Here is a 210,213-nt window from a genome sequence, read left to right as displayed (position 1 = left end):
GCTCACCTACGGCCCAGGCCGCTTGACACGGTCATTGAAACTCCTGTTGCTCACTTGTGCCGTTCGGGGTCGTGCGGGAGGACCCGGATGTGGTCCGGGCGCTCAGCCCTGGCGAACCTGCGCACCAGGGCGCTCCGAATCCGTTCCGCTGCAACGGGATCCGGCTTCACCACGTAGACGTCGAGGCCGTAGCGCGGGTCACCGTCCTCGCCCGGTTCCACGCGGGTGCTGCACGACACCACCTCCGGCATCGCGCTCGTCACGCGTCTGACCGACGGCAGCGACACCTTCTGGCCCCGCCTGATCAGGAAGTCCGATCCGCGCCCGCGGAAGTGCAGGTTCCCGCCTTCGTCGACGCGGAAGAGGTCACCGGTCACGATCCGCCCCGGTGCGTGCAGGTCGTCGCGCCGCCCGTCGACCAGTCCGGTTCGGCGCAGCATGACCGTGTCGGACTCGACGACCAGCTCACCGACGCCCTCGGCATCCGGGTCGCGCACCGTCACCCGCACTTCGGGCAACGGCCGTCCGACCGACGAGAGGAGGCGCGGGGGCTCGGCGTGCGCGGCCAGAGTGCTCACCCTCGGTCCGGCTTCGGTGAGCCCGTACGTCAGGTAGAGCTCGCCTTCCGGCGCCTGTGCCAGCAACCGCGTCGCGACAGCGGGTTCGAGCGCGTCGCCGCCGACCGTCAGCATCCGCAACGAGCCAGGCCTCCAGTCGCCTCCGGTCAGGGTCTTCACGGTGTGAGGTGTGAGCGACGTGCTGGTGATCCTGTGCCGCGCGAGCAGTGCCCGGTACGCGGCGGCCCCGAGCGGTGGCGGGGAGATCACCAGGTGTGCTCCGGCGACGAGGGACGCCATGGCCTGGGCGACGAGCGCGTACGAGTAGTTCAGCGGCAACGTCACGAGAACGCGGTCGCCGCCACGCAGGCCGACCGCACGCACGTGCCTGGATCCGTTGCGCAGCAACGAGGAAGCCCGATGCACGCAACCGCTGAGCAGGCCTGAGGTCCCCGAGGTGGGAATGACGACCTCGCCCGGCTCGTGCGGCGGAACTTCGCCCGGGGTCAGCACGACCACGTCCACACAGCCCAGTTCGTGGCGCTCGATCCTCGTGGACCCGTGAACCACCACGACGAACCGGGCCCCGAACGCCGCGGCGAGCTCGCGGACCCTGGCCTCCCCCGCGCTCGCGGGCACCGGAACGGGGACCCCGCCCGCGAACAACACGCCGAAGAAGGACGTCAGCATCGGAACGCAGTTCGGCAACCGCACCAGCACGACATCACCGGGAGCGAGCCCCAGGCGGCTCAACTCGGCTGCCACGGTGTGCGCGGCGAGCGGCCCGCGCGGCAGCGGTTCGACGTCGACCGCGTGGCGGAGGTATCCGTCGATCTCCGGCAGCGTCGGCAACCCGGTCAGCACGACCGCTCCACCGCCGTGACCCGCACGGCGTGCTCCTCACGCCCGGCCTCGTGCTCGCAAACCAGCACGACATGACAGCACTCGGCCAGCCACGACCTCGCCAGCACCGCCGCCACCGGGCGCACGTCACCGGGTGCACCGGTGATCACCAGACTGGGACCGCGCAGCCCGAAGACCATGCACAGCAACCCTGCCATCGAGCCGGGCGCGGCACCCGCCACCCGCGACGGCGACAGTCTGCCCCTGCCCGCATCGGAGGCGAGCGCCGTGAGACTGGCCGACGTCGCGGTGGCGCTGATCGTCAGCACGCCCACCCCTTCCCCGTCGCCGAGGTCGCCGACATCGGAGAGGACCGTCCGCACCGCCCCGGCGACCATGCCCGCCGCCGGGTCGGTGTAGCCGACCGACGGGCCGAACCTCGCTCCGACCGCCGGACCGCGGACCTCCGAGTGCGCGAGCGCGACAAGTCCTGGCGTGTCAGCCCACATCGCCGACCACCGGCCTGGCGAAGACGAGACACGTGTTGAAACCACCGAACGCCAGCGTCACGCTGATGCCGAGGCCTTCCCCGATCTCGCTCGGCCCACCCACGGGCAGCGGAAGCGGGAAGTCCTCGGCCGGCTCGGACAGCCCGTACACCGGAGGCACCTTGCTCTCCCGCAACGCGAGGATCACGGCGATCGCCTCGAGCGCCCCGGTCGCCCCCAGCGTGTGCCCGAACGCCCCCTTGGTCGCGAACGCGACAGGGCGTCGCCCGGTGAACATCCGGGACAGCACAACGGTTTCCACGTGGTCGTTCACCGGCGTGCCCGACCCGTGCGCGTTCACGACCGCCACGTCGTCCGCACTCGCCCCGGCGTCGGACAGAGCTCGGCGCACGGCGAGCAGGACGCCGTCCCCGGACAGGTCAGGGCTCGTCATCGTGGCCGCGTCGTTGGACGAGCCGGACCCGCGCATCACCGCGTGCACGACGGCACCGCGGCTCCTCGCCCGGTCCAGTCGCTCCAGCACGCAGAACCCGGCGCCCTCGCCGAGCAACGTCCCGTCGTGACGGAGGTCGAAGGACCTCAGCAACGTCGGCGACATCGTGCCCAACGCCGTGTGGGCGAGTCGTTTGGCCGGCGTGAGAACGTCCACGCCACCGCACACGCACGCCTCAGCCGCTCCCTCGCGGATGAGTCTCGCGGCCGCCGCGATCGCGTCCGACCCGGACGAGCACGCGGACGTGACCGTCAGCGGCGGCCTGGTGAGACCAGCGGCCGCGGTGGCCTCTGCCGCCCACCTCCGCAGATCGCCGCTCGGTTCGTCCAGGTGCGGGCCATAGCTGGTGCCGATGACGGGAAGGGTGTCGGGCGGAGCTCCGGCGTGCTCGATCGCCCTGCGCAGGGTGGCGGCCGTGAGCCCCACCTGCCGCCGCGTCGGCGACCAGTCTGCGGGTGGATCGGGCACCTGTGCGGCAAGCCGGTTGCGCAGCACGAGCGTGGATTCGGTCTCGCGCAACCCGGTCGCTCCGCCGAGGAGTTGCCCCCAGACCTCGTCCAGGCCCGTGCCCAGCGCCGTGGTCCAGGCCATGCCGGTGACCGCGACGTCGTGCGTCACCACAGCTGCCGGCCGAGTTCGTCGACGTGCACACGCGCGAGTGAGGTGCGGAAGGCCGCCACCGGCACACCGTCGACCGTCGCCCGCCCCGAGAAGTGAAAGCTGCGGTCGTACAACCTGTCGCACTTGAGGTTGAACACGACCTGGTCGCCGGGGACGACGACCTTGAAGAACCGGCTGTGCATCGCACCGATGAGCGTCATCTCGTCATCGGCCAGCTTCGACGTGCTGAGCTGGTAGAAGATGATGCCCGACTGCGCGAATGCCTGGGTCAGGTGACTTCCGGGGAACACCGCGCGTTCGGGGAAGTGGCCCGCGATCACGTCCATCGTCCCGGACACCGACAGGAGAGTGCGCATCGTCTGGCCGGGCTCGTGATCGAGCACCCGGTCGATGTAGATCATCGGGTGCCGGTGCCGCAGCCACTGCTTCAGCTCGCTGAACCCCAGTGTGGTGTCAGTCATCGTCTTCTCCACTACAGGCAGGCGCGGAGCGCGGAGCGCAGCGCGGTCGGCAAAGCAGTCGGTGCGCCGTCAGCTCTCCGCACCACGCAGAGCACGAGGTGCCCTTGTGCCACAAGGATTTCTTCATCGTCCTGCGACACGCAGCGGTGGACGGTGCCGGTGACGCGGCACTGGGCCCCGCCGACGTGCTCCACCGTCGCCCGGATTCGCAGGCGCTCGGCGTACCGGGCGGGCGCGACGTACCGCATCCCGAGTTCGGCGACCGCGAGGTCGAGCCCGTCGGACTCGATCTCGGAAACACCGCAGCCGAACGCTTCCAGGTTCTCCAGCACGGCGGTTTCCAGCAGCGAGGCGTAGCGGCTGAAGTGGACGACGCCGGAAGCATCGGTGTCGACGTGCTCCACCGTCCGGGAAAGCGTGACGGGCAGGCTCATCCGGACGCCCCGAGGAACGCGCGAGTCCCTTCAGCGACCCTGCCGACGATCTCGTCGACGTCGTCCGGGGTGGTGATCAGCGCAGGCGCGAACCTCATGGCCGGAAAGAGGTAGCGGCGGCCGAGGGTGCGCCGGCCTGCTCCGGCCATGAACTCCACGTACGCGCCTGCGCGGATCACGTGCTCGCGCAACGACGTCATGCGCGCGGACGCGGCCTCGGTCAGCTCGACCCCGTGCAGGACACCGAGCCCGCGGGCCTCGTGGAACACCTCGGGCAACGCACCGACGAGCTCGTCCCGGAGGCGCTGTCCGAGATGCTCGCCGAGCGCAGCGGCGTGATCCCAGAGCTTGTCGTCGACGATCAGCTTCAGGCCGTCGCGCACGACCGCGCAGACGGCGGGCCTCAGGTCGGAGGTGGCGACGGCGCCGGAACCGCGCACCGTCAGCTCACGACGGGCGATGACCATCGAGACCGGCACCGAGCCCATGCCGAGGCTCTTGCCGATCACCGTGATGTCGGTGGGCACGACTCCCTCGTCGTCGATCATCGCGAGTGGCGCACCCGTCTTGCCGAACGTCAGCACCTCGTCGGCGACCACGAGCGCACCGCGAGCCCGCGCGGCGCGAGCGACCCGGCGCAGGAATCCGGGCGGCGGCACGATGACGCCCGCGTCGCCCTGGATCGGCTCGACGACGACGGCGAGCAGCCGGTCGCCGTGCCGCGAGACGAACTCCTCCACCAGTTCGGCGTCACCGAACGGCAGGTGCTCGACGGTGACGCCGGCCGACGGCAACCCGGCCTGGAAGTGCCGGCGGTTGAGCAGCGGCACCAGGCCGCTGGTCCAGCCGTGCCAAGCACCTTCGAACGCGAGGATCAGATCGCGATCGCCGCGCTGCCGCAACGAGCGTCGGTCCACTCGCGACTCCAGCACCAGCCGCAGGGCGAGCTCCATGCCTTCCGAGCCGGAGCTGCGGCCGCTGACGTGGTACTCGCCGGGCGGGAAGTGGTCGGCGAGCAGGCCGCCCGCGCCGAACATCTCGACGAGGAGCGACGATCGTTCCAACGACCCGATCTCGTCCGTGGCCATCTCCAGGGACACGGCCCGTTCGGCGGCGCGCCGGATCACCTCGTGACCGATGCCGAGGCACGCACTCGCATAGCCCCCGCTCGCGTCGAGCACCTCGATCACGTCGCCAGCGCCTTCCAGCGCCACCATCCGCTGGGTGATCCCGCTCCCGCCCACCGCGGCGAACGGTGGCCGGGAACCGTAGTGGTCGAGGTGCAGCGCGCGCCCCTCCCGCAGGCTGCGCAGCACCTCCGGGGCCACGACGGCGGTCATGAATCGCTCTGCTTCAGCCGCCGAACGAGGTCCACGACCGAGCGCAGGGTCTGGAAGTTCTCCGGGGAGAAGTCGTCATCGCGAACGCGGACGCCGAACAGGTCCTCGCACTGCACCCGCAGCTCGGTGAATCCGAGCGAGTCGAGTCCGTGCACGGCACGCAGACTGTCGTCGAGTCCGATCTCCTCCGGTGCGGCCTCCACGAACAGATCGTTGTGCAGCACTTTCCGGAGCCGGCTTTCGATCTCTGCTTCCATCGAATGTCCCCTAGATCAAATCGCGCGAGGTCCGCGGCTGAACACCGCGGCCAGGTCAGGCCGAGAACTGGTCTCGTTGCTCCAGTTCGTCCGCGAGTTCCTGCCACACGGCGGCACACCTGCGAGCGAGGTCCGCAACGACGTTCGTGCAGTGCGTCGGCAGCCCGCCGACCACTCCGCCCCAGTCACCGGTGCTGATCACGTGCAGGTCCAGCCAGCGCAACGTGTGCCGGCCGGCGTCGGTGAACCGCAGCGACGGATCGCGCCGCAGCACCTGCAACGTCTCGAGTGGATCCGGCGGCTCGACCACCCGCATCCGGGACTGCGGAACACCGTTGGGGCGCCTGCGGACGGGTACCGGGTCCTCGCCTCTGCGCAGCCGTTCCTTCACGTCCCTGACGGTCCCGAGCGCGATCCCGGAGGCGCGCGCGACTTCCCGCAACGAGGCGTCGGGGCGTGCCGCGATGATCTCCGCGGCCCGCTGTCTGCCCTCCGAACTGTTCAGCGGCCGCACCCTGCCGTCAGTACCGACGCGGGCGGTCACCTGGACCGCCTGCGTCGTGGAACGACGCCGGATCGCGGCGACCGTCTTGTCCGACAACCCCGTCGACGAGGCGATCATGCGATCCGACCAGTCCGGGTGTGACGTGATGATCCGGATCGTCGCCGCCTCCCGATCAGCGCGCGACAGCGGCAGGCCGTGCGTGAGGTTCGCCCGGACCGCGTGCAGGAACGCCAGCTGCTCGCTGCCGTCGAAGAACTCCACGGCGATCTCGTGCTCACCGCGCAGGACCGCGGCCTCCAGGCGGTGCATGCCGTCGACGACCCGCATCGACGACCGGTGCACGAGAATCGGCGGCAGCGGTGTCGCGGCTTCGGCGAGCGACCTCAAGTGCTCCTGGTCCACGCCCGCGATGCGCGGCGAGTCAGCGGGCAGAAGTGCCGCGATCGGCACCACGCCTTCCTCGCCCAGCTCGTCTTCCACTTCGCCCCCAGAATCAACGAGACTTCGCCAGGTCAGCAGAGTTTTCCGTTGTAGTACGCGTTCGAGACCTCGTCGTTCCAGCCGAGCCATTCGTCGGCGTTCGGCTGGACGCACATCTCCGCGTCGGGCCTGCCGAGCGCGAAGTACTTGATGGTGATCTTGACCGCGTACGGCTCCGACGTGCAGTGCTTGTAGTAGGCACCGGTGAACCCGCGGTAGAAACCGCAGTTCGCGGCCGCTGACTCCGGCACGACCTCTGCCGCAGAAGCGACCGGCGAGACGACAGTCGCCGCCGCGATCAGGAGTGCAGCTCCCGCGGCGAACCCGAGACGAATGTTCCTCACTTCAACTCCCCTTCCGGGACAGGTGCGAGATCGGCGGAGAAAAGCTCGTGGTGGCGTGTGGATGGCGGCCTACCCTGGCCACCTGCAAACGTTCTGACCGCAGCACCGACACAGCCGCGGTGAGCCATTCGGTGGCGAACCGCGCGCCGATGCACGACCCCGGACCGGTCCCGAAGGCCAGCAGCTCTCGCGGCGACGTACCCTGCCAGCGGGCCGGCGCGAACTCGTCCGGATCAGTCCAGACTTCCGGGTCGCGCTGAACCGCGTAGACGAACACGTGCAGCTCGTCGCCCGCCAGCGCGGAGATCGGCCCGATCTCCTGGTCGCTCAGCACCGTCCGCCGCAGCCGCCACGACGGCGGCCACAGCCGCAGACACTCCAGAGCGATCCACTGTGGATCCATCTCACCGAGATCCCGCCGCTGCACCGGACCTCGCAGAGCCACGGGGCTGTCCGAGAACAGGGCGGTCAGGATCCAGGCCAGGGTGATGGACGTCGACGCGACGAACGCCGCCGTCCGCCGCAGGTACAGGTCGCCGATCCGCGCCTGGAAGTCCGGTTCCTCCTCGAAACCGAGGTTCACCGGGAACAGCTCCGGCCAGGACTCGGCGATGCACCTGCCCGCCGCCACGGAGCTGGTCTCGAAAAGAGTCTCGTTCTGCCGCTTCGTGATGGTTCCCAGGATCGTCGGAACGAACACGTTGTCGAAGAACGTCCGGACGACGCCTTCAAGCCGTTCGTCCTCACCACAGCCCATGGGCACCTTGAGAGCGTCGACCAGGCTCTGGACGCAGATCTTGTGCAGGTCGCCGTCTCCGGCGAGGACGCGTTCCACCGCCAGCTCGGCGGATTTCACGGGGTCCTGCGCATAAAGCCGCTGCACCACCCATTTGTTCAACGCCTTTTGCGCATCACCCGGTAGCGGTGCCAGGCCGTTGCGCCAGAACGGCGGCGTACGGGAAAGTGACTCGTCCGTGCCGGCCAGCACCGAACGAGCGAGCTCGGGATTGCTGACAAAAACTTCGCCCGACAGCGTCCGGTAGGCCGGCCGCCCCCGGCTCTTCTTGTCGATCCGCACGACGTCTTTCCAGAGATTGCTCTTGTTGAGCAGTGAGCCGATCATTTGATGTTGACCCCCATCAACGTGGCCCGCGACCCGGCATTACTGCCAGTAACAGACGACTCGAAAGTATGGGAGCCCTACCGACATGTCAAGCAGTGTGCAACTGCGCACGACGAATACAGCCGGCCACAACCGGCAGGACAGAGATCGCACGTCCACGTGCACGAGGGTGCAAGCGCCGCGAATCGGACGAGTTCCCGATCACCGCCAGGCCGCTTTCGCCTAGCCCACAAGGGTCAATCGCCGCAGATCAACCCTGCCCACCGCGCCCTCACGGGCACCCACGGCCCGACTTGCCGATGACCGCATGTGTCCGGACCGGGATTTCATGTTCAACATTGCGGGCACTTGAACGCCAGTCGTCGATGAACAACGTCTGCGCTTGACACTCGGGTTGGGCTGCAATAGCTTCGAAGTGTCAGTTACTGACAGTGACAATCAGTTCATGACTAGTTGATGGGGGTTTCATCATGCGAACCATCCGTTTTGTCGCCAGGGCTGTCGGGATCGGCCGTTCCGTGCGCAGCAACCCCAGCGGCCGCTACTTCTACCACTACAACTAAGCCGAACGCAGGCGTGCAACACTCGGTGAGCCCTTTCAGCCTGGACTGGACGTGTTGTCCGGACAAGGCTTCCGGTCGATAGCAGGTTGATGATCACCGGCTGACCGCACAGATGCGGCGAGGCCCCTGGTCGCGGAGCTGTCGACAAGGATCGTTCTGCAAAGTCCAGGGGCCTCGTGCGCCGTTTTGTCGCGCGCCAGGTCCTGCGCACGTGGTGCGCGAACGAAAGCAAGTCACTCCGGGGGAGATTTCGTGATTGATCATCGCAGCGTGTCGCATTTCAACGCGTTCGGATTCGTCGTGCTTCGCGGGCTCCTGTCCAAGGACGAGGTGGCTCAGCTCCGCGAGGAATCCGTCGCCTCCCTGACGGGGGCCTACGGGGTTGGCGCTCTCGACGAGAACGGCGACATGGCCTCCGTGCCCGCTTATGTCGTCCCCACGATGAACGACAACACCCCGCTGTCCTCCAGCCTGGTGGCCGACGACCCCAGGTTCTGGCAGGCGTCGCACCACTTCATGGGCGGTCCGACGGTGCCCACGAACAGCGAAGCGACGGGTTACTGGGCGAACTCCCGATGGCACTCCGACATGAACGCCGACGTCCAGGGCGTCAAGTTCATGGTCTACCTGGACGCGTGCACGCCGGAGACCGGGCGTCTCCAGGTGATGCCGGGATCCCATCTGAGGGCGCCGTGGACCGCTTTCTGGGACCACGTGAGCCAGGACCCGCATCGGCAGGGCCTGTCGGTGGACTCGCGGGAGTGGTCCATTCCCTCCTACGACATCGACACCGAGCCCGGCGACGTGATCGTCTTCCACTCGAACCTGTTGCACGCTTCGGCGGGCGGGCAACTCAGGTTGTCCTGGGACACCTCGTACTTCCTCTACCCCGCCATGAGCGGTACCGAGCGGGGCGAGATGATCCGGGACGCCGTCCTGTACACGGGCGACTACGGCCACCACCCCTACGACCACGAGAAGTGGACGACGTGGCGTGACTGGGTCGCCTCGGCCGACACCGATCCGCGCAGGACCGCCATCCGCAGGCTCGAAGTTCTCGGCGTGCTGGGCGTGGAAGGTGCCGACATCGGCGCCCCGAAGTGGCAGCCGACCCTGACCAATCCTTTCCCACTGGTCTCGGGCGCACCGTACAAGCCGCGATCCAGCAAGTGACCGGTTGACACCGAGGCGGTCGACCTCGTGCAGGGCACTGCGCGAGGTCGGCGCGACCCGCTGAACACGAAGGGGAACCGTGGTCCTGATGCGGACGACCCGGTTGAGCGACGGCTTGATCTCACCTGCCATCGGTCTCGGCTGCGCAGAGCTCCGGACGGACGACCTCACCGGTGATCGGCAGGCCCACGCCGTCGTGTCCCGGGCTTTGGACCTCGGCGTCACCATGCTGGACACGGCAGACGTCTACGGGCCTGAGCTCGGCCGGAACGAGGAACTCGTCGGCCGCGTCATCGCCCACCGCCGCGACGACGTCGTGCTCACGACGAAGTTCGGACTCCGGTTCCGGCCGGACGGCTCGTTGTGGCTCGACAGCACCGCGGACTGGGCCAGGCAGGCGTGCCGGGAGTCGCTGCGGCGGCTCGGTGTCGACCACATCGACCTCTACTACCTGCATCGCAGAAATCCCGCGGTCCCGATCGAGGAGACCGTGTCCGCGATGGCGGATCTCGTCCGGCGCGGCGACGTCCGGCACATCGGACTTTCCGAGGTGAGCAGCGAGACCCTGCGCGCCGCGCACACGGTGCACCCGGTCGCGGCGGTCCAGATCGAGTACTCCCTTTTCACCCGCTTCGCCGAACAAGAGCTGCTGGCGACGTGCCGCGAGCTGGGAGTCGGGATCGTCGCCTACCGCCCGCTCGGCCGGGGGATCCTCACCGGAGCGCTGACCGCGGCCTCCGACCTGCGTGCCGCGGACGGGCGCCGGCAGAGCCCGCGCTTCCAGGAGTCCAATCTGGACCGCAACCTCGCGTTGGCTGCGCACGTCCGCGCAGTGGCACGGAAGATTCCGTGCACCCCGGCGCAGCTCGCGCTGGCCTGGCTGCTGGCCCGCGGGTCCGACGTCGTCCCGCTCGCCGGCATGACGCGACTCGAGCACGTCGAGGAGAACAGCAAGGCCGCCGACCTGACGATCCCCGCGGAGCTCCTGGCCGAGCTCGACCACCTCGCGGACGGGGTGGCGGGAGACCGGTACACGCCGGAGCAGATGGCACTCCTCGACAGCTGAACGACGTCACCACCCGCACCTGAAGACAGAGGGGCAGCGTTAGATGGCCGCACTTCCGGCGTTGAGGAAGAACAAGCAGTTCCAACTGCTCTGGCTCGGTGGCGCGGTGTCACAGTTCGGCTCTGAGCTCACGAAACTCGCGATGCCGCTGCTCGTGCTGGCGCTGACGAGCTCACCGAGCTGGGCCGGAATCGTCGTCGGCGTCCGCACCGCCGCCTACATCCTGACCCAGATGCCTGCCGGTGTCTGGGTCGACAGGTGGGACCGCAGGCGCACGCTGGTCAGCGCGCAGCTGACGCAGGCGATCGCGTCGGCCGTCCTGGCGACGGCGATCGTCACCGGGTGGGCCTTCATCTGGGTGTTCCTGATCGCCGGCCTGGTCGACGGAGTCTGCGCCGCCTTCATCGATCCGTCCCGCGCCACCGCGATCCGGGGCGTCGTCGACACGTCGCAGCTGAGGCTCGCCTACACGCAGGAGGAGTCGCGTTCGCACGCCGCGAGGTTGATCGGGCCACCGCTGGGCGGCTTGCTCTTCGGGCTGGGGCGGACGATTCCGTTCGTCGTCGACGCGATCACGTTCTTCGTCGCCACCTTGTTGACGTTCTTCGCCAAGGTGCCGCGCCGGCCTGCCGGTGAGCAACCACCCGCGGCCTCGACGGAACACGACGACGCACCCAAGCCCAGCATGCGCCAGGAGTTGGCGGAAGCGGTGAGCTGGTTGTGGCGCCAGCGCGGGTTGCGCAACCTCTGCGGTGCCGTGCTGGCGCTCAACTTCCTGGGCGCGGCGTTCATGATCCCCCTGATCGTGCTCGTGCGTGAGCGCGGCGGAAGCGGGCTGGTCACCGGCATCGTCCTCGCCGGCGTCGGGATCGGCGGACTCGGCGGCGCGCTCCTGGCCAACCGCATCGGCTCGCTCCTGCCTGCCGGGAAACTGCTGCTCGCCATTCTGGGGATCTTCGGGGCCGCGCTGCTGGCGATGGCACTGCCGTTCGGGGCGTGGTGGCCGTTGATCCCGCTGATGTGCATCTCGCTCACGACGCCGTCCATCAACGTCGTGATCAACGTTGTCATCTCCCGGCTGGTTCCTGAACAGATGCTGGGGCGGATGGAGTCGGTGCTCACCGTCTCGCAGATGGGAATCGCACCACTCGGTCCGGTGATCGGTGGCGCGCTCGCAGCGGTGATCGGTGGCGCGAACACGGTGGTGGTCATCGGTCTCGTGCTGCTGCTGGTCTGTGCTGTCGCGGCGATGAACCGGGAACTGCGCGGCTTCACCGGCGAGGAGCCTGAGCTCGACGGTGATCAGGAGTCCAGCCTCGCCCGGTCATGACGTGAGCCGCCGCGCGACACTGCGCAGCGAGTACGGCGCCTCGAAATGTTCCTTCCCCAGTCCGGTCAGCCCGTGTGCTTTCAGCTTCTCCACCACGGCCGGGGCCAGCACCAGCCGGCCGCCCGCCTGGAGGTAGGTCTCGGCCAGGTTCGAGACGCGTTCGCGATGAAATTCCTCAATGCACGCGACGAGAACTTTCTCGTTCTCCGTCTCGCACACCAGTTTCGGGAGAGCTTCCCGGGTAGCCGCCCACTCGTGACGCACTGGGCTGCCCGCCTTTCGCCAGATGTAGGTGTCCGGCGCACAAACCCCGCGATGGGAGAACAGGTGGCAGGTGACGAACTCGTGCACGTCGAACACATGACCTGAATCAGCAAGAACCAGCTCGGCGCGCACTTCTTCGTCGGCGATCTCCACCTCCGCGTGAACCACACCCGGAGCCTCAGCCAGAATCTTCCTCACCTCCGGGAGAGAAACCCAGCGACCAGCCACCAGTTCCGCATCGCAACGGTGGCGGTATTTCCCGGGAAACAGGTTCTTCACCGAGGAGACCGGCAGCGAGGCCTGCTGGGCCCGCAGAGCCACCGCTGCGAGAACACCGGGCAGCTCCGCGGCGAGATCCCGATCGAGGACGTGCTCGTCGGCGAGGATCTCGAGCCTGATGTCCTGGTCGTTCAACTGGAGGAAGATGAAGACGGGCGACAGGCAGTCGACGGCACTGATGTCGACCTCCTCGACGCTCTGCTCCCGCTCCGTTGCTTGAACGGCGCGATACTCCGTCCCCTGACCTGCCGTGATGTAGTTGAAGTAGACCGGCGCGGTGCCGCCGATCCCCCTCCTGTGCAGCATCAGGGCGTGCCGGTCGATCTCCTGCGCGTAGTCGCGGTCCTCCCAGGCGAGGTAGGTGTTGAAGGACTCGGCCCGCAAGCCGGTCAGCGCCGCGGCGAAGGTGTCCTCCTCGCTCACGGTGACCAGCTCACGGAGATTTGAGATCTTGCAGTTGATCTCTTCGCTCTTGAAGCTTCCCGGGTGGACCACGTTGGCCAGGAGCACGTCCGGCCGCCCGGAGAGTTGCGCCATCGCCCACGCGACCATGAACTTCGCGGCCACGGCCACGCTGACGCCCGCGGCATCACCCACCCGCTGCAGCTCAGTCACCAGATCGGGCAGCAAAGTGGACACGCGGTAGTGGGAGTGGGCCTCACCGGTGCGAATCACCGGCATCACCGCTTGGCTGGACCGCGCAAGCCGCTCGTCGCGCCGCAGAGTCGCCGAGGAGTCAACGTTGTTCACGCCCGACTGCTCATCACCGCGCTTCGTGCGAACACCGGAACCCCAGTCCGGGTCTTGTATCGCGCGGTCCAGGTGCGTGCGCCAGACCTCCATGCCCGTCGCGTCCGCGAGGATGTGCTGCAGGTGCAGATGAATCTCGTGGACGAGCCCGTCCTGCACCGGACAGAACATGTGCCACAGGAGCCTGCCCGACGACACCGCGGCGCCGATCTCCGGGACGGCCATGGGGGCGTCGACGTCCACGAAAGTGATCGGTGCGACGAAGTCCTCCACCGGAACGACTTTGCGAACCGGATAGCCTTCGGACTCGATGTCGAACAGACTCCGAAGGATGTCGTGCCTTGCACAAAGGCGCGCCATCCCGGCCGCGACTTCGGCCTCGGTGGAAGGCTTGCCCAGACGCCAAAACTCCTTCAGAGGTGTCGACTGACCGGCGTGGTTCATCCAGTACAGCGTCAGCCACCGTTCAATTGCGGAATCCGGCAAGCGTTCTTTTCGCATTGACAGATCACTCACTGACTCACCCCCAGATGTGCCCTGTCAGATATACCACGCGTGGACGTGATTTAGCAGTCTCCGCAGTTGTTCCGCGAAGAAAGGTCAACGCTTTCGTTCAGGTTCTGGTGTCACGCAGCCCCAGCGTGCGAGCGAGGTGCCGGGTGGCGGGGAAAGCGCCGCGGTCACCTTGCTCGACCGTGTGCGGTCCTGCTTCCCCGGTGCCACAGGGGAAGACGTGAACATGACGTTCTGGGTGCCTGCCACGGCGGTCAACGGCGATGCTCCGAACTGCTCGCCGCCGAGCTCGTGCAGTGGTTGCGCGACCAGGGAGCGCACTCCAGCTCGGAAAGCCCCCGGAAGCGCATCCACAAAGGACAGAACTGACCGAGCCGGTGCTGAGCTACCCTTCGCCGGTGGAGCAAGCCGACCGCGACGCCGGGATCGACCTGACCGAGCTGCTGGCCGCGTTCTCGCTGGCCACGGACCTCGGGCTGGGTCAGCCGATGGAGCACCTGCTCCGGTCGTGGCGGATCGCGGAACGGCTCGGGGAGCGCATGGGGCTGCCGGAGGACCAGCGGCGGTCGTTGTTCTACGTGTCGATGCTCGCCTGGGTCGGTTGTGTCGCGGATTCGCCGGAGGTCGCGGCGTCGTTCGGTGACGACATCGCGTTTCGCGCGGACAGCTACGACGTCGACCTCGCCGGGTTGACCGGGTTCGGGTTCTTCCTGCGCCGGGCCGGGCGCGGCGGGCCGATGTGGCACCGGCTGCGGGTGGCCACCACGATGCTGACTACCGGCGGGCAGAACGTCGTGCAGGGCATGCAGTCGCACTGCCTGACGACGTCGACGCTGGCCGAACGGCTCGGGCTCGGGGCGGAGGTGGGGACGGCGTTGCGGCAGTTCTTCACCCGCTGGGACGGGCGCGGGGTGCCGCACGGGGTGGGCGGGACGGACATCGCGCCGGTCGTTCGCCTGCTGCACCTGGCCGACGTCGTGGAGGTGCGGCACCGGACCGGCGGGATCCGAGGCGCGATCGAGGTCGCCGAGCAGCGGCGCGGGCGGCAGTTCGCGCCGGACGTGGTCGACGCGTTCGTCGCGCACGCCCCCGAAGTGCTGGACGGCGCCGACCCGGAGCCAGGGCCGCGCCACCCGCTGACCGAGAGCGAGCTCGACACGGCGCTCGAAGCCTTGGCGGACTTCACCGACTTGCGCAGTGCCTCGCGCGCGGGGCATTCGCGTGGCGTCGCGGAGCTGGCGGGCGCGGCCGCCCGGTCGATGGGGCTGCCCGTCGCCGACGTCGTCGCCACCCGGCGGGCGGGGCTGCTGCACGACATCGGGCTGCACGGGGTGCCGACGACGGTGCTGGACCAGCCGGGACCGCTGTCGGCCACCGACTGGGAACGCGTGCGGCTCAGCTCGTACTACACCGAGCGCGTCCTCGCCCGGCCGGCGGCGCTGGCCAGGCTCGGCGCGATCGCGGCGACGGCCCACGAGCGCATGGACGGCGGCGGGTACCACCGCGGTCTGTCCGGCGCGGCGGTGCCGATGACCGGGCGGCTGCTGGCGGCGGCGTGCGCGTACCGGGCGATGCTCGAACCGCGGGCGCACCGGGAGGCGTTGACGGACAAGCAGGCCGTCGGCGCGGTGCGGGAGGCGATCCGGGCCGGGGCGCTCGACGGTGACGCGGCCGAGGCCGTCCTCGCCGCCGCGGGCAACGGCAGGCGGCGGCGCGTGTCGGGTCCCGCCGGGCTCACCCCGCGTGAGGTCGAGGTGCTCGTGCTGATCTCCCGCGGGGCGCAGACCGGTGAGGTGGCCGACCAGCTGGGGATCTCACGCAAGACCGCGGGCACGCACATCGAGCGGATCTACACCAAGACCGGGGCGTCGTCACGGGCGACCGCGACGTTGTTCGCGTTGCGCAACGGCCTGCTGGATCCGCTCGATCTGTAGGGAGAACGCCCGACGACACGGCACTTTCCCGCTCCTAACGTCAGGTTCCCGACGAAAAGGAGCAGATCATGTCGAACAAAGCCGTCATCAGCCTCGCGACCGGCCTCGAGGACCCGGAGAAGGTGACCGTCGCGATGCTGGTCGCGGTCGGCGCCGCCGAGACGGGGCGCGAGACCCTGATGTTCCTGTCCAAGGAAGCCGTCCGCCTCTCCGTGAGAGGCATCGCCGCGGGGGTCGCGTGCGACGGCTGTCCGTCGCTCGCGGACCTGTTCCAGCGCTACGAGGACGCGGGCGGGCGCTACTTCGTCTGCCCGCTCTGCTTCAACGCCAAGCACCTCGACGCCGGCGACCTGATCGCCGGCGCCGAGGTGAACGGCACGATCCCGATGTGGAAGTGGATCGGTGACGAGCCCGCCACCACGTTCAGCTACTAGAGATCCGCCATCGCCGACTTCGGTGCTTCGACGCAGTCGGCGACGAACCGCAGGAAGCCGCCCGCGGTGCCGCCGTCGCACACGCGGTGGTCGAACACGAGCGACAGCTGCACGATGTGCCGCACCGCGATCTCACCGTCGACCACCCACGGCCGGGGCAGGATCCGGCCCATGCCGAGGATCGCGGCCTCGGGGTGGTTGATGATCGCGGCGCTGCCGTCGACGCCGAGCACGCCGTAGTTGTTCAGGGTGAACGAACCTGAGCTCAGCTCGGCCGCGGTGGCGGTTCCGGAGCGTGCGGCCTCGGTCAGCCTGCGGATCTCGGCGTCGAGGCCGCGCATGCTCAGGCGGTGCGCGTCCTTGATCGCCGGGACGACGAGACCGCGGTCGGTCTGCGCGGCGAGGCCGAGGTTGACGCCGTCGAGGTGGGTGATCTCGCCGCGCTCGGTGTCCACTTTGGAGTTCAGCTCGGGGAAGCGGGCGAGCCCCGCGACCACGAACCGGGCGATCATGGCGAGGATTCCCGGTGCCGCACCGGATTCCTTGAGTTCGGCGCGGAGGTCCAGCAGGCCCGTCGCGTCGACGTCCACCCAGGTGGTCGCCTCGGGAATCTCGTTGCGGCTGCGGGTCAGGGTGGTCGTGACGGCCTTGCGGATGCCGGTGAGCGGCACGCGGGTGCGGATCGGGAGGCCGGTGCGCTGGTCGACGTTGCTCACGACCGCCGCGGGTTCGGGCAGGGTCGCAACGGAGGCGGCTGCCACGTCGCGGCGGGTGATCAGGCCGTCGGGTCCGGTGCCGGTCAACATGGTGAGGTCCACGCCGTTGTCACGGGCGAGGCGGCGCACGATCGGCGACTGCACGGCGGGCCGTTCCCCGTTCCGGGCCGTCCGAGTCGGCGCAACGGCCTTCCTCCGGCGGCGACGAGAGGTGGTCGCCTCCGAAGTTCCGTAGCCGATCAGGACGTTGCCCGATCCCGCGCGCTCTTCCTCCACACAGGTCTCGGCTGCCCCGGCGCTGACCGAGATCAGCGGTTCGCCGACCTGAAGGGTCGCGCCTTCCTCGCCGTGCAACCGAGCCACGACGCCGCCGAACGGTGAGGGCACCTCGACCATCGCCTTGGCCGTCTCGACCTCGGCGACGGGTTCGTCCACGGCGACCGCGTCACCGATCTTGACGAGCCACCGGGTCAGCACCGCCTCGGTCAGTCCCTCACCGAGGTCCGGCAGCTCGAACACCTGTGTGCTCATGCGGCGTCCTCCCACTGCAGCGTGTCGACGACGTCGAGGATCCGGTCCACGCCGGGCAGGAAGTGGTGCTCCAGCTTCGGCGCGGGGTAGGGCACGTCGAATCCGGTCACCCTGCGCACGGGCGCCTCCAGGTGGTGGAAGCAGCGCTCCCCCACCCGTGCCGCGATCTCCGAGGCGACCGATGCGAAGCCGGGTGCTTCGGCGATCACCACCGCACGGCCGGTCCGCCGGACCTCCGTGCACACGGTCTCGTCGTCGAACGGAACGATCGAGCGCAGATCGATCACGCCGAGGTCGCGGCCTTCCACGGCAGCCTGCTCCGCAGCGGCCAACGCCACCGGAACCGAAGGGCCGTAAGCGATCAACGTGGCGTCGCGACCGGGGCGGCGGACCACCGCGCGGCCGATCGGCGGCACGGGCGCCGACACGTCGACTTCTTCCTTGGCGAAGTAGTGCTTCTTCGGCTCCAGGAAGATCACCGGGTCGGAAGAAGCGATCGCCTCGCGCAAAAGGCCGTACGCGTCGGCGTTGGTGGCCGGTGCGACAACGGTCAGGCCCGGGGTGTGCGCGTAGTAGGCCTCGGAGGAGTCGCAGTGGTGTTCCACGCCGCCGATCCCGCCGGCGTAGGGCACGCGGATGACGATCGGCAGCCGGACCTTGCCGCGGGTGCGGTTGCCGATCTTGGCGACGTGGCTGACGATCTGCTCGAACGCCGGGTAGGCGAACGCGTCGAACTGCATCTCGACGACCGGGCGCATGCCGTTCATGGCCATGCCGATCGCCATGCCGACGATGCCGGACTCGGCCAGCGGGGTGTCGAAGACGCGGCGCTCACCGAACGCGCTGTGCAGGCCGTCGGTCACGCGGAAAACACCGCCGAGCTGGGCGACGTCCTCACCGAACACCACGACGGAGCTGTCCTCGGCCAGTGCGTCGCGCAACGCGGTGTTGATCGCCTGCGCCATGGTCATCTTCGGCGAGCTCATCAGGCCTCCTCGAAGTCGAGCTCGGCCCGCAGAGCCGCGCGTTGTTCCGCCAACTGCGGCGTGGGGGTGGCGTAGACGTGGGCGAACAACTCCTCCGGATCGGCGGAGGTTTCGGCGTTGACCCCGGCACGAACCTCAGCGGCCATCGCTTCGGCGGCGGCCGCGATCTCCTGTTCGCGGGCGTCATCGAGCACGCCCGCCTTCGTCAGGTAGGTCCGGACCCGCAGCAGCGGATCACGCGGGAGCCAGTCGGTGACCTCGTCGTCGGCGCGGTAGCGGGTGGCGTCGTCGGCGTTGGTGTGGGACTCGACGCGGTAGGTGTCGGCCTCGACCAACGTCGGCCCCTCCCCCGCGCGGGCCCTGGCGACGGCCTCGCCGAGGACCTTTTCGAGCGCCGGCAGGTCGTTGCCGTCGACGAGCACGCCGGGCATGCCGTACCCGATCGCCTTGGCCGCGAGCGACGGCGCGACCGACTGTCGGGCGAGCGGCACCGAGATCGCGTACTTGTTGTTCTGCACGAAGAACACCACCGGCGCGCGGAACACGGCGGCGAAGTTGCAGGCCTCGTGGAAGTCGCCTTCGCTGGTCGCGCCGTCGCCGCACAGCGCCATCACCACGGTGTCCTCACCCTTGAGGCGCGCCGCGTGACCGACGCCGACCGCGTGCAACAGCTGCGTCGCCAGCGGAGTGGCCTGTGGTGCGACCTTGTGCTCGTTCGGGTCGTAGCCGCAGTGCCAGTCCCCGCGCAGCAACGTGAGCACCTCGACCGGGTCCACCCCGCGGGCCGCGATCGCCGCCGTGTCGCGGTAGGTCGGGAACAACCAGTCGCCGTCCGAGAGCACCGACGCGCACGCGACCTGGCAGGCCTCCTGCCCCCGTGAGGACGGGTACACGGCCAGCCGCCCCTGCCGGACCAGCGCGCCGCACTGCTCGTTCAACCTGCGCGCGAACACCAGCTTGCGGTACCCCTCCAGCAAGGCCTGCGCGTCGGGCGCCGACGCACCCCTGACCAGCCGGCCGGACTCGTCCAGCCACCGGGCCGGGGTGATGGCCGCCTTGAGCTGACCGGCACTCATCCGCACCTCCACGCGCAGTTACACCAGGCCCGAATGTTCCCCAGACAGGTGGCCATTCGGCTAGATCCGCGCGTGAGTGCGAGACGATTGACTTCGTGCGACGATTCAGCCGATCCAACTGGCCCGGTCCGTCGGGTCATTGACCTCGGGAGCGAGACACGTGGACACGGAGCTGGACGAGATCGACCGCCGGATCCTGCGCGAGCTGGAGGCGGACGGCCGGCTGTCCGGGCGAGCGCTGGCCGAACGCGTGACGATCTCACGGGCGAACGCCTACGCGCGTTTCGAACGCCTGGTGGCCGACGGCGTGATCACCGGCTTCACCGCGCGGGTCGACCCGGTCAAGGTCGGGCTGACCACGTCGGCCTACGTCGCCATGACCGTGCGGCAGCACAACTGGCGCGACCTGCAGGCCCAGCTCCGCGCGATCCCCGAGGTGCGGCACATGGCACTCATGGGCGGCGAGTTCGACGTGATGCTGCTCGTCCGGGCGGAGGACAACAACGCGCTGCGCCGGGTCGTGCTGGAGCAGCTGCAGACGATCCCCGGCGTCCTGTCGACCAAGACGTTCCTGATCTTCGAGGACGCCGAGAACCCGGTCACCCCTTGATGCTGCCGGACAGCTGAGCCGTGCTGTTGGTGCCGCCGGAGCTGCTGCCCGAGCTCTGCGTCAGCGGCTCACCGTTCGCGAAGCTCTTCGCGAGCACGCTGCCGCCTCCGTGGTGCAGGACCAGCTTCCACTCGTGCGGGCCGCTCTCCTGCGGGAACTCGAGGTCCCTGTTCCACGGCAGGGTCACCGACCTCTCCTCGGTGGTCTTGCCGTCGACGGTCAGCTCCAGCGACGAGATGGTCGCCGTCCCGGTGACCTCGAGTTTGATCACGTCCAGCGCGGGCTTCACCGGAGCGCCGGGCTCGGTGGCGGCGCAGCCCGCGAGCAGCGTCATGACCAGCAACGTCAGGGCGAACCGTCGACTCATGCGGCAAGCGTCGCAAGAGCCGTCCGGTACCGGTCCCGATCGTGTGTCAGGCGGGCTGCAGCGACGCCGGGTACAGCCAGCTGCCGGGCGTGTCCTCGGCGGGGTTCGTGTAGTACTCGTGCACGGCGTCGACGTACTCCTGCAAGCTGATCGTGCCGTCGCCATCGGTGTCCAGATGCGCGAACGCGGTCGCGCACTCGGCCTCGGACAGGCCGCGCGCCTTCAGCAGCACCGCGAACTCGTTCGCCTCGACGTGGCCGTCGCCGTTCGCGTCCACGATCGCCAGCAACGACTCCGCGGCCTCGAGGAACATGTCGTCGAACCGCTCGACGTCGACGAAGACCGCGGCCATGGCCTCGCGGTACTCCTGCGGCGTGATGCGGCCGTCGCGGTCGGCGTCGCACGCCTCGACCAGCGTGTCCCAGAACCGGTCGGACGTCTCGATCAGCTCGCGGCCGCGCTCGGACGACGCCGGTTCGCCGAGCGCCTGCAGCAGGCGGTTGGCCAGGGCGTAGAGGTCGGCGAGCTCGATGGCGCCGTTGCCGTTGACGTCGTAGTGGGCGAACGTCGCGTCGATCCTGTGCCGCAGCACCTCGTTCATGAAACGCAACTGTGGTGGATGAGCGGGCCGGACGCAAACCCGGGTCGCCCAGCAGGGTGGATCGCCCCGGCCGCCGAGCAGCCGGGGCGATCAACTCCTGCTACGAGGCGAGCGGGACGTCACCTCCGATGCCCCATTGCACCGTGAACTGGCCGCGGACGTACCAGTTGCCCTCCCACGGCCGCCACACGGCGAGATCGGTCACGCCGTCGCCGTTGTAGTCACCGGCAACCGGGATGTCGCCACCGATGCCCCACTGGGTGGTGCTGATCCCGCGCACGTACCAGTTGCCCTCGGAAGGCCGCCACACGGCCAGATCCGCAACGCCGTCGCCGTTGTAGTCACCGGCAACCGGGATGTCGCCACCGATGCCCCACTGGGTGGTGCTGATCCCGCGCACGTACCAGTTGCCCTCGGAAGGCCGCCACACGGCCAGATCCGCCACGGCGTCGCCGTTGTAGTCGCCCACAACAGGAACGTCACCGCCGATACCCCACTGAGTCGTGCTGATCCCACGCACGTACCAGTTACCGTCGGAAGGCCGCCACACCGCGAGATCCGTGATGCCGTCACCGTTGTAGTCAGCCGCCACAGGGATGTCGCCGCCGATACCCCACTGAGTCGTGCTGATCCCGCGCACGTACCAGTTGCCCTCGGAAGGCCGCCACACGGCCAGATCCGCCACGGCGTCGCCGTTGTAGTCGCCCACAACAGGAACGTCACCGCCGATGCCCCACTGTGTGGTGCTGATCCCGCGCACGTACCAGTTGCCCTCGGAAGGCCGCCACACAGCGAAGTCCGTTACGCCATCACCGTTGTAGTCGCCCGGAACCGGAATGTCGCCACCGACGCCCCACTGGACGATGCCGATGCCGCGCACGTACCAGTTGCCCTCGGAAGGCCGCCACACGGCGTGATCCGTGACGCCGTCGCCGTTGTAGTCGCCAGGAACCGGGACGTCGGCGCCGATGCCCCACTGGGTGGTGCTGATCCCGCGCACGTACCAGTTGCCCTCGGAAGGCCGCCACACGGCGTGATCCGTGACGCCGTCGCCGTTGTAGTCGCCAGGAACCGGGACGTCGGCGCCGATGCCCCACTGGGTGGTGCTGATCCCGCGCACGTACCAGTTGCCCTCCGACGGACGCCAGACCGTCAGATCCGTTGTGCCGTCACCGTTGTAATCGCCTTCCGGGCCCCAGCGGGTGAAGAGCGAGTACAGCAGCCGGTTCGGCGAGCCCGCGCCCGGACCGCCGACCACGCCGGCCGTCGCGTTGCGGACGATGGCGTCGTGCACTCGCGCGGCAGGGGCCGCCGGGTGCCGTTGGAGGTACAGCGCCGCCACGCCGGCCACGTGCGGCGTGGCCATCGAGGTGCCGCTGATCGAGTTCGTCGCCGTGTCACTGGTGTTCCACGCCGACGTGATGCCGACGCCAGGTGCGAACAGGTCGGTGCAGCCGCCGAAGTTCGAGAACGTCGCCCTGGTGTCGTTGATGGCCGTGGCGTTCACCGTCAGGGCCTGCGCGACCCTGGCCGGTGAGGTCTGGCAGGCGTCGGCGTTGGAGTTGCCCGACGCCACCGCGTAGGTGATGCCCGACGCGATCGAGTTGCGGATCGCCGTGTCCAGCGGGTCGAACGCGCCACCGCCCAGGCTCATGTTCGCCACCGCCGGCCTGACCGCGTTGGCGGTCACCCAGTCCACGCCGCTGATCACACCGGCGAAGCTGCCGCTGCCGGCGCAGTTCAGCACCTTGACCGCGACCAGCCGGACCGCTTTGGCCACACCGTACTCCGCGCCACCGATCGTGCCCGCCACGTGCGTGCCGTGGCCGTTGCAGTCGGTGTTGTTGCCATCTCCTGTGGTGTTGGTGCCCCAGCTCGCACGTCCGCCGAACGTCGCGTGCGAGATGCGGATACCCGTGTCGATCACGTAGGCGCGGACGCCTCCCGCGGTCGGCCCGTAGTGGTAACGCTGGTCCAGCGGCAGGTTCCGCTGGTCGATCCGGTCCAGTCCCCACGACGGCGGGTTGACCTGAACGGCGTCGATCGTGACCACGGCGTCCTGGTACACCGCCTGGACGCGGGGATCACGCGCCAACGCCTTGGCGTTCGCCGCGTTGGCGTTGACCGCGAAACCCTGCAGCGCGTGCTGCCAGCTCGCGGTCACTTTTCCGTTGTACTGCTTGGCGAGCGAGCCTGCGCTCGTCGCCGCCACACCGTTGCGGAGCACGACCACGTACTGGTCCGCGATCGCCTTCCCGTTCGGTGCGGCGATGACCACGCCTTCCGCCGCCGAAGCGGTCGCCACAGCGGTCGACATCCCCGTCGCGGCCACCAGGATCCCTACAAGCGCACGTCGTATGACGCGTCTGCCCGAGGTTTTCACAAACGCCCCTCTCGTTCGAGACAAGCCTTGTGCAGGCGCACTTTTGCGCCCGTGGAGGAGGTCGTCCCAGCCGTCGTTTCGCTACCGGAAAAACCAGGTTCCTACCCAAATGACTCCGTAGGGACCACCCGGCTAGGCGAGGTGCCCGCGCCCTTCGCTGCTCCGACAACAGCACTACAACGTCGCCACAACAGCACGCCGCTACTTCTTCGGTTGGCAGACCTCAACCTTGGAGGACATGGTGAAAGCCAAACTGGCGACAGTGCTGGCGGTGTTGCTGGCGATGGTGACGCTCGCGGCGCCGGCCGCGAACGCCACGCCGTACTACCGCGACGTCTTCATCCGCGACAACACCAGCGACGTCGGATCCGAGCCCAGCGGCGGCAGCATCTACTACAGCCCGGACATCAAGGTGTGCTGGACGCCGGCGCCCTGCCTGGTGTCGAAGAACCCCCGCGTGGGCATGGACAACTACGTGTTCGTCACGCTGAGACGCAAGCCCGGCGGCATCGGCTCCGTGGACGGGCACCTCCACCTGTACCGCAGCAGCCTCGGCGGCGGAACCGCCTGGCCGGCCGGGTGGACGTACATCGACACCGCGACCACGAGCGTGCCGACCGGCGGCACCACGGTGATGATCACCTGGCCGTGGTGGAACGTGCCCGGCCCCGGCCACTTCTGCCTGCTCGCCAGGTGGGCGTCGGGTGCGGACCCGATGACGTTCGCCGAAGGCGTCAACACCCAGCAGAACGCCCAGCGGAACAACAACATCGCGTGGCGCAACGTCGACTCCGTGCGGGTCTTCCCGTTCAAGGCCGTCCAAGTGCCGTACACGATCGGCAACCCGGAGCGCGCCGACTCCAGGCAGAGTCTCATCATCGAGCAACCACGGCCGTTCGCCGGCGTCGTGACGCTCGACCTCGGGCAGGAGCTCGCCGCGCGGTGGAAGGCCTCCGGACAGCGCGGTGTCGGGGTGAAGCAGGTGAGCGAGACGAAGGTCCAGATCGTCGACCCGAAGTTCGCGCGCCTCGACGGACTGACGCTCAAGGGTGAGGAGCGCATCGAGACCGCGCTGACGTTCGAGACCGAGAAGGAAGCGGAACCGGCCGAGCTGCACGTGCGCCAGGTCGACGCGCAGGGCGTGGATCTCGGTGGTGCGCAGTACCTCGTCAACGAAATCGAGAAGGACTGAGTATCACCGCCGGTGGGTCAGTCTCCGTTGTTCGGAGACTGACCCACCGAAAGGGTTGTCAATGAAGACCATCATGGTGTTGTTGCTGCTGTTGCTCGGGATCGTGCCCGCGCACGGAGCAGCGGACTGCAAACCGCCGGACTGCCCGATCGTCGTGGACGCGTTCGACGGGCCGGTGCACGAGATGGAGGGCCCGTACACCGCGGTGCTGAAGCTGCGCAACGGCGCGGCGAGGCAGAACGTCGAGGTGTCGTACCGGTTCGTCGACGGCACCGCGAAGCTCGGTGAGGACTACCAGGCTCAGCCGCGCGGAACGGTCACGATCAAGGCGGGCGAGACCTCCGCCGGTGTGCCGTACTCCGTGACGCGCGTGACGCCGGAGAAGAAGCAGTTCTCGTTGGAGCTCACCTCGGTGAAGCCCGGTCAGGCCGGCAAGAAGGTCGCGGTGTTCACGATCGCCGGCAGGAGCTGAACAGCGCAACCGCCCGGGCCCAGTGCCTGGCGGCCTCGGTCCACCGCCCGCACCGGCCCTCCAGGTCGGCGAACGTGCGGTGGACCTGGGCCAGCTCGAAGTCGTCCGGTGCCTGGGTCCTGACCGCGAGCGCGGCCGTGAGGTGGTCGCGGGCGGCGGCGAGGTCGCGCAGCGCGAGCGCGGCCTCGCCGAGGCGGCGCAGGGTCGTCGCCTCGCGGTGCCGGTCGCCGAGCGCGCGGCACACTTCCAGTGCTCGTGCGAGGTGTTCCAGTGCCACAGCGGGATCGCCGAGTGCCAGCTGGGTGACGCCGAGGTCGGTCAGCGCGTCGGCTTCGAAGCGGTGGTCGGTGATCTCCCGGCTGATCCTGAGCGCGTCGGCGAAGTAGAGCAACGCCTGCGGGAGATCGGCGAGCTGGTGGAAGGCGTTGCCCAGCGACATCAGCGTGGCCGCCTCCAGCCGCGCGTTCTCCTTGGCGCGAAACGTCTCCAGCGCCGCGAACAGCGGTTCGGCCGCCAGGTCCGGCCGGCCCATCCGCACGTAGGTGTAGCCGAGGTTGCGGCGGGCGAGCGCCACGCCCTCCTCGTCGCCTGCAGCTCCGTGCACGCCCATCGCCGCGCGGTAGGACTCCAGCGCCCGTTCGAACTCGCGCAGCTCGGAGTGCGCGTTGCCGATGTTGTTGTGCAGCCGTGCTTCTCCGCGCAGGTCGCCGGCCTCGCGCACCAGGGCGAGCGCTTGTCGTTGCACCACCATGGCTTCGGCGATCCGTGAGGTCATCTGCAGCGCGATCCCCAAGCCCCGCAGCATTTCCGCCTCGGCGCGCCGGTCGCCGAGCGCTCGGGCGGCCTCGACGGCGTGCTCGCACTGCTCGACCCGCGCTGCCCAGTTGCCGCGTGCCTCGAAGTAGCTCGTCAGCAGGTAGGCCAGTTGCCACGTCTCACGGTGCAGGCAGTTGCGTGCCGCCAGGCGGATCACATGCAGCAGGTTGTCGCGTTCGGCGTCCAGATAGGCGAGCACCGCGGCGCGGTTCGCCGGGAACGGGAGGTCGTCGCTCGGCGGGCGCGTCACGAGGTCGTGGCGCGGGTTGAGGACCTCGTTGGCCGCGTGGGCGACCGTGAGGTACCGGTCGAGCAGTCGTTCCACGCCGTCGCCGATGTCCGCGCTCTGCCGGGCGAACAGCCGGATCAGGTCGTGCAGCCCGTACCGGCCGTTGCCCGTCTCGTTGACGAGGTGTGACGCCACGAGCTCGTCGAGCCCCGGCCCCAGCGCGTCGGCGAGGTCGGCCGGGAAGCTCGCGCCGGGATGTTCGCCGAGCACGCGGAACAACGACGCGGCCTGCGGGCTCAGCGTCCGGTGGGCGCTGGCGAACACGGTGCGGACCGTGCGGTCGTCCCCGTCGACCGTCAGCACGTCCAGCGGGTCGTTGCGGGTGAGCTCCCGCACGAGGTCGGCAATCCGCCTGCCGGGCCTGATCGCGAGCCGCGCGGCCGCGATGCGCAACGCCAACGGCAATCGTCCACAGTGGATGGCCAGGTCAGCTGTCGCGTCCGACTCCGCGTGCACCCTTTGCGCACCGAGGATGTCGGACAGCAGGGCTTGCGCTTCTCTCTCGCTCAGCAGGTCGAGGCTCACGGTGTGCACGGCGTGACGGGTGCCGAGCGCCGAGAGCGTGTCCCGGCTGGTGATCAGCAGCAGGTTCCCCTGGTCGCCGGGCACGAGCGGCAGAACATCCCGCGCGCGACGGACGTCGTCCAACAGGATCAGCACTCTCTTGCCGTGCAACAAAGTCCGGTACAGCGCGGTCGGATCGGCGGGTACCCGATCCGCGGGGACGCCGAGGCTGTGCAGCATCTCGGTCAGCGCCCTGGCCGGCGTGAGCCGTTGCAGATCCAGGAAGACCTGCCCGTCGGGGAAGTGCTCTGCGACGCGGTGCGCCCACTCGACGGCGAACGTGGTCTTGCCGACCCCGGCGACACCGGAGACCACGACGATCGGCGGCAGGCCTTTGAGCGCGTCGAACTCGGCCTCACGCCCGGTGAAGTGCCCGGCGCGGGCGGGCAGCTGGGCGGGTCTCGCACTGTGCAGGGCGGGATCACGCCGCAGGATGGCCGTGTGCAGGGCGGTCAGGTCCGGGCCCGGATCAGCACCGAGCTCGTCGGCGAGCCGATGCCTCAGGTTCTTGAACGCTTCGAGCGCCTCGGAATGCCTTCCGTCGAGGTGCAACGCGCGCATCAGCAACCCGACGAGCCGCTCCCTGGTCGGGTGGCCGACCACCAGCCGTTCCAGCTCCTCGACCGCGTTCTGGCGGTCGAGCCGGTCGCCCCAGTACGCCTCCAGCGCGGCGATCCGCTGTTCCCGCAACCGCCCGATCTCCGCACGTCCCCACCCGAACAGCTCTGTACCCGCCAGCGGCTCGCCCCGCCACAGGCCCAGATCCCTGGTGCGGTCGAAGGTCTTCGCGTCGACCACCGCGTCGAGCTGGTAGCCACCGGGCTTGGTCGTGAGCGCGCCCGGCATACCGCAGTCGGTCAGTGCCTGCCGCACCCGCGCGACGTGGCTGTGCAACGACCGCACGGCCGTACGTGGGGGATCATCGCCCCACAGCACGTCCACGAGGTGGTCGACCGAAACCGGTGAGCCCGCGCGGAGGGCCAGCACCGCGACAATGCTCCGTTGGCGGGCGCCGTTCAGCTCCGCGCGACCGTGCGGGCCGCACACCTCCACCGGCCCGAGAATCCGGACCTCCCCTGCTGCCCCCACACTGCTTTACGTTAGCCCGCAAGAGGTTGTGCAGGCATAGGTGATCCTTGTACTGCCGATAAACGGAACTAGGAGAACCAGGTCAGGTCGAGTGCGCGTGCGACGTCTTCGTCGAGCTGGTCCGGATCGTGATGCCACAACAGCACCGACGCACCGATCAGCCCGCCGTCGGACCGGTTTCCTTCCCTGCCGACCCGGCGAACGTGGACCTCGTGCTCGCTGCGCAGACCAGTCAGGTCCGGCTCGTGGAACCTCTGGCCGGGCATGACCGCCGGCCACAGCCACGCGGCCTGGACGTCCTGCGCGACCGGCTCCGGCACCGGCAGCCCCGCCTGCATCCTGAGGTTCGCCACCTCGAGCTGCACACCGGCGTGGAGCTTCGCCAGCTCCGACACCAGCGCACCCGGTGCCCGGCCCGCGACCTCCAGCACCACGAGCTCACCGGCACCGTTCACCGCGAACTCGGTGTGCACCACGAAGGCACCCTCACTGCCCAACGCGCGCACGACCCGTTCGTTGAACTCGTGCACGGCCGCCGTGAACGCCGACTCCTGTTCGGTGACACCTCCGAGCGTCCGCCCGGCGTGCACGCCCATCAGCGGCCCCAAGTACCGGCCGACCTGCACCGGCGTGATCGCGCCGTCCCGCACCAGCGCGTTGACGTGGTGCAACGTGCCGTCGACGAACTCGTCGACCTGCCACCCCGCCTCACCGTCGTGCTCAGCCAACCACTCGCTCACGTCCTGCGGCGTGCGCAGAACCGTGACACCGCGCGAGTTCGCCTCCTGCCGCGGTTTGACCACGGCGGGCAACCCGAACTCGATCAGCGCGGCCGCGGTGACAAGGGGCTCGAAGGCGTGGAACCGCGGCACCCGCACCCCAGCGGCCGCAAGCAGCCGCTTCATCACGACCTTGTCCAGGTACGCGGCCGGCTGCCGCGGATGCCGCGACGCCAGGCCCAGCTCCGCCCGCAGCCGCGCGCAGTCGGCCAGGCAGTACTCGTCGTTCGTCACGACCTCGACCGGCCCGTCGAACCCGCTTGCGCACTCCGGCCACTTCTCCCGGTCCAGCACCGCGACCTCAGGAGCGGGACCGGTGACGTCCTCGCGCAGCACCTCGTCCGCCGGCCCGTCGGTCACCACGAGCAGGTCGAACTCTGCCGCGGGAAACGCCACGGCCGGAGCGGCTGTGAACGGCTGCTTCGACTGCAGCGCAACGATCGTCGTCCTCATAGGTGCCCCCAACCCGTCACGGTCGAGCGTCCCGCACCCTCACGCTCTCCCGCTACGTGACCCAGGTCATGGGCACGAGACAGGCGAGCAGGTTGCCGGACGTTGTGTCCATCGCTCGCCGAGCGGACCTGCGCCTGGCCCCTGATGACGTCCGCGAGCACCGAGCCTTTTCCATCCTGATCTTGCGAGTCAGGAACGGCGACGATGGGATCGCTCTCACGGCGTGTCGCGGTGCGACGCGCCCACGCCGAGCACAGTTGGTTGCAGGTGGAGTGATCGCTGGGCGGCCACCTCGGCACTTTTCCGCAACCGACTCAAGATCACCCGCCCGGCTGCGTACCCGATCGCGCACGTCGTCGATGAACGGAACCCTCATCCACCTGAGGTGGATGAGGGTTCCGTTCATCGCGAGCGAGAGGACCACGCCTCGCTGGACCATCAACCGCGGCCTGGCGCTGGCCGCGTTGTGCACCGCGATCATCGACGCCGGGCACAGAGGTCACCGAGCCGTACGTCTTCCCCTACCTGACCCACGAGGACCGGCAGTGGGACGACCTGCCCACCGCGCTCTCCTGGGGCAGGCAGATGTTCAGCGAGCTGGGGCTGATCCAGCACTGAGGCGACCCCGCCGCGCCGAGCGCGGCGGGGTCATGACTACACCTGCTCGGCGTCGACCGTCGTCGCGGGCTGCCGGCGGTCCTCGACCTTGATGTCGCACTTGGCGACCAGCGCTGCCCCGGCACCGATCGTCGTGGCCACCGGAGCGGCCAGCGCTGCGACCAAACCAAGAGCCACAGGCACCTCCAGCACCACGTGGTCCTTGCTGTCACGCACGACCACATGACGGTTCATGCCCTCGCTGACCAGCCCGCGAACGGCTCCGACAACGGAGTCGACAGCGGTGCGGGCGGACTCGGGCTTGGCTTCGCTCATGACTCTCCTCGAACTGTGGATCTCCCCGACGACTCCAGCTTGCCCGCGGCCCGGCGCCCTGCCATCAGGGTTTCCCCTGACCTCCGCCTGATTCACCCCTCAGGAACCCGAGCGGGTGCAGGGGGCCGAGATCGTTCCACTGTGGACCGAGACTTTCCTCGGCGCGACGAATCAGCCCAGCGGTGCATAGACCGTACTCGCACGGGTACTGCCTGGATACGTTCCCGCACCGAGGAGGATGCAGTGGCTGCTCACAAGCCGGGCAAGCTCGTGAAGGCAGCGCTGGAGAAGGCGGTGGACAAGGTCGCCGAACTGGTGAACCCGCCGATTCCCGGCGCCCCGACCAGCGAACCGCCCTCTTTCGACGAGCCGACCGAGCCGCGCGGACCGTTGCCGCCGAAGCCGGACCAGACCGGGCCCGAGACGGTGTCGCCGACGGGCGCGAGCACCGGTGCTCCGCAGCTGGTCAACGGCCAGCAGGGCGACTTCCTCACCACATCGGCCGGCGCGCGGCTGTACGACACGGACCACTCGTTGAAGGCCGGCGAACGCGGCCCGACGCTGTTGCAGGACCACCACCTGCGCGAGAAGATCACGCACTTCGACCACGAACGCATTCCGGAGCGGGTGGTCCACGCCCGCGGCTACGGCGCACACGGCGTGTTCGTGGGCTACGGCACAGCTGCGAACGTCTGCATGTCGGCTTTCCTCGGCGACGGCGTCGAAACACCGGTGTTCGTGCGGTTCTCGACCGTTCTGGGCTCGCGAGGATCAGCGGACACCGTGCGCGACACCCGCGGGTTCGCGACGAAGTTCTACACCCAGCAGGGCAACTTCGACCTGGTCGGCAACAACATCCCGGTCTTCTTCATCCAGGACGGGATCAAGTTCCCGGACGTCATCCACGCGGGCAAGCCGCACCCGGACCGGGAGATCCCGCAGGCGCAGAGCGCGCACGACACGTTCTGGGACTTCGTGTCCACCCACACCGAAGCCACCCACCACGTCATGTGGAACATGTCCGACCGCGGGATCCCCCGGTCCTACCGCACGATGGAGGGCTTCGGCGTCCACACGTTCCGCCTCGTCAACGCCGACGGGGGGACCTCGCTCGCGAAGTTCCACTGGAAGCCGAAGCTGGGCGTGCACTCCCTCGTGTGGGAGGAGGCGCAGATGATCAGCGGCTTCGACCCCGACTTCCACCGCCGCGACCTCGCCGACGCCATCGAGTCCGGAGCGTACCCGCAGTGGGAGCTCGGCCTGCAGGTCCTGCCCGACACGCCTCGGCAGACGTTCGACGGGATCGACCTGCTCGACCCGACGAAGATCGTGCCGGAGGAGCTCGCGCCGGTGCAGCCGGTCGGGATCCTGACGCTGAACCGGAACCCGCTGAACTACTTCGCGGAGACCGAGCAGGTCGCGTTCCACCTCGGAAACCTGGTGCCGGGCATCGACGTCACCGACGACCCGCTGTTGCAGGCCAGGCTGTTCTCCTACCTCGACACCCAGCTGAGCAGGCTCGCGGGACCGAACTTCAACCAGATCCCCATCAACCGCCCGCACGCGCCGGTCAACGACATGCTCCGCGACGGGTTCCACCAGCACGCGGTGCACGCCGGCGTCGCCCCGTACCGGCCGAACAGCCTCGACGGCGGCAACCCGTTCGAGGCGGGGATCGAGGAACGGCCCTTCGTCGAGGTGGCGCAGCCGTTGCCGAAGGCCGTGAAGATCCGGCAGTCACCCACGTCGTTCGCGGACCACTTCACGCAGCCGAGGCTGTTCTGGCTGAGCCTCTCGCCGGTCGAGAAGGAGCACCTCGTGCAGGCGTTCACCTTCGAGCTCGGGAAGTGCTACGAACAGACCATCAAGGAACGCGAGCTGCTGGTGCTGGCCAACGTCGACCCGACGCTGTGCGCCGAGGTGGCCAAGGGACTCGGCCTCCCGGCGCCCGCCGCCACCGTGCGGCCGAAGAAGGTCGTGCCGAGTCCTGTCCTGTCGCAGATCGGGCAGACCTGGCCGACCGACGGACGGATCATCGGGATCGTGGTCGACCCGGCCGATCTCGACGGCGTGCGGACGGTCCGGGAGACGATCCTGGCGGGCGGGATGGTGCCGCTGCTGATCGCCCCGACCGGCGGGCCGCTCACCGCCGACAGCGGCCTGGTCGCGCAGCGCACGTTGCTCACCGCGCGATCCGTCGAGTTCGACGCCCTGCTGCTCGCAGGTGCACCGGACGACCCGCGCGTCGTCCTCATGATCCAGGAGTGCTTCCGCCACGCCAAGGCGATCGGCGCCTGGGGCAACGGACGCGCCGCCGTCGAAGCCGCCGGGTACACCACCGAGGCGGGGATCGTGATCAACGACGACCCGTCGGACGTCCTCAAGGCGGTGACGATGCTGCTCGAAGCCCACCGGGTGTGGGAACGCTTCCCCGCGACGATCTCCTGAGGAGTCCGGTCGTGACCGACGCGCTCACCGAGCAGGAACTCTCCTTCCTGCGCGAGATGTTCGACCTCGCCCGCGCCGGCGACACGGCGAGGCTGGCCGAGGCGGTCGACGCCGGGATACCGGTGAACCTCACCAACAGCGCGGGCGACTCGTTGCTGATCCTGGCCGCCTACCACGACCACCCGGAGACGGTCGGGGCGTTGCTGGAGCGGGGCGCCGACACCGGGCGGGTCAACGATCGGGGACAGACAGCGCTCGGAGCGGCGGTCTTCCGCCGCTCCGAGCGCTCCGTCGGTCTGCTCCTGAACGCGGGTGCGGACCCCGCCCTCGGGCCGAGGTCCGCGCTCGACATCGCCCGGTACTTCGACCTGCCGGAGATGCTGGCGTTGCTGACCTCCAACGCGTCTCAGGCAGAGGTCTGACGCGGCTCGGCCGAGTCCGCGCGGTCGACGTCGAGCAGCCTCAGCAGCGGCTCGACCTGACCCTTGGCGAACACCCGGCGTTGGCGGTCGGCGCCGCATCCCTGGCTGTCGAGCAACCGCAGACCTCGTTGTAACGCAGGCAGGTCACCGTTGGCCTCCAGCACCGGCATCAGCCCGCGGACCATGTCGTCCAACTGCTCCCGCAGCGGCCGTGACCTGCCGGACAGCACGTCCAGGGTGCTCCCCCGCAGGCCTTCGTTGGCTGCGCCCCAGCACGCCTGCCGAAGCGTCTCCTGGGCGACCGGCTCCGCCTGCACGCCGCGTCCGGCGTCGTGCACCGCCCGCGCGACCAGAGCGCGAACGAGAGCCGCGAGCAGCACCGCGTCGTCGACACTCGCCGCGACGTCCGAGATCCGCACCTCCACGGTCGGCAGGTCGGTGGCCGGCCGGACGTCCCAGTAGGCCATCGCCCGGTCCAGCGCGGTGCCCGCCGCGATCATGGTGTCGCAGAGCTCCTCGTAGTGCTGCCACGAGGTGAAGAACGGCGGCGGACCCGACACCGGCCAGCGCGACCAGATCGTCGAACGCCAGCTCGCGAAGCCGGTGTCCTCGCCCTCCGAGAACGGCGAGTTCGCGGTCACCGCCGCCAGCACCGGCAGCCACGGCCGCAAGTGGTTGCACACCTGAACGGCGGTCTCCCGGTCCGGCACGGCGACGTGCACGTGGCATCCGCAGATCAACTGCTGCTCCGCCAGCGCGCCGAACTCACGGGCGATCCGCCGGTACCGCAGGCTGTCCGTGATCTCGCCCGTCGCATGCCCCAGCGGTGGCGCCCCGACGGCGATGACCCGGCACCCGGCCGCCCGCGCGGCCTGAGCGACCACGCGCCGTGTCTCCAGCAACTCGCGGCGAACCTGTTCCGCGTCATGGCACACCGAGGTGTTGGTCTCCACCTGCGCACCGGTCAGCTCGTGCTCCAGGTGCAGACCGAGCTGCTCACGCGCCACGGTGACGACCTCGTCCGCCCGGTTCACCGGTATGCCGGTCACGGCGTCCACCAGGAGGAACTCCTCCTCCACACCGACCGTCGGCCCCCAAACGTCCTTCGATGGAGCCTTTTCCACGTCTCACCAACCTGCTCGTGGCGGGGATGCCCGCCGTGGAATCGGGAACCGCCGAATACCCGTTCGGGGCAAGGGGAAACGTACCGGTTTGTCCCCGTGCACCAGGGGTAGCCGCTCGATGACAGCGCCCATCTACAACGAGGTGACCACCATGGTCGACGTACGGACCCGGACGGCCGTCCAACAGGCCGCGGCAGGCGTGGGAGCGGTGTTCGCACTCGTCGGCGTGCTCGGTTTCATCCCCGGCATCACGACGAACTTCGACACCATCACGTTCGCGGGGCACCACTCCGAAGCGATGCTGCTCGGTATCTTCAACGTCTCGATCCTGCACAACATCGTGCACCTGCTGTTCGGCGTCGCGGGCTTGCTCGCAGGACGGACGGCAAGTGGCGCAAGGGCGTACCTCATCGGCGGCGGCGCGATCTACCTCGTGCTGTGGCTGTACGGACTCGTGATCGACAAGACCAGCGCGGCGAACTTCGTGCCGCTCAACACCGCCGACGACTGGCTGCACTTCGTGCTCGGTCTCGCCATGATCGGCCTGGGAGTCGGGCTTGCCCGGCGCGTGCGCTGACACCGTTGGCGTAGAAGAAGAATTCCTGCTCGTCGACACGGCGTCCGCGCGCACGGTGATGCGCGCGGACGCCGTGCTGGCGCGCGTGCGGGACACCGAGCTGACCAAGTTCCACGCCGAGCTGGCGGGCACGCAGGTGGAGGCCGCGACAGGCCCGTGCACCGGCGTCGCCGCGCTCGGCGAGGCGCTTCGCCAGGCGCGCGAGACCCTCGCCGCGGTGGCCGCGGAGGTCGGCGTCGGACTGGTGTCCAGGGGAACGCCTCACGTGCTGTCGACTCAGCCCGTCGTGGGCGAAGGTGACCGGTACCAACGGGTTCTCACCACCTACGCGGGTCTCGTCGACGACTACGAGGCCTGCGGCTGTCACGTGCACGTGGGCGTGCCGGACCGCGAGACCGCGGTGGCGGTCCTGAACCACGTGCGGGGATGGCTGCCGACGCTGCTCGCGCTGTCGGCCAACTCGCCGGACCGCGGGTACGCCAGCTGGCGGACCGTGCTGCAGTCGCGCTTCCCCGGTGCCAAGGTGCCGCCGGTGTTCGCCGACGCGGCTGACTACGACGCCCACGTCGAACGGATGGTGACGTGCGGGACCCTGGTGGACGTCGCGCAGACGTTCTGGCTCGTGCGGTTGTCCTCGAAGCTGCCGACCGTGGAGTTCCGCGCGGCCGACGCGGCGGCCGAGGTCGACGACGCGGTCCTGCAAGCGGCTTTGTCACGAGCACTCGTGCACACCGCGTACCAGGACCTGCTAGACGGCAAGGAGCAACGGCCGGTGCGCGACGACGTGTGTGCTGCAGCGGTGTGGACGGCCTCGCGCCACGGGCTGCACGGCCCCGCTGTCGACCCGTGGCAGGAGTGCCGGGTGCCCGCGACCGCGGTGCTGGACAACCTGGTGAAGCACGTGACGCCCGCGCTGGAGGCACGGGGTGAGCTGGCGCTCGTGCAGGACCTGGTCGCCCAGCGGGTGTGACCGCTCTCAACCCGGCATGAACCCTCGTCCAGCGGGTATTACAACCGGGTGAAACTTCCCTCGCCGCGAGGCCCGCTCTCCGAGCACGTAGTCGCCGCCCTCAGCGGTGAACCCGACGGGCGCACGCTGGCCTTCGTGGCCGCCGCCCCGTACGGCGAGGACCTGACCATCGCGCTGCACACGTTGTACGAGCTGCACTACGGCGGCTTCGACGGCGTGGACCCCGCCTGGGAGTGGGATCCGGAGCTGCTGCGCCTGCGGGCCAGGATCGAACGGATCTTCCTCGCCCGGCTGCGGTCCGATGTGGACGGAGGAGACGACCTCGACTCCACACTGGACTCGTTGTTGGTCGAGCACGTCCCCGGTAGCGGCGTGTCGCATCACTTGAGAGACAACGGGACCTGGGACCAGATGCGCGAGTTCTTCGCGCACCGCTCGGTGTACCACCACAAGGAAGCAGATCCGCACGCGTGGGTGATCCCCCGGCTGCGAGGCGGAGCCAAGGCGGCGCTGGTCGCCGTCGAGTTCGACGAGTACGGAGGCGGCCACGCCGCCCGGATGCACTCACGGCTGTTCGCGGACCTGCTCGACGGAGCCGGGATGCGGTCCGAGTACCTGCACTACCTCGACGACGTCCCGGCGCCGGCCATCACGATCGTCAACATGATGTCGTTGTTCGGCCTGCACCGGTCGCTGCGCGGCGCGCTGGTCGGGCACTTCGCCGCCGCCGAGATCACCACCGGCCCGAGCGCGCACCGCATGACCCAGGCGCTCGCCAGGTTGAACGCCGACCCGCGCTGCGTGGAGTTCTACACCGAGCACATCGAGGCCGACGCCGTGCACGAACAGATCCTGCGCCGCGACGTCATCGGCTCACTGCTGGAGCAGGAGCCGTCGCTCAAGGCCGACGTGGTGTTCGGCGTCCAGGCGACCGAGTTGCTGGAAGCGCGACTCGCCGCCCACCTGTTGTCGTCGTGGGCTGCGGGCGAGACGTCGCTGCGCACCCGCCTGCGGTGGCAGGAGTCGCCGATTCCCGTTCACGGAGCCTGAACGGCGGCTCGCAGGCACACACCGTAGGCTGGGTGTGTTGATCCTGATGCAGTCACGCAAGGCGTGGGCCTAGACCTCGCTACGTCCAGGAGCGACTGGGAGCAGTCGACGTGGTGGAGGAATCCGGTGCCAGGCGTAGATCAGCCGTTGTTCGGTGGTGTGACCACAGGTGCACGGACCTGATGGAGCCCATCAGTCGTTGAGTCATGCGCGAGCGACAGTGATGGCCGCGCTTCGCGACAACGAGAGCAAGCTCGACACGTTGGCGCGGGTGATTCGCGCGTGTGTGGACGTGCTGCCGGTGGACGGCGCCTCCATCTCGGTGATGAGCGGCCCGCGGGAGCGCGAGACGTTGTACGCCAGCGACGACATCTCGGCGCAGATCGAGGACGTCCAGTTCAGTCTCGGCGAGGGGCCGTGCTTCGAGGCGTTCGCCACTCGCCGGCCTGTGCTGGTTCCCGATCTGCCCCAGGCGTCGATCCTGGAATGGCCGATGTTCGCCGCGGCCATCAGCTCGCTGCCCATCGGCGCGATCTTCGCGTTCCCGCTGCAGGCCGGCGCGATCGGCATCGGCGCGGTCGACCTCTACCGCCGCCGGCCCGGCTGGTTGACGCGCGACGAGCTGGCCGTCGCGCTGGAGGTCGTCGACATGGTGGCCGCCGTGCTGCTCGGTGTGCTGTTGGGCGAGGTCGACGACACCGACGGGTTGCGGGGTGTGCTGTCGCCAGGGCGGGAGCAGGTGCACCAGGCGACCGGCATGCTCATCGCGGCCTTCAACATCTCCGCGGAGGAGGCCCTGGCCCGGCTGCGGGGGTACGCCTTCGTCGTGGACAGGTCGCTCGACGAGGTCGCCAAGGACATCGTGAGCCGCAAGCTCTCCCCGCTGGAACTCGGCGAATGACCGCGCACGAGGTGTCGATGGCGCCCAGATCCGGGCAGCACTACCGTCGGACGATGAAGACAGGAGCTGGAGATGAACGGTAGGGCACCGTCCAGAACGGAGCGCGAATCCCGGCTGCTCCAGGCGTTCGTCCAGTTGGCGGACACGCTCGTCGACGACTACGACGTGGTGGACGTCCTGCACCTGCTGGTCGACCACTGCGTCCAGCTGCTGGACGCGACGGCGGCCGGGTTGATGCTGTCCGACCAGCGAGGCGGTCTGCGCGTGGTGGCCTACACCTCGGCCCAGACGCGGATGCTGGAACTGTTCCAGCTGCAGGCCAGCGAAGGGCCGTGCCTGGACTGCGTGCACAGCGGTGAACCGGTGCTGGTCGGCGACCTGTCGGCGGAGACCCTGCGCTGGCCGAAGTTCGCGCCGCTCGCCATCGAGGAGGGTTTCGCGTCAGTCCACGCGGTGCCGATGCGGTTGCGCCGCGAGACCATCGGCACGTTGAACCTGTTCCGCCGCGAGACCGGGCTGCTGGGCGACGAGGATCTGCTGGTGGTGCGCGCTCTGGCGGACACGGCGACGATCGGGATCCTGCAGGAACGTGCCATCCGGCGCAGTGAGGTCGTCACCGAGCAGCTGCAGACGGCGCTGAACAGCAGGGTCGTCATCGAGCAGGCCAAGGGTGTGCTCGCGTTCGCCGGAAACCTGGAGATGGAGCAGGCGTTCAACGCGTTGCGCGGTTATGCGCGCAACGGCGGCCGCCGCCTGGCCGATGTCGCACGGGAGCTCGTCGTCGGCGAGCTTCGTCCTGAAGAGCTGCTGAACTCACATCGCCGTCCCGGCTGAGGGGCCAAACGTCACGTCGCTCGCGTTTTTCCCGCCGTGGCGCGGCAATCCTGCCTCTACTGACCGAGGCGAGGAGAACCACGCTCATGCGTGCATTGCGTTCGTTGCATTCCATCGCCCGTGAGCACGTCGGGACGGCGATGCTCGGATTCCAGCTGATGGCCCATCCGGTGTGGCGTGAAGCCGATCCGGACGAGGGCGCCGGGACGGGCGTGCTGCTCGTTCCCGGCTTCGGGGCCGCGGATGCTGCGCTGGGCCTGACCAGCACCTGGCTGACGCATCGCGGGTATCGTCCCGCGGGCGCCCGGATCGGCTTCAACCTCGGGTGCACCACCGAACTGGTGGACCGCATCGAGCGACGACTCGAAGAGCACGCGGAGGTCACCGGTGGGCGGGTGGTCCTGATCGGCCACAGCCGCGGCGGTGGCCTCGCCCGGCTCGCCGCCGTGCGCAGACCCGACCTGGTCCGCGGGCTCGTGATGCTGGGCAGTCCCGTCGTCGACCCGATGGCCGCCAGCCCCAACGTGATGCTCGCGGCACGCGCCCTCACCAGGCTGGCCGCGGCAGGCGTTCCCGGGCTGATGGACCGCGAATGCTTCAGCGGCGGCTGTTACGACGACAACATCCGGACGCTGGCCAGCCCGCTGCGGGTTCCCGCGTTGTCGCTGTACTCCCGCACCGACGCCGTGGTGCCGTGGCGCCTGAGCCTCGACCCGTCCGCCGAGTGCGTCGAGGTGCGGAGCACCCACATCGGCATGGGGCTCGCCCCGGACGTCTACCGCGCTCTGCGGCCGCGGCTCACCTCCTGGGTGAACGACCGTGCCGCGGTGTCGCGTGTCGGATGACGCCGGTGTGGGTAGTCTGATCAGGCTGCCAGACGCAGCAACCGCCCGGACCCGCGGTCACGTCACCTTCGTCGTGAGGGGCACATCGTGGGCGGCAGTCCGGAGCGATCGGCGTTCACGCGGATGAGGATCGCGCTCGTCTCCGAGCACGCCAGTCCGCTCGCCGCTCCTGGCGCGTTCGACGCAGGCAGCCAGAACCTCCACGTCGCAGGCCTCGCGTCCGCGTTGTCCGCGCTCGGCCACCAGGTGGTCGTCTACACGCGGCGCGATCACCCCCACGTACCGCAACGCGTGCAGACCAGCGGCGGCTACGAGGTGGTGCACGTGCCGGCCGGGCCGGCCGTGAAGCTCGGCAGCGAGGAGGTCCTCGCGCACACCGGAGAGTTCGTCGGGTTCCTCAAGCTCGCCTGGAAAGCGCGCCGTCCGGATGTCGTGCACGCCCACGGCTGGCTGTCCGGCATCGCGGCCCTGCTGGGCGCCCGGAGCAGCCAGGTGCCGGTGGTGCAGACGTTTCACGCGGTGGGCACGGTGGCGCCGCAGCACCAACGCGCGCAGAACCCTGCCTTGACCAAACGCCTGGCCGTCGAGCGGCTCGTCGGTCACGAGGTCGCCCGCATCGTCGCGATCTGTTCGGCGGAGGCTCGCGCCGTGCTCGGGATGGGAGTCGACCGGTCGAAACTCGTCGTGGTGCCGAGGGGTGTCGATCTCGACCTGTTCACGCCGGGATTCGGTTCCCGGCACCGCCCGCGCAGAATCGTGTCGGTGGGCAGACTGTTGCCGCGCAAGGGTTTTGAGGACACCATCCGCGCTCTGCCCACAGTGGACGGTGTGGAGCTGGTGATCGCCGGCAGCGGCGCGCAGGGTGATCTCCACGGTGATCCCGAGACGAAGCGACTGGTCGCACTGGCCCGCACGTTGGGCGTTTCGGAGCGGGTCAGGTTCGCGGGCCACGTGCCGCACGCCGAGCTGCCCGCGCTGCTGCGTTCAGCGGACGTGGTGGCGTGCACGCCGCGGCACGAGTCGTCCGGTGGCGTGGCTCTGGAGGCGATGGCCTGTGGCGTACCGGTTCTCGCGACCGCGGTCGGTGGTCTCGTCGACGCCGTGGTGGACGGCCTGACCGGCGTGCTGGTCCCGCAGGGGAAACCGGACGCGATCGCCAAGGCGTTGCGTGCGCTGCTGGCCGACGACACGCACCGGGAACTGCTCAGCGTCGCCGGGCGCGACCGGGCGCACGCGCGTTACTCGTGGCACCGCGTCGCCTCCGACCTGGTGCGCAACTACGTCGCGGCCGGCTCTCGCCATCCGGTTCCGCCGACCGTCATCCCTTCCCGGTCCACCCGGACACGTTCAGCGCCGGCTTGAGCACCGCTCCGGCGAGGGCGGGGCTGATCGTGCCCGCGCCGAGACCGATCTCGACGAGGTCGTCGAACGCACGCTGGTGGTCGCGCGCCGCTCTCGTGGCCAGGTCCACGAGCCTCGGGGTACGGGTGAGGCGTGCCAGTGCGTCCGTGTGCCGCAGGTGCCTGCCGAGCTCTCCGCGCAACGATCGGCGGTACTGGTCGGCTGGATCCGGTGACATGGCGGCTGTGCCGGCCAGGAACCCGGACAGGACGGCGTAGTAGATCCCCTCGCCGGTGAGCGGGTTGATGAGCGAGGCGGCGTCGCCCGCCAGCAGCACGTGGTTCTGGCCTGCGTTCGGCCTGCCCGGTGACAGCGGCAGGCGGTGACCGCGCAGGTCGAGCGGTGGACAGTCGGGCAACAGCTCGTGCAGGCGTTGCGTCAGGTGGGCTCTCGTCGGCGGGTTGGTGCGGATGAGTTCGCCGTAGCCGACATTCGCCGTGCCGTCACCGATCGGGAAGACCCAGGCGTACGCGGGCCAGTGCGCGGCCGCCATGACGAGTCGTTGCTCTCCTGCCGGCCACGGGTCCGCGCTCGTGTAACCGCGCAGCGCGATGGCGATCGTGCCCGCCTTTGCGCTCCTGGCTCCACATTGCCGCCGCACCACGGACTCCGCGCCGTCCGCACCGATGACCGTGCGGGCGTGGAACGCGCCGTCGATGTCGACTCCGCTGGCGGTCTGGGTGAGTGAGCGGACCCGGTGCTGTCGCAGCTCGGCGCCTGCCGTGCGGGCAGCTGTCAGGAGTCGCGCGTCCAGGAGTTCGCGCGGCACTACCGAGGCCGGGCGCGCGAACTGGCGGGCGGCGGTCACGCCTCGGGGCGAGGTCAGCCGCAGGTTGTGGATCGGGGCGGTGTCGGCTGTCAGTGTGGCGATGTCCACGCCCAGTGCGGCCAGGACGTCCAGGGCTTGCGGGGCGACGCCGTCACCGCAGACCTTGTCGCGTGGGAACTCGGCGGCGTCCAGCATGACCACACGGGCGGCGGGGTTCGCCCGCATCGCCGCCAGCGCGGCCGTCGAGCCTGCTGGACCGGCCCCTACGACGATCAGGTCCCACACCGTCATCGTGCGAGTTGGTCGACGGCTGCGGCGAACAGCCACGGCGCGCGGACGGCGGCAGGGACGATCCGGCGCCCGAGCACGGGGCGGTGTCTGGCCCACAGCAACGACTCTGTCAACCAGCGCGACCGGCGCGACGTGCGAATCCAGGCGCGTTCGTAGTCCCCAGGCCGATCTGCGAGCACGCATCGGACGAGCTCTGCCGCAGTCGTCAGCGACAGGGCGAGCCCTTCACCGGTGAGCGCGTCGACGTAGCCCGCGGCGTCTCCGGCGAGCAACACGCGCCCCGCCACCCGGCCGCTCGTCCGCTGCCGCAAGGGTCCGGCGCCGCGCACTCGGGACACCGGCTGCGCGCCCGCCAGCCGATCGGCCAACGAAGGAAAGGCCGCGAGCTGGTCGGTGAAGCCACCCCGGACCGACGACAGGATCGCGACCCCGATGGTGTCCGGTGCCACCGGTGTCACGTAGGCCTCCGACCGCGAAGCCCACGTCACCTCGACCGCGCTGCCGAACGGCGCCACCGCGAAGTGACAGCGCAGTCCCCAACGCGGCGTGGAAGGCCGGTGCGAGGTGAGGCCGACGAGGTCGCGGACCGACGAGTGCAGCCCGTCCGCGGCGACGAGGTAGCGCGCCCGCAACGCACCGGCTCGCACGTGGTCGTCGTACTGGAAGACATCGGTGACCGGGCAGCTCAGCACCGGTACTCCGGCGCGGCTGACCGCCGAGCGCAGCGCGTCGTGCAGCGAGGTGCGGCGGACGCCCAGTCCGGTGCCGCTGCGGAACGGTGCGTGGGCAACCAACGATCCCTGCCGGTAGGTGATACCGTCGATCGGATGTCCGGCCGGCTCAACGCCGAGCGCGGCGAGTGCCCGCACGGCGCCGGGCATCAGCCCTTCCCCGCAGGCCTTGTCGAGCGTGCCGGGCCGCTTCTCGCAGACCACCACGTCCATGCCCGCCTGTGCGACGGCGAGACCGGCGGGGCCTCCCCCGGCCACCAGCACGTCGTGCATGCGGTCAGACATGCACGGACCGCAGCGCGGAGTTCTCAGCACGGATCCGCACCGTCAAGAGAACCGCGTTCAGCACGGTGAACACCAAAGCGGTCAACCACGCGTTGTGCACCAGCGGCAACGCGAAACCTTCGACCACGACCGCGACGTAGTTGGGGTGCGGGAACAGCCGGTACGGACCACCGGTCACGAGGGGCAGCCCGGGCACGACGACGATGCGGGTGTTCCACTGACGTCCGAGCACGCGGATGCACCACCACCGCAGCGCCTGCGAGAGCACGACCAGCGCGAGCATCGGCCAGCCGATCAACGGCGTGAAGTCCCGGTCCGCCAACCAGACTTCGAGCAGGCACCCGGCCAGCAGACCGGTGTGCAGCACGACCATGAACGGGTAGTGCGCGAACCCCGTCTCGCGCCCGCCGCGCGCGAGGCTCCACGCCAGGTTGCGCTTGGCGACGACCAGCTCGGCCAGGCGCTCCAGGGCGACCAGGCCGACCAGCACCGAGTACCACACCTGGCTCACCATCGCAGCAACACCAGCTCGGCGCAGAAACCCGGTCCCATCGCCATCACCACTCCCCAGTCGCCGGGCGAGGCGGGTCTGGCCGCGAGCGTGTCGGCGAAGACGTGCAGCACCGACGCGGACGACAGGTTGCCGATCTCGTGCAACGACCGCCACGTCATCGCGAGGTCGTCCTCGTCGAGCCCGAGCACCGACTGGATCGCCTCGATGACCTTCGGACCGCCGGGGTGGCAGATCCAGCGCGCGATGTCGCCGATCTCCAGACCGTGCGGTGCCAACAGGCTCTTGACGTCGTCGGCCAGGTGTTCGCGCACGAGCTCGGGCACTTCCGCGCCCAGCACGATCTTGAAGCCGCTGCTGCCGACGTCCCACCCCATGGCGCGTTCGGAGTTCGGGTACAGGTGGCTCACCGAGTCCACGACCTGTGGGCCGGCCGCCGCGATGGCGTGCTCCGAGCCCACGGCGACGACCGCTGCCGCGCCGTCGCCGAAGAGACCCGCGGCGATCATGTTGGCAGCGCTGGGATCCTGCCGCTGCACGGTCAGCGAGCACAGCTCCACCGACACGAGCATCGCCACCGAGGTGGGCCAGCCGAGCAGGAAGTCGTGCAGCCGCGCGACACCCGCCGCGCCGGCGAGGCAACCGAGGCCGATGATCGGGATCCGCTTCACGTCCGGCCGCATCCCGATGCGGGCCGCGATCCGCGCGTCGAGGGACGGCACCACGACACCGGTGACCGTCGTGGACACGATCAGGTCCACATCGGACGGTCGCAGGCCGGCGTCCTTCAGCGCCGCCAGGGCCGCTTCGCAACCCAGATCGACCGCAACGGACAGGAAGGCGTCGTTCGCCGCGGTGAACCCGTCGAGCTCGCCGTACTTCTCGATGGACAGCGCGAGATGCCGCGAACCGACGCGGGCGCTGCGGTGGAACCGGGCCGCCACCGCGCGGGCGGTGGAGTCCGGCAAACACAACTGTGCGAACAGGTTTGTCAGCCGAGCCTGTGGGTAGCGATGCGGCGGAAGAACACCGTGCACCGCCGATATTGTCGTCACCCCTTTCACGGTACGGCTTTCGCCTACACTCGGCAGATGAGCGCCGCAGCGGTCCACCCGGGAACGTGGCTTCGCGGGCTCGCGCAGTCGTGCCATCCCCTGCCCAGCCTGGCGGTCACCGCGGTGGCCGTCCTTCTGGGACTGGGCAACGGACTCGACGGTCCGCGCACCACCCTGCTCGGCGCCGCCGTGCTCACCGGCCAGCTGTCGATCGGATGGTCCAACGACTGGATCGACGCGGGGCGCGACCGTGCCACCGGGCGCACGGACAAACCCGCAGCCACCGGACGGATTCCGGTGCGCGCCGTCGCACTGGCAGCCACCGCAGCGTCGGTCGCGACGATCGTGTTGTCGTTGCTGCTGGGCTGGTTCGCCGGCGTCGTGCTGCTCCTGAGCGTCGCGGGCGGCTGGGCGTACAACCTCGGTCTCAAGGGCACGGTGTGGTCCGGCGCCGCCTACCTGTTCGCGTTCGGCGCGCTGCCGATCGGGGTGTACGCGGCCACACCGGGTGAGCCGTGGCCACCGTGGTGGGTGCCCGTGGTCAGCGCGCTGCTCGGCTTCGGGGCGCATTTCGCCAACGTGCTCCCAGACCTCCGCGCGGACGCCGAAACGGGCGTGCGCGGTCTCCCCCACCGGCTCGGCCCACGCGCCGGGGTGATCGTCATGGCCGCCTCTCTCGCCACGGCGTCCGTCGTGCTGGGCCTCTCCCCCGCCGGGGCGTCCGCGCTCTACTCGACCGTCGTGGTGACGACCGGAGTCGCCTTGGCCGCCGCCACCACCGTCGCCGCGATCCGCGCACCGGACAGCGCGATCGCGTTCCGGCTCACCGTCGCGATCGCGCTCCTGGACGTGGTTCTGCTGATCGCCGCCGCCTGACGGAAGGGTCAGCGCTTTGATGCCGTCTTCTCGGTCAGGCCGCGATCGAGCTGACCGCGCACGGTGTCCGCGAGCTCGTCCCAGCTGTCCGCGAACTTCCGGACTCCCTGACGTTCCAGCTCATCGGTGACCTCGCGGTAGTCGATGCCGAGCTCGGCGATCTCATCGAGAACATCCTGGGCGGGGCCGTAAACCTCCTCCAGCACGATGGCAGGCACAGTGCCGTGGTCGGCGAAAGCTTCCAGCGTGGCGCCCGGCATCGTGTTGACCGTGCCGGGGATCGCCAGTCCGGACACGTACATCGTGTCCGGGTAGTCGGGGTTCTTCACCCCGGTGGAGGCCCACAGGGGTCGCTGTGGGCGTGCTCCCGCCGCGGCCAGGCGGCGCCAGCGCGGGGACACCAGGCTTTCCACGTGGATCTCGTGGGCCAGGCGGGCGTTGGCGATCCCGGCCTTTCCCTTGACCGCCAGCGCACGATCGGTGCCGATGGCGTCGAGCCGCGCGTCGACCGCGGTGTCCACTCTGGACACGAAGAAGGAGGCCACCGAGTGGATGGCGGAGACGTCGTACTCGTTGAAGGCCGCCGTTTCCAGGCCGGTGTGATAGGCGTCGATCACGTCGCGGTAGCGCTCCAGGGAGAAGATCAGGGTGACGTTGACGCTGATGCCCTCGGCGATGACCGCGGTGATCGCGCCCAGGCCGTCCGTGGTGGCCGGGATCTTGATGAGCAGGTTCGGCTCGTCCACCGCGGCCCACAGCTCACGGGCGCGGGCGATGGTCGCCTCCGCGTCGTGCGCTAGACCGGGGTCGACTTCAAGTGAAACCCTGCCGTCGGCGCCGTCCGTGCGGTCGTACACGGGACGCAGCACGCGGCAGGCGGCACGGACGTCGTCGGTGGTGATGGCGAAGACCATGTCCTCGACGCTCGCACCGGTCGCGGCGAGCTCTCTGAGCCGCGGTGTGTAGCGCTCGCCGCGCTCCAGGGCGGAGGCGAAGATCGTCGGGTTGGTCGTGATGCCGACGACGCCGCGGTCCGCGACCAGGGCCTCCAGCCTGCCGCCGGCGAGAAGCTCGCGGGACAGGTCGTCGAGCCAGATCGAGACACCTGCGGCGGTGAGGTCGGCGAGCGGGTGGTCGTGGGCGATGAGCATGCGGTCTCCAAAGTCGGGAACTGGTGCCGGGTCAGGCAGGGCGGTCGCCGGTGCCGCCCGTGATGGGTGCGGAGGTCTGCTGCACGCCGCCGGGACGGACCACCGTGGCCGCGTCACGCAGGCAGTCGTGCGCGGCCGCGGCGACCGCGGTGGCGGTGATGCCGAACTCGTCGTAAAGCCGCCGGTGGTCGGCCGAAGCGCCGAAGTGCTCCAGCGACACGATCCGGCCGCCGTCGCCGACGACATCGCGCCAGCCCTGGCCGACCGCGGCCTCGACGCTCACGCGCGCACGCACTCCCGGTGGAAGCACTTCGTCCTGATAGGACAGATTCTGAGCGGCGAACCACTCCCGGCAGGGCATCGAGACCACGCGGGCGGCGACGCCGTCGTCGGAGAGCAACTTCCCGGCGTCCAAAGCGATCTGAACCTCGGAACCGGTCGCGACCAGGATGACGTCCGGTTCCTCGGAACCGGTGAGGACGTAGGCGCCACGTGCGGCACCTTCCGCCGCTGCCACACCGCCGGGGCCGCGGTCGAGCACCGGAACGTCCTGCCGCGTCAGCACCAGCCCTGCCGGACGGTCCTGGTGCTCCAGGATCCGGCGCCAGCACGCGACGGTCTCGTTCGCGTCCGCGGGCCGCACGACGTCCAGGCCTGGGATCGCGCGCAACGCGGCGAGGTGCTCGACCGGCTGGTGGGTCGGGCCGTCCTCGCCCAGGCCGATCGAGTCGTGGGTCCACACGTGGGTGACGGGCAGTCCCATGAGGGCGGCCAGGCGGATCGCGGGACGCTGGTAGTCGCTGAAGACCAGGAAGGTGCCGCCGTAGGGGCGGGTCAGGCTCTGCAGCGCGATGCCGTTCAGCGCGGCGGCCATGGCGTGTTCGCGGATCCCGAAGTGCAGCGTGCGTCCGTAGGGACCGCCTTGCCACTGCGTGGTTTGCTTGCCTGCCGGGACGAACGACGGTTCGCCGTCCATCGTGGTGTTGTTGCTGCCGGCCAGATCCGCCGACCCGCCCCACAGCTCCGGCAGCACCGGCGCGAGTGCCGTGAGGATCTCCCCCGAGGCCTTGCGGGTCGCCATTCCCTTGGCGTCGGCGGGGAACACGGGCAGCGCGTCGGTCCAGCCCTCCGGGAACCGCCGATCCCGCAACCGGTCCAGCAACGCGGCGCGGTCCGGTTGTTCGGCCCGCCAGCGTTCGTAGCCTGCTTCCCAGCGTTCGTGAGCGGCACGACCTCGGTCGGCGACCTCCCGGGCGTGCGCGAGCACCTCGTCCTCCACCGCGAAGCTCTGCCGCGGATCGAAGCCGAGCAGGGTTTTGACGGCCGCGACCTCCTCGTCACCGAGCGCCGAACCGTGTGCCGCGCCGGTGTTCTGCTTGGTGGGCGCGGGCCAGCCGATGATGGTCCGCAGCACGATCAACGACGGACGGCCGGTGTCCGCCTTCGCCGCCTCGATCGCGGCGAGCACCGCGTCGACGTCCTCGACGTACCGGCCGGTGCCCGTCCAGTCGACGACCTGGACGTGCCAGCCGCAGGCGGTATACCGAGCCGCGACGTCCTCGCTGAAGGAGATCGTGGTGTCGTCCTCGATGGAGATGTGGTTCTCGTCGTAGAACGCCACGAGGTTCCCGAGTTCCTGATGCCCCGCCAGTGAGGCGGCCTCGGCCGTGACGCCCTCCATCAGGTCGCCGTCGGAGGCGAGGACGTACACGTGGTGGTCGAACGGGCTCTGGCCGGGACCCGCGTCCGGGTCGAGCAGCCCGCGTTCGCGCCGGGCGGCGAGCGCCATGCCCACCGCACTCGCGAACCCCTGCCCGAGCGGGCCGGTGGTGATCTCCACGCCGCGGGTGTGCCGGTGCTCGGGGTGGCCGGGCGTGGCGGAGTTCCACGTGCGCAGCGCCGCCAGGTCGGCCAGTTCCAGTCCGTAGCCGCTCAGGTAGAGCTGCAGGTAGAGCGTCAGACTCGTGTGGCCGCAGGACAGCACGAACCGGTCGCGGCCGAGCCACCGGTCGTCGGCCGGATCGTGTCGCATCACCTGCTGGAACAGCAGGTAGGCCAGCGGTGCCAGGCTCATCGCGGTCCCGGGGTGCCCGTTGCCGACTTTTTGGACGGCATCCGCGGCGAGCACTCGGATCGTGTCCACGGCGCGAACGTCGGTGTCGGTCCAGCCCGCGGCGTGCGCGACAGGCGGCGGCAACGAAGGGTCGCGGCGGACCGATGAGGTGGCCGTGCGTGTCATGAGGTGAGGCCTTCCCGCAGCAGAAAACGCGTTCCAGGTGGCAGATCAACGAGGACGCGGGTCTCGGCGGCCGCTGATGCTCCTCAAGGCGAGTAGCCGGAATGCGGACGCCCAAACGCACTCAGCCCCGCCGGCGTGCTGCGCGGCGGGGCTGGGGAAAGGTGCGACGACCAGATCAGTCGTCGCCGGGTGGCCTCGGTGACGCCGGCGCGGCCGGGTCGAGATCCGCCTGGCGAAGGCGGAACACCTGCAGTTCGACGCCGTAGTACTTCGTGGTCTCGCCCACCCAGTGCATCCCGTTGTTGCGCACGGTCGCCGCGGCACGGGTGTTGCCCGGCCGGACGACGGCGAACACCTCGTTCACGTCGTGGCTGAACGCCCAGGCGGCGAGCGCATGGCTCGCCTCGGTCGCATAACCGCTGCCCCAGGCGTCGGGACGCAACTGCCAGCCGATCTCCAGGTCCTCGTCGCCAGGAGGCAGTGGCAGCAGGATGGCGCCACCGATCAGCTCACCGTCGGCGGTGCGCTCGATCGCCCACCTGCCGGCCGCGGCGGGCAGGCGGGCGCTCTCGGCGGTCCACTGCTGCAGGAGCAACCGCATGGCGGCGTGGTCGGGCACCCGGTCCATCTCCGGGCTGAGCCAGCGGGTCACCTCGGAGTGCCCGTAGATCTCCAGCGCGGCCGCCGCGTCGTCGACCTGCCACGGGCGCAGGGTCAGTCGCTCGGTGGTCAGCGCGTTCGTCGTAGCGGTCATGGGCAGATGCAGCCGCGAGGCAACGCGGAAGCCGTGGTCGCGGCGCAGAAACGCACGCCGAGCGCGTCGTGCTCCGCCCACGGGTGAGGACACACGTTGCAGATACCGGTGGTGTCGGTGGTGTTGTCGAGGTCGATGGTCAGGGGCACTGACGGAAGCATGTGAGGTCCCCGCCTCCAGCCGAAAAGGCCGGGCTTCGTGGTACGCCCAAGGCGGCACCAGCTTGACCGCTGCTGCGCGACATGCCCTCGGTAGTCCCCATCCTACCCGGCCCTGGCCCGGTCCGGCGCCGTGACCGGCGCGTTTGCGATCGGCGCAACCGGGTACCTGGTGCCTTTCCGGCTCGAACGGACGGTGCCCAGTGGATCCGAGCCCCCTGCTGTACGCGGGCGCGGGACTCGCCACGCTGGCCGCGGCGTTGCTGCCGCGGCTGCTCGACCGCGCGCCGATCTCCATGCCGATGCTCTTCCTCGGCGCGGGTGCCCTCACCTTCGCGGTCGTCGAGCCGCTCCCCGACCCGGATCCGCACCTCCACAGCACGGTCCTGCTGCACCTGACCGAGATCTGCGTGATCATTTCCCTGATGGGTGCCGGACTGGCGCTCAACCGCGTGGTCGGGCTGCGCCGCTGGGCGACCACGTGGCGCCTGCTCGCGGTCACCATGCCGTTGTCCATGGTCGCCGTCGGGTTTCTGGGCTGGGGTGCGCTCGGGCTCGGTGTCGGGGCCTCGGTCCTGCTCGCGGCGGCGCTCGCCCCGACCGATCCGGTGCTCGCCAGCGAGGTCCAGGCGGCGGAACCGGCGGAGAACCCGGACTCCGACGAGGAAGAGGACGAGGCCCGGTTCGCGCTCACCTCCGAGGCCGGGCTCAACGACGGACTGGCGTTCCCGTTCACCTACGCCGCGATCGCGATCAGCGTCGCCGGGGTCGCACCGTCGTTGTGGCTCCCGCACTGGCTCGCCGTGGACGTGCTCTGGCGGCTCGTCTGCGCTGTCGCCATCGGACTGCTCGTCGGCTGGCTGCTCGGCAAGCTGTTCTTCTCGGCCCCGTCGGAGAAGTTCCGGCTCGCCGAACACGCGGAGGGCTTCGTCGCGCTCGCCGCGACGTTCCTCGCCTACGGACTCACCGAGCTCGCCGAGGGATACGGGTTCATCGCGGTGTTCGTGTGCGCCTGCTCGATCAGGGCCGCCGAACGGCACCACGGCTACCACCAGGTGCTGCACCGCTACGTCGAACAGGCCGAGCGCATGCTCACCGTGCTGATCGTCTTCCTGCTCGGCGGGGCCGCCGCCACCGGCCTGCTCGCGGGCACGGGGTGGAGGGAGATCGCCGTCGCCGCGGCGGTCCTGCTGCTCGTGCGGCCGCTGGCCGGCTGGGCGGGACTCGTCGCCGGCAAGACGGGGCCGCGGGAGCGAGCCGTCATCGCGTTCTTCGGTGTCCGCGGGGTCGGTTCGCTGTTCTACGTCACCTATGCCGTCCAGGAAGGCGACTTCTCCGAACAGGGTGCGGTGTGGCGGATCGTCGGGCTCGTCGTCATCGGGTCGATCCTGCTGCACGGGCTCACCGCGTCGCCGACGATGTGGTTGCTCGACCGGAAACGAAGGCGCAAGGCCGTCAAGCGCCACGGCGACGCGGGCAAAGCGGCCCGCACTCACGTGTGAGCACCCGTTACCCGCGTTCTCTTCCTCGAAACCCCTTGTGCCGCAATAACTTCCTTTGTTCTCCACGCGTTTGCGCGAGGCGCTGCGGGGTAGCTCGCACTGCGAGCACACATCGAGAAGTTGAGGAGTAGTCGTGACCGAGGACCAGTCGGGCGGCATTCGCGAGACCGCCCAGAACGAAGGTACCGCGGTGGTGCACCACGCCAGGGACGCCGCCGGAGAGGTGCGTGCGACAGCTCAGGACCAGATCGGGCACGTGGCGCAGGAAGCCAAGACCCAGGCGACCAACGTTCTGCACAGCGCCAGGGACAGAGTGGCCGACGAGGCGGAACAACAGGCCAGGAAGGTCTCCAGCCAGCTGGACCGGATCGCCGACGAGCTCAGCTCGATGGCCGAGGCCGCCTCGCCGGACGCCATGTCGGCCGGCGCGGTCCGCCAGGTCGCCGACACCAGCAGGCAGGCGGCGCGTTACCTGGACGAGCAGGGCGCCCGCGGGCTGCTCGACTCCGCGCAGGACTTCGCCCGGCGCAGGCCCGGCGCGTTCCTGCTCGGCGCGGCGGTGGCCGGGTTCCTGGTCGGCCGGGTGGCGAAGAGCGCCATGGGCTCCCAGGGCAACGGGCGTCCCGCCGCACAGCCGCCACAGCCGCCGCAGGCACCCGTTGACGCGGTGCCGGAGTTCGCCGGCACGCCCGCACCGCAGGCTCCCGAGCTCGCCGCGCCGAGCCCTGCCCCGCCCTTCGAGGACGAGGCCTCGTACGGCACCGGCCGCGATCCGCTGCGGGACGAGCCGTACACGACCAGCCCCGTGCCCACCGGAGGTGCGCGGTATGTCCAGCCCTGACACGGGTCTGCCTCCCGCGCCCGAGCGCGAGTCGCTCGGTGAGCTCGTCGGCGAACTCGCCCAGGACCTCTCGCGGCTGATGCGCCAGGAGCTCGAGCTCGCCAAGGCCGAGATCCGCGAGGAGGCCAAGAAGGCGGGCAAGGCCGGCGGAATGCTCGCCGGCGCGGGTTTCGCCGGCTACATGACCGCGGTGCTGCTCAGCCTCGCCGTGGTCTTCGCGCTCGGTGCCGTCATGCCACTGGGGTGGGCGGCGCTGATCGTCGCCGCCGTGTGGGGCATCGCGGGCTTCGCGCTCTACAGCAGCGGCCGCACCAAGCTCCGCCAGGTCGCCCCGAAACCCGAACGCACAGTCGAATCTCTCAAGGAGGACGCGGAATGGGCGCGACACCCGACCAAATAAGGCGCGAAATCGACAGCACCAGGGCCGAGCTCGTGGACGACGCCAACCGCCTGGTCGACCGGACGAGCCCGCGCCGCATCGCGCAGCGCCGCACCCAGCGGATCCGGCGCGGTCTCAGGTCGATGCGCGACAGCGTCATGGGCACCGCCTCTGACACGACGTCGACGATGCAAAGCCAGGCGCACCAGGCGAAAGAGACCGTCGCCGACAGTGCGGGCAGAGCCGCCGAGGCCGTGCAGGACGCTCCACGTCAGGCGATGCGGCAGGCGCAGGGCAACCCGATCGCGGCCGGACTCATCGCGTTCGGAGGTGGCCTGCTGGTCGCCTCACTGCTGCCGCGGTCGCAGGCCGAGCAGCAGATGGTCGCGGAGATCGGCGACCGTGCGAGCGATGTCATCGAGCCCGCCAAGCAGGCACTCGCCGAGTCGGCGGAGCACCTGAAGGAGGACATGACCTCCGACGTCCGCGACGCGGCCGGCGAGGTCAAGCAGACCGCCTCCGACGCCGCCAGGACGACGGCCGAGCAGGGCAGGTCCTCCGCCCAGGAAGTGGCGGACCACGGCCGCGAGGCCGTGCGCGAAGTCAAACCCTGACGCGTTTCCCCGCGCGGGCCCTGGTCTCCTCGGAGGTCGGGGCCCGCGCGAATCGCCCCACCTCTCCCCTCATGACAGGCTGGATGGATGAGCGCAACCGAAAGCTTCACGGAGTCGCAGCGGTTGCGCTCGTTCGTGCACAACCTGCCGGTGGTGGCGTGGGAGGCCGACGCCACGACGCGTGAGCTGACCTTCGTCTCGCGGCAGGTCGAACAACTGCTGGGCCACCCGGTCAGCCGGTGGCTCGGCGAACCGGGTTTCTGGTCGTCGATGGTGCTTCCCGACGACCGCGCCGAGGTCGAGACCGCGCGCTGGAGCCGAGCCGGTGAGCAGGACGACTACGAACTGGCCTACCGCGTGCACGACGCCAAGCGAGAAGTCCGGTGGCTGCAGGAGAAAGTGCACGTGCTGCGGGACAGCGCCGGGGCCGCGCGACGGCTGCAGGGCGTGCTGATCGACATCACCTCGCACCGGACCGCGGCCGAGCGCGAGAGGTTCTTGGCGTTGCTCGACCGGGAGTCGCAGAAGCTCGACGACGCCGACGGGCTCATGGCACTGGCGACCCGGTTGCTCGGCGAGCACCTGGCCGTCGACCGCTGCGCGTACGCCAGGACCGAAGAGGACGAGAACCACTTCGTGATGACCGGCGACCACGCGACCGGGCTGCCTCCGCTGCCGGGCCGGTTCGCGATGCGGGAGTTCGGCGCCGGGGCATTGCGGGCGATGCGGGCCGGCGAGCCGTGGGTGGTGGTGGACCACGCGAACGACCCCCGGCTCGACGAGGACGACCTGGCCGCCTATGCCGTCACCGGCATCTGTGCGGTGATCTGCCTGCCGCTGCTGCGCGGTGGACGGTTCGTCGCAGCCATGGCCGTGCACCAGGCACGGCCGCGGCAGTGGACCCAGGACGAGATCGACCTCGTGTCCGTCGTGGTCAACCGGTGCTGGGAGTCGATGCAGCGCGCGCACGCCGACCGCGCGCTGCGTGACAGCGAACTGCGCCTGCGCCGGTTGATCGAGCGGGCCACCGACACCATCTGGGTGCTCGACCACGACTACCGGTTCGTCGAGGTGAACCCGGCGGCCTGCGCGCTGCTGGGCTACCGGCGGGACGAGCTGGTCGGCATGCTCGCCACGGACCTGGTCGTGCGCGACGGCCACGAGCCGCCGGAGTTGAAGGACCAGATGACCGGCGTGTGGAACCTGCGTCGCGCCGACGGCTCCGTCATCGCGCTGGAACTGAGCGTCCAGGTCACACCGACCGGGTTGCAGGCCATCGGACGCGATGTCACCGAACGGCAGCGCACCGAGGCGGAACGGGAGTTGTTGTTGCAACGCGAACGGGAGATCGCCGCCGCGTTGCAGCACAGCCTGCTGCCGCGAGAGCTGCCGGTGCTGGACCGGCTCGCCACGTCCGCCCGCTACCTGCCGGCCTCCGACCACGCGCAGATCGGGGGTGACTGGTACGAGATGCTGCCGATCGACGGCACCGTGGTCGGTTTCTCGGTCGGCGACGTCGTGGGCAAGGGCCCGGCTGCGGCCGCCGTGATGGGGCAGCTGCGCAGTGCGCTGGCCGGCTACCTGATCGACGGGCACTCGCCCGCCGCCGCGCTGGAACGGCTGGACGCGTTCGCGGCCAGGGTCAACGGCGCTGCCGGAAGCACGTGCGCGTGCGTCACCTTCGACTGGTCCACCGGCAGGTTGTGCTGGGCCAGCGCGGGCCATCCGCCGCCCGTGGTGGTCGCCGCCGGGCAGGCGCGCCTGCTCGACGGTGCCGGTGGGGCGGTGCTCTGCACCCCCCAGCGGGCGCCGTACGAGGAGGCGAGCACGGTCCTGTCGCCGGGCTCGTCGGTCGTCCTCTACACCGACGGGCTCGTCGAACGACGGGGCGAGGTGCTCGACACGGGTCTCGACCAGCTGCTGGACCTGGTGAGCAGGGCACACCGGCAGGGCCCTGCCGAGCTGACCGACACGATCATCGAAGGACTGCTCGCCGACGGCCAGGACGACGACGTCGCCCTCGTCGCCGCCCGCTACCTGCCTCCGCCGCTGCACCGGACCACCCCGGCCGAGCCGGAGCAGCTCTCCGGACTGCGCCGCGCCGTGTCCGAGTGGACCGCCGCTGCGGGGCTGACCGAGGACCAGTCCTACGACCTGCTGCTCGCCTACGGCGAAGCCGCCGCCAACGCCGTCGACCACGCGTACGACGGCAACCCGGGCACCTTCGACACCCACGTCGTGCACACCGGAGGCGCCGCCCAGGTCACCGTCGAGGACCACGGCGCGTGGCGCCCCGCACCTCCGAACCCCGGTCACCGCGGCCGCGGCCTTCGGATGATCCGGGCACTGGCCGACGACGTCGACCTCCACACCGGTGCCACCGGCACGACGATCCGCTTCCGCTTCGCCACCTCACCGACCGGCGGGCCACCGGTCGCGTCGCCCGCACCGGTCACGCCGTCGGAGCTGATCGACCTGACGTCGGAGGAGTCGACCGACGGCACCCAGGTCCTCCGCGTCACCGGCGACCTCGACACCTACACCGCGAACGACCTGCGCGCCCCGCTGCTGGCGCACATCGACCGCCAGGACGACCGCCGCCCCGTCGACATCGACCTCACCGCGCTCGGCTACCTCAGCAGCTCCGGCATCGCGCTGCTCCTCGAAGCCGCCTACCTCGCCCAGCGCACCGGCCGGACGTTCGGGGTGACGAGCCTCGGCGGCAGCGCGCCGGACCGGATCCTGACGCTCTCGGGCTTGGGCGACACCCTCGCGGTGCGCAGAACCTCAGGCTGACGGACGCCGCAACACCACCAGCACGACGTGTGCGCCACAGCCACCCCGAGCACCTCCACGCTCGGTCCCAGGCCCACCCGACTGGGTCCTGACGCTCTCGCGCCCCACGCCGTACGCAGAACCTCGCACTCACGGACGCCGCAACACCACCAACGCGATGTCGTCCTGCTTCCCCGTGCCGAACCGCGCCAGCAACCGATCAGACAACTCATCCATGTCATCGGAGTGCGACACCGCCGCCCTCAGCATCTCCATGCCCTCGTCGAGGTCCACACCGGACCGCTCGACGAGCCCGTCCGTGGTCAGCAGCACGGTGGTACCGACAGGCAACGCGACCTCGGTGGCCTCCGGATGCGCGAGACCGATGCCCAGCAGCGGACCTTTGACGTCGAGATAACGGGCCCCCGAGTCGTCGGCCACGAGTGCCGGCACGTGGCCCGCGTTGGCGACGAGCATCGTGCCGGCCGCGAGGTCCACCTGCAGCAGGTACATGGTGGTGAGCCCGCTCAACGGGTGGAAGCGCTCCAGCAGCGCGTCGAGCCTGCGCAGGATCTCGGCGGGCGAGTGACCCTCGATCGCGTACGCGCGCAACGCGTGCCGCACCTCGCCCATGATCGTGGCGGCTTGGATGGAGTGGCCGCAGACGTCGCCGATGGCGATCAGCACGGTGCCGTCCAGCTCGATGACGTCGTAGAAGTCGCCGCCGATCTCGGCGTTGACGGACGCGGGCACGTAGCGCGCGGTCATCGGCAGGCCGGGATGGTTCGGCAGGGCGCGGGGCAGGAGGCTGTTCTGCAACGTGAGCGCGAGGGAGTGCTCCTCGGCGAACGCGCGCAGGCCTTCCGCGGCCAAGGCGGTCGCCTGGGCCAGCTGCAGCAGCAGGTTGCGGTCGTCCACGGTGCTCGCCGCGGCCGGCTCGACGGCGATGCACAGGGGCGGCCGCATCGGTTTGGACCGGGCGATCGCCGCCAGTCCCGGCATCGCGCTGTGCCACGGTGACCCGTCCGAGGAGACGATCTTCACGCCGACCGCCGGGCTCGCCACCGACATCCACTGGTCGAGGCCCGAGGACTCCGACCTCAGACGGGAGATCGGCAGCCGGGCGCCGGCGGACGCCACGCGCACCGCACCGGCCGGGGTGATGAGCACGGCGACGGCGTCGGTGTCCAGCACGTCCGCGGCACCGACCGCCGCCGCCGAGACCAGCGCGTCGAACGTCGTCGCCGCGTTGATGCTCAGCGTGGCGGTGGTCAGCCGGGTGAGCCGGTCGGCGAGGTGCTCGGCACGCGCTCGCGCGCGGTGGTAGCGCAGCGCCGCCTCGACGTTCGCCAGCAGCTCTCCGGGGTCCAGGGGTTCGGCGAGGTAGGCGTCCGCGCCGCGCTTCAGGCCGTTGATCTTGTCCTCGGGCTCGATGGAGGTGGCCGAGATCAGCACGACCGGGATCGAGCTGGTGCGCGGATCGGCCTTGATCCGCTCGGTGACGTCGAACCCGCTCATGTCGGGGAGGTTCACGTCGAGGAGCACGAGCTCGAACTGGTGCGCTGCCAGTGCCGCGAACGCCTCCGCCGCGGTGCGCGCCTCGGTGACGACGTGGCCGTTGCGGCGCAGCCAGCTGGACGCGATGAACCGGTTGGCTTCGAGGTCGTCGACCACGAGGACCCGTGCCGCGAAGACGTTCATCGGTTGTCCGTTCTCCGCACTGCGAACTGGGCGTCTCTGACAGCGCGGCGCACGAACTCAGGAGAGATTCGCGCGTGGTGCAACAGGGCCGCACCAAGGCCGTTGACCGTGCGGGCGAGACCGCCTGGGTCATCACCGCACACGACGACGACCGGCACGTACCGCAGGTCGGGGTCCAGGCGCAGCGTCGAAAGCACCGCGCTCCCGCTCATGAGCGGTGTGCTCGCGTTGAGCACGATCAGGTCAGGTCTTCGTGCCTTGGCCAAGTTCAACGCGGTACGGCCGTCCGAGGCGTCGACGATCTCTTTCGCCACGTCCGCCAGCACGTCGCGCAGCCGCTGCCGCTCGCCTTCGTCGCCGTCGGCGATCAGTGCGAGACCGACCGGCCCAGCTTCAGCGTCCTCGTCCTGAGCGACCGGGAGCGTGAGCACGACCTCCGTGCCCGAGCCCACCACGCTGTTCAGGGTGAGGGTGCCGCCGAGCACCTGCGCGAGCTTGCGCGCGTAGGGCAGGCCGAGCCCGGTGCCGGACGCACCCGCCTGCAACGCGCCAGGCACCTGGTAGAACTCCTCGAACACCTTCCGCTGCTCGTCGGCGGGGATCCCGATGCCGGTGTCCGTGACCACGAGGCAGATCTCGCCGGGACCGCGGCCGGGCCGCGCGGAGAAGCGGACCTCGCCGTGCTCGGTGAACTTCACGGCGTTGGAGAGCACGTTGCGCAGAATGCGGACCAGCATCGTCTCGTCGGTGACCAGTGCGGGCAGGTCCGGCATCGGGTCGACGACCAGACGGACGGCACCGGAACGCAGAAGTGGTTGCAGCGCCGCACGAAGCTGCGTGATCACGTAGTCGAGCGCCACCGGCACCATCCGCGGCCGCAGACTGCCCGACTCGGCCTTGGCCGTGTCCAGCAGTTCGTTGACGAGCGAGAGCAACGTCGCTGCCGAGGAGTTGATCAGGTCGACGTGGTGGCGCTGGTCGTCGGTCATCGCGTCGCCGCCGGGAGCGCTGAGCAGGCGGGTCAGCCCGACGACGGAGTTGATCGGCGCGCGCAGCTCGTGGCTGATGTTGGACCAGAACCGGATCCGGGCCGCCGCGGCCTCGCGCAGCTCCGCCGACTTGGCGTCGAGTTCCGCGTACAGCGCGACCACACCCTGGTTCGTCTGCTCCAGCTCCTCGGAGAGCTCCTGGTACAGCGCGACGACGCCCCGGTTCGTGTCTTCCAGCTCGGCGTTGAGCCGTTCCAGCTCCTTGCTCTTGAGCTCCAGGTTCTCCAGCGTCTCCAGCAGCTCCTGGTTCTGCGCGCGCAGCTCGTCCAACGCGCTGCCGCCCGCGAGATCCTTCAGCTCGTGTCGCAACCGTGCCACGCGATCCGCGTCCATCGCGGCGCCGGCCAGGTTCTTCACCAGCGTCATACCGGCCGGTGCGAAGCGCACCTCGTCCATCAACCTGCGTGCGGTGTCCCAGCCGGGCCCGGAGTCCGTTGACACGCGGCCCTGCCAACTCAGCTCGACGAGCAGTGCGGGCGCCGGGCAGTCGCGCACCCCGAACACCACGGTCGTGATCATGCCCTGCCGCACCAGTTCCCGGCCGACGTCGCTCAGCGCGGTCGCGACCCGGATCTGGTTCTGCCCGTCGAGGCCCACGGCGGCCGCGACCTGACGTCCCCGCCCGCGCACCAGGAAGACGTCGGCCTCGCCGGTGATCACCAGGCGCACCAGTTCCGCGGTGCTCATGCCGGCTTGCCCACCAGCACGCAGGCGTCGTCGTTGCGCACACCTGCTTCCCGCAGCAGCGTCGTCGCGATCAGCACGGGGAGGTCCGAGTCGAGATCGCTGCCGTGGTCCACGCCCCACCGTTCGGTGAGGCCGTCGGAATGCAGCACCACAACCGCATTGTCCGGCAGCACGTAGTCGAACGCACGGATCGTGCGTGCCTGATGACCCGCCACACCCGGAACCGAGATCATGCCCTGCTTGCGCCCCTCCCCCAGCACGGCGGCCGCGATGTTGCCCAGCCCGGCGTACCGGACCGTCCTGGCGACCAGGTCGATGTCCGCCACACCCACAGCACCACCACGCGTGCCGCGCAAAGCAGCGTGCACGCGCGCGACAACCTCCTCGGGCGGCACGGCCGGCATCTCGCGGAACAGCCGTACCGCCGCGTCGGAAGCGAAAGCCGCCAACGGTCCGTGCCCGGACCCGTCGCACATCATCAGCACCAGCCGGTCGGGCTCACGGCGCACCGCGTAGGCGTCACCGCACACCTCCTGGCCGCCGATCGGCCTGGTCACCCCCGCCGCGACGTCGGTCCCCCAGTCCGGCCCGCCGCGCGCCGACGCCAGGAACCGCGCGAAGAGCACCGTGCCCAGTCCCGGCCGGGAGGTCATCGCGCACTTCGACGCCAGCCTCTCGACCGCGCCGAGCCCGAGGCCCAGCGTGCCGGCGGTGGACTGACCGTCCTGCCACGCCAGGCCGAGGTCGCCGATGCCAGGCCCGCGATCCATCGCGATGATCTCCACCGCGGCGACCTCGTGGTCACGCGCGGACCGGATCAGCACCGCGCCGCGCTGGGCGTGCTTGTGCAGGTTCGTCCCGATCTCGGTCACCGCCAGCCCGATCTCGGCGGTGCGCGTACCGCTGAAGCCGAGCTTCTCCGCGAGCGCGGTGGCCGTCCGCCGGATCCTGCCGACCTGCACGTGCTCCTCCACCTGCAGCCACACCAGGTCCCGCACGAGCGGTAGCCAGGTCGCGCCGATCACCTCTTCCACTTGACCACCGTCACGACCGTGCCGCGCCCCACCTCGGTGTCGAGGTCGAACTGGTCGACCAGTCGCCGAGCTCCACTGAGCCCCAGGCCCAGGCCCTGCCCGCTGCTCCAGCCGTCGGCGAGGGCGAGCGTGGTGTCGGCGATACCCGGTCCGTTGTCGTGGAACGACGCCCGCACCCCCGCTCGGAGGCCGTCGTGCACCTCTTCGACGCAGGCGAATCCCCCACCGCCGTAGATCAGGGTGTTGCGGGCGAGCTCACTGGCCGCGGTGACGAGTTTCGTCTGGTCCACCAGCGAAAGCTTCACCTGCTGTGCGCGGGCACGCACCTGCTGGCGAACCCGCACGACGTCGTCATCTCCGTTGATCGGCAGGTTGTCCGGTCCGTCGGACCGGGGCGACATCAGGCGTCCTGCGGGAGCTCGTCGTAGTCCACGGGCGAACCTCCGAGGCCGACGCTGAGCTGCCTGAGGATCTTCATCCCGCGCTCCAGGTCGAGCGCGGTGCGGACGCCACCGAGGGTGAGACCGAGCTCGACGAGTGTGATCGCCACAGCGGGTCGCATGCCCACCACCACCGTGTCCGCGTCGAACAACCGCGAGATCGACGCGATCGTGGCGAACATGCGGCCGATGAACGAGTCGACGATCTCCACGGCCGAGATGTCGATGACCACCCCGTGCGCACCGGTCGCGCTGATCTTCTCCGCCAGGTCCTCCTGCAGCGCCAGCACGCTCTGGTCCTGCAGGTCGATCTGGATGGAGACCAGCAGCACGCCGCCGATCTTCAGAATCGGTACGCGCTCCATCAGCCGATCACACCAGGTCCAGGACGCAACGCGTGCCGCAGCGCGTCGGCGAGCGACGCCTTGGTGACGATGTCCCCGAACTCGATGCCGAGCGCCACGATCGTCTGCGCGATCTGCGGCCGGATGCCGGACACGATGCACTCGGCACCCATGAGCCGCGCGGCGACCACCGTCTTGAGCAGGTGCTGCGCCACCTGCGTGTCCACCGCGAGCACACCGGTGATGTCGATGATCGCGTGTTCCGACCCCGTCTCGACCAGGGCTTCCAGCAGCTTCTCCATCACCACCTGCGTGCGCGCCGAGTCGAGCGTGCCCACCAGCGGCACCGCCAGCACGCCCTCCCAGATCTTCACGACCGGCGTGGTGAGCTCGAGCAGCTGCTCCGACTGCTCCCGGATGATCTCCTCGCGTGCTCGCGCGTAGCTCTCGAACGTCCACAGCCCCAGCGTGTCCAGCAGCCCGGAGAACACCAGGACCTGCCGGACCATCCGGGGATCGTCGGCGTCGTCGGTGAGCTCGAACACCGCACGCTTCAGGGAGAACACGCTCGACGCGGTTTCCGAGGGGCTGAAGCCCGCCCGCACCCGGTCGCGCGAGTACTCCTCCAGCAACGACCGCATCTCGTCGAACTCAGGACGCGAGATGTCGATGTCGACACCGTCAGCACCGTCACTCGCCGTCAACGGCAGCAACACCCCGTAGAACTCCCGGAAGTCCTTCTCCAGCTCGGCCTTCGTGGAACGCCCGCGCAACTGGGCCGCCACCGCTCCCACCCACCTGTCGATCAGGGTTTCCGCGTTGTCCCGCAACACATCCGTCAAGCGCTGGCCGTGCTCCACGTCCACAGACACTCAAGCCTCCTCAGGCCTCCTGCACGTCACCGACACCGACCATCCTTTGTGGACAGTCGGGTCACACCCGCGAGGGCTCGGCTGTGCCCGTGCATACCCGCGCTGGAGCCACCGGAAACGTTTGAGGGCGGAACGGTGAGGTATCGCACGGTGCCCGGAAGCCGGTAGCCTCGGTGTTGCTGGCACAACAGCAACCGCCCGGCCCCCGCGGTCTCGTCACCTTGCAGTGAGGAGATCCACCGATGGGCAGGATCGCGCTGGTGTCCGAGCACGCCAGTCCGCTGACAGCGCCCGGCCAGCTCGACGCCGGAAGTCAGAACCTCTACGTCTCGGACCTCTCGGCGACGTTGAGCGGTCTCGGTCACGAGGTGGTCGTCTACACCCGGCGCGACGATCCGCGCACGCCCGCCAGGACACGCACCCGTGCCGGTTACGAGGTGGTGCACGTGCCCTCCGGACCTGCCAAGAAGATCACGGGCGACGAGGCGACCGCCCACGCCGGGGCGTTCGCCCGTTTCCTCAGCACCGACTGGCACACGAACCGGCCGGACGTCGTGCACGCGCACGGCTGGCTGTCCGGCATCACGGCGGTGCTGGGAGCCCGGCACAACCAGGTGCCGGTGGTGCAGACGTTCCACACGCTCGGCACCGACCTCCAGCGACATCAGCACGAGGACGAATCGCTCTCGATGAAACGCCTGGCCGTCGAACGGCTTCTCAGCCACGAGGTCGCGCACGTCGTCGCCACCCGCTCGGACGAAGCCGAGAACGTGCTCAGGATGGGCATCAGCCGGACGAAGGTGTCCGTCATTCCGCACGGCGTCGACTTGAAACTCTTCACACCGCAAGGTGCACTCGCCGGGCGCAACGGCGTGCGGCGCATCGTGTCGGTCGGACGTCTGCTGCCACACCAGGGATTCGACGACCTCATCCGCGCTCTGGCCAGCCTGGACGGCACCGAGCTCGTGATCGTCGGCGGATCCTCGCGCGGACGGCTGCGCGGCGACGCCGAGGCGAGACGGCTGCGTGCGCTCGCGCGCGTGCGCGGCGTCGCGAACCGGGTCACGTTCACCGGACACCTGCAGCGCCACGAACTGCCCGCCCTGCTGCGCTCGGCGGACGTCGTGGCGTGCACACCTTGGTACGAGTCGTTCGGCGTCGCGGCGCTCGAAGCGATGGCCTGCGGGGTTCCGGTGGTGGTGACCGCCGTCGGAGGCTTCCTCGACACGGTGGTGGACGGACAGACCGGCGTCCAGGTACCGCCGAGGAATCCGGGCGCGATCGCGAAAGCGCTGCGCTCACTCCTGCCGAACGGCACCCAGCGGGAGATGCTCGGCGCCGCCGGACGCGACAGGGTGCACGCGAGGTACTCCTGGCATCGCATCTCCACCGAACTGATGCAGGTCTACACCGCGGCGAGCCGGCCGTCCTTCACCCTCACCACAGTCCCTTTGCGACAGTCGCATGTGGACTCTTGACGAGGCGGGACCGGTGCGTGCCCAACGATCAACGCTCGACGCGTGTAGGATCGAGGGTGTCGAGCTCTTCTCGCATGTGAGCGATCAGGCTCATGTCGTCCTCGGTCACGCACTGATCCCGCTCCTCCTGCCGGTAGACCTCGCCGCGCCCGCAGGCCGTTCTCGCCTGCCGGCCCATTCGAAAGGCCCCCCGCTTCATGTTTCGCTCCTACGGCTTCATGAGCACGTATCCGCCCACTCAGTGTGGGCTCGCCACTTTCACCGCTGCCCTCCGTCATCATCTGACCGCTGCCACCCCTGGCAGCGAGGGCCACGTCGTCCGTGTACTCGCGGAGGCCGAGCCCGGCGGGGCTGAGCCGTCGGTGCACGAGATGCGTCCTGGCGCGGTCGAGGCCGCAGCCGATGCTCTCAACGGTTGTGACGTCGCCGTGGTGCAGCACGAGTACGGCATCTACGCCGGTCGTGACGGCGCCGAGGTGCTGGGCGTGCTCGCCCGGTTGCGAGTTCCGCTGATCGTGGTGCTGCACACGGTGCTCACCTCCCCCACTCCAGGTCAGCGCCGCGTCCTCGAAGCCGTCGTGGACCACGCCGACGCCGTGGTCACCATGTCGGAGACGGCGAGGAATCGTCTCCTGGCGGACTATGCGGTCGACCGGCCCCACGAGGTCGTGGTGATCCCGCACGGCGCCATCCCGGCCCACAGACCCGCGATCGGCGCGCCAGGACGCGGACCGCTGATCCTCACCTGGGGCCTGCTCGGACGCGGCAAGGGCGTCGAGTGGGGCATCGCCGCCCTGGGCGCGCTGCGCGACCTGCGGCCCCGGTACCTGGTGGCCGGGCAGACGCATCCCAAGGTGCTGGCACACGAGGGTGAGGCGTACCGGACGCATCTGCGCGACCAGGCCGCCGCCTGTGGCGTCACGAATCTGGTCGAGTTCAACCCGGCTTACCTCGAAGCGGAGGCGCTCGCGGACCTGATCGGCCGCGCCGACGTCGTCCTGCTGCCGTACGACTCGTCCGAACAGGTCACCTCCGGCGTGCTCGTCGAAGCCCTCGCGGCCCGCAAACCGGTGGTCGCGACGGTGTTCCCGCACGCGGTCGAACTGCTGGCGGACGGAGCCGGTCTGCTGGTGCCGCACCGCGATCCCGCCGCCATCACCGCGGCGTTGCGCCGGGTGCTGACCGAGCCGGGACTCGCCGCCGGAATGCGCGACCGGTCCGCGAACCTGAGCCCGGCGTTGAGCTGGCCGGCGGTGGCGAACCGGTACCGACGCCTCGCCGAGAACCTGCTCACCACACGAGTCGTCGTGACGAGGTGAGCGGCCCCGATTTCGCCCACCTGATCCGGCTCAGCGACGACACGGGCCTCTACGAGCACGCGGAAGGCCCGTCGCCGCGCCGGGAGCACGGCTACTGCCTCGACGACGTCGCCCGCGGCCTGGTCGTCCTGAGCCGCGAGCCGCAGCTGTCCACCGAGCTCGCCGATCTGGCCGACAACTACCTCGCTTTCATCGCTTACGCGCAGACCGAGGACGGGCGCTTCCACAACCGGCTCGGCCCCGGCCGCACCTGGCAGGACGAGCCCGGACTCGGCGACTGGTGGGGACGCGCGCTGTGGGGACTGGGCACGGCCGCCGCCCGCTGCTCGCTGCCGTGGATCCGCGAGGCCGCACTGGAATGCTTCGACCGCTCCGCCCACCACCGGCCTCCGTCGGTGCGCACGATGGCGTTCGCCGCGCTCGGTGCCGCCGAGGTGCTCACCGCCGACCCCGTGCACGCTTCCGCCGCCGCGCTGCTCGGCGACATCCCCTCGCACGTCGGCAAACCACGCCCTGACGCGAACTGGCCGTGGCCCGAGAACCGGCTGTTCTACGCCAACGCCGTGCTGCCCGAGGCGTTGATCGCCGCGGGCGACCTCCTCGCGGACGACAAGGTCCGCGACGACGGACTGCGGCTGCTGGACTGGCTGCTCACCGTCGAGTCCTTCGACCTGCACCTCTCACCAGTCCCGACCGGCGGGTGGTTCCTCGGCGAGCCGCGCCCGGCGTTCGACCAGCAGCCCATCGAGGTCGCCGCGATGGCCGACGCCTGCGCCCGCGCCTACCGCATCACCGCCGACCCGGCCTGGCTCGCCGGTGTCCACCGTTGCATCGCGTGGTTCAACGGAGACAACGATCTCGGCTCGCTGATGCACGACGAGCAGACCGGCGGTGGCTACGACGGCCTGACGCCCACGGGCCCCAACATCAACCAGGGCGCCGAGTCGACCCTCGCCCTGATCTCCACCACGCAGCACCTCCGCACGCTCCTGAGGAGCACAGGATGAACGCCCGCGTGACGCGCAGCCCGTTGCGGCTGAGCCCGGACCCGCGCCGGGTCATCACCAAGCTCTTCGTGCCAGGAGAGGAAGTTCCCGAGCACGAGTCGCGGTCCGCGGCCGTCATCCGGCGGGTGATGGCGCTGGACGAGGACACCGTGCGCACCGCGCTCGACCGCACCGTGCGGCTGTTCGCGGGACGGCACCGGGACGTCCGCGTGACCTTCGCGGACAACTTCGCGAGCGTCAGCCACCGGCTCTCCCCCGGCGTGAAGCTGTCGGAGTCGCGCCGGTTGCTGATCGGCGCGTACTTCACCCACGAGTACGCCGTCGAGGGGGCCGCGCTGTGCAACCCGTCGATGGTCGCCCATCCGGACCAGAGCGGCATGACCAAGAACCAGCTGCGGTTCGTGCTGAGCGTCCGCGGCATCGGCGAGGGACACCTGTCCTCGATCGGCTTCCGGACCGGGGTTTCCGGCCCCGGCGCTGTTCTCACCGTGGATCCGCAACCGAGCGTCATCAGCACCGGCGTGCGCAGGGACGCGAGCTACGAGAAGCGCCTGTTCCAGGGCAAGCTCGCCGAGCGCGGCCACGACGACGAGGTCTCCGCCGTGCTGAACCGGTGGCTGCCCGCGAAGTTCACCGGCGCCGAACTGGACGACCTGCTGGCAGACCTGCACCCGAAGCTGGTCGCCCGGCAGGCGGCACACCGGACCGTCGAGTTGATCAGGTGGATCGCCGCCTGCAACTACACGACCGAGTTCCCCGAAGACTCGGTGGTGAGCGGACGGGTGCTCTGGCCGGCGGGCCCGTCCGAGCGCCACGGCATGGAAGACGCCAGGTTCGTGCACTTCACGGACGACGACGGCGCACAGACCTACTACGCCACGTACACCGCCTACGACGGCGTCGACGTCGCGCCACAACTGTTGCAGACCAACGACTTCCGCACGTTCCGCGTCACGCAGACGACCGGTTCCGCCGCACGCAACAAGGGCATGGCGCTCTTCCCGCGGCGGATCGGCGGCAAGTTCGCGGCGTTGTCCCGTGGCGACGGCGAAAGCTCAGCCGTGTCTTTTTCCGATGACGTCAGGACTTGGAACGAGCCTCGGCCCGTGGCGGTGCCGGGCAGGGACTGGGATCTCGTCCAGGTCGGCAACTGCGGTTCGCCGATCGAGACACCGGAGGGCTGGCTCGTGCTGACCCACGGCGTGGGACCGATGCGGCTCTACTCGATGGGCGCGATGCTGCTCGACCTCGACGATCCCGCGAAAGTGCTCGCCACACTGCCGGAACCGCTGTTGGTGCCCAGTGCCACCGAACGCGACGGCTACGTGCCCAACGTCGTCTACTCGTGTGGTGGCCTGCTGCACGGCGACACCCTCGTGATCCCGTACGGCGCGAGCGACGCCACCATCGGCCTGGCGACGGCGTCGATGAGCGACCTGATCGGCGCCATGGTGCGGTGACGGGTTTCGTCACCGCACGGCCACGGGTAGCCCCGAGGTGTCAGCGATTCGGCACCACAGCCGCCGTTGACCGCTCCTGACTGACTTCAGACGACGCCCCGGACCCGGCGACGCAAGACGAGAAAGCCGTCCCGGAGGTTCGCGACGTGACTACGACAGTGCCCCGCGTGCAGGCCGCACCACAACCACTGCTCGCAGGTGAGAACACCCCCTTCGAACGATTTTTGGTCAAGCTCTTCGCGGTGGTTCCAGCGCTGGCGCTCGTCGCCGCGGTGCCGCTCGCGTGGGGCTGGGGCCTCGGCTGGACCGACGTCGGTCTCGCCGTCTTCTTCTACAGCTTCACGTGTCTGGGCGTGACGATCGGTTTCCACCGGTACTTCACGCACGGCGCGTTCAAGGCCAACCGGCCGCTGCGGATCGCGCTGGCGGTGACCGGCAGCATGGCGATGCAGGGCCCGATCATCGGCTGGGTCGCCGACCACCGCCGGCACCACGCCTTCGCCGACCGCGAGGGCGATCCGCACTCCCCCTGGTTGTTCGGCACCTCGGCGGTCGCGCTGGCCAAGGGTTTCTGGCACGCCCACATGGGCTGGATGTTCCGCCGCGAACTGACCAACGCCGCCCGGTTCGCACCCGACCTGCTCGCCGACCCCGACATCCAGCGCGTCAACCGCCTGTTCCCCGTGCTGACGACCATCACGCTCGTCGCTCCCGCGGTGGCGGGCGGGCTGATCACCTGGAGCTGGTGGGGTGCGGTCACGGCGTTCTTCTGGGCGAGTCTCGTCCGGGTGGCCGTGCTGCACCACGTCACGTGGTCGGTCAACTCCATCTGCCACATGATCGGCGACCGGCCGTTCGACGCACGGGACAAGTCCGCGAACTTCTGGCCGCTCGCGATCCTGTCGATGGGCGAGTCGTGGCACAACTCCCACCACGCCGACCCGACCTGCGCCCGGCACGGCGTCCGGCGCGGTCAGATCGACATCTCCGCGCGGCTGATCCGGTGGTTCGAGATCTTCGGCTGGGCGAAGGACGTCCGCTGGCCCAGGCCCGAACGGCTGGCGCGCAAGCTCAAGTCGTAGGGGAACCAGCCGAACGGCGGCGGAACCGGGCCAGGCGCCACTCTAAGATCGATCCTGCGCCTGGCCCGGTCAGGTGATGCCTCGACCGCCCCGGCCCCCGGCGGTGCCACTTCACCACGCCCGGCCTGGAGGGCTGCCCACCTCGCCGGTTCGCGCACGACCAGCCGGCGACGGGACCAGAGGTGACTCGCATGTCCGTGGAGAACCTGGCGGAGACGTTCGTCGAGCTGGCCGACACGCTGGTCGCGGACTTCGACCCGGTCGACTTCATGCACCTGCTGGCCAACCGCTGCGTGACCACCCTGGGCGTGGACGCCGCCGGCATCCTGCTCGTCGACCAGCAGGGTGAGCTGCGGGTGGTCGGGGCCTCCAGCGACCGCGCCAGGGTGCTCGAGCTGTTCGAGCTCCAGCACCGGCAGGGGCCGTGCATGGAGTGCTACCTCACCAGCGAGCCGGTGTCGGTCACCGGCTTCACCGAGCGACCCCAGCGTTGGCCCGAGTTCTCGTCCGTGGCGGTGTCCGCCGGGTTCGGCTCGGTGCACGCCCTCCCCATGCGGCTGCGCGAGCAGACCGTCGGCGCGCTGAACCTGTTCAGCGTCACCGAGGACGCGCTCAGCGAGTCACGGGTCAGGGTGGCGCGGGCCATGGCGGACGTCGCCACCATCGGCCTGCTGCAGGCCCAGATCATCAGCCGCCGGGAGCTGCTCGCCGGGCAGCTGCAGAACGCCCTGCAGAGCAGGGTGCTCATCGAGCAGGCGAAGGGTGTCCTGGCCGAGCGGCTGCAGATCGGCATGAGCGATGCCTTCCACGCCCTGCGGCGGTACTCGAGAAGTCACCGCCTGCACCTCAGCAGCGTGGCGGAGGACGTCGTCGCCGGCACGATCGACATGACCGCGCTGAGGGCCGCGACGTCCTGAGCTCAGCGCCAGGCCGGGGCGAGGTCCTCCTCGGCGTGGACGACCATCGACTCCAGCACCGGGCCGCCGTACGTGGTGACCATGGCGACGTCGGCGGCGTCCCTGCCGCGACCGATGACGACGCGTCCCTTGCGGGGCTGGTTGTTGCGCGGGTCGAAGGTCCACCAGCGGTCACCCAGCCAGACCTCCATCCACGCCGCGAAGTCCATCGGCGCGCCGTCTGGAGGAGAGTCCAGGTCCGGCAGGTAACCGAAGACGTAGCGAGCGGGAATGTTGAGGGCGCGGCAGAACGAGATCGCGAGGTGCGTGAAGTCGCGGCACACCCCTATTCCCGCGGCGTTGACGTCCGCCGCGGTGGACATCGCCGTGGAGGTGCCGTAGCCGAAGTTCAGCGTCTCGTGGACGTGCTGGCAGATCGCCCGCACCCGGCCGTAACCGGGCGGATGGGCACCGAACCGCGACCAGGCCTCGTCGCCCAGCACATCGGACACGCAGTAGCGGCTGGGCAACGTGTACAGCAGCACGTCGTCGGGCAGGTCGCCGGGTGCCGTCTCGGGCACGTCCTCGTCGACGTCCTCGACGCTGTCGGGCACGTCCACCCAGGCGCTGTAGTGCACTGTGGACAGACCGAACGGCAGCATGAGACGCGCGCATGCGTTGCCGTACAGGTCCAGGTAGTTGCTCACGGGAGTGGTCGGCTCCACGGTCAGGCTGTCGTTGCTCACCCGCACATCGCTGTCGTGCCTGGGGCGCAACAGGAACACCGCCGGTGTGGGCACCTCGGCGCGGTAGGTGAACGCGCAACCGACGCGGAGCAGCCGAGTGCCCCGCGTCGTGTTCGTCGCGCCAGTGCTCCGGCGCGAGGTCAACGCACCCGCTCCGGGATGTGGTCGAGCGCACGCAGCACGTGCACGGCCAGATCCCGCGCGGCCTTGCCGCCCATCTTGGTGCGGCCGGTCAGCACGTCCTCCACCATCTTGACTCTGCGCTCGTAGGCGGACATGTAAGTCGATTCGGTCATCGTGCTTCTCTCATCTCCTGCAGGGGTATGCCACCGCCGCCAGGGCCACCTGCGTCCACAGTGGACTCCATGCGGAGCAGCTCCTCGACGGTGTCTGCGTTGTCGCGCTGGGCGGCGCGCATCATCACGTGGTGGGCGGCGGACGGTTCGGTGTCCGGTGGGACGACGAGCAGCGTCAGCCGGCGCCGGTCCCCCGCGACGACGTCAACGGTGTGCGCAGGCCTGGACCAGAACCCGCTGAGCCGGACGCGGACGCCCTCGGCGGCGATCTGACGTGGCGCGCTCTCCCACTCGGTCAGGTTGTAGCTCACCCGCGGGATCTCGCCCAGCCGAACTGCCAGCACCGCTAGCAGCGCGGGCAGTTCGGCGGCGAGGTCCCGGGATCGCGGCCACCACGCACCGTCGACATACCCCGCGGTGAGCGCCTTCGGCCGCAACCGCAATCGCAGCGGGAACCGAGGCTGCTCATTGGCCGTGACGGCCGATGGGGCGATGGACTGGTGCGGAGCCGACGTCATGCCGAGACTCCCGTCTCCGGCCGAAAAAAATTGGCCGGTTCAGGTTTAGCCGAGTACGACGTGAGCCTGACCGCTCAAGTACGAGATGTTCTCGACAAAATTGACACTACACCCTTTTCAGCACGCTCGACAAATTCGGCGCCCACTATTTCCCGGGAGCCGCGATTATCGTCGACGCTGCTACCTGGCCTGCACCGGACCAGCCTGACACTCGTCCGTTCGGGCGCTGAATTTCACCCCACTTCCAGCAGACGGCTGACGCAGATGGGGAGAAATGATCCGAAGAGTGTGATACCGGCGCTTGCCGAGCTAGGCTGGAGAAATCCCGCCCGGCCCCCGCGGTTGCCTTGCTCTCGTCGCGAAAGGTGACCGGACGTGCCGGACCAACGGGTGACACAAACTTTCGTCGAACTGGCCGACACGCTCGTGGAGCGGTTCGACAGCATCGAGTTCCTGCACGTGCTGGCCGAGCGCAGCGTCGAGCTGCTGCCCGTGGACGCGGCGGGCATCCTGCTGGCCGACGACCAGGGCGCGCTCAGCCTGATGGCGGCGTCCAGTCACCTGGCCCGTCCGCTCGAGCACTTCCTGCTGCAGAGCGAAGACGGGCCGTCCGAGGAGTGTTTCCACTCCGGGCGGACAGTGCGGTGCCCTGACCTGCGCGCGCAGCCGGTGCGGTGGTCGCGGTTCACCGCGGCGGCCGTGAAGCTCGGGTTCACCGCGGTCGACGCGGTGCCGATGCGGTTGCGGGACGACGTCATCGGTTCGCTGAACTTGTTCCGGACATCGCCCGGCGCGCTGTCCGAGGAGGCCTCGGCACTGGCGCAGTCCTTCGCGAACGTCGCGACGATCAGCCTCCTCCAGGTGCAGGTGACCTCGCGGGACCAGGCGGTCGCCGAACGGCTGCAGACCGCGCTGACCAACCACGTCGTGATCGAACAGGCCAGGGGCGCGCTGGCCGAACGTCTGGAGATCGGGGTCGCGGACGCTTTGTCGCTCATGCGGAACTACGCGCGCAACAGCGGCCGGCTGCTGTCCGACGTCGCCCGTCAGGTCAACGAGCGGTCACCGGAGGTCACCGGGCTGACGAGGATCAGCAAGCCGCGGCCCCGCTGGTGACAACAAGGGTGCGTACGGGCACAACAGCGCCTCCTCGACGTCGGCGTGGAGGTCCAGCACGTCGGTCAGACCGGTGACCATCAGAGGCCGACGCACCTGCCGGGTGCTCGCGACGACGCACAGGCGGGTGCCCACCATCAGCGCCTTCTCCTTGGCGACGACCAGAGCGGTGAGGCCGGCCGCGCAGAGCAGGTTCACCCCGTCGAGATCGACGATCAGCTGGTCGGCGGTCCGCAGATGTTCAACGATTCGCTCACCCAGCAACGAGCAGGTGGCCATGTCCACCTCACCGAACACCGTGAGCAGGACAGCGCCGGAGCGGGTCGTCCGCGTGGTGACGGTCAGAAGTTCGGGGCCGACGGTCACAGTGACATCGACTTGTGCCATGAAACCTTCCCTCGTCGGCTAGTCGGCACGCCGGGGTCCAGGGCACTTGCCCGCAACGCTACACCCGTCGGAGGCGGACGCGATAGCTCAGCGGGCCGCTCATCGACCCGCCTCGACGAAGATTCCACAGTGGACGATCACCACCGGGGGCGTACGAACGGTCACGCGGAGGAGTAGCGTTGGGACATCGACAACTCAGCGGACGGTGAACGACCAGGCACGGACTCGGTCCAGGTCACGGCGAGAGTCCGGGCGGGTGCGGCCGTGGTGGCGAGCGTGCTCGTGCTGCTCGCGGCGACGCTGGCGGTGCTGCTCGGCGTCTCCCAGGCGGGCACGGCGGTGCTGGGAGTCCTGGGCTGGCTGGTCGCACTGGCGGCCCACCTGCCGGTGCTGGGCTCAGCGGGCAGGCTGCACGCGGCCCGGCGTCGCGACACGATTCTCTCGGCCTCGTCCGGGATCACGGACGAGGTGGTCCGGCTCGCGCTGGTGCTGATCGCGGTCAGCGGCTTTCCGTCCGCGCTGTGGGCGGGCTTCGGCTGGGCGCTGGCACAGCTCGTGTACATCTCGGCCACCGAGCTGACGAGGTTCAGCTGGCCCATCGGGCGTCAGGCCGCCGAACAGCTGAAGGCTCAGGGCGGGTTCATCAGCACGCATCCGGCACATCGCACCGTCCGGGGCATCGCGTCGATCTCGTTCCACCTCGGCGCGACCCTGCTGCTGGCCGCCGGACCGTGGTGGGTGCTGGCGACCGCATCCGCACACGCTTTGGTGAACGTGGGGTTCGCGAGGTGGGCGAGGAAGCGGCTGGTGCCGGTCGAGCTGTTCGGCGCCGCCGTGAGCGCGGTGCTGTTGCTGGCCGGTCTGTTGGCCTCGGGTTCGGACTGAGTGCGGCTGGGAGCGTGCACCGAGGGATGCACGCTCCCAGCCCGAACCGGAGTCGATCAGTTCTTCTTGAAGGCGTCCTTGACCTTCTCAGCCGCCTCCTTGAGGTGGCCCTTCGTCTGGTCCATCTTGCCCTCGTTCTCGAGCCCCTGGTCGTCAGTCGCGTCGCCGACGCCTTCCTTGACCTTGCCCTTGAGCTGGTCGGCCTTGGCGTCGAACTTGTCGTCAGTGCCCATGTTCTCTTTCCCTTCCCTCCACCTGAGTCTCAGGCGGGACGTCGATCCTCGGATGCCCCCGGCGGCGCACCTCAACCCTCGACCTCGTCACAGACCGTCCGGGTTTGCAGACCACCGAAGCGGGAATCCACGACAGAGGGGCGTGCAGGCACGCACCGCCACTGACCGATGACCCCAGACCCCGGCGTCGGAGAACGACTCCGGAGGTACAGCCGTCGTGACCACCGACCGCGGGGACACGTCGCCCACGCGGAGCGAAGTTCCCTCCGCGCTGCGCGTGAGTGCCGCGCTGGGCTGGCGCTTTCTCGTCGTCGTGGCCTCGCTCTACGTCATCGGCGTGATCTTCAGCAGGCTGGCGTCGCTCGCCGTGCCGCTCGCGATCGCGTTGCTGCTGGCGGCGTTGCTCGCGCCGGCCGTCGGTTTCCTGATGGCGCACCGGTTTCCCCGCGGCCTCGCCACCGTCGTGGTGCTCATCGGCGGGCTGGTCGTCCTCGGCGGGCTGCTCACGTTCGTCGTGATGACCTTCATCAACGGCGTGCCGGATCTGGCCGCACAACTGGCCCGCAGCATCGACGCGGTGTCCGCCTGGCTCGTCAACGGACCGCTGCAGCTCAGCGAGACACAGCTGCGCGACCTCGCCGACCGGATCGTGAAAACCTTGCAGGACAACCAGTCCGGCATCACGTCGAGCGCCATCACCACGGCCGCGACGGTCGGCGAGACCTTCGTCGAGATGTTGCTGGTGCTGTTCGCCCTCGCGTTCTTCCTCTACGACGGCCCGCGGATCTGGCAGTTCCTCATCCGCGTCGTCCCCGACGGACCCCGCAGGCGCGTGGACGTCGCGGGCCGGCGCAGCCTCGCCGCGCTGGTCAGCTACGTCCGCGCGACCGGAGCCGTCGCCGTGGTGGACGCGCTCGGCATCGGCATCGGACTGGCCGTGCTGCGCGTGCCGCTGGCGGTTCCGTTGGCAGCACTGGTGTTCATCGGCGCGTTCGTCCCGATCTTCGGCGCCGTGGTGGCCGGCGGTGTGGCCGTGCTCATCGCGCTCGTCGCGAACGGCCCGGTGACCGCGGCGATCGTCCTGATCATCACCATCGCGGTGAACCAGCTCGAAAGCCATGTCCTGCAACCGTTCCTGCTGGGACGGGCGGTGAAGCTCCACCCGCTCGCGGTGGTGATCGCCATCGCGTCCGGACTGCTCGTCGCGGGCATCGCGGGCGCCCTGCTCGCGGTACCGCTGCTGGCGGTGCTCAACTCCGCGATCCGCTCCCTGCTGAGCGAGGCTGACGAACACGTGGCACCCGCCGACGTGCACACCAGCTCACCCGAAGAGTCAGGGCCGGACGAACCCGGCCTGGACACCGAAGCCGACCAACCGAAAACCGGAGCAGGTACATGACCTCAACGCACGACGTGCTGCCGTCGACATCCGACAGATCTCGCGGCAGCGACTTCGCCCGTCTGACCAAGGAACTCAAGGCAGCCGGTCTGCTGGATCGCCGCCGCGGCTACTACGTGCTGCGCATGGCGATCAACGGCGTCATGCTCGGCGCGATCGCGGTGACGTTCGCACTGCTGGGCAACTCCTGGTGGCAGGTGCTCCTCGCGGTCGCCCTGGCCGTCGCCTCGACCCAGCTGGCGTTCATCGGGCACGACGCGGGCCATCGGCAGATCTTCCGCAGTCACCGCAACAACAACGTCGTCGGCCACCTGCACGGCAGCCTCACCGGGATCAGCTACCAGTGGTGGGTGGCCAAGCACAACCGCCACCACGCCAACCCCAACCACGAGGGCCACGACCCGGACATCGAGATCCACGCCCTCGCGTTCAGCCGCGCACAGGCTCACGGCAAACGCGGCGTGAACGCCTGGATCACCAAGCACCAGGCGCTCCTGTTCTTCCCGCTGCTGCTGGCCGAAGCGGCCGTGCTGCGGATCTCCGGCCTGGTCGCCTTGTGCCGCAAGGAACTGCGCAACCCGTGGCGGGAGGCCGCACTCCAGATCGTGCCACTGGTCGCCTACCTGGCAGCGGTGTTCCTCGTGCTCTCGCCGCTGAAGGCCGTCGTGTTCATCGTCGTGCACCAAGGCCTGATGGGTGTGTACCTCGGGTGCTCGTTCGCACCGAACCACAAGGGAATGCCCATCATCGCCGAGGGCCAGCGCCTCGACCACCTCCACAAGCAGGTGCTGACCTCGCGCAACGTCACCGGCGGCCGGTGGGTCGACGCGCTGCTGGGCGGCCTGAACCACCAGATCGAGCACCACCTCTACCCGCACATGCCCCGGCCCAACCTGCGCCGTGCGCAGCCCGTCGTGGAGGAGTTCTGCCTCCGGCACGGCATCCCGTACAGCAAGACGACCATGATCCGCTCGTACGCCCAGGTGTTGCGCCACCTGCACGACGCCGGCGCACCCCTGCGCCGCGCGGCACGGTGACTCAGCCGGCCGCCATGTGCAGGGAGAGGTCGCGGACGACGAGAGTCGCCGACTCGGGGCTCTCCGGCAGCACGAAGTCGATGGTGTCGCCGGTGAGCTCGAACTCCCCCTGAGGAGGGAAGGCCGCGGTGGTCACCCGCCACCGCGCGGGCGCACTGGCGTCCAGCTGGATCAGGCCGCCCGGCTGGGTGACCGTCGCCGACAACGGCACCATCAGGTCGTACGCCACCCGGCCACCACCCTGCGGGCGTGCCGTGACGGTGCCCGCCTGTTCCAGCTCGACGGTGCCACCGTCCTCCGCCCCACCCGCGTCCGGCAGCTCGGCCACCAGCTTGAACCCGGTGAGCCGCAACGTGTTCGAGCCGCGCTCGAGGCGGCACTCCCCGACGAAGTCCAGCACCATCGTCTTCGCGCGCAGGGTGACCTCGGTCCCCTCCGCGCGGCAGCGCAACGCGATCTCGGACGAACGGGAAGCAGAAGGCGTGACCATGCCGATGCGGTACCCGAGGCCGCGGCGGCGAAACCCGTGTACCGTTGACGGCAGGGATGGATGCGTTTCGCACCCCCGCACCTATGAGCGCCGTGCAGTCTCTCCGGCTCTGCCACACTCGCCAAGACCACGCACAGGACGCGAAGAAAGTTGGAACCCCAGTTGAGCAAGTACCCGGCTGACCAGCCGTTCAGTCACCCCGACACGCACGAATCGCACGAGACGCCGAGCTCTTCCGAGGCCGGCCAGCCGTCCTGGACGAACCTCTTCCAGGAGCCGGTGACACCGCAGCAGGCTTCTTCGGAGCACTGAGAAGCGTCACCTTCTCTTCGGCCAGGGAATCAGCATCATCACGCCGGCGCCGGCGCACAGCAGCCCGATCGTCGTCCACAGCTGCTGCCCCGTCATGAAGCTCCCCTTCAGGTAGCCCAGCCCCTGTGCCGTCCACACCCCACCGAGCAGGAGCAGCACGACACCGAGCCCGATCACCAGTTTTCTGCTCATGCCGCGCAGCCTACCGACCGGCCCGCCACGTTGGGTCCACAGTGGACTCGACCCGGGCCGGCCAGCCGTTCGCGAGCTGACCTGAGTAGTGTCGGGATCCATGTCGGAAGAACAAGGCGGCCCCGCGCTGGAGCCCACGCTGTCCGAATGGCTCAAAGCGCGCGAAGAGACCGCCCGCCACCTGGCGACCGGTGCGCCGCGGTCGGTGGACGAGGTCTGGGTGCAGCGGCTCGCCGATCTGCTCGCGACCGAGCGGTCGTGGCAGGAGCAGTACACCGACCTGGTCGCGCTCGGCAGCCCGGACGGCAGGTTCCCCTCGTCAAACCGCTGAGCCCGCTGTCAACGCACGCCGAACGGGTTGTGCTCGTCCCGCGGAACGGGCACGGGCACCGCGATGGCCGGGTCCGTCGACAACGGTCGCCAGCTCCCGGCGAAATACGGATTCCGCATCAGTCCATGGCCTCGTGTCGCGACCAAAGCCGCGGTGGTGCAGAGCAGCTCCGAGTTCATCCCGGCGCTCCCGCCTCCGGCCGAACCGGCCGGACTTCGTGATGCGCCCAAGGCGGCACCAGCTTGACCGCTGCTGCACGACGTGCCCTCGGTGACTCAACCCTACTCCGCTGGGAGTCCGCCGCCGCGTTCAACGCTCAGGGTGCGTAGCGTTCCATGCACTCGGCGAGGTCCGACCACCCCAGGAGCGGACGGCCCGCCACCGGGGCCTCCCTCGTGCCGACGTTGCCCATGGACTCGGCCACCAGACGTGCCACGGCCTCAGGCGCCTGCACGATGTCGCCGGTCGAGCGGGCGAGCACGATCAGCGGTTCGGAGGGATCGGTCTCGATCGACACCGCCCAGCCCTGCGTCGCGCTCCAGACGAGCATGACGTCACGGTCCGGGTGGGCCGCCGCGCGGCACCCGAGCGCGATGTAGGCCGTCGCGGTGTCGGTGACCTCGAAGCTGATGCCGTCGCGCGGCACGCCGAGGGCGTCCGCGACCTTGCCCACATAACGCTCAAGGGCGCCTTGCAGCAGGTACGTGCCCTCGGACGTGGCAGCGGGCACGAAGGTCCTGCTGCGCGAGATCCGATCGTCGTTGATGGGAGCGGTCGCTGCCATGCGGACTCCGTCTTCCTCAGGTCGCTGCGGAGCAACGCGGGTGGGGCACACAGACCGCGGAGGTGGCGAAGCGAATGGACGAGCCGATCAACGGCCCTGCCCCTCCACTGTAGCCGCTCGGGATGGAGATGAGCGCACGCCGCACGCAGGTCCACGGCCCGTGGGGTAGGGTTGGAGGCGTTGGGGTTCCAGTTGCCGGCATCCAGCCGCCGCGGCCCCCGACCCGATCCGGTCCCGGTGCGTCTCTCTCCGGCCGGGGATGGGAGCGCCGGCTTGCCGCCGGATCGCCCGTACTTCTCGTCGTCGCCCTTGAACGAATTCCGCTCCTTCCGAGGGCTGGTGCACGCATGACACGACCTACACCGCACGGCAGGGCGAAGGGAGCCGCAATCGGCTTCACGGAGGCCCGCGTCGCCGCCGAAGCGGCTGAAGCCGTTCAGCAACGCCAGGCCGCACGCAGGGTCGCGGAGCACTCTCGCGACGCCGGTGACTGCATGGACCTCCTCCTGATGCTGGGACTGTCCGGGGTCGCGCCGCGCCCACCGCACGGCCACCCCGTGAACACGACTTTCCCGGATGCGCTCGACGTGTTCCGGTCGACCGAAGGAGCTCGTCGATGACCCAGGGAACCGTCAAGTGGTTCAGCGGCAGCAAGGGATTCGGCTTCATCGCTCCCGAGGACGGCGGACCCGACGTCTTCGTGCACCACTCCGAGGTCCAGGAGTACGCCTACCAGGGCATCCCGGACAACCAGCGGGTGGAGTTCGAGATCAACCAGGGACCCAAGGGCCCCCAGGCGATGTCCGTCCGCGTTCTCTGACGCGTGTGCTGGGCGGCGAAGACTCTTCACCCGCCCAGCACGCTTTCCCACCGGGTCGGTCACGCGCGTCTCGGTTGGTTCCACCTGGACGATCCAGCATGATCTGCGTCATGCGCAGCTCACTGTTCAACCACCAGGAACGGCCCGTCGAGCCGGGAAGCTTCCAACTGCAGAACGAACGCATGCTCAAGGTGGACCTCACCGGCAGCGGCGGTTTCTTCTACGCCAAGCAGGGGTCGATGGTCGCCTACCAGGGTGAGGTCGACTTCGCCTACGAGGGCAGCGGCGGCCTCGGCAAGCTGTTCAAGAAGGCCCTGACCGGCGAGGGCATGTCGCTGATGAAGGTCTCGGGCAGCGGAGACGTGTTCCTCGCCCAGGACGCCGACGAGATCTTCGTGCTGTACCTGGAGAACGAGGGCGTCACCGTCAACGGCAAGAACGTGCTCGCCTTCGACAGCTCGCTCAAGTGGGACATCAACCGCACCGAAGGCGCGTCGATGCTCAGCGGCGGCCTGTTCAACACGACGTTCCACGGCACCGGAGCGCTGGCCGTCACCGCCTACGGGACGCCGGTCGTGCTGAACGTGGACGTGCCGACGTACGTCGACATGCAGGCCGCCGTGCTGTGGTCCACCTCGCTGCAGTCCTCGATCCGCAAGACGGCCAAGGTCGGTGCGATCATCGGACGCGGCTCCGGTGAGGCGTACCAGCTCGCGCTGTCGGGTCAGGGCATCGTGGTCGTGCAGGCGTCGGAAGGTCACCCCATCCCGACTTCGGCCTGACGAGCCGCATGGGCGCGAATGAGGTTGTGCATGCTGTAGCGGCCCTGCGCGTCCTTGGTGAGCAGTGACAGCGTCTCCATTCTGGTCAGCAAGGTGCGTGCCGCGCTCACGTTGAGCCCCAACAGCTTTGCGGCCGCGGCGAGGCTGATGTCCGACTCTGGTGCGATGCCGAGCAACACGAAGGACCGCAGCTCGTCCGGCGTCAGGCAGCGCAACGACCAGGACAGCACAGCGGTCAGGGACGCCTCGGCCTCGTCGCCGTCCAGCGCGACGGGGCCGAACTCCCGCAGGTCGTCGGCGAACCGGGTCAGCGGCATCTCGGGATGAGCCAGGGCGTCCCCGGCGAGAACGCTGAGAGCCAGGGGAAATCCGTCGCACCGGACGATGAGCTCGTCGACCGCCGCCGGGTCGACCCCGGTCCGTGCCGGGCCGAGCCGGTCGGTGAGCAGTGCGCGGGCCTCCGGTGCCGGCAGCCTGTCCAGTGCGATGTGCCGGGCACCGTGCCCGGAGACCAGGCCGGGCAGCCTTCTGCGACTGGTCACGACGACGGCGCAGGTGTCGCCGCCCGGCAGCAGCGGCACGACCTGGGCGGTGTCGGCGGCGTTGTCCAGCACCAGCAGCATTCGCCGGTCCACCACCAGACTGCGGAACAGCGCGGTCTGGGCGTGCAGGTCGGCCGGGCAGCGGTGCACGCCCAGCGCGTCGAGGAACCCGCGCAACGCCACCTCGGGTGGCATGGGTGCCGCCTCGGGAGCGAACCCGCGCAGGTCGACGAACAACTGGCCGTCCGGGAAACGGGCCGCGTTGCGGTTCGCCCAGTGCAGAGCCAGCCACGTCTTGCCCATGCCGCCCGCCCCGGCGACGGCGAAGATCCCCGGCTGGTCGCCGAGTTGTGCCAGCGCGTCGTGCCTGCCCACGAACGACGACGGCGCCCCTGGTAGTTGCCGAGGCACCACAACGGGTTCAGGACACGCCTGCCGTGCCCCGGCGAGCACCTCCCTGTGCACTTCCTGCAACCCAGCACCCGGTTCGGTGCCGAGCTCCTCCACCAGCCGGTCCCGGATCACGAGGTAGTGCGCCAGCGCGTCCGCCACCCGCCCGGCCGCAGCCAGCGCGCGAAGGTATTGACCCGCAACACGTTCGTCCAGCGGTTGAGCCGCCGCGCGTTCGCACAGCACGGCGACCAGTCCGTCCGTCTGCCCGGTGCGCAGCCGTGCGTCGACCAGCTCGTGTTCCGCGGCAAGGCGTTCCAGGTGCAGCCGGTCGCGTTCCGCGTGCGCCCACTCCCCCGGCAGGCCGGTCAGCGCGTCGCCCCGCCACAACGCGAGCGCCTCGGTCAGCAGTTCCGTCCGTTCGGCGTCGGTGCTCTGCCTGGCGCGGACGCACAGCTCACGGAACCGGCGCAGGTCCGTGTCGTCCTCGGCCAGCACGTACCCGCCCGGCCTGCGCACGATCTGCTCGCCCAACTCCCGCTTGAGCCTGGAAACGTAGCTGTACAACGTTTTCTGCGCCCGCGCGGGCACTTCGTCCGCCCAGATGCGGTTCATCAGCCGCTCGTCCGGCACCACCCGGCCCGCGTCCACCGCCAGCGCCGCGAGCACACATCGTTGCCTGCCGTGCCCCAGGTCCGCCTGCCGACCGTCGATCTGGACAGTCACCTCGCCCAGCAGGTTGATCACCGTCATGCGTTCCTCCCCCAAGGACCCGACAGTCCTGCCTACCAGGGAATTGCAGATCCGCCCAACATCCGCACATCCAGTTGCGCCCACCCTGACGCAGCAAACCAACGACACGGGGGGCGGCTTTGAAGGCAAGCAGGACAATCCGGGCGCTGCTCGGCGCGTTCGCGGCGCTGGTGCTCACGGCGGGGGCCGTCATGCCGGCGATGGCCCAGGGGTCACCTGGCGACATCATCACCGACACGACCGAGGTGTCACCGCAGGCAGTGGGCTGGTTCAACGAGGTCGCCACCGTGCAGACGCCGTACCAATGCCCGGCACGCACTGCAACAGGGGCGAAGCCCGGCCGGGTCAGGTGCTCGCCGAGGTTTGCGTCATCCCCGTCGACGGCATCCGATGGGCGCTCGTTCACAACCGGGCCAACGGTCACACCGGCTTCATCAACGCGCTTCGCCTGAAGCACGCGGACCCGCCGACCCACTGCAACGACGTCGGCCGGTTCGGAATCGTTGCCGAGAACGGGCCGCTGCATCAATGCCCAGAAGATTTCTGCAACCGGGGCGAGGCGACGAACCTCCACCATCTCCGCTTGATCTGCCACATCGGCCGGAGCGACGGTACGGCGTGGGTCTGGATGTTCAACCGCACCAACCACCACGAGGGCTTCTACCACGTATCGGGGAGCGCCGGCCTGCCTGTCTGCTGAGCCGGTAGAGGTGTGAGCAAGGCCCGTCCCGCACGAGGGGCGGGCCTCTTGCCGTGGCGAGCACGGCGTGTGACACTTTGTCCATTATTTGACAGTTTGTTCAGATCGGAGTTGACCGTCATGTCAGCCGACGCGGTGTTCGCCGCGCTCTCCCCCGTGATCGACGGCATCGTGGCGACCTTCGGGCGCAGCTGCGAGGTGGTGCTGCACGACTACCGCGACCAGGAACGTTCGGTCGTCGCGGTCGCGGGCTCCGTCACCGGCCGGGAGGTCGGAGACGCGATGAGCGAGATCGGCCTGCGTGTCCTCGCTGCCGGAGACGAGGCCACCAACGAGGTCGGGTACATCACGCGAGCCCACGACGGGCGGGTGCTCAAGTGCACGACGTTGCCGTTGCGCGACGTCGACGGGACGTTGATCGGCGCGTTGTGCATCAACATCGACATCTCGGCCATCAACCGCGCCACCGGCGTGCTCTCGGACCTGCTCGGCTTGTCCGCGCTGGAAGAACCCAGCGCGACGACGAACTTCTCCGGTGATCTGGACCAGGTGGTCGACTCGCTGATCGAACGCGCCGAGCGTGCGCACGCGGTTCCCGTGGCGGCGCTGGGACGTGACGAACGGCTGGTGCTCGTCCGGTCGCTGCACGAGGCCGGCGTGTTCGCGTTGCGCGGCGCGCCTGGACGCATCGCCGCCCGGCTGGGCATCTCCCGCACCGGCCTGTACAACGACCTCGCCGAGCTGAAGAAGGACACACAGTGACCACCTTCGTCAGCGAGGCGGAGTCGGCAGCGCTCGTCGACGACGAGCTCGCACTGGCCGCCGCACGGGAGGCGTTCCTCGCCACCGGGACAGGTCAGACGTTCCCGGTCGTGATCGGGAATTCTTCTCTGCCGCACAACAGGTTCACGCTCAAGTCCGGCTCCGCGGGCGACCTCGTGGGCGTGAAGATCGGCAGCTTCTGGCCGGACAACACCGAGTTGCCACGGCACAGCTCCACGATCGTGCTGCTCGACCCCGCCACCGGCAGACTGAGAGCCGTGGTCGAAGCGGCGGCCGCCAACGCTTACCGCACCGCTGCGGCTGACGCGCTCGCCGTGGACGCGCTGGCCCGCAAGGACTCCCGCACGCTGACCATCATCGGAACCGGACACCAGGCCCTGCACGAGGTTCGTGCGGTGAGCCGGGTACGACCGATCGAACGGGTCTTCGTCGTCGGCAGACGCCCCGATGCCGCAAAGACGTTTGCCGCACAGGTGACTGCGGTGACCGGCATGACCGCGGAACCCACCGACGCCAGGACCGGTGTCGCCGAAGCGGACGTGCTCGTCACGGCCACGACGTCCCGCGAACCCCTGTTCGACGCGAGCTGGGTCGCACCGGGCACGCACATCTCCGCCATGGGTGCCGACGGTCCAGGCAAGCAAGAGCTCCCGGTCGCGATCTACGACCGCGCCAGGCTCTTCTGCGATCTTCCGGAACAGTCGACGACCATCGGCGAGTTCCAGCACGCCCAGGCCGCTGTGCCCGTCGCACTCGGGTCAGTGCTCGCCGGTGACGCCGACGGCCGGACCTCACCGGAGGACGTGACGGTGTTCGACAGCTCCGGATTCGCCTTGCAGGACCTCACCCTCGCCGCCGCGTTGCTGCACCGTCGCTTCGGAGAACACGAATGACCACTTTGGACGCCCCGGACACGCCGTTCGCCGTTGTCGACGTCGAACGGCTGGACCGCAACGCGGCCCGGCTCCGCGACCGCCTGCGTCAACTCGGCGTGCCGCTGCGTCTGCACGTGAAGACGGCCAAGTCCGTCGAGGTCGCCGACCGGGTCCAGGCCGGTGGGCCGATCACGGTGTCCACCCTCGCGGAAGCCGAGCACTTCGCCGACGCGGGCTACCAGGACATCCTCTACGCGGTCGGCATCGACCCGCACAAGCTGCCGCGCGTCGCCGCACTGCTGCGCCGTGGCGTGACCCTCACCGTCCTGCTCGACACCGTCGTGCAGGCCGAGGCGGTGACCTCGTTCGCGCACAAGGAAACCCTCCACCTCCCGGCGCTGATCGAGATCGACTGCGACGGACATCGTGGCGGCGTCGCACCGACCGATCCCGCCCTCGTCCAGATCGGCCGGGCGCTCGGTGACAACCTCGCCGGCGTGCTCACCCACGCGGGCGAGTCCTACTTCGCCTGCACACCACAGGCGCTGCGGCAGGCCGCGCAGAACGAGCGGGATACCGCCGTCGCCGCCGCCGAAACCTTGCGCGCCAACGGTCTTCCGTTCCCGATCGTCAGCGTCGGATCGACCCCCACGGCGCACGCGGCGACCGACCTGACCGGCGTGACCGAGGTCCGCGCGGGCAACTACGTCTTCTTCGACCTCGTCATGGCGGGCATCGGCGTGTGCGACGTCCAAGACCTCGCACTCTCCGTCGTCGTCACCGTGATCGGCCACCAGCACGACAAGAACTGGATCCTCACCGACGGCGGCTGGATGGCCACCTCACGGGACCGGGGCACGCAGGCCCAGGCCGTCGATCAGGGGTACGGGCTCGTCGCCGACGTGCACGGCACCCTGATGCCGGACCTGCTCATGACCGGGGCGAGCCAGGAACACGGCGTCCTCAGCACGCGAGACGGCAAGCCGGTACCCGACCTCCCCATCGGGACCCGCCTGCGGATCCTGCCCAACCACGCCTGCGCCACCGCCGCCCAGCACGACCACTACCAGGTCGTCAGCGGCACGACCGTCGAAGCGACGTGGACGCGCCACCGCGGTTGGTGATCACCTCGAAGTCGGCCACGGCCGTGCGGTCGGGACGCCGCCGGAGGGACGAGTGGGCAGCGTCGGAGTGGCCTTGTTCCAAGCGTGCGCAGTCAACGCGATCACCGTGCCGGGCCGAACCCAGCGCAGGATCGACACGAGCGTGCTCGCCGCGATGGCCACACAGCCGGCGGTCGGAGCGCCGTTCGTGACGTGCACGAAGAACGCGCTACCGGCACCTGGAACGCGCTGCGCGTTCACGCCCATCACCAGCGCGTAGTCGTAGACAGCGCCCGTGTCCCACAGGTTCTCCGACTTGCTCTCGTTGAACGGGCACGTGCCCCGGGCACACCGCTGGTGGGTGTTGTAGTCAGGACTGTTCACGTCGCTGACCCACCAGTCCTGGTTGTCGACCCGCAGGTACGACACCCCGGCACCGGGGTCGGACTGCCGGCCGAACGCACCCGTGATCGGGAAGACCCCGGCGGGCGTGTAGGACGAGCCCTCCCGGTAGGAGCTCGAGATGCCGGGCGAGCCGACCTTGGCCCCGACGCCGTCGAACACCCGCGTCCAGCCGTTCCCCGACTTCTCCCACGTGGACAACGTGGCGTTGGAGCCTCCCGCGCCCACCACCGAGATCACCTGGGTGGCACTGCCGACACGACTGCTGAACCACGGCGGCTCGGCGCTCTGCTGCGCGGGCGCGGCGGACGCCACCGTGAGCGAGCCGACGACGACCAAGGCCATCACGGAACACAGAACTCGAAACACAACTCCCCCAATGCGCAGCTTTCGTGCCAGGCGCGCGAGCCTAACGTGACCCATCTGACTTGGCTTTCACATAGCCAGGCGCCTACAGGGCTGACTATGGCCACCAGTAGTCAGGTAGGTTCCGCCGTCATCGTCGACGCGGTCCGCACGCCGCTCGCCAAGGGGAAGCCCGGCGGCGCGTACGCCGAGGTCCACCCCGTCGACCTGCACAGCACGGTGCTCGCGGCACTCGTCGAGCGCACCGGCATCGATCCCGCCGTGATCGACGACGTCATCAGCGGTGCCGTCGGCCAGGTCGGCGAGCAGTCCGGCAACAACGCCCGCTGGGCCTTGCTCGCCGCCGGGTTCCCCGAGTCGGTTCCCGGCGTCACCGTCGACCGCCAGTGCGGCTCCAGCCAGCAGGCGCTGCACTTCGCCGCCCAGGGCGTGATGGCCGGCGCGTACGACGTGGTGATCGCCTCCGGGGTCGAGTCCATGAGCCGGATCCCGATCGGTTCGCAGACCCTCGGCAAGGACTTCGCCGGGCCGAAGGTCGGTGCGCGCTACAGCCTCGTGCCGCAAGGCATCAGCGCGGAACTCATCGCGCAGCGGTGGAACCTGTCCCGTGCCCGGCTCGACGAGTTCGCCGCCGAGTCCCACCGGCGCGCCGCGACCGCGTGGAAGAACGGGTTCTTCGACTCACAGGTCACCTTCGTGAACGACCTGCGGACCGACGAGACGATCCGCCCCGACACCACCGCGGAGGTCCTGTCCGCGCTGCGACCAGCGTTCCGCAACGACCACTGGGTCGAGCGGTACCCGGAGCTCGACTGGCGCATCACCGCCGGCAACAGCTCACCGGTGAACGACGGCGCCGCGGCCGTGCTGGTCACCAGCGAGGAGGCGGCCGCACGCCTCGGGCTCACGCCCCGCGCCCGCGTCCACTCCTTCGCCGTGGTCGGCGACGACCCGATCCTCATGCTCACCGGCATCATCCCGGCCACCCACAAGGTGCTCGCCAGGGCCGGGCTCACCGTCGCGGACATCGACGCCTTCGAGGTCAACGAGGCGTTCGCACCCGTCGTGCTCGCGTGGCAGGCGGAGACCGGCGCCGATCCCGCCAAGGTGAACATCAACGGCGGAGCGCTCGCGATCGGTCACCCGCTCGGAGGTTCGGGCGCCCGTCTCATGACCACGCTGCTGAACAACCTCGAACAGACCGGTGGCCGCTACGGACTGCAGGTCATGTGCGAGGCGGGCGGGCTCGCGAACGCCACGATCATCGAACGGATCTGACCTGGAGAGCCAGATTCTCCGGCTCGAACGAGTCCACATCGGACGAAGAGATCCGCACCGCGACCGGTTCGCCGGTCTCGGCCGACACCACCCGAAGCGGCCCGTCGTCCTCCTGCAGGTACTCGTCCCCCCACTGCATCAGGGCGACGATCACCGGCAGGAGGGCGTTGCCCATCTCGGTGAGGACGTACTCGTACCGGGTCCGCGCGCCAGGCTCCTGATACGGCCGCTTCTCCAGCACGCCCGACTCCACGAGCCCCTTCAGCCGCTTGGCCGCCACCGCCTCGGTGATCCCCACGCGCCGCACGAAACCGTCGAACCTGGTGGTGCCGTAGAAGGCCTCGCGCACCAGGAGCATCGCCGACCTCGTGCCGATGACGTCCAGCGCCAGCGCGATCGAACACCCGTCCGGCCGCCACCGGTCCAGGTCGGCCAGCGGCCCGTTCAGCTGCATGGGCATTCCGTGAGCCTACACCTGACTTGTGCGGACCATATCCAGCTCAGAGCACCGACAGGATCTTCTCGTTCCACCACAGGTCGAGGTCGTCGAGGGTGTCGATGTCTCCCGGCCGCTTCAGCCCGCCGACCACGAGCGTGCGGGTGTCGACCCACCAGACCTGCGCGATGCCGTTGTCGAGGAAGCACGTGGTGAACTCGCCGGGCAACGGGCCTGAGGTGTCGCGGTAGTAGAGCGCGTAGTGGATGGGGTCGGACTTCGGCCGGCACCCGCCGCGCGCGTCCATCCGCGGGATGCCCCGACTGCCCACGAGCGCCTGGAAGTACGCGTCCTGGGTGGCGCGGTCGGCGAACAGGCGGAACTCGGCCTCGGCCGGTGGCGGGGTCCTGGGGTCCCAGGAGTTGGTTCTGGTGCAACGGACTGCCGCCACCTCGCCGCTGTCCGGGGTGGCGGGAACGCAGGGGGTGGTGGAGGTCCGGTAGGGGTCCGGCAGGGCGGCGAACAGCGCGTCCAGCTGCGGTGAGCGGGTCGTGGTGGTGGTCGTGGGGCTGCTCGTCGTGCTGGTCGTCGAGGTGCTGCTGGACGTGCCATCGCCGCTGACTTCGTTGCCCTTCGTGATGATCAGCCCTGTTGCGATGAGTGCCATCACGACGATCACGGCGGCGCCGAGGATGATCAGTTCTCTGGTTTGGGCGGCGCTGGGCAGGACGCGGGTGGGCGGGTCCGGCTGCGGGTGCGCGGGCTCGGTGGGGCCGGGCGGGATCGCGGGAGTCGCCGAAGCCAGCGCCTGCGCCGCCGCCTTCGCGAACTCCCCCGCCGTGGCGTACCGATCAGCCGGGTTCTTGGCCATGCCCTTCGCGATGACCTCGTCCAACTCCACCGGAACCGCCGGGTTCACCAGCGCGGCGCTGGGCGGCGGTTCGTTCATGTGCGCCCAGATCTGGGCAGCGGTGCTCTCCGCGGTGAACGGCCGCCGCCCCGCCACACTGGCGAAAAGCACGCACGCCAGGGCGTACACGTCCGCACGCCCGTCCACGAACCCGCGCTCGAAGCGTTCCGGGGCCATGTAGTCGAGGGTGCCGACCACGGAACCGGACGCCGTCAGGCCCGTCACGCCCGGCGAGACGCTGCGGGCGATGCCGAAGTCCACCAGGTAGACGAAGTCGCCCGGGGTCACGAGGATGTTCGACGGCTTCACGTCGCGGTGCACGAGCCCGTCGGCGTGGGCCGCGTCCAGCGCGCTCGCCACCTGCTCGACGATCCGCACGGCCCGCAAAGGCTCAAGGGGCACATCGCGGATCAGGTCAGCCAGGTCCGAACCCTCCACCAGGCGCATGTCCAGGTAGAGGCGGCCGTCGATCTCGCCGTAAGCGTGGATGGGGATGACGTGCGGCTCGCGCAGCCGTGCGACGATCCGCGCCTCGCGACGGAAGCGGGCGCGGTACTCCTCGTCGTCGTGATGGCCGGGCGACAACCTCTTGAGCGCCACGACCCGGTCGTGCGCCAGGTCGTAGGCCCGGTGCACCTCGCCCATCCCGCCGCGGCCGAGCAGCTGCTCGATCCGGTACGGCCCGAACGTCTCTTCCGTCATCGTCCTCGTGTCCCGAGCGCCTTCTCCGTTCGAGTCGACGCGCGCCGGCCGTCGCGGGTTCCACGGCAGCCTACAAGGCGAGATCAGCCGGCGAGGCGGGATCGAAGCGACGCGATCAGCTCGGCGCGGCTGGACACCGCGAGCTTCTGCCGGATCCGTGCCACGTGCTGCTCCACGGTCTTCGGCGAGATGTACAGGCGGGCCCCGATCTCCTTCTGCGTCAAGCCGTCCAGCAGCAGCTCGCCGACCGAACGCTCGCGCTTCGACAGCCCGTCGGCGGACTCCTCGGTGGCGAACCGGGCCCGCAAGGCTCGCCCGGTGCTCAGCAGTTCGCGTGCCTCGGCGGGATCACTGAGCTTCGCCGCGGCGGCACCGCACAGCGCCATGGCCTCCCAGGCGTCGTCCAGCCCGGCAGCCACAGCCGCCACCTCACGCCCGTCCACGGTGCCTCGCACAACGGAAGCCCATGCGTGCGCGGCCGCACCCCGTTCCGTTCCCTCCAACGCCACAGCCGCCTGCGTCGCCGCATCGACGTCCCCTGCACCGACCGCGCGGTGCAGCTTCCACCAGTGGTTCGCCCGCAAAGCCCACTGCGGCACACCGGCCTGCGCGATGGCACAGGTCATCGCCTCGACCACGGTCTCGCCGTCGAACCGCGACACCGCCGCCGCGCCAACGGAAAGCTCGCCCCAGGCGTCCAGCAGCAGGACCTCCACGTCCGCGCCTGCGACAACCGGTGCCACGCGACGCCACGTGGCGCGCAACGCATCCGGGTCACCGGCCCGCCGCGCGAGCCCGATCGTCACAGCCGCCGCGAGCACGGCGTCCCTGCGCAGCACCGGCACGGTGCCGGCGGACGCGATCGCGGCGCGGGCGTCGGCCAGGCGTCCAGCCCTCAGGTGCAGCCAGGCCGTCAACAGCAGCCGTCTCGTGGTCGGCGGACGATCTTCGTGGGCGGCCAGAACCTCTTGCGCGGTGCGGTCGTCGCCGCCGGCGATCAGCACCGTCACGGCCAGGTCGTCCCACTGCTCGGCGGCCAGGCCGTCGGCCGGCACGGTCGCGACCGCCAGTCCGGCCAGCCTGCGGGCAGCGCGGTCGAACCCGCCGCGCACCGCCTCGATCGCGGCGTCGACGCCGTCGAGGAACACGGTGAGGCCACGCGGTGCCGCTCCTGACAGCAGCTCACGTGCACCTGCCAGATCGCGGTCGGCCGCTTCGACGTCACCGCCCAGGCACGCGGCCAAAGCAGCCCGTCCGTGCGCCGCGACGGCGGGCGCGCCGGTCAGCACGGTCGCGATCACCCGCCACCGCGCGGCCGCGTCGAGCAGCGACCCGTCGGCGGCCGCGGCAGCGGCGGCGACTCCCGCGGCGAGGCAGTCCTCGTCCGCTCCCGCGGCGAGAATCCGGTCCGCGGCCTCGATCGCGGCGGCCGTGTCCCCGGCTCTCCACGCTTGTTCGACAGCTTGCGCCTTCATGCCTTCGCTCCCCCTCGGAACCACACCCGCGCGGCCGGCCGGAACGAGACGACCACCGCGACCACCGCGATCCCGCCCGCCACCACCAGACCCGCGAGGAACACCGACCGCAGCCCCCCAGCCACGATCACCGCGTGCACCAGCACCACACCTGTCAGCAACGCCAACGCCGCCCGCGCCCACCGCTTGCCCCGGTTCAGCGCGACCACGAAACCCAGCTCCAGCAACATGAGCAGCAGTCCAGCACCGAGCAGCAACGCCAGCACGGCGACGACCACCCGTTCCTGGGTGACCGCGGCCTCTGCCGGAAACCGTTGCGCCACTTCGGCAGCCAGGCCCGCACGGACCTGTCGAACATCGATCAACGCCAGCAAGTAGCCGGCCACCTGCAACACCACAGCCGCCGTCCACAGCCACACGACCGCTTTGACGGCTTGAGGCTTGACGCGTTCGACGGGCTGCCAGCGTTGCAGGCGCGGTCTCGGAGGTACGGCGGGTCTTGTCACGGGGCACCGGCTTTCGTCATGCCGCTCGTGATGGGCGTCGTCGAGCTCGGCGGCGGCGGAGTGGACTTCGTCGTGCTGACCGTCGTCGAAGGACGCGTGGTCGTGGTGGTGGGCTTGGGTTTCGGCGGCTGCGTGGTCGTCCGCGGCGGCGGAGGCGGAGGCGGCTGCTGAGTGGGCGTGTACTGGACGACCGACGGCTCAACGGTCGTGGTCGTCGTGGGCGGTGCCGTCGTCGTCGTGGTCGTGTCGGCGCCGGCCTTGTTGGTCAGCACGTTGTTCGCGAGCACACCACCGGCGACGGCCACCGCGAGCACACCGGCCGTCACGAACGGTGTCAGCTTCCTCCGCTTGGGCCGCAACGCCTTCGGAGCCTCCGGCAGCGGCGGGCGGGTCCACATCGCGGTGGCGACGGCGGCGGGCTCCGGTTCAAGACCGCGTGCCTCCAGTGCGGCACCGATGGCGGCCATGCCGTTCGGCGCGGGTGACACGGCCCGCCCGAGCTGCGCGGAAACCTCCTGCGTCACCAGTGGAATCCGGGACGAACCACCGACCAGCAGCACGGCGGCGAGCTCGTGCGGTGGCGTTCCGGCCGCCCGCAGCGCCCGGTCCAGCGTGGCCACGGTCTCCTCGACCGCAGGGCGGATCATCGACTCGAACTCGGTCCGTCCCAGCCGCACCTCCCGCGTCGCGATCCCGGGCAGCGCAACGGGGATCAACACCTCGGTGTCGGCGGACAGCTTCTCCTTGGCCGCGGTGCACGCGCGCCGCAGGTCGGCGACGGCCGTCAGCACCGCGGGATCCATCGGGTCCAAGGCGTCCCACTCGGGCCGCAGCGCCTCGACGACGTGCTGGAACACGACCTCGTCGAAGTCGAGCCCGCCGAGGTCGAGCTCCTCCGGCGGCCCGGCCAGCACGAACCTGTCGGCGGCGAGCTTGCGCACCACAGCGGCGTCGAAAGTCTTGCCACCAAGGTCATAAACCGCAACGGCCGCGCCCTCTTCGAGGCGCGCCAGGGCGTCGTGCGCGCGGACAACGGCCTGCGGTTCGGGCACCAGCAGCACCTGCGCGAGACCGTTGGCGGACAGCGCGGCCCGCAACGACTCCAGCCGGTAGTGGCCCCACCCCGCCGGGTGAGTGAGGGCGACCCGAGTGGGCTGCCCGCCGGGCAAAGAACTGAGCAACCGCAACAAAAATCGCGCGGTCACCGCTTCCGCCGTCAACGCGGAGTCACCGATCCGCAACGGAGTGGGATCGCCGATGCGGTTCTTGAACTGCCGCGCGACGCGACCGGGGTCGGTCAGCGCACGGCGTTCCGCGTCGGATCCCACGAGGAACGTCCCGTCCGGACTCTGGAAGACCACGGACGGCACAAGCACTTCAAGCCTCGCGGCCTGATCTGGTCTGCAACTCGACACTGTCGTGAAGGTCGATCCCAGATCCAGCCCAACCTGGTACGACATCGGACTCTCCCCTATGGCACTTCGCAGCGCGGACGTACCTACACGTGCGTCTCAGTTGGCTGGTTCACCGCAGTTGACGAAACAGGGGGCAATCCCTTAATGACCCCACCTCCCCTCCCTCGATCCCTGTGTTCGTGCCAGCGACGAACAGGGTTCGGTCCCGATGGCAGAAGGCTTGGAGATTCCTAACTTTGGTGGTGTCAGCCGGTCGGAACCGCCGCCGGCGACCAACACCAAGGAGCTGGACATGAGCAACCCCATCGACCTCAACGCCTTCCTCGCCGACCTGACCGCCGACCTGGACCTGGACACCACCAACGCCGCCGAGCAGCAGCTGCAGACGGCTCAGGTCAACCCGCAGGCCGCCGAGCAGGTCGCCGACCAGACCCAGGACACCACCACGGTCACGAACACCGAGGGTGGCGGCGGAGGCGACGGCGGGACGGCCGTCGGTGGTGACAGCGGCAGCGCGAACGGGGGCAACGGCCTCGGGGTGGGCGGCGCCGGTGGCGACATCGACCAGGAGGGCCTCGTCAACGTCAACTTCGGCTCCACCTCGGGTGGCAACGGCATCGGCCTCGGCGGCAACGGCGGCGTGACCGGTGACGGTGGCGACGCGGACGCGTCGGGCGGCAACGGCGGCGCGGCGCAGTCCAACGTCGACGTGGACGCCGACCAGGAGCTGGACCAGGACGTCGACCAGGTCTCGGAGCAGGACGCCGACCTGGCCGCCGTGTCGGACCAGTCGAACGACTTCGACATCGACGTCGAGAACGAGATCGACAACATCGTCGAGGACCTGGACCTGCCCGCCGGTTTCTGATCCCGAGCCGGCCCCGGCCACGAGGGGTGGCCGGGGCCGGTTCGTTCCACACCGTTTAGGAGCCGGACATGCTGTCCAATCTGATCGACTTCCTGATGAACCTGCTGAAGGACGACGACGCGAAGAAGGCGTTCGACGAGAACCCCGACTCGGAGCTCAAGAAGGCAGGTCTGAACGGCGTCACCGGACAGGACGTCCGGGACGCGCGGCTGATCATGGCCGATTCCGGCGGGGTGCGCGCCCGCGGCGAGGAGAGATCGTCCTCGCACGACGACGACCCCGTCCGGGAGATCCACCACACCACGCGCGAGTACGTGGTGGAGAAGCCGGTGACCAACATCGAGCAGAACATCAGCATCGACGACCGGGACGTCACGATCATCGACGACTCGTTCAACTCCGACGACGACACCGAGGTCAACTCGGTCGCCATCCAGGACAACGACACCAACGTCGTGCAGGTCAAGGACTCCTTCAACGACAAGGACGAAGAGCCCGAACCGGTCCTGAAGGAGGAGGACGTGCCGTTGGAGCCCAAGCCGTTGGACGAGGACCCGGAGATCGTGCTCGACGACCCGGTCGTGCTGCCCGAACCGGAGCCGGAACCACTTCCGGAGGCACTTCCGGTGGACGTGGAACCGGAGCCCCTGCCCGAACCCGACCCAGTGATTGCGTGACCTCACCATGACGACCACACCGATCGAGGCCGTCGACCGCGCGCTCGCCGCCATCGCGCGCTACGAACGGCCGGACCTCGAAGCGCGGCTGCGCCAGGCGAGGGCACGACTTCAGGACGACCGCGTGCGGCTGCTGGTCGTCGGTGAGTTCAAGCAGGGCAAGAGCATGCTGGTCAACGGCCTGCTCGGGGCGCCGGTCTGCCCGGTGTTCGACGACATCGCGACGGCGGTCCCGACCGTCGTCCGGTACGCCGAGCAGCCCGTCGTCACCCTCGTGCGCGGTGACTCGCGCGTAGAGGTGCCGGTGGATCAACTGCCGATGTACGCGTCGGAGTCGGGCAACCCCGGCAACAAAGAGCGGTTGGATCACATCGAGGTGGGAATTCCGCGCCCGATCCTCGGTGAGGGGCTGGAGCTCGTCGACACCCCCGGTGTCGGCGGGCTCGGCTCCGTCCACGGCGCGGCGACGATGTCCGCGCTGCCCACCGCGGACGCGGTGCTCCTGGTGTCCGACGCCTCCCAGGAGTACACGGCGCCGGAGCTGGAGTTCCTCCGCAACGCCGTGGCCGTGTGCCCGAACGTGGCGTGCGTGGTGACGAAGACCGATCTCTACCCGGACTGGCGTTTCATCGCCGAGCAGAACCAGGCTCATCTCAAGGAGGTCGGCCTCACGCCGTCGTTCTTCACGGTGTCGTCGACCCTGCGCTGGCACGCCCTGCAGACGGGCGACCAGGACGTGAACCGCGAGTCCGGCTACCCGCCGCTGGTCACCTACATCCGCAAGAAGGTGCTCGGCGAGGCCGACGCGCTGGCTCGCAAGTCCACCGCGCACGACGTGCACGCCGTCATCGACCAGATCACCTCGTCGTTGCGCGCGGAGGAGTCGGCGCAGTCGGACCCCGCGTCCGCCCAGGCGTTGATCGGCAAGCTGTCCGCGGCCGAGCAACGTGCCGCGGGCTTGAAGGAACGCTCCGCGCGCTGGCAGCAGACGCTGTCCGACGGCGTGGCGGACCTGAACGCCGATGTCGACTACGACCTGCGCGACCGCATGCGCGAGATCGTCCGCGAGGCCGAGGAGGCCATCATGGACGGTGACCCGACGAAGATCTGGGACCAGTTCACGAAATGGGTCCAGGACACCGCCGCGTCGGCCGTCTCCGCGAACTCGGTCTGGGCGACCCAGCGCGCCCGCTGGCTGGCCCGCCGCGTCGCCGAGCACTTCGACTCGGAACGCGAGCAGACCCTGCCGTCGCTGCAGACGGCCTCCGGCGATCCGCTGCGCTCAGTGCGCGCGCTGGAGGTCCGAACCGACGAGAAGTTCGGTGTGGGCGGGCGTTTCCTGAGCGGTCTGCGCGGCGGCTACTCGGGTCTGCTCATGTTCGGGCTGCTCGGTTCCGCGATCGGGCTGTCTCTGATCAACCCGATCTCGATCGGCGCCGCGGTGCTGCTGGGCGGGAAGACCATTGGTGACGAACGGAAACGCATCGTCCAGCGCCGGCAGAACGACGCGAAGGCCGCGCTGCGCCGCTACATCGACGACGTGACGTTCCACGCGGGCAAGGAGTCCCGCGACGTGCTCCGGGCGATGCAACGCGACCTGCGCGACCACTTCACCGCGCTGGCCGAACAGCTGAAGCGTTCGCTGCAGGAGTCGATCCAGTCGGCCCAGAAGTCGGTGAAGGCCTCGTCGGAGGACCGGAGCGCGCGGTTGAAGGAGATCGCTCTTGAGCTTGCGGCGCTGGAGAAGGTGCGTGCGGAGGTGACGCCGTGATCATCGACGAGGTGCGCCGGGTGTTGTCGCTCGCGATCGACGCCCACCGCGACCAGCCCCGCGCCGCCCACTTCCTGCGCGGCCAGCTCGACCGGCTGGACTCGCCGTTGCGCGTCGCGATCGCCGGCCGGGTGAAGGCGGGCAAGTCCACCCTGCTGAACGCCCTGGTCGGCGACTCGCTGGCCCCCACCGACGCCGGCGAGTGCACGCGGGTCGTGACCTGGTACCAGGACGGGCGCTCGCCGCGCGTCGTGATGCACCCCGTGACCGGCAACCCGGTGTCGCTGCCGGTCGTGCGCCGCGACGGTGCCCTGTCGATGGACCTCGGCGGTGCTGCCGTCTCCCGCTTGGTCGTGGAGTGGCCGTCGCAGAGCCTGCGGCACACCACCTTGATCGACACGCCCGGCATCGCCTCCCTGACGGCCGAGAACTCGGCGCAGGCGGTGCGGTTCCTGACGCCCGACGACGAGACGCCCACCGAGGCGGACGCCGTGGTGTATCTGATGAAACACCTGCACTCGGCCGATGCGTCCTTCTTGGAGTCTTTCCGGGACCAGGGCGTCGCTCGCGCAGCCGCGATCAACACCGTCGCGGTGATCTCCCGCGCCGACGAGATCGCCGGCGGCCGGGTCGACGCGATGATCTCCGCGCGGTCCATCGCCGCCCGCTACCGCTCCGCGCCGGAGCTGCACGGCCTGGCGCAGAACGTGGTCGCCGTCGCGGGTCTGGTCGCCGTGGCGGGACGAACGCTGACGCAGGCCGAGTTCGCGGCTTTGTCAGCGCTGGCCGCCGAGCCCCGGGAGTCGCTGGAGTCGTCGTTGCTCTCAGCCGACCGGTTCACCTCGGGTTCGCAGGAGCGGGCCGCTCTGCTGCGGCGGTTCGGGGTGTTCGGGATCCGGTTGTCGGTCACGCTGATCCGCCAGGGCGTCCGCTCGCAGGCGGCGCTGGCCGACGAACTGGTGGCGCGCAGCGGACTGCGGGAGCTGCAGCGGGTGTTGCAGACGCAGTTCAGCGAGCGCCGCGACCTGCTGAAGGCCCGGTCCGCGTTGCTGGCGCTGGACCGCGTTGTCCGCGGTGGACGGCTGGCCGGCGAAGTCGAGCGGATCTTCGCGGGCACCCACGAGTTCGCGGAACTGCGTCTGCTGTCGGCGTTGCGGTCCGGCGCCGTGTCGTTGCCCGGGCCGATGGTGGCGGAGGCGGAGCGACTGCTGGGCGACTCCGGGATCGCCCCGGCCGCGCGCCTGGGTCTGGCCCCGGACGCGCTGGCCGGCGAGGTGCGGCACACCGCGTTCACGGCACTGCGGCGCTGGCAGGCGCACGCGGAGAACCCGATGCTGGGCCGGAAATCCGCGGACGCCTGCCGAGTGCTGGTGCGGACGTGCGAAGGCCTGCTGGCCTCACGGACGTAGCAACGTGCCCAGCAGCGCCTGCGCGTCCAGCTTTCCCCAGCCGTAGCGCGGGTTCCAGACCGGACCGGTGCCCGCGTCCCGGCGTGCCGTGATCCGCAACCGCTGCTGCACGTCCTCCGGCGTCAGCCGCGGTTCGTGCTGCAGAAGGAGAGCCACGAGCCCCGCGACGAACGGCGTCGCCATGCTGGTCCCCTGGATCGTCACGTACTGCCCGCTGGAGTGCAGCCGCGCCGCCAGTCTCGGATCACCCGCGAACTCCGAGCCGGCCGACAGCGCCGCCGTGACGACCTGGCCGGGTGCCACGACGTCCGGCTTCTGCACCCCGACCCTCGTCGGTCCCTGGCTGGAGAACCCGGACAGCGAGTCCACGGTCAGTCCGTCCAGAGTGGACTGCCCCTGCGGTCCCTCGAACGTCTTGCGGCTCACCAGCGAGCCCACCGTGACCGCGCGTTCCTCGGTCGCGGGCACGCCGAGGGAGTACCCGTCCAGCGGCGCGCCGGGGAAGAGCAACCGGCCGCCCTGGGTGGCGGTCGCCCACGCGTGCACCTCACCGTGCACGACGGCCAGCGGCCTGATGCGGATCTTCCAGACGTCGTTGACCCTGCCGAGCAGCAACACCGTCAGGTTCTGGTCGCGGTTGAGCGGGTTCTCGACGAAGTCCGCCAGGAACGGCCCGAACGGCGTCGAGGTCTCCTGGCCGTTCGGCACGAACTGCCGCCCGTCCGGGGATTCCAGGAACACGTCCACCGAGTCGCCGCGCGGGATCCACACGTCGCACAGCAGCACGCCGCGATCGGCCACGCGCACCGGGATCACCAGGTCCTGACCGACCGTGAGCTGACCGGAGACGTGGACGCCGTCGTCGCCCTCGTTGCCCGCCGCGACCACGACGATCCGGCCAGGCCCGGACGCCAGCGCGATCTCGTTCTCCAGCGCGGACGTGCCGTCGTGGGCGCCCCAGTGCCCGCCGAGGCTGAGGCTGACCACCGCTGGCCTCGATCCGGCGAGGTCGAACGCCTGCCGGATGCCTTCGATGATGTGCTCGTCCAGCAACGGTTCGCTGCGCACGCCCATCAGCGACGCTTCCGGCGCGACACCGCGGAACCGCTTGTCCGGCAGGGCCAACCCGTTGCCCGCCGCGATCGACGCGCAGTGCGTGCCGTGACCGCCGGGGTCGCCCACCGGGATGGCAGGCCCGCCGTTCAGCGCCTTGTTGATGGCACCGGCGTCGAACTGCTCGTAGGTCGACACCTCGGCGTTGTCGTCGCGGTGGGCGAAGAGGAACCGCTCCAGCCTGGTCGTGCCGTCGGCGTGCCGGAAGTCCTTGTGCCGGTAGTCGACGCCGCTGTCGACCACGGCGAGCAGCACGCCCGCGCCCGTCAGCCCGGTGTGGTTCGGCAGCGCCAGCGCGGTGTCCAGCCCGGTCACCTGGCCGCGCGCCAGATCCATCCTGGCGAACATCTCCTTGGGCGCCTCGGCCCGCCGCAGCCACGGTTGACCGTCCAGTTCAGACAGTCGATCGACCGGGACGTTCGCGAGCAGCAACACGTTGCCCGACGCCTGCGTGTCCGGAGGTGCGGACACCAGCTCACCGCCCACGTCGTTGAGCCAGCTCGCGGCCGTGTCGACCGAGTCGCACCGCACGAGCAGTTTGGCCGAGGTCCGCACAGGCTCGTCGACCTGGTTTCCCGCGACGTTCAACGCCCGCACCGACAGTTCGCCGCCCAGACTGGCCGCGCCACGCAACCGGGCGTCCAGCACCGTGTCTCTTCTGGGCTCCATTGCCCCGCCCCCTTCAGTCGGACTGAAGAGACCTGAGCGTCCGGGGTCCTTCGACGGCGAGCACCCAGGTCTGCTGACCCACCAGGTGCAACACCTCGGGTGTGACAACGCCGGTCACCGAGCCGGCGCCGCGGCTGACCACCTCGACGCCGAGCGCGACCAGCCGGTCCGTGGGATCCGCGCCGCCCCGGAACCGCACGATGACACTCCGGCGTTCGCCCTCATCGGCGCTCAGCCGCCACCGTTCGAGTTCCGGTGCCACGACTCCGCGTCTTGGCTCCATGCCCGGAAGATACCTCCGGCTGCATGCACCTGTATCCGTCTATCAGCTCCGAAAAGGGGCTCGTTACTGGTCTGAACGGGCGAACTGCCGCTACCCGCGGCCGTTCCATCCCGCGTAACGACGTGCAGCTGACGCGCGACAAAGCGACACGGCGTTGCGGAGCCCACGTCGGTGGCACTCGATCCGCGAGATGTGGTGAGAACATGACCAGCAACAGCGAGAAAACGTCAAGGCTTCGGCGCTTCGCGGGCAAACCATCGTTCGATGTCATGCTGTGGGTTGCCGGAGCGCTCTGGGTTGCGATCATGATCGTGGCGATCGCGCTGTTCATGTTCAACGATGCGAAGTCGGCAGGGCAGCAGTTCGGACTGTCCATCCTGGTGGTGTTCGCCGCCGGAGCCGTTGGGGCCACGCTGGGATTCCTCTTCGGTGTGCCGAAGTCCGTGCCTGTGACGCGGAACGGCGAGACCCGCGTCGAGACCTACGTCCCCAACTCGAACCTCGAGCAGGTCTCCGATTGGCTGACCAAGATCCTCGTGGGCGTGGGCCTGCTCGAGTTCCGCCAGCTTCTCGACGCATTTCAAAGTTTGGGCACTAGGACCGGCGGCTTGTTCGGCGACCACGCCGGCTCGCCAGGCGCTGGCGCGGCCTACGGGATGACCTTGATCATCGTTGGCAGCCTCACCGGCTTCCTTCTCATGTACATGTGGACGCGGACGCGGCTGTACGAAGTGCTTGCAGGCCGCAAACCGCCAGTGCCTGACGCTCAGGCCGGCCAGTCGGCGCAAGCCTGACCGTTCATTCGCCGGCCGGACCGGCCGCGAGCCACTCCAATTCGGCGGCGAGCACACCGAGCTGGAACCGCGACTGCACGCCGAGCATCGACTGCAGGCGCGCGATCCGCCGGTTCAGCGTGCGCAGGCTGACGTCCAGTTCACGGGCGATCGCACGGTCGGTCGCACCCGTGCGCATGAGCAGCAGCAGGCGCCGGGTCGTGGGCTCTTTGCCCACGGCCACCAGGTGCGGTGTTGCGCGGGTCACAGACATAGGACGACGGTAGGCCGGACTATTGGCGGCTGTCAATCAAAAGTCGGCGCATAGCTGTCAAATGGCACGTATCTTCAGGATGAGAGCCGCCATTACTTGGGTGCGAACGAGCGCCGGGGCAGCGCTGGTGATCGGCACGAACCGAGGGCAGGCACGCTCATTCCCCAGTACGCCTGGGTGACGTGGGATGACCTAGGTGGCCCGGGAAGAGAGCTGCACCTCGGCGGAACCCGCGGCGACCTCACCCAGCCGCGCGTCCAGCACCTCCGGCGACAGCACGTGCCGCACCACCATCGCGGCCGCGCCCAGCGCTCCTGCCGTCACCCCGGCCCCGGACGCGACGATCCGCAGGTTCTCCGTGGCCAGCGGCAGCGAGCGACGGTAGATCGACTCGCGCACGCCGGCCAGCAGCATCTCCCCCGCCTCCGCCAGCAGCCCGCCGATGACCACGAGCGACGGGTTGAACATGCTCACGCACCCCGCGAGCACCTCACCGATGTCCCGACCGGCCTGCCGCACAACCCGCCCGGCTTCGAGATTCCCGGACCGCACCAGGTTCACCACGTCAGCCGTGGACGAAGCCGGATGCCCCAGTTCTCGCAGCTTCGCCGCCAGCGCGGGACCGGCGGCCACCGCCTCAAGGCAGTCCGTGTTGCCACACCGACAAAGCGCCTCCAGCGACGAACCCCGCTGCGGCACCCGGATGTGCCCGAGGTCCCCCGCCGCGCCGGCCGCACCCCGGTGCAGCACACCGTTGCTGATCAGCCCGCCGCCGATGCCGGTCGCCGCCTTCACCACGATCATGTGCGCCACGTCCGGGTGCGAGGCGGTGTGCTCGCCCAGCGCCATCAGGTTGACCTCGTTGTCGACGAGCACCGGCACGTCGAACTCCGCCGCGATCGCCGCCGGCACGTCGAATCCGTCCCAGCCCGGCATGATCGGCGGGTTGTTCGGGCGGCCGGTGGAGTGCTCGACCGGACCCGGCAGGCCGATGCCCACACCCGCGATCTCCACACCAGCCAGGTCTGCGAGCAGCGAGCGCCAGGTCGCGACCAGGAGCGGCAGGATCACCGAGGGCCCGTCCGCGACGTCCAGGTCGATCTGGGAGACGGCGAGCAACCGGCAGCCCAGGTCGGAGACCGCGACGGTGGCGTGGGTGGCACCCAGCTCGGCCGCCAGCACGTGCTGGGCGCCGGGGTTGAACCCGAACCGCCCGGCCGGGCGGCCGCCGGTGGACTCACCGGTACCGCTGTCCGAGACCAGCCCTGCGGCCACGAGCAGGTCCAGCCTCGCGCGCACCGTGGAGCGGGCGAGGCCGGTCGCGGTCACGATCTCCGCTCGGGTGCGCGGCCGGCCGTCCATCAGCAGACGCAGCACAGCGGCCGGCGATCCCGCCTCTACACCCAAGGTGCTCTCCATCGAACAATTGTCACATCGGAACGAGAAGACGGCGTCACCCGCCGGAGCTGAACGCGGCGTCGAACGAGGCCGACGGCGGGTCGAAAGCGTTGCGGCGGATGAACTCCAGCGCCTCGGGTGCGCCGACGAGCCGGTCCATCCCCGCGTCCTCCCACTCGACGCTGATCGGACCGTGGTAGCCGATCGTGTTGAGCATCCGGAACGACTCCTCCCACGGCACGTCACCGCGTCCGGTGGAGACGAAGTCCCAGCCGCGCCGCGGGTCCGCCCACGGCAGGTGCGAGCCGAGCCGGCCGTTGCGGCCGTTGCCGACCTGGCGCCGGGCGTCCTTGCAGTCGACGTGGTAGATCCGGTCGCGGAAGTCCCACAGGAACCCGACCGGGTCGAGGTCCTGCCAGACGAAGTGCGACGGGTCCCAGTTGAGGCCGAACGCCGGCCGGTGCCCGATCGCCTCCAGCGCGCGGACGGTCGTCCAGTAGTCGTAGGCGATCTCGGACGGGTGGACCTCGTGCGCGAACCGGACGCCGACCTCGTCGAACACGTCCAGGATCGGGTTCCAGCGGTCGGCGAAGTCCTGGTAGCCGGCGTCGATCATCGAAGCCGGTGCCGGCGGGAACATCGCGACCGTCTTCCAGATCGACGAACCGGTGAAGCCCACGACCGTGTCGACGCCGAGGCGAGCAGCGGCCCGCGCGGTCGCCTTCATCTCCTCCGCCGCCCGCTGCCGCACGCCCTCGGGGTCCCCGTCACCCCAGTTCCGCGCGGACAGAATGCCCTGGTGCCGTTCGTCGATCGGGTCGTCGCACACGGCCTGACCGGTGAGGTGGTTGGAGATCGCCCACACCTTCAGGTCGTGCTTGGCGAGGATCGCGAGCCGGTCCGCGATGTAGTCGTCGTCCTCCGCGGCCCGCCACGGGTCAATGTGGTCACCCCAGCAGGCGATCTCCAGGCCGTCGTAGCCCCAGCCGGAGGCCAGGCGGCAGACCTCCTCGAACGGCAGGTCGGCCCACTGACCGGTGAACAACGTGATCGGACGTGCCATCTCAGCCTCCCTCAAACCTGCTGCCACGTGCGGGTCCCAGCGCTCTCCTCGACGGCCGCCAGCACGCACTGCACCTGCAGCCCATCGGCGAACGACGGCGCCGGATCGGTGCCCTCCGCCACCGCCCGCACGAAGTCCACGGCCTGGTGGGTGAACGCGTGCTCGTAGCCCAGCCCGTGCCCGGCAGGCCACCACGCATCGACGTACGGGTGCCCGGGCTCGGTCACCAGGATCCTGCGGTACCCCGCGACCGCAGGATCCTCGGTGCCGTCGAAGAACTGCAGCACGTTCATGTCCTCCAGGTCGAACGCCAGGCTGCCCGCCGAGCCGTTGACCTCGATGCGCAGCGCGTTCTTGCGGCCGTTGGCGAACCGCGTCGCCTCGAACGAGCCGACCGCACCGCCGGCGAACCGCGCCAGGAACAGCGCGGCGTCGTCGACGGTGACCGGCCCGGTCTGTCCGGTTGCGGCGGTGCCGGACAGACCGGAGTGCGCGGAGGCGAGCGGGCGCTCGGACACGAAGGTCTGCAGCGTCCCGGTCACCTCCCTGATGGTGTCACCGAGGATGAACTGGGTCGCGTCGACGATGTGCGCGCCGATGTCGCCGAGCGCGCCCGAGCCGGCCTTCTCCTTGTCCAGCCGCCACGACAGCGGCGCGGCCGGGTCCACGATCCAGTCCTGCAGGTACTGCGCGCGGACGTGGTGGATCCGTCCCAGCCTGCCCTGCGCGACCAGGTCCCTGGCCAAGCTGAGGGCAGGCACGCGCCGGTAGCTGAACCCGACCATCGCGCGGACGCCGCGTTCCGCCGCCCGTGCGGCCGCCTCCGCCATCGCGACCGCCTCGGCGACGCTGTTGGCCATCGGCTTCTCGCACAGCACGTGCTTGCCCGCCTCCAGCGCGGCGATCGCGATCTCGGCGTGCGTGTCACCCGGCGTGCAGATGTCCACCACGTGGACGTCGTCGCGCTCCAGCACGGACTTCCAGTCGCTTGTGGACTCCGCCCAGCCCAGGCGTTCGGCGGCGGCCGCGGTGCGCTCGGTGTCCCGGCCGCACAACACGGACATCACCGGCCGCACCGGCAGGTCGAAGAAGTGCGGCGCGACCCGCCACGCCTGGGAGTGCGCGGCTCCCATGAAGGCGTGGCCGACCATCGCGATGCCCAGTGTCGTCACAACGTTTAGTCCTCTCCGGACTCGAAGGCGGTCGGGCGATCATCGCGGTGTGTCCCCGCGACGGCGCCACGGATGCTGTGTCCTCTCAGGACTCGAAGGCGGTCGGCAGGTAGCGGTCGACGTTCTCCTTCGTCACGACCGGCGCGTACAGCTGGACCTGACGGGGGACCTCCACCTCGACCAGGTCGCCGAGGCTCTTGTTCTGGACCGCGAGCCGCGCGAGCCGGATGCCGTCGGCGCCCTGGGTGGACGGGTAGATCACGGTCGCCTTGTGCGGGCCGTTGTCCGCCTTGATCTCCCGCATCACGTTGGCCGATCCCGCGCCGCCGACCATGAAGAACTCGTTGCGGCCGCTGTTCTTGATGGCGGCGGTGACGCCGACGCCCTGGTCGTCGTCGTGGTTCCAGATGGCGTCGATCTTCGGTGCGGCCTGCAGCAGGTTCGCGGCGGCTCGCTCACCACTCTCGACGGTGAACTCCGCCGCGACGCGGTTGCTGACCTTGAGCCCGCAGCCCTGCAGCGCCTCCGCGAAGCCCCTGCTGCGGTCCTGGGTCAACGGCAGCGAGTCGATGCCGGCGATCTCCGCGACCACGGAGCCGGGCTTGTCCTTGAGCCGCTCGCAGACGTAGGTGCCGGCGGACACGCCCATGCCGTGGTTGTCGCCCAGAACCGTTGAGCGCGCGGCGAACGGGCTGTCGAACTCGCGGTCGACGTTGATCACGGTGATGCCGGCCTTCATGGCCTTCAGGGCGACCGGGGTGAGCGCCGCGCCGTCGAACGGCAGCAGCACGATCGCGTTCACCTTGTCGTTGATGAACGTCTCCACCTGGCTGATCTGGAGGTTGACGTCGTTGGTGCCCTCGACGACGCGCAGCTCCACATCGGAGTACTTCTGCGCCTCCGTCTTGGCGGCGTTGGTGATCGCGGCCATCCAGCCGTGGTCGGCGGCCGGTGCGGAGAAGCCGATGACGACCTTCTCGCCCGGCTCGTCGTTGGCGACCTTCACACCGCCGCTCTGGTTTCCGCCGCCCTGGTTCTGCGGCGTGTTGCCGGTGCAGGCGGAGAGGGTGAGCGCTAATGCGGCTAGGACAGCGATTCTCTTGAGTGGCATGGGTTTGTCGTCTCCTCGGGTGGCAGCGGTCGTGAGGTGCGGCGTCAAGCGCCGCTGCGTCTGGCCAGCCGCTGCTGGAGGAGGACGGCGACCACGATGATCGCGCCCTTCGCGACGGCCTGGGCGGAGATGGAGAGGTTGTTGAGGGTGAAGACGTTCGACAGCGTGGTGAAGATCAGGACGCCGAAGACGGTGCCCGCGATCGTGCCGCGGCCGCCGGTCAGCAGCGTGCCGCCGATCACGACCGCGGCGATGGCGTCGAGCTCGTACAGGCCGCCGTGCGTCGCGCTGCCGGTCGTGGTGCGGGCGATCAGCATGACGGCGGCCAGCCCGCAGCACAGGCCGAGCAGCGTGTAGAGCATCACGGTGTGGCGCCGCACGTCGATGCCGGCCAGCCGCGCCGCCTCCGGGTTGCCGCCGACGGCGAACGTGCGGCGGCCGAACGTGGTGCGGTTGAGCAGCACCCATCCGGCCACCGCGACCACCGCGAAGATCACCACGAGCACCGGTACCCCCAGGACCGATGCGTCGAAGAACGCGGTGAAACCCGGCACGTTCACGATCTGCGTCTTGCGGTTGGAGATGATCTCGGCGAGACCGCGCGCGGCGGCGAGGCTCGCCAGGGTCGCGATGAACGCCACGACCCGGCCGTAGGCGATCAGCGCTCCGTTGACCAGTCCACACGCCCCGCCCACCACCAGCGCGGTGAACACGATGACGATCCAGTGCGTGTCGTTGGCGATCCCTTGGGTGGCAAGGGTTGTCGCCCACACCGAGGACAGCGCGACGATCGCGCCCACCGACAGGTCGATGCCGCCGCCGGTGATCACGAACGTCATACCGACGCTCACGACGCCGATGACCGCCGCGAGCCGCAGGATGGTGAGCACGTTGTCGACGTCGGCGAACCGGTCGCCCGCGGTGACCACACCGCCCAGGCACAACAGGACCAGCGCGACCACCAGACCGGTGTTGCGCCCGGCCGGGGAGGCGAGCAGGGCCGAGATGCTGGAGTGCTTCGCTGCCGGAGCCTTGATCTGCGCGGGCACGGCGGCGGTGTCCTCGCTCATGCGGCGTGTCCTTCCATGACCAGGTCGAGGACCCGGGACTCGTCGATCTCGTCGGCCGGCCCCTCGTGGACCACCCGCCCCTCGCGCACCACCAGGACCCGGTCGGCCAGCCCCAGGACCTCCTCGACGTCGCTGGACACGACGACCACGGCCACCCCGGAGTCCGCCAGCGAGCGGATGAGCTCGTAGATCTCGCTGCGCGCACCCACGTCCACGCCGCGGGTGGGCTCGTCCAGCAGCAACACCCGGCACTCCCGCAGCAACCACCGCGCGAGCACGACCTTCTGCTGGTTGCCTCCGGACAGCCCGCGCACCACCCGGTCGACGCCCGCGGGCCGCACGTCCAGCGCCTCGGTGAGCTTGCTCGACCGGGCACGTTCGGCGCGGTCGTCGAGGAACCCGAACCGGGCGAACGACGACATCGACGAGACGGTGATGTTGCGGAACACGGCCTGGTCCAACAGCAATCCCTGGCTCTTGCGCTCCTCCGGGCACAGCCCCATCCCCGCGCGCACGGCCGCGCCGACACTCCCCCGCCGCAACTTCCTGCCGTCGACCTCGACGGTGCCCTCGGCCGCTTTGCGCGCGCCGTAGACGGTCTCCAGGATCTCCGACCGGCCAGACCCGACGAGCCCCGCGAGCCCGACCACCTCCCCGGCGCGGACGGTGAGGTCCACCTCGGCGAAGCGGGCGCCGTCGGCCAGTCCGCGCACCTTCAGGATCTCCGGTGCGGCCGGGTCGACCGGTTTCCGTTGCGGGAACACGTTCTCCAGCACCCGCCCGGTCATCAACGCGATCAGGTCAGCGGTCTTCGTTTCGCGCGCGTTCAGGCCCGTGGCGACCGTGCGACCGTCCTTGAGCACGGTCACCCGGTCGCCGATCTCCCTGATCTCCGCCAGCCGGTGCGAGATGTAGATCACCGCCACCCCCTGGGCGGTGAGCTCCCTGATGATCCCGAACAGCACCCGCACCTCGTCCGGGTCCAGCACGGCCGACGGCTCGTCCATGATCAGCAGCTGCCCGTCCAGCGACAGCGCCCGAGCCATGCTGACGACCTGCTGGTGCGCCACGGACAACCGCCCGACATCGCGATCGGGCCAGATCTCCGGGTGCCCCAGCCTCGCGAGCAGCGCACGGGTCCTGCGCCGCGCTTCCGCTCGTTTCGTGAAGCCCGCCGTGGACAGTTCGTGGCCGAGGAACACGTTGTCCGCCACCGACAACCCCGCCACGAGATCGAGCTCCTGGTAAATGGCGGCCACCCCGCTGCGCATCGCGGCGGTGGGATTGCCGAACTCCACGACCTCGCCCCGCCAGCGGATCTCGCCCTCGTCCGGCCGATGCGCACCGGACAACACCTTGATCAGCGTCGACTTGCCCGCGCCGTTCTGCCCGAGCAGGCAATGCACCTCCCCCGCGCGCACCTCGAAGTCCACGCCCTGCAGAGCCGTCACACCGGGAAAGCGCTTAACCAGCCCGCGGACAGACAGCAGCGAGCTCACCATTGAGTCCTCCGGGCCACTGGAACCCCTGTGCCATCAGGGAATTCGGCCTTACAAGGACCTAAGCTAATGAGCCGTTTTCAACCCGGTCAAGGTGGACGGCGTGGCACATATCGGCCAACTTTTTCCTTGACCGGCAGGCGGCCACGTGGGTTGGCAGAATGCGGTGATGCGAATCAAACACCAGGTGGTGACCTTCGACGCGGCCGATCTCGCCGCGGAGAGCCGCTTCTGGGCGGGTGTGCTCGGCGGGAAGGTCGACGAGGACGGCGACTGGCACATGGTGATCGTCGACGGCGCCCCGCGGGTGGGCGTGCAGCTCGCGCCCGACCACACGCCGCCGGAGTGGCCGGACGGGCCGACCAAGCAGCAGATCCACCTCGATCTGTGGGTGGAGGACTTCGCTGAGGCGCACGAGCAGGTCATGGCTCTCGGCGCGTCGGTGCTGAAACCGGCTCTGGGAAACACCGCCGGGGACGACTTCCAGGTGTACGCCGACCCTGCCGGTCACCCGTTTTGCCTGTGCTGGCTGGTCGCCGAGCAACGCGGGTAGCGCAACGGCGGCCGTGGACGTGACCACGGCCGCCGCAAGGGCTACCTCAGCTCGTACGCCCGGATGACCGTCTGCTCCACCGATCCGGCCGCGTCACCGGTCTTCCCCTTGAGCGACACCGACTTCGCGCCCACGGGATGGTGCAGCGTGACCAACCACTTGCCGCCCACCCGGAACACCTTCACCGGCTGCCAGGTCACACCGTCGTCGTAGGACACCTGGATCTCGGGAGTCCTGACGTCGGTGACGTGCCCCGGCGTGCCGTTGCGCTGCACGCTGACCGGAACGATCAGCGGACGACCGGCCGCCGCACGGTTGTGCTCGTCGAGCTTCGGCTCGAACCGCAGCGCCAGCAACGGAATCGGCGCGGTGGTGCGTTCCGAGGTGAACGTCCACGTCGTGTCCAGCTTGGAGGTCAGCGAGTTCTCGCGGCTTCCGGTGACGTGGAACCGGTAGGTGTCCTTGGCGTCCCGCACTTCGGCGGCGGCGTACCCCGGCTTGCGGCTGTCCGAGAGCACCTCGTCGCCCCGGTAGAGCACCGACCTGGTCTCCTGGCCGACGACGCCACCGCCGACGGAGTCGCCGTTCTGGCTGAACATCGGCACGCCCAGGAACAGCAGGGTGCCCGAGCGGTCCGCGTTCAGGCTTCCCGCCGGGAACGACGGTCCGAACACCGCGGTGTTCCAGCGTTCGTCGACGTGCTGGCCTCGTGTGAACGTGCGCGTTCGCCAGTTCTGGAGTCCCAGGAGCTTCCACGTGTCGACCGGGTCGAGCTCCTCCATCGTCGCCGACCACGGCACGCCCGGCGTGTAGTACTGCCGCAACCGCAGCGGGGCCGGACCGGAGGCACCGCCGTTGTGGCGGATGAGCGACCCCGGCACGCGGACGTGCGTCACCGAGTCGACTCGGGCCAGTGAGGAGTCGGGCACGGCACGCCGCAGATCGGCCGGCACTGCGCCCTTCTCCACCATGCGCAGGTTGTACTGGAACGGGCTGCCGTTGAACGTGCCGTCCGCGTGCTTGCGGGCCTTCAGGATCTCCGCGGACCACTCGAACTCCGGCGCCGTGGTCGTCGACGGGTGCACGCGCAGATCGGTGAAACCGACCATGCCGAAGCCGCTGCCGAAGTGGCCCCACGACGCCTTCGTGATGAAGTGGACATCAGCCCGGCCGTCGCTCGCGTCAGGTCGTTCGACGGCGAGGTCCGGCACGGTGCCCTTGCGGTGGTCCAGCACGAACTCCCGCGGACCCGTCACCTCGACGCGAGGTTCGACCAGCCAGGAGAGCTCGGACCCCACCGGGTTGGAGGCCATGTCCAGCAGGTAGCGCCCCCTCGGCAGCATCCGGGTGATCGTGCCGGACGGGTCGTAACCGTCCTGGTCGCGGCTGTTGAACTCGCGTTCCGCGTCGAGGTTCACGAGCCGGTACTGGTAGCGCGGCGTCGGTTTGCCGTCGCCGTCGACGAACGAGAGCTTCACCGGATAGCTCTCGATCTGCTTCTCGACGGTGAGCGGAATCCTGGTGCCGCTGGAGGACTTCACGACCGCGCTGTAGAGCCCGTCCGGCACGTTCACCCGTGTGTCCGCGGTGACGGTAGCTGTGGCCGTGCCGCCCGCAGGCACGGTGAGCTGAGCCGGGGCCACGCTGAACACGCCCGCACCTGGCTTCTGCTCGTCGATCGAGAGGTCCAGCGTCACCGGTTCGCTGCCGGTGTTGCGGTAGGTGACCTTGCGGACGATCGGCTCGTCGTCGCCGTGCGGCCAGTCCGCTCGACCCATGCTCAGGCTGCCGGTGTTCGCCGTGACGGTGGCGGCCGCGGCCTTCGCGATGTCCACGCGGCCCGCACCCTGGTCGTAGACGGTGTTGGCGGCGTTGGGCTTGGCGGTGTTCATCAACGCCGCCTTGATGTCCTGCCCCGTCCACGCCGGGTGCTGCGCGGCCAGGATCGCCGCGGCGCCCGCCACGTGCGGTGCGGCCATCGACGTGCCGTCCAGGGCGACGTGGTGCTCGCCCACCGGGGTGCCGATGGTGCCGTTGCGCGCCTTGGCCGCCACGATGCCGACGCCGGGCGCGGTGATGTCCGGCTTGATCGCGTTGTCCTTGAACCGCGGGCCGCGGCTGGAGAAGTTCGCGAGCGCGTCATCGCGGTGCACCGCTCCGACGGTCAGCGCGGCGTCGGCGGCCGCCGGTGAGGCCACCAGGCCGCCGGAGTTGCCCGCGGAGACGACGAACAGGGCACCCGTCTGCGCCGAGATCCTGTTCAGTGCCAACGACAACGGGTCGTCACCGGCGCTCGGCGGGCCACCGCCGAGGCTCATGTTGACGACCTTGGCCTTGGTGGCGGCCCACTCCATCCCGGCGATGATCCAGGACTCCTGGCCGCCCTGCGGGCCCAGGACCTTGCCGTTGACGACCTTGGCGTCCGGCGCGATGCCCTGGTACCTGCCGGCGCCGGTGATCGTGGACGCGACGTGCGTGCCGTGCCCGTTCAGATCGTCGGAGGTCGTGGTGTCGGTGAAGTTCCGCGCGTCGACGACCGCGTCCGCGAGATCCGGATGGGTGGCGTCGATGCCGGTGTCGAGCACCGCGACCGTCACCCCCGCACCGGTGAGGCCCTTCTCCCACGCGCTCGGCGCGCCGATCTGGGCGGCGCTGCGGTCCAGCGTCGCCGTGACCTTGCCGTCGAGCCAGACCTTCGTCGTGCCCATCGCGCGGGCCCGCGTCCAGAACTCACCGTTCTTCGGTGCCTCCGCCGCGCGCGCTCCGATGCTGGCGAGCGAACGGCCACTCGCCAGGTCACCCTCGACGATCAACGGAATGGTGTCGCGGCTCGAGTCGTCGTAGCCGGACCTCGCGAGCAACGACACGTCGAACAGCCGCTCGTCGAGCGTGCCCGACGCGACCTGCTGCTCGGCGTCCGCGGGAACGACGTGCAGGTCGCCCGCCGTGTCGGTGTACCGGTGAAAACCGATGTGCTCACGGCCTCTGCCGGGCCTGGTGCGCACCTCGCCGCCGACCACGGAAACCTGGTCACCGGTGATCAACGTGACCGTGGTCGTGAGGCCGCCGGTCTGCTCCCCAGTCGCCGCGGCGGGCACTGCGGCCGTGGACATGACCACGGCGGCCGCCAGCCCAGCGGCGAGCATTCTCTTGTTCAATTCGAATCCCCCGTTTTTTGCGCCCTGGTGAGGAGCGCTTCCCCTACGTGGAGGATGCCACCGGGGTAGCGGAGGTTGCGTCCGTTCGTGAGAACTAGCCTGATGGGGTGATCCTCACCAGCGACCGCCTCACGATCCGGCCGTTCCGCGCCGAGGACGCACAGCCGTTCGCGGACTACCGGTCGGACCCGGACGTGGCGCGCTACCAGGACTGGAGCACGCCGTTCCCGGTCGAGGCCGCCGCACGGATGATCGACGAGATGACCGATCCCGCGGAGCCGGGCTGGTTCCAGTACGCGGTCGACCTCGACGGCACCCTGATCGGCGATGTCGGCGTCAACACGCACGAGAACCTCATGCAGGCCGACATCGGCTACACGCTCGCCCCGGCGCACCAGGGTCACGGCTACGCGACCGAAGCCGTGCAGCTGATGCTGCGGCACCTGTTCGACGAGCGCGGCCTGCACCGCGTGTCCGCCGAGTGCGACGCCCGCAACGAGCGTTCGGTGAAGCTGTTGACACGGCTGGGTTTCCGGCAGGAGGGGCATCGGGTCGCGCACACCTGGATCAAGGGCGAGTGGACCGACGACCTGCTGTTCGGCTTGCTCGCGGTCGACTTCAGGAGGCTGTGAGCTACGTTGAGGCCATGGAGATCTACGACATCCCGGTCAGCACTCTCGCGGGAGAGCCAGGCAACCTGAGCGACCTGCGCGGCAAGGTGCTGCTCGTCGTCAACGTCGCCTCGCGCTGCGGCCTCACCCCGCAGTACGCGGGCCTGGAGCGGCTCCAGGAGAAGTACGGCGAGGACGGCTTCTCCGTGATCGGCTTCCCGTGCAACCAGTTCGCCGGACAGGAACCGGGCACCTCCGAGGAGATCGCCACCTTCTGCTCGACGACGTACGGGGTGTCGTTCCCCCTGTACGAGAAGGTGGAGGTCAACGGCTCCGGGCAGCACCCCCTCTACCAGCAGCTCGTGCAGCACGCCGACGCCGCGGGGGCCGCGGGCGACGTGCAGTGGAACTTCGAGAAGTTCCTGGTGTCGCGCGAGGGCGAGGTGCTGGGCCGGTTCCGCCCGAAGGTCGAGCCGGAGGACCCCACGCTCACCGAGGCCATCGAAGCCGCCCTCCGCTAGGCCCCGGCCACGAAGCGGGCCGTCGCGCGAGGACTGCGGAACACGTGCAGTTCCGCGTCCTTGGCGTGCGTCGTGATCGCTTCCAGGAGCTGCGGTCGGTGCTTGCGGCGCCACGACCACACCCAGACCCAGAAGTCGAACCGTTCCCGCGAGCGCTTCAACGCCCGCCAGGCGCAGCGCGGGAACGAGTAGTCGAGCAGGATCACGGCGTCCGCCCGTTGGAGGCGCACGGCGAGGACGTCGTAAGGGCCGAGGTCGCCGTCCATGATCCACTGTTCGGCGTCGGCGAGTTCGCCCTGGACGTCGGCCCAGCGGTTGGGTGGGGTGGGTTCCAGGTTCGGTCCCCAGAAGTGCTTGTCGAGCTCGACGACCGGGAGCCCGGTCGCGGCGCCGAGTGTGATGGCGAGGGTTGATTTCCCCGCACCGCCGCGGCCGAGGATCACAACGCGTTTCATGAGCACAATCGTGTCAGAACGGAAGGCCGGGCCGTGATCACGGCACCGCAGGCTGTGTCCCATGCGAGCTGGGGTGTTCCTGCGCTGGGTGGCGCATCCGCTGACCGTCGGGGCCACCGCGGTCCTGCTGTTGAACGACCACGTGTTCAAGCAGGCGTGGCCGGGTCTCGTCACCGGCAAGCTCAGCGACTTCGCCGGGCTGGTGGTGGCGCCGGCGGTCTTGGGGCTGCTGTCCGGCCTGTTCCGGTTCGGCCGGATCGGCGCGGCGGCTGCGACGCTGCTGACCGGAGCCGGGTTCGCGTGGGTGAAGCTGACCAGCATCGGCGCTGAGGTCGCGTCCGCGGCGTGGTCGGTCGTCAACGGCCCCTCGGTCATCCTGGCCGACCCGACCGACCTGGTCGCACTGCCCGCGCTGGGCCTCGCCTGGTGGGCCTGGCGTCGGGTGGCGGACGCACCCCCGTTGCCGGACCGCCTGGCACACCGGGTGCGGGTGGTGGTCGCGCTGCCGTTCGCGGTTCTGGCGATCGCCGCGACTTCGCCACCGGCCGACACGCTCCCGTCGGTCAACGCCATCCAGCCCATCGCCGGTGACCAGGTGATGATCGAGGTGGGCGGGGAGTACTACAGCTCCCCTTCCGGCGTCGGTGACTGGACGCATCTGCCGGGGACACCGCCCGAGCACCTGCCTGGTCGCGGGCGGCAGCTCGAAGCCTGCGCACCCGATGACGAGGCGCGCTGTTACCGGGTGCACGGCGGTGACCTCGACTTCCCCGCGCGGCAAACTTCGCCCGACAGACGCCGGCTCGGTGTCGACGAGACGACCGACGGCGGCCAGACCTGGCGCACCGCCTGGGACCGTCCAGCCACCCGGTGGCCGTTCATCGTGCGCCAGCACCTGCTTCCCAATTGGACGGACGGCTCGCGCAAGGTGGCCAGCGTGGAACTCGTGGTCCGAGCGGTCCCGGGCGGGCATCAGGTGATCGTCGCCAATGGCATGGAGGGGCTGGCGGTCCGCAGCGCCGACGGTGTCTGGCAGCAGGTGCCCGTCGTGATCCCGGCGACCGGGCTCGACATCCGTCCCGCGCCGCTCACCGCGTTCGGGCAGGGGATCGGGGACTACGTCATCGACGCCGGCCTGATCACCGTGCTCGCCCTGCTGGTCGGGATGTCGATCGCGGGTGGCCGGGCTCGTCCCCGGCCAGGGCGCTGGCTTCCCGTGCTGCTGCCGCTCGGTCTCCTGCTGGTGGCCTCCGTGCCGATCGCCGGCGCGGTGGTGTTCTCCTCCGACTCCGCCGCCAAGTCGACGGGGACAGGACTGGTGTTCGCGCTGTGCTTGATCGGTGCCGCTGCGGGTCTCGTGCTGGCCCAGCGGATGCTGCCCCGGCCGCGGACGGCAGTGGTCGTGGCCGCCGCCGTGCTGACCGGCCTGGCCTTCCTGGGACCTGTGCTCAGCTGGACGGTCGGCCACCCGCCGGAGCACGGGCCCGCCGTCCAGCTCGGGCTGATCCTCGCGGCGGTGTGTCTCGTGCCGGTCGTGGCGGCCGGGTGGTGGGCAGGTCGGCGGACGATTTGATCGTGGTCGAGAATCACGGGGTGCCGACCGCGAAGAACCTGCTGGTGTCCGGGAGTACCGGGGACGCGATCACCGAGCTGGTGACCGCGGCGCTGTTGCTGCGCACGCCCGACGCGGAGTGGTCGCAGCTCGTGCACATCTACGTGCCGCACGGTCCCACGGTCGCCTTCAGCGGCCGCGACCTCCGCTCCCCCGGCATCGCCGAGGCCACCGAGGTGGCCCGTGCGGCGGGGTTCGAGACAGTCGTCCGCTCGCCGGGCGGACGGATGGTCGCCTACGACAGCGGCGCCGTCGTGATCGACCACCTCGACCGCACGACCGACATCCGGCACGCGGGCAGCGCGACCTTCGCCGCGAACGCCGAGAGCCACGCGCGGGTGCTGCGCGGCCTCGGCGACATCGACGCCCGCATCGGTGAAGTCGACGGCGAGTACTGCCCCGGCGAGTACAGCATCAACGTCGGGGGCGTCGCGAAGGTCGTGGGCTCGGCGCAACGGGTCACCGCCACCGGTTCCCTGTTCAGCACGGTGGTGCAGGTCGCCGTCTCGGATCGGGTGCGCGCCGTGATGATCGACGTGTCGCGGGCGCTCGGCTACGACCTGCGGGAGAGCTCCATCGCGGGGCTGGCCGACTACGCACCTGGGTTGACGGCCGACGAGGTGGCTGCGGCGTTCGCGGTGGACTACCGCAGCCGGCTCGACCTGACCGACGAGCCGTTGCCGGCCGAGGTGGTCACTCACGCGTCGACCGCTGTGTCACGCCCGTGGCCCGCACACGCTTCGACCACCGCGCACGCGGCGCCAGCCACACACGCCCCGACTGCCGCGCCGCGCGCGTTGCCGTTCCACGTCGACGACTGGACGCGAGCGAACCCCCTGCTACTCGGCCGATAGCGTGCGCAGCGTCGCCAGCACCAGCGCCCTGGTGACGGTCAAGATCTCACTCACCCGGACCTGTTCCTGCGGCCCGTGCGCAAGCCGGACATCCCCAGGCCCGTACTGCAGCGTCGGAATGCCCGCCCCCGCGTACAGCCGCAGATCGCTGCCGTAAGGCGCACCCCGCTCGACCGGCCGCGCGCCACCGGTGACGTCGGCGTGCGCAGCACCGACCAGCGACGCCAGCGGGTGCCCCGCCACCAGTCGGCCACTCGCGAACTGACCACCCGGCCACGTCACGACAGCCGGGTTCGAGCGCAACCACGGATCGGCCGCACAAGCCTCAGCCACGCACATCTCCAGCTCGGCACGGGCCGCGGCCGGGTCCTCACCCAGCTGAACGCCCAGCCGCCCCTCCGCGACCAGCAGATCAGGCACGCTGCTGGCCCAGTCACCGGCGCTAAGAACACCGACGGACAACGGGTACGGCACGGGGTACTCGGACATCAACGCGTCGGCGCCGGAGTTGCGGCGAGTTTCGAGCCGCGCGAGCGCCTGGTGGATCGGCAGGTAGGCGTCGATGGCGCTCACCCCGAAGTACCTGGTGCTGCCGTGCGTGGCGCGTCCGGGCACCTCGATGCGGAACGTGAGCGCGCCGGCGTTCGCGATCATCAGTGCGCCGCTGGTCGGTTCGGTGATGATGCAGGCGTCGCCGGTGTGGCCGCGGTCGAGCGTGCCGAACGCGCCGAGGCCGCCGTCCTCCTCGCTCACGACGAAGTGCGCGGACACCTGGCCGTGCAGCTTCACCTGAGCCGCCCGGATCGCGGCCAGCGCGGCGATGATCGCCACCACGCCGGCCTTCATGTCGCACGCCCCGCGCCCGTGCACCACGTCCCCGACGACGCGCGGCCGGAACGGATCGCCCTCCCACCTGGCCAGGTCGCCGGGCGGCACGACGTCGACGTGGCCCTGGAGGATCAGGGTCGGCCCGTCACCGCGCGGCCGGGTCTCACCGACCAGCCCCCACGCCTCCGTGCGCGGCGCCTCGGTGCCGGGGAACTCCGAGCGCGCCCGCAGGTCGGGCAGGTCCATCGACCACAGGTCGACGTCGAGGTCCAGGCGTTCCAGCTGCCGCGCCAGGACGTGCTGGAGCTCGGACTCCGCGGCGGTGCCGGTCACGCTCGGCACGGCCAGCAAGTCCAGCAGGAGCCGGCCGACGGCCTCCTCGTCCACCGCCGCCAGTGCCGCGGCCTCGACATCGCTCACGTTCGCAGTGGTCACAAGCCGTGAGACTAAGCTCGGTACAACCACGCAAACAATCGTCATTCCCGGCGAATCAGGCCCACTTTTTTGCATTGTCAAACCGCGTATGACGATCTTTTGCGCAGCCAACCGACCGGGAGCGACCTGTGGACACCATCGACGAAGCGATCATCCGCTGTGTGGTGCGCGACGCCCGTGCGACGTACGCGGAGATCGGCAAGGAGGCCGGGTTGTCCCCCTCCGCGGCCAAGAGACGCCTCGACCGCCTGGTGAAGTCCGGCGCGATCCGCGGCTTCACGGCGATCGTCGACCCCCAGTCGCTGGCGTGGCACACCGAGGCGTACGTCGAGATCTACTGCACCGGCAACCCCACCCCGGCCGAACTGCTCAAGGCGCTCGAGGACATCCCGGAGGTCGTCGACGCCTGCACCGTCTCCGGAGCGGCCGACGCGATGCTCCACATGCTCGCCGCGGACATCCCGCACCTGGAACTGGCGATCCAACGGGTGCGCGCCACCGGTCCGGTCGACCGGACCGAGAGCGTCATCGTGCTGTCACGCCTGCTGAGCCGGCCGCGCATCCAGGTCTGACGCGATGACCACGCCAGTGCGTGCGGCGCGCTGGACGCCCCAGTCGTACAAGGCCTGCAGAGCGGGCCCGAGACTGCGGCCCTCCTCGGTGAGCGAGTACTCGACGTTCGGCGGCACCTCGGCCCGCGCCACCAGGCCCGCCTCCTGCAGCTCGCGAAGCCGCTGCACGAACATCTTCTCGCTGATGCCCGGCACCTTGCGGCGCAGCTCGCCGTAGTGGTGCGGGCGTTGTTTGAGGTGGGCGAGGATGACCGCGCGCCACTTGCCGCCGACGACGTCGAGCGCGAGCTCGACAGGACAGTGGTACATGGGCGCTCCTCACCAAAAGGTGCGTACTTGCCGGGACTTCCGCGCGGTGCTGGAGTTGGCGTCGTGATCAACGACCAGTCAACACCTGCTCTCTACACCTGGGCCGGCGGCGCGGAGGCACTGCTGCGGCTCACCGAGGAGTTCTACCGCCGCGTCGCCGACGACGAGCTGCTCGCGCCGGTGTTCGCCGGCATGGATCCCGGCCACGCGCGCTATGTGGCGCTGTGGCTGGGCGAGGTGTTCGGCGGACCCGCCGCCTACACCGCCGAGCGCGGCGGCTACGAGTTCATGCTGGCCAAGCACCTCGGCCGCGCCATCACCGAGGAGCAACGCCGGCGCTGGCTGAACCTGATCATGGATGCGGCGGACGAGGTCGGGCTGCCGTCCGATCCCGAGTTCCGCGCCGCGTTCGTGTCCTATCTGGAGTGGGGAACGCGGTTGGCGGTGCAGAACTCCGCACCGGACGCCAAACCCTTCCACGGCGCGCCCGTGCCGAAGTGGGGCTGGGGCGAGGCGCCGCCCTACCTCAAGGGCTGAGGTCCGTCACCCCCGCACCGCTGCGGATGTCGAACGGAACGGAGACCTGGTCGTGGGTGATCAGCCAGTTCCCGTCGACCTTCCGGAAGCCGAACGTCGCGCGGACCCACATCCCGCCCATCGCCGCGCCGTCCTTCGAAGTGCCGCTGAGCCGGCCGAAGCAGTGTCCGAACGCGACGGTCTCGTCCACCGTCAGCACCAGGTCGCGAACCTCGTAAGCCAGGTCGTCGAAGAACGCGAACGCGCTCGCCCAGTTCTTCAGCTTCGCGTCGACACCGACGTGCTGCAGCGGCGGCTCGACGTCGAAGGACACGACGTCCTCCGAGTAGAGCCGCCGGAGCGCGTCCAGGTCCTTGCCCTCGATCCCGTCCACGATCTTGCCGATGTGCCGCCTGATCGCGGCTTCGTCCAGTTCGCGCATCATCAGTCCCTTCAACACGTTCAGGCCACCGCGACCGGCGAACCGGTGCGCAACGGCGCGAGGGCGGTGCTCCAGGCGACGACCTGGTCCAGCATCTTGGTCAGGGCGGCCACGTGGTGGTCGCCCGGCTTCAGCACGGTGAAGTTCTCGAACTCCGTGGCCAGCGACAGCGTCACCTGGGACGTCACGTCGGCCATCTCCAGCGCCCCGCACACCAGCCGCAACTGCTCGACCGCGCGGGCGCCGCCCACACCGCCGTACGACACGAACCCGATCGCCTTGTCGCGCCACTCCGCGTGCAGGAAGTCGATCGCGTTCTTCAGCACGGCCGGGGCCGAGTGGTTGTACTCGGGCGTGACCACCACGAACCCGTCGAACGACGCGATCTTCGCCGCCCACGCCCTGGTGTGCTCGTGCCCGTACTCGCCCGGCAGTTCGTCCAGGTGCGGCAACGGGTGGTCGACCAGGTCGACCACCTCGAACCGCGCGTCCCCGCGCAGGGCCGCCCGCTCCTCGACCCACCGGGCCACCTGCTCACCCCGGCGCCCCGGACGGGTGCTGCCCAGGATGATGCCGATACTGATCACGGTCTTCTCCGTTCGTGGCGTTCGCTTCCGAGCACTACGACGACGCGACCCAGGAAAACGTCAGGCTGGTCCTGACAGTTCGGCGCGGTGTCTCGTCGTGCAGGGCGAAGACCGCGAACCAACGGGAGCACCGATGACCGACGCCACGCTCGGCGAGCGCCGCCACCTGATCAACCTCGCCTACCGGTTGCTGGGCACGCTAGCCGAGGCCGAGGACGCCGTCCAGGAGGCCTATGCCCGCTGGTACGCGTTGTCAGAGCAGCAGCAGAGCGCGATCGCCTCCCCCGGTGCGTGGCTCACCACGGTCACCAGCCGCATCTGCCTCGACGTGCTCGGTTCGGCGCGCGTGCGCCGCGAACGTTATGTCGGGCAATGGATTCCCGAGCCGCTGCCGGACCCGGCCGCCGACCCCGCCGACCGCGTCACCCTGGACGAGTCGGTCACCATGGCCTTTCTCGTCGCGCTCGAGTCGATGACCCCGGCCCAGCGCGTCGCACTCGTCCTGCACGACGTCTACCGCTACTCCTTCGCGGAAGTCGCCGAGATCACCGGCCGCACGCCGGGCGCCTGCCGCGAACTCGCCTCGTCGGCCCGCCGCCGCGTCAGCGCGTCCAAGCCGCCCGCGGCCCCGGCCGTCCGCCAGGTCGAGGTGGTCCGCGACTTCAAGAACGCCTGGGAGGCCCAGGACATCACCGCCCTCGTCGGCCTCCTCGACCCCACCGCGATCTTCACCGCCGACGGCGGCGGCCTGGTCGCCACCGCGCTCGACCCGATCGAGGGCGGCGCGCAGATCGCCCAGTTCCTCATCGCCGTCGCCACCACGGTTCCCGGCGACTTCACGATGCTGGAGCGCACCGTCAACGGCCGGCCCGGCCTGCTCATCCAGCAGGACGGCGTCACCTCGTCCGTCTACGCGTTCGACTTCGCGGACGACCGCATCACCCGCGTCTGGGCCGTGCGCAACCCCGAGAAGCTCCGCTCGTGGCTGCGACAAGGAGTCGACGGGGTGAGGCCCGGCCGGTAGCTTGCCGTTGATCGTGACCCTGCCTTGAGGAGGTGAGAACCCGTGAACGCGGTATCGACGTGGGTGCTCTCCTTCCCGAAAGGCAACACAGATGAAGTCCTCCCAGTTCGACGTGGTCATCGCCGGATGCGGGCCGACCGGAGCGATGCTGGCCGCTGAACTGCGGCTGCACGATGTCCAGGTTCTCGTTCTGGAGAAAGAGAAAGAGCCCGTCTCCTCGCTCGTCCGCGTGGTGAGCCTGCACGTTCGCAGTCTTGAGATCATGGCGATGCGCGGACTGCTGGACCGGTTCCTCGAACGCGGCAGGCAACGGCCGGTCGGCGGCATCTTCGCCGCCATCCCCAAGCCGGCACCCGAAGATCTGAAGTCCGCTTACCAGCTGGGCATCCCGCAGCCGATCATCGACGGCCTGCTCGAAGAACACGCGGTCGAACTTGGTGCGCAGGTCCGTCGTGGTTGTGCGGTAACAGGTTTCGAGCAGTACGACGAGGGCGTGACGGTCGAGCTGGCCGACGGCGAACGGCTCCGGTCACGCTATCTGGTCGGCTGCGACGGTGCACGCAGTGCTGTGCGCAAGCTGCTCGGCGTCGGATTTCCCGGCGAGCCCTCGCGGAACCACACGCTGATGGGCGAGATGGCGGCGACCGCGTCGCGGGAGGAGATCGCCAAGTCCGGCAGAGTGATCAGCCCCTTCGGCGAAGGGGTCTACCGCGTTGTGGTGTCCGAAGTGGAGCCCAGTGCGGAACCTCCGACGCTGGACGATTTCAAACGGCAGCTGCACGCTGTGGCCGGAACGGACTTCGGCGTGCACTCGCCACGCTGGCTGTCCCGGTTCGGCGATGCCACCCGGCTCGCCGAGCGGTACCGGGTCGGGCGGGTGCTGCTGGCCGGCGACGCGGCGCACATCCACCCGCCCGCCGGTGGTCAGGGCCTCAACCTGGGCGTCCAGGACGCGGTCAACCTCGGCTGGAAGCTGGCGGCCGAGATTCACGGCTGGGCACCGAAAGCGTTGCTGGACACGTATGAGGCAGAACGTCGTCCGGTCGCCGAGGACGTCCTGAACAACACCCGCGCCCAGGTGCTGCTGGCCTCCGACGAACCGGGAGCGCGGGCCGTGCGGAGGCTGCTGACCGAGCTGATGGACTTCGACGAGGTGAACCGGTACCTGATCGAGAAGATCACGGCGATCGGCATCCGGTACGACTTCGGCAGCAGCCACGACCTGGTCGGCCGCCGGATGCGCGACATCGACCTGGAGCAGGGCCGCGGGCTCGTGCTCGACCGCACCGGGCAGCTGAGGGTCGGCGGCTGGTCCGACCGGGTCGACCTCGTCACTGATCCTGTTGCGGCACATGATGTTCCGGCCGTCCTGCTGCGCCCCGACGGCTATGTCGCGTGGGTCGGTGAGCAGCAGGAGGACCTGGACGACCAGCTCGGCCGCTGGTTCGGCGCCTAACGCCAGCCGAGGGCCGGCGCGACGTGCGTGACGATGTTGTCGATGACGTGCGCGCTGTAGTCGACGCCGAGCTGGTTGGGCACGGTCAGCAGGAGGGTGTCCGCTTCGGCGATCGCCTCGTCCTCGGCCAGTTGCCGGATCAGCTCGTCTGGCTCGGCGGCGTACGAGCGTCCGAAGATCGCCTTGTTCGGGCCGTCGATGAAGCCGATCTGGTCCTTGCTCTCGCCGTCACCGCCGAAGTACGCGTCGTCGAGGTCGGTGGTGATGGCGAAGATGCTGCGGGACACCGAGACCCGCGGCTCGCGTTCCCACCCGGCCTCGGTCCAGGCCTTGCGGAACGCCCGGATCTGCTCGGCCTGCTGGACGTGGAACGGCGCCCCGCCCTCGTCGTACTTCAGGGTCGAGCTCATCAGGTTCATGCCCTGCTCGGCCGCCCACACCGCGGTGCCGTTGGAACCAGCGCCCCACCAGATCCGGTCGCGCAGACCCGGCGCGTGCGGCTCCAGGCGCAGCAGGCCGGGCGGGTTCGGGAACATCGGCCGCGGGTTGGGCCGCGCGAACCCCTCTCCCTCCAGCACCTTCAGGAACACCTCGGCGTGCTTGCGGGCCATGTCGGCCTCGGTCTGCCCCTCGCCGGGCTCGTAGCCGAAGTACCGCCACCCGTCGACGACCTGCTCGGGCGATCCCCGCGAGATGCCGAGCTGCAGCCTGCCGCCGGCGATGAGGTCCGCCGACCCGGCGTCCTCGACCATGTACATCGGGTTCTCGTACCGCATGTCGATCACACCGGTGCCGATCTCGATGCGCGAGGTCCGCGCGCCGATCGCGGCGAGCAGCGGGAACGGCGACGCGAGCTGCCTGGCGAAGTGGTGCACCCGGAAGTAGGCGCCGTCAGCGCCGAGCTCCTCCGCGGCCACCGCCAGGTCGATCGACTGCAGCAGCGTGTCGGACGCCGACCTCGTCTGCGAGCCGGGGCTGTCCGACCAGTGCCCGAACGACAGAAAACCGATCTTCTTCACACCATGCCGAACACATCCGCCCGGCAGTTGCTTCCCTGATCAGCTGTGCTCTTCGCGGAGTGCCTGCGACGCCTCGACGATGATCTCGCGCATCGCCTGTTCCGCCGCGGCCGGATCGCCGGACTGCACGGCCTGGGCGACGTCGGCGTGCAGGCGGATCGCGGCCGGGTTGGGCAGGTCCGGCATGAGTCCGTGGTGGGTGCGGCCGATGAGCACCTCGGACACGACGTCGGTGAGGGCGCCGAGCATCTCGTTGCCCGAGGCGGCGAGCAACGTGTGGTGGAACAGCAGGTCGGCCTGCAGGTAGGCCTCCAGGTCGCCGGACTTGCCGTGCACGGCCATCTCCATGACGGCCTTCGTCAGGTCGCCGCACTGGGCGGGCGTGGCGCGCCGGGCGGCCAGGGCGGCCGCGATCGGTTCGATGCCACCGCGGAGCTCACTCAGCGACTCCAGCTGGGCCACGCGGCCTTCGCCGTCCAGTCGCCACCGGATGATGCGCGGGTCGAAGACGTTCCACGCGCGCTGCTCGGCAACGGTCACGCCGACGCGGCGCTTGGTGATCAACACGCCCATGGACTGCAGCACCCGCACGACCTCGCGGATCACCGGGCGGGACACGCCGTGCGACTCGGCCAGCTCGTCGATGCGCAGCACCTCACCCGGCTTGAGCTCACCCGCCGCGATCCGGCGGCCCAGGTCGTCCAGGACGGTGTGGTGCAGTCCCGGCTTCGCCTGCTCAGCGGTTCCCACGAGGCCGAATCCTCTCACGATTGCCCTCGCGAGGCCTCCCTGAACGATAAAGAACAGGTTATTTGACCGGTTGGATTGTAAAAGTCAGGTTATTGAGCCACGCTGTGCGGCACTGTCGAAGGGAGTCGGCCAGTGCCTCAGTTGATCGTGGTCATGGGCGTGTCGGGATCGGGCAAGAGCACGACGGGCGCCGCGCTCGCCCGCCGGTTGGGCGTGCCGTTCGCCGACGCGGACGAGTTCCACCCCGCCTCCAACGTCGCCAAGATGTCGGCCGGCGTACCCCTGGACGACGCCGACCGCGAACCGTGGCTGGCCGCGATCGCGGGGTGGCTCGCCTTGCACGCCGACGGTGGCGTGGTCATCTGCTCGGCTTTGAAGCGCGCGTTCCGGGATCGGCTTCGCGCCGCCGCACCCGCCGCCTACTTCGTGCACCTCTCCGGTGACTCCGCGGTGGTGTCGGCTCGCGTCGCCGCCAGGACCGGCCACTTCATGCCGGTCGCTCTCGTGGACAGCCAGTTCGCCGCGCTGGAGCCGCTCGAACCCGACGAGCACGGGCTCGTGCTCGATCTCGACCAGCCCGTCGACGCGATCGTCGGGGCTTGCCTGACCGCCGCAGACCGAACCGCGGTGGGAACCGCGGTGGTGGGAACCGCACTGGCGGGAACCGCGGAGGGAACCCGGACGTGACCCTCGCCCCGGACACCCGCACCTTCGGCGCCCGCGCCCACGCCCCCACCTTCCACACCCCGGCCGTTGAGCCACACGCCCTGGGGACCCACGCCCTGGGGACCCACGCCCTGGGGACCCACGCCCTGGACGCGACGGGCACACCCGCCCATCAGACCCACGCCCTGGAGACCCTCACCGCCGCAGAAGGAACCGCGGAAGGAACGCTGACATGACCCTCGCCCTGGAGACCCTTTCCGCCGGCCGGCTCATCCCGGCCGCCGTCATCGGCATCGCGTTGCTGGTGCTGCTGATCACCAAGGTGAAGCTGCACCCGTTCCTCGGGCTGACGGTCGCCTCGCTCGTCGTCGCCGCCATCGCGGGCCTGGGCATGGACGCCGCGCTGGCCGGGTTCGCCAAGGGTTTCGGCGACACCGCCGCGGGCATCGGCACGCTGATCGCACTCGGCGCGATGATCGGCAAGCTGCTCGCCGACACAGGCGGTGCGGACGCGATCGTCGACGCGATCATCGGCAGGGCGAGCCGTCGTTCGCTGCCGTGGGCGATGGCCGGGGTGGGCGCGCTGATCGGCCTGCCCATGTTCTTCGAGATCGGCCTCGTGCTGATCATGCCGGTCGTGCTGCTGATCTCCCGGCGGTCCGGGGTGTCGCTGATCAAGCTCGGCATCCCGGCGCTGGCCGGTCTTTCGGCGATGCACGGTCTCGTGCCGCCGCACCCCGGTCCGCTGGTGGCCGTCAACGCGCTGAAGGCCGATCTCGGCATCACGCTCGGGCTCGGTGTGCTCATCGCCATCCCGACCATCGCCATCGCCGGCCCGCTGTTCGCCCGCTACGCCGCCCGGTGGGTCGACGTGCCGGCGCCGGAGCTGTTCGCCAGCGAGGAGAACGAGGACAAGCCGCGCCCGTCGTTCCGGATCACGCTGGCCACCGTGCTGCTGCCGGTGGTGCTGATGATGGGCAAGGCGGCGGCCGACATCACCGCGGCCAAGGGCAACCCGGTTCGCTCGGTGCTGGACTTCCTCGGCACGCCGGTGATCGCGTTGCTGATCGCGGTCGTCGTCTCGATGATCACGCTCGGGCGCGGCGCGCGGATGTCCGCCAAGGAGATCGCGTCCAGCGTCGAGGCCGGGCTGCCGCCCATCGCGGGCATCCTGCTGATCGTCGCGGCGGGTGGCGGGTTCAAGCAGACCCTCATCGACACCGGCATCGGCAAGCTCATCGCCGACTGGGTCGCGGGCAGCGGCCTGTCGGTGCTGCTGCTGGCCTGGCTGGTGGCCGTGCTGATCCGGCTCGCGACCGGGTCCGCGACCGTGGCGACGGTGACCGCCTCCGGCATCCTCGCTCCCCTCGTCTCCACCCTCAGCCCTGGTGAGACGTCGCTGCTGGTGCTGGCGATCGGCGCCGGGTCGCTGTTCTTCTCGCACGTCAACGACGCCGGGTTCTGGCTGGTCAAGGGCTATTTCGGGCTCAGCGTCAGCCAGAACGTCAAGACCTGGTCGGTCATGGAGACCCTGCTGTCCGTCGTCGGTCTCGTCGGAGTGCTGCTCGTCGATCTGGTCATCTGAGCCGGGCAGCGATGAGTTTGGGAGGCTTCCGAGGTCCGACCCTCGAACGCACAACAGGGAGGAAGCCCATGACTCAGCTGGTGAAGGTGCAGAACTTCGTGGTTTCGAGCGACGGGTTCGGTGCGGGTGAGGACCAGACGCTGGAGAGGCCGTTCGGGCACGCCAACCCCGGCGAGCTGTTCGCCTGGGCCGGCGCCACGGCGAGCTGGCCCAACCGCACCGACCCCGGCGGCAGCCGTGGCCTCGACGACTACTTCACGCGCGACTTCGCCCACAACATCGGCGCCGAGATCATGGGCGCGCACAAGTTCAGCCCGCACCGCGGCCCGTGGACGGACCACACGTGGCAGGGCTGGTGGGGCGACGAGCCGCCGTTCCACACCCCGGTCTTCGTGCTGACCCACCACGAACGTCCGACGTTCACGTTGTCCGACACCACGTTCCACTTCGTGAACGGCGACCCGGCCGACGTCCTCAAGCTCGCGAAGGAGGCCGCGCAGGGCAAGGACGTCCGGATCGGCGGCGGCGCCACGACCGTCCGGCAGTTCCTCGACGCCGACCTCATCGACACCCTGCACATCGCGGTCTCCCCGGTCGAGCTCGGCCACGGCGTGCCGCTGTGGAAGTCGCCCGACGAACTGCTCGACCGGTTCCACCTCGACGTCGTGCCGAGTTCGAGCGGCGTGACGCACCACCTGTTCTGGCGGAAGTGAAGTCACCGGCAACGCAGGTCGTCGGGTGCGGAGGCGTCGACGAGTGCACGCCACTCGTCGGCGGTGAGGTCGCGTCCCGCGGTGGTGCACGCGGTGCGCACGAGGTTCTCATCGGAGATGTCGCGGACGACAGCCGTCGCCGGTCCTGAGTCGCGGCTCTCCGCCACCGTGAGCATCCACTTGCCGTCACCGGAGAAACCGATGCCCACGCGGCTCTCCGGATCGCCGGGAACGGTCAGCACGACCGAACCTGACTCCAGATCGGCGACGGTGACCGAGTTGTCCCCACGCGCACGGGCGACCAGCACTCCGTTGCTGCTCGGCGGCCAGAACAGGCCGGCGTCGCCCGCGATCGTGTTGCGCCGTCCGGTGAGGCGGTCGTCCCACACCTCCAACTCGCCGGACTCCAGCTGCACCAGCAACCGATCCCCCACGAACGCGAGATAGCGCACCCCTGCCTGAGCGAGCCGGCCGACCTCCGCGCCCGTCGACGCGTCACGGACCACGACCGATGCCTTGTCCGCCACCGCGACCAAGCTGCTGGACGCCGCCGCCGCACTGACATCCGGGGCCTTCGGCGCGACTGGTGCCGACGGATCCGGGACCACCGTCCTGGTGTCACCACTGGCGACGTCCACGAGATCGAACCCGCCGTCGGACTGCACGACGACGAGCCGCTCGGAGCCCATCGCGGCCGCGATCACCTCACCGTTGCGCTGACCTGCCGCGACGGCCCGCACCTGACTGGGAAAACCGGCTGGAACCTTCACCCGCGAGCCACCGACCTGCGGCTGCACGACGACCACAGCCTCCGAACCACGCCAGAGCGCGGGTCCGTAAAGAGCGTCGAGGTTCAGGTCCGCCAGCTGCCGGATCTCTCCCGGCCGCGCCACCGGACCGATGACACCGGCCCAGCCCGAGCCGTCGAACGCCATCATCTGCGCACCGTCGTGGGACAGCGCGACGTCCGGCGGCCCGCACGCGTTGCAGCCCGGACTCAGCTCGATCGGGAACGACCGGCCGATGCGGTCCACCTGGTCGAGGTCCCACAGCGTCACGCGGTTGCCGGACGCCGAGGCGAGCTTCCGGTCGTCCTTGCCCAGGAACACCAGGCCGCCGTAGGTGACCCGGCCCGTGCCGTTGAGCTTCACGGGTTCGGCGAACGTCGAGCCCGGTGCGAGGACCTGGGACACGTAGATCGCGCCGTCCTCCGCGATCGCCAGGTGGGAAGCGTCCGCGCTCAAGGCCATGGCGCCGGGCTTCGCGATCGGGGCGCGCGCGTTCAGGTGAGGCTCGGCCACGCTGGTGTCGCGGTCCGTCTGCCAGACCCAGATGGTGTCACCGCCGTTGGTGTAGCTGAAGGCACGACCGTCCGCGGACACGGCCTGCCCGTAGTTCGCGGTGCCGAAGCCGGTGTCCGCACCGAGAACCGCACGCCAGTCGGAGACCCGCACGCGTGCCCACTGGCCGTAGCCGCTGTCGAAGAACAGCACCTCGTCGTCCGAGGTCACCACGTGGTCGTACCCGATCGTCCGATCCAGCCGATGATCCACTTGGCTGGCGCCGTCGGTGAGAACGGCCGCCACCGCTCCGTTCTTGTCGCTCGTGACCACAGCCGTGCGTCCGGACTCGGACACCGCGACCGCACGGAACTCGGCGTCCCGCACCGCGGTGACGCTCTCGGGTTCACGGCCCTTGCGCGCGACTCGTGCGGACGACTTGTCAGCCGCCGCAACGACGTCACCGTTCCCGCTGATCGCCACGGACACGATCTCGGTGTCCAGGTCGAGCACCTGTTCCGGTGTGCGGTCGGTCAAACGCCATCGCATCACCCGGCCGTCCTTCAGACCGGCCACCACCGCGCTGCCGTCGGCGCTGGCCGCGAGCTTGCTGACGTCCGCGTCGAACGGCAGGTAGCGCGTCATGTTGCCGCTCGCGCTCACCGCGCGGAACAGCGCGGCGCGGGTCTGCGGGTTCGGGTCGGTTCGGAACGCCTTGGCCGCCAACAGGTTCGCCACGTCGAGGTTGGTCGCGAGCTGACTCTCCGAGGCTCCGGCGAGCTTGCGCGACAACCCGATCTGCTGCTGCGTGCCGGCCTCGACGCGGGACTCGACCGCGAGCGTCCCCGCGAAGACCGCCCCGGCCACGGCGATCACCAGCAGAGAGCCCGCGATGCCCCAGTTCCGCCTGGTCTTGCGCAACGCCAGCCGGTCCTCGTCGCGCAGCTGGTCCTTCTCCATGCCGTACAGGTGGGCGGCGATGGTCAAGGCGGCGTCGCGCAGCTTGGGGCGCCGCACCTTCCCATCGCCGGCGATCGAGGCCCAGATCGGCTCGCTGGAATACCAGCCGCGCACTTCCTCCGGCAACGCGTCCGTGTTCGAGTCGAAGTCGTTCAGAGCCTTGTTCCACAGGATCCGCCCACCGGAGTGCACGATGAAGAACTTGTCCTGCGACCGGTTGTTCCTCCACCAGTCGACCTCGAAGCGCACCCACGGCGACACCGCTGCCTGAGGCGACGCCATCAGGATGAACGAATCGCACTTCTTGAGCGCCTCGATGAGCGCGTGCTCCAGACTTGGGGACAACCGGAGATTCGTCGTGTCGCGGAATATGCGCAGTGAGCTCGGCGTGCGCCAGGACTTCCCCACGCGGCGAATCAGGCGCTGGAGCAAAGGCGCGGTGAAACGGTCCGCCTCGCGGTTGTAGGAGATGAACGCGTCGTATTCCACGTGCATCCTTCGCGTCCGTGACAAGATTTGTTACCGCGTAACGAAATCCCAGACGAGAGCGAGTTACCGGCCATGGCGCGACTGATGTTCCTGCTCGCCGGTGTTCTCCTGGCGGGCTGCACGAGTCTGGGACCCGCACCGCCCGTTCCTTCCCCGACTCCGGCGCCGAACACGGTCACCGCGATCAAACTGCCGGACGGTTCCTTCCCCAGATCCCCTTTCGTGGCACCAGACGGCTCCGTGTGGTGCAGCGAGACATCAGGCGAGGCACTCGGCCGCATCGACCAGAACGGTGCCGTCACCCACGTGCGCATACCGGGAAACAACAACAGTCCCGCCGGGATCGTGCACGGGCCGGACGGGCTGATCTGGTTCGCCGGTTTCCAGATGATCGGCCGCGTGTCCGCCACCGGGACCGTCACCGGCTGGCGCAGTGCGGACGTCGGTCTGCCCAACGCGATCGCCGCCGGCCAGGACAACGCCGTCTGGTACACCAACGAAAAGCTGCCGCCGGCCATCAGCCGCATCACGGCATCCGGGGCGATACAACACCGCACGCTGCAGACCACCGACCCGCTGATCAAACTGCCCGGCCTCACCGCCGGCCCGGACCAGGCGCTGTGGTTCACCGTGACGTCGAACGCACGGGGCGCCACACACGCCGTCGGCCGGATGCCGGTCGACGGCTCCTCCTATCGCCTCTTCCCCCTGCCCGCCGAATCCGGCCCTGGCACCATCGTCGCCGGCTCCGATGACGCACTCTGGTTCACCACCGGCCGTGGCATCGGCCGCATGAGCACCACCGGCGACTTCACCGAACACCCGGTGCCAGGAGACGCCAGGCCACTCGACATCGCCACCGGCCCGGACGGTTCGCTGTGGTTCACGACCGACCAGAGCCGCATCGGCAGGATCACCACGTCCGGTCGGATCACCATGCACGACACGACCGGCGCCAAGAGCCTGACCGGCGGGCTCGCGGTGAGTCCGGACGGCACGCTGTGGATCACTGACGGCCCGGGGAACACCGTGTGGCGCTACTCCCCTATGCGCTGATCGTCCACTGTGGTCAGTGCCTGCCCCAACCCGGAACGGTGCCGTCGATGTCCACCTCGAACTGGTCGTACTTCGCCATCAGCGCGAGCAGCTCGTCCTCGGTGGGCTGGTTGCCGTCCGCGTACATCTCGGCGAGGCCCCGGAAGTACTCCTCGCGGTTGAGCGCGGGCGTGAAGATGATGAGCATCTTGGCCTGGTCCTGGTACGGGTTGCGGAACCCGTGCGACACGCCCATCGGGACGTTCACGTAGGTGCCGGGCGGCGCGGCGAACGTCTTGCCGTCGAGGTGGAGCTCCACCATGCCGTGCAGGACGTAGAACGCCTCCAGCTGCTCGTTGTGGACGTGCGGAGAGGCACCGGGCGCTCCGGGATCCATCCGGTGCTCGTACAGGCCGAGCTTCCCGTCGGTCTCGCTGCCCTGGGCCTTGAAGGTCGTGTGGGTGGTCGTGCCGATCTGCACCGACTCGCCCTCGCCGGGAAGCAGGATGCGGGACAACTGCGTCATCTCTGGTCACTCCTCATCGGTGTCGTCGTCGAGCCACGAGAGGTACCGCTCGCCCGTGTCGGGAAAGACGGTCACCAAGTTCTTGCCCGCGTACTCAGGCCGCGAGGCGAGCACACGGCACGCGTGCGCCGCCGCGCCGGAGGAGACGCCCACGAGGAGCCCCGCCGTCCGGGCGAGTTCGCGTGCCGTGTTGTAGGCGTCGTCGTTGGACACCGTCAGGACCTCGTCGATCAGGTCGACGTCGGTGGTCGGCGCGACGAAACCGCCGTTGAGGCCGGGGATGCGGTGCAGGCCGCCCCACCCCTGGCTGAGCACCGGGGATCCCTCGGGCTCCACCGCGACCACGCGGATCGCGGGGTTGCGTTCCTTCAGGTAGCGCGCGGTGCCGCTGAGCGTGCCGCCGGTGCCCACGCCGCAGACGAGGACGTCCACCGCACCGTCGGTGTCGTTCCAGATCTCAGGTCCGGTGGTGGCGTAGTGCGCCGCCACGTTGTCGGAGTTCTCGTGCTGGCAGGCGAACCACGACCCCGGCCGGTCGCGGTGGATCTCCTCGGCCTTGGCGATCGCGGCCGCGTAGCCCTCCTGGTACGGCGTCAGCACGATCTCGGCACCGAACGCCCGCAGCAGCTTGAGGCGTTCACTGGTCGCACTGTCCGGCAGGACGATCACGCACTTGTACCCGCGGGCGGAGGCGATCGCCGCCAGCGCGATGCCCGTGTTGCCCGACGTGGCTTCCACGATGGTGCCCGAGCCCCTGGTGAGCTGCCCGCGCTGTTCCGCGCCGTTGATCATGTAGAGCGCCGCGCGGTCCTTCACGCTGGACAACGGGTTCGCCATCTCCAGCTTGGCGAAGAGGTTCGCGGTGGTGACGCCGAGGTCGAGCCGGACGATCGGCGTGCCGCCGATCAGGTCTTCCAGTGACTGGGCAAGCCGGACTTGGGTCTGCACGGGCACTCCTAGGTTTCGTCACCAGCTGGGGAACACGGCCGCACCCTTGTGCCGCTGACCCGCGACCACGACGGACTGCCGGGGCCGAGCCGCCTTCGCCACGCTGCGGCTCGACCTCAGGTTCGGGATGGAGAACGGCGCCAGGACGCGCGAGTCCGCCGGGACGTCGCGGATGACGAGTGCCTGCGCGCCCACCACCGAGTCGTGGCCGACGGTGATCGGGCCGAGCAGCGTCGCGTTGGCGCCGACGACCACCCGGTCGCCGAGCTTGGGGTGCCGGCGCGAACCCTCCGGCCGTTGGTTGTCGTGCCACCACCCGACCGCACCGAGTGTTACCTGGTGGAAGATCGTGACGTCGTCGCCGATGACGACCGTCTCGCCGATCACGACCGCCGCGCCGTGATCGACGAAGAACCCGCGGCCGATCTGTGCTCCGGGGTGGATCTCGATGCCACCGGAGAGCAGCCGGGCGATGACCATGACCAGGCGGGCGCCGCGCCGGTGACCCCGCAGGTGCAGCCAGTGCGAGATCTTGTGTCCCCAGACCGCGATGATCGACGGGTGCAGCAGCGCCTCGCTGCGCGACTCGATCGACGGGTCGCGGTCCAGGATCACGTCCAGATCCGCGGCGAGCACCCGGAGCAGCGCCCGCGGGGTCACCGGACCGCTCCCGCTGTGTCCTTGCGCAGCTGCCCGAGCCGGTTCTCCGCGTAGGCCACACCGACGAGCACCACGAGGCCACCGGCCAGGAGGTTCCACGTCACGGGTTCACCGAGGAACACCACGCTGACGAGCACCGCGAACACCGGCACGACGTAGTTGACCGCCGATGCTGTCGTGGCGCCGACGTCGCCGATCAGGCGGAAGTACAGGACGTAGGCCAGGCCGGTGCTGAACAGGCCGAGCAACACGATGCTCAACGTCACCGGGCCGGTGAGGTCGGGAACGCGCCAGTCGAGGAACGGGGTCACCAGCGCCTGCAGCACCGCCGCCGACACGAGCTGCGACGCGGCCAGTGCGAGCGGCGCCAACCCGAGCGGTGACAAGAACTTCCGGACGTACACGAAGCCGATCGCGTAGCTGATGGCCGCGCCGAAGCACGCCAGCCGCCCGCTCAGCGATCCGAGCGACTCGTGCCACGGCCCGATCAGCAGCACCACGCCGACGAAGCCCAGCGCCAGCCCTACCGCCTTGCGCGAGGTCGCCCGCTCGGTCGGCAGCGCGGCCGCGGCCAGCCCCAGCGTCAGCAGCGGGGTGGCGCCGATGAGGACACCCGCGATGCCCGCACCGGTGGACTTCTCCCCGTAGGACAGCAGCAGGAACGGGATCACGTTGCCGAACAGGCCGGCGGCACCGATGTGCCCCCACACCAGCACCGATCTCGGCAGCACGACCTTGCGGGCGGCCGCGATCGTGAGCAGCACGGCCGCGCCCAGAACGAGTCTGGCGAGCACGAGCTGCGCCGGTGTCAGACCTTCGAGGGACACCTTGATGAAGGTGAAGCTGCTGCCCCACAGCAGCGCCAGCACCATGAAGCGGGTGACGGATGCCTTGTCCATTGCTTCTCGATTCAGGTCACCTGCGAGTAGTCGTTTGGAAACTTCAGCAGGTGCTGCTCGGGGCGCGGTCGAGCCGAACGTCTGCAACGGACGTTTGGGGCCGGAAACCGGGAAATGTCACGGAAATTCGAGACCCCGCTGGTCGCATGACATCGATGTCGGCGCGCGCGATTCCTGTCTTGTTTGTCTTGTTGATTTATGAGCAGACGCGTCCGAAGCTTCCTGGCAACGTTGTCAGGAACATGATCGGAGCTCGCAATGGCGCAGGACTTCGGCGGCGGCGTCTCGAGACGACAGGCCCTCACCATGGGAGGCGGACTGCTCGCCGGCTTCGGGGTCGGCAGCCTGCTGCCCGGCGCCGCGTCGGCCGCACCGGAGCAGGCCGCAGCACAACAAGCCGTGGACCTGGCGCTGTTCCGCCCGATCTCGGTCTCCTCCACCGACTACGCGGCCACCCCGGCGGAGTTCGCCGTGGACGGCCTGGCACAGGTCGGTGTGCAGGGCTCCGGCTGGCGGGCCGCGCAGGGCGACGGCCAGTGGATGATCATCGACCTGCAGGGCCGCTGCGACATCACCTCCGTGGTGCTGACGTTCGAGGCCAAGCCGGGCGACCCCGCGTTCGACGCGAACGCCTCGCGCGCCGACACGATCGGCACCGAGATCCTCTCCAGCTTCGCGATCGTCTTCGACCTCGACGTCTCCGACGACGGCCGGAACTGGCGCACGGTCTACCGCACCGAGTCCGGCACCGGCGCCGTGGTCACGATCCCGCTGACCGTCCGTGCGCGCTGGGTCAGGTTCACCGCCTCCCGCAGGTCGACCACCAACCCGTTGGGGCTCAACGGCTTCCAGGTGTACGGCACGAGCAGGGACAACCGCCCGGCAGTGCGCGGCTGGACCAGCTGGCCGCTGCAGAACCACGAGAACCCGGCGCTGACCGTGGCGCCGGACGGGTCCGTGCCGCTGGAGTCGGGCTGGGTCCTGACCATGCAGGACTTCGTGCCCGGCAAGGACGGCGCCGCGCTGTCCGCTCCGTCGGTCGACACGCGCGGCTGGGTGCCCGCGACCGTGCCCGGCACGGTGCTCGCGTCGCTCGTCGAGCAGAAGCACCTGCCGGACCCGGTGTACGGGATGAACAACCTGAAGATCCCGGAAGCCCTGTCGCGGCATTCGTGGTGGTACCGGCGCACGTTCGCACTGCCGCGCGGGCTGGACGTCAGCGCGGGCCGGCACGTCTGGCTGGAGTTCGACGGCATCAACCACGAGGCCGAGATCTGGCTCAACGGAGCCAAGATCGGGGCGATGAGCAACCCGTTCGGCCGGGCCGCGCTGGACGTCACCACCACGTTGCGCAAGACCGGTGACCAGAACCTGGCCGTGCGGATCGCGCCGATGCCGTTCCCCGGCAGCCCTGGCGACAAGGGGCCGCGCGGTGAGGCGTGGGTCGGCGCGAACAGCACGATGTTCAAGAACTCGCCCACGTACCTGGCGGTCTCCGGCTGGGACTGGATGCCCGCGGTGCGCGACCGCGCCTCCGGCATCTGGAACCACGTCCGGCTGCGCTCGACCGGTGCCACCGTCCTCGGCGACCCGCGCATCGACACCGTCCTGCCGGACTCCTCCACCGCCGAGGTCACGTTCACCGTGCCGGTGCGCAACGTCGAGGCAGGTGCGCAGAACGTCACGGTGACCGCGGCGTTCGACGGCATCACGGTCAGCAAGACCGTCACCGTGCCCTCGAACTCCGAGTCCGCCGTCGTGTTCGCGCCGTCGGAGTTCTCCCAGCTGCGGATCAAGAACCCGAAGCTGTGGTGGCCCAACGGCTACGGCGACCCCGTTCTGCACGACCTGACGCTGACGGTCGCCAAGGGCAGCGCGGTCAGCGACAGGAAGACGCTGAAGTTCGGCATCCGGCAGGTCACCTACCAGTACGACCTGCCGATCACCATCGTCGACGGCGCCGCCGAGCAGACCGTCGACTTCCCCGCCCAGCAAGCGCGCTACGTGCGGATGCAGGGCGGAAGGCGGGCCACCAACTGGGGCTTCTCGCTCTTCACACTGTCCGTTGTGGACAGCAAGAATCCGGACGACGACCTGGCCCGGGGCAAGACCGCGGACGCCTCGTCGGCCGCCGACTGGACCTCGCCCGGCGCCGTGACCGACGGTGACCCGAGGTCGCGGTGGACCTCGAACTACAACGACAACGAGTGGGTTCAGGTCGACCTCGGCGCCGCGACGTCGTTCGACCGCGTGAAGCTGCGCTGGGAGACGGCGTACGCGGCCACGTTCAAGATCCAGGTCTCCCAGGACGGCCAGACCTGGACCGACGTCGCGTCGAAGGACAACTCGCCGAAGCCGCTGATCATCCTGGTCAACGGCGTCAAGATCTTCGCCCGCGGCGGCAGCTGGGGCTGGGACGAGCTGCTGCGCCGCATGCCGGGCTCCCGCGCGGACGCCGCGGTCGCGCTGCACAAGGACATGAACTTCACCATGATCCGCAACTGGGTCGGCTCGTCCTACCGCGAGGAGCTCTTCGAGGCCTGCGACAAGTACGGCATCCTGCTGTGGAACGAGTTCTGGCTCGGCTGGTCCGCGGACCCCGCCAACCACGACAAGTTCTTCGAGCAGGCCAAGGACACCGTGCTGCGCTACCGCTCGCACGCCTGCTGCGTGGTGTGGTTCGGCTGCAACGAGGGCAGCCCGCCGTCCTCTGTGGACAAGGTGCTGCGCGAGATCGTGCACACCAACACCGATCTCATGTACCAGCCCAACTCGGCGAGCGGCGTGATCACCGGCGACGGCACGTACCGCTGGGTGGACCCCCGTCAGTACGGCACCGGCGAGGCCACTGGCGGCAAGTTCGGCTTCTGGAGCGAGATCGGCCTGCCGATCGTGTCCGTGGTCGAGAGCATGCGCAACCTCGTCGGCCAGGGCAACTCCGGCTGGCCGATCGGTGAAGCCTGGTACATGCACGACTGGTCGGAGAACAGCAACCAGCAGCCCAACGGCTACAAGGCCGCGATCGACGCTCGCCTCGCGCCGTCGAGCAGCCTGGAGGAGTTCTGCCGCAAGGCGCAGTTCGTGAACTACGAGAACATGCGCGCGATCTTCGAAGCGTGGAACTCCAGGCTGTGGAACGACGCCACCGGCGTGCTGCTGTGGATGTCGCACCCGGCGTGGCACTCGACGGTGTGGCAGACCTACGACTACGACCTCGAGGTCAACGGCAGCTACTACGGTTCCCGCAAGGGCTGCGAGCAACGGCACGTGCAGGCCGACCCGACCAACTGGCAGGTCAAGGCCGTGAACCACACGGCGTCCGCGCTGACCGGCGTCACGGTCAAGGCTCAGTTGCACGGGCTGGACGGCAAGACGATCGGCTCGGCGGTCGAGAAGAAGCTCGACGTCGGCGCGTTGTCCGTTGTGGACACGTTCAGCGTGCCGTTCGACGACGCGCTGCCCGCGTTCCACCTGATGCGCCTCACGCTGACCGGGTCGAACGGCGCGGTCATCTCCGAGAACACCTACTGGCGTTACCGGACGGAAGCGTCGATGCACGCCCTCAACCAGGTGGCGTACACGCAGCTGGCGACGACCTTGACCGCGAACAAGAACGGCTACACCGCGGTCGTCCGCAACACCGGAAAGACGGTGGCCGCGATGGTCCGGCTGTCCCTGCGGGAGCGCAACGGCACCGACCGCGTGCTCCCGACCCTCTACAGCGACAACTACTTCTGGTTGCTGCCAGGGGAAAGCCGGACGGTGACGATCAACCCGCAGCGGTCGGTCCGCACACCGCGGTTGCTGGCGGAGGCGTACAACTCGGCGCCGAAGCTGACCTGACCTCCCGCTCTTCCAACGTATAGCGCACCGGGGGCCTTGCGGCAAGGCCCCCGGTGTGCCCCACACTCTGCGGCCGAAGCCGAAACGTGCGAAAACCTGGGGTGTGGGTATCAACATGGGCAGCTACGTGCTGGATCTGCGGGAGATCGACCAGACGCACATCGCAGTCACCGGCGGCAAGGGCGCGAACCTGGGCGAGCTGACGCGGATCACCGGCGTCCGCGTGCCGCCCGGTTTCGTCGTGACCACTGAAGCCTTCCAGCGCATCGCGGAGGCCGCACCGTTGCTCGGCTCGCAGCTGGACCGGCTGACGCGGCTGAACCCGGACGACCGCGAGGAGATCTCCGCGGCCAGTGCCGAGGTGCGGCGGATCATCGAGGGGATCGCGATCCCCGCCGACCTGGAGAAAGCGATCACCAGCGCGGTCGGCGAGGGGGCCTACGCGGTCCGGTCGAGCGCCACGGCCGAGGACCTGCCAAGTGCCTCGTTCGCGGGCCAGCAGGACACCTACCTCAACATCGTCGGGCCGCAGGAGGTCCTCCGGCACGTCAGCCTGTGCTGGGCGTCCCTCTTCACCGAGCGCGCGGTGACCTACCGCCTGCGCAACGACTTCGACCAGCGAAAAGTCACCATGGCCGTGGTCGTGCAGGAGATGGTCCTCCCCCACGCGGCCGGCGTTCTCTTCACGGCGGACCCCGTGACGTCCAACCGAAAGATCACCTGCGTGGAGGCCGCCTTCGGTCTCGGCGAGGACTTCGTCTCCGGCCTGGTGAACGCCGACAGCTACCAGGTGCGCGACAACGAGATCATCGCAAAGACGACACAGCAGGAGCAGGCCGCACTGACCGACGCGCAAGTCCTCTCGCTCACCCGGCTGGGCAGGCGGATCGAGGAGCATTTCGGCCGCCCCCAGGACATCGAGTGGTGTCTGGCGGACAACGACTTCCAGATCGTCCAGAGCCGCCCGATCACGACCCTGTTCCCCGTCCCCGAGGCCGACGACGATGCCAACCACGTCTACGTCTCCGTCGGCCACCAGCAGATGATGACCGACGCGATGACACCCCTCGGACTCTCCGTGTGGCAGCTGACAACTCCCCGCCCCATGGCAGAAGCCGGCGGCCGCCTGTTCGCAGACGTCACCCCGATCCTGGGCATGCCGACGAACCGCGCCGCGTTCCTGGAGGTCGCGGGCAAGTCCGATCCGCTGATCCCCGACGCGCTGCGAACCGTCCTGGACCGTGACGACTTCGTCCCATCCCTCCCGGACGGTCCCGGCATCCCGATCCCCGGCGCCACGCAGGCCACGATCGAGACCGATCCCGCCATCGTCACCGAGCTGATCAAGGAGAACGAGGACTCCGTAGCCGCGCTGAAACTCGCCATCCGCGAGAAGTCCGGCCCCGACCTCCTCGACTTCATCCTCGCGGACTTCCAAGAGCTGCGCCGGCTCCTGTTCGACCCGCGCAGCAGCCAGGTGATCATGGCCGGGATGCAGACGACGTGGTGGCTCAACGACCACCTGCACGAGTGGCTGGGCGAGAAGAACGCGGCCGACACCCTCACGCAGTCCGTCCCCCACAACGTCACCGCGGAGATGGGCCTGGCACTCCTCGACGTAGCGGACGCGATCCGCCCGCATCCAGAAGTCGTCGCCCGCCTTCAGGACGTGCACGACGACGGGTTCCTCGACGAGCTGCCACGACAGGCACGCAATGCCATCGTGGCCTACCTGGACAAGTACGGGATGCGCTGCGTAGGCGAGATCGACATCACGAGGCCCCGTTGGAGCGAGCATCCCGCCGCTCTCGTGCCGATGCTGCTCACCAACATCAAGAACTTCGAGCCGGGCGCCGGCGCGCGACGTTTCGAACAGGGCCGCCAGGAAGCCGCAGCCAAGGAGCAGGAGGTCCTGGAGCGCCTGCGGGCGTTGCCGGACGGCGAACAGAAGGCCGCCGAGACCAAACAGATGATCGACCGCGTCCGGACGTTCACCGGCTACCGCGAGTACCCGAAGTACGGCATGGTCAGCCGCTACTTCGTCTACAAACAGGCGCTGCTTCGCGAAGCCGAACATCTCGTGTCGACCGGCGTGCTCGCGCAGGCCGAGGACATCTACTTCCTGCGCTTCTCCGAACTCCAGGAAGTGGTGCGCACCAACCAGGTCGACCCCGATCTCATCGCCCAGCGCAAGGACGCGTTCAGGTCGTACCAGACGCTAACGCCCCCTCGCGTGCTCACGTCGGACGGCGAGGCGATCTCCGGCTCGTACCGACGCGACGACCTGCCACCCAGCGCGATCATCGGCCTGCCGGTCTCCGCAGGAACAGTCGAAGGCAGGGCCCGAGTAGTCCTCGACGTGGCGGACGCCGCCCTGGACCCGGGCGACATCCTGATCACCGCCTACACAGACCCCAGCTGGTCACCGCTGTTCGTCGCGATCGCGGGCCTGGTGACGGAAGTCGGCGGCGTCATGACCCACGGCGCAGTGATCGCCCGCGAGTACGGCCTACCCGCCGTCGTCGGAGTCGAAGGCGCCACCCGGCTGATCCAGGACGGCCAACGAATCCGCGTGAACGGCACAGACGGGTACATCGAGATCCTGCCCTGATTTGGTCATTGGCCGAGGGCTACGGGTAGTAGCCCTCGACCGGCACCTTCGCCTCTTCGTACAAGTACGGCCCGTCCGTCGGCACGTCGGTGAACCCCGGCCCGGACTTCAACCCGTTCAACTGACGGCTGGCCAACGCGAACACCACCCGCCCGATCCCCGACCGAGCCAACGCTCCCCCGCACATCCCGCACGGCTCACAACTCGTGTACATCGTGGTGCCGGCAGCAGTGTCCGCATCGAGGTTCTGCGCGGCCCACCGCGCCAGCTTGAGCTCAGGATGGGCAGTGATGTCGTTGTCGCTCAAGCTGGAGTTGCGCTCCTCAGCGAGAACGGCACCATCCGGCCCCACCAGCAACGACCCGAAGGGCGGATTTCCTCCCTCACGCGCCTCGGCAGCCAACTCGATCGCCCGGCGCAGATGCACCTCGTTCACCGGAACTCCTTCCGCACCGCGGCCAATGCCTGCCAGGCGACCTCCGGATGCCGCGTCTCCTCCGGGTCGCTCGTGAACGGATCCAGCACCACGGCGTGCGCCCCGTCCGCCCGCAGCTGGTGCAGATCAGCGACGACCTGCTCGACCGTGCCCTCGCCCAGTCGCCTCTCGCCCAGCGGCTGGTCGGTCAGCCTCAGCATGATCCGCGGCGCCAACGCGGGCAGCGGCAGGTTCTCCTCGACAGCCACCGCCTTCAGCCGGGCAAGGGACTCCCGCCACCCGTCCGGCGTCTGCCGCAACGGGTGCCACGCATCGCCGAGCCGAGCCGCGCGCCGCATCGCACCGTCGCTGTGCCCACCCACCCAAATCGGCACAGACCCCGCCCGATAACCCTCGTCCTGCCACGCCGCACGCAACGTCGTGACCAGCTCGTCGGTCAGCTTTCCCCTGCGCTGGAACGGAACGCCGAGAGCATCGAACTCCTGCCGCGCCCACCCGACCCCGACCCCGAGCACGAACCGCCCGCCACTCAGATCCGCCAGGTTCGCCGCCATCCGCGCCACCAACAGCGGATGCCGGTATGCCGCAATCAACACGGTCGTGCCGAGGACTACCCGCTCGGTAACTCCCGCGAGCCACGACAGGGTGGTGAACGGCTCGTAGAACGGCGCCGGGTACTGCTCGGCCACGTCCGGCGTCACCACCACGTGGTCCGACATCATCAACAGGTCGAAACCCAGGTCCTCCACCGTCCGCGCCCAGTCACGCAGCACGGCGGGTGTGGTGCCGGGCCCGAAGTTGGGAACGTTCACGCCGATCAACACGCACCCAGGCTATGCCGACGGAACCCCAGATCCGTCCAACTGCGGGTCAGCCGGTCGGGTAATGGCGAAGCGAAGCCCCAATCGCAAGCGTCGCGAAGCGGCGATGACGCAACCAGAGCTCGTCCAAGGACCCGCCCAGCCACCCTCGCAAGGCGACCGCCCGCGCGCCAGGCGACCCCTCCGCTGGAACCGGCGGCCGGCCAACGCAAGCCGACCCGCCCGCAACGGGACCACCGCACATCAACCAGCCGGATCGCCAACCGGCTGCGGACATTCCCCACCACGGCTGGTCAACAACTCGAAATGCCACATCTCATTGGCATACGCCTGGCAAAGCCCGTAGTCCGCGCCGTGCTGAATGAGAAAGTCCGCAGCGTTCGTCGGTCCGACGTCGACGGCCTGCCCGGTGACGTGCTTCGACTTGTCCGGCGGCTGCACCCACCGCCGCGCTTCCTTCTCACTGCCGTACCGCTCGACAGCCTGATCGAACAGCCGCTGCTGGTACTCCGCACTGCGCCAGCCCGACGTCACCTTCAACTCCACGCCGCGCGACGCCTGAGCGGCCACGGCGGCCTCGCGGACCGCCGCCAGCAGTGCGGGATCAAGACGTGCGAGGGCGGCGTGGCCGGTGTCGTTCACCGAGATGCTCTCGTTCTCCGGGATGCTGCCGTCCTCAGCCGGCGCGCCCACCGGTTCAGGCGCAGGCGCACAGGCCGCGACGAAGAACACAACGACAAGAACCGCCCGGAAGATTGCCACGGTTCGACACTGACGAAGCGATGTCCCCGGACCGCGAGCGGAATGTGCGCAACCTGCAACGAAACGGCGACAGAAGCCGTTACTGGGCGCGCCACCGGTGCACCTCCAGGGCGACCCCGACATGCACCAGGTCGTGCTCCAACGGCCGCGGCAACAGCTGGGAAGCACGCGCCAACCGACGCAGCAACGTGTTGCGGTGCGTGTAGAGCCGGGCCGCCGCCACAGTCGCGTTGCACTGAGCCCCGATGTACGCCCGCAGGGCCTCAATCAGCTCCGGATCAGCCAAGACAGGCCCGAGTGTGCGCCGCACGAACCGGTCGGCACGCTCGGCGTCCGTGGTGAGCAGCGCGACCAGCTCGACTTCCGAGTGCGTCGCGAGCTGCTGCGGTGACGCCAGCCTGGCGAGCATCCGCTGGACCGTCAGCGCATCGAAGTGACTGCTCCGGAACCCGTCCGCGTTGGTACCGCGAGACCCCAATGCGACGCGCACGGCCGGGAAACGCTCGACCTCAGCCCGCAACACAGCATCATCCGGCGCACCGTGCACCCACACCCACCGCGTGGCGGCACTGGCCAGCACGGTCAACGGCCGAGCATCCCCAGCGGCAGAAGCAAGCAGATCCGCCACCCGATCAAGATCCCCCAGCGCATCGTCGCTCCACACGATCGCCGCCGTGTGCTCGCCAGAAAGCCGATACCCGAGCCGTTGCTCCGCACGCGGCACAGTGATCGGCGCACCATCGAGCAGCAGCGTCACCGTCTCCAAGCGCTCAGCGTGCGTACCGCTGGTGAGCTGCAACCGCTCACGAGTCATCTGCACCGAGATCGCGGCAACGGTGTCATCGACGAACGCAGCGATCGACCGACACGACACATCGGTCAGCTCCCGCAGCTCATCGGGATCAGACGTCAGCGAGAAGACAATCCGCATCCACAACCGAAGCGCGACCCCCTGCCCGGTGCGGTAGGCGTCAAGGGCCGACTCGTCGAGCCCACGCCGGATCAGGTCACGCGCGAACGCCAGCGGCGCCTCACCCAGGTCGGCCGGCACGCGCTCACCCGGCGCCCGAATGTTGGCCGACGCCCACCCCAGCAGATTCGACCGGTTCGTCCGCCGCAAAGCAGCGGCAAGCACAGGATCCTCAGCAACCTGCCGCCGGTTCGCGCCGGACAGGGTGGCCTCGTCCAGCTCGGCCAGCCACTCCTCAGGCGGATCCAGCGCGATCTCGGCACCACGCCGGATGAGCTCGCGCACGCGCCGTGACGGGCGCTCCCACGACATGGTGCACATTGCACCACAGACAGACTGAACAGGTGCAGTTCGTGCTTTCGTGACCGGAGTCACTCCGTCACCATGAGTACATGGCTGACCTCGACGTCCTCATCGTCGGCGCCGGGATCTCCGGCCTCGGCGCCGCGTACTACCTGCAGCGCGAGCACCCGCGGAAGAAGTACGCGATCCTCGAGGCGCGCGGGGCGATCGGTGGCACCTGGGACCTGTTCCGCTACCCCGGCATCCGGTCGGACTCGGACCTGCACACGTTCGGCTACGAGTTCAAGCCGTGGCGCGACGAGGACTCGATCGCCGGTGCGGACAAGATCCTCGCCTACCTGCACGAGACGGCCGAGGAACACGGCATCGAAGAGAACGTCCGGTTCCACACCAAGGTCATCGCGGCAGAGTGGTCGTCAGCCGAAGCGCACTGGACGGTGCAAACGGAGAAGAACGGCGAACGCGAGACCGTGACGTGCTCGTGGCTGTTCTGCGCGGGCGGCTACTACCGCTACGACGAGGGGTTCACGCCGCACTTCGAGGGCAGGGAACGCTTCCGCGGGCAGATCATCCACCCGCAGCACTGGCCGGAGGACCTCGACTACGCGGGCAAGCGCGTGCTGGTCATCGGCAGCGGCGCGACCGCGGTGACCATCGTGCCCGCGATGGCTCCGACCGCGGGCCACGTGACCATGCTGCAGCGCACCCCGACGTACGTCCTGCCGTTGCCGGCACAGGACCCGATCCGCAACGCACTGCGCAAGGTGCTGAGCGAGGAACGCGCGTTCGCTGTCACGCGGCGCAAGAACATCCTGCAGCAGCAGCTGACCTGGCGGTTCGCCCAGCGGTTCCCGAACGCGGCACGAAAACTGATCCGGCGGTTCAACGCCAAGCTCCTGCCCGAGGGCTATCCGGTCGACGAGCACTTCAACCCGCCCTACAACCCGTGGGACCAAAGGCTTTGCGTCGTCCCGGACGGCGACCTGTTCAAGGCCATCAGCCGCGGCCAGGCGTCCGTCGTCACGAACCGGATCAAGACGTTCACCGAGACCGGCGTGGAGCTGGAGTCCGGTCGCACGCTGGAAGCCGACATCGTCATCACCGCGACCGGACTCAACGTCCAGGCGTTCGGCGGGATGACCCTGGCCGTCGACGGCGAGCCGGTGAACCTGCCGGACACCTTGGCGTACAAGGGGATGATGCTGTCCGGCGTGCCGAACTTCGCCTACGCCATCGGGTACACGAACTCGTCGTGGACGCTCAAGGTCGGCCTGCTGTGCGAGCACTTCTGCCGGCTGCTCGCGCACATGGACGCGCACGGCCACGACACCGCCCGGCCCGTGGTGGCCGATCCGGACGCGCCCACCCGCCCGTTCCTGGACTTCGGCGCGGGCTACATCAAGCGCGTCCTGGACCAGCTGCCTCGACAGGGCGGGCGAGCGCCGTGGCTCACGTCGATGAGCTACTTCAGCGACGTGAAGCTGTTGCGCCGCCTGCCCGTCGTCGACGACGAGCTGCGGTTCTCGCGCAGCCGGCCAAAAGTGAGAGGTGCGGTCACGCCGTCCGGATCGCCGGGTCACTGACGCCCGGTGCGCCGGTCTCGACGTGGCCGGCGAAGCGCCGCGACCAGCCGCTGTCCTCAGTGGACACGACCGACAGGTCGTACCACCGCTTCGCGGCCGTCAGGTCGATGATGCGCGTCACGGTCCGGCCCGGCTTCACCGTCACGCCGATGCTGCCGCCGTACGCGTTCGTGACCTTGAGGTGCCGGTCCGAGGCGGCCGCGTTGGTGAACCGCAGCACCAGGTTGCCCTCCGAGTGTCGCGCGGTCACCTCGGCCGCGGCGGCACCACCGCGGAACCCGCGCACGAAACCGTTGGGGCCGTGGACGGTCAGGTCGTACACACCCAGCGAGTACGCCGTGTTCCAGGTGTCCGAGAGCTGCTTGCCCGCCGCGGTCGTGTACGTCCACGGCCCGTCGGTGCGGTTCCCAGCCGTGATGTAGAACTGCGCACCCGCCTTGACGCCACCGGTGAAGGTGAGCGTGATCTTGCCACCGTTCACCGCGGAGTCGACTGCCGGCGCGTACGGCAGCGGCCTGGTGCGCCGCGATCCCCGTTCCTGCACGGGCATCGACGGAACCAAGGGCGGCGTCGGCACGTAGTCGGGGTGCCGGTTCCGGTCCGGCGGCGCGTAGCCCGCGGTGTCGGGCAGCGCCGGTGTCCTGGTGTTCTTGCCGGTGAAGTCGAACGCCGACGTCAGGTCGCCGCAGATCGCGCGCCGCCACGGCGAGATGTTCGGCTCGTGCACGCCGAACCGCGTCTCCAGGAACCGGATGATCGACGTGTGGTCGAACACCTCCGAGCACGTGTACCCGCCGGTGCTCCACGGTGAGACCACGAGCATCGGCACCCGCTGCCCCAGCCCGTACGTTCCGGGCACGTAGCCGCCACCACCGGGGTACAGCTCGGTCTTGACGTCTGTTGTGGACAGTCCCTGCGAGGCCGACGACGGCGGGTACGGCGGCACGACGTGGTCGAAGAAGCCGTCGTTCTCGTCGTAGGTGATGAACAGGGCGGTCTTGGCCCAGACCGCGGGGTTGGCCGTCAAGGCGTCGAGGATCTTCGCGATGTACCAGGCGCCGTAGTTCGCCGGCCAGTTCGGGTGCTCGGTGTACGCCTCGGGCGCCGCGATCCAGGACACCTGCGGCAGCCGGTCGTTCTTCACGTCGGCGGCGAGCTGGTCGAACAGGGTGCCGCCCGCCTTGATGTTCGTGCCGGTGCGCGCCTTCTCGTACAGCACGTCGCCCGGCTTGGCGTTGCGGTAGTTGTTGAAGTACAGCAACGAGTTGTCGCCGTAGTTGCCGCGGTAGGCGTCGTTGATCCAGCCCCAGTGACCTTCGGCGTCCAGCCCGTCGCCGATGTCCTGGTAGATCTTCCACGAGACGCCCGCCTGCTCCAGCCGCTCGGGGTAGGTGCGCCAGCCGTAGCCCTTCTCGTCGTTGCCGAGCACAGGTCCGCCGCCGGTGCCGTCGTTGCCCGTGCAGCCGGTCCACATGTAGTACCGGTTCGGGTCGGTCGCGCCGATGAACGAGCAGTGGTAGGCGTCGCAGATCGTGAACGCGTCGGCGAGCGCGTAGTGGAACGGGATGTCCTGCCGGTTCAGGTACGCCATGGTGGTCGCGGTCTTCGCGGGCACCCACTTGTCGTACCGGCCGCCGTTGAACGCGAGGTGGCCACCGTTCCAGTCGTGGTTGAGGTCCTCCAGGAACTGCATGCCCATGTCGTCGGCCGTCGGGTGGAACGGCAGCACGTCCCGCGCGCCGTCCGACTGGTGCCACACGGACTTGCCGCTCGGCAGCGTCACCGGCCGCGGGTCGCCGAACCCGCGCACACCGCGCAACGTGCCGAAGTAGTGGTCGAACGACCGGTTCTCCTGCATGAGCACCACGACGTGCTCGACGTCCTCGACGGTGCCGGTCCTCGTGGCGGGCGCGATCTCGGCGGCGCGCGCGATGCTCCCCGACAACGCGGTGAGCGCCGTCGTCGCGGCACTGAGTCGGAGGAACTGGCGGCGGTCGACCCCGGACATGGCTGACTCCCTCGGCAGCGGCACAAGGAGTCAGATGTCACCGTTCGCCGGAGAACGTCCGGCGATCACCAGGACACCGCAGGAAGAACTCGGGGTGACCTTCAGCTCTCGGCGGACAAGATCGCGGTGAGCAGTCCCGGGTACCGCGCGTCGAGGTCGTCGCGCCGGACCGTGCCGATGCGGGACGTGCCCTCCTTGCGCATCCGGATCACCCCGGCCTCACGCAGCGTCCGCAGGTGGTGGGTGCGGGTGGACTTGGTCACCGGCAGCTCGATCGCGCCGCACGCCACCCCGGTCCCGATCCGGTCCATCTCCCTGACCAGGTGCAACCGCACCGGATCGGCGAGCGCGTGCAGCACCGCCTCGATCCGGATCTCGTCGCGCCCGGGATGCACCAGCTCGTCACTCATGGTGCCCATAGTACGAGACCCATCGTAGTTCGACGAGTTTCGTAGTACGGTGCTCGTCGTACTAGCCGTCGAAGGGGTCGCCTTGTCTCGCATCCACCTGCTCGCGGCCGGCGCGTTCGCCGTCGGCACCAGCGGCTACATCGTCACCGGAGTCCTGCCCGCCGTCAGCCGTGAGCTGCAGGTCTCCCCCGCCGCGGCGGGCCAGCTCGTCACCGCGTTCGCCATCGCCTACGCGCTCACCTCGCCCGTGCTGGCCGTGCTCACGGGCCGGTGGGAGCGCAGGAAACTCCTGATCGTGGCGCTGCTGACGAGCGCCCTCGGCAACGCGCTGGCCGCCGTCGCGCCGACGTTCGAACTGCTGCTCGGCGCCAGGGTGATCAGTGCGCTCGGCGCCGCCGCGTTCACCCCGGTGGCCACCGCGGTCGCCACCGTGCTCGCCCCGCCGGACCACCGCGGCCGCGCGGTCGCCACGGTGTTCGGCGGACTCACGTTCGCACTGATCCTCGGTGTGCCGATGGGCAACGTCATCGGCGAGCAGCTCGGCTACCAGGGCGTGTTCGTCGCGGTCACGGTCATCTCGCTGCTCGGGGCGCTGGCGATCCAGCTCGGCGTGCCACGGGTAGCCGCGCCGCCGTTCGCCGGTCTGCGCGAACGGTTCGCCGCCGCGCGCGACCGCCGCGTGTTGCTGGTGCTCGGCATGACCGTGCTGGCGTGCCTCGCGGCGTTCAGCGTGTTCACCTACATCGCGCCGATCCTGACCTCGGTCGCGAACGTGCACGGCTGGGCGATCAGCCTGCTGCTGCTCGTCTACGGCGTGGGCGGCGCGATCGGCAACTCGGTCGCGGGCCGCGTCACGGACCGCTTCGGCAGCCGGCTGCCGTTGCTGGTGATCTTCGTGGTGTTCATCGTCGTGCTGGCGACGTTGCCGTACACCGCGACGACGGCGGCGAGCGCGGGCGTCGTGATGTTCGTGTGGGGCCTGTTCACGTGGTCGGTGAACCCGCCGATCCAGAACTGGCTGATCGAGCTCGCGCCCGGCGAGTCGAGCGGGCTCCTGTTGTCCATCAACGCTTCCGCAATCTACCTCGGGGTCGGACTGTCAGGCGTGTTCGGTGGCGTGGTGATCAGCAACGCCGGCCTGCTCGCACTGCCGCCGGTCGCCGCGCTGGTCGCGCTGGGAGCGTTCGGACTGCTCATCGCCCAGCCCAAGCGGGCGTTGGTGTCACAGGCCGCGTGATCACTCGCTCGCCCGGCGCTCCCGGAACGCGATCATGTTCATCCTGTTGCCGCAACGGACGCTGCAGAACCGCTTGAGCCCGTTGCGGGACAGGTCGAGCAGCAGGCCCGTGCAGTCGTCGGCCGCGCAGATCCGCAGGCGGTCCATCTCGTTCATGCGGATCACGTCGATGAACGCGAGCGCGGACTCCACCTTGAGCCGTTCGGCCAGCGGGGTGGTCGGCTCGGTGGCGTGGATGTGCCAGTCGAGCGAGTCGTGCCGCACGAGGTACGGGACCGCCTTGGCGTCGCGGAGCATCTTGTTCACGGCCTCGACAGCGTCGTCGCGGTCGAGCGTCCACACGTGCCGGAGCAGCGCGCGCGTGCGGTGGACGTCCCGCAGTTCCTGCTCGTCGTGGTCGATGCGACCGGTGAACGGGTAACGGGCCAGCAACTCCGCGAGCTGGTCGACGGTGCCCAGCTCGTCGGTGCCGCTGCGGGACGCCTCGGCCTCGGTGTTGCACAGGGCGACGACGAAGACGAGCGCCTCCTCCGTGTCAGGGGCAAAACGCAAGTTGACTCCTTACCTGGACCGGCCTAGCGTCAGGGGCGTCAACGAGGTTAGCCCATGACAGCGGTTCTCACCGGGGAGGCAAGGATGGCGTCGAAGTCCACGGGACTCATCGCGGCGGCGGTCTCGTTCATCTCGTTCGGTACCTCGGGTGCGTTCGTCAAACCGCTGCTGGACGCCGACTGGTCCCCGGCCGCCGCCGTCACCGCCAGGGCGCTCCTGGCCGGGCTCGTGCTGTTGCCGTTCGTCGTGTTCTCCCTGCGCGGCAGATGGTCCCTGTTACTTCAGGCCCGGTGGCCGGTGCTGGGCATGGGCGTGGTCGGGGTGGCGATCACCCAGGTCCTCTACTTCGCCGCGATCCAGCGCATTCCGGTGGCGACCGCGTTGCTGATCGAGTTCCTCGCGCCGCTGCTCCTGGTCGGGTTCACCTGGGCAGTCAGCAGGCGCACGCCCGCACCGGTCGTCCTGGTCGGCTCGGTGCTCGCGGTCGGCGGGCTGGTGCTCGTGATCGGGCCCGGCGCGATCCAGGCCGTGGACCCTCTGGGCGTGGCGCTGGCCTTCGGTGCGTCCATCGGGTGCGCCGTGTACTTCGTGATCGCCGCACGCCCCAACAACGGGCTGCCTCCGGTCGCGCTGGCCGGCGCGGGAATGCTGCTGGCCGTACCTGTGCTGGCGGTCGTCGCGGCAACCGGGTTGCTGCCGTTCACCGCCACGTTCGGCGACGTCACCCTGCTCGGCTCGGCGACGCCGTGGTGGGTGCCGCTGCTCGTCGTCGCGGTCGTTGGCACGGCGCTGGCCTACGCGTCCGGCATCACCGGCTCCGGGATCCTCGGGTCGCGGCTGGCGTCGTTCGTCGGCCTGATGGAGGTCGTGTCCGCGTCCATCTTCGCCTGGCTGCTGCTGGGCCAGGAGCTCACTCTTCTGCAACTCCTGGGCGGCGTGCTGATCCTCGGCGGCATCGCCTCGGTCCAGGCCGAACGGCCGGCGGTGTCACCGCCGGCCGTCGCGGTTGCCGTCTAGACCGCCACGTCGACGATCCACGTCACGCCGAACCGGTCGGCGAGCATCCCGAACGCGGGCGCCCACTGAGCCGGGCCGAACTTCTCGATCACCATCGCGCCGTCGGCGAGGCCGTCCCAGATCGGGGCGACCTCGTCGACGGTTTCGCCGCGCACGGAAAGGAAGAACCGCTCCTCGGTGATCGTCGTGCCGTGCTCGCGGCGGGTGGTGGGCTCGTTCGCGATCGGCTGGTCCGCGCCGGGCACGTCGTAGGCCATGACGCGGAAGCCGTTGTCCGCGATGACCTCGCCGAACACGACGTTGTTGGAGCCGGGGGCCTCGGCGGGCACGCCGAAGTCGCCGTAGGTGATGACGTTGAGCTTGCCGCCGAAGACCGACGCGTAGAACTCCAGGGCCTCCCTGGCCTGGCCGCGGAAGTTCAGGTGGGTGACTGCGTTGAGTGACATGGGAGCGACCTTGTCAGCAGTAGCGGACAGGGAACGTCCGCTACTTGTGCCAGGCTGGCGACCATGCCGATCGCCACGTCGACTGCCACCTCGGGCCGCCTGCTGTCGTTGTTGTCGCTGCTGCAGGTCCGCCGGGACTGGCCGGGAGTGTTGCTGGCTCAGCGGTTGGGTGTCAGTGAGCGCACGGTGCGCCGTGATGTCGACCGGTTGCGCGAGCTCGGCTACCTCGTGCATGCGGTCAAGGGGCCCGATGGTGGGTACCGGCTCGAGGCCGGCAGTCAGGTGCCGCCGTTGTTGTTCGACGAGGAGCAGGCGGTCGCGCTCGCTGTGGCGTTGAGGATCGCGGTTGGTACGGGGGCGGGGATCGAGGAGGCTGCGGCTCGGGCGTTGGCCACCGTGCGGCAGGTGCTGCCGTCGCGGTTGCGGCAGCGGGTGGACGTGCTGGAGGTCGAGGCGGCCGGGCACGGGATCCAGGTGGGCACGGAGGTGTTGCTCGCCCTGAGCACTGCTGTGCGTGGGTGTGAGGAAGTGCGGTTCGACTACCGCTCGCCTGGCGGCTCGGAAACGCCTCGCCGAGTGCAGGCACACCACCCCGCAGACCGCCCAGCGCCACCCCACCAGGCGCAGCCACACCACCCCGCAGACCGCCCAGCGCCACCTCGTCGAGTGCAGCCTCACCACCTGGTGGTCCGAGCGAGCCGCTGGTACCTGGTCGGCTGGAGCCCGGAGCGTGAGGACTGGCGCACCTATCGCGTGGACCGCATGACCCTCCGCGTGCCCAACGGCCCGCGCTTCACACCCCGCGAGGTACCCGGCGGCGACGTCGCGGCCTTCCTCGCCGCCAGGTTCAAGGGCTCCGACACCGACGCCTGGCCCTGTCGCGGCGAGGTGATCCTCGACCTCCCGCTCGCCGCCGTGGCCCCGTTCGCCGGCGACGGCACCGCAGAGGAGGCCGGACCGGCCAGGACCAGACTGCTGGCCGGTTCGTGGTCGTGGGCCGCACTCGCCGCGAAGCTGGCCCGTTTCGACGCCGACATCGAGGTCATCGGGCCGCCGGAGCTGCGGGACGCGTTCGCCGAACTGTCCCGCCGCGCCGCCCGCGCGGTCACGGGATGAGCCGCACCAGCTTCCGGTTGAGGAACTCGCCGATGCCCAGTTCCGCCGGCTCACGGCCGAACCCGGAGTTCTTCACCCCGCCGAACAGCAGGCGCGGCGAGTCGGCGAAGCAGGAGTTGATGTACACCATGCCCGCCTCGATCCGGGTCGCCACCTCCTCGGCGTGTTCGACGTCGGCGTCGAACACGTAGCTGCCCAGGCCGTACCTCGTGGCGTTGGCCAGCCGGATCGCCTCTTCCTCGGTGTCCACGACGTCGAACGACAGCACCGGCCCGAACGCTTCCTGTTGGAACAGCGGGTTGTCCTCGCTGATGTCGGTGATGATCGGCGACAGGGCCGCCACGACGTGAAGAAGAAGACGCACGGCAACATGCGGCTCATGCACCCGTTGGTGGGTGAACTGACGCTGCGGTACGAGACGCTCGCGCTCCCTGGCGACCAGGAGCAGTCGCTGTCGACCTACCACGCCGAGCCCGGCTCGCCCTCCGCGGAGGCCCTGCGCCTGCTGGCCGGCTGGGGTGCCGACGCCGCACGTCAACGGAGCGCGTCGAGCTCCGCGAGGTGACGTTCGATCCGCTCCGCGTCGGCGACCCGGTGCTGGATGCGGGTGAGTGCGAGCGCGCGTTGCCAGGCCTGGCGCGCGTCCGCGTGGTGGCCTAGCGCCGCGTGGGCGAGGCCGAGGTTGTCGGTGGTGCCGGCCTCGTCGTAGGTCGCGCCCAGGTCCTTGAGCAGAACCAACGCTTTCTCGAAACAGCCGAGCGCCTCCGCCGGGCGTCCACAGTGGAGGGTGATGAAGCCGAGGCAGTCCAGGGTGACGGCCTGGCCGTGCCGGTTGCCGTGCTTGCCGAACAACAGCTGCGCTTCCGAACAAGAAGCGCGGGCTTCCCGGTAGGCGCCGAGATGCGCCTGCTGCCAGGCCACCGTGCTGAGGGCCTCGGCCTCCCAGACCGGGTTGTCCAGGGTCCGGAACAACCGCAGCGCCTGGACCGCGTGGTCCAGTGCGCCGCGCGGGTCGTCGTGCCGCGAGATCCACGCGAAGTCGTGGTGTGCGCGGGCTTCGCCGTGGACGTCACCCGCCTGCCGGGCCAGTTCCAACGCCCGGCGGAGGTGTTCCGACGCGGACGTGCCACCCCTGGCGCAGGCCTGGCCGAGCAGCCGGTGCGCCAGCCCCTGCTTGGCGGGGTCGCCCAGGTGCTCGGCGGCTGCGAGGGCGGCTCCCCAGGTCGCCAGTTGCTCCGGCAGATGCCCGCGGCGCCACAGGTAACCGTGCAGCGACCAGGCCAGCTGCCACACGAGGTCGTGCCAGCCGTGCTCCGCGGCCGCCTGCTGGGCGGCCAGCAGACAGGGAAGCTCCACGTCGAACCACGCCAGCGCCGACACGTCGTCGGCGAAGACCGGGACGTCGGGAACGGGTGCGCCGACGTCGATCGGCTTGCGGTCGGGGTACAGCAGGCGCTCGCCGGCGTAACTGGCGTGGACGTAGAAGCCGATCAACCGGCGCAACGCCACCACGCCGTCGTCGCCCGCCTGCTCGGCGGCGTAGAGGCGGACGAGGTCGTGCACGCGGTAGCGCGCGGAACCGTTGCGTTGCACCAGATGTGCGTTGACGAGCTGTCGGATCAGGACGGCGAAGCGGTCGGCAGGCTGTGCGGTCACGACCCGCGCGGCCGCCGGGCCGACGTCCGGGCCCGGCGCCAGGCTCAGCAGGCGGAACACCTCCGCGGCCTCGGGATCCAGTGCCGCATAAGACCAAGAGAGCACCGCGCGGAGGTTCGCGGCGACCTCGCCACCGTCGAGCACGTCCAGCCGTGCCGAGGCCTCACCCAGTTCCGCCGCGAGCACCTCCAGCGGAAGATCCGCGTGCGTGGCCGCGTGCGCCGCCACGATCCCCAGCGCCAGCGGCAACCCAGCGCACGACGCGACGAGATCGGCCACCGCAAGAGGCTCGGCGCCGATCCTCTCGCCGCCGAGCCGCTTCGCCAGCAGCTCGTGCGACTCCGGGCCGCTCAACGTGGTCAGGGGCAACGGCCGCGCCTCGCGGGTCACCACCAGGCTCGTCAGGTGGTTGCGGCTCGTGACCAGGACCGTGCAGGTGGCCCGGCCTGGCAGGAGCGGGACGACCTGGCTGCTGTCGCGGGCGTTGTCCAGCACGATGAGCATCTTCTTGCCCGCCACCAGGCTTTGGTACAACGCGACTTGCGCCTCAGGTGTCGTGGGAATCGAGTCCGGCGGAACGCGCATGACGTCCAGGAAGCCGCGCACCGCGACCGCCGGTTCCACGGGCGCGCACGACGGGTCGAAGCCGCGCAGGTCGACGTACAGATGCCCGTCGGGGTACCGGCCGGCGTTCAGGTGCGCCCAGTGCAGCACCAGCCACGTCTTCCCGATCCCGCCCATGCCGACGACGGTCACCACGCGCTCGTGCTCCGGCTCGGCCAGCACGAGTCCGGTGAGCACGGCCAGATCGGCGGCGCGGCCGGTGAACGAACGCGGCCGGCAAGGCAGCTGCTGGGGAACCTCCGACGTGCGCGGCAGGCCAGCGGCGGCGACCTCGTCGTGCGGGAAGGGGTTGTCCGGCAAGCTGATCCACGCCGACGCCCTGGTCTCCTTCACCTGGACCTCGGTGTGCCGGTAGGTGGCGGCGTCCTCGGGCGAGCTCTGCCAGACCACCTCCTCGAAGAACCACGACGACACGATGACGGCGAGCACACCGGGCGAGGTGGCCAGCGCGTTCCTCAGCGCGGGCGCGTCGAGCAGCCGGAAGGCGAGGTTGACCGACGCGGCGGTGACCCCGTAGTCGTCGTAGCTGATCTCCCCCGCGTGCAACGCCATCCGCAGCCGGATGTGCTCAGCGGCCGCGTGCGCCTTGTTGTGCCGCCGCAACGCATCCGCCAACGCCAGGGGGAACGACTCCACGAAGGCCGCCTTCGGCACGTCACCCCCGGCCAGCAGGAACACACCGTCGCCGCGGTCCTCCACGTCGCAGCGGTGCCGCGGGATGCCGGCCGCGTCCAGCGCCGACCGCACCGACCGGTACAGCCCGCGGCGGACCACGACCTGGTTCGCGTTGGTGCGCCGCGGGTCGCCGAACCCCTCGACGTCGAGCACGAGGATCGTCCGGTGCACCGCGGGCCGCCTGCCGCCGATCTCCATCACCTGAACGGAACTGGCGAGCGCCGCGAGCTGCCGCACGGACTCCGCGATCGCCCGCCGCGTGGCGTGGTCGTCGAGGTCGAGCCGCCGGGAGGTCCAGCGGACGCGTTCGGGGTAGGTCAGGCTCCTCGTCGCGGGATGGATCGCGAACGCGCCGAAGACCGCCGTGCGCAGGTTGTCCGGCAACTGGGCGGACAGGTCCCGCAGCCACACCTCGACCTTCCAGCGGACCTCCTCGGGATCGTCGCCGTCCGTCACCCCGCACAGCACGCGGAGGTCCGGACCGATGAGCGTGTCGACCCGGTGCGCGAACAGGCCGTAGCTCTGCCGCAGGGCCGCCAGTTCCTCGACGATCCGCGACGACTTGTTCTGGGCTCCCCTGACCTGCGCCGGGATGTCCGGCACCGCCTGGAGCGTCCCGGTGACGCAGTCAAGCTGCTGGGGGCTGGCGCGATCCATCGTCGGAGCCCTCCCTTCCCGAGCATCGGCCGCGGGACGCCTTCAGGCGCCCGGCGGCTTGCGGGGCTCTTCCAGGATGCTGCGTGCCACCGCCGTTGCGATAGTGTGATTGCAAGATTGCACGACTGCAGTCAGGCAAGATCTGTCGTACGATCGCAGGACAGAACTCCATGCAGCTTGCACGTGGAAGGGGCCACCAAGCTCATGCAGCACGACGCACCCTCCGCCAGAGAGCGCAAGCTCGCGTCTGAGCTGCGACTGCTCCGTGGCACCGTGGGGCTGCACGGCAAGGACGTCGCGGACCAGCTCGGCTGGTCGCCGTCGAAGATCTCCCGCATCGAGAACAACCGGATCGGCGTCGCGGCCGAGGACCTGGAGCTCCTGCTGGAGTTCTACAAGGTGCCCGAGGAGCGCTCGGACTACCTGCGCAAGCTCGCGGCCTCCGCACGGACGCGCGGGTGGTGGGACGCGTACGCGAACGCCCTGTCGTCCGGCTTCTCCAGCCTGATCAAACTGGAGGCGGGATCCAGCGTGCTGCGGTGCTACTCCGCCGTGGTCCCGCACGCCCTGCTGCAGACCTCCGGCTACGCGCGCCAGATCATCACCTCGACCCTGCAGGCACCGGCACCCGCGGAGGTCGACCGGCGAGTCGACATCACCCGGCGCCGGCAACAGGTCCTCAAACGCGAGAAGCACCCGATGCGGGTGGCGGCGGTGATCGACGAGGCGATCTTCCAGCGGCTGATCTGGACGCCGGACGGCCGGACCGCCGACGGGATCATGCGCGGCCAGTTCGAGCAGCTCGCGCAGATGGCCACCTGGCCCAACGTGACCATCCAGGTGCTCCGCTTCGAGGCGGGGCTGCCGCCGGTGACCTCCGGCTCATTCTCCATTTTGGACTCCCTGGCCACGGGGACCGCGGACGTGGTCTACCTGGAGAACAAGACCAGGGCGTTCTTCATCGACACGGAACGAGAGGTGCACCAGTACGTGCAGGAGTTCGAATTGCTCAGTTCCATGGCGCTGGACCCGGATGCCTCGCTCGACTTCATCCAGCAGGCGGTGCGCGGGTGAGGTCGTTGCTCCACCGCCGAGTCCTCGGTGAGCTCGAGACGGCACCGGTCGGCCTGGGCTGCATGTGGATGTCGGAGTTCTACCGCAAGGCCGACGAGGCCGCCGCGATCCGCGTCATCCACCGGGCCATGGACCACGGCAAACCCCTGCTCAGCACCGCACCTTCGTACGGCGCTCCCGCCCACGGTGACGCCGCGAACGAGATCCTCGTCGGCAAGGCCCTCAAACGCGGCCGCGACCGCGTGGTGCTCGGCACGAAGTGCGGCGTGGTGCGGCAGGGAGTCCGGTGGGCGGTCGACAACTCCCCCGCCCGGATCCGCCGTTCCGTCGACGAGTCACTGGCCCGGCTCGGCGTCGACCACATCGACCTCTACTCGCTGCACCGGCGCGACCCGCGGATCCCCGTCGAGGACGTCATCGGGACCATGGCCGAGCTGGTGCAGGCGGGAAAGGTCGGGCACATCGGCCTCTCCGAGGTCAGCGCCGACACGCTCCGCCAAGCCTGCGCGGTGCACCCCATCGCGGCGCTGGAGAGCGAGTACTCGCTCCTGAGCCGCCACCTCGAAGCCGAGATCCTGCCCACCGCAAGGCAACTCGGCGTCGGCGTCGTCGCGTACGCGCCGGTCGGCCGCGCCCTGCTCACCGGTGAACTGACCACAGTGGACGATCTGGACACCGGGGACATGCGGCGAGCCCTGCCGCGCTTCCAACGCGACAACCTCGGCCACAACCTCGGTCTCGTCGACCGGCTGCGCGTGATCGCCGACGAGATCGGCCGCACCCCGGCCCAGCTGTCCGTGGCCTGGTTGCTGGCCCAGGGCGACACCATCGTGCCGCTCCCGAGCACCACCCAGGTCGGGCACCTCGACGAGCTCATGGCCGCGGCGGACATCGTGCTGCCCGCGGATCAGCTCAAGGCCGTGGAGAACGCGATCCGGCCGGACGACGTGTTCGGCGCCCGCAACACCCCCGGCAACCTCGCGCTCATGGAGCGGTGACCTTCAGGCGCAGCGCCGAGACCAGGAAGAAGATGCCGCCGATCGTGGCGTAGCCGGCGAGCGCGGAGAGCGACGGGCTCTCCCCGTTCGCCATGGCGATGAACGAGGAACCGGCCAGCACGGAGATGCCTCCGCTGAGGATCATCGGCCACTGGCCGCCCATCCCGCGGCGCCCCACGCCCACGACCAGCTGCACCAGGCCGGCGACGATCGCCCAGACACCCCACACGGTCAGGGCTGCCGGTACGCCCGAGGCGATGGCCAGTGCGGCGGCGGCGAGCAGGCTGATCGCGATGTTCACGTAAAGCCCGCGAGTGCGGGACGAGCGGGCGTCGACCACTGCCGCTGCCACGTCGAACAACGGGTACAGGACCAGCAGCACCTTGCTGGCCGGCCCGAGATCCATCGTCGCGATCAGCAGTGCGGCCCAGACGACAGCGAACCCGAACCGGACGAAGTACAGCCGGCGCAGGGCCGACGCGGTTCCGGTGGGTGAAGCAACGGCGGTCACGAGGTTCCTCTCGACAAGGGGTTCGGCAGCAAAAGAGACCGAACGTTCTACCTCTTTCAGACTGGCGACTTCTCGGCGGTTCGTCAAGACCGAACGTTCTATCCGCTAAAGTTGGCAGCATGGCGCGCACACCCCAACGGCCCTCCGAAGCGCGGTCCAGGCTGCTCAACACCGCCCTGCGGATCTTCTACGCCGAGGGGATCCACTCCGTCGGCATCGACCGGATCGTCGAAGAGGCGCAGGTCACGAGGGCGACGCTGTACCGACACTTCCTGAGCAAGGAAGAACTCGTCGTCGCCTATCTGACCGAGGCCGACAACGCGATGCGGGCCCACGCAGCGCAGGCCGCGGAAGGCAAGCACTCCCCCGCCGACACCCTGTTGGCGCTCGCCCAGGCCATCGCCCAGGGGATCCGGTCACCCGAGTTCCGGGGTTGCGCCTTCCTCAACGCGGCCGCCGAGTACCCCGAACCCGACCACCCGGTCCACCAGGCCGTGCTCGCGCACCGGCAGTGGTTCGCGGACACCGTGACGGAGCTGTTCGCACAGATCGAGGAGGAACGCGCCGAGCCTGCCGCCCGGCACTTCGTGATGCTGCGCGACGGTGCGATGGCGGCTGGTTGTCTCTCCGACGCGGACCTGGTCTGCGAGACGTTCCTCCGTGGTGTCGAAGGACTTCTGAAGGCGTACGTCTAGAGCCAGCCGCGGTCGCGCGCGATGTTCGCCGCCTCCGACCGGTTGCGGGCGCCGAGCTTCGCCATCGCCGTCGACAGGTAGTTGCGGACGGTGCCCTCGGCGAGGTTCAGGCGGGCCGCGATGTCGGCGTTGCTCGCGCCGGTCGTGACCTCGTGCAGCAGTTCGCGTTCGCGTGGTGTGAGCGGGTCGGCGCTGTCCCAGGCGGCCATCGCGAGCTCGGGGGCGACGACGCGTTCGCCGGCGTGCACCTGGCGCAGAGCCGAGACCAGGTCCGCGATCGGTGCGTCCTTGAGCACGTAGCCCGCCACTCCGGTGTCCATGGCGCGGCGCAGGTAGCCGCTGCGGGCGAACGTCGTGACGATCAGGACCTTGGTGGGATCGCCGCGGCGGCTGAGCTCCCGCGCCACGTCCAGGCCGGTGCGGCCGGGCATCTCGATGTCGGTCAGCAGGACGTCGGGCCGGTGTTCGGCCACGGCCGCGAGGGCTTCGTCGCCGTTGCCCGCGGTCGCGACGACGGTGACGTCCGGCTGCAGGTCCAGCAGCTGGGCGAACGCGCCGCGCACCATCGCCTGGTCCTCCGCCAGCACCACCCTGATCACGTGGCCACCCGCAGCGGGACGGCGATGGTGACGGTGGTGCCCGCCGAGGCGGTGCGGCGGACCAGGCCGCCGAGTGCGGTGATCCGTTCGCGCATGCCCGTCAGGCCGTTGCCCTCGGGCGCGTGGTTGCCGATGCCGTCGTCGGCGATCACCAGACGCAGTTCACCGTCGCGGGCCTCGATGCCGATGTGGCAGGTCTTCGCCTGAGCGTGCCGGGCCACGTTGGTCACGGCTTCGCGCAACGCCAGCGCCAGCTCGTGCTCCGTCGAGCCGACGATCGTCAGGTCCGGGTCGCGGCGCACCACCACCTCGACGCCGAGGCTCATCAAGGCGGTGCGCGCCGCCTCGAGCTCGGTCTCCAGGCTCGCACTGCGCCACCCGGTGACGGCGTCGCGGATCTCGCCCAGCGCCGCACGGGCCGTGCGCTCGATCTCGCCCGCTTCCTCCTGCGCCTGCGTGGGATCCGCGGCGACGAGCTGGGCGCGCAGGATGATCGCGGTCAGCGTGTGACCGAGCAGGTCGTGCAGATCGCGGGCGATGCGCTCACGTTCGGCGAGGGTGGCGAGGTGCTCGACGCGGGCGTTGCGGATGCGCAGCTCGCCGGCCTCGCGGTCGCGCTCGGACCACTCGACCTGCAGGATGCCGATCAGCCACAGGAAGATCAGCGACGGCAGCAGACCCCACAGCCGGTAGGGCATCTCGACCGTCGACACCACCGCGAACAAGCAGATCAGGGCGGTCAGCCCGAAGAACCACCGCATGGCCACGCGCCGTGACTCCGCCAGTCCCGCGAACGCCCCCGCATAAACGAAGAGCACCGCGGCACCCGTGTTGAACGGCGTCGCCAGCGCGCCGAGCACCACCGTCGGCACCAGGCACCGCCACCGGACCAGGTCCGGCCGCCCCCACGCCAGCACGTACATCGGCACGAAGGCCACGACCACGACGGCGACGAGCGCCCAGTCCGCCCAGCCGGTGCTCGGGTCGAACACCGGTGCCCACAACAGGTTCCCGAGGTAGATCAGGTGCAACCAGCGGGAGATCCCAGCGACTTTTTTCATGACCGGGCATGACGATACGACAACGCGGCCAGTCCCGCCGCCACGATCGTCGTGCCGAGCAACACGAGCACATGGCTCAGCACGGGCCCTCCGGTCAACTGCGCACGAGCCAGCTCAGCCAGGTGGTAGGTCGGCAGGAACCGCGCGATGTCGGCGAAGAACGCGGGCATGATCGACAGCGGCATCCACAACCCGGACACGACGGCCGACGGGATCAGGACGGCGTTGAGCACGGCCGCCGCCGCACCCGACCCGACCTGGAAGCCGATCGCGAGGCTCAGCAACGCGAACGGGAACGAACCCACCACCAGCACCAGCAGCAACCGCAGCAGCGCGGGCACCGGCGCGTCGAGCGCCCCGGTGATCGCCGCGGTCGCCATCATCGCCAGCAACACGCCCGCCGCGTACGGCAGCGCCGCCACCACCTTGGCCGCGAGCGTCACCCCGATCGGCACCGCGGAGACCCGTTTCGCCCGCAGCCAGCCCCGTTCCCGATCGGCCGCGACGCCGATGCCGGGGTTCATCAGCACCACCGAGATCACGCCGAACGCGCCGAACGTGGCGACCATCGTGGTGCCCGCCGACATCCCGCCGCTGCTGAACTTCCCGAACAGGGACACGAAGAGCGCGAAGAACGCCACCGGCATGACGATGGAGAAGAACAGCGCGGCGGGCTCGCGGACGACACCCCTCAGCTCGTCCGTGAGCTCGACCCGGAAGACCTTCACGCCGAACCCCTCTCGATCAATCCCGCCACTGCCTCTTCCAACCCGGCACCCTCGACCCGGAGATCGCTGAGCGCGAGATCCTCCACGAGCAACACCCGCAAAACCCTCACGCCGCACCCCTCCCAATCAGCCCCGCCACCGCTTCTTCCAACCCGGCACCCTCAACCCGGAGATCGCTGAGCGCGAGATCCTCCGCGAGCAACACCCGCAGCAACGCCTCCGGCGCCCGAGTCCCCAGACGCATGCGCTCACCGTCGTCACGAACCCAAGCGACACCGGGAAGTTCTTCCAGCCTCGCCCGCACCAACGAGGTCCGCGCGATCACCGTGCGATCAGGCAACCGCGCCACCAGCTCGTCCGGCGTCCCACCGGCGACCACGCGACCGCGGTCGAGCACCACCACGCGGTCGGCGACGGCCGAGGACTCCTCGATCAGGTGTGTGGTGAGCAGCACGCCGGTACCACGCGACCGCCGTTCCGCGAGGATCTGCCAGAACCTCTTGCGGGCGGGCACGTCCAGCCCAGCGGTCGGTTCGTCCAGCACCAGCAACCGCGGCTCGCCGACCAGCGCCATGGCGAGCTGCAGCCGTTGCTTCTGGCCGCCGGACAGCTTCGCCGCGCGGCGGTCGGCGAGGTCGGTCAGGTCGAGCTCGGCCATGATCGGCCCAGCGGCCGAACGAGGCACACCCGCCCTCACCGCGGCCCCGGTGACCAGTTCCGCCACCTTCAGCGTGTTCGGGAACCCCAGGGACTGCTGCACCACACCGAGGTTCCGGCGGGTCGACGCGATGCGCGGATCACCGCCGCAGACCCGAACACGGCCCTCACCCAGAGCCAGCAGACCGACCACCAGGTTCACCAGCGTCGTCTTGCCCGCGCCGTTCGGCCCGAGCAACGCCACGCACTCCCCCGCGCCGACGTCGAGGTCGACGCCGGCCAAGGCCTGCGTGGCGCCGTAGTTGAAGCGCGCCCCGCGCACTTCGAGCACCGTTTCCATGGTGCTCAGCGTGGTCGGGGCGCGCGAGCGGCAGTAGTGAGCTGGAGTCACCGAGTCGAGATGACGAAAGTCATCACGCGGGAAGGAGCCGGTGGATCACGGGGAGCAGGAGTGACTTCGGCGGTTGCCAGACGTGCGGGTCCTCGAACGCGTAGGTGAGGGCGCCGTCGCGGACGCAGTCGAGCAGGCCGGGTGCCGCGAGTTCGCGCGCCGACCACTCGTACAGCTGCTGGAGCCTCGGCAGGATCATCCCGAAGTCGACCAGGCGGCCGAATCCGTGTTCTCGGTTGAGGTAGTAGCGAGCGCTGTCACGCAACGGGTACTGGTGCGGGAGCACGCGCGAGAGTTGCAGGAAGATCCCGGTCATCCCCAGCCTGGGATCGCCGAGCAACGGCGCGAGCACCCGCAGCCTGCCCAGTGAGATCCGTGGCGCCGCGACCAGGGCGTGGGTGTAGAGCACCCGGCACAGGACGACGTTCAGGAAGAACCGCTCGGGCTCGTTCTCCGCCTCCGCGAGGTCGCGGTGCTCCAGATAGGCGGCGACCACGCTGCCGTTGTGCGCGCGGTACCAGGCCTGAGCTGTGGGGCGTTGAGCGAAGGCGAGCCAGTGAGCGGCCGTGCTCGACGACGGCGGACCGCTGAGGCCGCCGCTCAGGGCCACGGCCTCGCAGCCGTCGCGGAGGATGCGCTCGTTCACCGCGCGCCACCACGGACTGCCGGGGCGGTCGCTGAACGCCGGTTGCAGCACGCCGCGCCGCAGCTGCCAGCGCATGAACGAGATCGCCGCCCGGCGGAACGGCAGGTGGCGGGGTGCGTGACCGAACGGGCCGTAGTAGCAGCGCTCCATCAACGCCAGCCGGCCGGCGGGGTCGTCGCGCACTCTGGTGACCTGCTGCTCGGCCCAGGCCGCGGCCGTGACCTCCGGCATCACGCGCCCATGGTCGCACGCGGACCGGGCCGAGCTCAGGCGATCACTGTCCAGGCGCGTACTCGGCGATCACCGCCTGCACCAGCCGGGGGTTCGTGTTCGGCAGGTCCGCGACGCCCACCGCGATCATCCAGTCGGTGCCGGGAACGGCGGTGATGGCGTTGTAGGTGGCGCCCAACGTGTTCGGCGGCGCCGGGGCCGGGATGCTGTCCCACGCGCCGGCGCGGTAGGTGGAGAACGCGGCTCGGGGCATCGGCGGCAGGTTGCCGATCACCCACGGCGCACCGGAGGCGCCGACCGCCACGCCGGGCACCCGCGGCGAGTTCATGCCGGGCACCAGCCCGAAGGTGGTGCCGTCGCCGCGCACAACGATGTTGCCCGAACCCATGCCGCCGGAGTCACCGACCGCCCAGATCTCCTTGGCAGAGCTGCCGTCGATCGAGTTCAGGGTCAACGGCTGCCCGTTGACGCCCACCTGGACCGCACGCCACCGAGTGCCGTTCCAGTGGAACAGCAGCGGCCCCATGAAGCCGCTCCACATGCCGTTGCCGGCCGCCCACACGTTGTCGGGCGCGAACGCCTTGACGGAGTTGATGGTGCAGAAGTTCGGGAAGCCGTTGTTCACGCATTCGCTGGGCGGCAGGTGTTCCCGCCACGACTCACCGGTCCACTCGTGGAACACCGGTGTGTTGCCGCGGTAGCCGACGAGCCACACGCGTCCGTCCACAACGGACACGTCACGGATCGTCAGCGTGCTCGGGGTGGCGCCCGCCGGGTACGGCACCTCCGTCCACGTCACGCCGTCGTAGCGCCACACGAGAGTGACGTTGTCGTCGATGTTCTGGGATCGCGGACCGCCCACGACCCAGACGTCGGTCGCCGACGAGGCCGCCACGCGCCGGAACGACACCGGTACCTGCGTGACCGGAAGTGGCGCACGAGACCACTCGATCCCGTCCCACTGCAGGATCATCGGACCACCCGCGGTCTGCTGGTCCGGGTGGTAGCCCTCGATGCCGACGGCCCAGGCGTGGGTGGCGTCGGTGGCGGCCACGTCCCACAGGTTGCTCGTGGCCTTGTTCTCCGGGATCGGCGCCAGCCCCCAGGCGAGGTCCGGCTCGGCACCGGCCGGCGAAGCGACAGCGGCGGAAGCGGCGGCCGCGAGCGACAACGCGGCCAACCGTCTGCGAACTCCCATGGTTCCCCCAGATCGTCGACGAAAGTTGCGTCGGATCATGCATCACCGCACACCGGAAATCCGGTGTTCGCGCCCACCTTCGTACGGACGGCCGATGGCCGTGAAGCAGCCGCCATGCGGGGGTAACGCGAATGGACTTCAGGTTCAGTCTTGTGATCTGTTTCACTCGGGAGTAGAACTGAACGCACGGTTACCGGAAAGCGCGCCTCGCGGGAACTCCAACCCTGCCAACCGAATACTTGTGAGGACACGTGCGAACCGTCGTCGTAGTCGTCCTGTTCGGCCTGGGCGCATTCGCTGTCGCGACCGGGCTGGTGCTGCAGCTGCACACCCACCCTTTCCTCGCCAAGTTGCAGCACAACATCGACAACGTCTCGATCTCCGAGGGCGAGGGCGTCACCGCCATCGTCTACCCGCCGGGCAAGCTCCCCGAGCTCCGCCACGGCCTGAGGCTCACCGCCACGACGCACGTCGAGGGCGACCTCGCGGCGCCGGAGGTGGAGCCGGGCGGCGACATCACCGTGTGGAAGCGGGCGACGCTGGTCAAGGAGGAGGCCGACGACCTCGTGCTCAGCGCCGAGGTCCGCAAGATCTGCCTCGACCGCCGCACCGGTGAGGCCGTCGCGCCGTGCCACGGGGAGTTCTACGAGACCGAGCAGGGCAAGCGGATGTTGCCCACCGGCGACGAACTGCTGCACCCCGGGCTCAACTTCGTGTTCCCGTTCGACACCGAACGGCGCGACTACAGTTGGTACGACACGGTTCTCAAGGCACCCGCTTCGATCCAGTTCGACGGCGAGCAGCTCCTGCAGGGACTCGACGTGTACCGGTTCGTGCACACGATCCCGCCGACGGAGATCGGGAAGTTCGAGGTGCCGGGCGAGATGGTCGGCCTCGCCGAACCGTCCGTGGACGTCACGCAGTACTACGGCGTCACCCGCACGCTGCTGGTCGAGCCCACCACCGGCGCGGTGCTCTCGGTGCGCGAGGACATCAAGCAGGAACTGCGCACCGCGACGCAGGCGGAGGGCGAGGGCACCTACGCGTTCGACGGCGAGCTGCGGCTGACCGAGGCGTCGGTGACCGCGAACGTCGACGAGGTCAAGAAGAACCGGCCGTTCCTGTTCGTGATCACCACCCTGCCGGTGATCCTGTGGATCTTCGGCGCGGTGCTGGTCGCGGGTGCGCTGGTGCTGTTGTTGCGCCACCGCAGCGGTTTCCTCGCCGCCGGGCTGGCGCTGGTGATCGGCGCTGCCCTCGCCGGTGGCATCACCGTCGGGGTCACCAACGCCAGCGACCCCGACAGCTCACTCGACCTGAAGAACGTCGTCTCGTCCACCAACGTCGACTACGGACTGCGATGAACCTCCTGCTGCGCCTCGATGATCCGCGCGACGTCGAGCAGAGCGCCCTCCGCCGCCGGTACCGCGATCAGGGTCACCGGCAACGGGTTGCCGTCGCGGTCCCAGCCCGCCCGCACGGACACCGCCGGGTAGCCGCTCACCCGCCACAGCGGCGCGAACGGCGAGGTGTCGCCGTTGCGCACCAACATGCCTCCGGGCAGCGACTTGGTTTCAGCCGGGCCGGTGTAGCCGGGCGTCACGAGCACGTCGACACCGGCGAACATCTGGTCCAGCATCGTGCGTTCCGCGGCCCGCATCGCCCGGCAGATGCCCTTGAACGGCGACGGCACGATCCGGCCGAGGAACTCCAGCTCGCGCCGGCCCGCGGTCAGATGGGGCGCCAGCAGCAGCCGGGACTCGCTGGCCAGGTGCGGGTCGTGATCCACAACCTCCTTGACGTGCAACGACAACAGCGCGGCCACGTCGTCGACCGCACGCCGCATCGGCGCGCGCGTCCTGGTGGACACCGAGACGCCGCGCAACGACACCCCGATCCTCAGTGGACGATTCCCGGGCTTGACCTGCCAGCCCAGACCGGAGAGCACGTGGGACACGTCGGCGACGTTGCGGGCCAGCACACCGGCTCCGCCCGAGGTCTCGAAGCCGACGACACCCGCGGCACCGGCAGGGACCTGGCCCGCTCCCGGGGCCCGGCGAGCCAGCACAGCGGTCACCACGCCGGAAGCTACGGCGACCGCCGAACCGGACACCCGCAGGTCCAGCAACGCGTCCGACGGAGCCGGGTTGCGATGTCTCTCCGCCGCGGACGTCCGTCCGATCACGACAGCGCCGGCAGCGGTGAGAACGCCGGATGCCGCCTGCGGCAGGGAGTCCTCGACCGCCATCGGCAGGCCGAGCAGCCCACCGCGTTCGCCGCGGGCCAGCCGCCGATCGGCCTCACGGGCACTGCGCCGGGCGGACGTCAAATCGACATCTGTGAAAACCTCTCGCAGGGAGGCGAGCCGATCTTCAGCCGTCGCAAGGAGTTCTGCTGCGCTGGTCGTACCACCGGCGAGCAGTCGGGCCTGGTCCGCTGCTCCCGGATACCACACAGGGGTTTCTTCCACGTGTCTCTTCCTCCGGCCTCGTTGCCGATGAGTCGCCTGGCTGCTACCCGTTTGACAGCAGGGGTTCCGCCGAACGGGCCTGCAGTTCGGCGGCCGAGTAGCTGCTTTCATCACGCGGACCGATCAAGATGACTTCTGTCACCCCGGTCAGGGGGTTGCGCAGAGGTTACTGTCCGGTAGTTTGCACGCCACTGTGACGTCCATCTCACGTCTAAAAGGAGTTCGGGTGCGTCGTGTCGCGAGCCTCGTACTGGTAGGACTGGGCATCTTCTCGCTGGCGCTCGGAGCAGTGCTGCGTTTCTACGTGTACCCCGAGCTCGCCCTCGTGCCGCTCGACCAGAAGACGGAATCCGTTGCGGAAGGTGCCGCAAAGGTGTTCTACCCCAAGGATCTCGTCGTCAAGGACGCGCAGCTCACCGCCACGCGCAAGGTCGAGAGCAACCGGGTGCTGCCCGACGGCAAGTCGGGTGGCGACGTCATGGTCTGGGACCAGGGCCTCGTGGTCACCGACGCCAACGACCAGCTCGTCTCCGCGTTGGAGCACCGCGTGTGCCTCGACCGGCGGACGAACATGGCGCTGGAGAAGTGCAGCCAGCAGTACGTGACGGACAACGAGAAGGGTCCGACGGCAGAAGACAAGGCGGTGCGCCAGGAAGGCCTGAACTACAAGTTCCCGTTCGGGACCGAGCCTCAGGACTACAAGTACTTCGACACCACCGTGCGCAAGGCGTCGACGGCGAAGTACGAGGGCACCGAGCAGCTCGGCGGACTTGAGGTCTACAAGTTCGTGCAGAAGATCCCGCGGACCAAGATGCGTGACCAGGAGGTGCCGGGCAGCCTGGTGAACCAGCCCGAGACGCCTTCGGTCAAGGCCGAGCGGTTCTACCAGAACACCCGGACGATGTGGGTGGAGCCGACCAGCGGAATCATCGTCAAGGGTTCGGAACAGCAGCGACAGGTGCTGGTCGGACCGGACGGCAAAGACGGCACGGTGCTGATCGAGGGCACCCTGACGTTCAACGAGAAAACGGTCAAGGAATCAGTGGAACGTGCCACCGAGGCACGTGACAAATTGAACCTGATCAGCAGCACCGGACCGATTGTCCTGCTTTCTGTCGGCGTGGTGCTGCTGCTGGCAGGAATTCTGCTGGGAGCGTTCGCGCGGCGGCCTAAGCACGTCGCCTGAGCACGACCACGAAGTTCCACGAGGCGATCTCCCGGACCCCCGGGACGCGGGTGATCCACTTCGCCCACGACGGGTGGTACCGGGGGAACGTCTCGACCACGTCGGCGACGGTCTGGCGGTGAGCCCACCGCTGGACCGCCCCGACGCTCACCGGGAACAGGGAAGTACCGAAGGAGTTCTTCGGCGGTTTGCCGTTGCGGCGCTCGTAGCGCCGTCGCGCGTAGTCACCGCCGAGGAAGTGCCAGGGCGCGGTCTCGTGACCGCCCCAGGGCGAGTACCAAGGCGTGTACGACATGAAGATCGTGCCTCCGGGCCTGGTCACGCGCACCATCTCGGCCAGCATCAACCACGGGTCGTCGACGTGCTCCAGGACGTTGGACGAGTAGCAGACGTCCACCGAGCCGTCGCGGAACGGCAGCGCCGTGCCACTGGCGCGGATCATGCCGGGGTCGGGCTCGCCGCGGGCGGACAGCTCGCCGACGTCCGGGTCCAGACCCACGTAGCGGGCGCCGGCCGCGCGGAACGCCTCGGCGAAGTAGCCGGGTCCGCCACCGACGTCCAGCACGACCGCACCACGCAGAGACACATAGGAAGACACCTGACTGACTGAGTCGTCAGCCAGGATTTGATAGAAGTGGTCCGGGTCGGACTGCTCTTTCAGGAATGCGCGAAAAAGGCGAACAGATCGCTTGAAGGTTGGCCTGTGCGAACTTTCTCGGGCCGAAACTGAACCGATCTCGACCATTGCTATCTCCCGCATTCCGTCTACCATGGCTACCTGGCGGTAACCTAGCATCCGGGAGAGGTAGATGTCGCGTTCCACCGATAACCGGCCGAGCATTCTGCTGGTGAATTGGCGCGACACCAGACACCCCGAGGGCGGCGGTTCCGAGCGGTACGTCGAACGCATCGCCGAGGGGCTGGTGCAGCTCGGCTACCGGGTCGCGATCCAGTGCGCCGACCACGGTCGCGCCCCGCTGGGCGACTGGGTGGCCGGCGTCCGCTTCCGCAGGCGGGGCAACAAGTTCACCGTCTACCTGCACGCCCTCCTGGCGATCCTGCGCTCCGACGCGGACGTCATCGTGGACGTGCAGAACGGGATGCCGTTCTTCAGCCGCCTGGTCGCGCGCTGCCCGGTCCTCGTGCTGGTGCACCACGTGCACCGCGAGCAGTGGCACAGCGCGCTCGGCCCGTTCTTCGGCCGGATCGGCTGGTGGATCGAGTCCTGGCTGGCACCTCGCCTGTACCGGAAGTGCCGCTACATCACGGTTTCCAACGTGACGCGCGACGAGCTGGGACAACTTGGCATCGAGCTGCGCCGCACGGCCGTCGTGCCGAACGGGCTGGACGCGCCGCCCGCGGTGACGGCTCGCCGCAACGGGAAACCGGTCCTCGTCGCGGTGTCCCGGCTGGTTCCGCACAAGCGGCTGGAGCACGCGATCGACCTGGTCGCGCGGCTCCGTCCGAAGTGGCCGGACCTGCGGCTGGAGCTCGTCGGTGACGGCCCGTGGAAGGACGTGCTGACCCAGCACGCGATCGACCGCGGCGTCCAGGACAGCGTGGTCATCCACGGCTGGGTCGACGAGCAGACCAAGCACGAGATCCTCGCCGGGGCGTGGGTGCACCTGTGCCCGTCGGTCAAGGAGGGCTGGGGCATCGTGATCATGGAGGCCGCCTCGCACGGCGTGCCCACGGTCGCGTACCGCTCCGCGGGTGGTGTGGCCGAGGCGATCGTCGAACACCGCACCGGTCTGCTCGCCGAGGACTTCGACGACTTCGTGCGGCACACGGACAAGCTGTTGCGGGACAAGCCGATGCGCAAGGCGATGGGCGCAGCGGGCCGTCAGCGCGCGAGGGAGTTCAGCTGGGAGGAGAGCCTCGACGCGTTCGAGAGCGTCCTGCACAGCGAGCTCGGGCTGCCCGAACGCCTACCGCGGCGCGCCCTGGCCCGTCAGGACCGCATCGCATAGCAGGTCGAGCAGCCCGGCGTCGGCGCTCCGGCCCGACTACCGCGACGCGCCCTGACCGGCGAGAACCGCACCACACAACAGGTCGAGCAGCCCGACGGCGGCGTCAGCGCTCCGGCCCCACTACCGCGACGCGCCCTGACCGGCGAGAACCGCACCACACAACAGGTCCAACAACCCGGCGGCGTCGTCGGCACCGAAGTCCCTGCGCCGCGCGCGCACCGTGACCGTGGTGACCTCCCCTGTCGTCACCACGCCGAACGCGACCCCCGACCGGCCGCTGGCTGCGGGGAAGAAGCGCAGCGCACGGACGTCCGCGTCGACGACGCCGAGGTTCGACACGAGGAACGTGGAGCCGAGCCGGGCCGCCAGCAGCCGCATTCCCAGCCGTGCCACGGGGTTGCGCTTGCTCGGGAACCCGGTTTCCGGCGCCGCGCCCGCCAGCAGCGCGCGGACGTCGTTCTCGTCCGCCCTCGCGGGCAGCCGCAGCCTCAGCAGGGCGCTGCCGTCCTCAGGACGCGGATCGGTACCCGCACGCCAGGAAGCGCCGATCGCGGCGACCACGCGGCTGTGAGGCACCCCGCGCGAGGCGTTCCACCGCCGCGTCGTGTCCAGCGCGGCGGTGGTGAGCCGGACGCTGCCCACCTTGGTCCGGGGGATCTCGCGGGACACCAGGTGGTCGCCGGAGTCCTTGCCGCGCAAGGAGGCCTCGATGCGCGTGGGAGGCGTCCACACGGCCTCGCGCAGCCGATCCAGAGCGTTGAGGAGGTACGGGCGGTCGGGGGTTCGCCCGGCCACACCGGTCGCCGAGCTGTGCACGGGTGCGCCGAGTGCGATGCCGAGCAACGCGACCAGGCCGAGCCCGTCGACCGCGCCGTGGTGCGCGGCGATCAGCAGCCGGTCGCCAGCGAGGGCGACCCGCACCAGCGGATCGCCCTCGTGGTAACGACTGTCGGCGAACTCGGCGCGCGTGGCGTCCCAATCGGACGGTAGGCGCACGACGGCGGCCGGACCGAGGTTCGGATACGCGTCGGAGGCTCGGGACATCCGCGCGGCCACGGTCGCGGGGTCCGGCGTCTCGCGCAGGCCCCCTTCCAGCAGGATGCTCCAGGTGGCCGCGGGGTCCCCGGAGAAACCGACGGGCACCGGTCAGCGGTTGCCGTAGTCGAGCACCTTCGGCGTCAACGCGGGCTGCACCTTCTGCCCCTGCTCCACCAGCTCCTCCTGCGCCCGCTCCATCACCTTGTCCGGGTGGTTGCGGTCGACGACGACCATGCCGACGCCGCCGGCGAACGCCGCCCCGGCGACGACCGCGACCAGGAACGAAACCAGGCCCACGACTACTCCTCACGTTGGGGTGGGGCGAATCTACCGACGGGTAACCGTCTCCACAACAGGCTGACGCCGATCAGTGACCCAGCCGCGATCCAGGCCAGCACAACGGGTGCAGCGGATGGGCCGTTCGGTGCAGCCGGTACTGCTCCCGGCACCCGGTACAGGGCCAGCTCCGGGCCGTCGTGCACCTTCTCCAGCCGTGCCAGCAGGTTCTCGTCCACCCGGCCCGGCGTCCCGTGCTCCACCAGCACCCAGCCGATGCCGCTCAGATCGCCGGTGCGCAGCTTCGCCGCCCGTTGGTCCTCCCCCGCCACGATCCGCCCGCTGACGGACAGCTGGTCGTCCACGACGGTCGTGCCGGGCAGGTAGCGGGGCGCGGGGTCGAGCTGGGTGCGCTGGTCGTTCCAGTCGAACCTGCGGAACGCCGACAGCGGGTACACGGCGACGTCGCCGGGCTGGTCGACGAGTTTTTCGCGCACGGCGGCCCAGTCCGGCGGGTAGTCGACCGGTTCGAGGCGCCCGAACCCGCCCCAGGCGAGGTCCGGCAGCATCCCGAGCAGCAGCACGGCCACGACCATCCGCCCGCGCAGCCGTTCCGCGGCGACGGCGAGCCCGAGCGCCAACGGCAGCGCCCACCACGCCACCCACTTCTGGCTGTCGCGCAGCAGCCCGGCGCCCGGCACGTGCTCGATCAACGCCTCCAGCCCGGCCACACCGCCCGGCAGCACGGCGAACAGGGCCAGGAGCACCCCGAGCACGCCCAGACCCGCCAGCGGCCACACGGGCATGCGTTTCGACAGCTCTTTGAGCCCGTAGACCGCGGCGCCCACGAGCAGCAGGGTGATCACGGGGAGCATCGGGTTGGCGCGACTCGCGGGCACGACGTCGCTGTTCCAGATCCCGCCCAACCCCAGCACGCTGAGCACCGGCCCGCCCCAGTTCTCGCCGCGCGCGCTGAACGCCTCGACACCGGCCGGGTCGGAGAGTCCGTTGTGCAGCAACGAGGGCACCCACCAGGGCGCGTTGAGGACCACGCCGATCGCCAGCACCTGCCACGTTCTCCGGCGTCCCGCGGTGACCAGCGCCGTGCCCAGCGCGAGGATCCCGCCTGGTGCCGAGAGCACCGCGGGCAGGCTCGCGAGCACTAGCCGCGTCCACGCGTGCGGTTCGCCGTTGCGCATCTTGAGGCCGGCCATGGCGACCCACGGCAGGGCCGCGTACCCGAGCAACAGGGTCCAGTGGCCGATGAAGAGCCGTTCGGCGACGTAGGCGTTCCACGAGTAGGCCACCGCGGCGACGATCCGCACGCCGGTCTTGTCCGTCGGCACGAGCAGTCCGGCACCCAGCGCACCGGCGAACACGATCGCGAACAGCGCCACCTTCTGCACCAGCTGACCAGGAACGACCTGGGTGATCAGCGCGACCACGGCGTCCACCGGCACCGCGCGCGGCAACGCGTCGCCGAGCCCGAACGCCGCGGCGTTGAGCGGCTGCTCGGGCGTGAAGACCATGTCGTAGACGAGGACGTAGCCGGGCAGCAGCACCGGGGCCAGAGCGGCGAGGGCCAGTGCCGCGCACGTGGCGTAGAGCTTCAGTCCGTTCGGCCGCACTTGCTCCCTCTCCGGTCGCGCCGGGGCTACAGTCGCCGAAACTACCGGCCAGTAGTACCGACGGGTAGTACCCCTGCGGCACACCCTGCCACCGGAAGGACCATGCGTGTCCGCTCCGACGACCACGACTTCGCGCCTGGACGCACTGCTGATCACCGGCGCGCTGCTCGGCGCCAACGCGGCCAGCTACGTGCTGACGATCGCGGCCGCGCGGGTGCTCGCGCCCGCGGTGTTCGGCGAACTTTCCGCGTTGCTCGCGCTCGTGGTCATCGGCGTGGTGCCGGCGATGAGCCTGCAGACCGTCGCCGCGCTGCGCGTGCGCGACCTCGGCCCGCGTCCCCTGTTCGGCCTCGGCTTGAGCGTGAGCGCGGGCATGACCGTGCTGACGCTGGCCCTCGTGCCTTTGCTCGCCCGCCTGCTGCACCTGGACGGCCCGTGGCCGGTCGTGTGGCTCGCGCTGTCCTTGGCCCCGCTCACGGTTCTCGGTCTGCTGCACGGCCTGCTGCAGGGCTCGCAACGGTTCGGCGCGCTGGCGTTGCTGGTGTCGCTGGAGGGGCTCGGCAAGGTCGGCGGCGGTGTGGCCGGGCTGGTGATCTCCCCCTCGTCGACCTCGGTGCTGGCGGGCACGGCTGTCGGCTCGTTCCTGGTCGTGGTGGCCGGGTGGACGTTGTGCGGGCGGCCTCGCCCGGCTCGGCCTCTTGGTGGTGCCGAGGTGATGCACGCATCGCAGGCGATGCTGGCGTTGGTGCTGCTGGTGAACCTGGATCTGGTGCTGGCGCGGCATCAACTCGCGGACCAGGCCGGTGGGTACGCGGTCGGTGCGGTCGTCACGAAGATCGCGTACTGGTTGCCGCAGGCCGTCGGGGTGCTGTTGTTGCCCCGCATGGCGTGCCCCGATGAACGCCGCCGCATGCTGCCGAAGGCCTTGGCGGTGTGTGCGGGGCTGGACGCGTTGGTCGTCGTGGGCTGCGCGTTGTTCGGGCCGTTGGGGGTCTCACTGATCGGTGGTGCGAACTACCACGGGAACGCGATTCCGCTGTGGCAGTTCGCTCTTGTCGGGTCGTTCCTGGCGTTGGTGCAGCTGCTGCTGTTCTCGCGGATCGCCAGCGGTGACCGGCGGTCGACGCTAGCGGTGTGGATCGCGGTCGGTGCCGAGATCGTGCTGATCACGCAGTGGCTCAACGGTTCCGTCACTCAGGTGGTGACCGGAGCGCTGCTGGCCACTGCGGGGCTGGTAGTCGCCGGTGCGGTGATCGAGGCTCGCAGCACGAGGTCAAGCAGCACGCGGGAAAGCGTGATGAGGTCAGCCTGACGCGACCGGCTCCACCGGCGCGGTCTGCTCAGCGTCTTCCTCGGGCTGGGCTCTGTGCTGCGGACCGAACGGCCGGAACGAGGCCGCCACCACCGCCGACACCGCCACCAGGAACGAGGCCTGCACCACCGGCAGGTAGGCCCACTCCTGACCGTTGCCCAGCAGCCGACCGAGCACCGCCACCCCCGAACCGAACGCGACCCCGCTCAGCGCGACCACCTTCGGCGCCGCCGCCCAGAACTCCCGCGCCAGCAGGCAGGCGATCAGCGCCACGATCGGCAGCATCCCGCCGAGCACCGCCAGCAGCACGAGCATCGCGACCACCAGCCACCGGCTGCGCGACGGCAGCACGAACGTCACCCGCCTCCGCACCGGAGCCACGGCCAGCGCGACGACCGCGAGCACGCCCAGCACGCCGACCAGCAGACCGAGCCGATAACGGGCGTCCGGCACGAAGTCCAGCGTGACCACGCCGCCGTCGCCCTCGGGCAGCACCCAGGCCTGCTGCCACCCGTCGACCCGCGTCTTCTCCAGCACCTGACCGTTCAACGTCGCGGTCCAGCCGTCGTTGACGTTCTCCGGCACCACCAGCAACGCCTTGGCTCCCGCCGCCACGGTGACCTCGCGTTCGGTCACGTCCCAGGTGCCAACGCTGACCTCCCGGTGCGTCGCGGCTGGCTTCGGCAGTTCGAGGTGGGCGACCGACACGTCCTGCACCACGAACGACTCCGAGCGCGACGTCGTCAGCACGTGGTCACCGGCCGGCAGTTCCAGCGCGGTCGCCAGGTCGTCGTCGCACAGCGTCGCCTTCAGCGGGCGGTGCCGAGCCACGTCCCCGAGCACCCCGGACACCGAGCTGGTGATCTTCTTGCCGTCGATCTCGATCACCGGCCCCTGCCCGCACGGCACGGTGAACGGCGTCTCCGCGGAAACCGGCTTCAGCACGCCCTCCAGCGCGGGCACGCGAAGTTCGCCGATCTCGGCAGGCCCCAGACCGCCGGCCTCGCGCACGGCGAGCTCGAGCTTCTCGGTGGTCGCCGGTTTGATCTTCGCGATGCCGTCCTGGCCGATGCGCGCGACCTCGGTGCCCGCGTCGGTGCGCACCTCGATCACCGCGGGCACCTTGGCGCCCTCGATCCGGAACTCCTCCAGGGTCCGCTTTCCCTGCCACGCCAGCGTGAGCGTCGGCTTCAGGTCGGTCACGTCCGGCACCCACGACGTGCCGGGATCACCGTCGACGGCGTACAGCGCACTCGCCGCCACGTCGCCCGCGAGCGAGGTCGTGCCGGTCACGGTGACCCCGCCGGGCAGTACCGGGTTCTTGGCACCGGCAGCCGGCACCACGGTGGCGTTCACCGCGAACTTCCCGTCGGCCGAGGTGCGGAACAGCCGGGTGAGACCGGTGACCTCCTCGCCGAACCGGGACAGGGTCGCGTCGCACCGCACGGCGTCAGCGGTCCGGTAGCAGGCGGAGCGGGACTGGCTGCCACGCGTGAACGAGAAGCCCGGCCGCGCCGCCTTCCGGTCGTTCGGCACGCGGAGTGCCCGCTGTGCCGTGGTGCCCGGCACGCTCAGCTCCTTGATGCCGACGTTGCCGTCCTGCCGACCGGCCGCGAGACCGGTGATCGTCACGCGCACGGTGCTGGTCAGCCCCGGCTGGACGGCGAACTTGTGCGGGCCGGGGCCGGGCGGCACGTCGTGCTCGGACTCCCCGGTGTCCGTGGTGATCCGGACGCGGTTGACCGTCCACCCGACGCGCAGGTCGTCGACCAGGTCGAGCGTCACCTCGCCGACCGAGCGCGGGGTGTCGAGCTCCAGTTCCAGCCACTGCCCAACGGCCCCGGTGAAGCTGGACGAGTGCCACGCCGACCCGCCGTCGCCGTCCACGGCCGCGAACGGGGAGTTCGCCGGGTCGATCGCACCGGCGGCGTCGGCGTACGCGGTCGAGGTGGACGCGCGGACGGTCCGGATGCCGCGGTACTCCGCCACGGTCTGGTGTCCGACGTCCTGGAACGGTGACACGTCCAGCGCGACACGTCCCTGCCGGGAGGCCTCGTCGGCGGACATCGTCTGGCTGAGGTTGTCCGAGACCCGGCCGACGTTGCGTTCCTTGCGCCGCAGTCCGTCGGTGACGAGCAGTTCACCGGACTCCCCGGTCGCGTCGCCGGCGAGGATCACCGGCTGGTCGACTTTGATCAGCCCCTGCGAAAGCAACGGCAGCAACGACTCCGGCCCGCCGCTCACGGTCGGGATGTCCGCCGCGTTGACCGCGGTGACGACCGGGACCTGCCGCTTGACCTCGTAGATCTCCAACGATCGCGCGCTCACCGTGGCATCGACCGAGCTGACGAGCTTCTGGTCGCTCATCTTGACCTCGGGCCCGAACTCGGCGACGCGCTCGACACCGGCCGAACCCTGGAGTCCCTGACGCAGCACGGCAAGCGGCGGTGCTCCGGTGGCCTCGCGCGCGATGTCGTTGCGCAACAACAAGAACCGATACCCACCGCGGGCGAGGAAGTCGGCCAGGCCCGCGGAGCCGCGACCGTCGGAGATCGCGTCGTTGACAGCGTCCATGAACCGCGTGTTGCCCTCGGACCCGAGCGGGACCTGGTTGCGCACGGCCCACGGGGACTCCGCGAGCGCCTGCATCGGCTCGTCCACCGTCCTGCCCCAGGTGTACTGGCCGAAACCGGTGGCGGGCAACATCAACGTCCGCGCCCGACTGTCCTGTTCGGACAGCCACGACGCGGCCTCGCGCCAGTGGCCCGGCACGTCCGACCAGCCGAGACCGGGCCGCAGGGTGAGCAGCCACGCCGGTGCCGCGACGACGGCGATCAGCAGCATGGCGACACCGATGCGGACCCGGCGCCGCCAGCGTTCGGGAGCCGCGCGCATCCCGGTCGGCCGCGAGAGGTGCAGGCCGTGGACGAACCCGAGGATCAGGCAGAGTCGCAGCACAGGTTCGAACTTGTGCACGTTGCGCAGCGGCGCGAGCGGCCCGTCCAGCAGGTCGCGCACCGTCTCGGCGAGCGGCGAGTCGAGCGAGCCGACGTACCCGACGGTCAGCAGGGTCAGTCCGGCCAGCGTGCCCAGCACCAGGAACCGGCGTTCCGGCAACCCGAGCCGCGCCAGTCCGACGACGCCGACCAGCGCCACCAGCGCGGTGCCCGCCATCAGCACGGGGTTGTCGACGAGCACGAACCCGTTGGGCCACCACGGTTCGCCCTGGAGCACGTACGCGACCCACTGGTTCGTCCCGCGCAGCACCTGGAACAACGACATCGGCGCGGTCGTGTTCGCCGCGGACTCGATGTAGTCCAGGAACGGCAGGCTGTACCGGCCGAGCAGCAGCAGCGGCACGATCCACCACAGCGCCACCGCGATGACGCAGCCGGCCCACCACAGCACCAGCTTCACGTGCTCGCGGTTCCACTCGCGCGTCAGCAGCCAGATACCGGGCAGCACGAGCGCCATGACGACCATCGCGCCGTTGATGCCGCCCATGCCCAGCACGGCGAGCGCGGACAGCGCGGCCGCCTTGCGCGGCGAGCCGATCTTGTTCGCCAGCACCAGCGGCAGCAGCACCCACGGCAACATGACCGCCGGCAGCATCTCCGACGACAGCGGTCCGATCTCGGTCAGCACCCGCGGCGCCATCGCGTAGGCGATCGCACCGGCGTAGCGGGTCGGTTCGTGGCCGATGTTGAGCGCGCGGGCCAGCCGCAGCACGCCGTAGAAGGCGAGGCAGAGCAGAACCGCGCACCAGAGACGTTGGGTGATCCACGCGGGCAACCCGAGGATCTGGCCGATCGCGAAGAACGGCCCCATCGGGAAGAAGTAGCCGTAGGCCTGGTTCTGCAGCTCGCCGCCCGTCGCGGCGGGATTCCACAGGTGGAGGGCCCGCGCCATGAACCCCAGCGGGTTGACGGCCAGGTCGAGTTTCGTGTCGAAGGTGGCCGTGCCGAACCTCTGCGCGAACGACAGCACCGTGAGTGCGATGAGCACCCACGTTGTCGGATTCCGGTGTGCGATCTTCAGGCTCTTGATGGCGGAGGAAGTTACCACTGGGTAGTGCCCAGGGGCGAGGATCGCTATCTTGAGCCTCCACATTGGTTCTGGGGCGCGCTCAGGCAGGTGGCGATGACTTCTTCGGCGACGTTCGAACAGGCGTGGGAACTGGGCGACCAGGTGCCCGGCTGGTTGACAGTTGACCAGGCGACGATGTTGTGGACAGCGGCACTGCGGCTCGGCCCCGGCGCGAAGATCGTCGAGATCGGCAGCCACCAGGGCCGATCCACGACCGTGCTGGGCATCGCGGCCCGGTCGGTCGGGGCGACGGTGGTCGCGGTCGACCCGTTCGTCGAGGGCAAGCTGTTCGGCGGCACGCCCACGCGGACCCGGTTCGAGAAGAACGTCGCCCGCGCGGGCCTGACGGACGTCGTGCGGCTCGAAGCCGAGTACAGCACGGTGTTGCGCAAGCGCTGGGACGAGCGCATCGACCTGCTCTACATCGACGGCAAGCACGACTACTGGACCTACACCGACGACATGCTGTGGTCGTCGAACCTCGTGCCCAACGGCGAGATCCTGGTGCACGACGCGTTCTCGTCGATCGGGGTCACCAGCGGCATTCTGGTGAAGGTGTTGTGCGGCAAGCGGTACGTCTACGTGGACCGGGCGGGCTCGTTGGCGCGCTTCCGTTTGGCGCAACCGAGCTGGGCCGACCGCAGGCGCGTGCTCGCCGAGATGCCCTGGTTCCTGCGCAACGTGTTCATCAAGGTGCTGCTGCGGCTACGGCTGCGGCCGGTGGCGAGGATGTTCGGCCACTCCAGCCCGTACGACCCGTACTAGAGGGCCTGTTCGTTCGCCGCGAGCCGGTCCAGCATGATCAGGTGGAGGTCCCGGATCACGTCGTCGATCTCCTCGATCGCGGTGACCAGCCGGTCGTCCGCCGGGCCTCCCCGCAGGATGCTGCGCGCGCTCGCCACGCTCAACCCGGCGGCGAACAGCTTCTTCGACAGACCCGCGATCAGGTCGTCGGCGGGTGAGCCAGCGGCGGGGCCGGACACGCCGAGGCGGCTCGCGATCGCCCGTCCCGCCGAGCCCGCGTGCCGCTCCATCCTGCGCAGGTCGAGCTCCTGCGGCCGGTGGGCGTACCGGAAGTGGGTCGAGATCATGCCGACCAGGCGGCCGGAGGGAGCGACCAGCGGTGTGGACTGCACGGCGCGGAAACCCGCCGCCGCCGCGACCTCGCGGTGTGGAGTGAACCCGAGGTCCTCGTCGACGTCGGGAATGACGATCTGCGCGCGTTTCGTGGCGGCGCGGCCGCACGCGGAGTTGTCGTCCTGCACCACCGCGAAGTGATCGATGAACCGGTCGCCGAACCCGGACTGCGTCACGATGCGCAGCGCGCCCGTCACGGGGTTCAGCAGCTGGACGTTCCCGAAGTCGGCTCCGGTCAGCGACAGCGCGTCGTCCAGCAGCCGCGGCAACAGGGCGGTGAGCGGTGCGTCGCCCCTGCGCAGGCCCGGCGGATCCGCGATGCCGTGGTACGCCGCCTGAGCCTGTTCGAGCAGCTCCGGCAGGTTCTGGCTCCGGTTCATCGGCATCACCCGTCTCACCGCGGCGTTCGCGACCAGTGTTGCACCAGCGGCGAGCCGCAGGAACCTCTATTGAGGTCGGCAGGCCGGCGGCTGACAGAGCATCGTGCTCAGGGCCTGCGCGAAGATGTCGCTGATGCCGGCGGGGTCGACGGTCGTGAACGCCCGGCCGCCGGTCGCGTCGGCGATCCGCGTCAGCTCGTCGACGTCGACGTCCGGCCCCATGCCGATCGCGATGACGGGCAGCGGCCGGCGCTTGTCCTGGAGCTTGCCCAGCTCCTCCAGCAGCTCTTTCTGGCTGATGGAGTCGGGGTCCTCGTTGCGGCCGTCGGTCATGATCGCGACGATGTTGATGCGGCCGAGCTCCCAGTTCTTCCTGGCCTCGCGGTAGGCGGCCAGGGTGGAGTCGTAGAGGCCGGTGGACCCGTTGGCCGTCGCGCGGGTCGCCCGGATCTCCTTGATCGCGTTGCCGTTCGCGAGATGGTCCTTGACCGAGGCGAACGGGATGATCTCCTTGTAGTCCTTGTCCCCGTCGAGCCTGGTGGAGAACTTCCAGAGCCCGACCTGCGTGCCGGGCTTGAACAGCCCCAGTCCGCGTTCGGCCGCGGCGACGGCGAGCGTCATCCGGGTGGTGCCGGTCCTGGGCACGATCTGGTTCATCGAGCCGGACACGTCCAGCACGCCCAGCACCCGCGCGGTGAGCGTGAGCCCCGCCCAGATGCGCAGCGTCTCGTCGACGTTGTTCTGGTCGAGGCCGGTGGCCTTGTCGTCGGGCGCGCGCAGCCCGAACCCGCTCACGCTCGTGTCGGATCGGAAGCGTGCCAGGAACTTCTCCGCGCCGGCGCGTTCCTGCTCCCCCGCGTCCGGCAGCACGACGTACGGGAAGTCCAGCGGTGGCACGGCTTGTTCCGCGGCGACCGCCGTCAGCCTGGTGGCGCCGGGCGTGGAGTTGTGCCGTTCCAACGCCTGCTCCGAGGTCGGGAAGACGTCGAGGTTCTTCTTGAACAGGTCGTCGGCCTGCTCGGCGTAGTCGCCGGACACCGGGCGGATCGAGGCGACCGCGGCGGCGATCGGGTCCTTCTCGCCGCTGGTGAAGCCGCGCATGGCGAGCAACGCCGACAGGCTGGCCGGGTCCTTCGCCGGGTCGGCGATACCGCCGACGGCCTTCGTCCCGGGCCCGATGAGCTCCCGCCAGTTCTTGCCCTTGGCCGGGTCCTTGACGGCGAGCACGACCGGCGACTGCGCGACCGAGATGCCCGCCTCCGGCACCCGCCACGCCCCGGCGTCACGCGCCTGCCGCAACCACATCGTCGACTCGGGCACCCACACCGACGGCGATCCCGTGCCGCCGACGAGCTTGGTCATGGTGTCGCGCGCGGGTTCGGCGTTGACCTCGACCCGGTAGCAGTCGCCGTTGGGCACACCGGCGGCCTCGCTGAGCGCCGGGGCGACAGCGGGCGCAGCGGTGATCCGGACCGTCACCGGGTTCGTGCACCGCGGCGCGTTGAGCCGGTCGATGATCACCGTGCCGCCGATCCAGCCCGCTATCGACAACACGAGCAGCACCGAAAGCCCGACGGCGGGCGCCGTCACCCGCCGTGGTCGCACCATGGCGGACACCATAGACAACGGGGACCGCTACATCCAGAACTCGCCGGTTCAGGTCTCGAATGCCAGGTCCACCGCCGCCCGCGCGTGTTCGACCGTCGTGTCGAGCACGGGAACCGGACTGTCGCCGTCCTGGACGAGCAAGCCGAACTCCGTGCAGCCGAGCACGACGACCTCCGCGCCTCTCGCCGCCAGATCCGCCATGGCGGCCTTGAACTTCTCGCGGGTGGCGGGCCGGAACTCGCCCTTCGCGAGTTCCTCGTACAGCGCGTTGTGCACGTTGTCCGCGTGCTCGCCCTCTGCGGTGAGGACCTTCAGGCCGTAGCGCTTCTGCAGGCGGCCCACGAAGTAGTCGCCGGTCATCGTGTAGCGACTGCCCAGCAGGCCGACCGTGCCGAAGCCCCGTTCCTGGATCGCGCGCGCGGTCGCGTCGACGATGTGCAGGAACGGGAGGTCGACCGAGCGCTCGATGTGTTCGTCCGCGGTGTGAACGGTGTTGCAGGCCAACAGGAAGAAGTCCGCGCCCGCCGCCTTGAGCTTGTTCGCCTCCGCCGCCAGCAGGTCGCCGACCCCGTCCCAGCGGCCTTCGCGCTGGTGGCGTTCGACCTCCTCGAAGTCGGTCTGCGCCAGCACGAGTTTCGCGCTGTGCAGACCGCCCAGGCGCGCCGAGACGAGCTCGTTGATGACGCGGTAGTAGACGATCGAGCTGGGCCAGGCGAGACCTCCGACGATCCCGATGGTTCTCATCCGAGTGCTCCCCTGAAGTGGCTGTTCAGGAGGCTAGCGACGCGTTGACCCATGCGTCCAATACAGTTTCGGAGCACTTCCGATACGTCAGTGAATGAGCTGGCGCGACGCTTGGTGCAGCTCGTCCAGGTGCGCCAAGCTGCCCAGCACCGCGTCCGTGTCCCCCACGAAGTCGATCAGGCACGCCACCTCGTCCACCCCGATCTCCCGAAGCGTCTCCAACGTCCGCAGCCCGTCCTCCACCGTGCCGAACAACCCGCCGGTGTCGAAGTACCGGTCAAAGGACCGCGCCACCAGGAACTCGACGTCCTCGGGATCCATGTCCTCGGGGTTCACCCCGGGCAGCAGGTCCCCGGACGCCCGCGCGATCAGGCTGATCGAGCTGCGCAGGTAGTCGCTGAACGGCTTGCGCACGATCTCCCGCACCTCGTCCCGCGAGGTGCCCAGGAACGTGTGCAGCATCAACGCGACATGGCCGGAGCCGGCCACGCCGTGCGAACCGGCAGCGAAAGCCTCGCGGTACAACGAGATCTTCTTCCCGAGGTCCTCCAGGTCCTGCCCCAGCAGGTGGGTCAGCACCCCTGCCCCGAGCTCACCGGCCTGCCGGAACGTGTCCGGCGTGCCCGCACTCGTCAGCCACACCGGCAGCTCCGCCTGCACGGGTGCGGGGAAGATCCCCACCTGCACCGGGTCCCCGGCACCGTCGACGGCGTCGATCTTCGAGCCACGCCACAGCGACCGCACGGTCTGCATGGTCTCGACGAGAACTTCCTTGCGGCGCGGGTAGTTCTCGGGGCGCAGCGAGAAGTCCACGGCGTGCCAGCCCGAGGCGAAGGACAGGCCGACCCGGCCGCGCGAGAGATTGTCCACAACGGACCACTCCTCGGCGATCCGCAGCGGGTGGTGCAGCGGGGCGACGATGCTGCCCGCCCTGATCGCCACGCGTTCGGTCACGGCGGCCACGGCGGCGCCGGTGACCGACGGGTTCGGGTACTGGCCGCCGAACGAGTGGAAGTGCCGCTCCGGCGTCCACACCGACGCGAAGCCGTGGGTGTCGGCGAACCGCGCACCTTCGATCAGGAGCCGGTACCGGTCGCCCGTGCGGGCGCCGTCGTCGGCGAAGTAGAACAGTCCGAAGTCCATGCCGATCCCCTCGAGGAAAAGGGGGCCCTGCCGGCGCGGCAGGACCCCGGCCAACTAGCAGACGACCTTCACCTGGAAGACGTCCAGGTCGGTCAGGATGCTGACCTTCACGTTGCGCAGGCGGTCCGACCAGCCGACCGCCGACCACTCCTGCCACAGCGGCACGACCGGCATGTCCTGCACCAGCAGGCGTTCTGCCTCCCGGTACAGCTCCAGCGCCGCCTCCTTCGAAGGCGCCCGGTCCGCCCTGTCCATCGCGGCGTCGAACGCGGGGTTCGAGTAGCCGTAGTCGTTCGAGGACGCACCCGTCCGGTACAGCGGGGACAGGAAGTTCTCGATCGACGGGTAGTCGGCCCGCCAGTCCGAGCGGTACGCGCCGGTGATCGTGCGGCCCACGATCGCCTGCCGGAACTCGCGGAACGACATCGTCTCCCTGGTCTCGCACCCGATCCCGAGCGTGGCCGTGACCTGCTGGCACACCGGGCCCATCCACGTCCTGGCGCCGGACTCGATGTTGGTGTGCAGCTGCAGCGGGCCCTGGAAACCGGACTTCGTCAGGTGCTCCCGCGCCTTCTCCGGGTTGTACGTGCAGAGCTCACCGCACTGGCCGGGCTGATAGCCCTCCAGACCGGGGATGGTGAAGCCGTCAGCCGGCTTCTGGCCTCCACCGACCACCTTGATCAGCTGGGTCCGGTCGATCGCCATCGACACGGCCTTGCGCAGGTCCGGGCTGTCGTAGCCGGGCAGGTAGCTCGGGAACGCCAGGTTCTGCATCAGCAGGAAGTTGCGGTCGGTGTACCGGCCGGGCAGGTCCTTCTTGTACTGACCGCTGGTGATCTTCTCGTACGGCATGGCCTCCATGAAGTCCATCTCGCCGCGCACGAGCGCGTCGTAGGCCACGGAGGTGTTCGCGTACACGGTGTAGCGCAGGTCCTTGATCCGCGGCTTCTCCACGCCCTTGTAGTCGCGGTACGCGGTCAGCAGCTGGTGTCCGTTGGGCACCGCCTCCTTGAACTTGTACGGCCCGTTGCCCACAGGATGCTTGAGCCACGCGGCCGGATCGCGGAAGAACGAGTCGGGCAACGGGTAGAACGCCCAGTAGCCCACCATCGTCGGGAAGATCGAGAGCGGTGCGGACAGGGTGACCTGGAACTCGTGGTCGTTGATGACCTTCAGTCCGGACATCCTGTTCGTGACCGGCTCCCCTGAAGCCGGGTTGAGATCCCCGTAGCCCTCGATCTTGTCCATGAAAGTGTTGTTGCGCAGCTTGTTCGGTCCGTACGCCACGTGGTTCCAGGCGTCGACGAAGTTGCGCGCCTTGACCTTCGTGCCGTCGTGGAACCGCCATCCACCGTGGATCTTGATCCTGAACACCTTCGAGTCGGTCGTGGTGATCGACTTGGCCATCGCGTTGTACGGCGCGGCGTCCTCAAGTCGATACCCGACCAGGCCGGTGAACATCATGCTGATCAGCCGGCCGCCTCCCCATTCGTTGGTGTCTCCCGGCAGCAGTGGCCTGAAGGGCTCGGTGTTGAACATCCGGATGGTCGTGTTCTGGATGCCACCGTGCCGGTCCGCCACCGCCGCGGTCGGCCCGACGAGCGAAGACGCGACCAGCACGGTGCCGGCCAGCGTCAACAGCTTCTTGCCGATCTTCATCAATCCCCCTTGTTCACTCCAACCGCAACGCGCCGCACACCAAGGGTGAGCAGCACTCCCGCCGCGAGAGCCGCGACGGGAAGCAGGTAGGAAAACCGCAGCGCGTCGGCAAAGCCTTCGCGGAACTCCTGCGGCACCACGTCTTCGAGCAGTCCGGGATCCACCCCCTCCGCGGAGAGCCGGGACTGCAGCAAGGCACCCACCGCGGCGCTGCCGAGCAGGCTGCCGCACAGGCGGGTGGTGTTGAACAAACCCGACGCCGCACCGGACACCGACTGGTCGATGTCCCGCATCGCGATGATCGCCGCCGGGGACCCGCCGACCCCCATGCCGAAGCCGAGCAGCACCAGGCCGGGCAACAGGTGCCACCACACGCCGTCCGCCCGCACCGCGAACGCGATCCCCGCCACCCCCGCGGCGAACAACGCGAATCCCGCCATCAGCACGGGCTTTCCGCCGTAGCGGTCGATCATGCTGCCGGACTTCGGCGCGACGAACGCGGAGATCAGCGGCGCGATCGCCACCGTCAGCCCGGCGTCGCGTGCGCTCATCCCCAGGACCGACTGCAGGTGCAGCAACGTGAGGAACAGCATCGCGCCCAGCCCGAGTGGCAGCGCGGCGACCACGACCGCCATGAGCGAGAAGTTCCGGTCGCGCACGATCACGAAGGGCAGCAACGGTTCCCGGTCCTGCCGGCCGCGTTCGACAACCACGAACAACGCCAGCACGACCACACCGCCGAGCAGCGCCACCGGGATCAAGCCGCCCCACTGGTGCCGTTCGCCCTCGATCAGCGCGTAGGTCAACAGGAACAGGCCGAGCGTCACCAGCGCCGTGCCGAGCAGATCCAGCCTGCGCCGGCCATTGCCGGAGTGGCCGGGCAGCCAGGCCGCTCCGAGCACCGCCGCGGCAATGCCGAGCGGGATGTTCAGGAAGAAGATCCACCGCCAGCCCAGCGAGTCGACCAGCAACCCGCCCACCGTCGGCCCGACCGCGGCACCGAGCCCGCCGACCGCACCCCACACTCCGAACGCCGCGCCGCGCTTCTCCTCGGGGAACACCCTGGTGAGCAACGACAACGTCTGCGGGACGAGCAACGCCGCCCCGACGCCCTGTGCCACGCGCGCCCAGATCAGCTGGTCCGGTGTCTGCGCGAGGCCGCACAACACCGACGCGGCGGTGAAGGCGCTGACCCCGAGCACGAACATCCGGCGCTGCCCGAACAGGTCCCCGAGCCGGCCGCCGGTCACCAGCAGCACGGCGAACGCGAGCACGTAGGAGTTGATCACCCAGAGCACCGAGTCGAGCGAGGCGTCGAGGTCACGGGCGAGGGTGGGGATGGCGACGTTGACGACCGTGGTGTCCAGCAGCGTCATCACCTGGCCCAGGACCAGCGCCACCAGCACCAGCCACGGGTTGCGGCTCACCGCTGCTCCATCTGCTCGACCAGGCTCCGCGGCCGCATGTCGACCCAGTTCTCCTCGATGTGGTCGACGCACGCCTGCCGGTTGTCCGGCCCGTGCTGGATCGTCCACCCGGCCGGCACCTCGATGTGCTCCGGCCACAGGGAGTACTGGCCCTCGTCGTTGATCAGGACGAGGTAGGTGCCGTCGGCGTTCTCGAACGGGTTGCTCATGGGACTCTCCGTGCGGTTGCGGTGCCGACGACCTTGGCGATCTCGGCGATGGGTGCGGGCTGGGTCATCGCGCCGTGGGCGCAGTCGAGCTGGTGCACGTCGATCTCGCCGATCACGTGCGGCGCCCACAGGCCGGGCGACGGGCTTCCGGTGGCGGCGAAGAACAGGACGTCGCCGCGGAACTCGCGGGGTGTGGCGGCGTTCATCAGGCGGGCGTTCGCCTTGAACGTCTCCGCCATCGCGTCGACCTGCTCAGGCGTGAACCCGGTGAGCTCGCTCCGGTCTGCGAGTCCGAGCGAGGTGAGCATGGCGTCCTCGTCCGGTTCGTCCGTGCGCACCGGGTAGGCGTCGAGCAACGTCAGCAGTGCGACCTCTTGGCCTTGTTCCTGCAGCAACGCCGCCATCTCGTGCGCGACGACGCCGCCGAACGACCAGCCGAGCAGGTGGTACGGGCCGTGCGGCTGCACCTCGCGGATGCGGGCGACGTAGTCCGCCGCCATCTCGGCCAGTGATGCCGGTGCCTCCGCCGTGAGTCCCTTGGCCTGCAACGCGTACACCGGCCGGTCGAGACCGCGCAGCAGTCCGGAGTAGACCCAGCCGACGCCGGCCGCCGGGTGCACGCAGAACAACGGTTCCCCCGTGCCGTCGGCTCGCAGCGGCAACAGCACGTCGAAAGAGTCGCGCTCGTCGTCGTGCCCGAGCCGGTGCGCGAGCCCCGCGACCGTGGGCGCCTCGAACAACGTCCGGATGCCCAGCCTGACGCCGAAAGCGGTCTGGATGCGGCCGAGGAGTTTCGCGGCCAGGATCGAGTGGCCGCCGAGGTCGAAGAACCCGTCGTCGATGCCGACCGCGGGCACGTCCAGTTCTTCGGCGAACAGCTCGGCCAGTATCTGCTCGGCCGGGTTGCGCGGCGCTCTCCTGGCTCCTGCGGAGAAGTCCGGCGCGGGCAGGGCCTTCCTGTCGAGCTTTCCGTTCGGTGTCAACGGCAGTGCGTCGACTCTGACGACGAACGGGACCATGTGCGAGGGCAGTGTCTGCGCGAGAACACTTCTCTCGACGTCCACTGTGGACACGACGTACGCGACGAGTCGGTTGTCGATCGCGAGCACCGCGGCCTGGGTGACGCCCGGCTGGGCCAGCAGCACGGCCTCGACCTCGCCCGGTTCGATCCGGAAACCGCGGACCTTCACCTGCTGGTCGGACCGGCCGACGAACTCCAGGTTGCCGTCCTGGCGCCATCTGACGACGTCGCCGGTGCGGTACATCCGACCTGCTCCGAACGGGTTCGCGACGAACCGTTGCGCGGTCAGGCCCGGCCGGCCGAGGTAGCCCCGCGCCACGCCGTCGCCCGTGATGTAGAGCTCGCCCGGCACGCCGACCGGCACCGGTCTCAACCGTTCGTCCAGCACGTAGGTCCTGGTGCCCGGCATCGGCCTGCCCATCGGCGGGTGGTCGCGGCCTTGCAGCGGATCGCTCATCGCCGACACGACCGTGGTCTCGGTGAGGCCGTAGACCTGCATCATCGTGCGGCCTTCCGACCAGCGGGCGACGAGGTCCGCGCTGCACGCCTCGCCACCAACCACGAACCCTTGCAGGCTCGGCAGTTCCCGTTGCGGCATCGACGCGAGCATCGACGCCACGAGGTCGGTGTGCGTCACGGCGTTGTCCTCGATCAGGTCGCCGAGGTCGTCGCCCGCCAGCTGCCGCTCCGGCCCCGGCACGACCAGCGCGGCGCCGGCGAGCAGGGTCAGCGCGATGTCCGCGAGCGAGACGTCGAAGCTGATCGACACGGCGAGCAGGAACCGGCTGGTCTCGCTCATTCCGAGACGTTCGACGTGGGTCCTGGCCATCGTGACGATGCCGGCGTGCGAGACCTGGACGCCCTTCGGCGTGCCGGTCGAGCCCGAGGTGTAGATGACATAGGCGGTGTTGGCCGGGTCGATGTGGACGTCCGGGTCGGTGTCGGGGCCGTCGGCTTCTGCGCTGGTGAGCACGATCGCGGGTTGTGCGTCGTTCAGCATCAGGTCGATGCGTTCGGCCGGGTAACCGGCGTCGATCGGCAGGTAGGCGGCACCGGTCTTCAGCACCGCCAGCCACGCCACGATCAGGTCGGCCGAGCGCGGCAACTTGAGCGCTACCAAGCGTTCCGGACCCGCACCCTGACTGATCAGCTGGTGCGCCAACCGGTTCGCCCTGACGTTGAGCTCGGCGTAGGTGAGCCGGGTGTCCTCGAACATGACCGCGATCGCGTCCGGGGTCCGGCGGACCTGCTCCTCGATCAGCCTCGGCAGGATCTGCGCCGGTCCTTCAGTCGCAGCGCCACTGCCCGCTTCGAACAACTGCGCGCGTTCGGCGTCCGAGAGCAGGTCGATCTTCGAGATCGGCTGCTCGGGTGCGTCCGCGACGCCCTCCAGCAGTCGCTGCAGCCACCCCGTCAGCCGCTCGACCGTCGTCCGGTCGAACAGGTCCTGGCTGAACGTGACCTCGGCCAGCAGGCCGTCGGCGTGCTCGGCGAAGCTGAACTCCAGGTCGAACCGCGACGGGTGGACGCCGGTCTCCAGCGACTCCGCCCGCACGTCCGGCAGGTCCAGCGTCGGTTCGGCGCTCTCCTGCAACGCCAGGACGACCTGGAACAACGGTGGCCTCGCTGCCGTCCGCACCGGCCGCAGCTCCTCCACCAGCCGTTCGAACGGCAGGTCGGCGTTGGCGTAGGCGGCCAGGTCGGTCTCCCTGATCCTGGCGAGGAGCTCCGTGAACACCGGGTCGCCCGACGTGTCGGCGCGCAGCACCAGCGTGTTCACGAAGAACCCGACCACGTCGTCCAGCGCGGCGTCGGTGCGGGCGGCGACCGGGCTGCCGATCGGTACGTCGGTGCCGGCGCCCAGCCTGGTGAACAGGGTTGCGAGCGCAGCGTGCAGCACCATGAACAACGTCGTGTCGTGCTGCCTTGCCAACCTGACCAGGCGAACCCGCAGGTCCGCGGAGAGCGGCAGCGTGACCAGGTCACCACGCCCGCTCGGCACCGCGGGCCGGGGCCGGTCGAACGGCAGCGCCAGCTCGTCGGGCAACCCGGCCAGCGCGGTCTTCCAGCAGCCGAGCTGCCCGTCCACATCGGACGTCTCGTGCTGCCACAGCGTGTAGTCCACGTACTGCACGGGCAGCGGCGCGAAGTCCGGCGCCCGGCCGGCGATTCGCGCCCGGTAGGCGAGTTCGAGGTCACGGGTCAGCGGCGTCATCGAGGCGCCGTCGAACGCGATGTGGTGCAGCACGATCAGCAACACCCCGTCGGCGAACAGCGTGGCCCTGACCGGCAGGTCGGACGTGAGGTCGAACCCGCGGGCAGCAGACGCCATGTCGGACGGGCCGTCCACCAGGGACAGCATCGGCCCTTCCGGCAGCACGACCTGGATGGGGCCGTCGCCGGTCTGCGGGAAGATCGTGCGCAACGACTCGTGCCGCTGCACCACGTCGTCGAACGCCGCGACCAGCGCCTCCTGATCGACGCTTCCGGTGAGCTTGAGCGCGATCGCCACGTTGTAGGCCGCGTCGGCGTCGAGCATCTGGTTGAGAATCCACAGCCGGTGCTGGGCGAAGGACAACGGCACCCGTTCCGGACGGGGCATCGGCACCAGCGGGTGCACGGCCCGGCCCGCGGTCCGCACCCGCTGCGCGAGCCCCGCCACCGTGGGGTGCTCGAACACCGCCCGCACCGGCAGCTCGACCCGCAGCGCCGTGCGAACGCGGTTGACCAGCCGCGTCGCGAGCAGCGAGTGCCCGCCGAGGTCGAAGAAGTTGTCGTCCACGCCGATGGTCTCGAGCCCGAGCGTGGCGGCGAACAACCCGGCCAGGATCTCCTCCTGCGGCGTGCGCGGCCCCCTGCTGGACGTGCCGGCGAACTCCGGTGCCGGCAGAGCTTTGCGGTCGAGCTTCCCGTTGGGAGTCAACGGCAACACGTCGAGCGGCACGATCGCGGCCGGCACCAGGTAGTCCGGCAGTGTCCGCGCCATCTCACCGCGCAACGCCGCCGGGTCGGCCGTGCCGGTCACATAACCGACCAGCAGCCGCACGCCCGGCGTGTCCTCGCGAACGATCACCGCAGCCCCGGTAACTCCGTGTTGTGCCAACAGCACCGCCTCGACCTCACCGAGTTCCACCCGGAACCCGCGGATCTTGACCTGCTGGTCCACCCGGCCGAGGAACTCCAGGTTGCCGTCCGCACGCCACCGCACCAGGTCGCCGGTGCGGTACATCCGGCCCCCTCCGTACGGGCAGGCCACGAACCGTTGCGCGGTCAGCCCCGGCCGGTCCAGGTAGCCCCGCGCGAGGCCGTCACCGGACAGGTACAGCTCCCCCGGCACGCCGACGGGAACCGGCCGCAGGTCGCTGTCGAGGACGAACGTGCGGGTGTTCCACACCGGGCGGCCCATCGGCGGGGTCTCGTTGCCGGACAACGGGTCGCTCATCACCGCGACCACGGTCGACTCGGTCGGCCCGTAGACCTGCATCATCGTGCGGCCGGGCGAGAAGCGTTCGACCAGGTCGGCCGTGCAGGCCTCGCCGCCGACCACGAAGCCTCGCAGGGTCGGGAGATCCCGTTCCGGCATCGACGCGAGCATCGCGGCGACCAGGTCGGTGTGCGTGACCGCGTGGGTGTCGATCAGGTCCGCGAGCTCGTCGCCCGCGAGCTTGACCTCCGGTGGTGGCACGACCAGCGTGGCTCCCGAGGTCAGGACCATCGCGATGTCCGCCAGCGAGACGTCGAAGCTGATCGACACCGCGAGGAGGAAGCGGGAGCCGGGGCCGAGGCCCAGGCGGTCGATGTGGACGCCGGCCACTCCCGCGATGCCTGAGTGGGTGACGACAACGCCCTTGGGGGTGCCGGTCGAGCCCGACGTGTAGATGACGTAGGCAGCGGACGTGAGGGGGACTTCGACGCCGGGATCGGTGTCCGGGAAGTCCCTGGTGGCTGGGCTGGAGTCGGCGTCATGTCCGGCGTCCGACATCTCCAGCTCTGAGCCGGCCTCCATGACGCTCTCGAAGGTGAGCACCACGCCATCCGTCGAACCCAGGTTCAGCCTTTCTTCAGTTTGCACTGAAGCTACTGTGAGCACCGGCTGAGCGTCCTCGATCATGAACGCGATGCGCTCCGCCGGGTACTCCACATCGATCGGCACATACGCGGCACCGGTCTTCAACACCGCCAGCCAAGCCACGATCAGGTCGGCCGAGCGCGGCATCGCCAGCGCCACCCGCCGCTCCGGCCCAGCCCCCGCCGCGATCAGCCGATGCGCCAACCGGTTCGCCCGAGCATCAAGCTCGGCGTACGTCAGCGAGACATCCCCGAACACCACCGCGACCGCATCCGGTGTCCTGGCCGCCTGCTCGCGCACCAGCACCGGCAGCGGCGCCCGGCGCAGCGAGCGAGCCGTGTCGTTGAACCCGGTGAGCAGCTGCGCGGTCTCGGCAGCGCTCATGAAGTCGAGCGCACCGATCCGGACGGAAGCATCGGCCACCGCAGCGGCGAGAACCCCGTGCAGCCACCCCGCAATTCGCTCCACAGTGGACCGGTCAAACAGCTCCGCGCTGTACTCCAGCCCACCGCTGATGCCGTCGGGTTCCTCCACCAGGTCGAACGCGAGGTCGAACTTCGCGACGTCGGTGTCCCGCACCTCGACCCGGCCCACCGCCGAGCCGAACGTGATCTCCTGCTCCAGGGTGTCCTGGAACGCGAGCAGCACCTGGAACAGCGGGTGCCGCGAGAGCGACCTGGCCGGCTGCAACTGTTCCACGAGGCGTTCGAACGGCAGGTCGGGATGCGCGTACGCGGCCAGGCCCGTCTCCCGGACCTTTGCCAGCAGAGCAGCGAACGTCGGGTCGCCCGAGGTGTCGGTCCGCAGCACCACGGTGTTCACGAAGAACCCCACGACGTCGTCCAGCACCTCGTCCGACCGGGCGGCCACCGGGCTGCCGATCGGGATGTCGGTGCCGGCGCCGAGCCGGGTGAGCAGCGTCGCGATCGCGGCCTGCAGCACCATGAACACCGTCACGCCATTAGATGCGGCCAACGCACGGATCCCCTGGTACAGCGACGGTTCGATCCTCAGGTCGACGCGGCCGCCGCGGAACTCCGACACCACCGGGCGAGGACGGTCGACCGGCAGGGGCAGTTCCTCGGGCAAGCCAGCCAAGGCCGATGCCCAGAAGCCCAGCTGCTGGCTGAACAACGACTTCGGATCCGACTCCGAGCCGAGCAGATCACGTTGCCACACCGCATAGTCCGCGTACTGGACGGGCAGCGGCGTCCAGGACGGCGCCCGGCCCGCCATCCGTGCCGAGTAGGCCTCTGTGAGGTCGCGGACCATCGGCGCGGTCGAGCGGCCATCACCCGCGATGTGGTGGTGCAGCAGCACGAGTTCGTACTCATCGGGACCGAGTTCGACCAAACGGCAGCGCAGCGGCGGCTCGATCGTGAGATCGAAGTCCTCCTCAGAGTCCGCCGACAGGAGTTCCGGTGTCCAGGAAGAAAGAATGTGCTGGTACGGGCCGTTCGGCCCCTCCGGGAAGACGGTCCGCAGCACCTCGTGCCGGCCGACCAGATCGCCCAAAGCAGCGGTCAGCGCGGCACGGTCGAGCGGGCCGGACAACCGCAGCGTCAGCGGGATGTTGTAGATCCCCTTGGCCTCCTCGATCTGGTTGAGGAGCCACATCCGTTGCTGCGCGTAGGAAAGCGGGATCTCCGGAGGCCTGATACCGGCGACCAGCGGCGGGCGCGCCTCGTCCGCGCTGCCGAGCACTGCGGCCAGACCCGCGACGGTCGGCGTTTCGAAGAGGTGGCGGATCTTGAGCTCCGCGCCGAACACCGCACGGGTGCGGCTGATCAGCCGGATCGCCAGCAGAGAGTGGCCGCCCAGCCGGAAGAAGTCGTCGTCGACTCCGACCACCGGCACGTCGAGCACCTCGGCGAACAGGGAGCAGAGCAGCTCCTCGACGGGGTTGCGCGCGGCCCGCACGGTCCGGACAGCGGTCCAGTCCGGTTCGGGCAGCGCCTTGCGGTCGAGCTTTCCGTTGGGGGTCAACGGCATCGCGTCGAGCACCACGAACACCGACGGCACCATGTACTCGGGCAACGTCGCCGCGGCGTGCTCGCGCAGCCCCGCCGCTCCCCCGGTCACGTAGCCGACCAGGGCGTTGTCGCGCACCACGACCACGGCCTGCCGCACCGCCGGGTGCGCGGTCAGAACGGCCTCGATCTCGCCCAGCTCGATCCGGTGACCACGCACCTTGACCTGGAAGTCGACCCGGCCCAGGTACTCCAGTTCACCGTCGGCACCCCACCGCGCGAGGTCGCCGGTGCGGTACATCCGCCCAGGCCCGAACGGGTTCGCGACGAACCTCTCGGCGGTCAGCGACGGACGGCGGTGATAGCCACGCGCCAACCCGAGTCCGGCGATGTACAGCTCGCCGGGCACACCGGGCGGCACCGGCTGCAGCGCCGCGTCGAGCACGTAGACGTCCGTGTTCCAGATCGGCTTGCCGATGGCGGGCGCACCAGGCCGTCCCTCGAGCGGGTGTGTCGTGGACCAGATCGTGGTCTCGGTCGGCCCGTACATGTTCGTCACGCCGGCAGACAGCGCCCGCATCGAGTCCGCGAGAGCAGGCGGCAGCGCCTCGCCGCCGACCAGCATCCGCAGACCGCGCACACCCTCGGGCTCAGCGGCGATCAACGCCTGCCACAGCGAAGGCGTGGCTTGCAGGACCGTGCCACCGGTGTCGGCGATCAGCCGCACGAGCGCCGCCGGGTCGGTGACGGTGTCCTTGTCCGCCACCACGATCGCGGCGCCGGACAGCAACGGCAGGAACATCTCCAGCGCCGCGATGTCGAACGCGATGGTGGTCACCGCGATCCACCGGTCGTGAGCGGCCAGAGGCACCGTCTCCGCCATCGACGCGAGGAAGTTGAGCAGAGTCGCGCGAGGAATGACCACGCCCTTGGGCCGGCCCGTGGAGCCGGAGGTGTAGATCACGTAGGCGGGAGAATCATCCGCCACGACGACGCCGGGATTGGAACCGAGCGAGTGCCCGGTGGCTGCGACCACGTCGGGGTCTGTGTCGGCGGCGACCGGCGGCAGTTCGCGCAGCGTCAGCAGCGGCGACGCGTCGTCGAGCATGTAGTCGACGCGCTCGGCCGGGTAGTCCGGGTCGAGCGGCAGGTACGCCGCGCCGGACTTCAGCACCCCGAGCAACGCCACCACGAGGTCTGCCGATCGCGGCATCGCCAGCGCGACATAACGTTCCGGCCCGGCGCCCAGACCGATCAGGTGGTGCGCAAGCTGGTTCGCCCGCGTGTTCAGCTCGTCGTACGTCAGCACCACGTCCCCGCACGACACCGCGACCACGTCCGGCGTCCGTGCGACCTGCTCCTCGAACAAGGAGACCACCGACCCGGCGGGTACTTCACGACCAGTGTCGTTCCACTCCCGCAACACCAGCGAACGTTCAGCCGGCTCCAGCACGTCGAGCGTCCCAACAGGACGATCAGGATCAGCCGCGGCCGCTGCCAGCAACCGCACGACCCGGGAAGCCAGGCTCGCAGCGGTGGAGTGGTCGAACAGATCGGCGGCGTACTCCAGTCGTCCGTCGATGCCGGAGGTGTTCTCCGTGAAGTAGCAGAGCAGGTCGAACTTCGCGACGCCCAGCTCGTCGTCCTCGCGCCGCACCTCCAGCCCCGGCAGGTCGAACGACACCGGCGGGGTGTTCTGCAGCACCAGCATCGTCTGGAACAACGGGTGCCGCGCCAGCGACCGGCTCGGGTTCAGGATCTCGACCAGCCGCTCGAACGGCAGGTCCGCGTGGGCGTAGGCGGTGAGGTTGGTCTGCCGCACGCGTGCCAGCAGTGAGGCGAACGTCGGGTCGCCCGAGGTGTCCGTGCGCAGCACCAGGGTGTTGAGGAAGCAGCCGACCAGGTCGTCGAGCGCCTCGTCGGTGCGGCCGGCGACCGGGGTGCCGATCGGGATGTCGGTGCCCGCGCCGAGGCGGGTGAACGTCGCGGCGAACGCGGCCTGCAGCACCATGAAGACGCTGACCTGGTGACGGCGGGCCAGCGAGCGGATCTGCTCGTGCAACTCCGGGTCGAGCGAGAACTCGACCAGGCCGCCGGTGTAGCTGGCAGAGGCGGGGCGAGGCCGGTCGGTGGGCAGCGCCAGCTCTTCGGGCAGCCCGGCCAGCGCCTGCCGCCAGTGCTCCACCTGTGCGGCGATCGGGCTCGCCGGGTCGGACTCGGTGCCGAGCACATCTCGTTGCCACAGCGTGTAGTCCGCGTACTGCACCGGCAGCGGCGCCCACGAAGGTGCCTCGCCGAGCAATCGAGCGGCGTAGGCGGTGGAGAGATCACGGCCGAGCGGCGCGAGCGACCAGCCGTCGCCCGCGATGTGGTGCAGGACGATCATCAGCAGGTGGTCGCCGTCGTCCAGGCGGTCGAGATGCGCCCGGATCGGCGGTTCGGAGGCCAGGTCGAAGCCGCGGCGCGCGTCCGGCGGACCGAGGTGCAGCGGCACGTCCACCGCCGGCAGCACCACCTGGTGCGGCAGACCATCACGTTCGACGAAGACCGTGCGCAACGACTCGTGCCGGTCGGCCAGGTCGATCAGCGCCGCCCGCAACGCCGGCACGTCCAGCTCGCCGGAAAGCCGCAGCACCAGCGGCAGGTTGTAGGTGCCGCCGGGGCCTTCCAGCCGATCCATGAACCACAGCCGTTGCTGGGTGTACGAGACCGGCAGGTGCTCCGGCCGCTCGACGACGGTGACCCGTTGCCGCGCACCACCGGCAGTGGTGAGGCGCAGAGCCAACGCGGCCGGAGTCGGCGCGTCGAACAGGGTGCGAAGATCGACCTCCACGCCGAACACCGTGCGCAGCCGGGCGATCAGCCTCATCGCGAGCAACGAGTGCCCGCCGAGGTCGAAGAACCGGTCCTCCACCCCGACCGAAGGCACGTCCAGCACCTCCGCGAAGAGCCCCACGAGCAGCTCTTCTGCCGGAGTGCGGGCCGTGCGGCTGTCCGTCACCACGGCCTCGGGTGCCGGCAACGCCTTGCGGTCGACCTTTCCGCTGGGGGTCAACGGGAACGCGTCCAGCACGACGAACGCGCCGGGCACCATGTACTCGGGCAACGTCTCGGCCAGGTGCGCGCGGAAGTCCGCGGTCTCACCGGCGACATAACCGATCAGGCGGTCGTCGTCGACGACCACGAGCGCCTGCCGCACGGCCGGGTGCGATGCGAGGCGGGCCTCGATCTCGCCCAGTTCGATCCGGAAGCCGCGCACCTTGACCTGGGTGTCGGTGCGCCCCAGGTACGTGACGGTGCCGTCGGCGTTCCACCGCGCCAGGTCGCCGGACCGGTACATGCGGCCAGGCCCGAACGGGTTGGCCACGAACCGTTCGGCGGTGAGCGCGGGCTGCCCGAGGTAACCGCGGGCGAGCTGTACACCGGCGAGGTACAGCTCGCCCGCGACCCCGGCTGGAACCGGGTTGAGGTCCCGGTCCAGCACGTAGAGCTGCGTGTTCGACACCGGCCGCCCGATCGGCACCTCGATGTCGGCGAACCCACGCGGCACCTCGAAGTAGCTGACCTCCACCGCGGCCTCGGTCGGCCCGTAGAGGTTGTGCAGCGGCACGTCCAAAGTGGACTCGAAGCGCCGCACCAGGTCGCCGGGCAGCGCCTCGCCGGCCGCCAGCACCCGGCGCAGGCAGGTGCACCCGGCCGCGGTGGGCTCCTCCAGGAAGACCCGCAGCATCGACGGCACGAAGTTGACCTCGGTGACCCCCTGCTCCTGGATCAACGCGGCCAGGTACGCCGGGTCGCGGTGACCCCCGGGTCGCGCCAGCACGACACGTGCGCCGACGATCAACGGCCCGAAGAACTCCGGCACCGACACGTCGAAGCTGGTCGGTGTCTTCTGCAGCACGCGCTCGCTGGCGTCCAGGCCGTACTCGGACTGCGACCACAGCAACCGGTTCACGATCGCCCGGTGCGACACCACCACACCCTTGGGCCGCCCGGTAGAACCGGACGTGTAGATCACGTAAGCGGCACTGTCCGGCGACGTGGTCAGCTCAGGGGCGTGCGAGGGCTGGCTGGTCACGTCCGGAAGTTCCGCCAACGCCAGCACCGCACCGGCGTCCCCGAGCATGTAGTGGATGCGGTCGGTCGGGTGGTCGTGGTCGATCGGCAGGTACGCCGCACCCGCCTTCAGCACCGCGACCAGCGCGACCACGAGTTCCAACGAGCGGGGCAGCAGCACCGCGACGAACCGCTCGGGGCCGGCACCCTGCGCCAGCAGGTGGTGCGCGAGCCGGTTGGCCCACGCGTCCAGTTCCACGTAGGTCAGCGAGGTGCCTTCGAAGACGACCGCGGTGGCGTCCGGCGTGCGGGCCACCTGCTCGGCGAGCAGCCGGGTCAGCGTGACGTCGGGAACCTCGACCGCGGTGTCGTTCCACCGCACCAGCACGCGGTCGCGTTCGGCCGGGTCGAGCTGGTCGACGTGGTGGATCGGCTGGTCCGGGTCGGCGGCGATCGCGGCCAGCACGCGCAGCAACCGGTCCTCGATCTGGCCGGCCAGCGGGGTGCGGTGGCTGAGCCGCAACGTGAGCCGCTCCCCCGGCACCGCGATCAGGCCGAGCGGGTAGTGCACGGGGTACCGCATCTCGGTGCCGGCCACGGTGAGATCGCCGTGCGTCCGCACCTCGTCCGGGAAGTTCTCGAAGACGGTGAGCGTGTCGAACAGCTCGGTGGTGCCGGTCAACCGGTGCAGGTCGGCCAGCCCGAGGGTGGCGTGCTCGTTCGTCCTGAGCTGCTGCCGGTGCAGGTCCGCGCACAGCTCGGCCACCGTCGTGCCGGGCCGCAACGTGGCACGCACCGGGATCGTGTTGATGAACAACCCGACCATCGTCTCGACGCCGGGCAGGTCGGCCGGACGGCCGGACACCGTGGTGCCGAACACGACGTCGGAGCGCCCGGTGACCCCGCTGAGCACGAGCGCCCAGGCCACCTGCACCACCGTGTTCAGCGTGTAGCCACCGTCGAGGGCGCGCTGGGTCAACTGATCGGTCAGCTGCGAAGAAAGTTCAATGACGCGCTCACCCTGCACCTCTGAGCCGCCGACCAGGGTCGGCTCGTCGACGCCGTCGAGCACGTCGAGCCAGACCCGTTCCGCCTCGGCGCGGTCCTGCGCGCCGAGCCAGTTCAGGTAGTCCTGATAGGACGGTGGTTCGGCGAGCGACTCGCCCGCGTAGTGCGCCAGCAGCTCGTCCAGCAGCACCGGGGTCGACCAGCCGTCGAGCAGGATGTGGTGACAGGTGAGGACGAGCTGGTTGCCGCACAACAGGAAGCGCAGCAGCGGCGGGGCGGCCATGTCGAACGGCCGCCGCTCCTCGGCGCGCAGCTCGTCCAGATCACCGTCAGCCACCCGCCACGGAACGTCCACCGAGGACGACTCGAACCGCCCGTCGGCCCGGAACCCCCACCGCAGGTTCGGATGCCTGCGCAGCAGCCACTGGGCAGACTCGCGCAGTCGTTCCTCGGAGATCTCGCCGACGAGCTCCACGGTGAGCTGCGAGATGTAGACGTCAACGTCGTCGTACAAAGCGTGGAACAGCAGGCCTTCCGCCAGCGGCGCCAACGAGACGCCGGTGTCTGCGAGCACCTGCTCGACCACCGGGGTGGCGACGGACGCGAGCGCGCGGACCGTGCGGTGCGTGAAGACCAGCTCGGGGGTGAGCCGCAGCCCGGCCTGGCGCGCCCGGCTGACCAGCCGGATCGCACCGATGCTGTCGCCGCCCAACGCGAAGAAGTCGTCCTCGACACCGACCGAGGGCAGGCCGAGGATCGCGGCGAACGGTTCACTCAAAGCTTCTTCCACAGGCGTGCTCGCCGCGGCACCGGTGACCAGAACGCTCAGGTCGGGTTCGGGCAACGCACCCCGGTCCAGCTTTCCGGCCGGGGACAACGGGAACTCGTCCAGCACGACGAACAACGCCGGCACCATGTACTCGGGCAGCGTCACCGCGAGGTGTGCCCGCAGATCGTCCAGGTCGACCTCGCCGACGAGGTAGCCGACCAGGCGTTCGTCGCGCACCAGCACGGCGGCCTGGCGCACCGCGGGATGACGTTCCAGCGTGGCCTCGACCTCGCCGAGCTCGATCCGGAACCCACGCACCTTGACCTGGGTGTCGGTCCGGCCGAGGTAGACCACCGCGCCGTCCTCGCGCACCCGTGCCAGGTCACCGGTGCGGTACATGCGGCCAGGTCCGAACGGGTCGGCGACGAACCGTTCCGCGGTCAGCCCCGGCCGGTTGAGGTAGCCGTGCGCCAGCTGGTCGCCCGCGAGGTAGAGCTCACCGACCTCCGCCGGGTTCAGCTCGGCGTCCAGCACCCGCAGCCGCGTGTTCCACACCGCGTGCCCGATCGGCACCGCGCTCTCCGCGAAGCCCCGCTCGACCTCGAAGTAGCTGACCTCGACAGCGGCCTCGGTCGGCCCGTAGAGGTTGTGCAGCGGAACGTCCAAAACGGACTGGAACTGCGCGACCAGGTCACCGGTCAGCGCCTCGCCGGCGGCCAGCACGCGCCGTAGTCCGGTGCACCCTGCCGCGGTGGGCTCCTCCAGGAACGCGCGCAGCATCGACGGCACGAAGTTGACCTCGGTGACGCCCTGCTCCTGGATCAACGCGGCCAGGTACGCCGGGTCGCGGTGCCCACCGGGCTTCGCCACCACGATCGTCGCGCCCGTGATCAACGGCCCGAAGAACTCCGGCACCGACACGTCGAAGCTCGACGGCGTCTTCTGCAGCACCCGCTCACTGGCGTCGAGCCCGTAGTGGGCCTGCGACCACAGCAACCGGTTCACGATCGCGCGGTGTGGCACCACCACGCCCTTGGGCCGTCCGGTCGAACCGGACGTGTAGATCACGTAGGCGGGGTCGTCCGGGTCGACCGGCCGGACGCGGTCGGCATCGGTGATCGGCGCCGCGGAATACCCGGCCATCAGGTCGGTGGCATCGTCGAGCACCAGTCCGCTCACCGGCACAGTGCTGTGCGACAAGACCTGCACGGGCTGGGCGTCGGCGAGCATGAACTCGATGCGGTCGGCCGGGTAGTCCGGGTCGACCGGCAGGTACGCCGCTCCAGCCTTCACGACGGCGAGCAGCGCCACCACGAGTTCGACCGAACGGGGCAACGCCACCGCGACGACCCGGCCCGGCCCGGCGCCCTGCTCCAGCAGGAACCGGGCCAATCGGTTCGCGTCCGCGTGCAGCTGTGCATAGGTGACCTCGGCGCCCTCGAACACCACCGCCGTTGAGTCCGGAGTGGACAGTTCGGAAAGCTCAAGCAGCGCAACAAGGTCACGCTTCGCGCCCACGATCATGAACCCCCACCCCGTTGAATCCCAAGTCCGGCAAAGGGCCCCCGCGCCGCCGGTCTGATGAGCTAGCTTGGCTCGGACCGTTTCCAGTCCACCAGTGCCAATGGAGCGTGAAATGGACCGTTTCCAGGACCCGGCCGAGCTGGTCGAGGTGCTCGGCGACTGGGCCTCGGCCCGCGGGCCGCTGTACCGCAAGCTCTCCGGGGCGATGGCCAGGGCGATGCGCGCCGGCGACCTGCCGCACGGTGAACGCCTGCCGTCGGAACGGGATCTGGCCAGGATGCTCCAGGTCAGCCGGGCCACCGTGGTCGCCGCCTACGACGAGCTGCGCGGCAACGGCATGATCGCCAGCCTGCGCGGCAGCGGGACCAGGGTGAACCTCAAGCCCGTCAAGCGAAGAGCGGGCTCGGACGGCCGGGTGCCGGGCGGTCGGGCCACGTCGATCTTCCAGCGACTGGTGGACGGGCCGGGCGAGGTGATCTCGCTGGCGTTCGCGGTCGAACCGGCCGCGCCCGAACTCGCCGACGCGGTGCGCGAGCTCGTCGACGACGACCTGACCGACCTGCTGGGCGACGTCGGCTACCACCCGCGCGGCTTCCCGCCGTTCCGCGACGCCATCGCCGCCTACTACGAGCGCATGAGCGTGCCGACGGTGCCGGACCAGGTGCTGGTGACCACCGGCGCCCAGCAGGCACTCGGCCTCGTGGCGCAGATGTACTTGAGACTCGGCTCGACCGTCGTGGTGGAGTCGCCGAGCTGGCCGGGCTGCCTGGACGTGTTCCGCGCGGCCGGCGCCAAGATGATCTCGGTGCCACTGGACGACGAGGGCATCTCCGCCGACGGTCTCGCGCAGGCGTGCGGCGAGCACCAGCCCGCGCTGCTCTACGTGATGCCGACCTACCACAACCCGACCGGCCGACTGATGTCCGCGCACCGCCGCCAGCGGGTCGCCGAGATCGCCGCCCGGTTCGAGGTGCCGGTCCTGGAGGACAACGCCTACACGTCGTTCAACGCCGGCGCTTCCAGCCAGGTGCCACCGATCGCGGCCTACGCGCCGGACGGCTCCGAGGTCATCACGGTGGGCTCGCTGGCCAAAGCGGTCTGGGGCGGCCTGCGGATGGGCTGGTTGCGGGCACCGGGCGGGATCATCGAACGGCTAGCGCGCTACAAGGTGCTCGCCGACCTGGCCAGTCCGGTGCTGGACCAGGCCATTGCCGCCAAGATCCTGCCGCGGCTGGACGTCATCGCCGCCGGCCGGGAACAGGTCGTGCGGGCGCGGCTGCACCAGCTGTGCGAGCTGCTCTCCGCCGACCTGCCCGAGTGGAACTGGCAGCTGCCCGACGGCGGTTCCGCGCTGTGGGTCGAACTGCCTGACACGGACGCGAGGGTGTTCGCCCAGATCGCCCTGCGGCACGGCGTCGAGGTCGTGCCGGGCGCGGCGGCCGACCCGACCGGCGGGCACGACAACTACCTCCGGCTGCCGTTCACCTTCCCCGAGGAGACGCTGACCGAACTCGTGCGGCGGTTGCAGCGCGCGTGGCTCGAACTGCGGCGACACGGCCCGGAAAGCAGCTCGCTCAGTCCATCCGTGTAGTTGTCCGACGACACCGAACAGCTCACTGCGTAGTTGTCCGATCACGCTTTGCGAAGGTGGACAAAAAACACTGCGTAGTCACCCGATCACAATGTACAACCGGCAGTTTTCTTTATTGTCCGACGGTATTGAAGCGATCCATTTTCGGGCGAAGTTCCAGTCCAAGCTGGTCCGAAGAGAGCAACGGATCACCGCCGACGAACTTATTGCACCCGCGACCTGGAGCAACATATGGTTTGCGCCGAGCAACGAGCGCAGGGGAGGCGCCGTTCCAAACTCGGAGATCTCACAACGGACTGCCGGACAATTCTTTTGTATCCGGCTTCCACGTGCTAACTCTTGAGTAGTGTCGCCGCCACCGAGGGGGGACCTGGGTCGCGAACGACGCATCGTTGAACGTTGGACGAACAGCAGGGGCAAGCTCATTCCCGAGCACCGGGAATGGGCGAGTTCGAGGCTGCGCGAAATATCAGGGGTGGCATTTCATTGCAGTCATTGGCAGTCAATTTCGTGGAGGTCGCGCACGAGCAGCCGGACGCACCGGCGCTCGTCTGGCGTGGTCAGACCGTCAGTTATCAGGAGCTTTACCTGGCCGCGCGCCGTGCCCAGGCCCGCATCGCATGCCTGCCGGATGACGGCACACCGCTCGGCCTCAAAGCACCCAAGTGCCCGGATTCGATCGCGCTCGTGCTCGGCTGTCTGCTGGCGCAGCGGCGGTTCCTGCTGCCCTCGGCAACGCTGGCCGAACAGACCATGAACGAGCTGTTCACCGCGAGCGGCTGCGCGACGGTTCTGTCCGAAGTGGACGCTCAATGGACCGGTCAGGGAGCGATCCACTCGTTCACCCCCGACCCGGACCGCGTGACGTTCATGCTGACCACGTCCGGCTCGACCGGACGGCCCAAGGTCGTGCCGCTCACCGAGGGTGCGGTGGACAGGTTCACCGACTGGGCGGACGCGCACTTCGGGGTGCGCGGGGTGGTGCTGAACTACAGCCCGCTGAACTTCGACCTCTGCCTGCTCGACGTCTGGGCGACGCTCAAGCACGGCGGCACGGTCGTGCTGGTCGACCCCGAGCGCGGCACCGACGGCGCACATCTCGGCGAACTGTTGCGGAACAACGAGGTCGAGGTCGTCCAGGCCGTGCCGATGTTCTTCGGGCTCCTCCAGGACGACGAGCCGTACCCGCACGTCCGCCAGGTGATCATGACCGGTGACACCGTCCCGGCCCGCACGCTGGCGCGACTGCCCGTGCTGTTCCCGAACGCCCGCCTGCACAACCTCTACGGCTGCACCGAGACCAACGACAGCCTCGTGCACGAGCTCGACCCCGCGCGGTTGCCGGCCGGTCCGGTTCCGCTCGGCACGCCACTGCCGGGGGTCGAGATCCGGGTCGTCGCCGGTGAGCTGGAGGTGCGCACGCCGTTCCAGACCAGCGGTTACCTCGATCCGGCGCTCAACGCGGACCGGTTCACCGCCGACGGCTTCTACCGGACCGGCGACATCGTCGAGACCGGTCCCGGCGGCGAGCTGACCCTGGTGGGGCGCAACGACTTCCAGGTCAAGGTGCGCGGCGTGCGGACGAACGTCCAGGAGGTCGAGCGCGTGCTGCTGGACCACCCGGAGATCACCGAGGCCGCCGTGGTCGCCGTGCCGGACCCGATCGCCGGGCACCTGCTGCACGCCGAGCTGCGCCGCGAGCCCTCCTCAAAGCTGAACTCCCTGGTGCTGCGCCAGTTCTGCGCTCAACGGCTGGCACTCACCTCCATTCCGTCCACCATCCGCATCACCGCCGATCCGCTGCCGAGGACGTCGACCGGCAAGCCGGACCGGCAGCTCCTCGTCCGCAGGAACACCAAGGGGAAAGTGACCATGGACCACACCCAGGAGATCACGAAGTTCGTCGTCGAGGAGTTCCTGCCGGACGTGCCGGCCGGTGACCTCGCGGCCGACTACGACCTGCTCGCCGGGGGTGTCATCGACAGCCTCGGCCTGCTGAAGGTGATCGCCTGGCTGGAGGACAGGTTCGCGCTCGCCGTCGACGACATCGACCTCGAACCGGACCTCTTCCGCAGCGTCGCCGCCATCAACACGTTCATCAACCAGGTCGAGCAGACTGCCAAGAACCAGACGGCAGCGAGATGACCCACGACCTGCTCGACGCGCTTGTCAACCGCCGTCGCCGCGTCGAGCCCGAGATGTGCCGGTCGTTCTGGGACCGGTTGCACGACAGGCAGGTCGACCGCGCCGAGGCCGCCGCAGTGCTGGCCGCGTTGTCGACCGCCATGCCGGATCCGGCCACCGTCACCACAGTTGTCGCCTCGCTGCACGAACGCAGGCCCTCCCATCACCACGTCTTTCCGGCGGCGGTGAACATCGTCGGCACCGGCGGTGGTCCACGCACCGCGAACATCTCGACCGCAGCGGCGTTCGTCGCGGCCTCGACTGGTGTTCAGGTCGTGAAGACCGGTTCCCGGGCCAGTTCCGGCGGAGTCGGGTCGATCAACCTGCTCGACCGGCTCGGGGTGAGCCTCACCCGTTCCTACGACGAGACCGCCGACCAGCTCCACCGGTTCGGCATCGCGTTCGCCGGCTACTTCGTCTACCCCACCGAACTGACGCGGCTCGCCCGCACCGTGCTGCCGCTAGACCTGCGCACGATCGGGCGCTGGATCAACACCGTCGGCCCGTTCCTGGCCGACATGCCGGTGTCCGCGCAGCTCACCGGGGTGTCCGACCCGACGCACCTGCCGGCGCTGCGGGCCTTGGCCGATGCTCAACCGGAGAAGCGGTTCTGGTTGTGCAGCAACGAACTGCGCGCGGACGAGCTGCTCAGCTTCACCCCGAACTCGGTGCACGGCGACCGCGACTTCCGGATGAGCCCGGTCGGTCGCGGTGACCTCACCGGGCTCGCCGCCGCGCCGGACGACGACGTGGTCGAGCACTTCCTGGAGCTGCTGGCCGGGCGGGCACCGGCGGCCGCCGTGGACACGGTGTGCTTGAACGCGGCGGCGCTCGCGGTGGCCGCAGGACGGGAACCTGGCTTCCCCGCGGCATTGCAGGCCGCACGGGAGGCCGTTTCGGACGGTGCCGCGCTGGCGCTGGCCGAACGCATGCGACGGGTGATGGCGCATGGCTGAAGATTCCCCCAGGTTCTTCAGCGGTGCGCCTGGCCTGGCTCTGTTCCTCAACGCGGGCGACCCACCACTGCCCGTCCTGCGCGACGTGATCAGCATGCTCGACGAGCACCGGGTCGACTGCCTTGAACTCGCGGTCCCGTTCCCGAACTCGTTCACCGACGGCCCGGTGGTGCGCAGCTCGGCGAAACGCGCGCTCGCCAGAGGCGTGGGTCTGGCCGCAGTGCTCGACTTGCTGGCAGACGTCGTGCCAAGCCTGCGGCACACCAAGATCGCGCTGCTGGCCGACTGGAGCCACACCGTCAAGCCCGCGCCCATCGGTGACTTCGTCGCCAGGATCGCGGACTCGGCGGCGAACGCGTTGCTGTTGCACGGTCTTCCGCCGCGGCTGCGCGACGACTACCACGCGGCCGCCGCCGACAAAGCGCTGCCGTTGGTCACCACCTGCTACCCGAACTCCCCAGACGACACGCGGCAGCACTCCGCCAAGCACGCGTCGGCCTACCTCTACCTGGTCGCGCACTACGGACGCAGCGGCAACCGCCCGGCCGGCGGGTTCGCGGCCCTCGCGGAACCCATCAGCCGGCTGCGGACCGAGACGTCCGCGCCGATCGCGGTCGGGTTCGGTGCCCGCACCCGAGCCGACGTCATCGCCCTGCACGACGCGGGCGCGGATGCCGTCGTGATCGGCAGCGCGGCCGTCGAGCACGTCGAGGACGGCGATCCCGTGGAGAACCTCGCGGGCTTCGTCCGATCCCTGCACCCCACAGACGCCCACCACCAGCGGAAAACCGTAGTCAAGGAGCTGACATGATCATTCGCAAGATCGACGACGTCCCGTCGGTGGACTGGGGCAACGGCCTGAGCAGGCGGTTTCTGGTCGCCACCGACGACATGGGCTACACCGTGACCGACACCATCGTCCGCGCCGGCACGAAGTCGCGCCTGGAGTACCGCAACCACCTCGAAGCCTGCTACTGCATCGAGGGACGCGGTGAGGTCATCGACCTCGACGGAGTCAGTCATCCGATCGAGCCGGGAACGCTGTACGCGCTAGACCGCAACGATGCGCACTTCCTCGTGGCGGCACCCGAAACGGATCTGAGACTCGTGTGCGTCTTCTCCCCCGCGTTGCGCGGGGACGAGCGGCACAGCCTCGACTCCGGCGAGTTCTCACACTACTGACCGGAGCGGGCTCGTGATCAACTGGAACTCGGATCAGCTGGCACTGCGGGAAGGCCTGGCCGCGTGGTCGGCCAGGCTCAGCGCGGACCACGTCGAGCGGGACGCCGAAGGTGGCTTCCAGCACGACAAGTGGGACCTCGTGCGGGACTGCGGCATCCTGCGGCTGCCCTTCGGCGAGCAGTGGGGCGGGCTCGGCCAGGACCTGCTCACCACGATGTACCTGCTGGAGGGACTCGGCCACGGATGCCGTGACGGCGGACTGAACTTCGCGGTGTCCACGCACCTGGTCAGCACCGGGATCCCGTTGCAGCGCTTCGGGTCCGCGTCGCTCAAGGACCGCTATCTGCCCGCGGTCTGCGACGGGACGAGGATCGGCGCGCACGCGATCACGGAGCCCGGCGGCGGCTCGGACGCACTCGCCATGAGCACCCGAGCCGTCCGCGACGGCGACGACTTCGTGCTGACCGGCAGCAAGACGTTCGTCAGCAACGGACCGGTGGCCGATCTGTTCGTGGTGTACGCCCGCACGCACCCCGACGGCGGGCCATTGGGCACGACCGCGTTCCTCGTCGAACGAGGCACGCCGGGGTTCGCCGTCGGCAACCCGATTCCCAAGATGGGGCTGCGCACGGCGCCGTTGGCGGAGCTGTACTTCGACGAGGTGCGGGTGCCCGCGACCAACGTCGTCGGGCGCGTCGGCGGAGGCTTCCTGGTCCTCGACTTCGTGATGAAGTGGGAGATCCTCTGCTCGTTCGTGATCAACCTCGGCGAGATGCAGCACCGGCTCGAACGTTGCATCTCCTACGCGGGCGAACGGACCGCGTTCGGCGCGCCGATCGGCTCGTACCAGGCCGTCTCACACCGGATCGCGGACATGAAGATCGGTGTCGAAACAACGAGAAAATGGTTGTACGACACCGGTTCCAAGCTCGCGCAGGGCAAGAACGTGACCACCGACATGGCGATCACGAAGCTCGTCGCGAGCGAGCAGAACGTCGCGTCCGCCATGGCCGCGGTGCAGATCTTCGGCGGCAACGGCTACATGGCGGAGTTCGGGCTGGAGAAGGACCTCCGCAACGCCGTCGCCGGAACGATCTACTCGGGGACCTCCGAGATCCAACGCAACCGCATCGCGACGATGCTCGGACTGAAGTAGGCGTGCCGTGTTCATAGACCACGAATCCGACGAGGTGCGGGAGTTCGTCGACCGCACGGTGTCCACAGTGGATCCGCCACTCGCGCAAGCCGTCTCGCTCTACTACGCGGTCCGCGACAAGATCCGGTACGAGGTGTACGGCGCCGACCTGTCCCGCGACGGCCTGCGGGCGAGCCAGGTGCTGCGGGCCGGATCAGGCATGTGCATCCACAAGTCGATCGTCTACTCGGCGGCGCTGCGGGCGATCGGCGTGCCGTCCCGGCTGGTGCTCACCGACGTCCGCAACCACCTGGCGTCGTCCAGGCTGCGGGAACTGGTCGGCGGCGACGTGTTCCGGTTCCACTGCCTCACCTCCGTCCACAACGGACACAAGTGGGTGCGCGCCACCCCGGTGTTCAACAAGATGCTCTGCCGGCTCTACCGCATCACGCCGCTCGACTTCGACGGCACCGCGGACAGCCTCTACCACCCCTTCGACTCCCACGGCCGCGAGCACATGGAGTTCCTGCACGAGCACGGCGAGTTCGACGACCTGCCCTACGACCTCGTGATCGACGGCCTGCGCGCCGCCCATCCGAACCTGTTCGCCGACGCCGACCGGTTCGCCGGTGGCTCCCTGCTCGCCGACGCACACACTGGAGACCTGCGATGACCGACCAGATCAAGTACCTCCTCGACGAGAAGGACATCCCGGCCACCTGGTACAACCTGGCCGCGGACCTGCCCGACCTACCGCCGCTGCTGCATCCCGGCACCGGGGCGCCGATCACCGTCGACGACCTGACGCCGATCATGCCCAAGATCGTGGCCGAGCAGGAGCTCAGCCGCGAGCGGGAGATCGAGATCCCGGAGCCGGTGCGCCAGATCTACGCGCAGTGGCGGCCGTCGCCGTTGTTCCGGGCGCGCCGGTTGGAGCGCGCCTTGGACACACCCGCGCGGATCTACTACAAGTACGAGGGCGGCAGCCCGGCCGGCAGCCACAAGCCGAACACCGCGATCGCGCAGGCGTTCTACAACCACGAGGCGGGCATCCGCAAGCTCGCGACCGAGACCGGCGCCGGGCAGTGGGGCTCCTCGTTGTCGCTCGCTGGAGCGCTGTTCAACCTGCAGGTCCAGGTCTACATGGTGAAGGTCAGCTTCCACCAGAAGCCCTACCGCAGGCTGCTGATGGAGACCTACGGCGCGCGCTGCGTGGCGTCGCCGAGCACCGAGACCGAGGCCGGCCGGAAGATCCTCGCCGACGACCCGGACTGCACGGGCAGCCTCGGCATCGCGACCTCCGAGGCCCTTGAGGTCGCGATGAACGACCCGGAGACCAACTACGCCGGTGGCAGCGTGCTCAACCACGTGCTGCTGCACCAGAGCGTGATCGGCCAGGAGGCGATCGCGCAGTTCGCCCTCGCCGACGACTACCCCGACATCGTGGTCGGCTGCGCGGGTGGCGGCAGCAACCTCGGCGGGCTGACGTTCCCGTTCATCGGCGCCCGGCTGCGCGGCGGCCCCTCCGTACGAGTCATCGCGGCCGAACCGGCGGCGTGCCCGACGCTGACTCGTGGCATGCTCGCCTACGACTTCGGCGACACCGCGGGCCTCACCCCGTTGCTGCGCATGCACACCCTGGGCCACACGTTCGTGCCGCCGCCGTTCCACGCGGGCGGTCTGCGCTACCACGGCATGGCGCCGCTGGTGAGCGCCGCGATGTCGGCGGACCTGCTGGAGGCCGTCGCGGTCGAGCAGACGGCGTGTTTCGCGGCGGGCATCCAGTTCGCGCGGTCCGAGGGCATCGTGCCCGCACCGGAGTCCACCCACGCGATCTCGGCGGCGATCACGGAAGCGTTGCGCTGCAAGGAGGAGGGCCGGTCCGAAGCCATCCTCTTCGGACTGTCGGGCCACGGCCACTTCGACCTGGCGGCCTACGAGGCGCACCTCACCGGCTCGCTGCGCGACGAGTCCTTCTCGCAGGCCGGACTGGACGCCGCGCTCGCCCAGCTGCCCGCACTGGCCGATGCCTGAGCTGAAGGTCTGCGGCGCCACCAGCGCCGCGGACCTCGGCCTGCTCTCCGCGGCGGGTGCTGACCTGGTCGGGTTGTGGCACGGCGTGCCCGGCGGCCACGCCGAGCTCACCCTCGGCCGGCTGACCTCGCTCGCCGCGGCGGCACACCTGATCACACCGGTGCTGGTGACGCTGGCGCCGGACGTGCGGGACGTGCTGGCGGTGTCCGGCATCAAGGTCGTGCAGCTGCACGGCTACCAGCCGCCGGGCACCGTGCGGGCGTTGAAGCAGCTCGGCGTGCACGTGATCAAGGTGCTGCACGTGAGCGGCTCGTCGTGCCCGGAACGGCCGTTGATCCGCGCGTACGAACGGGCCGGGGTGGACTCGTTCCTCGTCGACGCGGTCGGTGCGGACGGGCGGATCGGCAGCACTGCCCGGTCTTTGGCGCCCTCGGTGGTGCTGGACCTGGTGGACGCGGTGAGCGTGCCGTTCCTGCTGGCCGGTGGGATCACGGCGGCCAACGCGGAGACGTTCGCATCTGTTGCCGCGCATCCGATGTTCCGCGGGGTGGACGTGGACACCGGTGCGCGGGACGCCTTCGGGGACTTCGACGCGGCGAAGGTGACCGCGTTGCGGCGCAGTTGGACGGAACGGGTGGCGGCATGAGTGCGTTCGTCGAGGCGATCACCGGGGCGCGGGTCCCGGTGATCGCCGAGGTGAAGCTGCGTGACGGCGACGGCACCGACCTGCTCCGCGGGCGTTCGGTGGCCGACGTGGTCGCCGCGTATCGGGAGGCGGGCGCGGCGTGCGTATCGGTGGTCACCGGCAAGTGGTTCGGCGGTAACGCCGAGCTGCTGCGCGAGGTGGCGTCACGCATCGACGTTCCGTTGTTGCGCAAGGACTTCATCACGTCGGCGTCCCAGCTGCGGATGTCCAGGCAGCTCGGAGCGTCCGCCGTCCTGCTCACGGCGGCACTGCTGCCCGCAGGCGTGCTGCCCAAGTTGGCCGACCAGGCGCTGGAGCTCGGCCTCACGCCGTTCATCGAGGTGACGAACGCGGGTGAGCTCCCGGCAGACGCGCGTGAGTGCGTGATCGCGGTGAACAACAAGGACATCAAGCACCGCGAACGCCTGCCGGCCGACGTCGAGCGCAGCACCGGCCTGCTGGCCGATGTCCTCGCCACCGGCACACCGTGCCCGGTCAGTGCGAGCGGGATCGACACGCCAGAAGCCGGTGCGCGGCTGATCGACGCCGGGTTCTCCGCGCTGCTGATCGGCACCGGACTGCTGCAAGCCGGCAGCCCGCGTGAGTGGTTCGCGCAGTTCGAGCAGGCGAGGACCAACGCATGAAAGCACTGTCGCTTCGC

192 protein-coding genes (1 of these 192 cut by a window edge) are annotated in these 210,213 nt (G+C 69.6%); 87 read left to right on the top strand and 105 right to left on the bottom strand.

Going from position 1 to position 210,213, the window contains the following annotated elements; all coding sequences use genetic code 11:
- Nucleotides 1-50: 50 nt before the first annotated feature.
- The 10 genes from LFM09_RS07710 to LFM09_RS07665 are packed head-to-tail and all read right to left on the bottom strand — an operon-like array spanning nt 51 to nt 7,967.
- Entirely contained in the window at nt 51-1,421 is a 1,371-nt protein-coding gene (locus tag LFM09_RS07710; protein WP_414095595.1) for a class I adenylate-forming enzyme family protein, read from the bottom strand.
- The gene (locus tag LFM09_RS07705; RefSeq protein ID WP_414095594.1) at nt 1,415-1,909 is read right to left on the bottom strand and encodes a hypothetical protein; all 495 of its coding nucleotides are present in this window, start codon (nt 1,907-1,909) and stop codon (nt 1,415-1,417) included. The genes LFM09_RS07710 and LFM09_RS07705 overlap by 7 nt, the downstream gene beginning before the upstream one ends.
- Nucleotides 1,899-3,020 carry a beta-ketoacyl synthase N-terminal-like domain-containing protein gene (locus tag LFM09_RS07700; protein ID WP_414095593.1) on the bottom strand — a complete coding sequence of 374 codons (1,122 nt, stop codon included), beginning with the start codon at nt 3,018-3,020 and terminating at the stop codon, nt 1,899-1,901. Before LFM09_RS07700 ends, LFM09_RS07705 begins: the two co-directional genes overlap by 11 nt.
- Nucleotides 3,017-3,484 (bottom strand): 3-hydroxyacyl-ACP dehydratase FabZ family protein, encoded by a 468-nt coding sequence (locus tag LFM09_RS07695; RefSeq protein WP_414095592.1) that lies wholly within the window; start codon nt 3,482-3,484, stop codon nt 3,017-3,019. The genes LFM09_RS07700 and LFM09_RS07695 overlap by 4 nt, the downstream gene beginning before the upstream one ends.
- A gap of 11 nt (nt 3,485-3,495) precedes the next feature.
- Nucleotides 3,496-3,918, bottom strand: a complete 423-nt coding sequence (locus LFM09_RS07690) for an acyl-CoA thioesterase (RefSeq protein ID WP_414095591.1) — start codon at nt 3,916-3,918, stop codon at nt 3,496-3,498.
- A complete protein-coding gene (locus LFM09_RS07685; RefSeq protein WP_414095590.1) occupies nt 3,915-5,258 on the bottom strand; it encodes an aminotransferase class III-fold pyridoxal phosphate-dependent enzyme in 1,344 nt (447 codons plus the stop codon). Before LFM09_RS07685 ends, LFM09_RS07690 begins: the two co-directional genes overlap by 4 nt.
- Nucleotides 5,255-5,515, bottom strand: coding sequence for an acyl carrier protein (locus LFM09_RS07680; protein ID WP_414095589.1), 261 nt, complete (start codon nt 5,513-5,515; stop codon nt 5,255-5,257). The genes LFM09_RS07685 and LFM09_RS07680 overlap by 4 nt, the downstream gene beginning before the upstream one ends.
- Nucleotides 5,516-5,570: 55 nt before the next feature.
- Nucleotides 5,571-6,500, bottom strand: a complete 930-nt coding sequence (locus LFM09_RS07675) for a streptomycin biosynthesis protein (protein WP_414095588.1) — start codon at nt 6,498-6,500, stop codon at nt 5,571-5,573.
- 32 nt (nt 6,501-6,532) lie between these two features.
- The gene (locus tag LFM09_RS07670; RefSeq protein WP_414095587.1) at nt 6,533-6,844 is read right to left on the bottom strand and encodes a DUF6355 family natural product biosynthesis protein; all 312 of its coding nucleotides are present in this window, start codon (nt 6,842-6,844) and stop codon (nt 6,533-6,535) included.
- Between the two features lies 1 nt (nt 6,845).
- Nucleotides 6,846-7,967, bottom strand: a complete 1,122-nt coding sequence (locus LFM09_RS07665) for a cytochrome P450 (RefSeq protein ID WP_414095585.1) — start codon at nt 7,965-7,967, stop codon at nt 6,846-6,848.
- Nucleotides 7,968-8,800: 833 nt separating this feature from the next.
- Between LFM09_RS07665 and LFM09_RS07660 the strand changes: the two genes are divergently transcribed.
- The 3 genes from LFM09_RS07660 to LFM09_RS07650 all read left to right on the top strand — a co-directional run bounded on the left by LFM09_RS07660 (nt 8,801) and on the right by LFM09_RS07650 (nt 12,099).
- Complete coding sequence (locus tag LFM09_RS07660; protein WP_414095584.1) at nt 8,801-9,703, top strand: phytanoyl-CoA dioxygenase family protein; 903 nt, start codon at nt 8,801-8,803, stop codon at nt 9,701-9,703.
- 88 nt (nt 9,704-9,791) lie between these two features.
- Nucleotides 9,792-10,769 (top strand): aldo/keto reductase, encoded by a 978-nt coding sequence (locus LFM09_RS07655; RefSeq protein WP_414095583.1) that lies wholly within the window; start codon nt 9,792-9,794, stop codon nt 10,767-10,769.
- Nucleotides 10,770-10,812: 43 nt separating this feature from the next.
- Nucleotides 10,813-12,099, top strand: coding sequence for an MFS transporter (locus LFM09_RS07650; RefSeq protein WP_414095582.1), 1,287 nt, complete (start codon nt 10,813-10,815; stop codon nt 12,097-12,099).
- Here the strand turns inward: LFM09_RS07650 and LFM09_RS07645 are convergent.
- Nucleotides 12,094-13,665 (bottom strand): hypothetical protein, encoded by a 1,572-nt coding sequence (locus LFM09_RS07645; RefSeq protein WP_414095581.1) that lies wholly within the window; start codon nt 13,663-13,665, stop codon nt 12,094-12,096. The two genes, LFM09_RS07650 and LFM09_RS07645, sit on opposite strands and share 6 nt — an antisense overlap.
- A gap of 638 nt (nt 13,666-14,303) precedes the next feature.
- Between LFM09_RS07645 and LFM09_RS07640 the strand changes: the two genes are divergently transcribed.
- On the top strand, nt 14,304-15,839 hold the full coding sequence (locus tag LFM09_RS07640) for an HD domain-containing phosphohydrolase (protein WP_414095580.1): 1,536 nt from the start codon (nt 14,304-14,306) through the stop codon (nt 15,837-15,839).
- A gap of 68 nt (nt 15,840-15,907) precedes the next feature.
- Nucleotides 15,908-16,273, top strand: a complete 366-nt coding sequence (locus LFM09_RS07635; protein ID WP_414095579.1) for a peroxiredoxin — start codon at nt 15,908-15,910, stop codon at nt 16,271-16,273.
- Here the strand turns inward: LFM09_RS07635 and LFM09_RS07630 are convergent.
- From LFM09_RS07630 to pdhA, 3 genes are read right to left on the bottom strand one after another with little or no spacing between them, the layout of a single operon-like run.
- Nucleotides 16,270-17,520, bottom strand: coding sequence for a dihydrolipoamide acetyltransferase family protein (locus LFM09_RS07630; RefSeq protein WP_414095578.1), 1,251 nt, complete (start codon nt 17,518-17,520; stop codon nt 16,270-16,272). The genes LFM09_RS07635 and LFM09_RS07630 overlap by 4 nt on opposite strands.
- Entirely contained in the window at nt 17,517-18,506 is a 990-nt protein-coding gene (locus LFM09_RS07625; RefSeq protein ID WP_414095577.1) for an alpha-ketoacid dehydrogenase subunit beta, read from the bottom strand. Before LFM09_RS07625 ends, LFM09_RS07630 begins: the two co-directional genes overlap by 4 nt.
- The gene (gene pdhA / locus LFM09_RS07620) at nt 18,506-19,582 is read right to left on the bottom strand and encodes a pyruvate dehydrogenase (acetyl-transferring) E1 component subunit alpha (protein ID WP_414095576.1); all 1,077 of its coding nucleotides are present in this window, start codon (nt 19,580-19,582) and stop codon (nt 18,506-18,508) included. The genes LFM09_RS07625 and pdhA overlap by 1 nt, the downstream gene beginning before the upstream one ends.
- Before the next feature lie 160 nt (nt 19,583-19,742).
- Between pdhA and LFM09_RS07615 the strand changes: the two genes are divergently transcribed.
- Complete coding sequence (locus tag LFM09_RS07615; RefSeq protein ID WP_414095575.1) at nt 19,743-20,192, top strand: Lrp/AsnC family transcriptional regulator; 450 nt, start codon at nt 19,743-19,745, stop codon at nt 20,190-20,192.
- Here LFM09_RS07615 and LFM09_RS07610 read toward each other — a convergent pair.
- The 3 genes from LFM09_RS07610 to LFM09_RS07600 all read right to left on the bottom strand — a co-directional run bounded on the left by LFM09_RS07610 (nt 20,182) and on the right by LFM09_RS07600 (nt 23,492).
- Nucleotides 20,182-20,559: a hypothetical protein gene (locus tag LFM09_RS07610; RefSeq protein ID WP_414095574.1), complete on the bottom strand. Its 378-nt coding sequence runs from the start codon at nt 20,557-20,559 to the stop codon at nt 20,182-20,184. The two genes, LFM09_RS07615 and LFM09_RS07610, sit on opposite strands and share 11 nt — an antisense overlap.
- Before the next feature lie 46 nt (nt 20,560-20,605).
- Nucleotides 20,606-21,160: an EF-hand domain-containing protein gene (locus LFM09_RS07605; protein WP_414095573.1), complete on the bottom strand. Its 555-nt coding sequence runs from the start codon at nt 21,158-21,160 to the stop codon at nt 20,606-20,608.
- Between the two features lie 100 nt (nt 21,161-21,260).
- Nucleotides 21,261-23,492 carry a S8 family serine peptidase gene (locus LFM09_RS07600; protein WP_414095572.1) on the bottom strand — a complete coding sequence of 744 codons (2,232 nt, stop codon included), beginning with the start codon at nt 23,490-23,492 and terminating at the stop codon, nt 21,261-21,263.
- 289 nt (nt 23,493-23,781) lie between these two features.
- Here LFM09_RS07600 and LFM09_RS07595 point away from each other — a divergent pair, with 289 nt between their 5' ends.
- Both LFM09_RS07595 and LFM09_RS07590 read left to right on the top strand, forming a co-directional pair.
- Nucleotides 23,782-24,735: a hypothetical protein gene (locus tag LFM09_RS07595; RefSeq protein ID WP_414095571.1), complete on the top strand. Its 954-nt coding sequence runs from the start codon at nt 23,782-23,784 to the stop codon at nt 24,733-24,735.
- Between the two features lie 61 nt (nt 24,736-24,796).
- Nucleotides 24,797-25,207 carry a Calx-beta domain-containing protein gene (locus tag LFM09_RS07590; RefSeq protein ID WP_414095570.1) on the top strand — a complete coding sequence of 137 codons (411 nt, stop codon included), beginning with the start codon at nt 24,797-24,799 and terminating at the stop codon, nt 25,205-25,207.
- On the opposite strand, the gene LFM09_RS07585 is transcribed toward LFM09_RS07590, so the two are convergent.
- From LFM09_RS07585 to LFM09_RS07575, 3 genes are all read right to left on the bottom strand, one after another.
- Nucleotides 25,185-27,965: a tetratricopeptide repeat protein gene (locus tag LFM09_RS07585; protein WP_414095569.1), complete on the bottom strand. Its 2,781-nt coding sequence runs from the start codon at nt 27,963-27,965 to the stop codon at nt 25,185-25,187. The two genes, LFM09_RS07590 and LFM09_RS07585, sit on opposite strands and share 23 nt — an antisense overlap.
- 68 nt (nt 27,966-28,033) lie before the next feature.
- Nucleotides 28,034-29,197, bottom strand: coding sequence for an ATP-grasp domain-containing protein (locus tag LFM09_RS07580; RefSeq protein WP_414095568.1), 1,164 nt, complete (start codon nt 29,195-29,197; stop codon nt 28,034-28,036).
- A 654-nt stretch (nt 29,198-29,851) separates the two neighbouring features.
- On the bottom strand, nt 29,852-30,130 hold the full coding sequence (locus LFM09_RS07575; RefSeq protein ID WP_414095567.1) for a DUF4342 domain-containing protein: 279 nt from the start codon (nt 30,128-30,130) through the stop codon (nt 29,852-29,854).
- A gap of 243 nt (nt 30,131-30,373) precedes the next feature.
- Here LFM09_RS07575 and LFM09_RS07570 point away from each other — a divergent pair, with 243 nt between their 5' ends.
- Together LFM09_RS07570 and LFM09_RS07565 are read left to right on the top strand one after the other, a co-directional pair.
- A complete protein-coding gene (locus LFM09_RS07570) occupies nt 30,374-32,578 on the top strand; it encodes a catalase (protein ID WP_414095566.1) in 2,205 nt (734 codons plus the stop codon).
- Nucleotides 32,579-32,589: 11 nt separating this feature from the next.
- Nucleotides 32,590-33,000, top strand: coding sequence for an ankyrin repeat domain-containing protein (locus tag LFM09_RS07565; RefSeq protein WP_414095565.1), 411 nt, complete (start codon nt 32,590-32,592; stop codon nt 32,998-33,000).
- On the opposite strand, the gene LFM09_RS07560 is transcribed toward LFM09_RS07565, so the two are convergent.
- On the bottom strand, nt 32,985-34,124 hold the full coding sequence (locus LFM09_RS07560; protein ID WP_414095564.1) for a glutamate--cysteine ligase: 1,140 nt from the start codon (nt 34,122-34,124) through the stop codon (nt 32,985-32,987). The genes LFM09_RS07565 and LFM09_RS07560 overlap by 16 nt on opposite strands.
- 118 nt (nt 34,125-34,242) lie before the next feature.
- Here LFM09_RS07560 and LFM09_RS07555 point away from each other — a divergent pair, with 118 nt between their 5' ends.
- From LFM09_RS07555 to LFM09_RS07525, 7 genes are all read left to right on the top strand, one after another.
- Nucleotides 34,243-34,701 carry a DUF4383 domain-containing protein gene (locus LFM09_RS07555; RefSeq protein ID WP_414095563.1) on the top strand — a complete coding sequence of 153 codons (459 nt, stop codon included), beginning with the start codon at nt 34,243-34,245 and terminating at the stop codon, nt 34,699-34,701.
- Nucleotides 34,682-35,671 (top strand): YbdK family carboxylate-amine ligase, encoded by a 990-nt coding sequence (locus LFM09_RS07550; RefSeq protein ID WP_414095562.1) that lies wholly within the window; start codon nt 34,682-34,684, stop codon nt 35,669-35,671. The genes LFM09_RS07555 and LFM09_RS07550 overlap by 20 nt, the downstream gene beginning before the upstream one ends.
- A 48-nt stretch (nt 35,672-35,719) precedes the next feature.
- A complete protein-coding gene (locus LFM09_RS07545; RefSeq protein ID WP_414095561.1) occupies nt 35,720-36,721 on the top strand; it encodes an iron-containing redox enzyme family protein in 1,002 nt (333 codons plus the stop codon).
- Nucleotides 36,722-36,944: 223 nt separating this feature from the next.
- A complete protein-coding gene (locus LFM09_RS07540) occupies nt 36,945-37,622 on the top strand; it encodes a GAF and ANTAR domain-containing protein (RefSeq protein ID WP_414095560.1) in 678 nt (225 codons plus the stop codon).
- 72 nt (nt 37,623-37,694) lie between these two features.
- Nucleotides 37,695-38,456, top strand: coding sequence for an ANTAR domain-containing protein (locus LFM09_RS07535; RefSeq protein ID WP_414095559.1), 762 nt, complete (start codon nt 37,695-37,697; stop codon nt 38,454-38,456).
- Between the two features lie 86 nt (nt 38,457-38,542).
- Entirely contained in the window at nt 38,543-39,301 is a 759-nt protein-coding gene (locus LFM09_RS07530) for an alpha/beta fold hydrolase (protein WP_414095558.1), read from the top strand.
- A 123-nt stretch (nt 39,302-39,424) separates the two neighbouring features.
- Entirely contained in the window at nt 39,425-40,663 is a 1,239-nt protein-coding gene (locus tag LFM09_RS07525) for a glycosyltransferase (protein ID WP_414095607.1), read from the top strand.
- On the opposite strand, the gene LFM09_RS07520 is transcribed toward LFM09_RS07525, so the two are convergent.
- The 4 genes from LFM09_RS07520 to LFM09_RS07505 are packed head-to-tail and all read right to left on the bottom strand — an operon-like array spanning nt 40,620 to nt 44,440.
- Entirely contained in the window at nt 40,620-41,762 is a 1,143-nt protein-coding gene (locus LFM09_RS07520; protein WP_414095557.1) for a geranylgeranyl reductase family protein, read from the bottom strand. The two genes, LFM09_RS07525 and LFM09_RS07520, sit on opposite strands and share 44 nt — an antisense overlap.
- Nucleotides 41,759-42,778, bottom strand: a complete 1,020-nt coding sequence (locus tag LFM09_RS07515; protein WP_414095556.1) for an NAD(P)/FAD-dependent oxidoreductase — start codon at nt 42,776-42,778, stop codon at nt 41,759-41,761. The genes LFM09_RS07520 and LFM09_RS07515 overlap by 4 nt, the downstream gene beginning before the upstream one ends.
- Complete coding sequence (locus LFM09_RS07510; RefSeq protein WP_414095555.1) at nt 42,771-43,292, bottom strand: isoprenylcysteine carboxyl methyltransferase family protein; 522 nt, start codon at nt 43,290-43,292, stop codon at nt 42,771-42,773. The genes LFM09_RS07515 and LFM09_RS07510 overlap by 8 nt, the downstream gene beginning before the upstream one ends.
- On the bottom strand, nt 43,286-44,440 hold the full coding sequence (locus tag LFM09_RS07505; protein WP_414095554.1) for a type III polyketide synthase: 1,155 nt from the start codon (nt 44,438-44,440) through the stop codon (nt 43,286-43,288). The genes LFM09_RS07510 and LFM09_RS07505 overlap by 7 nt, the downstream gene beginning before the upstream one ends.
- Between LFM09_RS07505 and LFM09_RS07500 the strand changes: the two genes are divergently transcribed.
- On the top strand, nt 44,381-45,220 hold the full coding sequence (locus LFM09_RS07500) for a UbiA family prenyltransferase (protein ID WP_414095552.1): 840 nt from the start codon (nt 44,381-44,383) through the stop codon (nt 45,218-45,220). The genes LFM09_RS07505 and LFM09_RS07500 overlap by 60 nt on opposite strands.
- A gap of 8 nt (nt 45,221-45,228) precedes the next feature.
- Here the strand turns inward: LFM09_RS07500 and tal are convergent, their stop codons facing one another.
- The 4 genes from tal to LFM09_RS07480 form a co-directional block, all read right to left on the bottom strand.
- On the bottom strand, nt 45,229-46,371 hold the full coding sequence (gene tal, locus LFM09_RS07495; RefSeq protein WP_414095551.1) for a transaldolase: 1,143 nt from the start codon (nt 46,369-46,371) through the stop codon (nt 45,229-45,231).
- Nucleotides 46,372-46,402: 31 nt separating this feature from the next.
- On the bottom strand, nt 46,403-48,610 hold the full coding sequence (tkt, locus tag LFM09_RS07490; protein ID WP_414095550.1) for a transketolase: 2,208 nt from the start codon (nt 48,608-48,610) through the stop codon (nt 46,403-46,405).
- A 175-nt stretch (nt 48,611-48,785) separates the two neighbouring features.
- Nucleotides 48,786-49,364, bottom strand: a complete 579-nt coding sequence (locus LFM09_RS07485) for a GNAT family N-acetyltransferase (RefSeq protein WP_414095549.1) — start codon at nt 49,362-49,364, stop codon at nt 48,786-48,788.
- Nucleotides 49,361-49,513 carry an RGCVC family protein gene (locus LFM09_RS07480; RefSeq protein ID WP_414095547.1) on the bottom strand — a complete coding sequence of 51 codons (153 nt, stop codon included), beginning with the start codon at nt 49,511-49,513 and terminating at the stop codon, nt 49,361-49,363. Before LFM09_RS07480 ends, LFM09_RS07485 begins: the two co-directional genes overlap by 4 nt.
- Before the next feature lie 212 nt (nt 49,514-49,725).
- Here LFM09_RS07480 and LFM09_RS07475 point away from each other — a divergent pair, with 212 nt between their 5' ends.
- The 5 genes from LFM09_RS07475 to LFM09_RS07455 all read left to right on the top strand — a co-directional run bounded on the left by LFM09_RS07475 (nt 49,726) and on the right by LFM09_RS07455 (nt 55,654).
- The gene (locus tag LFM09_RS07475) at nt 49,726-51,024 is read left to right on the top strand and encodes a cation:proton antiporter (protein ID WP_414095546.1); all 1,299 of its coding nucleotides are present in this window, start codon (nt 49,726-49,728) and stop codon (nt 51,022-51,024) included.
- Between the two features lie 133 nt (nt 51,025-51,157).
- Nucleotides 51,158-51,865: a hypothetical protein gene (locus LFM09_RS07470; RefSeq protein WP_414095545.1), complete on the top strand. Its 708-nt coding sequence runs from the start codon at nt 51,158-51,160 to the stop codon at nt 51,863-51,865.
- Nucleotides 51,852-52,265: a phage holin family protein gene (locus LFM09_RS07465; RefSeq protein WP_414095544.1), complete on the top strand. Its 414-nt coding sequence runs from the start codon at nt 51,852-51,854 to the stop codon at nt 52,263-52,265. Before LFM09_RS07470 ends, LFM09_RS07465 begins: the two co-directional genes overlap by 14 nt.
- Complete coding sequence (locus LFM09_RS07460) at nt 52,241-52,858, top strand: DUF3618 domain-containing protein (RefSeq protein WP_414095543.1); 618 nt, start codon at nt 52,241-52,243, stop codon at nt 52,856-52,858. Before LFM09_RS07465 ends, LFM09_RS07460 begins: the two co-directional genes overlap by 25 nt.
- A gap of 87 nt (nt 52,859-52,945) precedes the next feature.
- Nucleotides 52,946-55,654, top strand: a complete 2,709-nt coding sequence (locus tag LFM09_RS07455; RefSeq protein ID WP_414095542.1) for a SpoIIE family protein phosphatase — start codon at nt 52,946-52,948, stop codon at nt 55,652-55,654.
- A gap of 129 nt (nt 55,655-55,783) precedes the next feature.
- Here LFM09_RS07455 and LFM09_RS07450 read toward each other — a convergent pair whose 3' ends face one another.
- Genes LFM09_RS07450 through LFM09_RS07425 form a run of 6 tightly spaced genes read right to left on the bottom strand, consistent with a single transcriptional unit; the run spans nt 55,784 to nt 61,760 of the window.
- Nucleotides 55,784-57,334 carry a SpoIIE family protein phosphatase gene (locus LFM09_RS07450; RefSeq protein ID WP_414095541.1) on the bottom strand — a complete coding sequence of 517 codons (1,551 nt, stop codon included), beginning with the start codon at nt 57,332-57,334 and terminating at the stop codon, nt 55,784-55,786.
- Nucleotides 57,331-59,070: an ATP-binding protein gene (locus LFM09_RS07445; RefSeq protein ID WP_414095540.1), complete on the bottom strand. Its 1,740-nt coding sequence runs from the start codon at nt 59,068-59,070 to the stop codon at nt 57,331-57,333. Before LFM09_RS07445 ends, LFM09_RS07450 begins: the two co-directional genes overlap by 4 nt.
- Nucleotides 59,067-60,104 carry an ATP-binding protein gene (locus LFM09_RS07440; RefSeq protein WP_414095539.1) on the bottom strand — a complete coding sequence of 346 codons (1,038 nt, stop codon included), beginning with the start codon at nt 60,102-60,104 and terminating at the stop codon, nt 59,067-59,069. Before LFM09_RS07440 ends, LFM09_RS07445 begins: the two co-directional genes overlap by 4 nt.
- Entirely contained in the window at nt 60,092-60,505 is a 414-nt protein-coding gene (locus tag LFM09_RS07435; RefSeq protein WP_414095538.1) for an ATP-binding protein, read from the bottom strand. The genes LFM09_RS07440 and LFM09_RS07435 overlap by 13 nt, the downstream gene beginning before the upstream one ends.
- On the bottom strand, nt 60,505-60,909 hold the full coding sequence (locus LFM09_RS07430; RefSeq protein WP_414095537.1) for an STAS domain-containing protein: 405 nt from the start codon (nt 60,907-60,909) through the stop codon (nt 60,505-60,507). The genes LFM09_RS07435 and LFM09_RS07430 overlap by 1 nt, the downstream gene beginning before the upstream one ends.
- A complete protein-coding gene (locus LFM09_RS07425; RefSeq protein WP_414095536.1) occupies nt 60,909-61,760 on the bottom strand; it encodes an STAS domain-containing protein in 852 nt (283 codons plus the stop codon). The genes LFM09_RS07430 and LFM09_RS07425 overlap by 1 nt, the downstream gene beginning before the upstream one ends.
- 242 nt (nt 61,761-62,002) lie before the next feature.
- On the opposite strand from LFM09_RS07425, the gene LFM09_RS07420 reads away from it, so the two are divergent.
- Nucleotides 62,003-63,238 (top strand): glycosyltransferase, encoded by a 1,236-nt coding sequence (locus LFM09_RS07420; protein ID WP_414095535.1) that lies wholly within the window; start codon nt 62,003-62,005, stop codon nt 63,236-63,238.
- Nucleotides 63,239-63,266: 28 nt separating this feature from the next.
- On the opposite strand, the gene LFM09_RS07415 is transcribed toward LFM09_RS07420, so the two are convergent.
- Nucleotides 63,267-63,437 carry a hypothetical protein gene (locus LFM09_RS07415; RefSeq protein WP_414095534.1) on the bottom strand — a complete coding sequence of 57 codons (171 nt, stop codon included), beginning with the start codon at nt 63,435-63,437 and terminating at the stop codon, nt 63,267-63,269.
- Between the two features lie 19 nt (nt 63,438-63,456).
- Between LFM09_RS07415 and LFM09_RS07410 the strand changes: the two genes are divergently transcribed.
- From LFM09_RS07410 to LFM09_RS07390, 5 genes are all read left to right on the top strand, one after another.
- On the top strand, nt 63,457-64,557 hold the full coding sequence (locus LFM09_RS07410) for a glycosyltransferase (RefSeq protein WP_414095533.1): 1,101 nt from the start codon (nt 63,457-63,459) through the stop codon (nt 64,555-64,557).
- The gene (locus LFM09_RS07405; RefSeq protein WP_414095532.1) at nt 64,554-65,564 is read left to right on the top strand and encodes a hypothetical protein; all 1,011 of its coding nucleotides are present in this window, start codon (nt 64,554-64,556) and stop codon (nt 65,562-65,564) included. The genes LFM09_RS07410 and LFM09_RS07405 overlap by 4 nt, the downstream gene beginning before the upstream one ends.
- A complete protein-coding gene (locus LFM09_RS07400) occupies nt 65,561-67,024 on the top strand; it encodes a glycoside hydrolase family 130 protein (RefSeq protein WP_414095531.1) in 1,464 nt (487 codons plus the stop codon). The genes LFM09_RS07405 and LFM09_RS07400 overlap by 4 nt, the downstream gene beginning before the upstream one ends.
- 146 nt (nt 67,025-67,170) lie before the next feature.
- A complete protein-coding gene (locus LFM09_RS07395) occupies nt 67,171-68,106 on the top strand; it encodes an acyl-CoA desaturase (RefSeq protein ID WP_414095530.1) in 936 nt (311 codons plus the stop codon).
- 191 nt (nt 68,107-68,297) lie between these two features.
- Nucleotides 68,298-69,023, top strand: coding sequence for a GAF and ANTAR domain-containing protein (locus LFM09_RS07390; protein ID WP_414095529.1), 726 nt, complete (start codon nt 68,298-68,300; stop codon nt 69,021-69,023).
- Between the two features lie 2 nt (nt 69,024-69,025).
- Here LFM09_RS07390 and LFM09_RS07385 read toward each other — a convergent pair whose 3' ends face one another.
- The 3 genes from LFM09_RS07385 to LFM09_RS07375 are packed head-to-tail and all read right to left on the bottom strand — an operon-like array spanning nt 69,026 to nt 70,562.
- On the bottom strand, nt 69,026-69,892 hold the full coding sequence (locus tag LFM09_RS07385; RefSeq protein ID WP_414095528.1) for a transglutaminase domain-containing protein: 867 nt from the start codon (nt 69,890-69,892) through the stop codon (nt 69,026-69,028).
- A complete protein-coding gene (locus tag LFM09_RS07380; protein ID WP_414095527.1) occupies nt 69,889-70,044 on the bottom strand; it encodes a DUF6307 family protein in 156 nt (51 codons plus the stop codon). Before LFM09_RS07380 ends, LFM09_RS07385 begins: the two co-directional genes overlap by 4 nt.
- Entirely contained in the window at nt 70,041-70,562 is a 522-nt protein-coding gene (locus LFM09_RS07375; protein ID WP_414095526.1) for a DUF5994 family protein, read from the bottom strand. Before LFM09_RS07375 ends, LFM09_RS07380 begins: the two co-directional genes overlap by 4 nt.
- Nucleotides 70,563-70,937: 375 nt before the next feature.
- Here LFM09_RS07375 and LFM09_RS07370 point away from each other — a divergent pair, with 375 nt between their 5' ends.
- Nucleotides 70,938-71,678 carry an ANTAR domain-containing protein gene (locus LFM09_RS07370; protein ID WP_414095525.1) on the top strand — a complete coding sequence of 247 codons (741 nt, stop codon included), beginning with the start codon at nt 70,938-70,940 and terminating at the stop codon, nt 71,676-71,678.
- Here LFM09_RS07370 and LFM09_RS07365 read toward each other — a convergent pair.
- Nucleotides 71,625-72,065 (bottom strand): STAS domain-containing protein, encoded by a 441-nt coding sequence (locus LFM09_RS07365; RefSeq protein ID WP_414095524.1) that lies wholly within the window; start codon nt 72,063-72,065, stop codon nt 71,625-71,627. The genes LFM09_RS07370 and LFM09_RS07365 overlap by 54 nt on opposite strands.
- Before the next feature lie 264 nt (nt 72,066-72,329).
- On the opposite strand from LFM09_RS07365, the gene LFM09_RS07360 reads away from it, so the two are divergent.
- Nucleotides 72,330-72,950 (top strand): hypothetical protein, encoded by a 621-nt coding sequence (locus tag LFM09_RS07360; protein WP_414095523.1) that lies wholly within the window; start codon nt 72,330-72,332, stop codon nt 72,948-72,950.
- 56 nt (nt 72,951-73,006) lie between these two features.
- Here the strand turns inward: LFM09_RS07360 and LFM09_RS07355 are convergent, their stop codons facing one another.
- Nucleotides 73,007-73,183, bottom strand: coding sequence for a CsbD family protein (locus LFM09_RS07355; RefSeq protein WP_414095522.1), 177 nt, complete (start codon nt 73,181-73,183; stop codon nt 73,007-73,009).
- Between the two features lie 217 nt (nt 73,184-73,400).
- Here LFM09_RS07355 and LFM09_RS07350 point away from each other — a divergent pair, with 217 nt between their 5' ends.
- Complete coding sequence (locus LFM09_RS07350; RefSeq protein ID WP_414095521.1) at nt 73,401-74,582, top strand: AI-2E family transporter; 1,182 nt, start codon at nt 73,401-73,403, stop codon at nt 74,580-74,582.
- Nucleotides 74,579-75,619, top strand: a complete 1,041-nt coding sequence (locus LFM09_RS07345) for a fatty acid desaturase family protein (RefSeq protein ID WP_414095520.1) — start codon at nt 74,579-74,581, stop codon at nt 75,617-75,619. Before LFM09_RS07350 ends, LFM09_RS07345 begins: the two co-directional genes overlap by 4 nt.
- 1 nt (nt 75,620) lies before the next feature.
- Here LFM09_RS07345 and LFM09_RS07340 read toward each other — a convergent pair whose 3' ends face one another.
- Nucleotides 75,621-76,109, bottom strand: coding sequence for a hypothetical protein (locus LFM09_RS07340; RefSeq protein WP_414095519.1), 489 nt, complete (start codon nt 76,107-76,109; stop codon nt 75,621-75,623).
- A gap of 162 nt (nt 76,110-76,271) precedes the next feature.
- Here LFM09_RS07340 and LFM09_RS07335 point away from each other — a divergent pair, with 162 nt between their 5' ends.
- Nucleotides 76,272-76,421 carry a hypothetical protein gene (locus tag LFM09_RS07335; RefSeq protein ID WP_414095518.1) on the top strand — a complete coding sequence of 50 codons (150 nt, stop codon included), beginning with the start codon at nt 76,272-76,274 and terminating at the stop codon, nt 76,419-76,421.
- A 6-nt stretch (nt 76,422-76,427) separates the two neighbouring features.
- On the opposite strand, the gene LFM09_RS07330 is transcribed toward LFM09_RS07335, so the two are convergent.
- Entirely contained in the window at nt 76,428-76,613 is a 186-nt protein-coding gene (locus LFM09_RS07330) for a hypothetical protein (protein WP_414095517.1), read from the bottom strand.
- A gap of 100 nt (nt 76,614-76,713) precedes the next feature.
- On the opposite strand from LFM09_RS07330, the gene LFM09_RS07325 reads away from it, so the two are divergent.
- Entirely contained in the window at nt 76,714-76,944 is a 231-nt protein-coding gene (locus tag LFM09_RS07325; protein WP_414095516.1) for a hypothetical protein, read from the top strand.
- Between the two features lie 8 nt (nt 76,945-76,952).
- Here the strand turns inward: LFM09_RS07325 and LFM09_RS07320 are convergent, their stop codons facing one another.
- Complete coding sequence (locus LFM09_RS07320; protein ID WP_414095515.1) at nt 76,953-77,123, bottom strand: hypothetical protein; 171 nt, start codon at nt 77,121-77,123, stop codon at nt 76,953-76,955.
- A gap of 137 nt (nt 77,124-77,260) precedes the next feature.
- Nucleotides 77,261-77,728 (bottom strand): DUF6292 family protein, encoded by a 468-nt coding sequence (locus tag LFM09_RS07315; RefSeq protein WP_414095514.1) that lies wholly within the window; start codon nt 77,726-77,728, stop codon nt 77,261-77,263.
- Between the two features lie 347 nt (nt 77,729-78,075).
- Here LFM09_RS07315 and LFM09_RS07310 point away from each other — a divergent pair, with 347 nt between their 5' ends.
- The 3 genes from LFM09_RS07310 (at nt 78,076) to LFM09_RS07300 (ending at nt 79,330) form a co-directional block, all read left to right on the top strand.
- Nucleotides 78,076-78,348, top strand: a complete 273-nt coding sequence (locus tag LFM09_RS07310) for a hypothetical protein (protein ID WP_414095513.1) — start codon at nt 78,076-78,078, stop codon at nt 78,346-78,348.
- Nucleotides 78,345-78,548 (top strand): cold-shock protein, encoded by a 204-nt coding sequence (locus LFM09_RS07305; protein WP_414095512.1) that lies wholly within the window; start codon nt 78,345-78,347, stop codon nt 78,546-78,548. Before LFM09_RS07310 ends, LFM09_RS07305 begins: the two co-directional genes overlap by 4 nt.
- A 110-nt stretch (nt 78,549-78,658) precedes the next feature.
- On the top strand, nt 78,659-79,330 hold the full coding sequence (locus LFM09_RS07300; RefSeq protein WP_414095511.1) for an AIM24 family protein: 672 nt from the start codon (nt 78,659-78,661) through the stop codon (nt 79,328-79,330).
- Here LFM09_RS07300 and LFM09_RS07295 read toward each other — a convergent pair.
- Nucleotides 79,306-81,015 carry a BTAD domain-containing putative transcriptional regulator gene (locus LFM09_RS07295; protein ID WP_414095510.1) on the bottom strand — a complete coding sequence of 570 codons (1,710 nt, stop codon included), beginning with the start codon at nt 81,013-81,015 and terminating at the stop codon, nt 79,306-79,308. The genes LFM09_RS07300 and LFM09_RS07295 overlap by 25 nt on opposite strands.
- Nucleotides 81,016-81,319: 304 nt before the next feature.
- On the opposite strand from LFM09_RS07295, the gene LFM09_RS07290 reads away from it, so the two are divergent.
- The 4 genes from LFM09_RS07290 to LFM09_RS07275 all read left to right on the top strand — a co-directional run bounded on the left by LFM09_RS07290 (nt 81,320) and on the right by LFM09_RS07275 (nt 84,497).
- Nucleotides 81,320-81,715 (top strand): hypothetical protein, encoded by a 396-nt coding sequence (locus tag LFM09_RS07290; protein WP_414095509.1) that lies wholly within the window; start codon nt 81,320-81,322, stop codon nt 81,713-81,715.
- 120 nt (nt 81,716-81,835) lie between these two features.
- A complete protein-coding gene (locus LFM09_RS07285; RefSeq protein ID WP_414095508.1) occupies nt 81,836-82,477 on the top strand; it encodes a transcriptional regulator in 642 nt (213 codons plus the stop codon).
- The gene (locus LFM09_RS07280) at nt 82,474-83,391 is read left to right on the top strand and encodes an ornithine cyclodeaminase family protein (RefSeq protein WP_414095507.1); all 918 of its coding nucleotides are present in this window, start codon (nt 82,474-82,476) and stop codon (nt 83,389-83,391) included. The genes LFM09_RS07285 and LFM09_RS07280 overlap by 4 nt, the downstream gene beginning before the upstream one ends.
- Complete coding sequence (locus LFM09_RS07275; RefSeq protein WP_414095506.1) at nt 83,388-84,497, top strand: alanine racemase; 1,110 nt, start codon at nt 83,388-83,390, stop codon at nt 84,495-84,497. The genes LFM09_RS07280 and LFM09_RS07275 overlap by 4 nt, the downstream gene beginning before the upstream one ends.
- Here LFM09_RS07275 and LFM09_RS07270 read toward each other — a convergent pair whose 3' ends face one another.
- Nucleotides 84,498-85,223, bottom strand: coding sequence for a L,D-transpeptidase family protein (locus LFM09_RS07270; RefSeq protein ID WP_414095505.1), 726 nt, complete (start codon nt 85,221-85,223; stop codon nt 84,498-84,500). It abuts the gene before it with no gap.
- 120 nt (nt 85,224-85,343) lie between these two features.
- Here LFM09_RS07270 and LFM09_RS07265 point away from each other — a divergent pair, with 120 nt between their 5' ends.
- The gene (locus LFM09_RS07265; protein WP_414095504.1) at nt 85,344-86,522 is read left to right on the top strand and encodes a thiolase family protein; all 1,179 of its coding nucleotides are present in this window, start codon (nt 85,344-85,346) and stop codon (nt 86,520-86,522) included.
- Here the strand turns inward: LFM09_RS07265 and LFM09_RS07260 are convergent.
- From LFM09_RS07260 to LFM09_RS07240, 5 genes are all read right to left on the bottom strand, one after another.
- Complete coding sequence (locus tag LFM09_RS07260; protein WP_414095503.1) at nt 86,506-86,982, bottom strand: winged helix-turn-helix transcriptional regulator; 477 nt, start codon at nt 86,980-86,982, stop codon at nt 86,506-86,508. The genes LFM09_RS07265 and LFM09_RS07260 overlap by 17 nt on opposite strands.
- Before the next feature lie 40 nt (nt 86,983-87,022).
- The gene (locus tag LFM09_RS07255) at nt 87,023-88,570 is read right to left on the bottom strand and encodes a serine/threonine-protein kinase (protein ID WP_414095502.1); all 1,548 of its coding nucleotides are present in this window, start codon (nt 88,568-88,570) and stop codon (nt 87,023-87,025) included.
- An 83-nt stretch (nt 88,571-88,653) separates the two neighbouring features.
- A complete protein-coding gene (locus LFM09_RS07250; protein ID WP_414095501.1) occupies nt 88,654-90,045 on the bottom strand; it encodes a LuxR C-terminal-related transcriptional regulator in 1,392 nt (463 codons plus the stop codon).
- On the bottom strand, nt 90,042-90,551 hold the full coding sequence (locus LFM09_RS07245) for a hypothetical protein (RefSeq protein WP_414095500.1): 510 nt from the start codon (nt 90,549-90,551) through the stop codon (nt 90,042-90,044). Before LFM09_RS07245 ends, LFM09_RS07250 begins: the two co-directional genes overlap by 4 nt.
- Nucleotides 90,548-91,927 (bottom strand): Hsp70 family protein, encoded by a 1,380-nt coding sequence (locus LFM09_RS07240; protein WP_414095499.1) that lies wholly within the window; start codon nt 91,925-91,927, stop codon nt 90,548-90,550. Before LFM09_RS07240 ends, LFM09_RS07245 begins: the two co-directional genes overlap by 4 nt.
- A gap of 331 nt (nt 91,928-92,258) precedes the next feature.
- On the opposite strand from LFM09_RS07240, the gene LFM09_RS07235 reads away from it, so the two are divergent.
- From LFM09_RS07235 to LFM09_RS07220, 4 genes are all read left to right on the top strand, one after another.
- Complete coding sequence (locus LFM09_RS07235) at nt 92,259-92,834, top strand: hypothetical protein (RefSeq protein ID WP_414095498.1); 576 nt, start codon at nt 92,259-92,261, stop codon at nt 92,832-92,834.
- Between the two features lie 68 nt (nt 92,835-92,902).
- Complete coding sequence (locus tag LFM09_RS07230) at nt 92,903-93,511, top strand: IniB N-terminal domain-containing protein (RefSeq protein ID WP_414095497.1); 609 nt, start codon at nt 92,903-92,905, stop codon at nt 93,509-93,511.
- A gap of 7 nt (nt 93,512-93,518) precedes the next feature.
- On the top strand, nt 93,519-95,282 hold the full coding sequence (locus LFM09_RS07225) for a dynamin family protein (RefSeq protein WP_414095496.1): 1,764 nt from the start codon (nt 93,519-93,521) through the stop codon (nt 95,280-95,282).
- Nucleotides 95,279-96,691 (top strand): dynamin family protein, encoded by a 1,413-nt coding sequence (locus LFM09_RS07220; RefSeq protein ID WP_414095495.1) that lies wholly within the window; start codon nt 95,279-95,281, stop codon nt 96,689-96,691. The genes LFM09_RS07225 and LFM09_RS07220 overlap by 4 nt, the downstream gene beginning before the upstream one ends.
- Here the strand turns inward: LFM09_RS07220 and LFM09_RS07215 are convergent.
- Both LFM09_RS07215 and LFM09_RS07210 read right to left on the bottom strand, forming a co-directional pair.
- Nucleotides 96,680-98,473: a S8 family serine peptidase gene (locus tag LFM09_RS07215; RefSeq protein ID WP_414095494.1), complete on the bottom strand. Its 1,794-nt coding sequence runs from the start codon at nt 98,471-98,473 to the stop codon at nt 96,680-96,682. The two genes, LFM09_RS07220 and LFM09_RS07215, sit on opposite strands and share 12 nt — an antisense overlap.
- Nucleotides 98,474-98,486: 13 nt before the next feature.
- Complete coding sequence (locus LFM09_RS07210) at nt 98,487-98,756, bottom strand: hypothetical protein (RefSeq protein WP_414095493.1); 270 nt, start codon at nt 98,754-98,756, stop codon at nt 98,487-98,489.
- 203 nt (nt 98,757-98,959) lie between these two features.
- On the opposite strand from LFM09_RS07210, the gene LFM09_RS07205 reads away from it, so the two are divergent.
- Nucleotides 98,960-99,550, top strand: a complete 591-nt coding sequence (locus tag LFM09_RS07205) for a hypothetical protein (RefSeq protein WP_414095492.1) — start codon at nt 98,960-98,962, stop codon at nt 99,548-99,550.
- A 4-nt stretch (nt 99,551-99,554) separates the two neighbouring features.
- On the opposite strand, the gene LFM09_RS07200 is transcribed toward LFM09_RS07205, so the two are convergent.
- The 7 genes from LFM09_RS07200 to LFM09_RS07170 form a co-directional block, all read right to left on the bottom strand.
- Nucleotides 99,555-99,803 carry a helix-turn-helix domain-containing protein gene (locus LFM09_RS07200; protein ID WP_414095491.1) on the bottom strand — a complete coding sequence of 83 codons (249 nt, stop codon included), beginning with the start codon at nt 99,801-99,803 and terminating at the stop codon, nt 99,555-99,557.
- A gap of 192 nt (nt 99,804-99,995) precedes the next feature.
- A complete protein-coding gene (locus LFM09_RS07195) occupies nt 99,996-101,222 on the bottom strand; it encodes an ROK family protein (RefSeq protein ID WP_414095490.1) in 1,227 nt (408 codons plus the stop codon).
- Between the two features lie 34 nt (nt 101,223-101,256).
- Entirely contained in the window at nt 101,257-102,264 is a 1,008-nt protein-coding gene (locus LFM09_RS07190) for a sugar phosphate isomerase/epimerase family protein (protein WP_414095489.1), read from the bottom strand.
- Between the two features lie 11 nt (nt 102,265-102,275).
- Nucleotides 102,276-103,415, bottom strand: a complete 1,140-nt coding sequence (locus LFM09_RS07185; RefSeq protein ID WP_414095606.1) for a Gfo/Idh/MocA family protein — start codon at nt 103,413-103,415, stop codon at nt 102,276-102,278.
- Between the two features lie 106 nt (nt 103,416-103,521).
- Nucleotides 103,522-104,547 carry a substrate-binding domain-containing protein gene (locus LFM09_RS07180; protein ID WP_414095488.1) on the bottom strand — a complete coding sequence of 342 codons (1,026 nt, stop codon included), beginning with the start codon at nt 104,545-104,547 and terminating at the stop codon, nt 103,522-103,524.
- A gap of 44 nt (nt 104,548-104,591) precedes the next feature.
- Nucleotides 104,592-105,617: an ABC transporter permease gene (locus LFM09_RS07175; RefSeq protein ID WP_414095487.1), complete on the bottom strand. Its 1,026-nt coding sequence runs from the start codon at nt 105,615-105,617 to the stop codon at nt 104,592-104,594.
- Nucleotides 105,614-107,119, bottom strand: a complete 1,506-nt coding sequence (locus tag LFM09_RS07170) for a sugar ABC transporter ATP-binding protein (protein WP_414095486.1) — start codon at nt 107,117-107,119, stop codon at nt 105,614-105,616. The genes LFM09_RS07175 and LFM09_RS07170 overlap by 4 nt, the downstream gene beginning before the upstream one ends.
- A gap of 166 nt (nt 107,120-107,285) precedes the next feature.
- On the opposite strand from LFM09_RS07170, the gene LFM09_RS07165 reads away from it, so the two are divergent.
- Nucleotides 107,286-107,669, top strand: a complete 384-nt coding sequence (locus LFM09_RS07165) for a VOC family protein (protein ID WP_414095485.1) — start codon at nt 107,286-107,288, stop codon at nt 107,667-107,669.
- A gap of 41 nt (nt 107,670-107,710) precedes the next feature.
- Here the strand turns inward: LFM09_RS07165 and LFM09_RS07160 are convergent, their stop codons facing one another.
- Nucleotides 107,711-110,827, bottom strand: coding sequence for a S8 family serine peptidase (locus tag LFM09_RS07160; protein ID WP_414095484.1), 3,117 nt, complete (start codon nt 110,825-110,827; stop codon nt 107,711-107,713).
- Nucleotides 110,828-110,934: 107 nt separating this feature from the next.
- Here LFM09_RS07160 and LFM09_RS07155 point away from each other — a divergent pair, with 107 nt between their 5' ends.
- Entirely contained in the window at nt 110,935-111,459 is a 525-nt protein-coding gene (locus LFM09_RS07155) for a GNAT family N-acetyltransferase (RefSeq protein WP_414095483.1), read from the top strand.
- A 14-nt stretch (nt 111,460-111,473) separates the two neighbouring features.
- Entirely contained in the window at nt 111,474-111,959 is a 486-nt protein-coding gene (locus LFM09_RS07150) for a glutathione peroxidase (RefSeq protein WP_414095482.1), read from the top strand.
- Here LFM09_RS07150 and LFM09_RS07145 read toward each other — a convergent pair.
- Nucleotides 111,956-112,414 (bottom strand): hypothetical protein, encoded by a 459-nt coding sequence (locus LFM09_RS07145; RefSeq protein ID WP_414095481.1) that lies wholly within the window; start codon nt 112,412-112,414, stop codon nt 111,956-111,958. The genes LFM09_RS07150 and LFM09_RS07145 overlap by 4 nt on opposite strands.
- A 61-nt stretch (nt 112,415-112,475) precedes the next feature.
- Here LFM09_RS07145 and LFM09_RS07140 point away from each other — a divergent pair, with 61 nt between their 5' ends.
- The gene (locus LFM09_RS07140) at nt 112,476-113,987 is read left to right on the top strand and encodes a hypothetical protein (protein WP_414095480.1); all 1,512 of its coding nucleotides are present in this window, start codon (nt 112,476-112,478) and stop codon (nt 113,985-113,987) included.
- Nucleotides 113,988-113,989: 2 nt separating this feature from the next.
- Complete coding sequence (locus tag LFM09_RS07135; RefSeq protein WP_414095479.1) at nt 113,990-114,880, top strand: lipoyl protein ligase domain-containing protein; 891 nt, start codon at nt 113,990-113,992, stop codon at nt 114,878-114,880.
- On the opposite strand, the gene LFM09_RS07130 is transcribed toward LFM09_RS07135, so the two are convergent.
- On the bottom strand, nt 114,866-116,143 hold the full coding sequence (locus LFM09_RS07130; RefSeq protein ID WP_414095478.1) for an ArgE/DapE family deacylase: 1,278 nt from the start codon (nt 116,141-116,143) through the stop codon (nt 114,866-114,868). The genes LFM09_RS07135 and LFM09_RS07130 overlap by 15 nt on opposite strands.
- Before the next feature lie 128 nt (nt 116,144-116,271).
- On the opposite strand from LFM09_RS07130, the gene LFM09_RS07125 reads away from it, so the two are divergent.
- Nucleotides 116,272-116,715, top strand: a complete 444-nt coding sequence (locus tag LFM09_RS07125) for an Lrp/AsnC family transcriptional regulator (protein WP_414095477.1) — start codon at nt 116,272-116,274, stop codon at nt 116,713-116,715.
- Here LFM09_RS07125 and LFM09_RS07120 read toward each other — a convergent pair.
- Nucleotides 116,680-117,024 (bottom strand): winged helix-turn-helix transcriptional regulator, encoded by a 345-nt coding sequence (locus tag LFM09_RS07120; protein WP_414095476.1) that lies wholly within the window; start codon nt 117,022-117,024, stop codon nt 116,680-116,682. The two genes, LFM09_RS07125 and LFM09_RS07120, sit on opposite strands and share 36 nt — an antisense overlap.
- A gap of 63 nt (nt 117,025-117,087) precedes the next feature.
- On the opposite strand from LFM09_RS07120, the gene LFM09_RS07115 reads away from it, so the two are divergent.
- Complete coding sequence (locus tag LFM09_RS07115; RefSeq protein WP_414095475.1) at nt 117,088-117,561, top strand: group II truncated hemoglobin; 474 nt, start codon at nt 117,088-117,090, stop codon at nt 117,559-117,561.
- Here the strand turns inward: LFM09_RS07115 and LFM09_RS07110 are convergent.
- Together LFM09_RS07110 and LFM09_RS07105 are read right to left on the bottom strand one after the other, a co-directional pair.
- Nucleotides 117,551-118,000, bottom strand: a complete 450-nt coding sequence (locus LFM09_RS07110) for a YybH family protein (RefSeq protein ID WP_414095474.1) — start codon at nt 117,998-118,000, stop codon at nt 117,551-117,553. The genes LFM09_RS07115 and LFM09_RS07110 overlap by 11 nt on opposite strands.
- 2 nt (nt 118,001-118,002) lie before the next feature.
- Nucleotides 118,003-118,569: an NADPH-dependent FMN reductase gene (locus LFM09_RS07105; RefSeq protein WP_414095473.1), complete on the bottom strand. Its 567-nt coding sequence runs from the start codon at nt 118,567-118,569 to the stop codon at nt 118,003-118,005.
- Between the two features lie 133 nt (nt 118,570-118,702).
- Here LFM09_RS07105 and sigJ point away from each other — a divergent pair, with 133 nt between their 5' ends.
- Nucleotides 118,703-119,593: an RNA polymerase sigma factor SigJ gene (gene sigJ / locus LFM09_RS07100; RefSeq protein WP_414095472.1), complete on the top strand. Its 891-nt coding sequence runs from the start codon at nt 118,703-118,705 to the stop codon at nt 119,591-119,593.
- Between the two features lie 91 nt (nt 119,594-119,684).
- Complete coding sequence (locus tag LFM09_RS07095; protein ID WP_414095471.1) at nt 119,685-121,049, top strand: FAD-dependent monooxygenase; 1,365 nt, start codon at nt 119,685-119,687, stop codon at nt 121,047-121,049.
- On the opposite strand, the gene LFM09_RS07090 is transcribed toward LFM09_RS07095, so the two are convergent.
- Together LFM09_RS07090 and LFM09_RS07085 are read right to left on the bottom strand one after the other, a co-directional pair.
- Nucleotides 121,046-122,068, bottom strand: a complete 1,023-nt coding sequence (locus LFM09_RS07090; RefSeq protein ID WP_414095470.1) for an LLM class flavin-dependent oxidoreductase — start codon at nt 122,066-122,068, stop codon at nt 121,046-121,048. The genes LFM09_RS07095 and LFM09_RS07090 overlap by 4 nt on opposite strands.
- Before the next feature lie 39 nt (nt 122,069-122,107).
- A complete protein-coding gene (locus LFM09_RS07085; protein WP_414095469.1) occupies nt 122,108-122,818 on the bottom strand; it encodes a FadR/GntR family transcriptional regulator in 711 nt (236 codons plus the stop codon).
- 153 nt (nt 122,819-122,971) lie between these two features.
- On the opposite strand from LFM09_RS07085, the gene LFM09_RS07080 reads away from it, so the two are divergent.
- From LFM09_RS07080 to LFM09_RS07070, 3 genes are all read left to right on the top strand, one after another.
- Nucleotides 122,972-123,505, top strand: coding sequence for a gluconokinase (locus LFM09_RS07080; RefSeq protein WP_414095605.1), 534 nt, complete (start codon nt 122,972-122,974; stop codon nt 123,503-123,505).
- 211 nt (nt 123,506-123,716) lie between these two features.
- Nucleotides 123,717-125,069 carry a GntP family permease gene (locus tag LFM09_RS07075; protein ID WP_414095468.1) on the top strand — a complete coding sequence of 451 codons (1,353 nt, stop codon included), beginning with the start codon at nt 123,717-123,719 and terminating at the stop codon, nt 125,067-125,069.
- A 68-nt stretch (nt 125,070-125,137) separates the two neighbouring features.
- Complete coding sequence (locus LFM09_RS07070) at nt 125,138-125,782, top strand: dihydrofolate reductase family protein (RefSeq protein WP_414095467.1); 645 nt, start codon at nt 125,138-125,140, stop codon at nt 125,780-125,782.
- Nucleotides 125,783-125,784: 2 nt separating this feature from the next.
- Here LFM09_RS07070 and LFM09_RS07065 read toward each other — a convergent pair whose 3' ends face one another.
- On the bottom strand, nt 125,785-128,517 hold the full coding sequence (locus LFM09_RS07065; RefSeq protein ID WP_414095466.1) for a hypothetical protein: 2,733 nt from the start codon (nt 128,515-128,517) through the stop codon (nt 125,785-125,787).
- Between the two features lie 66 nt (nt 128,518-128,583).
- Between LFM09_RS07065 and LFM09_RS07060 the strand changes: the two genes are divergently transcribed.
- Nucleotides 128,584-129,567, top strand: a complete 984-nt coding sequence (locus LFM09_RS07060) for a hypothetical protein (protein WP_414095465.1) — start codon at nt 128,584-128,586, stop codon at nt 129,565-129,567.
- A gap of 13 nt (nt 129,568-129,580) precedes the next feature.
- Here LFM09_RS07060 and LFM09_RS07055 read toward each other — a convergent pair whose 3' ends face one another.
- The 4 genes from LFM09_RS07055 to LFM09_RS07040 are packed head-to-tail and all read right to left on the bottom strand — an operon-like array spanning nt 129,581 to nt 132,579.
- Nucleotides 129,581-130,072: a cupin domain-containing protein gene (locus LFM09_RS07055; protein WP_414095464.1), complete on the bottom strand. Its 492-nt coding sequence runs from the start codon at nt 130,070-130,072 to the stop codon at nt 129,581-129,583.
- Nucleotides 130,073-130,078: 6 nt separating this feature from the next.
- Nucleotides 130,079-131,020: a cysteine synthase A gene (gene cysK / locus LFM09_RS07050; protein WP_414095463.1), complete on the bottom strand. Its 942-nt coding sequence runs from the start codon at nt 131,018-131,020 to the stop codon at nt 130,079-130,081.
- A gap of 18 nt (nt 131,021-131,038) precedes the next feature.
- The gene (locus LFM09_RS07045) at nt 131,039-131,680 is read right to left on the bottom strand and encodes a serine O-acetyltransferase (protein ID WP_414095462.1); all 642 of its coding nucleotides are present in this window, start codon (nt 131,678-131,680) and stop codon (nt 131,039-131,041) included.
- Nucleotides 131,677-132,579, bottom strand: coding sequence for a DMT family transporter (locus LFM09_RS07040; RefSeq protein ID WP_414095461.1), 903 nt, complete (start codon nt 132,577-132,579; stop codon nt 131,677-131,679). The genes LFM09_RS07045 and LFM09_RS07040 overlap by 4 nt, the downstream gene beginning before the upstream one ends.
- 258 nt (nt 132,580-132,837) lie before the next feature.
- On the opposite strand from LFM09_RS07040, the gene LFM09_RS07035 reads away from it, so the two are divergent.
- Entirely contained in the window at nt 132,838-136,422 is a 3,585-nt protein-coding gene (locus LFM09_RS07035) for a discoidin domain-containing protein (protein WP_414095460.1), read from the top strand.
- Nucleotides 136,423-136,537: 115 nt separating this feature from the next.
- Nucleotides 136,538-139,033 (top strand): rifamycin-inactivating phosphotransferase, encoded by a 2,496-nt coding sequence (gene rph, locus LFM09_RS07030; RefSeq protein ID WP_414095459.1) that lies wholly within the window; start codon nt 136,538-136,540, stop codon nt 139,031-139,033.
- A gap of 19 nt (nt 139,034-139,052) precedes the next feature.
- Here rph and LFM09_RS07025 read toward each other — a convergent pair whose 3' ends face one another.
- The 4 genes from LFM09_RS07025 to LFM09_RS07010 form a co-directional block, all read right to left on the bottom strand.
- The gene (locus LFM09_RS07025; protein ID WP_414095458.1) at nt 139,053-139,469 is read right to left on the bottom strand and encodes a nucleoside deaminase; all 417 of its coding nucleotides are present in this window, start codon (nt 139,467-139,469) and stop codon (nt 139,053-139,055) included.
- Nucleotides 139,466-140,293 carry an LLM class flavin-dependent oxidoreductase gene (locus LFM09_RS07020; protein ID WP_414095457.1) on the bottom strand — a complete coding sequence of 276 codons (828 nt, stop codon included), beginning with the start codon at nt 140,291-140,293 and terminating at the stop codon, nt 139,466-139,468. Before LFM09_RS07020 ends, LFM09_RS07025 begins: the two co-directional genes overlap by 4 nt.
- A 240-nt stretch (nt 140,294-140,533) precedes the next feature.
- Entirely contained in the window at nt 140,534-141,052 is a 519-nt protein-coding gene (locus tag LFM09_RS07015) for a M15 family metallopeptidase (RefSeq protein ID WP_414095456.1), read from the bottom strand.
- 79 nt (nt 141,053-141,131) lie between these two features.
- Nucleotides 141,132-142,334: a PucR family transcriptional regulator gene (locus LFM09_RS07010; protein WP_414095455.1), complete on the bottom strand. Its 1,203-nt coding sequence runs from the start codon at nt 142,332-142,334 to the stop codon at nt 141,132-141,134.
- A gap of 80 nt (nt 142,335-142,414) precedes the next feature.
- On the opposite strand from LFM09_RS07010, the gene LFM09_RS07005 reads away from it, so the two are divergent.
- Complete coding sequence (locus LFM09_RS07005; protein WP_414095454.1) at nt 142,415-143,908, top strand: flavin-containing monooxygenase; 1,494 nt, start codon at nt 142,415-142,417, stop codon at nt 143,906-143,908.
- Here LFM09_RS07005 and LFM09_RS07000 read toward each other — a convergent pair.
- Both LFM09_RS07000 and LFM09_RS06995 read right to left on the bottom strand, forming a co-directional pair.
- Nucleotides 143,880-145,916: a phosphocholine-specific phospholipase C gene (locus LFM09_RS07000; protein ID WP_414095453.1), complete on the bottom strand. Its 2,037-nt coding sequence runs from the start codon at nt 145,914-145,916 to the stop codon at nt 143,880-143,882. The two genes, LFM09_RS07005 and LFM09_RS07000, sit on opposite strands and share 29 nt — an antisense overlap.
- A 101-nt stretch (nt 145,917-146,017) precedes the next feature.
- A complete protein-coding gene (locus LFM09_RS06995) occupies nt 146,018-146,335 on the bottom strand; it encodes an ArsR/SmtB family transcription factor (protein WP_414095452.1) in 318 nt (105 codons plus the stop codon).
- 73 nt (nt 146,336-146,408) lie between these two features.
- Here LFM09_RS06995 and LFM09_RS06990 point away from each other — a divergent pair, with 73 nt between their 5' ends.
- Nucleotides 146,409-147,563 (top strand): MFS transporter, encoded by a 1,155-nt coding sequence (locus LFM09_RS06990; RefSeq protein WP_414095451.1) that lies wholly within the window; start codon nt 146,409-146,411, stop codon nt 147,561-147,563.
- On the opposite strand, the gene LFM09_RS06985 is transcribed toward LFM09_RS06990, so the two are convergent.
- Nucleotides 147,564-148,115, bottom strand: coding sequence for a CGNR zinc finger domain-containing protein (locus LFM09_RS06985; protein WP_414095450.1), 552 nt, complete (start codon nt 148,113-148,115; stop codon nt 147,564-147,566). It abuts the gene before it with no gap.
- Nucleotides 148,116-148,169: 54 nt separating this feature from the next.
- Between LFM09_RS06985 and LFM09_RS06980 the strand changes: the two genes are divergently transcribed.
- Nucleotides 148,170-149,132 carry an EamA family transporter gene (locus LFM09_RS06980; RefSeq protein WP_414095449.1) on the top strand — a complete coding sequence of 321 codons (963 nt, stop codon included), beginning with the start codon at nt 148,170-148,172 and terminating at the stop codon, nt 149,130-149,132.
- On the opposite strand, the gene LFM09_RS06975 is transcribed toward LFM09_RS06980, so the two are convergent.
- Nucleotides 149,129-149,578, bottom strand: coding sequence for a VOC family protein (locus LFM09_RS06975; RefSeq protein WP_414095448.1), 450 nt, complete (start codon nt 149,576-149,578; stop codon nt 149,129-149,131). The genes LFM09_RS06980 and LFM09_RS06975 overlap by 4 nt on opposite strands.
- 63 nt (nt 149,579-149,641) lie before the next feature.
- Between LFM09_RS06975 and LFM09_RS06970 the strand changes: the two genes are divergently transcribed.
- Complete coding sequence (locus LFM09_RS06970; RefSeq protein ID WP_414095447.1) at nt 149,642-150,694, top strand: helix-turn-helix transcriptional regulator; 1,053 nt, start codon at nt 149,642-149,644, stop codon at nt 150,692-150,694.
- Here the strand turns inward: LFM09_RS06970 and LFM09_RS06965 are convergent.
- A complete protein-coding gene (locus LFM09_RS06965; RefSeq protein WP_414095446.1) occupies nt 150,684-151,058 on the bottom strand; it encodes an aldehyde dehydrogenase family protein in 375 nt (124 codons plus the stop codon). The genes LFM09_RS06970 and LFM09_RS06965 overlap by 11 nt on opposite strands.
- Nucleotides 151,059-151,073: 15 nt before the next feature.
- Here LFM09_RS06965 and LFM09_RS06960 point away from each other — a divergent pair, with 15 nt between their 5' ends.
- The gene (locus tag LFM09_RS06960; protein WP_414095445.1) at nt 151,074-151,259 is read left to right on the top strand and encodes a DNA-binding protein; all 186 of its coding nucleotides are present in this window, start codon (nt 151,074-151,076) and stop codon (nt 151,257-151,259) included.
- Here LFM09_RS06960 and LFM09_RS06955 read toward each other — a convergent pair.
- Nucleotides 151,229-154,306: an NB-ARC domain-containing protein gene (locus LFM09_RS06955; RefSeq protein WP_414095444.1), complete on the bottom strand. Its 3,078-nt coding sequence runs from the start codon at nt 154,304-154,306 to the stop codon at nt 151,229-151,231. The two genes, LFM09_RS06960 and LFM09_RS06955, sit on opposite strands and share 31 nt — an antisense overlap.
- Before the next feature lie 183 nt (nt 154,307-154,489).
- On the opposite strand from LFM09_RS06955, the gene LFM09_RS06950 reads away from it, so the two are divergent.
- Both LFM09_RS06950 and LFM09_RS06945 read left to right on the top strand, forming a co-directional pair.
- Nucleotides 154,490-155,380, top strand: coding sequence for a helix-turn-helix domain-containing protein (locus tag LFM09_RS06950; RefSeq protein WP_414095443.1), 891 nt, complete (start codon nt 154,490-154,492; stop codon nt 155,378-155,380).
- A complete protein-coding gene (locus tag LFM09_RS06945) occupies nt 155,377-156,378 on the top strand; it encodes an aldo/keto reductase (protein WP_414095442.1) in 1,002 nt (333 codons plus the stop codon). Before LFM09_RS06950 ends, LFM09_RS06945 begins: the two co-directional genes overlap by 4 nt.
- Here LFM09_RS06945 and LFM09_RS06940 read toward each other — a convergent pair.
- Nucleotides 156,365-156,889 (bottom strand): hypothetical protein, encoded by a 525-nt coding sequence (locus LFM09_RS06940; RefSeq protein ID WP_414095441.1) that lies wholly within the window; start codon nt 156,887-156,889, stop codon nt 156,365-156,367. The two genes, LFM09_RS06945 and LFM09_RS06940, sit on opposite strands and share 14 nt — an antisense overlap.
- A 119-nt stretch (nt 156,890-157,008) precedes the next feature.
- On the opposite strand from LFM09_RS06940, the gene LFM09_RS06935 reads away from it, so the two are divergent.
- A complete protein-coding gene (locus LFM09_RS06935) occupies nt 157,009-157,584 on the top strand; it encodes a TetR/AcrR family transcriptional regulator (RefSeq protein ID WP_414095440.1) in 576 nt (191 codons plus the stop codon).
- Here LFM09_RS06935 and LFM09_RS06930 read toward each other — a convergent pair.
- The 6 genes from LFM09_RS06930 to LFM09_RS06905 form a co-directional block, all read right to left on the bottom strand.
- Entirely contained in the window at nt 157,581-158,183 is a 603-nt protein-coding gene (locus tag LFM09_RS06930; protein WP_414095439.1) for a response regulator transcription factor, read from the bottom strand. The two genes, LFM09_RS06935 and LFM09_RS06930, sit on opposite strands and share 4 nt — an antisense overlap.
- Complete coding sequence (locus LFM09_RS06925; protein WP_414095438.1) at nt 158,180-159,244, bottom strand: sensor histidine kinase; 1,065 nt, start codon at nt 159,242-159,244, stop codon at nt 158,180-158,182. Before LFM09_RS06925 ends, LFM09_RS06930 begins: the two co-directional genes overlap by 4 nt.
- A complete protein-coding gene (locus tag LFM09_RS06920; RefSeq protein WP_414095437.1) occupies nt 159,241-159,972 on the bottom strand; it encodes an ABC transporter permease in 732 nt (243 codons plus the stop codon). Before LFM09_RS06920 ends, LFM09_RS06925 begins: the two co-directional genes overlap by 4 nt.
- Nucleotides 159,973-160,078: 106 nt before the next feature.
- Nucleotides 160,079-160,969: an ABC transporter ATP-binding protein gene (locus LFM09_RS06915; protein WP_414095436.1), complete on the bottom strand. Its 891-nt coding sequence runs from the start codon at nt 160,967-160,969 to the stop codon at nt 160,079-160,081.
- Nucleotides 160,970-161,042: 73 nt separating this feature from the next.
- Nucleotides 161,043-161,897, bottom strand: a complete 855-nt coding sequence (locus tag LFM09_RS06910) for a hypothetical protein (protein ID WP_414095604.1) — start codon at nt 161,895-161,897, stop codon at nt 161,043-161,045.
- Between the two features lie 43 nt (nt 161,898-161,940).
- Nucleotides 161,941-163,095, bottom strand: coding sequence for a hypothetical protein (locus tag LFM09_RS06905; RefSeq protein WP_414095435.1), 1,155 nt, complete (start codon nt 163,093-163,095; stop codon nt 161,941-161,943).
- Nucleotides 163,096-163,346: 251 nt separating this feature from the next.
- Here LFM09_RS06905 and LFM09_RS06900 point away from each other — a divergent pair, with 251 nt between their 5' ends.
- Nucleotides 163,347-164,459 carry a DUF3068 domain-containing protein gene (locus tag LFM09_RS06900; protein ID WP_414095434.1) on the top strand — a complete coding sequence of 371 codons (1,113 nt, stop codon included), beginning with the start codon at nt 163,347-163,349 and terminating at the stop codon, nt 164,457-164,459.
- Here LFM09_RS06900 and LFM09_RS06895 read toward each other — a convergent pair.
- Nucleotides 164,444-165,565 carry a hypothetical protein gene (locus LFM09_RS06895; RefSeq protein WP_414095433.1) on the bottom strand — a complete coding sequence of 374 codons (1,122 nt, stop codon included), beginning with the start codon at nt 165,563-165,565 and terminating at the stop codon, nt 164,444-164,446. The two genes, LFM09_RS06900 and LFM09_RS06895, sit on opposite strands and share 16 nt — an antisense overlap.
- Nucleotides 165,566-165,791: 226 nt before the next feature.
- On the opposite strand from LFM09_RS06895, the gene LFM09_RS06890 reads away from it, so the two are divergent.
- Nucleotides 165,792-166,751, top strand: coding sequence for a DUF3068 domain-containing protein (locus LFM09_RS06890; RefSeq protein ID WP_414095432.1), 960 nt, complete (start codon nt 165,792-165,794; stop codon nt 166,749-166,751).
- On the opposite strand, the gene LFM09_RS06885 is transcribed toward LFM09_RS06890, so the two are convergent.
- Nucleotides 166,735-167,496 (bottom strand): class I SAM-dependent methyltransferase, encoded by a 762-nt coding sequence (locus LFM09_RS06885; RefSeq protein WP_414095603.1) that lies wholly within the window; start codon nt 167,494-167,496, stop codon nt 166,735-166,737. The two genes, LFM09_RS06890 and LFM09_RS06885, sit on opposite strands and share 17 nt — an antisense overlap.
- 64 nt (nt 167,497-167,560) lie before the next feature.
- On the opposite strand from LFM09_RS06885, the gene LFM09_RS06880 reads away from it, so the two are divergent.
- Nucleotides 167,561-168,721 (top strand): glycosyltransferase family 4 protein, encoded by a 1,161-nt coding sequence (locus tag LFM09_RS06880; RefSeq protein ID WP_414095431.1) that lies wholly within the window; start codon nt 167,561-167,563, stop codon nt 168,719-168,721.
- A gap of 120 nt (nt 168,722-168,841) precedes the next feature.
- Here LFM09_RS06880 and LFM09_RS06875 read toward each other — a convergent pair whose 3' ends face one another.
- The 3 genes from LFM09_RS06875 to LFM09_RS06865 are packed head-to-tail and all read right to left on the bottom strand — an operon-like array spanning nt 168,842 to nt 171,663.
- Nucleotides 168,842-169,864, bottom strand: coding sequence for a hypothetical protein (locus LFM09_RS06875; RefSeq protein WP_414095430.1), 1,023 nt, complete (start codon nt 169,862-169,864; stop codon nt 168,842-168,844).
- Between the two features lie 3 nt (nt 169,865-169,867).
- Nucleotides 169,868-170,056, bottom strand: coding sequence for a hypothetical protein (locus LFM09_RS06870; protein WP_414095429.1), 189 nt, complete (start codon nt 170,054-170,056; stop codon nt 169,868-169,870).
- Between the two features lie 2 nt (nt 170,057-170,058).
- Nucleotides 170,059-171,663: a hypothetical protein gene (locus tag LFM09_RS06865; protein ID WP_414095428.1), complete on the bottom strand. Its 1,605-nt coding sequence runs from the start codon at nt 171,661-171,663 to the stop codon at nt 170,059-170,061.
- Nucleotides 171,664-171,769: 106 nt separating this feature from the next.
- On the opposite strand from LFM09_RS06865, the gene LFM09_RS06860 reads away from it, so the two are divergent.
- On the top strand, nt 171,770-172,975 hold the full coding sequence (locus tag LFM09_RS06860) for a lipopolysaccharide biosynthesis protein (protein WP_414095427.1): 1,206 nt from the start codon (nt 171,770-171,772) through the stop codon (nt 172,973-172,975).
- Here the strand turns inward: LFM09_RS06860 and LFM09_RS06855 are convergent.
- Nucleotides 172,967-176,980, bottom strand: coding sequence for an alpha-(1->3)-arabinofuranosyltransferase (locus LFM09_RS06855; RefSeq protein ID WP_414095426.1), 4,014 nt, complete (start codon nt 176,978-176,980; stop codon nt 172,967-172,969). The two genes, LFM09_RS06860 and LFM09_RS06855, sit on opposite strands and share 9 nt — an antisense overlap.
- Before the next feature lie 135 nt (nt 176,981-177,115).
- Between LFM09_RS06855 and LFM09_RS06850 the strand changes: the two genes are divergently transcribed.
- The gene (locus LFM09_RS06850; protein ID WP_414095425.1) at nt 177,116-177,826 is read left to right on the top strand and encodes a class I SAM-dependent methyltransferase; all 711 of its coding nucleotides are present in this window, start codon (nt 177,116-177,118) and stop codon (nt 177,824-177,826) included.
- Here LFM09_RS06850 and LFM09_RS06845 read toward each other — a convergent pair.
- The 8 genes from LFM09_RS06845 to LFM09_RS06810 all read right to left on the bottom strand — a co-directional run bounded on the left by LFM09_RS06845 (nt 177,823) and on the right by LFM09_RS06810 (nt 199,785).
- Nucleotides 177,823-178,578, bottom strand: coding sequence for a GAF domain-containing protein (locus LFM09_RS06845; protein WP_414095424.1), 756 nt, complete (start codon nt 178,576-178,578; stop codon nt 177,823-177,825). The genes LFM09_RS06850 and LFM09_RS06845 overlap by 4 nt on opposite strands.
- A 66-nt stretch (nt 178,579-178,644) precedes the next feature.
- Nucleotides 178,645-180,186 carry a substrate-binding and VWA domain-containing protein gene (locus LFM09_RS06840; RefSeq protein WP_414095423.1) on the bottom strand — a complete coding sequence of 514 codons (1,542 nt, stop codon included), beginning with the start codon at nt 180,184-180,186 and terminating at the stop codon, nt 178,645-178,647.
- Between the two features lie 48 nt (nt 180,187-180,234).
- Complete coding sequence (locus tag LFM09_RS06835) at nt 180,235-180,930, bottom strand: aspartate/glutamate racemase family protein (RefSeq protein ID WP_414095422.1); 696 nt, start codon at nt 180,928-180,930, stop codon at nt 180,235-180,237.
- Between the two features lie 87 nt (nt 180,931-181,017).
- Nucleotides 181,018-182,073 carry an LLM class flavin-dependent oxidoreductase gene (locus LFM09_RS06830; protein WP_414095421.1) on the bottom strand — a complete coding sequence of 352 codons (1,056 nt, stop codon included), beginning with the start codon at nt 182,071-182,073 and terminating at the stop codon, nt 181,018-181,020.
- A 54-nt stretch (nt 182,074-182,127) separates the two neighbouring features.
- Entirely contained in the window at nt 182,128-183,732 is a 1,605-nt protein-coding gene (locus tag LFM09_RS06825; protein WP_414095420.1) for a peptide ABC transporter substrate-binding protein, read from the bottom strand.
- On the bottom strand, nt 183,732-185,159 hold the full coding sequence (locus LFM09_RS06820) for an MFS transporter (RefSeq protein WP_414095419.1): 1,428 nt from the start codon (nt 185,157-185,159) through the stop codon (nt 183,732-183,734). The genes LFM09_RS06825 and LFM09_RS06820 overlap by 1 nt, the downstream gene beginning before the upstream one ends.
- Nucleotides 185,156-185,368 (bottom strand): MbtH family protein, encoded by a 213-nt coding sequence (locus tag LFM09_RS06815; protein ID WP_414095418.1) that lies wholly within the window; start codon nt 185,366-185,368, stop codon nt 185,156-185,158. Before LFM09_RS06815 ends, LFM09_RS06820 begins: the two co-directional genes overlap by 4 nt.
- A complete protein-coding gene (locus LFM09_RS06810) occupies nt 185,365-199,785 on the bottom strand; it encodes an amino acid adenylation domain-containing protein (RefSeq protein ID WP_414095417.1) in 14,421 nt (4,806 codons plus the stop codon). The genes LFM09_RS06815 and LFM09_RS06810 overlap by 4 nt, the downstream gene beginning before the upstream one ends.
- A gap of 112 nt (nt 199,786-199,897) precedes the next feature.
- Here LFM09_RS06810 and LFM09_RS06805 point away from each other — a divergent pair, with 112 nt between their 5' ends.
- From LFM09_RS06805 to LFM09_RS06755, 11 genes are all read left to right on the top strand, one after another.
- Nucleotides 199,898-201,376, top strand: a complete 1,479-nt coding sequence (locus LFM09_RS06805) for a PLP-dependent aminotransferase family protein (RefSeq protein ID WP_414095415.1) — start codon at nt 199,898-199,900, stop codon at nt 201,374-201,376.
- A gap of 495 nt (nt 201,377-201,871) precedes the next feature.
- Nucleotides 201,872-203,521, top strand: a complete 1,650-nt coding sequence (locus tag LFM09_RS06800) for a non-ribosomal peptide synthetase (protein ID WP_414095414.1) — start codon at nt 201,872-201,874, stop codon at nt 203,519-203,521.
- On the top strand, nt 203,518-204,516 hold the full coding sequence (locus LFM09_RS06795; protein WP_414095413.1) for an anthranilate phosphoribosyltransferase: 999 nt from the start codon (nt 203,518-203,520) through the stop codon (nt 204,514-204,516). Before LFM09_RS06800 ends, LFM09_RS06795 begins: the two co-directional genes overlap by 4 nt.
- Complete coding sequence (gene trpA, locus LFM09_RS06790; RefSeq protein ID WP_414095412.1) at nt 204,509-205,327, top strand: tryptophan synthase subunit alpha; 819 nt, start codon at nt 204,509-204,511, stop codon at nt 205,325-205,327. Before LFM09_RS06795 ends, trpA begins: the two co-directional genes overlap by 8 nt.
- Nucleotides 205,324-205,698, top strand: coding sequence for an ectoine synthase (locus LFM09_RS06785; protein ID WP_414095411.1), 375 nt, complete (start codon nt 205,324-205,326; stop codon nt 205,696-205,698). The genes trpA and LFM09_RS06785 overlap by 4 nt, the downstream gene beginning before the upstream one ends.
- A gap of 13 nt (nt 205,699-205,711) precedes the next feature.
- Nucleotides 205,712-206,854 (top strand): acyl-CoA dehydrogenase family protein, encoded by a 1,143-nt coding sequence (locus tag LFM09_RS06780; protein WP_414095410.1) that lies wholly within the window; start codon nt 205,712-205,714, stop codon nt 206,852-206,854.
- Between the two features lie 7 nt (nt 206,855-206,861).
- Entirely contained in the window at nt 206,862-207,506 is a 645-nt protein-coding gene (locus LFM09_RS06775; RefSeq protein ID WP_414095409.1) for a transglutaminase-like domain-containing protein, read from the top strand.
- Complete coding sequence (locus LFM09_RS06770) at nt 207,503-208,867, top strand: TrpB-like pyridoxal phosphate-dependent enzyme (protein WP_414095408.1); 1,365 nt, start codon at nt 207,503-207,505, stop codon at nt 208,865-208,867. The genes LFM09_RS06775 and LFM09_RS06770 overlap by 4 nt, the downstream gene beginning before the upstream one ends.
- Complete coding sequence (locus LFM09_RS06765) at nt 208,860-209,513, top strand: phosphoribosylanthranilate isomerase (protein WP_414095407.1); 654 nt, start codon at nt 208,860-208,862, stop codon at nt 209,511-209,513. The genes LFM09_RS06770 and LFM09_RS06765 overlap by 8 nt, the downstream gene beginning before the upstream one ends.
- Nucleotides 209,510-210,196, top strand: coding sequence for a hypothetical protein (locus tag LFM09_RS06760; RefSeq protein WP_414095406.1), 687 nt, complete (start codon nt 209,510-209,512; stop codon nt 210,194-210,196). Before LFM09_RS06765 ends, LFM09_RS06760 begins: the two co-directional genes overlap by 4 nt.
- On the top strand, nt 210,193-210,213 hold the 5' portion of the coding sequence (locus LFM09_RS06755; RefSeq protein WP_414095405.1) for a UbiD family decarboxylase domain-containing protein. The gene runs 1,290 nt beyond the window's last position; 21 of the gene's 1,311 nt are visible here — the first part of the coding sequence; its start codon is at nt 210,193-210,195; the stop codon falls past the right edge of the window. Before LFM09_RS06760 ends, LFM09_RS06755 begins: the two co-directional genes overlap by 4 nt.

The organism is Lentzea alba (assembly GCF_047445655.1).
Classification (GTDB): Bacteria; Actinomycetota; Actinomycetes; order Mycobacteriales; family Pseudonocardiaceae; genus Lentzea; species Lentzea alba_A.
The sequence above is the reverse complement of the archived record's forward strand: the minus strand, read 5'-3'. Positions and strand labels throughout refer to the sequence as shown.

Coding starts and splice junctions, on each gene's coding strand:
- LFM09_RS07420 (WP_414095535.1), top strand. CDS start 62,003: ATGGGCAGGATCGCGCTGGTGTCCGAGCACGCCAGTCCGCTGACAGCG.
- LFM09_RS07535 (WP_414095559.1), top strand. CDS start 37,695: ATGAACGGTAGGGCACCGTCCAGAACGGAGCGCGAATCCCGGCTGCTC.
- LFM09_RS07035 (WP_414095460.1), top strand. CDS start 132,838: ATGGCGCAGGACTTCGGCGGCGGCGTCTCGAGACGACAGGCCCTCACC.
- LFM09_RS07275 (WP_414095506.1), top strand. CDS start 83,388: ATGACCACTTTGGACGCCCCGGACACGCCGTTCGCCGTTGTCGACGTC.
- trpA (WP_414095412.1), top strand. CDS start 204,509: ATGGCTGAAGATTCCCCCAGGTTCTTCAGCGGTGCGCCTGGCCTGGCT.
- LFM09_RS07080 (WP_414095605.1), top strand. CDS start 122,972: ATGGGCGTGTCGGGATCGGGCAAGAGCACGACGGGCGCCGCGCTCGCC.
- LFM09_RS07445 (WP_414095540.1), bottom strand. CDS start 59,070: ATGAGCACCGCGGAACTGGTGCGCCTGGTGATCACCGGCGAGGCCGAC.
- LFM09_RS06905 (WP_414095435.1), bottom strand. CDS start 163,095: ATGGGAGTTCGCAGACGGTTGGCCGCGTTGTCGCTCGCGGCCGCCGCT.
- LFM09_RS07435 (WP_414095538.1), bottom strand. CDS start 60,505: ATGTCGCCCCGGTCCGACGGACCGGACAACCTGCCGATCAACGGAGAT.
- LFM09_RS06765 (WP_414095407.1), top strand. CDS start 208,860: ATGCCTGAGCTGAAGGTCTGCGGCGCCACCAGCGCCGCGGACCTCGGC.
- LFM09_RS07175 (WP_414095487.1), bottom strand. CDS start 105,617: ATGAGCGAGGACACCGCCGCCGTGCCCGCGCAGATCAAGGCTCCGGCA.
- LFM09_RS07005 (WP_414095454.1), top strand. CDS start 142,415: ATGGCTGACCTCGACGTCCTCATCGTCGGCGCCGGGATCTCCGGCCTC.
- LFM09_RS07500 (WP_414095552.1), top strand. CDS start 44,381: ATGAGCGCCGCAGCGGTCCACCCGGGAACGTGGCTTCGCGGGCTCGCG.
- LFM09_RS06910 (WP_414095604.1), bottom strand. CDS start 161,897: ATGCCGGAGGTCACGGCCGCGGCCTGGGCCGAGCAGCAGGTCACCAGA.
- LFM09_RS07680 (WP_414095589.1), bottom strand. CDS start 5,515: ATGGAAGCAGAGATCGAAAGCCGGCTCCGGAAAGTGCTGCACAACGAT.
- LFM09_RS07355 (WP_414095522.1), bottom strand. CDS start 73,183: ATGGGCACTGACGACAAGTTCGACGCCAAGGCCGACCAGCTCAAGGGC.
- LFM09_RS07685 (WP_414095590.1), bottom strand. CDS start 5,258: ATGACCGCCGTCGTGGCCCCGGAGGTGCTGCGCAGCCTGCGGGAGGGG.
- LFM09_RS07605 (WP_414095573.1), bottom strand. CDS start 21,160: ATGAACGAGGTGCTGCGGCACAGGATCGACGCGACGTTCGCCCACTAC.
- LFM09_RS07625 (WP_414095577.1), bottom strand. CDS start 18,506: ATGAGCTCGCCGAAGATGACCATGGCGCAGGCGATCAACACCGCGTTG.
- LFM09_RS06845 (WP_414095424.1), bottom strand. CDS start 178,578: ATGAACCGGAGCCAGAACCTGCCGGAGCTGCTCGAACAGGCTCAGGCG.
- LFM09_RS07330 (WP_414095517.1), bottom strand. CDS start 76,613: ATGAGCAGAAAACTGGTGATCGGGCTCGGTGTCGTGCTGCTCCTGCTC.
- LFM09_RS06795 (WP_414095413.1), top strand. CDS start 203,518: ATGACCCACGACCTGCTCGACGCGCTTGTCAACCGCCGTCGCCGCGTC.
- LFM09_RS07690 (WP_414095591.1), bottom strand. CDS start 3,918: ATGAGCCTGCCCGTCACGCTTTCCCGGACGGTGGAGCACGTCGACACC.
- LFM09_RS06995 (WP_414095452.1), bottom strand. CDS start 146,335: ATGGGCACCATGAGTGACGAGCTGGTGCATCCCGGGCGCGACGAGATC.
- LFM09_RS07650 (WP_414095582.1), top strand. CDS start 10,813: ATGGCCGCACTTCCGGCGTTGAGGAAGAACAAGCAGTTCCAACTGCTC.
- LFM09_RS07340 (WP_414095519.1), bottom strand. CDS start 76,109: ATGGTCACGCCTTCTGCTTCCCGTTCGTCCGAGATCGCGTTGCGCTGC.
- LFM09_RS07365 (WP_414095524.1), bottom strand. CDS start 72,065: ATGGCACAAGTCGATGTCACTGTGACCGTCGGCCCCGAACTTCTGACC.
- LFM09_RS07310 (WP_414095513.1), top strand. CDS start 78,076: ATGACACGACCTACACCGCACGGCAGGGCGAAGGGAGCCGCAATCGGC.
- LFM09_RS07705 (WP_414095594.1), bottom strand. CDS start 1,909: ATGTGGGCTGACACGCCAGGACTTGTCGCGCTCGCGCACTCGGAGGTC.
- LFM09_RS07630 (WP_414095578.1), bottom strand. CDS start 17,520: ATGAGCACACAGGTGTTCGAGCTGCCGGACCTCGGTGAGGGACTGACC.
- LFM09_RS06835 (WP_414095422.1), bottom strand. CDS start 180,930: ATGAGAACCATCGGGATCGTCGGAGGTCTCGCCTGGCCCAGCTCGATC.
- LFM09_RS07415 (WP_414095534.1), bottom strand. CDS start 63,437: ATGAAGCGGGGGGCCTTTCGAATGGGCCGGCAGGCGAGAACGGCCTGC.
- LFM09_RS07200 (WP_414095491.1), bottom strand. CDS start 99,803: ATGTCTGTGACCCGCGCAACACCGCACCTGGTGGCCGTGGGCAAAGAG.
- LFM09_RS07000 (WP_414095453.1), bottom strand. CDS start 145,916: ATGTCCGGGGTCGACCGCCGCCAGTTCCTCCGACTCAGTGCCGCGACG.
- LFM09_RS06760 (WP_414095406.1), top strand. CDS start 209,510: ATGAGTGCGTTCGTCGAGGCGATCACCGGGGCGCGGGTCCCGGTGATC.
- LFM09_RS07315 (WP_414095514.1), bottom strand. CDS start 77,728: ATGGCAGCGACCGCTCCCATCAACGACGATCGGATCTCGCGCAGCAGG.
- LFM09_RS06770 (WP_414095408.1), top strand. CDS start 207,503: ATGACCGACCAGATCAAGTACCTCCTCGACGAGAAGGACATCCCGGCC.
- LFM09_RS06825 (WP_414095420.1), bottom strand. CDS start 183,732: ATGAAGATCGGCAAGAAGCTGTTGACGCTGGCCGGCACCGTGCTGGTC.
- LFM09_RS07510 (WP_414095555.1), bottom strand. CDS start 43,292: ATGGTGAGCCAGGTGTGGTACTCGGTGCTGGTCGGCCTGGTCGCCCTG.
- LFM09_RS07455 (WP_414095542.1), top strand. CDS start 52,946: ATGAGCGCAACCGAAAGCTTCACGGAGTCGCAGCGGTTGCGCTCGTTC.
- LFM09_RS07255 (WP_414095502.1), bottom strand. CDS start 88,570: ATGACGGAAGAGACGTTCGGGCCGTACCGGATCGAGCAGCTGCTCGGC.
- LFM09_RS07505 (WP_414095554.1), bottom strand. CDS start 44,440: ATGGCACGACTGCGCGAGCCCGCGAAGCCACGTTCCCGGGTGGACCGC.
- LFM09_RS06955 (WP_414095444.1), bottom strand. CDS start 154,306: ATGGATCGCGCCAGCCCCCAGCAGCTTGACTGCGTCACCGGGACGCTC.
- LFM09_RS07520 (WP_414095557.1), bottom strand. CDS start 41,762: ATGACGGTGTGGGACCTGATCGTCGTAGGGGCCGGTCCAGCAGGCTCG.
- LFM09_RS07055 (WP_414095464.1), bottom strand. CDS start 130,072: ATGACGCAGTTGTCCCGCATCCTGCTTCCCGGCGAGGGCGAGTCGGTG.
- LFM09_RS07010 (WP_414095455.1), bottom strand. CDS start 142,334: ATGTCGTGGGAGCGCCCGTCACGGCGCGTGCGCGAGCTCATCCGGCGT.
- LFM09_RS07235 (WP_414095498.1), top strand. CDS start 92,259: ATGAGCAACCCCATCGACCTCAACGCCTTCCTCGCCGACCTGACCGCC.
- LFM09_RS07530 (WP_414095558.1), top strand. CDS start 38,543: ATGCGTGCATTGCGTTCGTTGCATTCCATCGCCCGTGAGCACGTCGGG.
- LFM09_RS07150 (WP_414095482.1), top strand. CDS start 111,474: ATGGAGATCTACGACATCCCGGTCAGCACTCTCGCGGGAGAGCCAGGC.
- LFM09_RS07060 (WP_414095465.1), top strand. CDS start 128,584: ATGGCGCGACTGATGTTCCTGCTCGCCGGTGTTCTCCTGGCGGGCTGC.
- tal (WP_414095551.1), bottom strand. CDS start 46,371: ATGCTCATCGCCCACGACCACCCGCTCGCCGACCTCACCGCCGCAGGT.
- LFM09_RS07170 (WP_414095486.1), bottom strand. CDS start 107,119: ATGGTGAGCTCGCTGCTGTCTGTCCGCGGGCTGGTTAAGCGCTTTCCC.
- LFM09_RS07325 (WP_414095516.1), top strand. CDS start 76,714: ATGTCGGAAGAACAAGGCGGCCCCGCGCTGGAGCCCACGCTGTCCGAA.
- LFM09_RS07165 (WP_414095485.1), top strand. CDS start 107,286: ATGCGAATCAAACACCAGGTGGTGACCTTCGACGCGGCCGATCTCGCC.
- LFM09_RS07655 (WP_414095583.1), top strand. CDS start 9,792: ATGCGGACGACCCGGTTGAGCGACGGCTTGATCTCACCTGCCATCGGT.
- LFM09_RS07300 (WP_414095511.1), top strand. CDS start 78,659: ATGCGCAGCTCACTGTTCAACCACCAGGAACGGCCCGTCGAGCCGGGA.
- LFM09_RS06960 (WP_414095445.1), top strand. CDS start 151,074: ATGCACCCGTTGGTGGGTGAACTGACGCTGCGGTACGAGACGCTCGCG.
- LFM09_RS07145 (WP_414095481.1), bottom strand. CDS start 112,414: ATGAAACGCGTTGTGATCCTCGGCCGCGGCGGTGCGGGGAAATCAACC.
- rph (WP_414095459.1), top strand. CDS start 136,538: ATGGGCAGCTACGTGCTGGATCTGCGGGAGATCGACCAGACGCACATC.
- LFM09_RS07595 (WP_414095571.1), top strand. CDS start 23,782: ATGGTGAAAGCCAAACTGGCGACAGTGCTGGCGGTGTTGCTGGCGATG.
- LFM09_RS07250 (WP_414095501.1), bottom strand. CDS start 90,045: ATGAAGGCGCAAGCTGTCGAACAAGCGTGGAGAGCCGGGGACACGGCC.
- LFM09_RS07555 (WP_414095563.1), top strand. CDS start 34,243: ATGACAGCGCCCATCTACAACGAGGTGACCACCATGGTCGACGTACGG.
- LFM09_RS07120 (WP_414095476.1), bottom strand. CDS start 117,024: ATGTACCACTGTCCTGTCGAGCTCGCGCTCGACGTCGTCGGCGGCAAG.
- LFM09_RS07515 (WP_414095556.1), bottom strand. CDS start 42,778: ATGTCTGACCGCATGCACGACGTGCTGGTGGCCGGGGGAGGCCCCGCC.
- LFM09_RS06815 (WP_414095418.1), bottom strand. CDS start 185,368: ATGAGCAACCCGTTCGAGAACGCCGACGGCACCTACCTCGTCCTGATC.
- LFM09_RS07590 (WP_414095570.1), top strand. CDS start 24,797: ATGAAGACCATCATGGTGTTGTTGCTGCTGTTGCTCGGGATCGTGCCC.
- LFM09_RS07065 (WP_414095466.1), bottom strand. CDS start 128,517: ATGCACGTGGAATACGACGCGTTCATCTCCTACAACCGCGAGGCGGAC.
- LFM09_RS07185 (WP_414095606.1), bottom strand. CDS start 103,415: ATGGTCGGCCACGCCTTCATGGGAGCCGCGCACTCCCAGGCGTGGCGG.
- LFM09_RS07320 (WP_414095515.1), bottom strand. CDS start 77,123: ATGAACTCGGAGCTGCTCTGCACCACCGCGGCTTTGGTCGCGACACGA.
- LFM09_RS07345 (WP_414095520.1), top strand. CDS start 74,579: ATGACCTCAACGCACGACGTGCTGCCGTCGACATCCGACAGATCTCGC.
- LFM09_RS06830 (WP_414095421.1), bottom strand. CDS start 182,073: ATGGACTTCGGACTGTTCTACTTCGCCGACGACGGCGCCCGCACGGGC.
- LFM09_RS07375 (WP_414095526.1), bottom strand. CDS start 70,562: ATGACGTCGGCTCCGCACCAGTCCATCGCCCCATCGGCCGTCACGGCC.
- LFM09_RS07210 (WP_414095493.1), bottom strand. CDS start 98,756: ATGGAGCCAAGACGCGGAGTCGTGGCACCGGAACTCGAACGGTGGCGG.
- LFM09_RS07465 (WP_414095544.1), top strand. CDS start 51,852: ATGTCCAGCCCTGACACGGGTCTGCCTCCCGCGCCCGAGCGCGAGTCG.
- LFM09_RS07190 (WP_414095489.1), bottom strand. CDS start 102,264: ATGGCACGTCCGATCACGTTGTTCACCGGTCAGTGGGCCGACCTGCCG.
- LFM09_RS07410 (WP_414095533.1), top strand. CDS start 63,457: ATGAGCACGTATCCGCCCACTCAGTGTGGGCTCGCCACTTTCACCGCT.
- LFM09_RS06970 (WP_414095447.1), top strand. CDS start 149,642: ATGCCGATCGCCACGTCGACTGCCACCTCGGGCCGCCTGCTGTCGTTG.
- LFM09_RS06935 (WP_414095440.1), top strand. CDS start 157,009: ATGGCGCGCACACCCCAACGGCCCTCCGAAGCGCGGTCCAGGCTGCTC.
- pdhA (WP_414095576.1), bottom strand. CDS start 19,582: ATGAGTGCCGGTCAGCTCAAGGCGGCCATCACCCCGGCCCGGTGGCTG.
- LFM09_RS06885 (WP_414095603.1), bottom strand. CDS start 167,496: ATGGTCGAGATCGGTTCAGTTTCGGCCCGAGAAAGTTCGCACAGGCCA.
- LFM09_RS07095 (WP_414095471.1), top strand. CDS start 119,685: ATGAAGTCCTCCCAGTTCGACGTGGTCATCGCCGGATGCGGGCCGACC.
- LFM09_RS07525 (WP_414095607.1), top strand. CDS start 39,425: ATGAGGATCGCGCTCGTCTCCGAGCACGCCAGTCCGCTCGCCGCTCCT.
- LFM09_RS07485 (WP_414095549.1), bottom strand. CDS start 49,364: ATGACCGCTACGACGAACGCGCTGACCACCGAGCGACTGACCCTGCGC.
- LFM09_RS07295 (WP_414095510.1), bottom strand. CDS start 81,015: ATGACGGTGATCAACCTGCTGGGCGAGGTGACTGTCCAGATCGACGGT.
- LFM09_RS06975 (WP_414095448.1), bottom strand. CDS start 149,578: ATGTCACTCAACGCAGTCACCCACCTGAACTTCCGCGGCCAGGCCAGG.
- LFM09_RS07215 (WP_414095494.1), bottom strand. CDS start 98,473: ATGGAGCCCAGAAGAGACACGGTGCTGGACGCCCGGTTGCGTGGCGCG.
- LFM09_RS07665 (WP_414095585.1), bottom strand. CDS start 7,967: ATGATCGGCTCACTGCTCAACAAGAGCAATCTCTGGAAAGACGTCGTG.
- LFM09_RS07460 (WP_414095543.1), top strand. CDS start 52,241: ATGGGCGCGACACCCGACCAAATAAGGCGCGAAATCGACAGCACCAGG.
- LFM09_RS07225 (WP_414095496.1), top strand. CDS start 93,519: ATGACGACCACACCGATCGAGGCCGTCGACCGCGCGCTCGCCGCCATC.
- LFM09_RS07290 (WP_414095509.1), top strand. CDS start 81,320: ATGCCCGGCACGCACTGCAACAGGGGCGAAGCCCGGCCGGGTCAGGTG.
- LFM09_RS07610 (WP_414095574.1), bottom strand. CDS start 20,559: ATGAGTCGACGGTTCGCCCTGACGTTGCTGGTCATGACGCTGCTCGCG.
- LFM09_RS07230 (WP_414095497.1), top strand. CDS start 92,903: ATGCTGTCCAATCTGATCGACTTCCTGATGAACCTGCTGAAGGACGAC.
- LFM09_RS06805 (WP_414095415.1), top strand. CDS start 199,898: ATGGACCGTTTCCAGGACCCGGCCGAGCTGGTCGAGGTGCTCGGCGAC.
- LFM09_RS07400 (WP_414095531.1), top strand. CDS start 65,561: ATGAACGCCCGCGTGACGCGCAGCCCGTTGCGGCTGAGCCCGGACCCG.
- LFM09_RS07195 (WP_414095490.1), bottom strand. CDS start 101,222: ATGGAGAGCACCTTGGGTGTAGAGGCGGGATCGCCGGCCGCTGTGCTG.
- LFM09_RS07205 (WP_414095492.1), top strand. CDS start 98,960: ATGACCAGCAACAGCGAGAAAACGTCAAGGCTTCGGCGCTTCGCGGGC.
- LFM09_RS07380 (WP_414095527.1), bottom strand. CDS start 70,044: ATGACCGAATCGACTTACATGTCCGCCTACGAGCGCAGAGTCAAGATG.
- LFM09_RS06785 (WP_414095411.1), top strand. CDS start 205,324: ATGATCATTCGCAAGATCGACGACGTCCCGTCGGTGGACTGGGGCAAC.
- LFM09_RS07575 (WP_414095567.1), bottom strand. CDS start 30,130: ATGAGCGAAGCCAAGCCCGAGTCCGCCCGCACCGCTGTCGACTCCGTT.
- LFM09_RS06980 (WP_414095449.1), top strand. CDS start 148,170: ATGACAGCGGTTCTCACCGGGGAGGCAAGGATGGCGTCGAAGTCCACG.
- LFM09_RS06840 (WP_414095423.1), bottom strand. CDS start 180,186: ATGGTGCGACCACGGCGGGTGACGGCGCCCGCCGTCGGGCTTTCGGTG.
- LFM09_RS07265 (WP_414095504.1), top strand. CDS start 85,344: ATGGCCACCAGTAGTCAGGTAGGTTCCGCCGTCATCGTCGACGCGGTC.
- LFM09_RS07540 (WP_414095560.1), top strand. CDS start 36,945: ATGGCCGCGCTTCGCGACAACGAGAGCAAGCTCGACACGTTGGCGCGG.
- LFM09_RS07040 (WP_414095461.1), bottom strand. CDS start 132,579: ATGGACAAGGCATCCGTCACCCGCTTCATGGTGCTGGCGCTGCTGTGG.
- LFM09_RS07075 (WP_414095468.1), top strand. CDS start 123,717: ATGACCCTCGCCCTGGAGACCCTTTCCGCCGGCCGGCTCATCCCGGCC.
- sigJ (WP_414095472.1), top strand. CDS start 118,703: ATGACCGACGCCACGCTCGGCGAGCGCCGCCACCTGATCAACCTCGCC.
- LFM09_RS07430 (WP_414095537.1), bottom strand. CDS start 60,909: ATGGAGCGCGTACCGATTCTGAAGATCGGCGGCGTGCTGCTGGTCTCC.
- tkt (WP_414095550.1), bottom strand. CDS start 48,610: ATGACACGCACGGCCACCTCATCGGTCCGCCGCGACCCTTCGTTGCCG.
- LFM09_RS07305 (WP_414095512.1), top strand. CDS start 78,345: ATGACCCAGGGAACCGTCAAGTGGTTCAGCGGCAGCAAGGGATTCGGC.
- LFM09_RS06880 (WP_414095431.1), top strand. CDS start 167,561: ATGTCGCGTTCCACCGATAACCGGCCGAGCATTCTGCTGGTGAATTGG.
- LFM09_RS07390 (WP_414095529.1), top strand. CDS start 68,298: ATGTCCGTGGAGAACCTGGCGGAGACGTTCGTCGAGCTGGCCGACACG.
- LFM09_RS07140 (WP_414095480.1), top strand. CDS start 112,476: ATGCGAGCTGGGGTGTTCCTGCGCTGGGTGGCGCATCCGCTGACCGTC.
- LFM09_RS07260 (WP_414095503.1), bottom strand. CDS start 86,982: ATGCCCATGCAGCTGAACGGGCCGCTGGCCGACCTGGACCGGTGGCGG.
- LFM09_RS07285 (WP_414095508.1), top strand. CDS start 81,836: ATGTCAGCCGACGCGGTGTTCGCCGCGCTCTCCCCCGTGATCGACGGC.
- LFM09_RS07270 (WP_414095505.1), bottom strand. CDS start 85,223: ATGGCCTTGGTCGTCGTCGGCTCGCTCACGGTGGCGTCCGCCGCGCCC.
- LFM09_RS06850 (WP_414095425.1), top strand. CDS start 177,116: ATGACTTCTTCGGCGACGTTCGAACAGGCGTGGGAACTGGGCGACCAG.
- LFM09_RS07695 (WP_414095592.1), bottom strand. CDS start 3,484: ATGACTGACACCACACTGGGGTTCAGCGAGCTGAAGCAGTGGCTGCGG.
- LFM09_RS07450 (WP_414095541.1), bottom strand. CDS start 57,334: ATGAACGTCTTCGCGGCACGGGTCCTCGTGGTCGACGACCTCGAAGCC.
- LFM09_RS07070 (WP_414095467.1), top strand. CDS start 125,138: ATGACTCAGCTGGTGAAGGTGCAGAACTTCGTGGTTTCGAGCGACGGG.
- LFM09_RS06915 (WP_414095436.1), bottom strand. CDS start 160,969: ATGGAAACGGTGCTCGAAGTGCGCGGGGCGCGCTTCAACTACGGCGCC.
- LFM09_RS06810 (WP_414095417.1), bottom strand. CDS start 199,785: ATGATCGTGGGCGCGAAGCGTGACCTTGTTGCGCTGCTTGAGCTTTCC.
- LFM09_RS06925 (WP_414095438.1), bottom strand. CDS start 159,244: ATGAAAAAAGTCGCTGGGATCTCCCGCTGGTTGCACCTGATCTACCTC.
- LFM09_RS07180 (WP_414095488.1), bottom strand. CDS start 104,547: ATGCCACTCAAGAGAATCGCTGTCCTAGCCGCATTAGCGCTCACCCTC.
- LFM09_RS07635 (WP_414095579.1), top strand. CDS start 15,908: ATGTCGAACAAAGCCGTCATCAGCCTCGCGACCGGCCTCGAGGACCCG.
- LFM09_RS07580 (WP_414095568.1), bottom strand. CDS start 29,197: ATGAGGACGACGATCGTTGCGCTGCAGTCGAAGCAGCCGTTCACAGCC.